A 230686-nucleotide genomic window follows, 5' to 3' on the forward strand; every position below is an offset into this window, starting at 1 on the left:
TCTCTTCCCAATAACCATATATAGTCTAAACTTTTTTTTTTGTGTGTTCTAACACCACCCCCCATAAAACACAGCCGCCTGGGCGGCTCTCATGTGGGGGGGGGGGGCCCGGGGGGGGGGGCCCCAACCGCCGCAACGGCTATCAACGGCTATCAATGCAGGGATGCACAGTGGAGAGACGGCAATGAGCAGGCAGATGCGGCAGGCATGGTGGCGCGATCTTTCAGTGCCGGCAGTCGTGGCAGGCTTCATTACGGTGCTGGTCGGCTTCGCCAGTTCGGCCGTGATCGTCTTCCAGGCCGCACAGGCGGTGGGTGCCGATCAGGCGCAGATCGCGTCATGGATGTGGGCGCTGGGATTGGGCATGGGCGTGACCTGCATCGGCCTGTCACTGCGCTACCGCGTGCCAGTGGTGACCGCGTGGTCGACTCCGGGCGCGGCAATGCTGGTGGTCGGTGCCGGAGGTGCGTCCCTGTCTGAAGCCACCGGCGCCTTCCTCCTTGCTGCGGTGCTGGGCATGCTGGCCGGGTTCTCGGGGATCTTCGCCCGGTTGATGCAACGCGTACCGATGGCGCTGGCCGCGGGCATGCTGGCCGGTGTGCTGCTGCGCTTCGGGCTGGACGTGTTTGTGGCGATGAACAGCCAGTGGGTTCTCGCCCTGGCGATGTTCGCCACCTGGCTGGCCGGGCGCCGGCTGCTCCCGCGCTATGCCGTGATCGCCACTCTACTGGTCGGCATTGCCGTCGCCGCCAGCCGGGGCCTGCTGCATGCGCAGCAGGTGCAGCTGCAGCTGGCGGTGCCGCAGTGGGTGACCCCTTCGTTGTCATGGACGGCAGTGGCGGGCATCGCCCTGCCCCTGTTCGTAGTCACCATGGCCTCGCAGAACATTCCGGGCGTGGCGGTGATGCGCGCGTCCGGCTATGACGCTCCGGTGTCCCCATTGATCGGTTGGATCGGCGTGGTCAACACCGTACTGGCGCCGTTCGGCGCCTATGCGTTGAACCTGGCCGCGATCACGGCAGCAATCTGCATGGGTCGCGATGCCCATGAAGATCCGGCACGGCGCTACACCGCCGCCATGGCCGCCGGCGCCTTCTACATAGTCATCGGCCTGTTCGGCGCCACCGTGGCGGCGCTGTTTGCGGCATTCCCCCGCGAACTGGTGGCCTGCGTGGCCGGCATTGCACTGTTCGGCACCATCGGCAACAGCCTGGCCAGCGCCCTGGCGGTGGAGCGCGACCGCGAGGCCGCGCTGGTCACCTTCCTGGTCACGGCCTCGGGAGTATCACTGGCCGGTATCGGTTCGGCGTTCTGGGGCCTGGTTGCCGGTGCGCTGTGCCTGCTGGTGCTTCGGCCACGCACACCGGCCTGAGCACGGGGATCAGGCGACCAGGCGGGAGACGGTGTTGATCACCGCGATCGCCGCCATTCCGATCACCACGGCCCATACGTTGGTACCACCACGGCGCTGCAGCTCGGCCCGGATGCGGTTGTGCTGCCCGGCGTGGGCGCCCTCCACCCTGGCCAGCAGCCGCGTGCAGTGGTGCAGATACAGGCGGTTGGCAGACACCGCGATGACGACCCGGGGGATGGCCAGCAGGGCGACCATGAGCAGCGGGCTGGCACTGGCCGTCAGCAGGGCGATGCCGAACAGGATGAGTTCGAAGACGATCGCCGCCAGGTACAGCTTCCGATGCAGCAGCCAGTACGTCGGCACCAGGAAGGCCGGCCAGTGCCACGGCCGCGGCGGCTTCGGCACCGGGCTGTCCAGGTGCCAGCGCTGGCGGTAGAGCGCGGCATTGGGGCCCACGAGCAGGTTCAGATAGTCCACGTCGAGCGGAGCGGTCGTGCCGTCCACCTCTGCGGCAGGCGCGAGATAGGGATTGTCATCCGCCGGGGATGCCGGCGGGGTGTCCAGATGATTCATGTCGGCGATTCCTTGCCCAGGGTGAACCCGCGGTAGCGGCAGGTGCCGGTCAGTCTGAAGCCTGCCCGGCCTCAGCCCGCCATCGCCTGTCCCACGTACATCACCGCAACAACGACGATGGCGACCATGGCCGCTGCCGGAGCGTTGGTGTCACCCCGCTCGGCCAGCTCCCTGCGCAGGCACGCCTCGTCGTCACCTGCCAGTGCGCGGGCGCGGGCGATCTCATGCTGGCAGTGCGCCAGATACCAGCGGTTGGCATACAGCGCCGCGACGGTGTTGATCGCCAGGGTGATGACCAGTGAGACCCCCTCAGGCACACCCAGCAGCGCCTCGGCGATGCTGAAGAACACCAGGGTGCCGGCCCAGATGGCGGCAAGACGGTACATCCTGCGGTACACCATCCAGATCACGCCGATCAGGAAGGCCGGCCAATGCCAGGTGCCGCTGCCCTCGGCAATGCCCTGATCGAGACGCCAGCGCTGGCGATAGATCGGGAAGTTGCCGCCGACCACGGCAGCATACAGCGCCATTTCGCCTTCCAGGCCCGCCGCCGCCGCTGCGACCGGCGTAGTGGCAGGTGCTCGATAGGGGTCGGATGGGTCGATGACGAGCGGCACGACGGCTTCGGCCACCGGCACGGCGTCGATCGACAGAGGACCGGGTTCTGCCGTGCCTACCGACGGATCCAGCTCGGCCAATGGCCGCCACGATGCCATCCCCTCGCGCCACAGCAACGTGCGGGCGGTTACCGTCCCGTCCTGCTGCAGACGGCGCAGGCCGGCCAGATCCACCGGACCTTCGCTCTGCTTGCTGTTGGCGTACCACCACTGTGCGTCCTGCATTGCATCCATTCCTGTTGATGCCATCGTCAAACCGAATGTCCCGCCGCGGGTTGCAGCGGTGTGCTGGCCAGCACCTGCACCAGCTGATGGCGCGCACCCGGCGCAAGGGTAATCTGCTCCGGCCCGGCGTTGGCCACTTCCAGGCACACATACTCATGCCAGCCCTGGCCGACATCGGCCATCTTCGCCGCAGCCTCCGCACCTGGGTTCCACGCCACCAGGGTATGGCTGCCTTCGCTGCGGATCCCGATCTGTCGCTGCAGGACGGGATCACGCAGCACGTAATCGCCGCCTGCGTCGATGTAGATTCGGTCGCTGCGACCCGGATCACGCGGGTCACGCAGCGACCACGGGCCCTGCTGCCGGCGCGCCTGGGCGTAGTCCTCATACTTGTCCAGATACTGCAGGCCGTCGAGGCCATCGACTTCGACGCGACGGGAATCGCCCACCCGGAAGTAACTGTGCAGGGCCTGGGTGAAGGTCACCGGGGACGTGCCGGTGTTCTCACTGGTCAGCTGCTGGTGCAGCTGGCGACCGATACGCAGCTGCATCTGCAGGCGCAGGCCACATTCGGCAATCGAGAGGGGCGCCAGCCGCAGTTCCACGTCGCCGTCATCGTTGTGGCGGGCCTGCAGCAGCTCCCAGCGCGCGGTGCGCACCAGGCCGTGCGCGGGCACGTCATTCCCCTTGCCCTGGCGTCCGAACCACGGCCAGCACACCGGAACGCCGCCCCGGATCGGCGTGGGCAGTTCGGCACGCTTCGGTGACAGCCACAGCAGGTCAGGCTGCCCCTCTGGAATGAACGACAGCAGCTGCCCGCCGAACACGCTGATGACCGCGGTGGCGCGGGGGGTGCGCACCTGCCAGGCCTCGAGCCCGTGGTAGAGGCCAGTGCTGATGTCCGGGTTCGATTGCATGCGGTGACGCTCCTTGATGACCGCGGCGATGATGTCGCGGCCACCGTGCGAACGGCAAGGCCTAGCGGGTGGCGGGCGCCATTGCCGCCGCCTCCTCCTGCAGCGCGCGCAGGATGCGCTGACCGGCGCGCCCATCCGCATTGACCCAACCCAGCCGCTGCTGCTCGGCCTGGATCGCGCGACGCGTGGCGGTACCGACCATGCCATCGGCGGCGCCGATATCGTGGCCGCGCGCGAGCAGCAGGGTCTGCAGCTGGCGGCGCTCATCGCGGCCGATGCCGGGATCATCGGTCGGCCACGCAGTGGCCAACCCCGTACCACCCCGCAGCTGGTCGGCCAGGGTGGCAATCGCCAGCGCATAGCTTTCGGCGGCGTTGTAGCTGTAGATCGCGTCGTAGTTGCGGAACACCAGCAACGCCGGGCCCTTGCTGCCAGCCGGCAGCAGCAGGGCGGCGCGTGCATCGGCCGGCAGGTTGGCCGGGGCCAGCACACTGCCATCCAGCGCTGTCACACCCTGCGCACGCCAGTCGGCCAGTGCACGGCGCTGGGTGCGACCGGCCTGGGCGGCAGTGAAGCCGGCAGGAACACGCACCTCCATGCCCCACGGCTCGCCACTGCGCCAGCCGGCGCGCTTGAGATAGTTGGCGGTGGACGCCAGCGCATCGGGAATGCTGCCGACCAGATCGCGGCGGCCATCACCGTCGCCGTCCACGGCGATGCGCGCATAGGTGCTGGGCATGAACTGGGTATGGCCGAAGGCGCCGGCCCAGGAACCGGTGAGCCCCTGCACCTGCAGGTCGCCGCGATCGATCAGCTTGAGCAGGGCCAGCAGTTCACCGCGGAAGAACGCCTGCCGCCGCCCGGCGCAGGACAGCGTCGCCAGCGACTGCAGCAGCGGGCGCTTGCCGAACACGCGGCCATAGTCACTCTCAACGCCCCAGACCGCGACAATCGTGGCCGGATCGACACCGTACTGCACGGACACGCGCTGCAGCAGGTCGCGGTGCTGCTGCAGCATCGCGCGACCATCGTCCACGCGCTGGCGATCCACCAGCGCCGCCAGGTAGTCCCAGATCGGCGTGGTGAATTCCGGCTGCGCATCGAGCAGGCCAAGCACACTGGGGTCAGGCACGAGGCCGGTGGTGATCTCGTTGAAGCGCTCGGCACCGATGCCCTGGGTGGCGGCCGTGGCCTGCAGCCCGGCCAGGCAGCGGCTGAAGGCCGGATCGACAGTGGCCTCGGATGCCGCAGGCGGCACTGGGGTGGCGGCGAGCGCGGCCGCCAGGCCGAGCGTGGTCAGAATGGGCATGGCGTCCTCCGTGTTGCCGTTGCAGGGCCATCTTAGGGGGAGCGCTGCAGCCGAACCTGAAGCGGCGCCGGCTGGCGGCCAACCTACGCGGTGCGCAGCAGGCGCAGGCCGTAGGCAGGACTGTCGGCATCCCAACGCTGTACCACCTGCAACCGGGCCTGTTGCAACAGCCATTCGAAGCTGTCGTCGGTGTACTTGTGGCTGTACTCCACGCGGATCGGCTCGCCGGCTGCGAAGTGGAAGGTACGGCCATCGAGATGGACGTCCTGCGCCCATTGGCTGACTAGATCGGTTTCGATGCGCAGCTGCGCGGCGCTGTAGCGGGCGCGATGACGGAACCCGTCGAGGTCGAAATCACTGCCGATCTCGCGGTTGAGCCGGGCCAGCAGGTTGAGGGTGAAGGCCGCAGTGATGCCCTGCGCATCGTTGTAGGCCGCTTCGATCAACGCTGGGTCCTTGTGCAGATCGATGCCGACCAGGGCCAGGCCGTCGCTTCCCATGGTCTGCCGCATCGCACGCAGCAGGGCGACCGCATCCTCGCTCGTGAAGTTGCCCAGGGTGGAACCCGGGAAGAACAGCAGGCGACGGACCGGCTCACGCTCGGGCATGGGCACGACGACGGGACGCGTGAAGTCGGCGCAGACCGGCAGCATCTCGATCTCGGGTAGCGCGGGAGCCAGATGATCGATGCTGGACAGCAGCGCCGCACGCGAGATCTCGATGGGGGTGTAGGCCACCGGATCCTGCAGCGCCGCCAGCAGCAGCGCGGTCTTGCGGCCGCTGCCGCTGCCCAGTTCCACCACGTGCAGGTGCGGGCCCACCACCCGCGCGATGTCGGGCAGCACCCTGGCCAGCAACGCCAGCTCGGTACGCGTGGGGTAGTACTCGCGGGTCTGGGTGATCTGTTCGAACAGACGCGAGCCGCGCGCGTCGTAGAAATACTTGGAGGGCAGCTGGCGCGCGGCGCGCGACAACCCGGCTACTGCATCGGCGAGGATCTGCTGGCGCCCCGGGGTGAGGTCGGTCAACGCCTGCAGCGCGTCATGTACGGTGCTCATGTGAGATCCCGGGCCAGGCGCAGGCCGGAAAACTGCCAACGCGCCGGTGGCATGAAGAAGTTGCGGTAGCTGGCGCGCACATGCCCCCGTGGCGTGGCACAGCTGCCGCCGCGCAGCACCCACTGGCCGCACATGAACTTGCCGTTGTACTCACCGAGATTGCCTGCGAACGGTCGGAAGCCCGGATACGCGCCGTAGGCGCTGGCAGTCCACTCCCAGACATCGCCGAACAGCTGGCGCAGCCCGCTGCCCCGCCCCGCGCGCGGATGCAGGTGATCGTCATCGGCAAAATGGCCGCTCACCGGCTGCGATGCGGCGGCGGCCTCCCATTCGAATTCGCTGGGCAGGCGCGCACCGGCCCAACGGGCGCAGGCATCGGCCTCGTAGTAGCTGAGATGGCAGACTGGCGCGTGCGGATCCAGCTCGCGCCAACCGCCCAGGGTGTACTCGCGTTGCAGCACATCGTTCCAGTACAGCGGATGCTGCCAGCCTTCGGCTTCGCGCAGCGCCCAGCCTTCACTGAGCCACCAGCGCGGATCGCGATAACCACCGGCTTCGATGAAGTTGCGGTATTCGCCATTGCTGAGCGGACGCTCGGCCAGTGCGTGTGCGGGCAACAGCACACGGTGCGGCGGTGACTCGTTGTCGTAGGCGAACGCGGCATGCCGGGGCCAGGCCGCGGCGCCGACAGTAACAATCCGTTCGGGTGATTCGATCCAGCCCTGTGCACCGGCGACGCTGGCGGTGGGGCGCAGGTCCTCGCGGTAGGGTGGCTGCAGCGGGTTGCACCAGAAGGCATGCTTGATGTCGGTCAGCAGCAGCTCCTGGTGCTGCTGTTCATGCTGCAGCCCCAGCTGCAGATGCTGCAGCGCCTGTTCATCCAGATCACCGTTGGCCAGGCGCGCCTGCAGCTGCGCATCGACCTGATGGCGATAGTCGTACACCTGCTGCAACGAGGGCCGCGACAGCAGGCCCCGCTGCGGCCGCGCATGCGCCGGGCCGATGCTCTTATAGTAGCTGTTGAACAGGTAGTCCCAGGCCGGGTCATGTGCCGGCGCGGCAGGCAGACCGGCCAGCACGAAGCGCTCGAAGAACCAGGTGGTGTGGGCCAGGTGCCATTTGCCAGGGCTGGCATCGGCCATGCTCTGCAGCATCGCGTCTTCGGGGCTGAGCGGCGCGGCCAGGTACAGGCTGCGCGCCCGTACCTGGTCGAACTGGCGGGCGAGATCACGCTGCGGAGCAGCGACGGCGGCGGCAGTGCTGTCCATGGGCGCAGGATCGGCGCTACCGGGTGAGTGCGATGTCATGGTTGGGCGTCACCGCGTTCACATCGGTGACCGCGTCGCATTCAAGAAGCCGGCGCGAACGCCGCTAACGGCAATGCTGCGGCCGCGTCGTCACCGCGCTGGAATTCCTGCTTGCCCCTGCATCCGCTCCGTCAGCCTGCGCATTACCTGTTCGTGCTGCCCGCCGCGCTGGTCGTACTGGTGCTGTGGATGGCGCTGGGCAACGAAGACGTGGCCAGCCCGGCCCAGCGCATCCTGCCCTGGCTGCTGGCCTGCCTCGGTGCTGGACTGGCGCTGCTCTACCACCAGGTGCGCACGCTGTGCCTGCTGCTGTTGGTGGCGGTGGTGTTCGCCCTGCTCCACCAGGACGTTGCCGGCTACCTGCGCAGCGGGCACGTGGGTGCACTGACGCCACTGCGCTTCCACGCGACCTCGGCCTGGTTGCCGTTGCTGTTTGCCGGGCTGGCACTGTGGCCCGAACGCGGGCGCCGCCGACAGGACCTGTTGGTGCGTACCCTGGTCTGCGGCGCGGCGTTGGTGGTCTTCCTGCTGTTGGCGCTGCAGCAGCCTCGTGGCATGCACGACCTGCTGTCGAACCGTCACTGGACCTGGATCCCCGCCAGCTGGAATGCGCTGGCGCAGCTGCCGGCCCTGCTGTTCCTGCTGGCCACTGTGGCGATGGGCTGGCAGGCGTGGCGGCATCCGCGGCCGCTGCACACGGCGATGCTGCTGGCCCTGCTGTGCCTGTGGTGGATGCTGCCACGGATCTTCCTGCAGCCGGTGCTGCTGCCGGCGCTGAGCAGTGCGGCCCTGTTGGTGATGCTCGGCGCGATGTTGCAGGAATCCTTCCACATGGCGTTCCGCGATGAACTGACCGGTCTGCCGGGGCGACGCGCGTTCAACGAGACCCTGCAGCGGGCGCGCGGCACCTACAGCATCGCGATGGTGGACGTGGACCACTTCAAATCGTTCAACGACACCCACGGCCACGATACCGGCGACGATGTGCTGCGGCTGGTGGCCTCGCGGCTGGCACGGGTGGGCGATGGAGGACGGGCGTTCCGCTACGGCGGCGAGGAGTTCGCCGTGGTGTTCCTGGACCGCCCGGCAGCGGCCTGCATCGATGCGGTGGAAGCGCTGCGCCAGAGCATCGAGGACGCCCGAATGCAGCTGCGCGATCGCAGTACCCGCAGCCGCGATGACGACGCCGGCCGCCAGCAGCGCGGGCGTGGCGGCAGCGGCCAGGTGGTGCAGGTGACGGTGAGCATCGGACTGGCTGACAGCCGCGTGGACCCACGCCCGGCGGCGGTGATCAAGGCCGCCGACCAGGCGTTGTACGTGGCCAAGGACGAGGGCCGCAACCAAGTGCGCGCGCAGAGCGGCCCACGCGTGCTGGCGGTGCGCGCGGACTGAGCCTCAGAGGGCGTCGAGGTAATACCAGCGGCCGTCGAGGCGCAGGAAACGGCTGTGCTCGGCCATCTTCACCGCACTGCCGCCGCCGATGCGATAGCGCGCGGTGAACCGCACCTCCGCACGGTCAGCACCGGTGAGCGTGTGCTCGTGCACGGTCAGGCCCAGCCAATGCGTGCGTTGGCCGGGTGCATCGTCCAGCGACAGTTCGGCCGGGCGCGTGTCGGGGTGCCAGGTCTGGCGCAGGTAATCGGCCAGGCCCCGGACATAGGCGCTGTAACGCGAACGCATCAGGCGCTCGGCATCGGGCGCGGCCTCGCCGGCATGGAAACGGCCGCAGCAGGCAGCGTACTCGGCGGGCAGACCGCAGGGACAGGGATCGGCGGGGTTTCGGCTCATCCCGGCATTGTCGCCCGGTTGCGTCGATTCCTCCACGCATGGCATGGGTCAGCTGCAGCCGGACGGGCGTATGCTGTCGCGCCCTCACCCTTGATGGATCGCCGTGCTGGAACTGGTTCCCCCTGAGTTGTGGTGGCTGGTGGTGATCGCCTTCATCGCCGGCCTGGTCGACGCTGCCGTTGGTGGCGGTGGGCTGGTGCAGCTGCCCGGCCTGTTCACGGTGTTGCCGCAGCAGACGCCGGCGATGCTGTTCGGTACCAACAAGTTCAGTTCGATGTTCGGCACCGGTGCGGCCGCCTGGCGCTATGCGCGCAACGTGCGTTTCCCCTGGAAGCCGGTGCTGTTCGCGGCAGGCACGGCCTTCATCTTCTCCTTCGCCGGTGCCACGGCGGTGAGCCTGCTGCCCAAGGACGCGGTGCGCCCGCTGGTGCTGGTGCTGCTGATCGCGATGCTGGCCTACACCCTGTGGAAGAAGGATTTCGGCGCACTGCACCGGCCGCAGGAAATCGGTCGGCGTGAGCTGACGATCGCCCTGGCCATTGGTGCGGCGATCGGCTTCTACGATGGATTCTTCGGGCCGGGCACGGGCAGCTTCCTGATCTTCCTGTTCGTGCGCTTCTTCGGGCTGGACTTCCTGCGGGCGTCGGCTGCGTCGAAGGTGGTCAACCTGGCGACCAATGTGGCCGCGATCTCGTTCTTCGTGCCGACCGGCAACATCCTGTGGCTGTTCGCGCTGCCGATGGCGGCGGCCAACATCGTCGGTTCGGTGGTGGGCACACGATTGGCGCTGAAGGGCGGCACGCCGTTCATCCGCAAGCTGTTCGTGGGGCTGGTGGTGGTGCTGATCGCGCGGATGGCGTGGGATACGTTCCGCGGTTCGTGAGTGAGCGTTTTGACCTGGTAGGTGCCAACCTTGGTTGGCACGTGGGTTCCGGTCGTGGAGAGCAGCCGAGCATGGCCCGGCTCTACGGGGAACACCGCCGGGCATGGCCCGGCGCTACTGCAGGCCGAGGCGGTCAGGCTTCGGCTTCTTCCGGTTCGCTGGCCTGCTGACGGCTGCGCTCGGGCAACTTCAGACGCCTGCCCTCTTCGTCGTACTCGATCAGCAGCACGCCCGAGTCGTGGCGACCGCTGATCTCGACGAAGCAGGCGCCACCAATGAACGGCTCCAGCGTCATCACCGACTTCAGCGGGGTGGCGACCACCATCTGGAAACCGAAATTGTCGAAGATGTTCATCGCCAGCGCGGTGAACTCGTTGTCGGCCTTGTCGAAGGCTTCGTCGAGCACCACGGCGGCGTAGCTGGGCAGCTGGCTGTCGGCGCCGCCGAGCTGGTAGCGCAGCGCTGCCGCAAGGCAGGTGGTGGCCAGCTTCTGGCGCTGGCCACCGGACTTGCCGGCGCCGCTGCGGTAGATCTCGACCTGCTGGCGCGTTTCCGCGTCCAGCTCGACGCCGATGAACTCCACGTGCATGCGCACGTCCAGCACCAGCTCACGCCAGCGCTTGTCCTCGCCTTCCTGCGAGCCCAGGCGGTTGACCAGCTGGCGCAGCACGGTGAACTGCGATTCGGCCAGCTCACGCTGTTCGGTCTGCTGCTGCGACAGCACCTCGCGCAGCTGCTGGTGGAACTCGCCCACTTCGGGCAGGCGACGGTCGTTCAGTTCGATGGTCAGCAGCGTGCCGCGGTTGAACGGCACCTGCTCCAGGCTGGCATTCACCTCGTCCAGGCGCTGACCGATCGACTTCCGGGCCTCGGCGCTGTGGCGCTGCAGGGCCAGCAGATTGTTCTTGCTCTGGTTCTGCAGCAGGTCGAAGAAGCGTTCCTCGTGCTGCGGCAGTCCATCGCGCTCCAGGCGTTCGAGGCGGGCCAGGAAGTCCTCGGCCGAGGCCACGGACGCGGTGAAGTCGCCCGATTCCTCCGGCCACTGCTGGATGAAGCGGCGGAAGCAGCCGATCAGCTGGTTCTCGATGCGGTTGAGGTCCTGCTGCGAAGACGAGAGCTGCTCGTTCAGCGCATTGCTGACCTGGCGCATGTGCGCCTCCAGCGTTTCCAGGCTGAGCGGGCCCTGCTCCTGCAGGCGCTCGGCCAGGCCGGCTTCCTGCTCCTGCGCCAGGCTCGGCAGCACCAGGGCACGGCTCTGCTGGCGCGCGCGGTCCAGGCGATCGCGTTCCTTGACCAGCTGGCCGCGTTCGACACGGGTATCTTCGTAGGTGCGGCGGGCCTGTTCGATGTCGGCGCGGGCGGCGTCGATCTGCTTGGCCAGCTTGGCGAGGTCGGCGTTGCCTTCGCGCAGGGCGCGCAGGCTGGTCTCGATATCGGTCAGGCGCTGCTGTGGCACTGCGACGTCGATCTCGTTCCAGCTGATGCTGGCCAGCTCGTGGCAGGCCAGGCGACGCTCGTTGTCACGATCACGCTGGCCGCGCAGGCGCGCGATGTCGGTCTCGCAGCTGGCGATGCGCTTGGCCAGTTCCTGGGCCTCGCGCTCGAAGGCGCCCACCTTGTCATGGTTGTTGAAGCCCAGGATCCAGCGACGGCGATCACTGACCGCACTGCGATCGTCCTTCTCGAATCGGTCGCCCGGGTGCTTGACCTGGCCTTCGCGGGTGATGCCTCGGTCGACGTTGCGCAGCTGCTTGGCGTCCACGCATTCGTAGTCGAAGCGCTTGCCGAGCTCACGGCGCAGCCAGCCTTCGAACACATGGTCACGCAGCTCAAGCTTGTGCAGCAGGGATTTGGCCGACGGTTCTCGGGCAAATGCCTCGTCATTGCGACGCACGCGGTAGTAGGTGAAGCGCATGCCCAGGTGGGTGCGGTTCACCCACTCGGCCACGTCGTTGTAGTGGCGGTCATCGACCAGCAGCGACAGCGCGAAGCCCCCCAGTACGCGTTCGATCGCGCCCTGCCAGCCCTGCTCTTCCGAGCGGACCTGGATCAGTTCACCCACAAACGGCAGGGCCGCTTCGGAAATGCCGGTTTCTTCGGCCAGGCGCGCGCGCAGCTTCTGCATCGGTGCAGGAATGTTGGACGGCGTGCGCTGCATCGCTTCGAGCTCGCCGCGCACTTCGCCGAAACGGCGCTCATCATCGCGCTTGCCGCCCAACCGATCGCTGATCGCATCGTCCAGCGCTGCCGAGGCGCGCTGGCGATCCTGCAGTTCGTTCTGTGCACGTTCGACCAGCTCGGCGAAGCCATGGGCATCATCGGGCAGTTCGGCCTGCAGGTGCTGTGCGGCTTCGCCGGCCTGGTCGCGCTTGGTCTTGCGGCGATCGCGCTCGGCCTCGGCGCGGCCCTGCTCGCGTTCCAGTTCCTCGATGCGCTCACCGCCCTGCTGGCGGCGCTGCAGTTCCAGTTCCGCCAGGCGCTCGGTGTGGTTGTCCAGTGCGGCGCGGCGCTGTGCTTCTTCACCAAGCAGGCCACGGTCACGCACATCCATCTCGCGCAGGCGCGCTTCGATCAACGCCTGACGGCGGCTTTCGCGGAAGCTGTCGACGCCGAGCTTCAGCGCTTCATCGTCGCCACGCTGGCGATGCATGTCCTTCAGGTCGCCGTGGTAGGCGCGTGCCGGCAGCAGGGTTTCCACCTGGCGGCGGGCAGTCACCACCGCCTGGTGCGCGCCGTCAAGCTCGGCGAAGTCGCTGACCAGACGCTCGGCGGCGTCGAAGGTCTTCGGCGTATCGAGCATGAAGTCGCGCAGGAAGACGTTGAGGTCGCCCAGGTTCTTCGCCGACTGCGTCTTGTGCAGCAGGCGCAGCGCCATCTCGTTGTCGATGCCGAGCAGGTCGCGGAAGCGCTCGGCGTAACCGGAGAAGGTGTCGAAGTGATGCACATCGGCCAGCTTCTGCTTGAGCTTGCGCAGGTCCAGGTCGAAACCACCCAGGTCCTTGGCGATGTCGAACGGACGTTCGGCGATCATGTAGTGCTTGCGCACATCGCCGGCCGAGGTGCCATTGCCGGAGATCCACAACAGGCGCACCAGGCTGACCACGCGCCCGTCGCCGGCACGGTATTCCAGCACCAGTGCGGTCCAGGTCGCGCCCTTGCGCAGGTACTGGGTGGCGATCTCGCCGGTGCCGCTGTCCTGCTGGTCGGCCCACGCGCCACGCACGTAGGACACCAGGTTGCGGTCGCGGCCACTGCGCTCGGCTTCACGCGCGGCGGCGTTGAAGTCGACGATGGCCGGCGGCGTCAGCAGTGCGGACATGGCATCGAGCAGGGTGGACTTGCCCGAGCCGGAACGGCCAACGAACAGGAAGCCGCGCTCGGCGATCGGCACTTCGGTCAGGCCGTTGAAGGTGCCCCAGTTGTGCACCTGCAGGCGACGCATGCGGAACTGCTGCAGGCGCGGGTCCGGCAGGCCTTCGTTGAACAGGGCGGGAGTGTGCTTGGAAATGGCCATGCGATGTTCGGGTCTCTCAGGCCTCGGCGGCCGGGGTTTCGCGCAGCTGGCGGTAGACCGCCGAAAGCTGGGACACGTCTTCGGCGGAGAACAGCAGCTTCAACGCCGGCGAGACTTCGTGGCGGTCTTCCTGGCCGCTCAGGCGGGTCAGGATGTGGTTGTCCTTCATCTTCTGCACCGCCGAAGCGACGCGGCGGTTGAAGCCGGCGCGGTCGGTGGACAGATTCTTCTCATAGATGGCCAGCGCCTCGGCCATCTCGGCGTCGGCAACCACCGCGCGGTTGCCGCGCGCATCGGCCTCGGCCAGCTGCTGGCGCAGGAACAGCAGCAGCACCGAGTCGATGAAGGTCAGCGGCGAGGTACGCAGCAGCACCGGCGCATCAACATCCTCGGTGTCGGCCTGGCGGGTAAAGGCCACGCCGCTGTCGCGGTCCAGCACCAGTTCCAGGAACAGGTCCGACAGCGCCGAACGGATCGCTGCTTCGCTGCGGATCAGCGCCGGCCACAACCTGGCGTGGCGCAGCTGGTCGATGCTGGGGCCGATCAGCAGCTGGCACAGTGCGCGGCGCGCATCCAGCGGCAGGCGGCCGGTATCGCCCAGGTAATAGACGTCGTTGCCACGGCGGGGCTGCGCCACCGGGGTCACCGGCTCGGCTTCGTAGGCATCCTCGGCGAGGTCGGCCTGCGGCGCTTCGATGGGGTCTTCATGCCAGCTCATGGCGTCTCTCCTGGGTGAACCAAACCAGCGGGATGCGGGCGCGACGGACCTGGCCGTCGCCACCGCGCCATTCGGCAAGCTCCTGCTCACCGGCCATCACGCTGCCAAAGCGCGTGCCCAGGGACAGGTAGCCGATGACGCTGCCGAGGCCCTGCGGGGCTTCGCGCTGCGACAAGGCCTGCGCGATGCTGAGCCGCGGCTGCGCGTCGAGCAGATCGTGCAGGTCGCGGCGCAGCGTGCGGAAGTCGATTTCAGACGAAGCCACCAGGTCGCCGACGCTTTCCAGGCTGATCGCGGCCGCATCGTTGTATTCGACATTGCCATCCACCTGGGCGCTGCGCGGATCGTGCAGCTTCCACTGCGACCACGAACGCAGGCGACTGGTGGTCAGCTGCAGGTCACGGCCGATGCCGCGCTGCGCCGGGAACTCATCGCGCAGCGCCAATGCTTCGGACTGCGCCTGCTTCAGCAGCTGGTTGAGGCGGCGCTGTTCCAGGTAGCCACGGCTCTGCACGAAGCCGCGCAGGCTGCGCGCGAAGTTCTGCAGCACGTCGTGGACCTGGCCACCGCGTTCGAGCATGGTGCTGGTGAAACCGCGCAGGAAGTTGCGCTCGTTGCGGTCCAGGCGCCGGGCAAAGCCGCGCGCCAGTACCGCTTCCAGCGCAGCGTCGAGCTGTGCGCTCTGCTCGGCATCATTGAGCAGCCGCCAGAAGGCCTGGAAGCTGCGACCGGCATCGCTCTCGCCGATCACATCCACCCCTTCGAACAACTGCGACAACACCGCACCGCGCTCGCCTTCGTCGTCGATGATGCGCTCGCGGAAGTCGCGGTTGAGCTGCTCGAAATCGTCGCGCACGCGGCGGAAATCTTCGGTCAGTTCATCGGCCAGGCCGATGATCTGGCGCGCGCGTTCCAGCGCGCGCTTGCCATCCAGGGCGATCACGCGGCCGGCACTGACGCGGGTGATCTCGGCGTCGATGCGATCGCGCTCGTCGCGCAGCGCCGACAGGCGGGCATCCGGATCGGATTCGGTCTGCGCTGCCAGCTGCGAGAGCTGTTCGATGACCAGCGCCAGGCGACTCTCGGTGGCAGCCACGCGGGCCTGTTCGAGACCATCGGCGAAGCGGATCGCCTGCAGCGCGGCGGTCGACAGCTCGTACTGCTCCTGGTCGGCGCCTTCAGGCAGGCGGCGTTCCAGCCAACCCTGGGCCAACCAGTGCGCGATGTAGGCCTGTGCCGTGCGCGGCAGCTCGCGCGACAGTTCGTCGCCGTTGAGCTGATCCAGCGCGCGTTGCAGGCGCTCGTTGAGCACCGACGACGGCAACGTGCGCTCGCCGTCCATCAGCAGGCCCTGCAACAGGCCGATGATTTCCGGGGCGTGGTCGGCGGCGAGCAGCTTCCACTGGGGCTGTTCGCGCAGATGGCGGTAACGGGAGATGCGTTCGCGGTGCTTCATGCAGCGAAAGAGGTCTGTAGGGCTGACAGGGACGAGCCGCCACGCACGGCTGCCGCGCGGGCAGCCGTGGGCATGCCGGCCACACGGAGCCGGCGCACTGCGGGCGAGCGGCTCAGCGCTTGCCGCCCACTTCGATGAAACGCAGGAACTCGGCGCGGGTGCGCGCGTCGTCGCGGAAGCTGCCCAGCATCTTGGAGGTGACCATGCTGACACCGCGCTTGTGGATGCCGCGGGTGGTCATGCATTCATGGGCGCCTTCAACGACCACGCCGACACCGATCGGCTGCAGCACGTCCTGGATGCACTGGGCGATCTGCGCGGTCATCTTCTCCTGCACCTGGAAACGGCGGGCGTAGGCTTCGACGACGCGGGCCAGCTTGCTGATGCCCACCACCTTGCCGGCCGGCAGGTAGCCGACGTGCACGCGGCCGATGATCGGCGCCATGTGGTGCTCGCAGTGGCTTTCGTACTCGATGTCGCGCAGGACGATCAGTTCGTCGTAGCCGGCCACTTCCTCGAAGGTCCGCTCCATGTAGGCGCGCGGATCATCGCGATAACCGCTGAACCAGTCGCCATAGGCTTCGGCGACACGGCGGGGGGTATCCAGCAGGCCTTCACGGGACGGGTCCTCACCGGCCCAGCGCAGCAGGGTGCGCACGGCATCCTCAGCCTGGACCTGGGTCACGTCGCCCTGTGGGGCGGCCTTTTCGTTGTTCTTGCTCATTGCGTACAGCGTCCCGAACGGGGGGCGAGCATCGTACCCGACCGGGGGGTGGGTCGTCCTGTGGGGACGGTTCATCGGGGGGTTCTTCCGGCGCCTCGTTGCTATTGGTTTGGAGGGAGAGAGGGGGCTGCGCAGGACACGCCGTGAACCCGTCCCTGGGGGCTCGATGGCGCCATCCATGCCGCCAACGGTCCTGCGCAGCCCCCTCTCCCCCTCCCTGACGGTTTCCTGCGGGCGCGGCCGGACCGCCCGAAAGCGGGGTCAAAAGCTGGGGTTGATGGCTTCGGAAGCGGCCCGCCGCTGCCCTGGTGGGCACGGACCGTTGGTCCGCGCTGCTTCTGCCCTTGCTTCCAAGAGCCAACCCACCGCGCTCGCAGGGTGATGGGTGGGCGGCGGAGGGCCGGGCGGGGCAGGGCCGTGAGGCGCATGGATGCGCCGATCGAGCTTACAGGGGCGTACTTGCAGCGTGCCCTGTGCCGTCCGGCCCTCCGCCACCCCAGCCGATAACCAGCGGGCGCAACGCTTTCCTCAGTACTCCCCACCATTCATAAAAACCCATTGATAGGAATGAAATTAGTAGTATCCTATCTATTACTTATGGACCGACCCCTCGACGAGCGCACCGTGCTGCAGATGCAGCTCAGCTCCGGCCTGCTTTACGCAGGGCGGCAGTGGCAGCGCCTGGCCGACAGCCGGTTGGGCAGCTACGGCATCTCCACTGCCTGCACCATGCCCCTGCTGATGATCGGCCGCTCCGGCGGTGGCATCCGCCAGGTAGCACTGGCCCAGCAGCTGGGCATGGAGGGGCCTTCCCTGGTGCGCCTGCTGGACAAGCTGTGCGCCAGCGACCTGGTCCGCCGCGAAAGCGACGCCAGCGACCGCCGCGCCAACCTGCTGTGGCTGACCGACGCGGGTCATGCGCTGGTGAGCGAGCTGGAGGACCAGCTGATCGGCCTGCGCCAGGACGTGTTCGGCGAGCTTTCCATGGATGAACTGCACGCGGTGCTGAAGGCGTGGCGCCTGCTGGCCGAGGCCGCCGACCGCATCACGTAAGACCGCTGCCCCCGCACACCGCCGCTGCCGTGCATACGCCAGCGGCTTTTACCCGTTGCCGTTGTTTCGTTGTCCCTCCCCTCCCCCAACCTCGTCCCCGCCCCTACCGATGCCCGGTGAATTCAGTCTCCACGGAGTGTTCGTCCCGACCCTGCTCGGGTTGATGCTGCTGGCCTACCTGGTCAACAGCGGTCTGCACGCGCTGCTGCAGCGTGCCGGCGCCTATCGCCATGTATGGCACCCGGCGCTGTTCAACCTGGCGTTGTACGGGATCGTGCTTGGCCTGCTGTTCCACCTCCTGCGTTGGATGCAATCGTGAACAAGATCGTGAAGAAGACCCTGCCGGTGCTGCTCACCAGCGCAGCCGTGATCGTCGCCCTGCTGGTGCTGCGCCAGCTGTGGGTCTATTACATGGATGAGCCGTGGACCCGCGATGCCCACGTCGGCGCCGACGTGGTGCAGGTCGCGCCGGATGTGTCCGGGCTGGTGGAAACGGTGAACGTGGCCGACAACCAGGCGGTGAAGAAGGGCGATGTGCTGTTCGTGATCGACCGCGCGCGTTACCGCATCGCGCTGGAGCAGAGCCGCGCCAGCCTGGCCGAACGTCAGGCTTCGGTCGCGCAGCTGCGCCGCGAGATCGGCCGCGACCGCAGCCTGCAGGATCTGGTCGCCGCCGAGGATGCAGAAGTGCGCCGCGCCAAACTGCAGGCCGCACAGGCCGCGCTGGCCACCGCGCAGGCCGCGGTCGACCTCGCCGAGCTCAACCTGGCCCGCACCGAAGTGCACGCGCCGGCCAATGGCCGGGTCAGCGACCGCACCATGCGCGTGGGCGACTACGTGGTGGCCGGCAAGCCGGTGCTGGCACTGCTGGATACCGGTTCATTCCGCATCGATGGCTACTTCGAGGAAACCCGCCTGCGCGGTGTGGCGCCGGGACAGCGCGTGGACATCCGCCTGATGGGCGAATCGGCTCCGCTGCGTGGGCATGTGGAAAGCATTGCCGTCGGCATCGAGGACCGCTACCGCAGCAACGGCAGCACCCTGCTGCCGAACGTGACCCCGGCCTTCGACTGGGTGCGGCTGGCGCAGCGCATCCCGGTGCGCATCGCGATCGACGAAGTGCCCAAGGGCGTGGAACTGATTGCCGGGCGCACCGCCACGGTAACCGTGGACACCGGACGCCATCCGCACAACGACAAGGCCGGCACCGCGCCGACACAGGCGGGCCTGTGAACGCCGCCCTGCCCCGTCTCGGCCTGATCGTCGCGCTGGCCAGCCTGGCCGCGTGCAGGACCGTCGGCCCGGACTATGCATTGCCGGAAGGCTCGGCGTTCAAGCGCCCGGAGGCCAATGCGGCCTTCATCGATACGCAGAACCCGCAGGTGGCCGCCAACCAGGCGCTGCCCGACCGCTGGTGGTCGCTGTACAACGACCCGGTGCTGGACGGCCTGATCACCCAGGCGCTGCGTGACAACGTGGAACTGAAGGCCGCCGATGCGCACCTGCGCCGTGCGGCGGCGGTGTACGAACAAGCAATGGACGCCGGTGGCTTCGAGTACGAGGCCGAGGCCGGCGTCAGCCGCGCACAGCTATCGGCCGAGTCGTTCCTGCAGGAGCACGAGCTGCCGGTGATCAACCTGGCCGACGGCAAGTTCGCGGTCAGCTACCAGTTCGACCTGTTCGGCAAGCTCAAGCGTGGCGCCGAGGCGGCGCGTGCCGACGAACAGTCGGTGGCCGCCGCTCGCGACCTTGCCCAGGTCAGTGTGGTCGCGAAGGTCGCCGACAGCTATCTGGAAATCTGCCATGCCAACCACGAACTGCACGTGGCCGAGCATTCGCTGCAACTGCAACAGCGCAGCCGCACGGTCACCGAACGCCTGATCGCGGCCGGTCGCGGTACGCCGCCGGAACTGGCCCGCGCCAATGCGCAGGTCGCTCTGCTGGACGCCGCGCTGCCACCGCTGCGCGCGCAGCGTTCGGCGGCCGCCTATTCGCTGGCCGCCCTGCTCGGGCAGACCCCCGGCCAGCTGCCGGCCGGCGTGATCGACTGCGCCGATGCGCCGACCCTGGCGCAGCCATTGCCGGTCGGTGATGGCCGTGCGCTGCTGCAGCGCCGCCCGGACGTGCGCCAGGCCGAACGCAAGCTGGCCTCGGCCACCGCGCGGATTGGCGTGGCCACCGCCGAGCTGTATCCGGACATCCGCCTGGGTGCCTCGGTGGGCGCCGCGGGCCTGCTGGAGGACTTCGGCACGCCGATGACCCAGCAGTGGTCGATCGGCCCGCTGATCTCGTGGACGCTGCCGTCGTCGGGCACCCACGCGCGCATCCACGCCGCCGAAGCCGGTGCCGATGCGGCGCTGGCCGAGTTCGACCACACGGTGCTGCAGGCGCTGCGCGAAACCCAGACCGCGCTGGATCGTTATGCGCAGGACCTGCGCCGTCTGCAGTCGCTGCGCATCGCACAGGAACAGGCAGCATTGGCCGCCGCGCAGAACCGCCGGCTGTACCAGGGCGGTCGCACGCCCTATCTGTCCAGCCTGGATGCCGACCGCAGCCTGGCCACCAGTGATGCCACCCTGGCCGCCGCCGAGGCGCAGGTCTCGCGCGACCAGATCCACCTGTTCCTGGTGCTGGGTGGCGGCTGGCAGACAACGGTCGCCCCGGCTGCTCCGGCCACCGCACAGGCATCGGCGAAGTAAGCGATGAACGCGCTGACCGACCGCCAGGCCTGGCTGTTCTCGATCAAGACCTACCTGGCCGCGGTGGCCGCGCTGTACATCGCCATGGCCGGCAACCTGTCGCGCCCGTACTGGGCGATGGGCACGGTGTACATCGTCAGCCAGCCACTGCTGGGCCCGACCCGTGCCAAGGGCGTGTATCGCATCGTCGGCACCCTGGTGGCCGGGCTGGCCACTCTGCTGGTGCTGCCGGCGCTGGTGGAAACCCCGCTGGTGTTGAGCGCAGCGATGTCGATCTGGTTGGCCGGCTGCCTGTTCATGGCGCTGCTCAACCGGGGCCCGCGCGGCTACGCCTTCCTGCTGGCCGGCTATACCACCGCTTTCATCGGCTTCCCCGCAGTGACCTCGCCGGAAACCATCTTCGACACGGTGGTGGCGCGCAGCGAGGAAATCATCCTCGGCACGGTGGTGGCGGTGCTGTTCGCCTCACTGATGTTCCCGGCCTCGGTACGCCCGATGCTGCGCGCGCGCATCGGCAACTGGATGGAGGACGCCGCGCAATGGTGCCGGCAGATCCTCGAGCGCGGCCGCGCCCATGCGCCGCGCAACCGGCTGGCCGCCGACCTGGTGCAGTTCGAGGCGCTGATCGAATTCCTGCGCCGCGACGACCCGCGCCATGCCGGCGCGGCGGTGTCGATGGAACGGTTGCGCGAGCGCATGCTGCTGCTGTTGCCGGTGCTGTCCTCGATCGCCGATCGCCTGAGCGCGCTGCGCAGCGATGGCCAGGCGTTGCCAGAAGGCCTGCCAGTATTGATCGACGACATCCACGACTGGCTGGACGGGCCGACCAACGCCAGCGAGTACGCCCGCCTGCGCGCGCGCATCAGCGCACTGAAGCCGCAGGTGGACCGCGACCTGCAGCACCTGCAGCTGGCCAGCCTGCTGCTGCGCCTGGAGGAGCTGGTGGACCTGTGGCAGGACTGCCGCACCCTGCAGCACGCGATCGACCACGGCACGGCGCCGCTGGACCGCGCGCACTACCGCATCCGCACCGAACGGGTGGCCGCCGACAAGCACGTCGACTACGGCATGGCGCTGTTTTCCGCGCTCAGCGCCGGCGTGGCACTGATGAGCTACTGCGTGCTGTGGATCGCGCTCGGTTGGGAAGGCGGTGGCAACGGCGCGATGATGGCCGCGGTGACCGCCGCCTTCTTCGCCGCGCAGGACGACCCGGCACCGAGCATGGTCTCGTTCCTGGTGTGGGCGATGGTCGCCTCGGTGGTGGCTGGTGTCTACCTGTTCGGCGTGTTCCCGGCCGTGCACGACTTCGGTCTGCTGGCGCTGGTGCTGGCGGTGGTGTTCCTGCCGTTGGGGTTGATGCTTCACCACCCCAAGAGCGCCCTGTTCGCGCTACCACTGACCGTGAACCTGGCCGCATTGCTGAGCCTGCAGAATACCTACAGCGCCAACATCCAGACCTTCCTCAACTCGTCCATCGCGATGTTCATCGGCATTGGTTTTGCCGTGGTGATGACGCGGCTGTTCCGTTCGGTGGGTGCCGAGTGGACCGCACGCCGGCTGGTGCGGCAGGGCTGGACCACGCTGGCCGAAGCCGCCGAAGGCCGTGGCCAGCAGGACCGCCAGCGCTTCGCCGCACGCATGCTCGACCTGCTGGGCCTGCTCGCGCCGCGCCTGGCGGCAACGCCGGAGGGTAGCGACATCGCCTCGGTGGACATGCTCAACGAGGCACGCATCGGCCTGAACATCCTGCAGCTGCGCCGCGCCCGGTTGGAGCTGCCCGAGCGCAGCCGCGAGGCGGTCGAACACATCCTGGAAGAGGTCGCCGCGCACTACAGGCAGCAGATCGCCGCACGCAAGCCGATCGCCGCGGCCGAGGCGCTGCGCGAGCGGCTGGATACCTCGCTGGGCCGGGTCGGCAGCGTGGGTGCCTGCAAGGCGCGCGACGAGGCACTGATGGGCCTGATCGGGCTGCGCTTCGCGCTGTTCCCGGAGGCCAAGGCGTTGGCACCGGGGTTGGCAATGGACACGGCGACGCAGCCGTAGCGCGCTACCCTGCGTGTCCATAGACTCCGCGGAGGGGTCAGAGCCCTCTCCTGAGGAGAGGGATCCGACCCCGGCGCTGCAACAGGAAGCTCCAATGAGTTACGACATGATGGTGTTCGAGGCCAGCGCCGCTCCACGTGAGGCGGCAGCCTTCATCGCCTGGTTCGAGAAGCAGACGCAGTGGAACGAGCGCCACGAGTACGACGATCCGGCAGTCAGCAGCCCAGCGCTGCAGGCGTGGTTCGCGGAGATGGCACAGGAATTCCCGCCGATGAACGGCCCGCTGAGCAACGACGATGACGACCGTGCCGAAGTGACCGGGTACAGCATCGGCCGCCAGGTGATCTACGGTGCGTTCGCGTACTCGGTGGCCGAGCGCGCGCATGGCCGCGTGCAGGACCTGGCCGAGAAGCACGGCGTGGGCTTCTTCGATGTCAGTGCGGATGAAGCGGCGATCGTGTTCCCCGATGGGCTCGTGCTGATCGCCGAATGACGTAGGGTCGGATCCCTCCCGAAGGGAGGGCCCTGACCCGGAGCGCGGGTGCATCGGGACGATGGGGTCAGAGCCCGTTCCCATTGGGAACGGGATCCGACCCCGGTTCAGAACAGCTGGCCCTGCACCGTGGGTTGTTCGACGCGCGGCGGTGCTTCGGCCACGTCTTCCGCACCCAGCCGCCATGCCAGACCACCGAGGCGGCTGGCGTGGCGCTTCAACGCCGCCTGCAGCACCTCTGCGCTACCGGCCACATGCAGGACCTGGCGGGCGCGGGTCAGGCCGGTGTAGACCAGTTCGCGCGACAGCACGCGGCTGTCCTGGCGCGGCAGCTGCAACCACACTTCGTCGAACTCCGATCCCTGCGCCTTGTGCACGGTCATCGCGAACGCGCTTTCGTGCGCAGGCAACGCGGCCGGATGGAAGGCGCGCGGCTGTTCGACGGTTTCGCCCGGGAACCAGGCCACCATCGCGCCGCTGCTGTCGCGCAGGCAGATGCCGATATCGCCGTTGAACAGGCGGTGACGGTAGCTGTTCTCGGTCACCAGCAGCAGCCGGCCCTGGAAGTAGCCCGGGGTATTGCCGGCCAGCAGCTGTTCGATGCGGCTGTTGAGGCCGCGTGCGCCCTGCGGACCTTCGCGAAGCGCGGTCAGTACACGCAGGCGCCCGGCCTGTTGCAACGCCAGTACCGGGTCGGCAACGTCGGCCAATGCGCGCCAGTGCCCAAGCAGGTGCTCGCGCTGGCCGCGCAGCGGGTCGGCATCACCTTCGTGGAAGTGCGTGCCAGCCAGCTCGCCACCGCGCAGCAGCTGCAGCGCCAAGGACGTGTCGCCTGCGCGCACGGCCTGCGCCAACGGGGCCAGCTCCAGCGCATCACTCTGTCGGTAGCCACGCTGCAGCTGCACGCGACGGCCGGCGAACGCGCGCGGCACGGCTTGCGGCTGCAGCGTGGCCGGGGCCAACAGGCTGTGCAGCGCCTGCGCATCATCGGCGCGGGTGCCGATGCCATCGCCGCTGGCACGCAGGATGGCGCTGAGCACGTCGCCCGCTTCAACCGACGGCAGCTGATCAGGGTCACCGAGCAGGATCAGGCGAGTGCCGCTGGCGATCGCATCCACCAGCTTGGCCATCATCGGCAGATCGATCATCGACGCTTCATCGACCACCACCACCTCCACCGGCAGCGGGTTGTCGGCGTGATGGCGGAAACGCGGTGAATCAGGAATCACGCCGAGCAGGCGATGCAGGGTGGTGCCGGTGCTGGGCAACGCCGCGCACAACGCGGGATCCAGGCCCTGTTCCTGCAGGCGCTGCACGGCCAGCCGCAGGCTTTCGGCCATGCGCTCGGCGGCACGTCCGGTGGGTGCGGCCAGCGCCACGGTGGGCAGCGGCTGGCCGGCGTGACGGGCCTGCGCGGCCAGCAGCAGCAACAGGCGGGCGATGGTGGTGGTCTTGCCCGTGCCGGGGCCGCCGGTAATCAGTGCCAATGGATGGCGCAGGGTCACGCCGGCCGCGCGTGCCTGGTGATCTTCGGTACCCAATGCCTGCGGGAACAGCTGCGCGAACAACGGCGCCAGCGCCGCCATGTCCGGCGCCGCCAGCGGGTGTCGGCCGATGCGCTGCAGCCCGGCCGCCAACTGGCGCTCGTACTCGCGATAGCGGCGCAGGTAGAGCAGGCCGTTTTCCAGTACCAGCGGCGCATCTGCGGCAGCGACGTCGGCCTGGTCCGGTATCGCCACCCACGGTGACACGCGCAACTGTGCCAACCAGGTCTGCACATCCGGCCATTCCGGTACGCCTTCCAGCAGACGTTGCGGCTGCGCCGGATCGAAGCCGGCATGGCCCTGCGCCACCGCCAGCGAGGCCAGGGCCGCCGCCAGCGCCACGCTGTCCGGAGTGTCCGCGCGCAGCCGCTGCAGGCTGGTTGCCAACGCATGATCGAGGGTGCGCAGCTGACCGTTGCGGTACAGCGTTTGCAGCAGGCTCATGCGTGGTCTCCACGGGCGCGCGCGGCAAGTTCTGCCTGGGCCCGTTCGCCACCGGCGAACAGCGCATCGAGCGCATCCACCAGGGCCAGTGGGAAGCGATCCACATGCACGCCATTGCCGGTGCCATCCAGGCCCCGGCAGAACAGGTAGCGGATGCCGCCCATGTCACGCTCGTAATCGTAGGCCTCACCCAGGCGGAAGCGCAGCCAGCGATGCAGGGCCACGGTGTAGATCAGCGCCTGCAGGTCATATTCGCTGTGGCGCATGGCGATGGCGAGCAGATCCGGGCTGTAACCCGGCAGGCGGTTGGACTTGTAGTCGAGCACGTACCAACGGCCATCGCGCACGTAGGTCAGGTCGATCATGCCGGTCATCAGCCCTTCCAGCCGGCGGCGCTGGCCGAAGCCGCGGCGCGCGCTGGAAACATCGTGCGCGTGCAGCACCTGCAGCAGCGCCGGCACCGTGGTCGCTTCGATGGCGAAATGGAAGTCGATTTCCGCGCGACGCTCGCCTTCACCGAGGCTGTGCAGCGCACCGCCTTCGGGCAGCGACACGGTCAGCGTGTGGCCGACCAGCGGCACCAGCACGGCCACACCATCGTCCAGGTCGACGTCGGCATAGCCTTCATCGTGCAGCGCCTTGCGCAGCACCTCGATCTGGCCCTCGGGCGCGTCCAGGCCCGGTTGCCAGCCCGCCCATGCGGCGAAGTCGACATTCTCCATCGCCGCGTGCAGTACGTTGCCGAAGCGGCTGCCCATGAAGCGCGGGTCGGCCGGCGTGCTGTCCTCGACGGCCATGGCCGGTTCCGGCAGCGCCGGCTCCAGCGGCAGCTCCGGGCCGGCCGGTTCGTCGGCGGCGGGGGCCGGCAGCTCGGTGGCCGCCGCTTCAATATCGCCACCGGTGCCGGCATCGGCGTGCGCCAGCTGGGTGAAGCTGTAGACCCACCAGTCGTGCGGAACGCGCCGGGTCAGCGCACGCACTGCCGGCAGGTCACCTTCCACTTCGGCCGCCAGCTGCGGCAGCGCGGCCGGTGCTTCACTGTCATCGATGTGCACATCGGCGTGCGCACGCAGCACCTGCAGGTCGCCCAGCAGTGGGGCCAACCGCGTCCTGCCCAGTCCGGCCAGATCGCCCACGGCAATCCACAGCGCGTGCTCGGCGCGGGTCAGGCCGACATACAGCAGGCGCGCGTCCTCGGCCCGCTGCTCACGCTCGCGCTGGGTGCTGGCCGCTTCCCAGGCCTCGTCCTTGCCCAGCTTCCAGTGCAGCTGGCGCTGGCCACCGACGTGCACGGTGCAGTGCGAGGCGGTGTTCGGTGCGCCGCCGTCAATGCCGACGAAGGGCAGGAACACCAGCGGATACTCCAGGCCCTTGCTCTTGTGCAGGGTGATGATCTGCACGCGGCGTGCATCCGACTCCAGGCGCAGCAACTGCTGCTCGTCGTCCTGGTCGGCACTGGCCATCTGGCCCTGCAGCCAATCCAGCAGGCCATGCATGCCCAGCGCCTGCGCCGAGGCCTCCTGCAGCAGTTCACCCAGCTGCAGATAGTTGGTCAGGCGGCGCTCGCCATCGATCAGCGCCAGCAGGCGTTCGCCCTGGGCGGCGCAGACATCGGCGATCACCGCGAACGGCCCACCCCTCTGCCAGCGCTCGCGCCAGTGCAGCAGCTTCGTCTGGAAATCGCGCTGCAGGTCACCCTCGCGCTCCATCGATGCGATCGCACTGGCCCGCTGACCCAGCAGCACGGTGGCCAGCGCCGCGCGCAGACGGCCCTCCTCGGCCGGTTGCAGCAGCGCCAGCAACAGGGCGCGCAGGTCGCGCGCTTCAGGGGTGGCGAACAGGCTCTGCTTGCCCGCCGCCACCGCCGGAATGCCGACCGCCGCCAGCGCACGTTGCACCAGGGTGGCCTCACGGTGCGAACGCACCAGCACCGCGACGTCGCCGGGTTGCACGGGGCGACCGCGCAACACGGCCTTGCCGGCCCGCGCGTCAACCAGGATCCGGTGGATGGCCGCCACGCAGGCCTGGGTCGCCGCTTCGCGCGACGCGTCCGCGCCCAGTGGCTTGTCCCCCCCGCTGCGTAGCACGCGCAGGGTCAGCGCGACGGCGGCGTGGCCATCGCGCAGGTAATCTTCGTCAACGCGCACGCCACCCGGACGCACCGGCTCGAACTGGATATCGCGTTCGAGGAAGGCGTCCTCGCCGCCGTTGTCGTACAGCGCCTGCAGCGCGCGCAGCACAGCCGGGCGCGAGCGGAAGTTCTGGTCCAGCACCGGCGCCTGCTGCGCCACCTGCTTGGCCTTCAGGTAGGTGTGGATATCACCGCCGCGGAAGCCGTAGATCGCCTGCTTGGGGTCGCCGATCAGGAACAGTGCCGGTGCCAGGCCCAGCTCACGCACCTCCAGCGAATCGCCAAACACGGTGTGGAAGATGCCCCACTGGCGGTCGTCGGTATCCTGGAACTCATCGACCAGCGCGATGCGGTACTGCGCGCGCAGCTGCTTCACCAGCGCCAGCCGCTGCGTACCTTCCAGGGCCAGCGCCACGCCGTCGATCAGGTCGTCGTAGGTCTGCACGCGGCGCGTGCGCTTCAGCGACTGCAGGCGCTGCGTGGCTTCCTCGCGTAGCCGGTGCAGGAAATTCAACGCGGTGGCGCGCAGCCAGGCATCGCGTTCGGCCAGCAACGCCACGTAACGCGCCAGCGGTGCCTGCAGCGGCGACGACGGCGTGCGGTCGAGGAATTTCTTGTTGGTCTTGTCGGCCAGCACATCCGGCAGCAGCGCCGGCAGACGCTCGCTGGCCAGCAGTTCGCGCGGATCGGCGCGCCCGGCCCAGGCCAGCAGCTGGCGGCCAAGCGGGTGCAGCCAGCCCAGCTTGTAGGACACGCCGTTGATCCACTTGTTGTCGACCGCATCGCAGAGGTCCATGAAGAACTGCTCGCCATGCTCGCGCACGCTCGCGGACAGGTCTTCCGCCGCGCCCTGCAGGGCTGCGTGTGGGTCGGCCAGCGCCACCGGCGCCTGCAACGGGTGCAGCGGCGGCGCAGCCAGCAGAGCGCGCAGATCGGCGGCCAGCGCATCCGGGGTGGACCACAGCCAGGTCAGCGGCTCCAGCGTAGCCGGATCATTGGCATGCACGCGCCACACGTCTGCCGCCAGTTCCTCCAGCAGCTCACGGTCACTGGCCAGCAGCTCCGGCGGATCGAAGGTGTGGCCGCTCTCCAGCGCATGCTCGCGCAGCACACGGGTGCAGAAACCGTGGATGGTGAAGATGGAGGCCAGGTCGATCTCGTCGGCGGCCACCTGCAGGCGGCGCTTCAGTGCGGCGGCACTCTCGGTGCCATCCTGCAGATGGCGCTGCAGGACTTCGCGGGTCAGCCGCACGTCAGGTGCTTCGCCCTCGGCCGGTTCCAGATCGACCAGACGCGCCGCCAGCGCCAGGCGCTCGCGGATGCGCTTGCGCAGTTCCTGGGTGGCCGCGTCGGTGAAGGTCACCGCCAGGATCTGGCCGATGCGCAGGCCCTGCTCCACCACCAGGCGGGTGAACAGCGTGGCCAGAGTGAAGGTCTTGCCGGTGCCGGCGCTGGCCTCGATCAGGCGGATGCCGTTCAGCGGCAAGGCCAGATACGGATCGCCGCCGGGATGGTCGACGACGTTGTCTGCCAAGGGAGTGTTCATGCGCCCCGCTCCGGATCTGCGTCGGCACCCAGCGTGCGGCCTTCGCGCACCGCGCTGAAGACCACCTGGCTGTTGCGCAGCAGATCGGCATAGCTGGCGTCGTTGGCGAACGGGTCGGCGCCACGCAGCAGCAGCTGCCAGGCATCGCTGCTGGATTCACCCCAGCTGCGGTCGCTGCCGTGCCACTGCTTCCATCCTTCATTGCGTTGCTTTTCTGCCGGTGCGTTGTAGAGCACCCAGCCGGTGTAAGGGGCAAAGCGCAGCGGTTCACGCAGGCCACGCTGGCGCAGCTGCAGCAGCGCGCGCAGCGCCGCGCGCGCTGCCGTGACGCTCAGCGCCGGCAGCACATGCGGTCCGGGACCAGCGTCACCGCCATCGTGGAACTGCACCAGTGGCAGTGCGTCGCCAGCGGCATTGGCCAGCAGCCAGTCCAGGCCCTGGCGGATCACCGCATTGCCGTTGAGCGTACCGGCGCGCAGGCGCACCAGGCCTTCAGGGTGACGCTCGGCCACCCGGCCATGCACGCGCACCCCGTCGATCTCCACTTCGTAGCGACGGCTTTCCAGCGGTTCGCCCCGCATCCAGCCCAGCAGCGCGCTGGCATACGGGCGGGTCTTCACCTGTTCGACTTCAAACTGGCGCTCGCCCAATGCGCCGGACGGCAGCAGGCCGCGTGCGCGCAGCCGTGGGTACAACGGCTCGGTATCGCCGCTGAGCGTGGCGCGCACCACCGCCGCCTGCACGCTGCGCTTTTCCGGGCCACGCGAAGACAACACCAGCGGCTCCAGGTCATCGGCGTCCTCGACATCGTCGGCCAGGCGCAGGCCCAGCGACTGCGCCAGGAACTGCCCGGCCGGGTCACACAGGAAGCGGCGCAGCGTATCGAGCCCGACCTCGTCCTCCACCGCATCATCGAGCGGAGGCGGCAACGGCGCATCGAACCAGGGCTGCAGGCCACCACGCTGGCCGGTCAGGCGCCCCGCTGCCGGATGCCACTGCCGCCGATAGCTGAAGCGACGCGGGTCACCATCGCCGAACGCCGCCGGCGAGAACGGCTGCAGAGCATGGCGCACGACGAAATCGCGGGTGGCGACGACGGGGTCGAGGTGATACGCGGCAGCGGCGTCGATCAGCTCGCTGACCAGCACCGACGGCTCGCGCACACTGCCATCGCGCGGGTCTGCGCCGAGGTAGCTGAGGTAGAACACGTCCTGGGCGGCGGCGAACAGCTGCAGGAACAGGAAGCGATCATCCTCGCGGGTGGAGCGGTCGCCGGGTCGGCGGCGCGGCGTGTCCAGCTCGGCGGTGAGCTGGTTGAGGCCGGCGGCCGGGTCGCGACGCGGGAAATCGCCATCGTTCAGGCCCAGCACGCAGATCACCCGGAACGGCAGCAGGCGCATCGGCACCATGCGGCCGAAACTGATGCCACCGGTCAGCAGCGGCGCGCGCGTATCGGCCTCACCGAGTGCACCGGCGAAATGCGCGCGCACCACTTCCGGTGGCACGCCTGCGTCGAAGCCGGCCTTGGCGGCATCGTCGGCAAACTGGTTGAGCAGCTTGCGCAGGCGCTCCAGTGCACGTTGGCTGTTGGCCGAACTGGGCGCGGTCGGCAGCAGTGCATCCAGCAGCGACAGCAGGCGTTGCCGCCACTGCGCCGGGGTCAGCAGCTCGCCGAGCCGGCGCTGGTAGACGGCCAGCACGCGCAGCAGGCGCAGCAGGCGGTCCAGCGCATCCAGCGCGCCGCCCTCCAGCTCGATCCATGGGGCCACGCCGGCCAGGTCGGCCTCGCTGCCGGTGGCATGGCCGAGCACCAGCCGATCCAGCGCGAACTGCCAGGTATAGGCATCGTCGGCCGGTGCCTGGTGCTGGTCGCGATGCTTCGCGTCCAGGCCCCAGCGTGCGCCGGCCTGCTGCAACCAGCCGTGCAGGCGGTCGAAATCCACCGCTTCCAGCCCGGCCGCTTCGGCCAGCGGCGCGCTGGCCAGCAGATCCAGCACTTCGTTCAGGCCGAAGCGCGACACCGGCAGGCCCAGCAGATGCACGAACACATCGGCCAGTGGCTCGCCCGCCAGCGGACTGCTGTCGGCCAGCGCGTAGGGAATGTGCTCGTCATCACCACCACGCCCACCAAACACAGCTTCCAGATACGGCACGTAAGGATCGATGTCCGGCGCCAGCACGGCGATCTCGCGCGCCTGCAACGGTGGGTCGAAGCGCGGATCCTGCAGCAGGCTGCGCAGCTGGTCATGCAGTACCTGCAGCTCGCGCAGGCGGGTGTGGCAGGCATGCACCTGCAGGCTCGGGTCGTCACTGCACAGGCCATCGCGCAGATCGCCGGAGGGCAGTGCGCGGCGATGGAACAGGTCGCGCTGCAGGCGGTGCAACAGGCTGTCGGACAGGCCGCCTTCGGCCAGGGTCGGGCGGGTGTCCTCTTCCGGATCGGAATAGGCGGCGATCTCGCCCGCCGGGTGCACCACCTCGTAGCTGCCCAGCACCGCCATGAAGTCGCGGCCCGCCGCGCCCCAGGCTTCCAGCAGGCGGTTCTCGCCGGCCGCTTCACCGAACGGATCCGGTGCCCCGCTGCGCAGGCGCTCGGCCAGGGTCTGCAGGTCGCCCCAGTACGACTGCACGGGTGTGGGCATATAGAAATGCAGCTCGCCCACCCGCGCCTGGGTGGCCATCACCCGCAGCACGTCGGGCGAGATGTTCAGTGTTGCGAACGCCGACATGCGCAGCGGCAGGCCCTGGGGCAACGGTTGCCCGGCGCCTTCGAAGCGGTCCAGATAGGTCTGGATGCGACGTGCGCGATAGTCATGGCCGCCGGCGATGGTGCGCCAGAGGACCGCCTGCGGGTCGGCCGGGTCGGCGCCGGCGTCCCAGCGCAGCAGCCAGTCGCGGCGCCACGCCTGGTACTTCTCGAACACCGAAGCGAGCTCACCGGCCAGCGCCCACGGCTTCAACGCGTCGTCCCCTGCAAGGTAGGACTGCAGCGCGCGCATCGGCGGCTGCGCCAGCAAGGCCGGGTCGCGCAGCGCCTGGTACAGCTTCCAGCGCAGGCCCGCGGCATCCAGGTCGTCGCGTTCGCCCGGCACATTGGCGTTGAGCGCACGGGCGACAAACTCACCCGGGGTCAGGAATTCGAGATTGGCCGCCACGCCATACTCGGCAGCCAGTGTCGCTTGCAGCCAGCGCCGCATCGCCACCTGGGGGATCAGCACCACTTCCGGTGCCAGCAGGGGCTGGCCCGGGACCGGCGCACGCATGTTGCGCGCCAGCAGCGCAGCCAGCACGTCCAGGGAGTTGGAATGGTAGAGGCGGAAATCGCTGCCCGGGTCACTCATCATGCACAGTGTGCAGGACGGCAGGCAGTATTCAATGGTTGGCCCCGTCACCGGTACGGATTGTTCCGGAGCACCTGCCGATTGTCCCGGCCAGCCTGCGTCCGTGCCGTGCAACAATACTGGACCGTCCAGTCTGCTTTTGTTCAGCCGACTGGCCCGATGCTTCGATGTCTAAAAAACGTTAATGGTGCCCATGTCGGCTTCCACCTCCAGTCTGGTGCAGTTATCCAACGTCCGCATCGACCGGAGCGGGCGCACGATCCTGCGCGACGTGTCGCTGCAGGTGCCGCAGGGCAGCATCACTGCTGTGCTCGGTCCATCCGGCAGCGGCAAATCGACCTTGCTGGCGGCGCTGACCGGCGAACTGCGCCCGGTCGCGGGCCAGGTCACCCTGTTCGGCAAGCCGATTCCGCATGACAACAGCGCGCTGCTGGAGATGCGCCGAAGCGTAGGCGTGCTGCTGCAGGGCAATGGTCTGCTGACCGACCTGACCGTGGCCGAGAACGTCGCGCTGCCGCTGCGCACGCATACCCGCCTGCCGACCGCTGTACTGCGCCGGCTGGTGGAGATGAAACTGCATGCGGTGGGCCTGCTGGCCGTCGCCGACGCCTGGCCGCGCGAGCTGTCCGGCGGCATGGCGCGCCGCGTGGCACTGGCCCGCGCGCTGGCACTGGACCCGCCGCTGATGATCTACGACGAGCCGCTGACCGGGCTGGATCCGATCGCCTCCGGCGTGATCATGAGCCTGATCCAGCGCCTCAACCACAGCCTGGGCCTGACCAGCATCATCGTCAGCCACCACGTGCATGAGACCCTGCCGATCTGCGACCAGGTGATCGCGATCGCCAATGGCGGTGTCGTGTTCCAGGGTTCGCCCGAGGCGCTGCAGTCCAGCCAGGACCCGCTGCTGCGGCAGTTCCTGCACGGCCAGCCCGATGGCCCCATCCCGTTCGATGCCGCGCCGCGCGCGAGGGTCGCCTGATGCCGTTTGTTCAAGCCACCCGCTCGCTCGGCCGCGCCGGCCTGTTCTCGCTGACCGTGCTGCGCGGTTCGCTGCCGACCCGTGATTTCCTGGCCGAGCTGACCCGCGAGATCTACAAGATCGGCGCACGCTCGCTGCCGATCATCGCCGTCGGCGGTGCCTTCGTCGGCCTGGTGCTGACCCTGCAGGGCTACCGCACGCTGACCACCTTCGGCGCCGCCGATGCACTGTCCACCCTGCTCGGGTTGTCGCTGTACCGCGAACTGGCACCGGTGCTGACCGCGCTGCTGTTCATCGGCCGCGCCGGCAGCTCGATCGCCGCCGAACTGGGCCTGATGCGCGCCACCGACCAGATCAAGGCACTGGAGCTGATGGCGATCGACCCGGTGGCCAAGGCCGTGGCGCCGCGCTTCTGGGCGGCGGTGCTGACCGTGCCGTTGCTGACCGGCATCTTCTGTTCGCTGGCGATCAGTGCCAGCTACTTTGAAGCGGTGCACGTGCTGGGCCTGGACAATGGCGTGTTCTGGTCGGCGCTGCGCAACAGCGTGGACTTCTGGGACGACTTCGGCGTGGCGATGCTGAAGTCGGCGATCTTCGGCGGCACCGCCGCGCTGGTTGCCGCCTACGTTGGTTTCCACGCCGAGCCGACCATCGAGGGCACCTCGGTGGCGACCACCCGCGCGGTGGTCAACGCCTCGCTGCTGGTGCTGATGTTCAACTTCGTGCTGTCGGCAATGTTGTTCACCTAACCCCTCCACCGGCGGTGCGCAGGCGCGCGCGGCCACAACGACTCGATCAGGTAATCCACATGGCCATCCGCGGTCCCAGACTCGAATTCTCCGTCGGCGCATTCCTGCTGCTGGCCCTGGCGTCGCTGCTGGTGCTGGCCGTGGCCTCGACCAACCAGCGCTGGAGCTGGGGCAGCGAAGGCTACGACCTGAAGGCACGCTTCTCCCAGGTCGGCCAGCTGCGCAAGCAGGCGCCGGTGAAGATCGGCGGCGTCACCGTCGGCCAGGTCGCCTCGATCGACCTGGATCCGGTGAAGTTCGAGTCCATCGTGACCCTGCGCATGGACAGCAAGGTCAAGGACCTGCCGGCGGACACCTCGGCCGGTATCTTCACCAGCGGTTTGCTCGGCGAGAGCTATATCGGTCTGCAGCCGGGCGGTGATCCGGACGTGCTGAAGGCCGGCGACGAGATCGTCTTCACCCAGCCAGCCGTGGATCTGATCCAGCTGGTCGGCAAGTACATGTTCAGTGGCGGCGCCGGTGGTGCCGCAGGCCAGAAGCCCAACGATGGCGCGCAGGCGCCTGCAACGGAACCGCAACCATGAAGATGAAACTGATCCCGGCCCTGCTCGCTTCGGCGCTGCTGCTGGCTACCCCGTTCCTTGCCCAGGCGCAGGCCGCCGCCCCCGCCGCTGCCGCGACGCAGGGCCAGGCCGGCAAGGTGGTGATCGATGCCAGCACCCGCATCCTCACCACCCTGCAGCAGCGCAGGAGCGAGTTCAGCAGCAACCCGACCAGCCTGCGCAGCTACATCGACAGCGAATTGAACCGCACCTTCGACCGCGACTACGCCGCGCGCCTGGTGCTGGGCCCGCACGCCCGCGGCGCCTCCGACGCCGACATCAAGCTGTTCGCAGACGCCATGGCCGACAGCCTGATGCAGCGCTACGGTTCGACCCTGCTCAACATCCAGGGCAAGCCGAGCTTCCGCCTGAAGGGTGAAAGCCCGCTGCCTGGCAATCGCGGCGTGCGCGTGAGCACCGAGCTGGTGCGCGCCGGCAGCGAACCGACGCCGGTCGAGTACTGGATGCGCAACGTGAACGGCCAGTGGAAGATCTTCGACGTCAACATCGAAGGCATCTCCTACGTGCAGACCTTCCGCAACCAGTTCGATACCCCGCTGCGACAGAAGGGCATCAAGCAGGTGGCCAACGAGCTGCACAGCGGCAGCATGCAGGCCGGGCCCACGGGCAATGGCAAGTAACGCGCTGGCGCTGCTGGAAGGCGACACCCTGCGCTTGCGCGGGGTGCTCGACCGTGCCGCGGTGATCGCGCTGTGGCCGCAACTGCAGGCGCTGCAGGCGCTGCCGGCATCGCTGGCACGGCTGGAGCTGGCCGAGGTCGAGCGCGTGGACAGCGCCGGCCTGGCCCTGCTGGCCGAACTGGCGGCACGGGCACGCAAGACCGGCCACCCACTGGCCATCTCCGGCGCGCCTGCCGGTTACAACGAGCTGAGCGCGGCCTACCGGCTGTCGCCCGACCTGGATTTCAACGCAACTTCTGCTGCGAGCTGACATGAACGTCGTACGCTCTTTCCCCCTGATCCTCCTGGCCACCGCGCTGACCGCCTGTGCCGGCAAGCCCGCGCGCAGCGATGCACCGGCCGCCAGCACCGTGGTGCCGGCCCATGCCGCCATCGAAGCCCCCGCCGCCGACAGCGGTACGGTCGACACCGCACCTGCCACCGCCAGCCCGCAGGCGACGGTCGCCCCAGCGCCGGCTGTACCGCCGGTGCAGGGTACCGATGCCGGCGCATCGAAGACCGCCGCCGCCGCCCCCGGCGGTGACGATGACTTCGACGCCCTGTATGGCGGCACCGGCAACACCGGCAGCGCGGCGGCCTACGACCCGTGGGAACCGTTCAACCGCAAGGTGCACAAGTTCAACAATGCGGTCGACCGCGGTGTCGCTCGCCCGTTGGCCACTGCGTATACCCACGTGGTGCCGCGCTTCGCCCGCACCGGCGTCAGCAACTTCTTCAGCAATCTGCGCGCACCGGTGACCATCACCAACCAGGTGCTGCAGGGCCGTGGCGCTGATGCATGGGACAGCCTCGGCCGCTTCCTGATGAACAGCACGCTGGGTATCGGCGGCCTGTTCGATCCGGCCAGCAAGGCGATGGTGCCGCGTCGCAACGAAGACTTCGGCCAGACCCTGGGTGCATGGGGCTGGCGTCGCTCGCGTTATGTGGAACTGCCGTTCTTCGGCCCGCGTACCGTGCGCGATGTGTTCGGCCTGGCCGGTGACATCCCGCTGTCGCCGATCCGCCGCATCGAGGAGGACAAGATCCGCATCGGCCTGCAGGGCCTGCAGCTGGTCGACACCCGTGCCCAGCTGCTGGCGATCGACGATCTGCGCGACACCGCGGTGGACGAGTACGCCCTGGTCCGCGATGCGTGGATGCAGCGCCGCAACTACCAGATCGAGAATGACCTGCGCAGCAAGCGCGAACGCGGCCACGACGATGCCAATTCGCCGATCCCGGTCGATGCGATGCCGATGCCGCAGTGGACCCACTGAGGTCCTGCATCGGCGCATGAAAAAACCCCGCCTCGGCGGGGTTTTTCTTTTCCGGTAGGTGCCAACCTGGGTTGGCACGCTTTCCTCAGGCCGCCAGCGCCGCCTCGATGGCCTCGCGCAGGCGTGCGTCATCGGCTGCCACGTCCGGGGCGAAACGGGCGATGACCTTGCCGTCGCGGCCCACCAGGAACTTCTCGAAGTTCCACAGCACCGCCGGTGCCGGGTGGATCGGGATTTCCTTGCTGGCCAAGCGCTCGCGCAGCGGGCCTTCGCCGATCGACTGCGGCTGTGCGGCGGTCAACTGCTGGTACAGCGGGTGGGTGTCGTCACCGGCCACGCTGATCTTGGAGAACATCGGGAAGCTGACATCGTAGGTGAGCTGGCAGAACTGCTGGATCTCCGCCTCGCTGCCCGGCTCCTGGCCGAGGAAGTTGTTGGCGGGGAAACCCAGCACTTCCAGTCCCTGCGCGTGCTTTTCCGCATACAGCGCCTGCAGGCCTTCGTACTGGGGGGTCAGGCCGCACTTGGAGGCGACGTTGACCAGCAGCAGCACCTTGCCCCGATAGTCGGCAAGCGAGGACGGCTGGCCGTCGATGGTGGTGAGGGAAATGTCCTGGATCGAGGTACTCACGCGGGGGCTCCGGCAACAGCGGGGAATGGCCCACCAGCATAGCGCTGTGCGCGCAGTTGTAGAGCCGAGCCCACGCTCGGCTGCCATAGCATCAGCCGAGCGTGGGCTCGGCTCTACAGCAGGCCTCAATCCACGCAGATCGTGGCTTGTGCCTTGCCATCATCGATACGCTGGCGGCACCCGAAGGTCTGGCTGGCATCGCGCTGGCAGGTGCCGGACACCACGACACCGGCCACCACCTCCCCCGTAGCCAGGCACTGCCCCGTGCAGTCGCTCTTGCGGCTGCAGGTCTTGCCGGCATCGGCATAGGGAATCACGCATTGCACGCGCTGCAGCCGACCGAGCCGCTGCAGACTGCCGCCAGCGGCCTGGCAATCGACGTCGCGCGCTTCCTGATAGGCCTCGGCCGCCTCCGGGCTGGTCGCTGCGGTGGCCTGCGCCGCCGTGTCGACCGCCGGCGGCGCACTGCTGCAGGCGGCAAGCAGCACGATCAGGGCAAGGCTGGTGCAAAGGCGCAGGCGCATGGCGGTACCCACAAGGAATGCAGGGCCGCCAGCATAACGGGCCTGCGGTGCAGAGTACGTGTCAGCCCGCATTGCCGTCCTCACCGTCCTCCGGCGCGGTCAGCTGCTGCATCGGATCGGGGGTCAGCTCCGGCGGCAGCGCACGCTTGGCCTTGCTGCCGAGCTCGGCCAACCGGCGGGCGCGGCTGATGGCCGACTGTGGCGAATCGATCAGGCGATTGCGCGCATCGGCGTAGGCCTTGCCAGCGTCGTCCAGCTTCCTGCCCATGGCATTGAAGTCCTGCAGGAACCCGGTAAGGGCGTCCAGCACCAGGCCGCCGGCTTCGCTGATCTTCAGCGCCTGCTTCTGCACCTTGTCGCGTGTCCACAGCCGCTCGGCCACGCGCAGCAGTGCCATGAGCGTGTTGGGCGAGGCAAACACCACGCGGTTGTCGAAGGCGAACGCCTGCAGGTTCCCGTCGGCGCCCAGAGCGGCCGACAGCGCACCTTCGATGGGAACGAAGGCAATGGTGATGTCCAGCGTCTCGCTGCCCAGTGCCTTGGGATAGTTCTTCTCGCCCAGGTCCTTCACATGCTGGCGCAGTGCGACCGCGTGCCGGCGCAGCGCATCTTCGGACTGCTCCGGGGTGGGAGCATTCATCGCCTCCTGCCAGGCGATCAGGTTCACCTTGCTGTCGATCACCACGCTGCGTTCGTCCGGGAACTGCACCACAACGTCCGGCCGCAGGCGCGCGCCGTCGTCATCCACGGCGTGCTTCTGCCGCTGATAGTGCACGCCCTCTTCCAGGCCCGAACCGCGCAGCACGTTGTCGAGCATCAGCTCACCCCAGTCGCCGCGGACCTTGGCATTGCCCTTCAACGCATTGGTCAGCGCCGAGGCCTGCGCGGCCATGTCCTGGTTGAGCGTCTTCAGTTCGCCCACCGCACCCAGAAGGCTGGCGCGCTGACGTGCCTCCTCGCCATACAGGGTATCAACGCGGGTACGGAAATCACCCAGCTTGTCGGCGAACGGCTTGAGCAGCCCTTCGATGTCCGCACGCGACTGCACGGTAGCCTGGCGCACGTTCTTTTCGAACTGCTGCCCACGTTCCTCGAACACCTTTCCGGCCAGTTCGGCGAATGCACCGGACAGTTTTTCCTTGGCGGTCTCGAGATAGCTGCGCAGTTCGGCGCTGGCCCGTTCCGAATGCTGCAGGTTGGCCACCGCGCGGGCATGTTCACCGTGCAGCTGCTGGTAGCGCTGCTGTGCCTGCTGCAGCTCACCGTGGGTTTCGGCGGCGGCGGCACGCACCTGCACCAAAGCCGCTTCGCGTTCGGCCAGTTGTGCTTCGCGACTGGCCGACAGTGCCGTTTCGCGCTCCACCCGGGCCGTGAGCGTAGTGACCGCCTGTGCGTGCTGCTGGCTGCGGCCACGCTCGCCTTCGAGTTCGGCACTCAGCGCATCCAGGCGACCGCGCAGCTGGCCAGCGTCGATCAGGGCGAGGCGATGCTGTTCGCGCTCGCTGGCCAACTGTTGCTGCAGTTCATCGGAAGGCGCGTTGCCGGAGGCGCGACGCCACAACAACAGCAGCGCGACCAGGGTTGCCAGCAACAGGAGCACCGCCAGGATCATGAGGACTTCAATGTTCATGCGGTCAGTTTAGCCCCGCTGCGCTAGGCTGGCTCGGCCTGCTCCGGAAACGATCATGCTCGCTCTGTACGGAAAGCCCACCTCCATCAACGTGCGCAAGGTGCTGTGGCTGTGCGCCGGCCTCGACCTGCCCCTGCACCACGAACCGGCACCGCCCCCGGACCTGCTGGCCGCACTGAACCCGAACCGGCAGGTGCCGGTGCTGCGCGATGGCGACTTCGTGCTGTGGGAATCCAACAGCATCTGCCGCTACCTGGCCGCACGCACCGGCCGCGATGATCTGCTGCCCAGCGCGATGCAGGCCCGTGCGCGGGTGGAGCAGTGGATGGATTGGCAGGCCAGCGACCTCAACAGCGCCTGGCGCCACGTGTTCATGGCCCGCGTGCGCCAGCACCCTGACTTCCCCGATGATGCCCGCGCCGAAGCCAGTCTGGCGCAGTGGAACCGCCTGATGGGCGTCCTCGATGCGCAGTTGGCGGATGGCCACGCGCATGTCACTGGCAGCGCTTTCACCCTGGCCGACATCGTGCTCGGCCTGTCGACCCAACGCTGGCGCAGCACGCCCGGCAGCAGGCCCACATTGCGCAACGTGGAGGCCTGGTTCGAGCGTCTGCGTTGCCGTGCCGGTTTCACCGCCTACGTCGACAACGGCGTGGCATGAGGCAGGGGTCAGATTCCTTTCCCCATAGGAAAAGGGATCTGACCCCAAGGGCGCAGGAACGGCCCGGCCTTACCAGCCCTCCAGCACGATCTTGCCCTTGGCACGGTGGCTCTCCAGCAACGCATGGGCACGCCGCAGGTTGGCCGCAGTGATGGGCCCGAAGTGCTCGCCCAGCGTGGTCTGCAGCACACCGGCGTCGATCAGCTCGGCCACCCGGTTCAGCAGTTCATGCTGGAGCTGCATATCGGCTGTCCTGTACAGCGGGCGGGTGAACATCGATTCCCAGTGCAGCGACAGCGCCTTGCGCTTGAGTGCCATCACGTCCACCTGGCCGGGATCGTCGATCAGGCCGAACTGGCCCTGCGGCGCCAGCAGCTCCACGATCTGCGCGTAGTGCTGGTCGGAGTGGGTCAGGCTGGCCACGTGCTGCACCTCCTTGATGCCCAACCGTGCCAGGCCCTCGGCCAGCGGCAGGCTGTGGTCGATCACGTGGTGCGCGCCCATCGCGTACACCCAGTCCTGGGTGTCCGGGCGCGAGGCGGTACCGATCACGGTCAGTTTCGTCAGCTTCCGTGCCAACTGCACCAGGATCGATCCGACGCCACCGGCGGCACCAATCACCAGCAGGGTCTGGCCTTCACCACCGCCTTCGGCAATGCGCAGGCGATCGAACAACAGTTCCCAGGCGGTAATCGCGGTCAGCGGCAGTGCGGCGGCAGCGGCATCGTCGAGGCTGGCCGGCTTGCGCCCGACGCTGCGCTCATCCACCAGCTGGTACTCGGCATTGCTGCCTGGGCGATCGATCACACCGGCGTAGTAGACCGCATCGCCCGGTTGGAACAGGGTCACCTCGCTGCCCACCGCATCGACGATGCCGACCGCATCCCAGCCCAGTACGCGCGGGCCGTCAGTGGCCACGCCTCGGCGCACCTTGGTGTCGACCGGGTTCACCGCTACCGCACGTATCGCCACGCGCAGGTCGCGCGGACCGGGCTGCGGCAGCTCCAGTTCAATATCGATTAGGGCCCGGGCATCATCGATCGGCAGGCCGGCGTGGGTGTAGGCAATGGCGCGCATGGTAGCGGTCCAAGGGGGAAGGTGCCGACAGGTTGCGCCGCGCGCGCGCCTTCAGAAAGGCGCAGAATCGGGCAGCACTTTCACTCCGGCAATGAAGATGATCCGCTTCGACGACCTGCAGCTGTTCGTCCGCACGGCTGCGCTGGGCAGCTTCTCGCAGGCCGCGCGCGAGGCCGATCTGCTGCCCGGCCAGGTCGCGGCGGCGGTGGCGCGGCTGGAACGCGAACTGGACCTGCGCCTGTTCGTGCGCACCACCCGCAGCCTGCGATTGACCGGCGAGGGCGCGCTGTACCTGCCCTATGCGCAGGAGGTGCTGGCCACCCTGCGCGAGGGCCACGCCCGCGTGCAGGGCGAGGACGCCGAACTGCACGGCACCCTGCAGCTGTCGGCACCGTCGGACTTCGGTCGCAACCTGCTGCTGCCGTGGCTGACCTCCTTCCGCGCCGCGCACCCCCGACTGCGCCTGCACCTGCGCCTGTCCGACGAGGTCGCCGACGTGTTCCGCGATCCCGTCGACGTGGCGATCCGCATCGGTCATTTCGATGACGCCAGCTATGTCGCCCTGCCCCTGCTGGAAGGCAACCGGCGCTTGCTGGCGGCCTCGCCCGACTACCTGCAGCGGCGCGGCACACCCACGCGGCTGGACGACCTGCGCGAGCACGATTGCCTGGTCTACCAGCTCGGTGGCCGCGCTTACGATCGCTGGTCGTTCGAGGTCGAGGGGCGGCGCGTGGTGATCCCGGTGCGCGGCCCGCTGGTCTGCGACGACGCCGACGTGGTGCGGCGCTGGGCCGTGGCCGGCGAAGGCATCACCTACAAATCCTGGCTGGACCTGCGCGAGGACGTACTGGCCGGCCGCCTGCAGCTGCTGCTGGATGGGGTTGGCAGCCACATTCCGCTGCAGCTGGTATGCCCGCACCGCAAGCAGTTCTCGCCGGCGGTGCGCCAACTGCATGCGCAGCTGCGCCAGCACCTGCAACCGCTGCTGTCCGGCATGCCCGTTGGCCTCGCCGGCCCCCTGTCGCCGAACCCGGCACTGGCCGACAATGGCGGCCCCCCGTAACAAGAGAACGCCGCCATGCCGTGGATGGGCATCCAGGACCTGTGGACGTTTCTGGTCGCCGTGCTGGTGTTTCTCGCCCTGCCCGGCCCCGGCACCTTCACCCTGCTGACCGCCACCGGTCGCGGCGGCGTGCGTGGCGGCTACACGGCACTGGCCGGCCTGCTGGTGGGTGACCAGATCCTGATGTGGCTGGCGCTGGCGGGCGTGGCCGCACTGCTCAAGGCCAATCCGCTGGTGTTCCACGCCGTGCAGTACCTCGGCGCGGCCTACCTGGTGTGGGTCGGCATCAGCCTGCTGCGCACGCCCAAGCACGACGGTGGCGACGCTGGCCCGATCCGCATGCAACCGGGGCGCTACTTCCAGCAGGCGATCCTGGTCAGCCTGCTCAACCCGAAGGCGATCCTGTTCTACATGGCCTTCCTGCCGCTGTTCATCGACCCGAAGGCACACCAGGGCATCGCCACCTTCGCGGCGCTGGCCGGCATCATTCTGGTGGTCAGCATCGCGTACTGCTCGATGTTGATCGGGGTCGGCAACCTTGCCCGCCGCCGGCTGATCCAGCACCCACGGATCAGCGATGCACTGCGTCGCGTCGCTGGCCTGTTCCTGGTCGGCTTCGGCATCCGGTTGGGGCTCAACGGCTGATACCGCAGTCGAGCAAGCTCGACGCGACGTCTGCCAACCGAGGTTGGCTTCTACCGGTCGTGCATTTCCGCGCGCAGGTGGTCGATGAACACCCGCAGCTTCGGCGCCATGTGCTCGCGCGCCGGGTAGTACAGGTGAAAGCCGGGGAACGGCGGTTGCCACTCCTCCAGCACCGTCTGCAGGCGGCCAGCCGCGACGTCGTCGGCCACCAGCGAGGCGAATCCCTGCGCCATGCCCAGCCCACCAAGTACCGCCGCGTAAGCCAGTTCGGCATCGTTGAACACCAACCGCCCGCCGACCTGCACTTCCAGCTCGTGACCCTCGCGACTGAACTCCCAAGGCATCAGCCGGCCATTGGCACGGCGATGGACGATGCACTCATGCCCCTGCAGATCATGCGGGGCGGTGGGGATGCCATGCCGCGAGAAGTAGTCTGGCGTGGCCACTACCACCTGTCGTTCCGGTGGCCCGATCGGCACCGCGATCATGCCGTGCGCCAGTGACTCGCCGAGTCGGATGCCCGCATCGAAGCCTTCGGCCACCAGATCGGTCAACGCCGGCTCCACACACAGCTCCACTTCCACCAGCGGGTAGCGCGCCAGGAAGGACGGCAAGGCCGGCAGTACCCGGCGGTCGGCGACGATGCGTGGCAGCGTGATGCGCAGCTTGCCGGCCGGCACCGTACGCGCGCTGTCCAGATCCTCGAACGCCGACGCGATCTGCGTCAGGCCACCGCGCACCCGCTCGAGGAAGCGCGCACCGTGTTCGGTCAGGCCCACCCGGCGCGTGGTCCGCTGCAGCAGGCGTACGCCCGTCCGCGCCTCCAGCGCGCGCACGCTCTGCGACAGCGCCGAAGGAGACACGCCCAGCGCATCGGCGGCGCGGGTGAAGCTGGCATGGTCGGCGACGTGCACGAAGGCGACCACCGCGGACAGCGGTGCAGAGGGATCCATTGTGAAGCCATCCTTCAAGGTGAGTGCGGTTTCATCCAGTTTATCCACAGGATCGGGCGGCGGATGCTGTGGGTCCCGGCGGTGCGACCGCCTTCCTGTGAGAACCCCCATGTCGCTGGACCACTACCGCCTGCTCGGCCGCTCCGGCCTGCGCGTCAGCCCGATGGCACTGGGCACGATGACCTTCGGCGCTGATTGGGGCTGGGGCGCGGATGACGCCGAGGCCCGCCGCATCTTCGATGCCTACGTTGAACGTGGCGGCAACTTCGTCGATACCGCGAACAACTACACCAGTGGCAGTGCCGAGACCCTGCTTGGGCGCTTTGCCCAGGGCCAGCGCGACCGGCTGGTGATCGCCAGCAAGTACACCCTGGCCACGGTACCGGGCGACCCCAACAATGCCGGCAATCACCGCAAGAGCATGCTGCGCTCGGTAGAGGACAGCCTGCGCCGGCTCGGCACCGACTACCTGGACCTGCTGTACCTGCACGCCTGGGATGACACCACCGGCGTGGACGAAGTGATGCGCGGCTTCGACGATCTGGTCCGCAGCGGCAAGGTGCTGTATGCCGGCATCTCCGATACACCCGCCTGGCAGATTGCGCGCATGCAGACCCTGGCCGACCTGCGCGGCTGGTCGCCACTGGTCGCGCTGCAGATCGAGTACAGCCTGATCCAGCGCAGCGTCGAGCACGAACTGCTGCCGATGGCCGATGCGCTGGGCCTCGGCGTGATGGCGTGGTCGCCGCTGGGCAGCGGCGTGCTGACCGGCAAGTACAGCGCCGCCGATCTTGCCAGTGCCGAAGAGATGCAGGCCACACCCGGTGGTTCGCGACGCAACGTCGCGCTGATCAATGGCGCGTTGACCCCACGTTCGCTGCAGATTGCCGAGGAAGTGATGCAGATCGCTTCCGATCTCTCGCACTCTCCAGCGCAGGTGGCGCTGGCCTGGCTGCTGCAGCGCCCAGCTGCCGGCCCGCTGCCGATCATCGGCGCACGCACGCTGGCACAGTTCGAGCACAACCTGGCGGCACTGGATCTGCTCCTGCCAGCCGACGCGCAGGCGCGCCTCGACGCGATCAGTGCCGTCGCACCGGCCTTCCCGCACGACTTCCTGCAGATGCCGCTGCCGCGGATGTTGATGAGCGGCGGCACCCGGCTGCGGCCGCGCGGGCGCTGAGCCAGCGGCGGGGCGCGCTATGCTGGCGCGCCCCGCCGAATGGAAGCGAGACGATGGCACGGCTGGCCCCCATCACCCTGCCCCTGCTGCTGTTGGCCTGTACGGCGTCGGCCGCCACCGCGCAGGACCATCGCTGCCTGAGCGGCGGCCACAATGACAGCATCCATCTGGAATGGCGCTGGCTGGATGACGGCGGCGCCGACGTGCGCTACGCCGGCCACCGTGAACGCCTGCCGCTGCGCAGGGTCTCGGTGGAAACCACAGTGCTCGCCGAAGATCGCCCCCACCAGTTCGACAGCGTCTGGGAAGAGCGCATCGACGGGCGCCTCAACGGCCGCTACCTGCTCAGCACCCAGGGCGCACTGGTGCTGGATCTGAGCTACGAACGCGCCCGCGACGGCCGCACTACCGCCTTCCACGATGACGCCGAGGCCTGGCAGGAAGACGGCTGCCACTGGCCCAGCCCTCCCTGAGGCAGCACCGGGCCGATGGCCCTTTATGCCGATTCCGGCAGCCTGCTCGCGGTGCAGCGCGCGCTGTTGTCGGGTATGACCCCCGTCAGTGGTAATGCTGCGCTGCGTTCGGTCACACTCGGGGACTTGTCGTTCTCAGTCACCCCTTCCGAGGCCTGCATGTCCCTGCTCCGGCGCAAGTCCCTAGATTCCGTCACCGTCCATGAAGCCGGCAGGCGCCTGGTCCCGACCCTCAGCTGGCCGCACCTGATCGCGCTGGGTATCGGCGCCATCGTCGGTACCGGCATCTACACGCTGATCGGCGTCGGTGCCAACCTGGCCGGCCCGGCCGTGCTGCTCTCCTTCGCCATCGCCGGTGCGGTCTGCGCCTGCGCGGCCCTGTCCTATGCCGAGCTGTCGACGATGATGCCGGCCGCCGGCAGCGCCTACACCTACAGCTACAGCGCGTTGGGCGAGGTATTCGCCTGGGTGGTGGGCTGGAGCCTGATCCTGGAGTACTCGCTGGTGGTGAGTACGGTGGCGGTGGGCTGGTCGGGCTACTTCGTCGGCTTCCTCGAGTGGGTCCACACCCAGTTCGGCTGGAACATTCACCTGCCCGCCTGGCTGGCGGCCGGCCCGCACGTGGAAGGCGGCATGATCAACCTGCCCGCCATCGTCATCACCTGGCTGGTGGCGCTGATGCTGATGGCCGGCACCAAGGAAAGCGCCACGCTCAACGCCATCCTGGTGGTGTTCAAGCTGATCGCGCTGGCCATCTTCGTGGCCGTGGCACTGCCGGCGTTCGACAGCAACAACCTTCAGCCGTTCATGCCCTATGGCTTTGCCAAGTCGATCGGCCCCGATGGCGTGGAGCACGGCGTGATGGCAGCGGCGGCGATCATCTTCTTCGCCTTCTACGGCTTCGATGCGATCTCCACCGCCGCCGAGGAAACCAAGAACCCAAGCCGCGACCTGTCGATCGGCATCATCGGTTCGATGATCGGCTGCACCATTGTCTACGTGCTGGTGGCGTTGGCCGCAGTGGGCGCGATGAGCTACGCAGTGTTCGGCCACAGCGCCGAGCCGCTGGCCCTGATCATGCGCCAGCTGGGCCATCCGACCGCGGCGATGGTGATCGGCGTGATCGCGATCATCGCGCTGCCGACCGTGCTGCTGGCCTTCCTGTATGGCCAGAGCCGCATCTTCTTCGTGATGAGCCGCGATGGCCTGCTGCCGCGCGGCCTGTCCAAGGTCAACGCACGTACCGGCACGCCGGTAGCAACCACGCTGTTCACCGCGGTGGTGGTCTCGGCCCTGGCCGGCGTTGCGCGCCTGGACGAGATCGCCGCGCTGGCCAACGCCGGTACCCTGGCCGCGTTCACGGCGGTCGGTATCTGCCTGGTGGTGCTGCGCCTGCGCGAGCCGAAGCGCGAGCGCAGCTTCCGCACCCCGGCCGCCTTCGTGGTCGGCCCGCTGGCCGCGCTGGGCTGCATCTACCTGTTCATCAGCCTGCCGCACACCACTCAGCTGTACTTCCTGGTGTGGAACGTGGTCGGCCTGGTGCTGTACTTCCTGTACAGCCGCCGCCATGCGCTGATCGCGAAGTAACCGGTAGTGCCGGCCGCTGGCCGGCATCGTTACGGTAGCGCCGGGCCATGCCCGGCGGAATCCCGATTCACGCAGGGCGGTCAGCCGCCCTGCTTTGCCGCGTAATCCTGCGCCTGGCGCATCACCCGCAGCAGGTTGCCGCCCCAGATGGCGGCGATCTGCTGCTCCGTATAGCCCTTGCGCAACAGCCACGCGGTGATCTTCGGCAGCTGGCTGACATCGGGCAGATCGCTCAGGCCGCCACCGCCATCCCAGTCCAGGCCGATACCCACATGTTCGGGGCCGACCACGTTCAGGATGTGCTCGAAGTGGGCGAAGAAGTCGTCCAGGCTGGCATGGCGTACCGGGTGCTCATGGTCCAGCGACTGCTCGGCCTTCAGCAGCGCGACGCCCTGCTCGATACCCATTCCTTCCCAGCCGCCCAGTTGTTTGCTCAGCGCTTCTTCGGCCTGCTTGCGCTCGGGTGTCTTCGCGGTATCGATCAGGTAGCCGCCATAGGCATTCACCTGGATCACGCCACCGGCCTTGGCCAGCGCGCGCAGGCGCGCGTCATCGAGGTTGCGCGGGTGGTTGTAGACCGCCTTGGCCGAGCTGTGCGAGAGCACGAACGGCACCGGCATCATCGCCAGCAGGTCATCGAACACCGCGTCCGAGGCATGCGACTGGTCGATGACGATGCCCAGCTTCACCGCCTGCCGCACCAGGTCCTTACCGGCCGGGCTCAGGCCCTTCCACTCGGCACCCTTGGGGTCGGTGGCCGAATCGGCGAACTCGTTGTTGGCGAAGTGCACGGTGCTGAGCAGGCGCAGACCGGCGAGATGGTAGAACGACAGCAGGCTCGGGTCGGCTACCAGCGGGCTGGCGTTCTCCATGCTGATGTAGACCACACGCTTGCCCGCGGCCTTGATCCGCGCTGCGTCATCGGCGGTCAGCGCCAGCGCGAAACGCTCGGGATTGGCCGCCAGCATCTGGCGGATTTCCATTAGGCGCTGCAGGCCATGGTCGCGCTCGGCCAGATGTGCGGCCGCGCTGCGGTCGCCCTGGTCGGTGTAGATCGCCCAGAAGCCACCGTCCAGCGCGCCTTCGACCATACGTGGGTAGTCGACCTGCGAGAGCGCGTTGCGATCGTGGCGCTGCTCGATGTCAAAGCCGCTGCGGCCGAAGTTGGCCGGCGTATCCAGGTGGCTGTCGAGGGTGACCAGGCGCTGTTGCAGCGCCTTGGCACGGGCCAGTTCCTGCGCGCTGAACTCGATGGCGTGCGCCGACAGGGGCGCGCACAGCGCCAGGGCAAGCACGACGGACAGCTGACGCAACGATGGCATGGGCGCTTACCGGCAATGGGAAGAGCCCGACCATAACGCTGCTGCCCGTCGATGGGTAGCGCCGGGCCGCGCCCCCCATCCATAGGGCGCCATTTTCACGAACGCATCGCAATGCGCGGGAAGCTGGCCGCCGGGCAGTGGACATGATTCATGCCCGGCGAACGCGGAAGCCGACCGTCAGTCGACCACGCGGCAGAACACGGCCTTCAGATAGCGCGATTCCTGCACGTGGGCCATGAACGGATGGTCCGGACCGGCGCCGGCCACCTTCAGGATCTGGATCGTGCGGCCGGAGAAGTACGCCGCGCGACGCAGCATGTCCAGGAACTGGTCCTCGGCCACCAGGCCGGTGCAGGAGAACGTGGCGAACAGGCCACCGGGCTTGACCACGCCCAATGCCAGCTTGTTCATGTCCAGATACTTCTTCAGCGCGCTGATCACCTGGTCGCGGTCGCGGGTCATCTTCGCCGGATCCAGGATCACCACGTCGTACTTTTCGCCGCGGTTGGCGGCATCGCGCAGCCACGGGAAGATGTCGGACTGGACGAACTTCGGGCGCACATTGTTCAGGCGCGAATTGCCCTTCGCGATCTGGATCACGTCTTCATCGATATCGATGCCGACCACCTCCGAGGCACCGCGTGCGGCTGCGTACACGGCAAAACCGCCGGTGTTGCAGCACAGGTCCAGCACGCTCTTGCCTTCCACCTGCTGGCTCAGCCACTCGCGGTTCTCGCGCTGGTCGGCGAAGAAACCGGTCTTGTGCGCGCCGGCCGGGTCGGCGCGGAACTTGATGCCGTACTCTGTGATCACCGCCGCTTCGGTGGTGGTGTTGCCGTGGAAGTCGAAGCTCTCCTGCTTCTGCACGTGTTCGTCGGCGAAGCTGTGGAAACGGCAGCCCGGGAACTGTTCGCGCAGCGCATCGTAGATCCACTCACGGTGGCGGAACATGCCGGCGGCGAAGAACTCGACCACCACCAGGTCGCCATAGCGGTCGACCACCAGGCCGGACAGGCCGTCGCCCTCGCTGTGCACCACGCGCCAGGCGTCGGACACGGCATCGAGCTTGAGCACCTCACGACGCAGCGACGCGGCCTGGGCGATCTTGCGCGAGAACCAGCCGGCATCGACCGGCACGTTCTGATCGGTTTCAAGGATGCGCACGGCGATGCGCGAATGCCCGTTGTAGAACCCGCGGCCGATGAATTCGCCATCAATGCCGACCACGTCGACGATGGAACCGGGCTTGGGCCGGACGGTCGGCTTCTCGACCAGTTTCTGGAAGATCCACGGGTGGCTGGAGCGCCACGCATTCTTGAGGCGGACAATCGGAAGGGGGGTATTCATCCACCTATTGTAAACCGGCCGCCGGGGTCGGATCCCCGGAGGGGCTCCGTCCCCTTGCCGATCATGGGAATGGGGTCGGAGCCCCGTTGGGGTCCGACCCCGAATCGACCCCTTGCCCCCGGGTATTTGACGGCAGCCCGGCCAGGCCGCAGAATCGGCGCCAGAAGGGGAGTAGCTCCCAGACGTTGTCGCCGTCAATTCGAGCCCGCAGGCTCCGGTGCAACGGCAGTTCCAGCCCATCGGAACTGCGAGCGAGACCTTCGCCGTCCCGGCGAAGCTCTGTCCCTGGATCCCCCTCCCGATCCTCCGTTGCAGATCCTCGCCGTCCGGCTTGAGGCATTTTTCATTTTCCCAACGGACAAACCCATGCATACGATCGGTAATTTGTGGTTGTGGGGCGGCTTCGCAGCGGTGGTGGTCATCGCCCTGCTGGTCGACCTCGTATTGATGCGCCATGGTGGCCCGCACAAGGTCACCTTCAAGGAGGCCCTGTGGTGGTCCATCGGCTGGGTCGCGCTGGCGCTGGCCTTCAACGGCGGCCTCTGGTTCTACCTGAACGAGACGGCCGGCCAGGTCGTGGCCAACAAGGTCGGCCTCGAGTTCCTGACCGGCTACCTGGTCGAGAAGGCGCTGGCGGTGGACAACATCTTTGTCTTCCTGATGATCATGAGCTACTTCGCGGTACCGGAAGAACAGCGCCAGAAGGTGTTGATCATCGGCATCCTTGGTGCGATCGTGCTGCGTACGATCATGATCTTCGCCGGTAGCGTGCTGATCACCCAGTTCCATTGGCTGCTCTACGTGTTCGGCGCCTTCCTGCTGTTCACCGGCTGGAAGATGTGGTTCGCCGCCGGCCAGGAGCCTGACCTGGAGGCCAATCCGGCCCTGCGCTGGATGCGCAAGCACCTGCGCCTGCTGCCGGACTACGCCGGCAACGCGCTGAGCGTGAAGCGCGATGGCGTGCGCTGGTTCACTCCGCTGTTCGCGGTGCTGATCCTGATCGCAGTCACCGACGTGATCTTCGCGGTGGACAGCATCCCGGCGATCTTCGCCATCACCACCGACCCGTTCATCGTGCTCACCTCCAACGTGTTCGCGGTGCTGGGCCTGCGCGCGATGTTCTTCCTGCTGGCCGGCATGGCCGACCGCTTCCACCTGCTGCCGTATGGTCTGGCGCTGGTGCTGGGCTTCATCGGCATCAAGATGATGATCATCGACCTGTTCAAGATCCCGACCCCGGTGTCGCTGGGCGTGGTCGCGGTGATCATCGCCGCCACCGTGGTGCTGAGCCTGAAGTACCCGCCGAAGGAAGGCGAAGGCCAGGCCTGAGCCTGAACCGTTGAACGGCGCGGCCGACGGGATTGTCCCGTCGGCCGCACCCACTCTCCCGCCGCGGCGGCCTTGGTTTCGCGGCAGTCACCGCCATTGCTGAGGTATGAACAACAACGCGCCCCTGCCCGCCGGCGATGCGCCGGGCCCCCGCACTGACCGTTCGCGCATCCTGCGGGCGTTCAACGTCAGTCTGGCCGCCGTGCTGGTGCTGATGGCCGTGTTTGCCCTGCAGGGCACGTTCGACTGGCGGCCGTGGGCAGTGGCGCCGCTGGAGGCCAAGGGCCTGCTCGGCCTGATCGGTGGCCCGATGCTGCATGCCTCGTTCGAGCATATTGCCGCCAACAGCTTCGCGATCCTGATCCTGGGCACCCTGGCCGGCAGCGTCTACCCGAAAGCCACGGTACGCGCGCTGCCCCTGCTGTGGCTGGGCTCGGGCCTGGGCGCGTGGATGCTCGGCAATCCAGGCAGCGTGCATCTGGGCGCCAGTGGCGTGACCCACGGCCTGATGTTCCTGCTGGCCAGCCTCGGTCTGCTGCGCCGCGACCGCGCGGCGATCGCCACCGGCCTGATCGGCATGCTGTTCTACGGCGGCATGCTGATGACCATCCTGCCCCACGCCGATGGCGTCTCGTGGCAGTCGCACATGGGCGGTGCGTTCGCCGGCATCATCGCTGCGCTGCTGTTCCGCACCGCCGACCCGGTGGCCCCGCGCCAGCGCTACAGCTGGGAAGACGAAGAGGAAGAGGCCGAACCGTTGGCCGATGACGAACTGGAGCCACCGTCACCGCAACGCGTGCCGGTACTGTGGCAACCGCGGGAGGGCCAGGACTACGTGGTCCAGCCGTTCCGTCGGCCGGACGACCCGCGCGGTTGAAGCAACGGTAGTGCCGGGCGCGGGGCGGGGCCCCGGGCGGGGGGGGGGGGGGGGGGGGGGGGGGGGGGCGCGGGCGGGCCGGCGGGGGGGGGGGGGGGGGGGGCGGCGCGCCCGCCCCCCGCCCCCCCCCCCCCCCCCCGCCACTACCGGAATCAATTGCCCGCCGTGCCCATCCCGTCCACCGCCTGCCGGCCCAGCGCCGGGTCATCGGTGAAGAAGGCATCGATGCCCGTGGCCAGGTAGGCGCGCATCTCGGCGATCGACCCTTCGGCGTTGCGCGCGGTGTCGGCACCCTTGCGCAGGTTGCTGGGCTGGAAGTGGTTTTCCGGGCGGAAGGTGTACGGGATCACCATCAGTCCGGCCGCGTGCGCATCACGCACCAGCGCGGTCGGCGCCCCCAGCGCGCCCTTGGCATCCAGCGGAATGATCGAGCGCAGCTCCGGCCCGATGCCGTCGGCGTAGGTGGCGATGTCCTTCAGGCCGGCCGGGAGCATCATCTGCGCGTAGGTCAGCGTGCCACCAGCCTTGGCGATGTCCGCCGGCTGGGTGTCGCCCTTCCACAGCAGCTGCAGCAGGCGGATGTTGCTGCCGCGCCCGATCTTGCCGCGCAGGTAGCGCAGGTTGGCGGTCTCGAAGGACTGGATGGTGACCGGGCCGACGTTGGTATAGGCGTTGCCGCGCAGCGCGGCCAGCAGTTTGTCTTCCATCGGCAGGCCGATGGACTGGAAGTAGGTCGGGTGCTTGATCTCCGGCACCAGGCCGATGCCGCGGTTGGCGCGCCCGGCCTGCTGCACCAGGAATGCGAGGATCTCGTCCAGGCTGGCGATGCGGAACTGGCCATCGTAGGCGGTGCTGCGCAGTTCCGGCAGGCGCTCACGTGCGTACAGGGTCTTCAGCTCGGCCAGGGTGAAGTCTTCGGTGAACCAGCCTTCGACCTTCTGCCCGTCGATCACCTTGCGGGTGCGGCGGCTGGCGAACTCCGGATGCGAGGCGACGTCGGTGGTGCCACCGATCTCGTTCTCGTGGCGGGCCACCATCACGCCGTCCTTGGTCATCACCAGATCCGGTTCGATGTAGTCGGCGCCATCGGCGATCGCCTGCGCGTACGACGCCAGGGTGTGCTCGGGCAGCAGCGCGCTGGCGCCGCGGTGGCCGTAGACCGACACCTTGGCTGCCGTCGAGGTGGAAGATTCAGCACTCATGGCCACCGATGGTGCCACGGCCAGCGACAACAGCAACGCACAACCCCACGACTTCACTGCGACTTCCCCAAGCGGTATGTGATGGGCGTCAGTATGCGGCGGCAATGTGACAGGTTGGGGGAACCTGGCTCGGATCCACGAAAGGGCTCCGAGCCCATGTATCCGGTCGTCGCCGACCAAGGTTGGCGTCTACCGGAGCATGAACCGCGCGATTGTTCGATGTCGGGGTCAGAGCCCCTGCGGGGATCTGACCCCTGGGCCTACTTGCCGATGCAGAAGCTGGAGAAGATCCGTCCCAGCAGATCATCGGCACTCATCTGGCCGGTGATCTCGCCCAGTGCGTCGTGCGCCAGCCGCAGTTCCTCTGCGGCCAGCTCCAGGTGCTCATGGGCCAGCTCGCCATCGGCGCGCCGCGCATGTTCCTGCGCACGCTCGATCGCATCGACGTGGCGGGTACGGGCGGAGAACTCGCCGTCCACCTGCTCGCCTGCCCCTGCGCTGGCGATGCCACGCAGGCGCGCGTGCAGCTCTTCCAGCCCAGCGCCGGTCGCCGCGGAGACGAACACGCGGTCCGGATCGTCCAGCGCCGGAAGCGCCGCCAGCAGATCCGACTTGTTGTGGATGTAGACCTTGTGCGGCACCGCCGCCACAGCCTCGCCCAACGCCGCTTCACCGGCCGCCGGATCGCGCGCATCCAGCACGATCAGCGCCAGGTCGGTGCGCTCGATCTCCACATGGGCCCGTCGCATGCCTTCGCGCTCGATGGCATCGCCACCGTCGCGCAGACCGGCGGTATCCACCAGGGTCAGCTCCAGTCCGTCGAGGCGGATGGTCTCGCGCAGGGTGTCGCGAGTGGTGCCGGCGATGTCGGTGACGATGGCGCGCTCGCTGCCGGCCAGTGCGTTCAACAAGGAACTCTTGCCGGCGTTGGGGGGCCCGATGAGCACCGCATGCAGGCCATCGCGCAGGCGGCGGCCGCGTTCGGCATCCCGACGCAGCAGAGCCAGGTCTCCGCGCGCCTGTTCCAGCCCACGTCGTACCTGCGCACCGCCCAAGGTGTCCAGCGGCTCGTCGGCGAAATCGATGGCCGCTTCCACATGGATGCGCAGCAGCACCAGCTGCTCTACCACGGCGTCGATGCGGCGCGAGAACACGCCATCGAGCGAACGGCGTGCGGCGCGCGCGGCGCGGTTGTCGCCGGCGGCGATCAGGTCGGCGATGGCCTCGGCCTGGGCCAGGTCGAGCTTGCCGTTGAGGAAGGCGCGCTCGCTGAACTCGCCTGGCCGCGCCTGGCGCGCGCCGAGCGCGATGCAGCGCGCGACCAGTTGCTGCAGCAGTACCGGGCTGCCGTGGCCCTGCAGTTCCACCACCTCTTCGCCGGTGAAGCTGTTCGGTGCCGGGAACCACAGCACGATGCCATCGTCGATCACATCCCCATCGGCATCGCGCAGGCGTGCGTAGTGCGCGTGGCGCGGACGCAGTGCAGGCGCGCCCAGCGCATTGGCGATCGCCGCGGCACGCGGGCCGGACAGGCGCAGCAGGCCGACGCCACCCGCGCCGGGCGCGCTGGCGATGGCCACGATGGTGTCGGTGCGGATCACCTCGTTCATCGCTCAGAGCTTCTCCAGCTGCGCACGCGCCTGTGCGGCACCACTGCCCTGCGGTTGCAGCGCCAGGTAGGTGGTGTAGGCCTGCTTGGCCCTGGCCTTGTCACCCGCGTTGAAGTAGGCATCGCCCAGATTCAGATGGGCCACCGCCCGCGACGGGTCGATCTTCAGGGTGTTCTCCAGCCAGCGTGCCGCTTCGGCATAGCGCTGCTGGCGGTAATAGACGAAGCCGAGGTTGTTGGCCGCCTGGGCGAAGTCCGGGCGCAGCTTCAACGCTTCGGCGAACTGCACGGCGGCCTCGTCGTACTGCTTTTCGCGGTACAGCTGCAGGCCGCGGTCATTGGCCTGCTGCGCGCGCTGGCGATCGGAGGCGGGGCCTGCGGTGGGCACCACCAGCTTGGCCTTGCCGCCCTGCAGGTCGGCCACGGTCACCGGTGCCTGGCTGTCCTTGGCCTCGCTGGCGGCATCGACCCTGTTGTTCAGCGCGATCGCATCGGCGGTCAGCTGGCGCGTATCGGCGTTGAGGAATTCCTGGCTGTCCGGCACCTGGAACACGAACTCCCCGCCCTGCGAGCCAGGCAGGCTGCCGAACGCCGGGGTCTGGTGCGAGACCGCCGATACGGCCGGCGCCACGTAGGCGGCCAGCTCGGTACCGGTGATCAGGCCATCGCCGTTGAGGTCACCCTTGCCAGCGAGCGCCTGCAGCAGCACCCAGGTGAACACCGAGTGGCCGTTCGGGCCGGCATCGGCCACCTGCTGGTCAGCACCACCGGCGGTCAGCATCTGCCGCGCGCTGCGACGCGCGTTCTCGCGCAGGAACGCGGATGAAGACGGTCCACCCCGGGTCAGGCCCAGGCCGCTGTAGCAGGCATCCATCACGAACATCACATGCTTGGCCTGCATGCTTTCGGCGATGTTCTGGATGTCGGTCATCGCGATCGCATCGGTGGCAAACTCCTTCGGATCCGAATCGACCGGGATGATGTAGCCGAGGTCGCGCCCGGAGGCGAGCTGGCGGGTGGCGCCATGGCCGGCGAAGAACACGAACACGCGGTCGTTCTTTCCGGTGCGGTCGTCGGCCAGGCGGTCGTGGAAGGCCGCCAGGATGTTGTTGCGGGTGGCCTGCTCGTTCTTCAGCACGATCACCTGCGAGGACGGGAAGCCGAACTGGCCGGTCAGCGTGTCGGCCACCGCCTGCGCATCGTGGCTGGCGTACTCCAGCTTCGGCCACTTGGCATAGTTGTCGATGCCGACCACGATCGCCCATGACTTCTCATAGCCGGTGGTGACGGTGGCATCGCCAGCAGCACCCTTGCGTGCGCGGCTGACGCTGAAGTCGCGGCCGTTCCAGCCAGCGAACTGGTAGCCATCGGCGATCAGCCGGTCGAGGATCTGCGGCAACGCCTTCACCGCGCGGTCGTGGATGTCATGGAACAGGATGATGCCGCGCTGTTCCTTGTTCACCTGGTCGAGCACGCGCTGCACGATCGACTCCGGCACCGGATCGGCCCAGTCCATCGAGTCGATGTTCCACATGATCGACTTCAAGCCGGCTTCGTTGAGCAACTGCAGGCCTTCAGCATTGCGCGCACCGTACGGGAAGCGGAACAGCGGCGCGCGCTTGTTGTCGACATCCTTGAGCAGGGTGTCGGTGTCCAGTACCTGCTGGCGCAGCGCGTCGCCGGTGGTGCGCGACAGCTGGGCGTGGGTCAGGCTGTGGTTGCCGACGGCATAGCCTTCTTCCATCAGGCTGCGGCTGATCTTCGCCATCGGCCCGAGGCTGACCTTGCCATCACTCTCGACCTTGCCCAGATTGCGGCCGACCTCGAAGAACACGCCCGGCACGTCGTAGCGCTTGAGGATGGCCACCACCTCATCGGTATACGCCTTGTGCGGGCCATCATCGAACGTCAGCACCACGGTCTTGGCCGGCAGGTCGCGGCCGAAGATCTCGCGGTCGCTGTCCTTCATCGACATCGGGTACGGCTCGACCACGCCGTAGTCGCGCAGGATCGCTTCGCGGCTGTAGTCCTTGTGCAGGTGGGCGATGTAGTCGTCCCACTTCTCGCGCTTCAGCGCGATGGCGCGGGTGCGTTCGAAGCGGCTGAAGATGCGGGTCAATTCCTGGTTGTAGTTGTGTTCGATCTCATCGAGCGCTTCCAGATCCTCACCGATGCGCTGGTGCAGCTTCACCGCTGGCAGCGACGAGTCGGTGCCGATCCGCTCATGCAGATCGCGCAGCACTTCGCGGAAGGCCAGCCGGTCGGCATCGAACAGTTCTGGCGCCGACTCGATGTAGTCCAGCACGGTACCGAGGGTGACGAAGCGCTGCGGGCTGGAACCGCGCAGCAGCGTGTCGAACTGAGCGGCGATTGCCGTGCGCTGCTCCAGTCCATCATGGAACAGCTGCTGGCCGACACGGGTGGACGTGCCGCGATCGGCGGCCGATTGCTGTTCCTCGTCGGCCAGCAGCACGATGATCCGGCGGTAGCCATCGAGCTGCTTCTGCAGTGCGGCCAGCAACGGTGCGGCGGCCGGGTCGGCGGCAGCGGCAGCCTGCGCACTCGGCTGGGTGAGCGGGCTCGCCGGCGCCTTCGCCTCTTTGTCGCCACAGCCGGCAACGGCCAGGGTCAACAGCAGCGAGGGCAGGAACAGGCGGAATGACGACGCTCGCAGCATGGCGTACTCGAAGGTAGCAGGAACAGTGTGCCGGCGATTCTAACGCCGCATGCGAAAAGCCCGCCTTGCGGCGGGCTTTTCATCGGTCGGTTGACCGTGAAGAGCGGTCGACCAGGGTCGACCTCTACCTCTTACTTCTTCTTGACCGGGGCCGGTGCGGTGGTCGCCGGAACCGGCTCGCCGCCATGGCGCTTGGTCATCCACCACTGCTGCAGCAGGCCCAGGCCACCGTTGACCACCCAGTACAGGACCAGGCCGGACGGCATGAAGGCCATCATGACGCCGAACACCAGCGGCATGAACTGCATCATCTTCTGCTGCATCGGGTCCATGCCCGGTGCCGGGGTCAGCTTCTGGGTGAACCACATCACCGCCACGTTGATCACCGGCAGGATGAAGTACGGGTCGCGTGCGGTCAGATCCTGGATCCAGCCGAACCAGGGCGCCTGGCGCAGTTCGACCGATTCCACCAGCACCCAGTACAGGGCGAAGAAGATCGGCATCTGGATGAGGATCGGCAGGCAGCCGCCCATCGGATTGATCTTCTCCTTCTTGTACAGCTCCATCATCGCGGTCTGGAACTTCTGGCGGTCATCGCCATAGCGTTCCTTCAGCTGCGCGATGCGCGGCTGGAAGCGGCGCATCTTGGCACCGCTCTTGTACTGGGTCGCCGACAGCGGGTACAGCACCAGCTTCAGCAGCACCACCAGGCCGACGATCGCCCAGCCCCAGTTGCCGACCAGCTTGTGCACCTGGTTCAGCACCCAGAACAGGCCCTGGCCGATCACCGCCATCATCGAGAAGCGGCTGTAGTCGACCACGCGGTCCAGGCCCGGCACGTCTTCCTTGGCGATCAGGTTGACCAGCTTCGGGCCGACCCACAGGCGCGCCTCGGTGCTGGTGGACTGGCCCGGGGCCACGGTGAAGGCCGGGCCACGCGCTTCGATCAGGTCACGACCGGCCACCTGCGACAGCACGTAGTGGGCGGTCTGGTCCTTCTGCGGGATCCAGGCGGTGAAGAAGTGGTGCTGCAGCATCGCCAGCCAGCCGCCGGTGATGTTCTGGTTCAGCGCGCCGTCTTCCAGGTAGTCCTTGAACGCACGACGCTGGTACTTCTTGTCGTTGTCGTACCAGGTGGCGCCGTTGAAGCTGAACGAATCCGGGTTGGTCATGCTCCGCGACAGGATGGTCGGGGTGCGGTCCAGGGTGCGGTAGACGTAGCCGTTCCACGGCGCGGTGCCGGTGTTGCTGACTTCGTCCTTGAAGCGCACGGCGTACTCGTTGCGCGAGACGATCAGGGTGCGCTTGATGGTCACGCCGTTGTCGGCGGTCCACACGAACGGGATCTGCAGCTCGTTCTGGCCCTTGGCCAGCACGAAGTCCCTGGTATCACCGACCAGCTTGAAACCGTCAGCGCCCGGCACCGGCGCGTTCTTGTCCTCGCTGGCCCAACCGCTGATCGCGCTGTAGGGATGCGCGGGATCTTCGGTCAGCAGACGCACCGGCGGGCTGCCTTCGTCCTTGGTCTGCGGGAACTGCAGCAGTTCGGCGTCGAGCACGCGGCCGCCGTCCAGCACCAGGCGCAGCACGTCGGTGGTCACGGTCACGCGCTGGCTGGCCGGGGTAGCACTGGCCTGGGCCGGTGCAGCGGCCTGGCCGGGGGCGCCCGGAACCTGCGCGCTGGGCACGCTGCCCGGCGTCGCACCCGGAACACTCTGTGCGGTGGCCGGGGCCGACGTGGTCGTGGGCGGCGGAGTCGGAGCGGACTTTTCACGGCTCCACTCCATCCACAGCAACACGGCCACCATCAGCCAGGCAAAGATCAGGAATACGCGGGTCTGGTTCATCAGCGGACAGGCTCGGCGGGGCCGGGACGCGATGCCGGCTCGGTCAAAGAAGGAATTGCGATGCCATCAGGCGGCGGCATTGTGCCGTCCACGCCCGGCGTGGGCAATGCACGCAGGCGCCGCAGCAGGCGCAGGAAGGCCTGGCGGATCTCGTCGTTGCTGGCATTACGCGCAGCACTTCGAGCCACGACGACAAAGTCGCCTGGCTGGATATCGGTACGTGTCTGACGCAAGATGTCGCGCAGGACGCGCTTGATCCGATTTCGCCCTACGGCGTGCGGATCGACCTTGCGGGAAACCGCCAGACCCAGCCTGGCCGGCCGGTCAGCCGGCAGCCAGTGCAGGGTCATCAGCGGATCGGACACACGGCGGGCGCCGTTGAAGACCGTTGAGTATTCGGCACGCGTGCGAACCCGCGCAGAGCGAGGGAATCGCTTGCGCGGGTCTGCAGTATTCACTGTCGAAGGGATTGCGTCTGCCGCTGGATGCGGCATGGCAATCAGGCGCTCAGGACTTTGCGGCCCTTGGCGCGGCGACGCGACAGGATCTTGCGGCCGTCAGCGGTCTTCATACGGGCACGGAAGCCGTGGTCGCGCTTACGCTTGAGGTTGCTGGGCTGGTAGGTGCGCTTCGTGGCCATTGGGGGCCTCTCGTATGAATGGGACGGAAAGAACCGGAAATTCTAGAGAGGTACCCCACCCCGCGTCAACCCCTGGCAGCTACGCGAATTCATCGGCCTGTGCAATAGCTGTGGATGTTTTTGTGAATAAGTAGGGGACAAGCATTCCGATGACGGGCGCTCGGTGGTAGTCTGAGCCATCCATTTCCCCCCTTTTCGGCCTGTGTTTGGGCGCCTTGTCGCGTCCATGCCCCGGCCACCGGACGATTATTGCTGATGGATGCTTGGTCCCGTAGTCTCGAGCGCCTCGAAGCGGAGTTCCCGCCGGAAGACGTTCACACCTGGTTGAAGCCATTGCAGGCCGATCTGCGCGTGGACAGCCTGGTGCTGTATGCACCGAATGCCTTCATCGTCGATCAGGTCCGCGAGCTGTACCTGGCCCGGATCCGCGAGCTGTTGGCTCATTTCGCCGGTTTCAGCGACGTTTTTCTTGAAATCGGCTCGCGCCCGCGGCCTGTGGAGGTGCAGAACGCGCCGGTTTCCACCCCGTCGGCGCACATGTCCAGCGAGCCGCAGGTGCCCTTTGCCGGCAACCTGGACAGTCATTACACCTTCGCCAACTTCGTCGAGGGCCGCAGCAACCAGCTGGGCCTGGCCGCTGCCTTCCAGGCGGCGCAGAAACCGGGCGACCGTGCGCACAACCCGTTGCTGCTGTACGGAGGCACCGGCCTGGGCAAGACCCACCTGATGTTCGCCGCCGGCAACGCCATGCGCCAGGCCAACCCCGGGGCGAAGGTGTTGTACCTGCGCTCGGAACAGTTCTTCAGCGCGATGATCCGGGCTCTGCAGGAAAAGACCATGGATCAGTTCAAGCGCCAGTTCCAGCAGGTGGACGCGCTGCTGATCGATGACATCCAGTTCTTCGCCGGCAAGGATCGCACCCAGGAAGAGTTCTTCCACACCTTCAACGCGCTGTTCGACGGCAAGCAGCAGATCATCCTGACCTGCGACCGCTATCCGCGCGAAGTCGAAGGCCTGGAAGCGCGCCTGAAGTCGCGGCTTGCCTGGGGCCTGTCGGTCGCGATCGAACCACCCGACTTCGAGACCCGCGCCGCGATCGTGCTGGCCAAGGCGCGCGAACGCGGTGCCGAGATTCCCGATGATGTTGCGTTCCTGATCGCCAAGAAGATGCGCTCCAACGTGCGCGACCTCGAAGGCGCGCTCAATACCCTGACCGCCCGCGCCAATTTCACCGGCCGCGCGATCACTACCGAATTCGCCCAGGAAACCCTGCGCGACCTGCTGCGCGCCCAGCAGCAGGCGATCAGCATTCCCAACATCCAGAAGACCGTTGCCGACTACTACGGCCTGCAGATCAAGGATCTGCTGTCCAAGCGTCGCACCCGCTCGCTGGCTCGTCCGCGCCAGGTCGCCATGGCCCTGACCAAGGAACTGACCGAGCACAGCCTGCCCGAGATCGGCGACGCCTTTGCCGGTCGCGATCACACCACGGTGCTGCATGCCTGCCGTCAGATCCGCACCCTGATGGAAACCGACGGCAAGCTCCGTGAGGACTGGGACAAGCTGATCCGGAAGCTGAGCGAATGATGCACGGACGCCGATGAGGCGTCATCGCACAAAACGGTGCAGAATCCGGGAGCAAGCACGGGACACGTTGTGGATAAAAATGGCGTTTGAAATCGCGCTGGATTTGTCCACAGCTTTCCCCACCCCCTGGGGCTCGGTAATACAGAGGGTTTCGAGGCATTAAATCCTTTTATTTACAAAGACTTAGCATCGTTTTCCAGCGATTTTGTCTCTACCAGCACCACCAAGCTTTTGATTTATTCCATATTTTTTTAAAGCATAGGGGCACGGAACCACATGCGTTTCACACTGCAGCGCGAAGCCTTTCTCAAGCCGTTGGCACAGGTCGTCAACGTGGTCGAACGCCGCCAGACCCTTCCGGTTCTGGCCAATTTCCTGGTCCAGGTGCAGAACGGCCAGCTGTCGCTGACCGGTACCGACCTGGAAGTGGAGATGGTGTCGCGGATCGCGGTTGAAGATGCCCAGGACGGCGAAACCACCATTCCTGCACGCAAGCTGTTCGAGATCATCCGTGCCCTGCCTGATGGCAGCCGGATCACCGTCTCGCAGACCGGCGACAAGATCACCGTGCAGGCCGGTCGTAGCCGCTTCACCCTGGCCACCCTGCCCTCCAACGACTTCCCGTCGGTGGACGAAGTGGAAGCCACCGAGCGCGTTGCCATTGGCGAAGCGACGCTGAAGGAACTGATCGAGCGCACGGCGTTCGCGATGGCCCAGCAGGACGTGCGCTACTACCTCAACGGCCTGCTGTTCGATCTGCGCGGCGATGCACTGCGTACCGTCGCTACCGACGGCCATCGCCTGGCACTGTGCGAAACCGACCTGGCCAAGCCCAGCGGTTCCAAGCGCCAGATCATCGTGCCGCGCAAGGGTGTGACCGAACTGCAGCGCCTGCTGGAAAGCGGTGATCGCGAGATCGAGCTGGAAGTCGGCCGCAGCCACGTGCGCGTCAAGCGCGACGATGTGACCTTCACTTCGAAGCTGATCGATGGTCGCTTCCCGGACTACGAAGCTGTGATTCCGATCGGCGCCGACCGCGAGGTGAAGGTTGATCGCGAAGCCCTGCGCGCTTCGCTGCAGCGTGCCGCGATCCTGTCCAACGAGAAGTACCGCGGCATCCGCGTGGAAGTCTCGCCGGGCAACCTGAAGATCAGCGCGCACAACCCGGAGCAGGAAGAAGCCCAGGAAGAGATTGAAGCCGATACCACGGTCAGCGATCTGGCCATCGGCTTCAACGTGAACTATCTGCTGGACGCGCTCTCCGCCCTGCGCGATGAGGAAGTCATCATCCAGCTGCGCGATTCCAACTCTTCGGCGCTGGTGCGTGAATCCAGCAGCGAGAAGTCGCGCCATGTGGTGATGCCGCTGCGCCTCTGACAGCAGTGCTGTTCCACGTGGAACCGAACGCGCCCGGGAAATCCCGGGCGTTTTTTTTGGTTCCACGTGGAGCACCGCCGTTGTGGTACTCGTGGACCTGGCCGCGGCCAGGTTGCGTCTTCTTCGGCGATCCTGCATCCCATTGCGGGTAGTCATGTCGAGGCAAGAACAGACCTGGCTCGGTTGCTTCCTCCGCAGGCCGTGGACCTTTCCCGCGAGCGACATCAGTGCGAATTCTGGATCTGGGCCGCGTTTGGTTCCTTGCAGGTCAGCGAGCCGGTGCTGACAGGGCAATCAACTCTGCCAACCAGGCAGGCCCCGGTTCTCTGCTGACGCCTCTGTCCACAGGCTTGGATCGGGGGAATTCGGGCCCAGCCTAGCTTCTAAATCTGGGTATAAATCTAAAGCATGGTGGTGATGGTAGAGCCAGATTTTATGTAGAAATACCTTATCTATTTGATTTTAAATGGATTTATGCACATGAAACCCCCTGTATAGAGGGCCCTGGGGCTGGGGGGGAACCTGTGGATAGTTTCTGAGGCAGGACGAAAGGGCTTTTTTATCCACAGATTGCCCATACCTTGTGCATAAGTCATACAGGCCTCCTGTGGGTAGTGTGAAACGAAGGCCGAGAATTTCTTGAATTCTGTGGAACGTGCCACACGAGGCCCTTGCAGATTTCAAGGAATCTGCGGCTGCGTCGGCGCTGACTGCGATTGATATGGCCTCACCCTTCTTCGCACTGCCGGTGAAATCGTTAAGATCTGGGGGGTTGGAGCCTGCGGCGCCGCGCAGATTTGAAGGATTCTCCGGCCTTTGCGACGGCTCGCCGCTGCCGATCCATGAAGATCGGCACGTGAAACACCCGGATCAGGTCGAGGCTCAAGCAGCAACTGCACCTAGACCCCGCGCGGCGCGCCTGTCTTGACCGATGCAGTAAGCTGATGGATTCCCTGCCCTTCTACCGCCCCGTGCGGATGGTCTTTCGCGCCCCATGCAGATCCGCCGCCTCGCCTTGCATCAACTGCGTCGCTTCAGTGCGGTGGACCTGTCGCCCAAGCCGGGTTTGAACCTGCTGACCGGCGACAACGGTGCCGGAAAGACCAGCGTGCTCGAAGCGCTGCACCTGATGGCCTATGGCCGCAGTTTCCGCGGTCGGGTACGTGATGGATTGGTCCGGCAGGGCCAGGATGCGCTGGAAATCTTTGTGGAATGGGACGAACAGCGCGCCAATCACGCGCCGCATCGCCGAAAGGCCGGTCTGCGCCACAGCGGTAATGACTGGAAGGGGCGATTGGATGGCGAAGACGTCGCCCAGCTCGGGAATCTCTGCGCTGCCCTGGCCGTGGTGACGTTTGAGCCTGGCAGCCACGCCCTGGTGAGTGGTGGCGGCGAACCCCGCCGTCGCTTCCTCGATTGGGGCTTGTTCCACGTGGAACCGGATTTTTTGTCCCTGTGGCGGCGCTACTCGCGGGCCTTGAAGCAGCGCAATGCGCTGTTGAAGCAAGGCGGGCCTTCGCGAATGCTCGATACTTGGGATCACGAGCTGGCGGAGGCGGGCGAGCCGCTTACCAGCCGTCGCCAGCACTACCTGGAGCGCCTGCAGCAGCGCACCGTAACGTTGGCTGCCAACCTGGCCCCTCAACTGGGTATCCAGGGGATGGAGCTGAGCCCCGGCTGGCGCCGCCACGAACTCCCTTTGGCTGACGCCCTGCTTCTGGCCCGGGAACGGGACCGCCAGGCAGGCTATACCTCGGTCGGTCCGCATCGGGCAGACTGGAGCGTGGATTTCCACAGCATTCCGGGTCGCGATGCGCTGTCCCGTGGCCAGGCAAAGCTGACGGCATTGGCCTGCCTGCTGGCCCAGGCCGAGGACTATGCCGAGCAGCGTGGCGAGTGGCCGGTGATCGCACTGGATGATCTGGCCTCGGAGCTCGACCGCACCCACCAGGCCCGGGTACTGGAGCGCCTGCTCAATGGCCCGGCGCAGATCTTCATCACCGCCACTGAAACCCCGGCGGCGCTGCAGGAACTGGACCACATCGCCCGGTTCCACGTGGAACATGCACAGATCGTGGCTGTGCCATAGTGGGCACAACAGGGCCGCTCGACCCCGGCTGGTATAATTCGGGTTGAAACCCTTTCATTCTCGGCACATCGCCCCAGGCGGTGTCCGACCTGCGGAGCCTACGGCAAGCGCAATGAGCGACGAACAGAACACCCCGGCAAACAACGGCAATTACGACGCCAACAGCATTACCGCCCTGGAAGGCCTGGAGGCTGTCCGCAAGCGTCCCGGTATGTACATCGGTGACGTCCATGACGGTACCGGCCTGCACCACATGGTGTTCGAGGTCGTCGACAACTCGATCGACGAAGCGCTCGCTGGCCACGCCGATCATGTGGCGGTTGTGATCCACGCAGACGGCTCGGTGTCGGTGTCCGACAACGGCCGTGGCATCCCGGTCGGCAAGCATGAGCAGATGAGCGCCAAGCTCGGTCGCGAAGTGTCCGCCGCCGAAGTGGTGATGACCGTCCTGCACGCGGGCGGCAAGTTCGATGACAACAGCTACAAGGTTTCGGGCGGCCTGCATGGCGTCGGTGTCAGCGTGGTCAATGCGTTGTCGCAGAAACTGCTGGTGGACGTGTTCCAGGGCGGTTTCCACTACCAGCAGGAATTCAGCGACGGCGCCGCTGTGAGCCCGCTCAAGCAGTTGGGCACCACCACCAAGCGCGGTACCACTGTGCGCTTCTGGCCGTCGACGGTCGCTTTCCACGGCAACGTGGAATTCCACTACGACATCCTGGCCCGCCGCCTGCGTGAACTGTCGTTCCTCAACTCCGGTGTCAAGATCGTGCTGGCCGACGAGCGCGGCGACGGCCGTCGCGATGATTTCCACTACGAAGGCGGCATCCGCAGCTTCGTGGAGCATCTGGCTCAGCTGAAGACCCCGCTGCACCCGAATGTCATTTCGGTCACCGGCGAACACAACAACATCGTCGTGGACGTGGCGCTGCAGTGGACCGACTCCTACCAGGAGACGATGTACTGCTTCACCAACAACATTCCGCAGAAGGACGGTGGTACCCACCTGGCCGGCTTCCGCGGTGCGTTGACCCGTGTGCTCAACAACTACATCGAGCAGAACGGCATCGCCAAGCAGGCCAAGATCAACCTGACCGGCGATGACATGCGCGAAGGCATGATCGCGGTGCTGTCGGTGAAGGTGCCGGACCCGAGCTTCTCCAGCCAGACCAAGGAAAAGCTCGTCAGTTCCGACGTGCGCCCAGCCGTGGAAAACGCCTTCGGTGCGCGCCTGGAAGAATTCCTGCAGGAAAACCCGAACGAAGCCAAGGCGATCGCCGGCAAGATCGTCGACGCTGCGCGTGCACGCGAAGCGGCGCGCAAGGCCCGCGACCTGACCCGCCGCAAGGGTGCGCTGGACATCGCCGGCCTGCCGGGCAAGCTGGCCGACTGCCAGGAAAAGGACCCGGCACTGTCCGAGCTGTTCATCGTCGAGGGTGACTCGGCAGGTGGCTCGGCCAAGCAGGGCCGCAACCGCAAGAACCAGGCGGTGCTGCCGCTGCGCGGCAAGATCCTCAACGTGGAACGCGCGCGCTTTGACCGCATGCTGGCTTCCGACCAGGTCGGTACGCTGATCACCGCGCTGGGTACCGGCATCGGTCGCGACGAGTACAACCCGGACAAGCTGCGCTACCACAAGATCATCATCATGACCGACGCCGACGTCGACGGCGCGCATATCCGCACCCTGCTGCTGACGTTCTTCTACCGTCAGATGCCGGAGCTGATCGAGCGTGGTTACGTCTACATCGGCCTGCCGCCGCTGTACAAGATCAAGCAGGGCAAGCAGGAGCTGTACCTGAAGGACGACCCGGCGCTGGACAGCTACCTGGCCAGCAGCGCAGTGGAAAACGCTGCACTGGTGCCGGCCACCGGCGAGCCCGGCATCGAAGGTCTGGCGCTGGAAAAACTGCTGCTGGCCTACGCCGCCGCGCTGGATTCGATCGAGCGCAATGCGCACCGTTACGACCGCAACCTGCTCGAAGCGCTGGTTGATTTCGTGCCGATGGATCTGGAAAGCCTGCGCAATGCCGGCGAAGGCGAAGGCCTTGATGCACTGGCCAAGCGCCTCAACCAGGGCAACCTGGGCAGCCCGCGTTTCAGCCTGGAACTGCAGGAAGCCAATGAAGAGCGGCCGGCAGCGGTGCTGGTGACCCGTCGCCACATGGGCGAGCAGCACGTGCAGGTGTTGCCGATGTCGGCCTTCGAAAGCGGCGAACTGCGCGCGATCCACCAGACCTCCACGCTGCTGCATGGCCTGGTCCGCGAGGGCGCGACCATTTCCCGCGGCGCCAAGTCGATCGAAGTCGACTCGTTCGCCAAGGCGCAGAACTGGCTGCTTGAAGAGGCCAAGCGCGGCCGCCAGATCCAGCGATTCAAGGGTCTGGGTGAAATGAATCCGGAACAGCTGTGGGACACCACCGTGAACCCGGAGACCCGTCGCCTGCTGCAGGTGCGGATCGAAGACGCGGTCGCCGCCGACCAGATCTTCAGCACCCTGATGGGCGATGTCGTCGAACCGCGTCGCGACTTCATCGAAGACAATGCGCTGAAGGTCGCCAACCTGGATATCTGACACAATCGGGACATGGCCGGTGCGCGGGGAGGCGCGCCGGCCTTCGTCCCTTGAATGCAGGTATCTGATGTCCGCTTCCGCCCCGGTTTCCGCCCCGCCTCCGGTTCCGCCGGCATCCGCCGCGCCACGTGCCGTGTCGCCGTTGGCGAGCTTCTTCATCGACCTGGGTATCGCCGCCGTCACCCTGGTCGGCCTGAGCATGGTCACCGGCCTGTTCTGGGGCTTCTACCGCGCCATCATGGTCGGTTACGCCAATGCCGAGGCCAATGCGGGGGCCATGACGCCGGCCGCCACGAGCGCTGCGGTGGGCCAGCCGGGTGCCCTGGCACAGATCCTGATGGCATTGATCTCCACCGGAGGCGCTGCCCTGCTGCTGTATTTCTGGCGGCGCCCGGCAAACGCCGCAGAGCGGCAGGCTTCACGCCAAGCCGTGCGACGGCCCGCCACGTGGGGATGGACCCTGTTGGTGGCCACCCTGATCGTACTGGGCAGCAACGGCATCGCCCTGCTTGCCAAGCAGTTCGGCATCGAACCGGTGCCGACCAACGTGGAACTGATGCAGAGCGCGATCGCGCGTTTCCCGCTGTTCCTGGTGCTGTTCGCGGTGATCCTTGCCCCGGCCTACGAGGAACTGCTGTTCCGCCGGGTCCTGTTTGGCCGCCTGTGGCAGGCCGGCTACCCCTGGCTGGGTATCATCCTCAGCAGCCTGGCATTCGCGCTGGTCCATGAAATGCCGGGGCTCAGCAAGAATTCGCTGCTGGGCATGGCACAGCTGTGGCTGGTCTATGGCGGCATGGGCGCGGCCTTCTGCTGGTTGTACCGGCGCACCGGCACCCTCTGGGCCGCGATTGCCGCGCACGCGTTGAACAACGCGATTGCCCTTGCCGCGATGGTGTTTCTTGGCGCAACGTAACGTGCTGTCCGCTTGACGAAAGATTAAGCAGGTACGTTACACACTGCACATATGAACGCGGGGGGATCCATGAAACAACTGCTGTTGGCCCTTGTCATCACCACCCTGGTCAGCGCCTGCGCGACCACCACGTCGCCGACCGGGCGACGCCAGATGGTGGGGGGCGTATCACAGGCACAGCTGGACCAGCTGGGTGCACAGGCGTTCGCCGAGACCAAGCAGAAGGAAAAGATCAGCACTGATGGCCGCCAGAACGGCTATGTGCAGTGCGTGGTGAACGCCTTGGTCGCACAGTTGCCAGCCCAGTACCGTGGCGTACGGTGGGAGACGGCGGTATTCGTCGACAAGGAACCCAATGCCTTCGCCCTGCCCGGCGGCAAGGTCGGCGTGAACACCGGCATCTTCACCGTGGCCAAGAACCAAGATCAGCTGGCTGCCGTGATCGGCCATGAGATCGGCCACGTCATCGCCCGCCACCACGAGGAGCGCATCACCCGGCAGATGGGGGCGCAGACCGGTCTGGCCGTGCTCGGGGCGCTGGCCGGCGCCGCCTATGGCGATGGCGCTGCCAGTACGGTCAACCAGCTGGGTGGAATGGGCGCGCAGACCGCGTTCCTGCTGCCGGGTTCGCGGACCCAGGAAAGCGAGGCCGATGTCATCGGCCAGCGGCTGATGGCCCAGGCCGGATTCAACCCGGCCCAGGCGGTCGATCTGTGGCAGAACATGATGGCGGCCAGTGGCGGCCGGAGCCCGCAGTGGCTGTCCACCCACCCCGATCCGGCCAGCCGGATCCAGGAACTGCGGCGCGATGCCCCCGGCTTGACCCCGGTCTATCAGCAGGCGCAGGCGGCCGGGCTGCGGCCAAAGTGCGGATGAGTGCGCAGTCTTATGCTGTAGTGCAGCACATAAAACGATTTCTCACGCCATCTGTTTCTGATACGTTTGGCGGCTCAGATTTTTCTGACAGTCCGACTTTGCCGCTAACCGGCGGTTCGATCGAGGTGAACGATGATTTTCCGTAACCACAAAGCTGTGCTTTCCGTCCTCGTCGCGACCGCCCTGACCGGCGCCGTGGTCACCGATGCCTTTGCGCAGTCCTCGCGTTCCTCGGACCGTGGCAGCCGTGGCGGCAGCAGCAACAAGCAGGCCAAGGCCGAAGCGCTGTACCCGAACGCGACCCGCCAGGAGCCGACCGCCAAGGCGTCGGCCAAGATGGGCAGCAAGCTGCAGAAGATGATCGACAGCTACAACAAGGAAAAGTTCCCGGAAACGCGCGAGCAGGCTGACGCGATCCTGGCCGACAGCGCCTCGAACGAGTACGACAAGTCGCTGGCCGCGCAGCTGGCCTCGCAGGCGGCCTACCAAACCGAGGACGTTGCGGCGGCCATCGCTTACCTGAAGCAGGTCCTGCAGTTCAACGGCCTGGACAACAATGGCCACTTCCAGTCGATGCTGATGCTGGGCCAGCTGCAGCTGCAGGAAGACCAGACCGCTGAAGGCCTGGCCACCCTGGACAAGTACTTTGCCGAGAGCAAGTCGACCAAGCCGGAAGAACTGATCGCCAAGGGCCAGGCGCTGTACCAGCTGGAGCGGTACCAGGAAGCGATCCCGGTGCTGCAGCAGGCCATCGCCGGCGCCACCGAACCGAAGGACAACTGGAACCAGCTGCTGATGGCAGCCCTGTCCGAAGCCGGCCAGACCGGTGAAGCGGTGAAGACCGCCGAAGCACTGGCGGCGAAGAACCCGAATGACAAGAAGGCCCAGCTGAACCTGGCCAACATGTACATGCAGGCTGACCAGATGCCGAAGGCCGCCGCGGTGATGGACAAGCTGCGCAGCAGCGGCCAGCTCACCGAAGAGCGCGAGTACAAGCAGCTGTACTCGATCTATGCCAACACCGAGAACAAGGAAAAGGACGTCATCGCGGTCATCAATGAAGGGTTGCAGAAGGGCATCCTGAAGCCGGACTACCAGGTCTACCTGGCGCTGGCCCAGTCCTACTACTACTCCGACCAGGTGCCGCAGGCGATCGATGCGTGGCAGAAGGCCGCCCCGCTCTCCAAGGACGGTGAGACCTACCTGAACCTGGCACGCGTCCTGCATGCCGAAGGTCGCGTCCCCGAGGCCAAGAAGGCCGCCCAGCAGGCGCTGGCGAAGGGCGTGAAGAACCAGGCTGATGCCAAGAAAATCATCAACCTGAAGTAAGTAGGAATAACGCCTGAACGCCTGCCCAGTTGATGCGCAGGCGCTCAGGATTGGTATAAGCTTGGAGGTTCCTGCGGTGTCATGCACCGCTGATCAGGGATTCCGCCCCCGGCATCCCGGCCCCACTATTGAGCTCTTGGCGCATGACGGAACAACTAGTCGTTCACCGGTACGAACAACCCGATGACAAGGGGCTGAGCTGGCCTCGCATCGTCGGCATCGCGTTTGTAATTGCCCTGCATCTGGCCGCCTTCATGATGCTCCTGATCCCAGCCGTGGCTCCCAAGGCCGTGACGGAGAAGGAACGCAACGTCATGGTGACCATCGTCGACGCACCGCCGCCGCCGCCCCCGCCGCCGCCGCCGCCGCCGCCGACGGATACTCCGCCGCCGCCGGTGAAGAATCTGTCGCCGCCGAAGCCGTCGCCGGTCCCGCCGCCGCCGCAGGCGCCGGTCGTGGACGTGCCGGAACCGCGCCCGAACGATATCGTCACCCCGCCGTCGCCCCCGGCGCCGCCGGCTCCGGCGACCTCGATCGAGGCCAGCGTGGACATCTCGTCGAAGGCCATGAATCCGCCGCGCTACCCGCCGGCAGCCTTCCGCGCAGGTATCCAGGGCGAAGTGATCCTGATCATTGATGTCGATGCCAGCGGCAACGTCACCAATGTCACGGTGGAAAAGTCCAGCCGTAACCGCGACCTGGACCGTGCTGCGATGGAAGCAGCTCGCAAGTGGCGCTTCAACGCCGCTGAATCTGGCGGTAAAAAGGCGGCAGGTCGCGTTCGCGTCCCGGTCAACTTTGCGCTGAACTGATGCGCCCGGGTGGCCGTCTGGCCACCCCCGCTTCCAGTTCGATTGTTTAGCTTAGCTACACCCTTTATCACCACACACAACAAAGGTAAGCGTCATGCTGCAGGAACTTTTCATCGCCGCTGCTGCCGGGGGCAATCCGTCCAACGCCCTGTCGCAGATGGGCTTCGAGCACCTGATCCACGAAATGACCACCAAGCCGGGTGATTTCGCGGTTTCCTGGGTCGTGCTGCTGACCCTGATCGCCATGTCGGCCATGTCCTGGTACTGGACCGTCATCAACATCTTCCGTGCGACCCGCCTGAAGAGCGCCGCTGATCGCGTCGTCAGCCTGTTCTGGGATACCCCGAACGCACAGGACGCCATCCGTGCGATGGAAGAACAGCCGGCTTCCGAGCCGTTCTCCAAGATCGCCCTGGACGCTGCCCAGGCAGCTGCGCACCACCAGCGTGCTGAAGGCGGCGCCACCGGTGGCGTGGGTGAGAACCTGAGCCGTTCGGAGTTCGTCGACCGCGCTCTGCGCCAGGCCGTCACCCGCGAAAGCAACAACCTGCAGTCGGGCATGACCCTGCTGGCTACCGTCGGCGCGACCGCTCCGTTCGTCGGTCTGCTGGGTACCGTGTGGGGCATCTACGGCGCGCTGATCAAGATCGGTGCCACCGGCTCCGCTTCGATCGACGCCGTTGCCGGCCCGGTGGGTGAAGCGCTGATCATGACCGCGATCGGTCTGTTCGTCGCGATCCCGGCCGTGTTCGCCTTCAACTTCTTCAGCAAGATCAACAGCGCGACCATCAGCAAGTTCGATACCTTCGCGCACGACCTGCACGACTTCTTCGCCACCGGCTCGCGCGTCCGCTAATTGCGGCGCGTGACCCAGCGACGAAGTAAGTAGTCACCAAGATCTAGACGGAGCCCGTTATGGCTTTCAGTAGTGGTAACAGCGGCGGCCCCATGGCCGACATCAACGTTACGCCCCTCGTGGACGTGATGCTGGTGCTGCTGATCATCTTCATCATCACGGCGCCCCTGATGTCCCACAAGGTCAAGGTGGATCTGCCGGAAGCCAACCTGATCCAGAAGCCGGAAGACGCCGAAAAGCGTTCCGGACCGATCACCCTGGCAGTCAAGGAAGACGGCTCGATCTACTGGAACGACGAAGAAATCAACAAGCAGACTCTCGAGTCGCGCTTGGCGACCGCCGCTCAGCAGACCCCGCAGCCGCCGCTGAACCTGCGTGGTGACCGCACCACCAAGATGCGCGTCATCAACGACCTGACCAAGGTCGCACAGGAGCAGGGCATGCTGGACGTCGGCTTCGTCGCGACCAAAGAGAAGGGGCAATAAGCCATGGCATTCAGTAGTGGTGGTGGCAAGGGCCCCATGGCAGACATCAACGTCACGCCCCTCGTGGACGTGATGCTGGTTCTGCTGATCATCTTCATCGTGACCGCGCCGATCATGACGTATCCGATCGCCGTGGACCTGCCGCAGCGCGTGCTCAACCCACCGCCGCAGCTGGTCGAACCGCCGCCGCCGATCGAACTGAAGATCGACGCCAGCAACCAGGTCTCGTGGAACAACAGCCCGATCAATACTGGCGAGCTGCAGCAGCGGATGGAGAACGAGGTCCAGAAGGACCCGACCAACCAGCCGGAACTGCGCATCGATGCCAGCCCGGATTCGGAGTACGACGTGATGGCCAAGGTTCTGGCCGCCGCGAAGAACGCTCAGATGAAGAAGATCGGTTTCGTGCAGCAGTAATCGCTACACCGCAACACAACAGTCATGACGCGACTGCAAAACGCCCCTGGAGACAGGGGCGTTTTTTTTGTGGGATGCAGTCGGGGTCAGATCCCTCTTCCTGCGGAAAAGGGATCTGACCCCATCAGAGAGCACGCGCCCGCTATGATCGGCGGATGCTCGCCCTCTTCGACTCCCTGCGTCACTGGCTCGACGGCATCGCCCACCTCGGCTCGATCCTGGCGGTGGCCTACCTGCTGTACCTGTTCGCGTTGACGGGCTGGATCATGCTGCAGAAGCGCGAGCCGGTGGCCACGCTGAGCTGGATCCTGTCATTGGCACTGCTGCCGTATCTGGGCCTTTTCATCTACTACCTGCTGGGCCCGCAGAAGGTGAAGCGGCAGCGCCTGCGCCGCGGCCGCGCGCGTTCAGGCATGGAGCACTACAGCGATGTCTGTCCGCCGGATGCCGACTGCACCGAGCTGGCCAAGATCGCCCAGGCCACCACCGGCCTGGCGCCGAGCAGTGCCACCGAAGTGAGCTGGCTGGTCGATGGTGCGGCCACCTACACCGCGCTGCTGGAGGCCATCGCGCAGGCGCGCGACCACGTGCACCTGGAGTACTACATCTTCAATCCCGATCACGCCGGTACTGCGTTGCGCGACGCGCTGGTCGAGCGGGCACGTGCGGGCGTGCAGGTGCGCCTGCTGCTCGACGCAGTGGGCTCGTCCGCCCTGCCCGGCCGTTTCCTGCAGCCTTTGCTGGACGCTGGCGGCGAAGCGGTCTGGTTCCACCCGCGGCAACTGCTCAAACCCTTCAAGCGGCCGTGGTTGAACCTGCGCACCCACCGCAAGCTGGTCATCGTCGACGGCCGGCTGGCCTTCACTGGTGGCATCAACATCACCGACGACGAGGATGAGCGCCGCAAGCCCGACGCCTACCGCGATCTGCACATGCGCATCCGTGGTCACGTGGTGCGCAGCCTGCAGCTGGTGTTCGCCGAAGACTGGCTGTATGCCAGTGGCCAGGACCACTCGCGCTTCGACATCGCCCGGCTGTGGCCGGCCGACATGCCGCTGCGCGCCGACGGCCCGATCAACGCCCAGGTGCTGGTGTCCGGCCCCGACTCGGGCTGGGAAACCATCCACCGGTTGCACGTGGCGGCGATCCAGGAAGCACACGAACGGGTCTGGCTGGTCACGCCCTACTTCGTGCCGGGCGAAGCCGCGCGGATGGCACTGACCTCGGCCGCATTGGGCGGCCTCGACGTGCGCCTGCTCGTGCCGAAGATGAGTGACTCCTGGTTCGTCACCCAGGCCGCGCGTTCCTACTTCGACGAGCTGTTGCATGCCGGGGTGAAGATCTACGAGTACGGTCCGCGGATGCTGCACACCAAGGCCTTCATCGCCGACGACAACGTCTGCATCGTCGGCAGCGCGAACTTCGACCATCGCAGCTTCCGCCTGAACTTCGAGCTGTCGATGATGATCAGCGACCGTGACCGCGTCGCCGCCCTGGCCGACTTCCTGCAGGGGGAGTTCGACCGCGCCACCCGCGTGCAGGACCAGGCCGGCCGCTCCTTGTGGCTGCACCGCCTGCCCGAGGCCTTCGCGCGTCTGGCCTCGCCCCTGCTGTAACGCGGCGCTACACTGCGCCGATCATCCGGGGAGCCCGACTATGTACTGGTTGTACCTGCTGCTGGCGCTGGGCTGTTTCGCCTTCGCGCTGAAGACCCCCAGTGCGGGGTTGATGACCGTGTCCCTGCTGGCCGCCCTCGCCTTCCTGCTGGCCTGGGTTCGTGGACGCTACGTGGCCCGCTTCGGCGACCTGCAGCGCGACCCGGCCACCCTGATCGATGCCGACGAGCTGCGCCGCCTGCGCGAACAGGCCCAGGCCCGCCACGTTGGCGACCCCGACGACCACGACCACGACCCGTCCCCTCTTTCCAAGTAATCCCGTTCCATGACCCAGCTCAGCGTCAACGTCAACAAGATCGCCGTCCTGCGCAATTCACGCGGCGGCGCCGAACCGGACGTGGTGCGTGCCGCCCAGGCCTGCCTGGATGCCGGCGCACATGGCATCACCGTGCATCCGCGGCCGGACCGCCGCCACATCACCGCCGAGGACGTGCTGGCGCTGTCCACGCTGACCCGCGCGCGTGGCGTCGAGTTCAACATCGAGGGCAACCCGTTCGCCCCGCCGCGCGAGGGTTATCCCGGTCTGCTGCCGCTGTGCGCACAGACGTGCCCGGCGCAGGCCACCCTGGTGCCCGATGGCGATGGCCAGATCACCTCGGACCATGGCTTCGACTTTGAACGCGACGGCGAGCGCCTGCGCCCGCTGGTGGCGGAACTGAAGGCGATGGGCTGCCGGGTCAGTCTGTTCGTCGATGCCGGCAATCCGCTGCTGGAGCAGGCCGCCGAAGTGGGTGCCGACCGCGTCGAGCTGTACACCGGCCCGTACGCCGAGGCGCACGCCGCCGGTGATGCACGGGCCATACTGGAGCTGTTCGCAACCGCTGCACGCCGTGCCCAGGCCGTTGGCCTGGGCGTGAACGCCGGCCACGATCTGTCGCAGGACAACCTGCGCGATTTCCTGGCCCACGTGCCGGACGTGCTGGAGGTATCGATCGGCCATGCGCTGATCGGCGAGGCGCTGTATGACGGGCTGGACGCCACCGTGCGGGGCTATCTGGCGTTGCTGTGAGGTAGCGCCGGGCATGGCCCGGCGCTACCAAGATCGTTGTCGCAGCCATTGAGACCGCCGCGACGTACGCTGCGGCAATGGGTATCGCAATCAAGGGCCGAGGTTCCACGTCCCACCTTGCCGGGCGCTTTGAAAGCACCGTCAGCGAGGCGGTGGACGATGGCTGGGCGGTCGATGAAAGCGAGGAGTTCCTCGCCCCGCGCCTGCGCACCGAAGTACGTGCCGAGACCGCGCGCAGCATCATCACCCGCAACACTTCGCCGGACGTCGGCTTCAGCCAGTCGGTGAACCCTTATCGTGGCTGCGAGCATGGTTGTTCGTACTGCTTCGCACGCCCCTCGCATGCTTATCTGAACCTGTCGCCAGGCCTGGACTTCGAAACCAAGCTGTTTGCCAAGACCAACGCGCCGCAGCTGCTGCGCAAGGAGCTGTCGAAGCCGGGCTACGTGCCGCAGCCGATCGCACTGGGCATCAACACCGATGCGTACCAGCCGATCGAACGCAAGTTCAAGCTGACCCGCCAGCTGATCGAAGTGATGCTGGAGACGAAGCATCCCTTCTCGCTGATCACCAAGAACGCACTGGTGGAGCGCGACATCGATCTGCTCGCACCGTTGGCCGCCGAGAACCTGGTCAGCGTGCACTTCTCGGTGACCTCGCTGGACCCGCATCTGTCGGCCAAGCTGGAGCCGCGCGCCTCCGCGCCTCATGCGCGGCTGCGTGCGATGAAGCGCCTGCATGACGCAGGCATTCCGGTCGGCGTGATGGTGGCGCCGGTGATTCCGTGGATCAACGACAGCGAGCTGGAAGCCGTGCTGGAGGCCGCACACGATGCCGGCGCCAGCACCGCAGGTTATGTGCTGCTGCGCCTGCCGCTGGAAGTGGCACCGCTGTTCCGCGACTGGCTGGATACGCATCATCCCGATCGCGCCGCGCACGTGATGAGCACCATCCAGCAGCTGCGCGGCGGCAAGGACTACGACAGCCAGTTCGGCACGCGCATGCGCGGCCAGGGGGTGTATGCGGATCTGTTGAACAACCGCTTCAAGCTGGCGCGAAAGCGGTTGGGCTTCAATGCGCAGAACAGCCATTGGCCGAAGCTGGATTGCAGCCGGTTCCTGAAGCCGTTGCCGCCGCGCAAGGAATCGCCGCAGGGTTCGCTGTTCTGAGTAGAGTCGAGCTTGCTCGACTGGCGACGGAAAAGCAGTCGAACCAGCTCGGCTCTACCCCCCAAACAACTTCTGCGCACTCTGGAACAGGATCCAGCTGGTGGCGATGAACTTGTCGCCACCCTGCGGCCGGTTGCCACGATGGGTATGAGTAAACGCAGTCGGTGCGATCAGCAGGCTGCCGGTGCGCGGTGCGATCTTGCGGCCCTGGAACAGGAACTCGGTTTCGCCTTCGTCGAAGTCGTCGTTGAGGTACAGCGTCCACAGCACATGCCGGTGCAGCGTCTCGGCCTGGGCATCCTTCGGGTACAGCTCGCAGTGCCAGTACGGGTAACCGCCCTCGCCCGCCGCATACCACTGCAGGTTGATCGCACCCGGGCGCAGGCAGGTGCGGGCCAGGTCGGCCAGCTGCTGCTGCGGCATGTCAGGGAAGTCCTCGGCAGACAGGCGTCGCGGTTGGCCGTTGCTGTCCTGGATCTGCAACATCAGCGGGGCGATCAACGCCTGTGGATAACGGCGTAGATAAGTCAGCAGGCCGTTGAACACTGCAATCTGCAGCTGCTGGTCGACATCCTGCCAGCCCTCCAGGCCGCTGATGCGAAGATCCTTGCTGTGCTTGAGTTCCGGGAACACACCACTGCCCACCGCACCTGGCAGCAGGCCGCGCGTAGCGCGCATGCGCTCGACGATCGCCGCGCAGACGTCGCTGGGGACGGCGTTGTGGATGACTTCGATGAAATCGACCGGGCCCTGCTCGTGCATGCGTGCATTCCTTAGGCGGCAACGACTTGATGGTGCCGTTTGCCGCCCTCGGTGTCACCCCACGGTCATGTCATCGATCTGCCATGACCGCTGTCGGGCAACCGCCTGTCAGCCCTGTGCGTCGTCGTGCGCGTGGTGGTAGCGCACCGCCTCGGCCACTTCCTCGCGCGAACCGAGGAACACCGGCACGCGCTGGTGCAGCTGGTCGGGCTGGATATCGAGGATGCGCTCGCGCCCGGTCCAGGCGGCGCCGCCGGCCTGTTCGACCAGCAGGCCCATCGGGTTGGCTTCGTACATCAGGCGCAGCTTGCCGGCCTTGGACGGATCCTTCTTGTCCCACGGGTAGATGAAGATGCCGCCGCGGGTCAGGATGCGGTGCACGTCGGCCACCATGCTGGCGATCCAGCGCATGTTGAAGTTCTTGCCGCGCGCGCCTTCCTTGCCGGCCAGCAGGTCGCCCACATAGGCCTGCATCGGTGCTTCCCAATGGCGCTGGTTGGACATGTTGATGGCGAACTCCTGGGTGGCCGCCGGAATCTGCATGTTCTCGGTGGTCAGCACGAACTCGCCCTTCTCGCGGTCCAGGGTGAAGGCGTGGGTGCCGTGGCCGACGGTCAGCACCAGCTGGGTGCTGGGCCCGTAGATGCAGTAGCCGGCGGCGATCTGCTTGCTGCCCGGCTGCAGGAACGCGTCATCGCCGGGCAGTTCGACGTTGGTCGGGCAGCGCAGCACCGAGAAGATGGTGCCGACGGAGACGTTGACGTCGATGTTGGAGCTGCCGTCGAGGGGATCGAACAGCAGCAGGAAATCGCCGCGCGGGTAGATGTCCGGCACCGGCTGGCTGTGGTCCATTTCCTCCGAGGCGCAGGCGGCGAGATGGCCACCCCAGGCATTGGCTTCGAGCAGGATCTCGTTGCTGATGACGTCCAGCTTCTTCTGCGCTTCACCCTGCACGTTGCCGGTACCGGCGTCGCCCAGCACGCCACCGAGGGCGCCCTTGCTGACGGCGATGGAGATGCTGGTGCAGGCGCGGGCCACGACCGCGATCAGCTGGCGCAGGTCGGCATTGATGCGGCCGGCGTGCTGTTCCTGGATCAGGAAGCGGGTCAACGAAGTACGGGACATGGTCGGACAGGTCTCGGCAGCGGGAAAACGCCTATTGTCGCCGGTCTGGCGAGGGCGTGCGTGAGCGCGGGAAGGCGAAATCGTTTCCAGGTGCGCTGCGCTCGTGGCGCCTTCTCTTCATGTAGGTGCCCCTCTCGCTGCGCTTCCGGGTTCGCCGCGAGCGCGGAGGGAATGGCAAAGGCAAGAGCAAAAAACAAAGGCGCCTTGCGGCGCCCTTGTCTTCAAACCACATGGAACGATCGATCAGCCCTTGGCGACGGTGGCCACGGCCTTGGCGACGTATTCCAGGTTGTTCTGGTTCAGTGCGGCCACGCAGATGCGGCCGGTGCCGACGGCGTAGATGCCGAACTCGTCGCGCAGGCGCTCGACCTGCTCGCGGCTCAGGCCGGAGTAGGAGAACATGCCGGCCTGTTCGTTGATGAAGCCGAACTGCGGTGCACCGGCAGCGGCCAGCTTCTCGACCAGGCCTTGGCGCAGGGCGTGGATGCGCTCGCGCATCTCGGTCAGCTCCTGCTCCCACATCGCGCGCAGTTCCGGGTTGGTCAGCACGCCGGCCACCAGCGCAGCACCGTGGGTGGACGGGCTGGAGTAGATGGTGCGGATCACGCGCTTGACCTGCGACTGCACGGCTTTGGCGTCAGCGGCGGTCGGCGCGACCATCGACAGCGCACCCACGCGCTCGCCGTACAGCGAGAACGACTTGGAGTACGAGTTGGCGACGATGAAGCTGTCGATGCCGGCTTCGGCGATGATGCGCACCGCTGCGCCGTCCTGCTCGATGCCCTTGTCGAAGCCCTGGTAGGCCATGTCGATGAAGGGAAACAGCTGGCGGTCCTTCAGCAGCTGGGCGACCTGCTTCCACTGGGTGACCGTGAGGTCGGCACCGGTGGGGTTGTGGCAGCAGGCGTGCAGCAGCACCACGGTGCCGGCGTCCAGCTTGCCCAGGTCGGCCAGCAGGGCGTCGAAGTTGACGCCATGGGTGGTCGGATCGAAGTAGGTGTACTCCACCACCTCGAAACCGGCCGCGCTGAACACCGCGCGGTGGTTTTCCCAGCTCGGGTTGCTCAGTGCCACGGTGGCGTGCGGCAGCAGCTTCTTCAGCACGTCGGCGCCGACGCGCAGCGCACCGCTGCCACCGACGGTCTGTGCGGTGGTGACGCGGCCGGCGGCCAGCAGCGGCGAGTCCTTGCCGAACACCAGCTCACGCGTGGCCTGCGTATACGCCGGCAGGCCGTCGATCGGCAGGTAGCCGCGCGGTTTGGCTTCAGCGGCGAGCTGCTGCTCGATCTGCTTGACGGCGCGCAGCAGCGGAATGCGGCCGCTCTCGTCGTAGTAGATGCCCACACCCAGGTTGACCTTGGTCGGGCGGCTGTCGGCGTTGTACGCCTCGGTCAGGCCCAGGATCGGGTCGCCTGGGACCAGTTCCACGTTTGCAAAGAAGGACACGGCGGTACTCGTTCGGTAGACGGAAAGGGGGAGGAAGTGCGCTACACGGTCCGCGGCATTTCGGCCGGAAACAGCCCATCGTAACAAAGCCTGCCGGGGCTGGCCGCCGCCATCGTCATCCGCAGCCCCGTACCATGGCGTGCGTTGCCGCCCGATCCATCAACCTGAATCATGAATCCCGCTGCACACCGCCTCCCCCTGCCGCTGTCCGTCCTGCTGATGTCACCCTTGGTGGCTGCGGCCGAAGAACCTGCCCCCACTGCGCTGCCGGTGGTGCAGGTGCAGGCTGCACGCGTGCCCGGCATCGATCCCTTCGCGCTGCCCGCCAGCCTGGACACGGTCTGGATCGATGCCAGCCGGCCCGGTGCCGGCGTGCAGCTGTCCGAGGCGCTGGCCGGGGTGCCGGGCCTGCTGGCGCGCGACCGGCAGAACTTCGCGCAGGACACTCAGCTGTCGATCCGTGGTTTCGGCGCACGCTCGACCTTTGGCGTGCGCGGGGTGCGGGTGCTGATCGACGGCGTGCCGGCCACCATGCCTGACGGACAGGGCCAGCTGTCGCATGCCAGCCTGCTCGGCGCCGAGCGCATCGACGTGCTGCGCGGGCCGTTCTCGGCGCTGTATGGCAACTCCTCCGGCGGCGTGCTGCAGGTATGGAGTGCACAGGGCCACGCCGGCGATCCGTGGCGGTTGCGCGTGAATGCCGGTGCCGACAACACGCTCAGTGTCGGCGTGCAGCTGAAGGGGGCCGGTCGCGGGCTGGACTACAATATCGCTGCCAACCACTTCCGCACCGATGGCTGGCGTGACCACAGCCGTGCGCGCCGCGAATCGCTCAACGCACGGATCGGCGGTGAGTTGGGCGGTGGGCGGCTGGAGTTGCTGCTCAATGCGCTTGATGCGCCCGATGCGCAGGACCCGCTGGGGCTGACCCGCGCGCAGGTGGCGGCGGACCCGCGCCAGGCCACCGCCGTGGCGCATCAGTACAACACCCGCAAATCGGTGCGCCAGCAGCAGGCGGGCCTGCGCTGGACCCGTGAAACCGACACCCAGCGCTGGCAGCTGATGGGCTATGCGGGGCAGCGTGCGGTGACCCAGTACCTGCCGATTCCGCCGACGGCGCAGGCCAATCCGTTGCACGCCGGCGGGGTGATCGATCTGGAGGGAGGTTACGGTGGCCTGGACGCGCGCTGGGGGTGGCACGGTGAGCTGGGCGGACGGCCGCTGGACGTGGTAGCCGGGCTCAGCGCCGACCGGCAACGCCAGCACCGCACCGGCTACGAGAACTTCATCGGCAGCACGCTGGGCGTACGCGGGCGCCTGCGTCGCGACCAGATCGACACCGTGCAGAACGTGGACCAGTTCGCGCAGGCCTGGTGGCAGTGGAGCCCGCGCTGGTCGTTGCTGGCCGGCGTGCGCCACAGCGCGGTGCGCTTCGCGTCCGACGACCGCTATATCGTCGGCGCCAACCCCGATGACAGTGGCCGCCGCCGCTACCAGGCGACCACGCCGGTGGCCGGGATCAGCTTCGAGGCCAGCCCGCAGTGGCGCCTGCATGCCGCTGTGGGCCGCGGCTTCGAGACGCCCACCTTCAACGAGCTGGGGTATCGCGCCGACGGCCGGGCGGGACTGGCGCTGGATCTGGCGGCGGCGCGCAGCCGCAGCCTGGAGGTTGGCAGCAAGTGGCATGCACAGGATGGGACACAACTCGATGTCAGCCTGTTCCGCGCAGATACCGACAATGAGCTGGCCGTTGCCAGCAATATTGGTGGACGCAGCACCTATCGCAACATCGGCCGGACCCGCCGCCAGGGCGTGGAACTGCAGTACCGCCAGCCGTTGGTCGAACAGCTGGAACTGCAGCTGGCCTGGACCTGGCTGCAGGCACAGGTGCGTGCGCCGTACCTGACCTCGAACACCTGGGTTGCCGCCGGCAGCCGCCTGCCCGGGGTGCCACGCCAACAGGCCTTCGCCCGGCTGCAGTGGACCCCGGCCGATTGGCAGTGGGCGCTGGAGGCCACCGCCAGCAGCGATACCGTGGTCAACGACGTGGCCACCGAGCGCGCACCCGGATTCGCCCTGCTGCACCTGGAAGGCGGTCGCCGCTGGACCTTGCCGGGCGGGGAGCTGCGCGCCTTCGCGCGGCTGGAGAACGTGCTGGACCAGGCCTATATCGGCTCGGTGATCGTCAACGATGGCAATGGCCGCTACTACGAGCCGGGCCCGGGGCGGCGGGCCAGCGTGGGGCTGCAGTGGTCGTGGCGCTGAAGCAGTAGTGCCGGCCGGTGGCCGGCATCGCGCCATACATGACGTCAGGAGGTTGCCGGCCAGCGGCCGGCACTACCCGTCAGTCGGGGGCCTTGGCCGGCACGAACGCTGAGGTCGGGTCGCTGGCTGGGAAGGTCTCCTCCAGTGCCTCGTCCTGGTTGTCGCTGGCGCGCTGCTTGCGTTCGCGGCGCTTGAGCGGGCTCTCCTGGCCGCCGCGATGACGGTCACCGCCGTCCTTGCGGTCCTGGGCTGCCTGTTCAGCCTCGTGCTTCACCGGTAGATGGTCTTCACCGTGTTCGGCGTCGAAGAACGGCGCACCGGAGCCGCGGTAGTCCGCGTTGTCGGCATCGTGCTTGCCGCGCTGCTCGCCGGGGATGGGTGGATGATTGCCGCGCAGCGGATCGCGGGAGGTCTCTCGGCTCATGGTCTGGGTACCTGTGCTCGGGGAGCCCCACTACACCGCCCCGGAGGTAAAGCCGCCGCGAACCTGGCGTCATGAACATCTCGCTCACCCCCCGGTAACGGCACCGCGCGTATTCCTGCCCACCCGCCCCCGCTGCAGGAGCCGGCCATGCCCCGTCTTGAACGACCCGCACCGTCCGTGTTCAACGCCCTGCTCGATCCGCTCGGCCAGCGCACCGCGCAGCGCCGTACGCGTCGCCATGAAGACCCGCAGGCGGTGGCGCAGGATTACCTGCAGTACATGCTCAGCGACTACGAGGAGCGTCGTGGCCAGAGCCACCGCAACTGGCGCGATCTGTGCCCGGTCTATGCCTTCGCGCTGACCACCCACGCCGCCGACTGGCCGCGCGGTGACGCCGCCGATACCTGCGAGGAACTGGCCGAGCACTGGGAACAGATGCGCGGGCAGTCGCGGTTGGGTTGGGCGCAGGCGCGGCCAGTGGTGGAGGACGCCTGGCGCGCGCTGGACCACATCCCGGCAGCGGCGGTGAGGCCGCTGTTGCAGTAGTGCCGGCCGCTGGCCGGCAGAGGCTCGCTGCCTGAAGTTTCCTGGGGTTGCCGGCCAGCGGCCGGCACTACCGGAAGACGGCGCCCGCAGGCGCCGCTTCGTGGATCAGAAATCCGCGCGGATGCCGAACGTGACGCGTCGGCCGGAGAACTCGTACTGGGTCGGGAACGCCTTGTCGATCGTGTAGCCGCGGGTTGTTTCGTCCAGCAGATTGATCGCTTCCAGGTTCAGCTTCCAGGTGTCGTTGAGGCGGAAGCCGATCGAGGCATCCAGCTGGCCGTATGCATCGCGGTAGACCGGGTACATGTTGAGGTGGATGTACTCGACGTACTTGTCCTTGTAGTTGTACGAGGCGCGCGCGCTGAAGCGGTCGTTCTCGTAATACAGGGTGACGTTGTAGGCCTTCTCGGCCAGCCCTTCCGGTGGCGTCGGAATCGCGAGATCGGAGGCGCCGGTCAGTGAGTTGTCCAGCTGCGTGTAGTTGGCATTGATGCCCCACCCTTCCAGCGCTGGATGCAGCATCGACAGCGGCAGCTGCGCGACCAGCTCCACGCCACTGACCTTGTAGGAGCCGTCGGCGTTGACCGGCTGGTACACCTCGAAGTCGTAGTAGCCATCCAGCGACCCATTGGCGTTGAGCTTCTCGACATTGCGCACGATGCCGGTCAGCGACTGCCGCACCACACCGTCGATCTTCTTGGAGAAATACGACGCCGACAGCAGGCCGCCGTTGTGCAGGTACTTCTCCAGGCCGACCTCCCACTGCCTGGCGGTGGTCGGCTTCAGTGCCGGATTGCCGTCCATGAAGCGGAAACTGCTCCAGCTGACCGTTCGGCGGTAAGCGATGTCGGTCAGCGACGGACGCATCAGCGTCTCCGACGCCGCACCACGCAGCACCAGACCCTCGGCGATCTCGGCAGTCATGTTGAAGCTGGGCAGCAGCTTGCTGTAGTCGCCGCTGCTGGAGACCGGCGTAGCGGTGAAGCCGCTGCTGCCATCGGGCTTCTGCACCGGATGGAAGCCGGCCGAATCGACGTCGGTATCGATCGAGCGCATGCCGAGATTGGCGTACACCGGCACGTGGCCAACGTCGAAGTAGAAATCGGCCATGGCATACAGCGCCAGGGTCTTCTCCTTCACCTCGTAGTACTGGCCGGGGTCCAGCGGCGTCGCATAGCCGGGATAGCGGAAGGTGGCGCGCGCATAGGCGTTGGAGATCTGCTGCCAGTCCAGATCGCTCGGGCGATAGGCGCCGCCCGGGGCCAGCTGGCTGATCCACACCGGGTTGCTGTCGGCCAGCGTGCGCTTGTTCACCCAGGCCGTACTGCCGGCCGAGGGGCCCTGGATCTTGCCGCTGCCGAACTCACGCTGCTTGGTCTTGTCGGTGTAGCGCGCACCGAACTGCACGGCGCTCAGTGCCGGGAAGAACGCCAGGTTCATCTGCCGGCGCAGGTCCAGCTGCGCGGCGTACTTGTCGTCCTTCACGTTCTCCACTTCGGTTTCGTACGCTTCGAACAGGTACTTGTCGGCGGCGTTGTACATGTCGAAGCCACCGACGCTGCTCGGCACGGTTTCACCGCCGTTGCCGGTCCAGCGGGTGCGCGACGGTGCATAGGCCACGTGCTTGAGGTTGGCGTAATCCGAATCCTTGCGTGCACCGGAGTAACCAACCAGCGCATCGATGTCCCAGCCTCCCAGCGTCCAGTCCAGCTTGCTGCTGAACTGGCGATAGTCGGTGTTGGCGTTGCGGTCCTTGCTGAGGATCTCGTGCTGGGTGGCGGTGTAGGCCACATCCTTGAGCACGGTGATGCCATAGGCACCCAGCGTGGTCTTGTCGTAGTCGTAGATGCGGTCCAGCGTGCTGCGGCTGGAGGCCGAGTAGGCCGCGGCATCGTACTCGTCCTCATGGGTGTCGTAGCCGCCGAGCATCGCGTCGAAACTCAGCGAGAAGGTCTCGCTGGGCTTGAACTGCAGCGATGCAGTGGCACCCCACTGGTCCTGCTCATTGAGGTAGACACGGTCGCCGACCTTGTCCTGGAAGATGATGCGGCTGGTCTCGTCCTTGTCCATGCGGTTCTTCACCGCGATACCCGCATCGCGCGCCAGCACGGCGGCGGCCTGCGACGAACGCGTACCGGACGCCTCCAGGAAGCGCCCCATCGGACGGAAGTTGATGCCGGAATTGGAGTCGGTACGGTTGCTGCGCTTGGCCTTGGAGAACGACACCAGGCCACCCCAGTCACCCCAGGTGTCGCTGGCCAGGAACGAGATCTTCGGATCGACCTTGCCGTTGATCGAATTGTGCGAGGCTTCGGCCGAGGCGCTGAACTTCGGCCCGGTGTAGTCGAACGGCTTGGCGGTTTCGATGTAGACCGAACCGGCGATGCCGCCCTCTTCGTCCGCAGCGGTGGGCGACTTCTGCACGGTGACGGTCTGCACCACGTCGGCGGCGAAGATGTCGAACTGCACATCGCGTCCACCACTGCCCGATGCGGTGGCCAGATTGTTGATCGAAACCAGGGTGAACTCGCTGGGCAGGCCGCGCACGCTGACCTTGCTGCCCAGGCCCTTGTTGCGCTCGATGGTGACACCGGGCATGCGCTGCAGCGCCTCGGCCAGGTTCTGCTCGGGGAAATCGGCAACGTCGGTGGCGACGATCGAATCGGAGAAGCCGATATTGGCGCGCTTGAGATCGACAGCGCGTTCCAGGCTTTTTGCGTAGCTGCCATTGACAGTGACGGTGTCCAGCTGCTGCAGCCGTTCGCGGGTATCGCCGTCGGCCTCTTCGGTCTCTGCCATGGCATCGACGGGCAGTACCGCCAAGCCGCCGATCAGGACGGCATGGATGGCGCGGGACAAACGCTTCGCGTGAGGGGCCGCGGCAGCGGCCTCCCGGATCTGGTGACGCATCGGATGGATTTCCCGGTTCCCTGTGGTGATTCGCGCCGCGCCCGCCCGATATCCATCGAACAGACCCCTGCGCCGCGTTGCCGACGTCCGGCGGGCACCGAGCCTAGGGAGAAATTATTAAGCCTGTGTTGCGCTGCGCGAGGCGCGACGGCCGAACCACCAGCCGACCAGCAGCTGCAGTGGCAGTGACGCCAGCAGCGAAATGACGAACCAGAACGGATAGTCTGCCCCGACCGTCCACATGGCGTAGCCGCAGCCGAGGGCGATCAGCGACCAGATCGAAAACCCATGCGAGCGTGGCCAGCAGGGTGCGTAGTAGGTGGCGAAGGAAATGCCGGCGATGCCACCGAGCACGCTGAAGGCCAGGTCCCAGCCGAGCTGTACGCTGTTGTCTGGCGACAGGCCCAGCAGCGGCGGCAGCCAGCTGGCGACGCTGCTGACCAGGGCAAGCGACAGCACGCCGCCGATCAGGGCGACGATGGACAGGAACAGGGTCTTGAGCAGGCCGGGCATGCGCGCATTGTACGGCTGCGGCGTAGAACCCGGGTTGCCGGCCAGCGGCCGGTACTACCGAAGTGCGTGGGTCTGCCGGCCAGCGGCCGGCACCAACGGAGAACAGGCATGGCCGCCGCGCCCGTGGGAGAGGGGTACGGAACGACGGCGGCCATGCACAGGCGGTCAGGCGGCGAAGTCGAGCACCACGCGGCCTTCGATGCTGCCCGCGTGCATCCGCGCGAACACGTCATTGATGTTTTCCAGGCGATCGGTGCTGACCGTGGCCGCGACCTTGCCTTCGGCGGCGAACTGCAGCGACTCCTGCAGGTCCAGACGGGTACCGACGATCGAGCCACGCACGGTGATGCCGTTGAGCACCATGCCGAAGATATCCAGCGGGAAGTTGCCCGGCGGCAGGCCGTTGAGCGACACCGTGCCGCCGCGACGGACCATGCCCAGTGCCTGTTCGAACGCCTTCGGCGACACCGCCGTGACCAGCGCGCCGTGCGCACCGCCAATCTCTTTCTTCAGGTACGCGGCCGGATCGGTGGTGCGCGCGTTCACGGTGACCTGCGCCCCCAGCTGCCGGGCCAATGCCAGCTTGCTGTCGTCCACGTCCACTGCAGCCACATTCAGGCCCATCGCGCGGGCATACTGCACGGCCATGTGGCCCAGGCCGCCGATGCCGGAGATTGCGACCCAGTCGCCGGGCTTGGTGTCGGTGACCTTCAGGCCCTTGTAGACGGTCACGCCGGCGCACAGCACCGGCGCGATCTCGATGAAGCCCACGTCCTTCGGAAGCAGGCCGACATAGTTGGCATCGGCCAGTGCGTACTCGGCGAAGCCGCCGTTGACCGAGTAGCCGGTGTTGCGCTGTGTCTCGCACAGCGTTTCCCAGCCACCCAGGCAGTGTTCGCAATGGCCACACGCCGAGTACAACCAGGGGATGCCGACCCTGTCGCCTTCCTTGACGTGCCCTACCCCGCCTCCCACGGCCACGACGTGCCCCACGCCCTCGTGGCCGGGGATGAACGGCGGGTTCGGTTTCACCGGCCAGTCGCCCTCGGCGGCGTGCAGGTCGGTATGGCAGACGCCACAGGCCTCGATCTTGACCAGTACCTCGCCCGCCCCCGGGCGCGGTACCAGGACTTCCTCGATGACCAGTGGCTTGCCGAACTCACGTACGACGGCGGCCTTCATGGTGGAATGCATGCTCGGATCTCCGTAGTGCGCTTGCCCACAGAATGACGCCGGCTCGAGGCCGGCGCTTTGATCACGATCAAACTATGGAGTATCGACGCCGGGATTCAGCTGGCCAGTACGGCGGCTTCACGGGCCAGGCGTTCGATGGCGTCCCAGTCGCGGGTCTGCAGCAGCGCCGGGGTGGTCAGCCACGAGCCACCCACGCACAGCACGTTGGGCAGATGCAGGAACTGCGGCGCGGTCTGCGCGCTGATGCCACCGGTCGGGCAGAAGCGCACATCGGCGAACGGACCCTGCCAGGCCGCGAGCAGTGCCGCGCCACCGGCCTGGACCGCCGGGAAGAACTTGAAGGTGTCCCGGCCATGTTCCAGTCCCAGGATCAGGTCCGAGGCAGTGGCGGCACCGGGCAGGTATGGCAGGTCGGCATCGCGTGCGGCCGCATACAGCGCCGGCGTGGCACCAGGCGACACGGCGAAACGCGCGCCAGCCTGCTTTGCCGCCTGCATCTGCGCGGCGTTGAGCACGGTGCCGGCGCCGATCACCGCATCAGGCACGGCCTCGACCATGGCCTTGATCGCCTCCAGCGCCTGCGGCGTGCGCAGGGTCACTTCGATCACCGGCAGGCCGCCACGGAACAGCGCCTGGGCCACTTCGACCGCTTCATTCACATCTTCGGGGGTGTACACCGGAATCACCGGTGCCAGCTTCAACAGCGCGCGCAGGCGCGGATCAGCGCTGGACATCGTCTTGCTCCTTGCCCGCCAGGGCATCGCGGATGGCTGCCGGGCCCGGCAGCGCAGCGGCGCATGATGCCACGCACACCGCGAAGGTGCTGGCGCTGCCCTGCCCTGCGCGGAGTCAGGCCGGATCGGCCTGCAGCGCCTGGATGCGGCGCTGGTACCAGTCGGCGCCGACCGGATCGAACACCGCAGAGCGCTCCATCGGCGCCTCATAGACGTGCACCGAGATCGCCAGCGCCTCGTCACTGGCGTTGCGCAGGGTGTGGTACTCGTGCGGTGGAATCAGGCTGCCGGCACTGCCGCAGCCGCCACGCAGCGCGGCGTGGCGACGGAAGCGCCAGCGTTCGCCGGTGCGCTCCAGCAGTTCGTAACGGGTGATCTCCAGCTCCCCTAACCACACGCCCTCCACACACCACATGGCATCGTGGTCGTGCAGCGGCGTGCCCTGCCCCGGGCCCCAGCTCATGGCAATCACGCTGTAGCCGTGTTCGCGGCTGTGGTACAGCGGACGTCGCGCGTAGTGATCACTGACCGGACGATGCACGCAATCGGGCAACTCGATGCGGCTGTCAGCAATGGCGTCCTGCAGCGCGAGCTGCAGACGGGCGGTGATGCGCTCGGCATCACCGCAGGTCATCGCCGCATCGACGGCAGCGATAAGACGGTCGCGGCCACGGAACGCCGGAAACGGAGAAGTCTGCAGGTCCATGCCTCGACTGTAGACGAGCGTGGTTAAGGGAATGTTGGTGTTCGCGTGTCGCGCCCGCATTCATGGCAAGCCCGCGTGAAAAACGGTTCAGATGCGAATGCAGTAGAGCGATCACAATGGAACCTTGCGCCGTGGAGCGAGTCGAACACGACGCTACCTGTCTTCACTGCGACATTCCGCAACTTCGCGCCGGACGAGCGCAAGGCTAGAATTTTCCGACTTACCTGGTTCTATACATGTCAGTGCGAATTATTAGCGATGCCGCGTTGCCGGCATCGAAGGGCAAGGCTGCCACGATCAACGACATCGCACGACTGTCGGGAGTTTCCAAGAAAACGGTTTCAAGAATCATCAACAACTCGCCGCTGGTGCGCAAAGACACCCGCGACAAGGTCGAGGCGTTGATGCGCGAGGTCGGTTATGTGCCCGACCCACTGGCGCGCGGACTGGCGTTCCGCCGCTCCTTCCTGATCGGCCTGGTGTATGACGACCCCGGCGCCCAGTGCATCGTCGACCTGCAGCAGGGCGCGCTGGAAGCGTTGCGTGGTACCGGCTACGAGCTGGTGGTGCACCCGTGCGACAGCCAGGATCCGGACTGCGCGAACGGCGTGCGACGCTTCGTGCAGCAGCAGAAGCTGCACGGTGTGATCCTCGGCCCGCGCGCTTCCGAATCGGTTGCGTTGGCACGGATGCTCGACGAGATCGACTGCCGCCATGTCCGCATCACCGCGCATGCGGCGGAGGACCAGGCACCGGCGGTGGTCACCCATGATCGCGACGGTGCCGCGGCGGCGGCGGGCTACCTGCTCTCGCTTGGCCACCGCGACATCGCGGTGATCGGCGGTCCGGGCGAGCGGCGTGTGGCCCGCGAGCGCATCCACGGCTTCCTGGACCGGTTGGCCCAGGGGGGGCTGACGCTGCCCGGCGAGCGTGTACTGGAAGCCGGCGATACCTTCGAGTCGGGCGTGCACGCGGCCGAACGCCTGCTGCTGGGCGAAGGCCGGCCCAGTGCGATCTTCGCCGGCAACGACGAGATGGCGGCAGGCGTGTACCAGGTGGCACTGCGTGCGGGCATCGCGGTGCCGCAACAGTTGTCGATCGTCAGCTACGACGACAGCCCACTGGCCTCGCGGTTGTGGCCGCCGCTGACCTCGGTGCGGCGCCACGTCAGCGATATCGGCCGTGCGGCCGCGGCGATGCTGGTGCAGACCGATGTGCCGGATGCGCCGACGGCTGCCAGCGTGCATCCACAGCTGATGGTGCGTGGTTCCTGCCGGGCAGTGGACGGCTGAGTGCCCTGCCCTCGCCTGCGCCGCAGGTGCGTTGCACGGATGGCATGAACGAAAACGGCGCACCCCTGTGCGCCGTTTTCATTGCGAAGCCGATGGCGCGGCGTGCTTACACGTCGCCGCCGTCGGCCCAACCTTCGCCGCTGCCCTGCTGGAACACGCGGTCGTCGCCCTGCACCTCACCGGCCGGCAGGTGCGCCTGGTCGGCCAGCGCGGCATAGATCGGGGTGAAGTCCGGCGACGTCGCCTGCATCAGCTGCTCGAAGCTGTCGATGACGAAGTAGGTCTTCTGGAAGGTGTCGATGCGGTAGCGCGTGCGCATGATCCGTTGCAGGTCGAAGCCGATGCGGTTGGGCGCGGCCGATTCCAATGAGTACAGCGATTCGCCCTTCGACGACACGATGCCTGCACCGTAGATGCGCAGGCCGTCCGGCGTATTGATCAGGCCGAACTCCACCGTGTACCAGTACAGGCGGGTCAGGTTCTGCAGCGCGTCCGGGCCGATCGCGTGGGCTTTGACGCCACCACGGCCGTAGGCCTCCATGTAATCGGCGAACACCGGGTTCATCAGCAGCGGCACGTGGCCGAACAGGTCGTGGAACAGATCCGGCTCGGCGATGTAGTCGATCTGGTCCGGACGACGGATCCACCAGGTCACCGGGAAACGGCGGTTGGCCAGGTGGTCGAAGAAATCCAGTTCCGGCAGCAGGCCTTCCACACCCACCAGGGTCCAGCCGGTCGCAGCACCCAGCACCTCGTTGAGCTGGTCGAAGCGCGGAATCATGTGCGCGCTCATGCCCATCTCGTCCTGCGCATCCAGGAATTCCTGGCAGGCGCGGCCGACCAGCAACTCGCGCTGGCGCTGGTACAGCGTGCTCCAGGTGGCGTGGTCGTCGGCGCTATAGGTGTCCCACGGCTGCTCGACGAGCGCGGTGGTGTACACCGGCACATAGCCCTTGTCGGTCTGCTGATGTTCGACGCGGCGGGGCTGGGCGAGATCCATGGGACACTCCTTGAAGGGATACCCACGATGCTAGGACAGGGTGCGCGCAACAGGGTTGCAAAAGTTGCGTCGATTGACCTTGTTGGCGCAATATCCTTGCGTACTCACCATGTTGCGGGGCAACAATGGCCGGAGAAGTCCAGTTCGATCGCACGGATATACGTCTGCTGGCTGAAATCCAGCGGGACGGGCGCGCCACCAACGCCGAGCTGGCAACGCGGGTGAACCTTTCGCCCTCGGCCTGCCTGCGCCGCCTGCAGCGGCTGGAAAGCGAAGGCGTGATCGTCGGCTACGGCGCACGGCTGGAACCCCGACAGCTGCGGCTGGGCCTGCAGGCCTTCGTGCGCGTGCAGCTGGAGAAGCACGACCAGGCCGCCATCGGCCATTTCGTGGACAGCGTGCAAGGCTGGGATGAGGTGGTGGCCTGCCATGCGCTGACTGGCGACATGGACTACCTGCTGCATGTCTACGTGCGCGACCTGGAGCACTTCTCGCGCTTCCTGCTGGACCGGCTGCTCAACGCCGGTGGCGTAGCCGATGCCAATTCCAGCTTCGTGCTGCGCACGGTGAAGGGATTCCAGGCGTTGCCGCTGTCGCAGCTGGAATCCTGAGCGACCACCGGGCAGGCGTCAGGACATCAGCACTTGTGCTTGCGGCCCATCAGCTTGCCAAGGCGCGAGGCTTCCTCGCACTTCGGTGCGGCCACCGGGGCCGGTGCCGCTGCGGCGGCGCGTGCGCGTTGCAGCTGCTGGATCTTCGCGCGGATCTGCGGCATTGCTGCCATTGCCGCCTTCTCGCCTTCCAGGATTGCCGTGCCTCGCTGGCTGAAATCGGCGGCGCCGATGTCCAGCACCTTCGGGCGGATGACGATGTCGGCGCGCGCCAGTTCCTGCTCGCCCAGGCGCTGGCCCATGATCGAGATGGACTGGTTGACGATGCCGAGCATGCCGGTCGGCGCCTTGCCGCTGGCCTTGCTGGAGATATCCACGGCGATCACGAAGTCGGCACCAAGCTGACGCGCGGCATCCACCGGCACCGGGCTGACCACGCCGCCATCGATATAGTTGCGGCCGCCGATCTTCACCGGCTCGAACACGCCGGGGATGCTGCTCGACGCGCGCACGGCCTGGCCGACGTTGCCGCGCACGAAGATCGCGCGCTCGCCGGTTTCCAGCTGGGTGGCCACGGCGGCGAATGGCTTCTTCAGGCGCTCGGCGGGGCGGTTGGCGACCTGCTCGTTGACGTAGTCCTGCAGCTTCTGGCCCTGCACCAGGCCGCCGGAGAACAGGCGCACGTCGCGGATGCTGGCTTCGTCCAGCGCCACCGCCTTGCTCTGCATCTGGAACGCGTCCATGCCACTGGCATACAGCGCACCGACCACGCTGCCGGCGCTGGTGCCGGAGACCACGGCCGGCTCGAAGCCATTGGCTTCCAGCATCTTGATCACGCCGATGTGGGCAAAGCCCTTGGCTGCGCCGCCACCCAGGGCGATGCCGATCCTGATCGGCTTGGCCTGCGGCACCACCGTCGCCGACGGCGGTGGCGCGGGGCGGACCGGGTCGCCACCACAACCGGCCAGCAGGCCGATCAAGGCGACGGTCAGCAGCATGCGGGGGCGGAACAGGCTCATCGGCAGTGCGCTCGCGGCGCCGGAATCGGGAAAGGGCGCCAGCATACCGAAGCCGTGGCGGGCCGGGCAGGGTGGGGGAATTCCCTATTCATGGAACACCACGGGTAGCGCCGGGCCATGCCCGGCGAGCGCAGCGGCGCTCAGAACCGGTTGTCGCCGCCCAGCGTCCGACCCAGGCTACCCAGTACCGAGCCTTCGCCACGGCTCTGGCCGCCACCCTGCGGTGCGGCCATCCACATGCGGCCGGCCAGGCGCGAGAAGGGCAGCGACTGCAGCCAGACCTTGCCCGGTCCGGTCAGCGTGGCCAGGAACACGCCTTCGCCGCCGAACAGCATGCTCTTGATGCCGCTGACCCGGCGCACGTCCATCTCCACGCTCGGGTGGTAGGCCACCACGCAGCCGGTATCCACATCCAGGCGCTCACCGGCGGCCAGCTCGCGCTCGATCACGCAGCCGCCGGCGTGGATGAACACCCAGCCGTCACCTTCCAGCTTCTGCATGATGAAACCCTCGCCGCCGAACAGGCCGGTCATGATCCTGCGCTGGAACTGCACGCCGATCTGCACGCCGCGCGCGCCGGCCAGGAAGCTGTCCTTCTGGCAGATCAGGCGGCCGCCATGCTGGTCCAGCCGCATCGCCAGCACGGTACCGGGGTAGGGCGCGGCGAAGGCGACCTTGCCCTTGCCGTGGCCGGTCTGGGTGTAGACGGTGGCGAACAGGCTCTCGCCGGTCAGCACACGCCGGCCGGCGGCCATCATCTTGTCCATCAGGCCGCCGCTGCTGGCGGCGCCGCTGCCGAACACCGTGTCCATCTGCACCGTCGCGTCCTTGAACATCAGCGCACCTGCTTCGGCCACCGCGCTTTCGCCGGGGTCGAGCTCGATCTCCACGAACTGCATTTCATGGCCGACGATGCGGAACTCGATGTCGTCGGCACGGCCACCGGGGGTGGCCGGAACCGGCGGCGGGATGTTCGGCATGCCGGGTGCCGGTGACTGCAGTTCGGACACCTCGGCAATCGGCGTCCACCCGTTCATGCCCTGGCACCAGGCCAGCGCGCGCCGGTTGGCCTGCGCAAAGCGGCGCGCGGCCTCGTCATCGAGTGGGCCGACACGCTCGGCCTGGGCGGAGGTGTGGAAATACCACTGGGTCATGGCGGCAGGTCCGTCGCGGTGGAAAACCCCGAGTCTAGCGAGCAGGCCGGGGCGATCGCGACGGGGCCATGAACGGCCGGCATTTGCGAGGCAGGTGCTGTATTGCAACAATTATCTGGTAGCGCCGTTTTACCACCCCTCCAAACACAGCCTACCGCCATGTCCCCGACCCGTACTTCCCGTGGCCGATCTCCGGTCGCGCGCCCCCTCGTTGCCGCTCTTTCCGCCCTGCTGCCGCTGGTAGCAGCCGCCCAGGAAACCCCCGCTGCCAAGGATCCGGTTGCCCTCGATGCCCTGCAGGTCACCGCACAGCGCCGCGTCGAGAACGCCAAGGATGTACCGGTCGCGCTCAGCGCGATCCAGGGCGAGAAGCTGGATGTGCTCGGCTCGGCCGGCGATGACATCCGCTTCCTGGCCGCCCGTGTGCCCAGCCTCAACATCGAATCGTCCTACGGGCGTGCCTTCCCGCGCTTCTACATCCGCGGCCTGGGCAACACCGACTTCGATCTCAATGCCTCGCAGCCGGTGTCGCTGGTGTACGACGATGTGGTGCAGGAAAGCCCGCTGTTGAAGGGCTTCCCGCTGTTCGACCTGGCCAACGTGGAAGTGCTGCGCGGCCCGCAGGGCACGCTGTTCGGTCGCAATACCCCGGCCGGCGTGGTCAAGTTCGATTCGGCGCGTCCGTCGCAGGATGCCGATGGCTACATCCGCGTGGGCTATGGCACCTACAACAGCTGGAACGTGCAGGGCGCCTACGGCGGCCCACTGACCGACCGCTGGTCGGCGCGTGTGTCGGCGATCTACCAGCGCCGCGACGACTGGGTCGACAACACCCGTGTCGGCGCGCCCAACAGCGGCTTCGAAGGCTATGACGAAGCCGCCGGCCGCGTGCAGTTCCTGTACGAAGGCGATGACTTCGAAGCGTTGTTCAACCTGCACAAGCGCAAGCTCAACGGCACCGCACGCCTGTTCCGCGCCAACATCATCCAGAAGGGTGGCAATTCGCTGGTCGAGAACTTCGATCGCGACAAGGTGGCCAACGACGGCGTCAACTTCTCCGACCTGAAGACCTGGGGCGGCAGCGCGCGCCTGCAGTGGAACCTCGGCTCGGTGACCCTGCACTCGATCACCGGCTACGAGACCGCCGAATCGCTCAACCGCGGTGACATCGACGGTGGCTACGGTGCGGCCTTCCTCGGTGCCGGCAACTATGGCCCGGGCTTCATCCCGTTCTCGTCGGAGTCGGCCGATGGCCTGCCGCACCACCGCCAGTGGACGCAGGAATTCCGCATCGAGTCCAACGAGTGGGGCCGCTTCGACTGGCAGGCCGGCGTCTTCTATTTCGATGAAGACGTGACCATCAACAACTTCAACTACGACTCGCTGACGCCGGGCAATCCGCAGACCGGCCACGTGGTGCAGAACCAGCGCAACAAGGCGTGGGCGGTGTTCGCCTCGGGTGACTTCGACGTCACCGACCGCTTCAAGCTGCGCGCTGGCGTGCGCTACACCCAGGACAAGAAGGACTTCAGCGCCAGCGTGCTGCAGGCCGTTCCGTTCGGCACCCCGGTCAGCGGCCCGTACCTGGCCAACACCGACGTCAACGACGTCAGCTGGGATCTCAGCGGTGTGTACAAGCTGACCGACGACATCAACGCCTACGCCCGCGTCGCCAAGGGCTTCCGTGCGCCGTCGATCCAGGGCCGTCTGGCCTTCGCCCCGGGCCTGTCGCAGGCCAACTCGGAGAAGGTCATCTCGTACGAAGCCGGCATCAAGGCCGACCTGTTCGAGCGCCGCGCGCGCCTGGGCCTGAGCGTGTTTCGCTACAACGTCGATGGCCAGCAGCTGATCGCGGTGGGCGGCACCAACAACACCGCCACCCTGCTCAATGCCGACAAGACCATCGGCCAGGGCGTCGAACTGGACCTGGAAGCCTACCTGGCCGACAACGTGCTGCTGACCTTCGGCAGCAGCTACAACGACACCGAGATCAAGGACAAGAACCTGGCGGTGGCGATCTGCGGCGGTGGCTGCACCATCACCGACCCGACCACGGTGATCAACGGCCAGACCTACGCGCTGGTCAACGGCAACCCGTTGCCGCAGGCACCGAAGTGGATCCACAACGCGACCCTGCGCGTCGGCTTCCCGCTCAGTGATGGCAGCGAGCTGTACGCCTACACCGATTGGGCCTACCGCAGTGCGGTGAACTTCTTCATCTACGAATCGCCGGAGTTCCGCGGCCGTAGTTCGCTGGAAGGCGGCCTGCGCCTGGGCTACAACTGGGATTACGGTCAGTACGACGTGGCCGTGTTCGGTCGCAACCTGACCAACCAGACCCGCGTGGTCGGTGCGATCGACTTCAACAACCTGACCGGCTTCCTCAACGAGCCGCGTACCTGGGGCGTGGAGTTCACCGCGAAGTTCTGATGCGCTTGCCGCATTGATGCAATGAAGAAGGGCCGGCGCAATGCCGGCCCTTCTGCTGTATGGGGTCAGAGCCCTTTCCTGCGGAAAGGGATCCGACCCCGATGGCACCGGCATTCCGCGCTGGGGTCAGATCCCTTTCCGAAGGGAATGGCTCTGACCCCGGACCACCGCTTACAGCGCGCTCTGCGGGCGCACCTTCAGCACTGCATTCTCGGTGGCGCAGTCGTGGCTGGAGTGCAGGCCGGCCTTGCGTGCGGCGGCGATTTCCTTGCGCGCGGCCAGCAGGTCCTTGTTGAACGCCGCGTTGTCGTGCAGGCGGGCCACGGCGGCGGCACCCATGAAGCGACCCTCCAGGATGTCGCTCTGCCAGTGCACGTTGCACACCAGGCGGCTCTCACCGTAGTTGCGGCCACGGGCCTGGATGGCATCGGCGCGGTCCGGTGCGATCTCTGACAGGATCAGCGCCCAGGCCCAGCCGATCGAGGTGTGGCCGGACGGGTAGGAACCGTTCTTGCGCAGGCCCTCTTCATCCTTCGGCGCGCAGGTTGGCTCGCCGTTGACCATGAACGGGCGGGGGCGCTGGTAGTGGTTCTTGGCAGCCTTGGTGGCGGCACTGGCGTCGATCCGGCTGCGCTCCAGCAGGCGGTACAGTGCTGGCGTCTTCACCGCGTCGACGTCGATGTCGACGGCGCAGGAGAAGTGGTTGGCGCCTTCCGGGAAGCCAAGCTCCGCATCGACACCGGCCTGGGCGAAGCGCGGGCTGCCCCGCAGTGCGCGGGCCTCACGGCTGACCTGTTCGTCCAGCGCGAGGGCGGCCGAACCGGCGACCGGTGGTGCCGGCACCAGGTCCAGGCTGGCCGGTACCGCGCTCTTGTCCAGATAACCCACCGCCTTGGTGGTGATGTTGGCTTCGACGGCGGTCGGCTTGGTGGCGGTGGCAGCACAGCCGGCCAGGGCCACGGCAACGGCGAGGCCGAGCAGGGGGCGGGCGGGGTGGGAAATCAGCGACATGGACGGGCTCCGGAAGAAAAACATCGCGTCATGATCGCAGCCCATATGCGACACCGCAGTGGCCATCGGTCATACGGCCAGACCCGGCATGGTCATCGGAGCAGTACGAAAAACGTCATTGAGTGTCGTCAGTCTCCTGAATCCGGGCGCAGCGCACGGACTTTCACGCGGCCGCGCCGTGAGCATCGGCACAACGGCAAGCACCAGGGGCCGTCCAGTTCCAGCCGGGTCGGGGGGATCCGCTGACAGAGGGAGAGAAGCGATGCGCAGCACCGCAACAGGAAGTACCGTCCTGGCCCTGCTCCTCGGGCTGGCAACCGCCCCGGCGCAGGCCGCCGACGTGGTCGGCGTGGCCTTCGTGCATGGCACCGGCGCGCAGACCAATGCCACCCAGGACTACTGGCAACCGGCGATCATCGACACCGTGCGCCAGGGCCTGCCGAACAGCAGCAACTACGTGGTGATCAACTGCGACTTCACCCAGTACATGTGGAAGCCGGAAGCGGCCGGCTGCCTGGCCAACCAGTTGACGGGCTTCATCGACAGCCGTGGCATTACCCAGCTGGTGGTGATCACCCATTCCAACGGCGGCAACGTGATGCGCTGGATCCTGTCCAACCCGACCTACGACAGCCGCTATCCGAAGATCATCCGCACCGTGCGCAAGGTCACCGCGCTGGCGCCGTCCTCGGCGGGAACGCCGCTGGCCGACGCGGTGCTCAACGGCAATACCTTTGAAACCTCGCTGGGCTGGCTGCTGGGCTACAAGAACGACGCGGTGCGCCAACAGCAGGTGGCGAGCATGGCGACCTACAACGCGCAGAACCTGTACGGCACCGCCGGCCGCCCGGCGCTGCCCAAACCGTTCCGCGCGGTGGTTGGCAGTGATGTCGAGTCGGCGGTGTGGGACAGCAACAGCTACTGCGGTGGCTACGCCGCAAATGTCGGCCTGGAGTTCACCCAGAACTGGCTGTCGTCCTGCTCCGATGGCTTCCTGGAGTGCAGCAGCCAGAAGGCTGCCGGCACCACCTGGTTCACCGACAAGCAGCGTACCCAGGGAGCCGAGCCGCTCAGCCACAACCAGAGCCGCCGCGAGTGCTTCGGCCTTGGCACCCTGCTGCGCAACGACCTGACCCAGTGAGGGAGACGACCATGACGATCCATTCCACCCTGCTGGCCAGCGCCGTGCTGGCGGTGTTGACCCTGTCCGCGGCGCAGGCCGCACAGCCGCTGCGTACCGCCAGTGCAGGCGACCAGGTGCCCGCTGCCCTGGTCGCCGCGCCGTTGCCCGTCGATGAAAGCGAACACGCGCCGTTGTCTTTCGCCTGGACCCTGGACCCTGCGCAACCGCTGCAGGCAGCCACGCCGTATGCCTCGGTCAGCCGCAGCTACTGGCAACAGGTCGATGGCGCGCAGCTGCAACGTGGCCTGGACCTGCCGCTGACGGCCGCTGATGCGGTGATCCAGCTGAGCCCAGCCGAAGGCGCCCGCGTGCTGCCGGCCGATACCCTGCAGGTGCGCGACCCGGCCGGCCGCAGCAGCGTGGCGCGTAGTGTCGATGCCCGCGCGCTGCAGGAGGCCGGCATGCCGGTACGCGATGGCAGCAGCATGCTGCGCACCGGTGCGACCAGTGCGGCGGGTGCGTACAGGCTGCAGAGCACGCAGGCGCAGGGCCGTTACGTGGTGCAGGTGCTGGAGCCGAACAGCCCGCTGCGGCTGGAGGTACAGGCCAGCCAGGCGCAGGTCCTGACCGGCGGCAACCTGCAGCTGCAGGCGCGCCTGCTGGAGGACGGTGCGACGACCGCGCAGTTGGCGTCGCGTCGCGGCAGCCTCGGCGGCGAAGCCCTGCTGGTTGCGCCGGATGGCCGCAGCTGGCCGCAGCGCCTGCTGCGTACCACCGACGGCAGCCTGCGCGCGCAGGTACGCATCCCGGCCGATGCCGGCACCGTGCAGGGGTTGTGGGAGCTGCAGGTGTTCGCCCAGGCCGATGGCGTGCTGCGCGATGGCAAGGTGGCCTTCGCGGTGGCGCGGCCGACCGCCCGCTTCAGTGGCCAGGCGGCGCCGGACCCGGCCAGCCGCCTGGTAGCGCTGCCGCTGCAGGTGGCGGCGGCCGGCCGCTATGAGGCGCGTGGCACGTTGTATGCCACCGGTCACGATGGCCAGCTGAAGCCGGTGGCGCAGGCCCATGCGGCAGCATGGTTCGACGGACCGGGCGCGGGGCAGCTGGTACTGCCGTTCGACCAGGCAGCGTTGCCGGCTGGGTTTGGTGCGCCATACGAGCTGCGCGACCTGCAGCTGCAGGACCAGAGCCGGATGGCACCGATCGAATCGCGCGCGCTGGCGTTGCGATTCTGAGCAATGGTGCAGCGGGCCGGGTTCCGGCCCGCTGCACCCCGCCGCGCTTCACCCCGCGTACGCGGTCAGGCGGCCTTCCTGCTCGCAGACGGTGATCGCGCCGCCGAACACCGCCGACAACGGTTCGTTGCGCAGCAGTTCGTCGCGGGTGCCGTCGGCCAGTACACGGCCGTCGCGCAGCAGCACCACGCGCTCGATCTCGGGAATGATCTCTTCGATGTGGTGGGTCACCAGCACCAGGGTGATGCCCTGCTGCGCCAGCACCCGCATGGTCGCCACCAGCTGCTCGCGGGCGACCAGGTCCAGCCCGGTGGAGGGTTCGTCCAGCAGCAGTGCCTGCGGCCGGTTGACCAGCGCGCGGGCGATCAGCACGCGGCGGGTCTCGCCGGCGGACAGCTCGGCGTAAGCGCGTTCGCGCAGGGACACGGCGCCGGTCATCGCCAGCGTTTCGCCAACGCGCGCGCGCATGTCGGCGGTCACTTCGCGGAAGGCCGGCACCACGTAGCTGGCGAAGAATCCGGACAGCACCGCCTGTTCCACGGTCAGTCCGGGCATGTCGGCCAGGTTGCTGCTGAGGTCGCCGGTCACGATGCCCAGCTGCGAGCGCAGCCGGTCCACCTGCCAGCGGTTCTGGCCCAGCACCTTCACCGCCACCGAGCCGTCGCCCTGTGCCAGCGGGTACAGCTCGCGGGTGATCAGCTTGATGAACGTCGACTTGCCACAGCCGTTGGGGCCGAGCAGGGCGGTGTGCTGGCCCTGCGCGATGCGCAGGCTGAGCCCGTGCAGCACCTTCACCTGGCCCCGCACCACCGTGGCCCGGTCCAGTTCGATCAGCGGGGGCGTCTCCGCAGCGGGCGGCACGACAGGGGTGATGGCGCAGGCGCGCGGATCAAGGCTCGACAACTCGGGTCCCCAACTGTGAACGGTGCCACGGATGGCGATGCGATACATCGCCGCAGGGATGCAGTTTGCAACGCAAGCGCCCATCATGTCTGCCATCCCCGCATCGATCCGGAGAGCCGCCATGTCCGATGCCCTGATGTCCCTGTTGACCGGTGGAGCCCTCGGCCTGGGGTGGTGGGCCATGCTGGGGGTGCTGCTGGTCTTCACCCAGATCACCATCTTCTCGGTGACCCTCTACCTGCACCGCAGCCAGGCCCATCGCGGAGTCGATTTCCACCCGGCGCTGGCACACGTGTTCCGCTTCTGGCTGTGGTTGACCACGTCGATGATCACCCGCGAGTGGGTGGCCATCCACCGCAAGCACCACGCCAAGGTGGAGACCGAGGACGACCCGCACAGCCCGGTCACGCGCGGCATCGGCACGGTGTTCTGGCGGGGCGTGGAGCTGTACCGCGAAGCACGTGGCCTGCGTGCGGACATCGAGCAGTACGGGCGTGGCACGCCGGATGATGCGATCGAGCGCCACCTGTATACCCCGCACGCCACGTGGGGTCCGGTGCTGCTGCTGGTGATCAACAGTATTCTGTTCGGCCTGCCCGGCGTGGCCCTGTGGGCGATCCAGATGGCATGGATCCCGTTCTGGGCGGCCGGCGTGGTCAACGGATTGGGCCACTGGTGGGGTTACCGGAACTATGAGTCGGCCGATACCTCCACCAACCTCACGCCGTGGGGGGTCTGGATCGGTGGCGAGGAGCTGCACAACAACCATCATGCCTTCCCTAGTTCGGCGCGCTTTGCGATGCGCCGCTGGGAATTCGACATCGGCTGGAGTGCGATCCGCCTGCTGCAGGCGCTGCGCCTGGCGAAGGTGCTGCGGGTGGCGCCCGCCATGGACGTGCGCCCGAACATCGCCGTGCCCGATGCCGAAACCCTGAAGGCGCTGCTGTCACACCGGTTCCAGGCCATGACCGACTATCAGCGCAACGTGTTCATGCCGGCGCTGCGCGAAGAAGCCGTGCAGGCCGGAGCCAAGCTGCGCCGCCTGCTGCCGCGCCGCCTGCGCCGCGGCCTGGTCAACGATGGCCGGTGGCTGAAGCCGGACAGCCGCGCCCAGCTCAGCGAATGGGTAGCGCAGCGACCGCGCATCCGCACCCTGGTTGAATACCGTGGGCGGCTGGCGGTGCTGCTGGAAGCGCGCGGCCATGATGCGGCCGAGCGCCTGCACCAGCTGCAGGCCTGGTGCCGCGAGGCCGAGGAAAGCGGTATCGCGGCGTTGCAGGCCTATGCCGCGCGGTTGAAGGGCTACAGCCTGGTGGGCGCGTGAGGGCAGGGTACGGGCTTCTGCTGGCGGCGCTGCTGCCTGGCGCGGCGCTGGCCCAGGTCACCGACACCGCCAGCTATCTGCAGCGGATGGACAGCGATGGCGACGGCAAGGTCAGCGAGGCCGAGTACGTGCAGTGGATGCTGTATGCCTTCGACCGCATGGACCGCAATGGTGATGGCGTGCTGACGGCCGATGAGCTGCCTGGTGGCAAGGGCCGGGCGATCAGCCGCGAGCAGCAGCGTCAGGTGATCGTGCAACGTTTCCACAAGCAGGATGCCAACGGCGATGGCTTCCTGGATGCACGGGAGCTGGCCGCGCCGCCGCGCTAAAGATTCCGTGCGCGCTGCCGATGGTGGGTTCGACGCGATCCCGGGACACCGGTCGATGCGCACGGGTAAGGCGAGCTGGCATGTCGACCGCGATGGATCGCGGGAGGGGAAGGACATGGAAGGGATTGCAGTGCCATTGCGATGATCGATGCCGAAGGGAATCGCCTGCACTGGCCCGACACTTTCCAAGGATCCCCCATGAAATCGAACCATCCGCTGCTGGCGGCCGCGCTGCTCGGCAGCTTCGCCATCGCTGCGCCTGTGCTGGCCCATGAGCCGGCCCCGCCGATCCCGCCCGACAGCGCGACTGCTGCAGACGTGCCAGCGGTTGATGCCGCAGCCGCTACCGCGGTGGAAGACACTGCCGCCGTCACGACGCCCGTGGTGCCTGCCTGGGAGGGCCGGGTGCCGTTGAGCGTGAAGCTCCAGGTGGGGGCAGATGGCCAGCCGGTCGGCGACAAGATGCTGCGCCTGGTGCAACGTTCCGCCACCGGCAAGCTGGTGGCCGCGCAGGTTGCGGTGTCGCTGTTTTCCGGCACGCTCGGCGGTAGTTCGTTCAAGAAGGACCAGCTGAAGGGAACCCGGGTGGAGACCGTTCCGAACCCGGCCTTCGGTTACCTGCAGGACCAGGTGCGGCTGCGCCTGGCCGAGTACTTCACTGCGCACCCGGGCGCTGTGCCTGCAGAGGCACGTCCGGTCCAGATCACCGCCGATGGCTTCACCCTGATCTACAAGGAACTGGGCGATGCCGATACCCAGTACGAGCTGCGCCAGACCCAGCACGTCGGCTTCCCCTATACCCGCAAGCTGCTGCGCCTGGTGGGGGGTGAAGGCGTGCAGTGCCAGGTTGACGAGCCGGTGGCCGCGACGCTGGAAGCCTGGCAGGCCGACGACTACGCGTTGGTCAGGCAGACCGCCGAACGCTACAGCGACCAGTGCCTGGCCCGGTTCGTGGAGACGCTGCCGTCGCTGTTCCCGGATCGATCCGCTGCCGCGGCACCGGTCAAGGCGGACGCAGCGCGCGACGGCCAGGGCGCCTGATGCATCGCCGATGCCGGGGTTCATTCCCCGGCGTCGAGGGCCAGATGCCGGAGGCGATGCAGGGATAGAATCCCTGCATGCCTGAACTGCCCGAAGTCGAAACCACCCGTCGCGGCCTGGCGCCGCATCTGCAGGGCCGCCGCGTGCATGGCGTGATCCTGCGCCGCGCCGACCTGCGCTGGCCGATTCCGCCGGAAGTGGCCGAGCTGTTGCCGGGGCAGCGCATCGAGGACATCCGCCGGCGTGCCAAGTACCTGCTGCTGGATACCGCCGTCGGCAGCGCGGTGCTGCACCTGGGCATGTCCGGCAGCCTGCGCGTGTTGCCCGGGGATACCCCGCTGCGTGCACATGACCACGTGGACATCAGCCTGGACAATGGCCGCCTGCTGCGTTTCAACGATCCGCGCCGCTTTGGCAGCCTGCTCTGGCAGCCGGCGGGCGAGATCCACCCGCTGCTGCAGGGGCTGGGCCCGGAACCGCTGGACGATGCATTCGACGGCGACTACCTGTTTGCCCGCAGCCGTGGCCGCAGCGCGCCGGTGAAGACCTTCCTGATGGATCAGGCAGTGGTGGTGGGTGTGGGCAACATCTACGCCGCCGAAAGCCTGTTCAAGGCCGGCATCAGTCCGCTGCGCGAGGCAGGAAAGATCTCGCGCGAGCGCTACCAGCGGCTGGCCGATGCGGTGAAGGAGATCCTGGGCTACGCCATCACCCGTGGCGGCACCACCCTGCGCGATTTCATCAGCCCCGACGGCGCGCCGGGCTACTTCGAGCAGGAGCTGCTGGTCTACGGCCGTGATGGCCTACCGTGCCCGAACTGCGGCCGCGCGTTGAAGCACGCCACCATCGGCCAGCGCGCCAGTGTCTGGTGCAGCCACTGCCAGCGTTGATGCCGGCGGCCAGCGGCAGCTGAACGGGCAGGGGGCGTCTCCTCTGCCCGTTAACGTTTGTCTGCCTATCATGGCCGACCTTCCTCCCTGTGCCTGACGCGCCTGCATGCAACGACGCGACTTCATCCGCAATGCCTCCCTCGCCCTGGCTGCATTCGGCCTGCCGTCCCTGCCCGCATGCGCGGCCAGCAAGAGCGGCCAGATGGGCCTGCGCCGCCTCGGCCAGCCGCAGCCGTTCGACTTCGCCACCCTGAAGGGCCAGGCGCGCGCGCTGGCGCAGGCGCCCTACAAGAGCCACAAGCGGGTGCTGCCGGGCCGCCTGGAGGGACTGGACTGGGACCAGTACCAGTCGATCGGCTACCGCCAGGACCACGCGCTGTGGGCCGACCAGCCGGGCAAGTTCCAGGCCAAGTTCTTCCACCTGGGCCTGTACTTCCATTCGCCGGTTCGCATGTTCGATGTGGTCGACGGCAAGGCGCAGGAGCTGGCCTATGACGGTGCGGCGTTCAATTACGGCAAGAGCGGCATCAAGGACGGCGAGCTGCCGGCCGATCTGGGCTTCGCCGGTTTCCGTCTGAACACCCGCAAGGACACCGACCGCGATTTCGCGGCGTTCCTCGGCGCCAGCTACTTCCGCGCGGTCGGCAAGGAAGGCCAGTACGGCCAGTCCGCACGTGGCCTGGCGATCGACACCGGGATGGGCAAGCCGGAGGAATTCCCGGACTTCATCGCCTACTACCTGGAACAGCCGTCGGCCGATTCGGAGACGATCGTGGTCTACGGCCTGCTGGACTCGCCCAGCGTGGCCGGCGCCTACCGCTTCGCCATCACCAATGGTGATGTGCTGCTGATGGACATCGACAGCGCGCTGTACCCGCGCAAGGCGATCGAGCGGCTGGGCATCGCGCCGTGCACCAGCATGTACCAGGTGGGCGAGAACGATCGCCGCATGGGCTGGGACTGGCGCCCGGAGATCCACGATACCGACGGCCTGTCGTTGTGGACCGGCGCCGGCGAGTGGATCTGGCGGCCGCTGCTGAACCCGCGCAACCTGCGTTTCAACATGTTCGTGGACCGCAATCCGCGCGGTTTCGGTCTGCTGCAGCGTGATCGCGACTTCGATCACTACCAGGACGACGGCGTGTTCTACGAGAAGCGTCCGTGCCTGTGGGTGGAGCCGAAGGGTGAGTGGGGCGAAGGTTCGGTGCAGCTGGTGGAAATCCCCACCGTGGACGAGACCTTCGACAACATCGTCGCGTTCTGGAACCCGAAGGACAAGCCGCAGCCGGGCCAGGAACTGCTGATTGGCTACCGCCTGTTCTGGGGGGCCGAGCCGCCGGCACGGCCGCCGCTGGCGCACTGCGTGGCCAGCCGCACCGGTCTGGGCGGTGTGGTCGGCAAGAAGCGCGAGTATTTCAGCTGGCGCTTCGCGGTGGACTTCGAAGGTGGCGAGCTGGCCAGGCTGATCGACAAGGCCGAGGTCGAGGCGGTGGTGGAAGCCAGCCGTGGCCGGGTCGAGATCGTGTCGGCGCGTCCGCTGCGCGAGATCAACGGGTACCGCGCGATGTTCGACCTGGTGCCGCCGGAAGGCAGCACCGAGCAGATCGACATCCGCCTGTTCCTGCGCAGTGGCGGCAAGACTCTCACCGAGACCTGGCTGTACCAGTACACCCCGCCGCCGGCCGGCGCGCCGGAGCGCACGCTGTACTGAGGGGAGTGTGGGTTTGCAGGGCTGCGCCCTGCACCTGCCGAAGCCAGAGCAACGTCAACGTCAAAAGCCTGCATTCCGTGGGATGGCGGGGTGGGTCCGGTTGCGGGGGACGCCGTAGACCCGTCCCTGGGGGCTTGGCCGCGGCATCCATGCCGCGGACACCCCCGCAACCGGACCCATCCCGCCTTCGACAGATCTCCGCGATCTGCCGGAACAGCTCGTGGGGTCGGATCCGTTTTCCGGAGGAAAACGGATCCGACCCCAGGTCGATTTCGATATCTGACAGATGTGTCGACCAAGGTCGACACCCACCAACAGCTGCCGGAATCTGTCAGAGGTGGGGCGGTGTCGGAGTGCGGGGTGTCAGCCGCATGGATGCGGCTGCCAAGCTTACAGGGACGTACTTGCAGCGTCCCCGCACTCCGGCACCGCCCCGCCATCCCATGGAATGCCAGCTTTTGCTGTTGCCTCTGCAGGTGCAGGGCTGCAAGCCCTGCAAAAGACACCCCTTACAACGGCAGGGGCGCCTGCGCGGGATCGATCCGCCCTTCACCGCGGGTGATCTTCTTGAACTCGGCGCGGCTGACCGATACGTAGCGCTCGTTGCCACCGATTTCCACCTGCGGGCCATCCTGTACCGCGTGGCCATGCTCGTCCACACGCACCGTCATCGTGGCCTTCTTGCCGCTGTGGCAGATGGTCTTGATCTCCTGCATCTCGTCGGCCCAGGCCAGCAGGTACTGGCTGCCTTCGAACAGCTCGCCGCGGAAGTCGGTGCGCAGGCCATAGCACAGCACCGGAATGCGCAGCTGGTCGACCACCTCGCTGAGCTGCCAGACCTGGGCGCGGGTCAGGAACTGCGCCTCGTCCACCAGCACGCAGCCCATCGGGCCGTTGGCCGCCAGGTCCTGCTCGACCCAGCGCTGCAGGTCGGTATCGCGGTCGAAGGCCATGCCATCGGCGCGCAGGCCGATCCGCGAGGCCACCACCCCGGCGCCGGCGCGGTCATCCAGGCGCGGGGTCAGGATCGCCACCCGCATGCCGCGCTCGCGGTAGTTGTGCGCGCTCTGCAGCAGGGTGGTGGTCTTGCCGGCGTTCATCGCCGAATAGTAGAAATAGAGCTTGGCCATCGGCCAATTCTAGTCGCCCCCCGGCTCGCCGTCGCGGACCACGCTCGGCGTCCCGACGTCGACCTGGGGCGCCCGTGCCGGCCGCCAGTAGTTGTCCTGCAGGCACCAGTAGTCGGCGGCGCGCCAGTAACGGTTGTCGTAGACGATGCTTCCCGGTGTCGGAAGGCCCGCTTCACTGCCGCGGCGCTGGATCACGACCAGGCCCGGACCCACATGGCCGACACGGCTGCCGGTGATTCGCCGGCGCCCGTCCCACAGTGCCCGCTCCATGCGCGGCTTGGCCACGCGGTCGCCGTAGTCGGCATACACCTGCTGCCCGCGCGCGATCGCCTGAGCCTGCTGCGACTGATCCAGCCGCGCCCAGTAGAGTTCCCGCAGCATCAGGAAGTCGTGGTACATGCGCTCGGCAGCCAGGTCCATCCATACATAGGCCATCACCGGATCGGCGGCGGTGCCACTGCCCTGCTGGTACATCCGCGCCACCATCGCCTGCGAGAACTTGTCGGCATAGCGCGCCGAACGCCGGTAGTACTGCAGTGCCTTGGCGGGCTGCCCATCGCGCTCGGCGCGCTGTGCCAGGCTGCGCCAGAACAGATCCGGGTGGGCTTCGAAGAACCCGCCGGTGAGCACCGTGTCCGGGATCGGGCGGGGTTCCTCCACCGGACAATCGGACGCGCCGGCGGTGGCGGTGATCGACACGCCCAGCAGCAGGGCCGATGCAATGCGTAGTCCTTTCATGGCTACCCCCGCAGGCAATGGCCCGGGAACGAATGTCAGCGCGCCGGATCTTCGACGGTGTGCAACGGGCCGACTTCGACGCTATGGCCACGGTTGTGGTGCAGCCAGACCTGGTCCTGCAGGCACCAGTACGCGGCCGGATCCCAGTACGCATCGCGGTAATAGTCATCACCGGTAACCGGGCGATCAGCCTCCGGTCCTTCGCCCAGCGCCAACCGCAGCCCCGGATTGACGAAACCGGTACGGCTGCCGGTCATCGTGTTGCGCGCGGTCCGCAGCACGGTCTCCATGCGCGGCTTGGCCACGGCATCGCCGTACCGTGCGTACAGCGCAGGGCCCTCGGCAAGTACCCGTTGGCGCTGCGCCGCATCCAGCCGCTGCCAGTAGCGCTCGCGTTCGACCAGCAGGTCGCGGTAGCCGCGTTCGGCGGCCAGGTCCATCCAGATGTAGGCCAGCACCGGATCCGCTTCGATGCCGATGCCCTCCTGGTACATGCGTGCGACCAGCGACTGCGAGAACTTGTCGGCGTACAGGCTGGCGCGCTGGAATCGGAGCCGCGCCTGCGCTGGTTCGCCACGGCGCCAGGACAGCTGGCCCAGGTCACGCCAGTACAGGTCGGGATGGGCCTGCAGGAAGCCTTCGGTCAGCAATGCCGGCGGGATCGACGCCGCCGCGTCGGGCGTACAGGTGCTGGCACCCGCGCAGAACGGCGCCAGCAGTGCCAGCCCGAGGACGGTGAGGATGCGTGCGCGACGGGTCATCGCCCGGACCGGGCCAGTTCTTCGTCCTGCCACTGCCGGTAGGCCACCGGATCCCAATAGCGGGCCAGCTGGTGCTTCTCCGGCTGCAGCACGCGGGCCCCGGCATCGCCGCGGCCCTGGCTGCGCATGGCGCCGTTCCAGCCGGCGCGGCTGCCGGTCTGCTGCATGCTGCCGGCACGCAGTTCGCGTTCCAGCCGTGGATTGGCCATCGGGTCGCCGAATTCGGCGTACAGCGCGCGGCCTTCGCGCACAGCGCGCTCGCGTTCGGCCGGCGACAGCGCCTGCCAGTACCGCTCGCGCTGCACCACCAGCCATTCGGTGCCACGTTCGGCGGCCAGGTCCATCCACGCATAGCCGAGCGCGCGGTCGGCCGGGCCGCCCTGGCCGTTCCACCACATGTCGGCCAGAGCCGCCTGGGACAGCTTGTCGCCATAGCGTGCCGCATTGCGGAACTGGGTACGGGCTTCGTCGTCGCGGCCGCGTTCGCGGGCGGCGATGCCGAGACCGCGGAAACGCAGGTCCGGGTGGTAGACCAGGAACTCATGTGACTGCAGGACGATCGTTTCATAGGCGTCCGTGCCGGGTGCAGGATCGGCCCCGGCGGCGGGCACGGCCACCAGGCCGAGCAGGGCGGCCAGCAGCGATGGGACGACGATGTTCGACGACATGGACCACGCTCCTGTGTTCCGGTGCCGAATCAATACCTTACGTCGGGCCGCCACGCAAGTCAGGTGGGCCTGCCGACACCCCGCTACAATCCTGTCCCCATGCACGGTCTCAATCCTCCCCAAGCTGCTGCGATGCTGCACATCGAAGGTCCGCTGCTGGTGCTCGCCGGCGCCGGCAGTGGCAAGACGCGCGTGATCGTGGAAAAGATCGCCCACCTGATCGGCAGTGGCCGCTACCCGGCCCGTCGCATCGCGGCGATCACCTTCACCAACAAGTCGGCCAAGGAAATGCGCGAGCGTGTGGCCAAGCGCCTGCGCGAGCAGGACGCCGAAGAGGTGACGATCTGCACCTTCCATGCGCTGGGACTGAAATTCCTGCAGATCGAGCACGCCGCTGTGGGCCTGAAGCGCGGTTTCTCGATCTTTGACGCCGACGATGCCGCCGCACAGATCAAGGACCTGATGTACGGGGCCAAACCCGATGACATCGAGGACATGAAGAACCTGGTGTCGCGCGCCAAGAACGCCGGCCTGTCGCCCGAACAGGCAATGGCGGCCGCACGCAGCAACCGCGAGAAGGAAGCGGCCAGTGTCTACGAGCGCTACCAGCTGCGCCTGACCGCATTCAACGCGGTCGACTTCGACGACCTGATCCGCTTGCCGGTGCAGATCCTGGAAGAAAACCCGGAGATCGCCCTGGCCTGGCGCGAGCGTATCGGCTACCTGCTGGTGGACGAATGCCAGGACACCAACGATGCGCAGTACCGGCTGCTCAAGCAGCTGGCCGGTGAGAAGGGCAACTTCACCTGCGTGGGCGACGATGACCAGTCGATCTACGCCTGGCGCGGCGCCAACCCGGAAAACCTGCAGCAGATGGGGCGTGACTACCCCGCACTGGAGATCATCAAGCTGGAGCAGAACTACCGCTGCTCCAACCGTGTGCTGCGCGCGGCCAATGCGCTGATCGCCAACAATCCGCACGAGCACCTGAAGAAGCTGTGGAGCGACCAGGCCGACGGCGAGCGCATCCGCGTGTGGGAATGCCGCAACAGCGAGCATGAAGCGGAGAAGGTTGCGTCCGAGATCGCCTTCGTGGCGCAGTCGCGCAATGTGCCGTGGAGCGATTTCTGCATCCTGTTCCGTGGCAATTTCCAGTCGCGCCCGCTGGAAAAGGCGATGCAGCTGCTGCGCATCCCGTACCACCTGACTGGCGGCACCATGTTCCTGGAGCGCCAGGAAGTGAAGGACACGCTGGCCTGGTTGCGGCTGCTGGTGAACCCGGATGACGACACCGCGTTCATGCGAGCGGTGCAGTCGCCCAAGCGCGATGTCGGTGCCGGCACGCTGGCCAAGCTGGCCGAGCTGGCGCAGGAAAAGGACATGCCGATGGCGCAGGCGGCCGAGGCGATCGGCGCGCTGCAGCAGCTGCCGCCGCGTGCGGCCAACAGCCTGGCACGCTTCACCGACATCCTGCGCGACCTGCGATCGCAGACGCGGCAGATCAGCTCCGGCGACATGATCCGCAAGGTGGCCAAGGAATCGGGTCTGCTCAGCGAACTGCGCCAGCAGGCCAAGGAAGAAGCCAGTTACCAGCGCCGCGCCAACAACATCGAGGAACTGGCGCAGTGGTTCGAGGGGGGCCCGCGCGGTGCCACCGCAGCCGATCTGGCCGGTCAGCTGGCGCTGCTGTCGCGCAGCGACAAGGACGAGGGCGGCAACCAGGTGCGCATGATGACCATGCATGCCTCCAAGGGCCTGGAATTCCCGTATGTGTTCATTGTCGGCTGCGAGGACGGCGTGCTGCCGCACCAGGTCAGCCTGGACGAGGGCAACCTGCAGGAAGAACGGCGCCTGCTGTACGTGGGCATCACCCGCGCCAAGATCCAGTTGTGGATGAGCTACAGCAAGCTGACCCGCAAGTTCGGCGAGCATGTGCGGTTGAAGCCGAGCCGGTTCTTCGAGGAGATTCCGGCCGAAGAGATCCAGCGCGATGGTGCGGATCCGGTGGCGGATGCGGCGCGCAAGAAGGAACGGGCGACGGCGGGGCTGGCGGCGATCGAGGCGCTGTTCGACTGACCGGGGTCAGAGCCCTTCGCTCCGCGAAGGGATCCGACCCCAGCACACGGCTCTACAATCGGGGCATCCCAGCAGAGGCTTACCCGTGCATCCCATCGAAAGCGAACGTCTGCGCCTGCGCCGGATCGACCCGGAGCGCGATGCCGGGAAGATGCTGGCGCTGTTGAATGATCCGGGCTTCGTGCGCTTCATCGGCGATCGTGGCGTGCGTACCGAAGCGGAGGCACGCGATTACGCGGCGATCCGGGTGCTGCCGATGTACGCCCTGCATGGCTATGGCATGTATGCCATCGAGCGGCTGGCCGACGGTGCCTGGCTGGGCAATGCCGGGCTGGTGCGGCGTGATGGCCTGCCAGGGCCGGATATCGGCTACGCGGTGCTGTCGGAATTCGCCGGGCACGGCTATGCCGGTGAGGCGGCGCGGGCGGTGTTCGCGCACGCACGCGGAGCGTTGGGTCTGCACGATCTGTACGGCATCACCGACCTGGACAATGAGGTGTCCGGGAAGATCCTGCTGGGCCTGGGCATGCAGGTGCGCGGCGTCGTCCAGTTGCCGGGTGTGGACAGCCCCAGCCGGTTGTATGCCACGCCCGGCGCGGCAGCGGTCTGATCATGGTGGGTGCCGACCGTTGGTCGGCACTGCATGGAAATCGTGCCGACCAACGGTCGGCACCTACCCCTTCAGCCGCGCAGTTCGGCCAGCTGTGCCTGCAGCTTGGCCACGGCCGCTTCCAGCTGGGCCACGCGTTCAGCCAGGCCCGGGTCGGCGGCGTCGCTGCCGCCGCCACTGCCGGCGAACTTCGCCGCCAGCGCCGCAGCGTCCACTTCACCGCACAGCAGATGCATGTAGCGGTCCTCGCGCTGGCCGCTGGCGCGCGGCAGCACCAGCAGCAGGCCACGCTGCTGCAGGCGCTCGATGGCGTGGCGGGCTTCGTCGGTGTCGGCGAAGCGGTACAGGCGCTCGCTGCGCGTGATCAGCTCGCCCAGGGTCTGCGGCCCACGCAACAGCAGCATCGCCAGCAGCACGGTCTGCTGCCGGGTCAGGTCCAGCGCAGCCTGCAGGCGGTGCTCGTAGCGGTCGGCGCGCGAGGAGAAGTGCTGGCGTGCCAGCCCCAGTTTCTCCAGCTGGCGCAGTGCGTGCTGCACGCTGCCGGCGTCGACGTTCATCACCGGCTCGCGGGCGGTCTTCTGGTTGGCCGCCGACTGCGCGGCATTGACCGTCAGCGGATAGGTATCCGGGGTGGTCGCCTCCTTTTCCACCAGGCAGCCCATCAGGCGGGCCTGTACGGCGTCGAGCAGGGGGACGTCGGGGGTCTGGGTGGAATCGGTCATGGCGGCCTCCGGAAGGGCAACGGGTCAACCGTCAAGCATAGCCGTCCCAGGGCCGGCTTTGCCGGTAAAATGGGCCGGTATATCTGATTGCCGGTGAATCCATGCGTCGTCCCGTTTCCCTGTCCTTGACCCTGCTCGCCACCGCGGCGCTGGGCCTGTCCGCCTGCAAGCGCGTGGATGCGCCTGCTGCTGAAGCCGCTGCTCCGCAGGCCCCGGCGGCGGCGGCCAAGGCCGATGGCGCCCTCGATGCGACTGCCAACGACAACCTCAACGCGGTGCTGTGGATGCAGCGCGCGCAGGAGTACAAGGCGATCACCGAGCAGACCTACCGTGCCGCCGCCGACCATCTGGATGTGGCGCTGAAGGAAGCTCACTGGGACGCGCTGGTGCCGGAAGAACGCGGCAACGAGGCCAAAGGCCTGAAGCCGGCCGTGGTGCTGGACGTGGACGAGACCGTACTGGACAACTCGCCCTACCAGGCGCGCCTGGTCCGCGACGGCAAGGAATATGACGAGCTGAGCTGGGACCAGTGGGTGGCCGAGAAGAAGGCCAGGGCAATCCCGGGCGTGGTTGATTTCGCCAAGGCCGCCAACGCCAAGGGCGTGACCCTGCTGTACATCTCCAACCGCGCCGTGCACCTGAAGGACGCGACCCTGGCCAACCTGCGCGAGCAGGGCCTGCCGGTGGCCGACGACAGCGTGTTCCTGGGCCTGGGCACCGTGGTGCCGGGCTGCGAGCAGGCCGGCAGCGAGAAGAACTGCCGCCGCCGCCTGGCCGGGCAGAAGTACCGCGTGCTGATGCAGTTCGGCGATCAGCTGGGCGACTTCGTGGAAGTGACCGCCAACACCAACGAAGGCCGCGACGCGCTGCTGCAGCAGTACCACGACTGGTTCGGCGAGCGCTGGTGGATGCTGCCGAACCCGACCTACGGCGGCTTCGAACCGGCGCAGTTCAACAACGATTACACGCAGTCGCGCCAGGCACGCCACGACGCCAAGCGTGCCGCCCTGGACTACGCACCGTGAGCCGCGCACCGCTGCCGCTGCGCGATGACGAGCGCCTGATCTTCGCGCTGGACGTGCCCGACCGCGTGCAGGCACTGGAGTGGGTCGATCGCCTCGGCGACAGCGTGGCGTTCTACAAGATCGGCATGGAACTGCTGGCCTCCGGCGAGTACTTCCAGGTGCTCGATGAGCTGGCCCGCCGCGACAAGCGCGTGTTCGTCGACCTCAAGTTCTTCGATATCCCGGCCACCGCTGCGGCGGTGATCAAGCGCCTGTCGCAGTGGCCGGTCAGCTACGCCACCATCCATGGCTGGCACCCGGCGATGATGGAGGCCTGCGCGGCCGCCAACAGCGGCGACATGCGCCTGCTGGCGGTGACCGTGCTGACCTCGATGGGGCGTCCGGACCTGGCGCAGATGGGCATCGACCGCGAGCCGGTGGACGTGGTGGTGGAGCGCGCGCTGGCCGCCCAGGCGGCCGGTATCGATGGCGTGATCGCCTCGGGCCAGGAAGCCGGCCCGATCCGCGCCGCCACCGGCGGTGGATTCTCGATCGTCTGCCCGGGCATCCGCCCCGGTGGCCCGGTCGGCGATGACCAGAAACGTACCGTTGGCGTGGCGCAGGCCTTTGCCGATGGCGCCGATGCCATCGTGGTCGGCCGCCCGATCCGCCTGGCGGCCGATCCGCAGGCCGCAGCGCGGGCAATCCAGCAGGAAATCGCGTCGGCTCTGGCTGCACGCTGAGCCCACCGCTGACGCCGGTCACGCCGGCACCACGAACGCCATCCCGATCCATGCGGGATGGCGTTCGCATTTGTGGGTCTGCACCTGTCGCACGCAGCGCCGGGCACCAAAACTGTGCGCGCGTTCGCGCCGTGGGCCTCTCCACTGCCCCTCAATCGATGCACCGGCACGGACCGCGGCCGCGCCGGTTCCAACCATCGATAGAGGAGTACAGGGATATGTATCGCAGCACCTCTTTGTTCATCGGCCTGCTGTTGGCCGCGTCTGCCGTACCCGCCATCGCTGCGCCGCAGGTGCGCGACGTACCGCGCATCATCGGCGGCGAAGCGGCGCCTGCTGGCGAGTACCCGTTCATGGTCAGCATCCAGGGCATCTTCGACGGCGATACGGACCACGACCGCCACTTCTGCGGCGGAACGCTCATTTCACCGTCGTGGGTGCTGACCGCCGCACACTGTCTGCAGGGCGAACAACCGATGGGGTTGGCGGTGCTGGGTGGCCAGGCCGCACTCTCCACCGACGCCGCGCGACGGCCGTCCAACGTCAAGGCGATCCACGTCCATCCAGCATTCAACAGCGGCAACTCGCTGGAGCACGACGTGGCGCTGGTCCAGCTCAGTGCGCCACTGGCCGATGCACAGCCGGTGGCACTGCGGTTGCGCCCGGACGCCAGCTACCTCAAGCCGGGACGTGAGTTCACAGTGATCGGCTGGGGTGATATCGACATCGGCGATGGCCGGATCTATCCGACCCAGCTGCAGACCGTCCAGGTACCGTTCGTTTCCTTCACCGAATGCCAGCAGGCCTATGGCGGTGAATTGTCACGCGGCAAAGTCATCTGCGCCGGCCGCGAGGGTATCGACAGCTGCCAGGGCGATTCTGGCGGACCGCTGTTGCTGCGCCTGCGCGACGGTTGGACCCAGTTCGGCGTCGTCAGCTGGGGTGAGGGCTGCGCGTTGGCCGGCTACCCGGGCGTTTATGCCCGAATCGCCGAAAAACATGCCGTAGATTTCATCGAGGCGGTCTGGCAACGCGATTGATTCAATAAAATCAAATAGATACATCGCATTACGTGAAGTGTTGCCTTAACTTGAGCGGCAGCGTAGGATCGCCGCCATCCGGTCCTTGGGCCGGACATGTGCCACAACACTGTCCTCCGGCCTTGTGCCGGCTTGAAGAGCCTGTGATCCCCGTGATCCGGGCTCTTTTTTTTGGTGTTGCCGGTTCAGGGGTCAGATTCCTTCTGCCAGAAGCAGAAGGAATCTGACCCAGCATTGCAGGAAACCGTGACGTCCCGGCTTGCCGCTGTCACGTCGCAGGCCGCAAGATGCGGGCCGGTCCGGGGAGTCCGAGTGCATGAGTGTGACGGTGCGAGGAAGGTCTGCGCGTGGATGGGGGCTGGCGGCGATGTTGCTGCTGGCCGTGGTGGCATGTCGGGAGTCTGCCAACGACCCGGCCAGGCCTGCGGCCGAGCCGGTGGCGGCGGTGCAGGCCATGGCCTTGCGGCTGGCCGAGGATGATCTGGTCGGCTACGCCAAGCTGTCGGTGCCGCCAGGCCAGTACCTGCGGCTGCAGCAGGCCTGGGCCGACGGCCACAGCCAATGGCCGCTGACCGAACTGCCACTGGGCGACCAGCTGCTGCCGATGCTGGCTGCGCTGCGCAAGCCCGATGCCGGTACCGAACTGCAGCGCAGCTTCGACCGCCAGCTGGCCGGGCAGGCCAGTGCGGTGCGCCAGGCAGCACAGTCGATGGGCAACTTCGGCGTGCAGTACCTGCGCCATCAGAAGGGTTACACGCCGGGCCAGCAGGCCCACTACATCGCACTGGTCGAGACCCTGGCGGTGTGGGCGCAGGGTGCACCGATCAGCGACCGCGCTCGTGCGCGCAGCAGCATTGCCGCACTGGTGGGTGCCGCAGGCAAGGTCGGTTTCGACGATGAGGCCGGCCTGCAGGCTGCCGGCATGGAGGGCAGCCTCCAGCAGCTGGCACCGTTCATCCACACCCTCAAGGCGGTGCTGGGCAGCTATGGGCTGGGCGTGGACGAGGCGCTGCGCAGCGTACGCGGCGAGCTGCTCTCGGTGCAGGGCGACAATGCCCTGGTGCGCCTGCGCTACGATCTGGCCGGCCGCGAGATGACCCTGCAGCTGCCGCTGAGCCGGCGCGAGGGCCACTGGTACCTGACCCGCACCCTGGCCGACACCGATGCGCTGCTGCGCAAGGCCGATGCGGCCCGTGCCGCGGCGGCACCCGCGCCGCCCGAAGCCCCTGCCGAGGGTGGGGAAGCGGCAACGCCGCCGCCTAAGCCATAATGGCGCCGATGTCGAAACAGAACCCGCTGCCGTTCCCCGGCGAAGAATCCCAGTCGACGCCCGCCGATACGGTGCCGGCGTCCCCCTCGACCGGTACCGGCCCGAACCCGGTACCGCCGCCCGCGCACGCGCGTCCGGCCGGCCGCCGCCCGCTGTGGGCGCGTCTGCTGGGCCGCCTGGTCGAGCCGTGGCTGTCGCTGAAGATCGAGCCGGAAGACCCGGGCCAGTACAACGATGGCCGCCCGGTCATGTACGTGCTGGAAGACTACGGCCTGTCCAACGCGCTGATCCTGGACAAGGCCTGCCGGCAGGCCGGCCTGCCGTCGCCGCTGGTGCCGCTGGCCGGTGACCCGACCGGCCGCAAGCGCGCCTACCTGGCGCTGTCGCGGCGCAGCTCCAGCAACTCGCTGATCCCCGAGCAGCGCGGCGCCAAGACCCACTCCGACTCGCTGGCCAAGGTCCTGCAGGCACATCGCGTGCGCGACGACCTGGACGTGCACCTGGTGCCGGTGTCGATCTTCGTCGGCCGCGCGCCGGACAAGCAGAGCGGCTGGTTCGCGGTGCTGTTCTCGGAAAACTGGGCGCTGGTCGGCCGCTTCCGCCGCCTGCTGGCGGTGCTGCTCAATGGCCGCAGCACCATCGTCCGCTTTGCCCCGCCGATCTCGCTGCGCAATACCGTGGACGAAGGCCTGGAGCCGGAGCGCACGGTGCGCAAGCTGCAGCGTGTGCTGCGTACCCATTTCCGGCGTATCCGCGAATCGGTGATCGGCCCTGACCTGTCGACCCGGCGCCTGCTGGTGGACCAGGTGCTGGCGGCCGAGCCGGTGCGCGAAGCGATCGCCGCACAGGCCAAGCGCGACAACTCGAAGCCGGCCGATGCCTGGAAGAAGGCGCATGCCTACGCCTGGGAAATCGCCGCGGACTATTCCAGCCCGGTGGTGCGTTCGGCCAGCTTCATGCTCAGCCACGTGTGGAACCGCATCTACGCCGGCGTGCTGGTGCACCATCTGGACAAGTTCAAGGCCGCCGCGCCGGGCCACGAAGTGGTGTATGTGCCCAGCCATCGCAGCCACATGGACTACCTGCTGCTGTCCTACCTGCTGTATGACCGTGGCATCGTGCCGCCGCACATCGTGGCCGGCATCAACCTGAACCTGCCGGTGGTCGGTACCCTGCTGCGCAAGGGCGGTGCCTTCTTCATCCGCCGCTCGATCCGCGGCAATGCGCTGTACTCGGCGGTGCTCAGTGAATATGTCGCGCAGCTGGTGGCCGGTGGCTACTCGCTGGAGTATTTCGTCGAGGGCGGCCGCTCGCGTACCGGGCGCCTGCTGCAGCCCAAGGGCGGCATGATCTCGATGACGCTGCGCGCGTTCCTGCGCCAGCCGCGCAAGCCGGTGCTGTTCCAGCCCATCTACATCGGTTACGAGAAACTGATGGAAGGCGGCAGCTACCTGGACGAACTGTCCGGCCGGCCGAAGGAGAAGGAATCGATCTGGCAGCTGTTGTGGGGCATCCCCAAGGTGCTCAAGCAGAACTACGGCCAGGTGGTGGTGAATTTCGGTGAGCCGATCGCGCTGAACGAGGTGCTGGCCGAGAAGGCGCCGGAATGGGGCGGCGAAGCGATCTCGGAAGATGAGAAGCCGGCCTGGCTGTCGAGCACGGTCGACACCCTGGCCGAACGCATCCAGGTGCGCATCAACGGCGCCGCCGACGTCAACCCGATCAACCTGCTGGCGCTGGCCCTGCTGTCCACGCCCAAGCATGCGATGGGTGAGGCCGACCTGATCGCGCAGATCGAGCTGTGCAAGACCTTGCTGGCTGAGATGCCGTATTCGGGGCGGGTGACGGTGACTCCGCATTCACCGGAGCGGATCATCGCCCACGCCGAGGAGATCAACGTCCTCACCCGCATCAAGCACCCGCTGGGCGACGTGCTCAGTGTCAGTGGTGACACCGCGGTGCTGTTGAGCTACTTCCGCAACAACGTGGTGCACCTGTTCACTGCCTCGTCGTGGGTGGCCTGCTGCTTCCAGAACAACCGCCGCATGAGCCGCACCGGCCTGGTCCAGCTGGGCCGCACGGTGTATCCGTTCCTGCAGGCCGAGCTGTTCCTGCCGTGGAGCGAGGACGAGTTCGCCCAGCGCATCGACCAGACCATCGACGTGTTCGTCCGCGAAGGACTGCTGCAGAACGTCAACGAAGATGACGGCGGCATCCTGGCGCGCAACACCGGGCAGACCGATGAAGTATTCCGCCTGCGTGCGATCGGCCACTCGCTGCAGCAGGCCTTCGAGCGCTACTACATTGCCATCTCGGTGCTGGTGAAGAACGGCCCCGGCGTGCTGGGTGCCGCGGAACTGGAAAGCCTGTGCCAGCAGGCCGCGCAACGCCTGAGCCTGCTCTATGCACCGGCCGCGCCGGAGTTCTTCGACAAGTCCCTGTTCCGCGGCTTCATCCAGAAGCTGCGCGAGCTGCGCCTGGTGTGGCCGGACGAGAACAGCAAGCTGCTGTTCGACGAGCGCCTGGATGCCTGGGCGAAGGATGCCAAGTTCATTCTCGGCCGCGAACTGCGCCACACCATCGAGCGGGTCAGCCCGGAAGCGGCACGCCCGGACGAGACTGCGCCGCAGGATTGAAGGTAGCGCCGGGCCATGCGGTGGGTGTGGACCTTGGTCCACACACCTTCCATCTGTGCCAACCAAGGTTGGCACCCACCAGAGCAGGAGGCCAACCAAGATTGGCACCCATCGGGATCGGCGTCATGCCGGCTCGTCGGGAATCTGCAGGCTTTCCAGCCTGGTGATGCAGTCCTTCAGCTGCAGCTTGCGCCGCTTCAGGCGCTTGGATTCCAGCTCGTCCTCGCCATTGGCGGCCATGCGGGTGATCTGTTCATCCAGCAGGCGGTGCTCGGCGCGCAGGGCGGCGAGGTGTTCGACGATCTCGGCGGGGCTGTAGGTGTCCACAGCCTCCGAGCATACACAGCGATGATGACCACCGGGAGAGGGGAATCCCGACCGCCGGCCGTGGCCGCGCCGAGCCGTTAGAATGGACCCGATGAGTGCCGTGATTCCCCTTCCCGATCCCCTGTCGCGCGCGCCCCGCGATCCGCGCGTGGCCGGGCATGAGCAGTACAGGCTGGCCAAGCGCCTGCGCCGCCAGGTGGGGGAAGCGGTCGCCGACTTCGGCATGATCGAGGCCGGCGACAAGGTCATGGTCTGCCTGTCCGGCGGCAAGGACAGCTACACGCTGCTGGACATCCTGCTGCAGCTGCAGAAGAAGGCGCCGGTGCCGTTCGAGCTGGTGGCGGTTAACCTGGACCAGAAACAGCCGGGCTTTCCCGCGCATATCCTGCCGGACTACCTGGCCGCGCGGGGTGTGCCATACCAGATCGTCGAGCAGGACACCTATTCGGTGGTCAGCCGGGTCATTCCCGAAGGCCGGACGATGTGTTCGCTGTGCTCGCGCCTGCGGCGCGGCGCGCTGTACAACCACGCCAAGCTCCATGGCTTCACCAAGATCGCGCTGGGCCACCACCGCGACGACATGGTGGCCACGTTCTTCATGAACCTGTTCCACCACGCCACGCTGTCCGGCATGCCGCCGAAGCTGCGCAGCGATGACGGCAGGCACGTGGTGATCCGGCCGCTGGCCTACGTGCGTGAGGCCGATATCATCGACTATGCGCAGGCATGCCAGTTCCCGATCATTCCGTGCAATCTGTGCGGCAGCCAGGAGAACCTGCAGCGCCGCCAGGTCGGCCTGATGCTCACCCAGTGGGAAAAGGACCATCCTGGCCGCATCGAACAGATCGCACGCGCCATGGGTGAGATCCGTCCGTCGCAGCTGGCTGACCGCACCCTGTTCGACTTCATGGCACTGGGTCGTCACCTCGACGCACCGCTGCCCGATGCCGATGCCTGGCGGGCCGGTTCCCCGGCCGACGCCGACACAGATCCCCAGTCGCCCACCGTTTAGGGTGGGTCGCCCTTCCTCTTTGCCTTCCGGAATTCCATGTTCTTTCGCAACCTGACGTTTTTCCGCTTCCCGACCACCACTGATTTTTCCGAAGTCGATACCCTGCTGCCGCACGCCCTGCTGAAGCCGGTCGGCGCCCTGGAAATGAACTCGCGTGGCTTCATCTCGCCGTTCGGCCGCGAGGAGAAGGAACTGCTCTCCCATCGCATCGCCGAGCACCTGTGGCTGACCGTGGGCGGTGAGGACAAGATCCTGCCGGCGGCGGTGGTCAACGACCTGCTCGAGCGCAAGCTGGAGGAGATCGAGGAGAAGGAAGGCCGCCGCCCGGGTGGCCGCGAGCGCAAGCGCATGAAGGATGACCTGCTGCATGAACTGCTGCCGCGCGCCTTCGTGAAGTCCTCGCGCAACGACGCCTTCATCGACCTGCAGCACGGTTACGTGGCGGTGGATACCTCCAGCCGCAAGACCGGCGAATACTTCATGTCCGACATCCGCGGCCTGCTCGGCAGCTTCCCGGCGATGCCGCTGAACGCTGAAGTGGCGCCACGTTCGATCCTGACCGGCTGGATTGCCGGTGAACCGCTGCCGACCGGGCTGATCCTGGGCGAAGAGTGCGAGATGAAGGATCCGGTGGAAGGCGGCGCGGTGGTCAAGTGCCAGCACCAGGAACTGCGCTGCGACGAGATCGACAAGCACCTGGACGCCGGCAAGCAGGTGACCAAGCTGGCGCTGATCTTCGAGGACAACCTGTCCTTCGTGATTGGCGACGACCTGATCGTGCGCAAGCTGAAGTTCCTCGACGGTGCCCTGGATCAGCTGGAACATGCCGACGAAGACGGCCGCCGCGCCGAGTTCGACGCCCGTTTCGCCCTGCAGAGCGCCGAGATCCGCCGCCTCTTCCTGTTGCTGGAAGAAGCCTTCAAGCTCAGCAAGGCTGACTGAACAGGCACCCTGTGGGCCGCCGGTCATCCAGCGGCCCGAAGCGGCGCTATGCTTGCCGTATGAGCCGCTTTTTGCGCCGCCTGTTCTCGCCGGACCCGCCCGCCACCGTGCAGCGCGACACTGTTCGCCTGCGCCTGGAGGATGCTGAGATCGAGGTGCTGCGCGTGCGTGATCCACGCGCACGCCGGATCAAGCTGAGCGTGGACGAGCGCGGTGCGCGCCTGACCCTGCCGCCGCGCGCCAGCCTGGTGATGGGCGAGCGTTTCCTGGAGCAGCATCGTGATTGGTTGGCGCTGCAGCTGCGCCAGTACCAGGGCCAGGGCCTGCCGGCACCGTTGCAGCCCGGTGAGGCCGGCTTGCTGCCGCTGCGCGGCGAAATGCTGCCGCTGCGTTGGCAGGAGGGGCGCTATGCCCGCCTGGAGATCGACGAGCAGGGCGCCTGCGTGCAATGGCCCACCCGCGCCGGTGACGCCACGCTGCGCCGCCTGCTGCGCGAGTTCTACGAAGCCCAGACCCGTGCCGACGTGGGCCGTTGGCTGCCGAAGTACCTGCCCGGCCTGCCGCGTGCACCCAGCCGCCTGCGGCTGAAGGTGATGTCCTCGCAATGGGGCTCACTGGCCCCCGACGGCAGCATGGCGCTGGACCTGGCGCTGGTGCTGGGCCGCCCCGAGGCGTTCGAGTACGTGCTGGTGCACGAACTCTGCCACCTGATCCAGGCCAATCATTCGCCCGCGTTCTGGCATGAGGTGGAACAGCGCTTCCCCGCCTGGCGCGAGCAACGCGATTACTTCCAGCTGGAAGGGCGGCGCCTCAAGGCCATGCTGCGCCAGCTGCTGTAGAGCCGAGCCCACGCTCGGCTACCGCGCGCAGCGCAGGTCTACGTCGCTACCTCCAAACGCGGCCGAGCATGGCTCGGCGCTACACAAGCGTGCAGCGCCCGATCCGCATGCCTTACTTTCCTGAGCGCTGTGCGGCCGTCGCCGCCCAGCGTGCCGCTACCCGCGGTGCGGTGATGCATACCGCCTGGTCGGTGACCGTGGTGACTGCGCGCTCCAGCAGCTGGATGTCCGCCTCGTGCTGGCGTGCGACATGCGGATCCTCGAAGAAGATCGCGCGTTGGCAGCGCCCTTCCAGTACACGGTCGGCAATCTGTGCATCGCCGCCCATCGGGCCACTCTGGTAACGCGTCACCCACGGCATATCGCTGGGCCAGCCGCGGCTCCAGGCCAGCTCGTTCAAGCGTTGGCCGGTGGTACCCGTAGCCACGCGTTCGCCGAACCGCGCCAGTACATCGAAGTGTTCATCGGCGAAGGCGAGCATCGCCGGCTTCATCGCATCGTGCGCGATCAATGCCAGCGTCTGTCCTTCGAACGCATGCAGATCGTCTGCACCAGGGTCGGCATCCAGGCCGGCGTGGATGCGTTCCACCTCGACCCAGTCGCGCGCCGTGGCCACCGTTGAAATGAACGGCTTGCCGTGGATCACACACTGCCGCTTGAGTGCGGTCGCTTCCGGAAACACCGAGGAGGGATCAACCGGGTCGATCAGGTAGATCGCACCATCCAGCGTTCTTTCCGGACCCATGCCGACGACTTCGGCCACCAGCTTCATCAGGCCACCTTCCCGGCCGTAGGGATAGCGGTGCAGGCCCGCATAGCCGGCCAGCATCCCGTGTCGTTCGATCGCATCATGGGTGCGTCCGACGGCATGTAGCGACACCCCCAGTTCGCGTAGGCCGGTCTCGCTGGCGCGCAGCCAACGGAACAGCGCGGCGCGCGCATCGTGGTGATGAAGACGGTTGGCGGCCAGGCCGATACGCATCGCGCGCTCCGGGGATACGGGTAGATGCGGCAGTGTATGTCGCCATTCGCCGATGCGGCCGCTTTTCCAACTTTTCTCATTGTCGCTGGGCCCTGCATCGCTAGCGTGGCTGACAGCGGTACCGCTGCGCGGCCGTGGTTCCTGCCCGCGAAATGAGGACGTCTACAGTGAATGCCGCCGGCCGCTGCGCCGCTGCTGCCGTCATGGCATTGCTGTTGTCGCCTGCGACCGCCACAGCCTCCGGCTGCACAAACCCGTTGCAGGTGGCCTGGCCGTCCGACCGGCCGCCGCTGTCGTACCCCCTGCAGGGCGAGGCTGCCGGGCTGGTCGCGGACTACCTGCAGATGCTGGGTATGCAGGTATCGCTGCACGCGTTACCAACGCCTGCGGCTGCGCTGATGGATGCCCGGCTGCCGGCCGGCACCCAGGCGGTGCTGGGCTGGCCACGCGCGCAACTGCCCGCCGGCTGGGTAGCCAGCACGGCCTACCTGCAGGTGCCGCAGGTGATCGTGCGCCGTGCGGGTGCATCCCCGGTGCTGGGTCTGGAAGACCTGCGTGGGCGCAGCGTGGCCAGCCCGGACCGGCTGCCGCTGGCTGCACTGCTGGCCGAACAGGCACCGGGGGCGCAGCTGCTGGCACCGGTATCGCTGGATCACGCGCTGTCGCTGCTGCGCACTGGCCTGGTCGATGCGGTGATCGCCAATCTCGGCGCGGTCGAGGCCGTGCTCCGCGCCGAGCCGGGTGATCCGCTGGTGATCGCAGCGCCAGCCGGTTTCGACGATGCACTGGTGCTGGGCACTGTGCCGGATTGTGCCGGTGTCATTGCAGCCTTCGACCGCTACCGGTCGGAGCAGGGCAATGGGCGACGCGCGGCGAGCCGTACGACCTGGTTGCCGGACCTGCCACGGGCCGGGGCCACCGGCTCCGCGCTGCGCTGGTTGGTACCGGCCTCGCTGATCCTGCTTGCCCTCGTGCTGGTGCACGCCTTCGGCTACTGGCGCGTGCATCGTGAAAGCGTGCGCCGCCGCGCGCTGGAGCAGCGGCTGCAGGAGGTGACTGCGAACCTGCCGGCGGTGGTCTACCAGGCGCGCCGTTCGGCCAATGGCCACTACAGCCTGGCGCAGATCGCCGGCGACGTGCAGGCGCTGTTCGGAGTGAGCGTGGAGATGGCGCGGACCGACCCGCTGCGTTTGCTGGCCGCCGTGCACGCGGACGATCGCAGCCGGGTGATGGCGTGTGTCGAGGCAGCGGCGCTGGCGCATGGTCCGATCGATGTCACCTTCCGCACGCGTTCGGCGCAGGGCTGGCGCTGGGTGCGATCACAGGGGCGGCCACTGCGCAGTGATGACAGCAGTGTCGAATGGAGTGGCTACTGGATGGATGTGAGCGAGGCGCAGTCGCGCGCTGCGGCGCTGGCCGGGGCGCGCCGCGCCGCCGAGCAGGCAGCGCTGGCCAAGAGCCACTTCCTGGCAACGATGAGCCACGAGATCCGCACGCCGATGAGCACCCTGCTGGGCATGCTGGAGCGGTTGGCTGGCAGCGACCTGGAGGCGAGCCAGCAGCAGGTGCTGGCCACCGTCGGCGACGCGGCACAGATGCTGCGGCAGATCCTCGACGATGTGCTGCACAGTCAGCGGCTGCAGGCCGCTCCATTGCAGCTGGGGCCCACCGATCTGGCCGCGCTGGTGCGGGCGGTGCAGCAGCTGTTGATGCCCGTCGCCGCCAGCCACGGCCTGCATCTGCGCAGCGAGATCGACCCGGCCCTGCAGGCCTGGTCGCTGGCCGATGGCCTGCGGCTACGGCAGATTCTGTTCAACCTGGCCGGCAACGCGCTCAAGTTCACCCTGCAGGGGGGCGTGGTGCTGCAGGTGCACGTGCTGCAGCAGCTCGATGGCGCCCAGCAGCTGCGGCTGCAGGTCACCGACAGTGGCGTGGGCATCAGCGTCGAACGGCAGCAGGCGGTGTTCGGTGCCTACGAGCAGGCCGAGACCTCCACTACGCGCCGCTTCGGTGGCAGCGGCCTGGGTCTGGCGATCTGCCGCGAACTGGCGGTGTCGATGGGCGGCGACCTGCAACTGCACAGCCTGCCCGGTGCAGGCACCTCGGTCTGGCTGGTGCTGGAGCTGGCGGTCTGCCCGGCGCCGGTGGCCGCGATCACGCGGGCCGATGACCGGCCGTTGCCGCCGGCACGAGTGCTGGTGGCCGAGGACCACCCCACCAACCTGCAGCTGCTGGAACAACGCCTGTGCGGGCTCGGCCTGCAGGTACATGCCTGTGTCGATGGGCAGCAGGCGTGGGATGCGTGGCAGGCGCAGCCGTTCGATCTGGTGATCACCGACTGCCACATGCCGGGCATGGATGGTTTCGCGCTGGCGCGCGCGATCCGTGCCCATGCCTGTGGCACCCGCCCGCAGGTGCCGATCATCGCGTTGACCGCCAGCGTGCTGGAAACCACCCGCGAGGCCTGCCGCAAGGCGGGCATCGACCATTTCCTGGCCAAACCAGTGGAAGCGCGCGAACTGCGCGCGCTGCTGGCCGACGTGTTGGCGGCAGATTCAGTGGGCCAGTAGGCGGACGATGCTGGCGGCGGCGTCGCGGCCTTCGGCCACCGCCGTCACCACCAGGTCGGCACCACGTACCGCATCCCCCCCGGCGAACAGGCGCGGGTGCGCGGTCTGGAACGGCAGGCGGCCGTTGCCACCGGCAACGATGCGACCGTTGGACTGGCCCTCCACGCCGTGCTCGGCCAGCCAGGCCGGCACGCTTGGCGAGAAGCCGAAGGCGATGATCACCACGTCGGCCTCCAGCAGCGATTCACTGCCCTCGATCGGCACCGCGTTCTGGCGGCCATTGGCATCGGGTTCGCCAAGCCGGGTCTCGACCACGGTCACACCGATCACCTCGTCATCGGCACCGGCCTCGATGGACAGCGGCTGGCGGTTGAACAGGAAGCGCACGCCCTCTTCGCGCGCATTGGCGACCTCGCGTGCGCTGCCGGGCATGTTGGCCTCGTCGCGGCGGTAGGCGCAGGTGACCTTGGCTGCGCCCAGCCGTACCGCGCTGCGCACGCAGTCCATGCCGGTGTCGCCACCACCGAGCACCACCACGCGCTTGCCATTGAGGTCGGGCAGGGCGATGGTGTCTTCCCAGCCGGCGATCGGCCGGCCGTGCGGATCATCGCCGCCGACGATGCGGCTGTTCTGCACCAGGAACGGCAGCGCCGGCAGCACGCCCTTCAGGTCCTGACCATCGAGGCCGCCGTCGGTGTACCGGTATGCACCGGTGCCGACAAACACGGCATCGTGGGTATCCAGCAGTTGCTGCACGCTGAGGTCACGGCCGATCTCCACACCGAGCCGGAACTGCACGCCCATTCCTTCCAGCAGGTCACGGCGGCGATGGATCACGTCCTTGTCCAGCTTGAAACTGGGAATGCCGAACTGCAGCAGGCCGCCGATCTGTTCGTAGCGGTCGTAGACCACGGCGGTGATGCCGGCGCGCGCCAGACGGTCGGCACAGGCCAGCCCGGCCGGGCCGGCACCGATCACCGCCACGCTGTGGCCGGTCGGCTGCACCGCATCGAGGTCCGGGCGCCAACCGCTGGCCAGCGCGGTGTCGACGATGTATTTCTCTACCGCGCCGATGGTGACCGCACCGAACTCCTCCAGCGTGCAGCTGCCTTCGCACAGGCGGTCCTGCGGACAGACCCGGCCGCAGACTTCCGGCAACGGGTTGGTGCTGTGGCACAGGGTGGCCGCCTCATGGATGCGGTTTTCCTGCACCAGCTGCAGCCACTGCGGAATGGCATTGTGCACCGGGCACTTCCAGCTGCAGTAGGGGTTGCCACAGTCCAGGCAGCGGCCGGCCTGGTACTGCGCGTCTTCCTTGCCGAATTTTCCGTACAGCTCACCCCAGTCGCCGGAGGTGCGCAGTTCCACCGGAATGCGCTGCGGCATGGTGCGGGGCAGGTCGAGGAACTGGAAGGCGTGCTTGCGGCTCATGATCGTCTCGGCAGTGCGGTGCGCGCGCTCAGGCGGCGCGGCGCAGGGTTTCGGTCAGCGACTCGATGCTGGCGGCCTTGGGTTTGACCAGCCAGAACCTGCCGATGTAATCGCGGAACTCGTCCAGGATCTGCTGCGCCCAGATACTGCCGGTCAGCTCGCGATGACGACCGATCAGGCGGTGCAGGTGCTGGCGGTAGTTCTCGAAGCCCTCGGCGGAGACGCGATGGATGTCGATCAGCTCGTGGTTGTAGCGGTCGACGAAATCACGGTCCACGTCCAGCACGTAGGCCAGGCCGCCGGTGAAACCGGCACCGAAGTTCAGGCCGACCTTGCCCAGCACCAGCACCACGCCATCGGTCATGTATTCGCAGCAGTGGTCACCGGCGCCTTCCACCACCGCCAACGCGCCGGAGTTGCGCACCGCGAAGCGCTCGCCGGCGCGGCCTGCGGCGAACAGTTCGCCGCCGGTGGCACCGTACAGGCAGGTGTTGCCGATGATCGCGGTGCTGCGCGCCTCGAAGCGTGCGCCGCGTGGCGGGCGCACCACCAGGCGGCCGCCGGCCATGCCCTTGCCGACGTAGTCGTTGGCTTCGCCTTCCACTTCCAGGTGCAGGCCCCCGACGTTGAAGGCACCGAAGCTCTGCCCGGCACTGCCACGGAAGCGCAGTTCCAGCGGGGCTTCGGCCATGCCCTGGTTGCCATGTACCCGCGCCACCGCGCCGGCCAGGCGCGCGCCGATGCTGCGGTCGGTGTTGTGGATCAGGAAGCGGTGCTCGCCGCCCCGCTTGTGCGCGATGGCCTCGGCCAGCAGGCCATCCATCTGCGTGGCCAGGCTGTCCGGCGATTCGTACAGGCGCTGCGCTGCGCAGTGGCTGCCTTCGTAACCGGCGTCGGCCAGCAGGCGCGACAGGTCCACGCGCACGCCCTCGCGCGGGGCGGCCTCGATCTGCCGCAGCAGGTCGGTACGGCCGACGATGTCTTCCAGTGAGCGCGCACCCAGATAGGACAGCCAGCCGCGCACTTCCTCGGCCAGCAGGCGGAAGAAGTTCTCCACGCGCTCGGGCTGGCCGGTGAAGTGGTTCTCGCGCAGGCGCTCGTCCTGGGTGGCCACGCCGGTGGCGCAGTTGTTGAGGTGGCAGATGCGCAGGTACTTGCAGCCCAGCACGATCATCGGCGCGGTGCCGAAGCCGAAGCTGTCCGCGCCGAGCAGCGCGGCCTTGACCACGTCCAGGCCGGTCTTCAGGCCACCGTCGGTCTGCAGCAGGGTGCGCCCGCGCAGGTCGTTGGCCAGCAGCGCCTGGTGCGCCTCAGCCACGCCCAGTTCCCACGGCACGCCGGCATAGCGGATCGAACTGACCGGCGACGCACCGGTGCCGCCGTCGTGGCCGGAAATGGTGATCAGGTCCGCACCGGCCTTCACTACGCCGGCGGCAATGGTGCCGACGCCGGCATGGCTGACCAGCTTCACCGACACCAGCGCAGTCGGGTTCACCTGCTTCAGGTCGTAGATCAGCTGGGCCAGGTCTTCGATGGAGTAGATGTCGTGATGCGGCGGCGGCGAGATCAGGCCGATGCCCGGCCTGGCGTAGCGCAGCCGCGCGATCAGTTCGTTGACCTTGTGCCCGGGCAGCTGGCCGCCCTCGCCCGGTTTTGCGCCCTGCGCGACCTTGATCTGCAGCACTTCGGCATTGACCAGGTATTCGGCGGTGACGCCGAAGCGGCCCGAGGCCACCTGCTTGATCTTGCTGCGCCGCTGCGTGCCGTAGCGTGCGGGGTCTTCGCCGCCTTCGCCGGAGTTGCTGCGCCCGCCGAGGCGGTTCATGGCGATGGCCAGCGCTTCGTGCGCTTCCGGGGAAAGGGCGCCGAGGCTGATCGCGGCGGTATCGAAGCGCGGGAACAGTTCGCTGGCCGGGGCCACTTCATCCAGCGGCGTCGGCGTGGCCGCCGGTACCAGCTGCAGCAGGTCGCGCAGCGCCGACGGCGGTCGTGCATGCACCGCATCGCAGTACTGCTGCCACGCGCGCGCATCACCGCTGCGCGCCGCGCGCTGCAGCGTGGTGACCACGTCCGGGTTGTACATGTGGTACTCGCCGCCATGCACGTACTTCAACAGGCCACCGACATCCACGCCCTGCTGGGCATCCCAGGCCTGCGCACGCAGGTCGCGCGCGTCGGCATCGAGCCGGGTGAAGCCGGCTCCGCCGATGCGCGAGGCGGTATCCGGGAAGCACAGGTCCACCACGTCCGGCTCCAGGCCGATGATCTCGAACAGCTGCGCGCCGCGGTAGCTGGCCACGGTACAGATGCCCATCTTCGAGATGATCTTCGACAGGCCCTTGTAGATGCCCTTGCGGTAGCGCCGGCCGATCTGCGATTGCTCGCCGCCCTTGCTGAGCTTGAGGATGCCGCGGCGGCCCAGGTCGAACAGGGTCTGGTAGGCCAGGTACGGGTACACCGCAGTGGCGCCGAAGCCGAGCAGGCAGGCCATGTGGTGGGCGTCGCGCGCGGTGCCGGTCTCGACGATCAGGTTGACGTCGCAGCGCAGGCCCAGCCGCGAGAGGTGGTGGTGGACGGCACTGGTAGCCAGCAGGGCGTGCACCATCGGCCGGTCCGCCACCGGGTAGCGGTCGGACAGCAGCAGCATCACCATGCCCTCGCGCGCCGCCTGTTCGGCTTCGACGCAGATGCGTTCGATGCCGGCGCGCAGGCCTTCGTCCTCGCTGTAGGACAGATCGAGCAGGCGGTTGGCCTGCACGTACTGGTCCATCTTCAGCAGCTGGCGCAGCTTGCGCTGGCTGAGCACCGGCGAGTTGAGGATGACGTGGTTCACCGTCTCCGGGCCGGCATGGAAGATGTTGGTTTCCTTGCCGAGCTGGGTGGACAGGGACATCGCGCAGTCTTCGCGCAACGGGTCGATCGGCGGGTTGGTGACCTGCGCGAAGGCCTGGCGGAAGTAGTCGTACAGCGGTCGGCTGCGCTGGCTCAGCACGGCCATCGGCGTGTCATCGCCCATCGAGCCGGTGGCTTCCTGCTCGGTTTCGGCCAGCGGCCGCAGCACCTGTTCCACTTCCTCGCTGCTGAGCTGGTAGAGCTTGTGGTAGCTGCGCAGGGTGCCTTCGTCGAAGGGCTCCTCCACCAGCGACGGATCGATCAGCTCGGTCTGCAGGTAGGTCACGCCCTGCTGCAGCCACTGCTTGTACGGCGCGCGGCCGCGGTTGATGCGATCCACCGCGTCGGAGTCGAGCAGGTCGCCGCGCTTGAGGTCGATGGCTATCATCTCGCCCGGGCCCAACTTGCCCTTGCGCACTACGCGCTCGGTCGGCACTTCCCACACTCCCGCTTCGGAGGCGACCAGGAAGTGGCGGTCGGCGGTCAGCATCCATCGCGCCGGGCGCAGGCCATTGCGGTCGAGGGTACAGACGGCGTAGCGGCTGTCGCAGGCCACGATGCCGGCCGGGCCGTCCCACGGTTCGCTGTTGAGGCCATGGAATTCGTAGAACGCGGCCAGATCCGGGTCCTTGAACTCCAGCGACTGGGTGGCTGGCGGCACCAGGATGCGCAGCGCCTGGATCAGCTCCATGCCGCCTGCGACCATCAGCTCCAGCATGTTGTCCAGGCTCTGCGAGTCCGAACCGTGCATGGAGATCACCGGGTCGAGCTCGGCAATGTCGAAGCGCGGGGTCTTCCACACCTTGCTGCGCGCCTGCGCCCAGCGCCGGTTGCCTTCGATGGTGTTGATCTCGCCGTTGTGGGCGAGCATGCGGAACGGGTGGGCCAGCGGCCAGCGCGGCAGCGTGTTGGTGGAGAAGCGCTGGTGGAACACGATCGCGCTGGAGGCCAGTTCGCGGCGCTGCAGGTCCGGGTAGAAGCGGCTGAGCTTGTCCGGCAGCACCATGCCCTTGTAGCTGATCGCGTCCGGGGTGAGGGTGGTGACGTAGAAGTCGGCGTGGTCGCGCAGTTGCTGTTCGCTGCGGCGGCGGGCCAGGAACAGGGCCAGGGCAAAGCCGGCATCATCCTGGCCGACACCGGCATCGACGAACACCTGCTCGATACGCGGCAGCGTGTCGCGTGCCAGCTGGCCGCAGACACTGTCATCGGTTGGCACGTCGCGCCAGCCAGCCACGCGGCACCCGACCTTTTCCAGTTCTTCCTGCAACCGGGTGCGGCAGGCCTGGGCGGCGTCGGCGGCGTGCGGCAGGAACACCAGGCCGGCGGCGAAGCGCGCGGCGACAGGGATGCCGGCTTCGCTGGCCAGCAGTTTCAGGAACGCATCGGGGCGGCGCAGCAGCAGGCCGCAGCCATCGCCGGTCAGGCCATCGGCGGCGACACCACCACGGTGGGTCATGCGCGAAAGCGCGGCGATGGCGGTATCAACCAACAGGCGCGAAGGTTGATCGTCGAGCTGGGCGACCATGCCAAATCCACAGGCATCGCGCTCGGAGCGCGGGTCGTAAAGCCCTTGGCGGTTGCGGGGGGCCATCTCTACCTCGATGCGTATAGGGTTGGCGGCGACACTCGTCCCCGCTCATTCCCTGGAGCGCATCGTGAGGCCACCGGATGCCTCGACTAGATCACAGGTTGCTGCAACGCCGCAATACACGGTTGCAGCTGCAACAGAAAGCGCCGGCAGCACTGTGCCGGCGCGGGGTGGAACTCAGCCGCAGCGCACGCCGCTGACCAGGGTCTTGTCGTCCACTTCGATGTTCAGGCGGTCGCCGAGGAACTCCATCGTGACCACATCATTGGGCTTCATGACGCGCAGCTGATGGGCGCCGGCATCTTCCTGCGCCTGCTTGCCCAGTGCATCGGTGTAGGCCTGGCCGACCAGGCTCTGCACCTGGCTGGCATCGCAGGTACCGACCGGCGGTGCCTCGGTGGCCTTGCCGGCTTCGTCGGCCGGCGCCTTGGCCGCTTCGGCGGCCTGCTGCGCATGGGCTGTGGCCGAATCCTGTTCATCCAGCGCCGGCGCCTGGCAGGCGGACAGGGCCAGCACGGCCGGCAGCAGCAGGGCGGAGAGCGAACGGGCGCGAATCGGGAACGGCATCATGACTCCGGAAGGGATTGTGAAAGCCCGAGCATAGCGGCGAACCCACCCTCACGTGTTTGTGTTGCGTTATCGACAGGATCACTGCGCCACAGCGGTGACACTGCCAGGCATGCCAACGGCCCCCACCCCGGAACAACAGGCCGCGCGCGCTGCCGGCCTGCGCTATGTCGATGACACCCAGCCGGGCATCAGCCGGCGCCGCGCCGGTAAGGGCTTTGCCTACCGCGATGCCGACGGCCATGCCGTGCGCGATGCCGCCACCCTGCAACGGATCCGCGCGCTGGCGATTCCACCGGCCTATACCGCCGTGTGGATCTGCGCCCAGCCCAATGGCCATCTGCAGGCCACCGGGCGCGACGCACGGGGACGCAAGCAGTATCGCTACCACACCGACTGGGCCGCAGTACGCGACGCCGGCAAGTTCGACCGGGTGATTGCCTTTGGCGAAGCACTGCCTGCGCTGCGGCGCAGGCTCAGCCGCGATCTCAAGCGCAGCGGCTTCCCACGTGAAAAGGTGCTGGCGGTCGTGGTCGCGCTGTTGGCCGACACATTGGTGCGGGTAGGGAATGAAACCTATGCCAAGGAAAACAAATCCTTTGGCCTGACCACACTGCGCAACCGGCACCTCGACCTGCTGCGCGGTGGGCGCGTGCGGATGCGCTTCCGTGGCAAATCCGGGCAGTTGCATGAAGTGACGGTAGGTGACCGCCGGCTGGGCACGCTGGTGCGCGGCGTGCAGCAGTTGCCGGGCCAGGCGTTGTTCCAGTATCGCGATGACGACGGTGCGCTGCAGCCGGTGGATTCCGGCGCGGTCAACGATTACCTGCGTGAGGAGATGGGCGAGGACTTCACTGCCAAGGACTTCCGCACCTGGGGCGGTACCGTGGCCGCGGTGCAGGCGTTCGCCACCACCGAGCTGCCCGAACCGGCCAGCCAGCGTGCGCTGGCGCAGGCGCAGCGCACGGTGGTGTGCGAGGTGGCGGCATTGCTGGGCAATACGCCGGCGGTGTGCCGCAAAGCCTACATCGACCCGTGCGTGTTCGCTGGCTGGGAGCGCGGCGAACTGGCCAAGCTGGCCGGCCTGCGTGGGCCACGGCAGTGGGAACAGGCGACCCTGCGCGTGCTGCGCAGGGCACGCCGACTCAGCCGCAGTAGATCGCGGTGATGTTGTTGGTACGGCCCTTCTCGATGGTCAGGCGGTCGCCGCCTTCGCTGGCCGGGGGCACGCGCGGGCCGTCATGACGCAGCACCTGTACGTGCAGGCTGTCACTATCCACGCGCGCGCGTTCGACGGTGGCGGCCGAGGCGGCCAGGCCGACCGCGCCGCGCACCATGTCGCTGTGGCACTGGCCGGAAATCACGCCGTCGATCGGCTGCACCTGGGCCATTGGCGTGCTGCTGCAGGCAGCAACAGCGAGGGTGAGTACGGCCACGCTGAATGCGCGCATCATGGTCCTGCTCCGTGGTGATGAGGAGGCCAGCGTGCCGCGACGCACGTAGTGGTGGAATGAACACCGTGCCAGTGGGATCACCTGTCGTCTTCGCGATTGCCCGGCAGGCTGGCCGCACCTCCAGCGGCCAGCGCGTAGAAATCAGCGATGCGCGGAATGAACTGTTGGGGGTTGGCACCGACCAGGTTGGTCAGCACCACCACTGCCACGCCACGTTCGGGATAGACCACGAACGCCGAGCGCGCGCCGCCGATGCCGGCCACCTGCAGGTCAGGTGCGGCCTGCAGCACCGGCCAGCCGGCCGCCCAGGAACCCATGCGTCCATCGTTGAGGCGCTCCGCACTCCACATCCGTTGCCGCGCCGCATCCGGCATCAGCTGGCCGGTGGTCAACGCGACCAGCCAGCGTGCGGTGTCGTCGGCGGTGGTGAGGATGCCGCCACCGGCCCACAGTGAGGGAGGGATGTCGTAGAACCAGTGCGACAGGCGCGGGGGCGCATCGGCGGCGTCGGTGGCACGCGGGGTGAGGCTGTACATCGTGGCCATTGCGGGCACCAGGTCGTAGCTGTCGCCGAACGTGGTGCGCGACATGCCTGCGGGACCGAACTGGGCGGTGGCCAGGAAGCGCGCGTAGGGCATGCCCGACTGCTGTGCGATGATCCGCGCCAGCAGCACATAGTTGGTCTGGTTGTAGGCGAAACGCTGCCCGGGCGCGGCCTCCAGCGGTCGTGCGCTGACCGCCGTCCAGGCCTGGGCTTCCGAACCGCCGCCCAGCAGCCCATTCGCATCGAGGATATCGGGCAGCCCCGAGGCATGTGCAAGCAGCTGGCGCACGCGCACATCCTTCCAGCCGATCGGAAGATCCCGCAGGTAGTGCGAAGCGGGTGCATCCAGATCCAGTTGTCCCTGCTGCGCCAGCTGGGCAGCGGCCACGCCGGTGAACGCCTTGGTGGCCGAGTTGAGCGGGAAGCGGGTATCGCGCGTGGCCGGCGTGCCGTTCTCGACGTTGGCCAGGCCAAAGGCTTCGGACAGTACGATCCGGCCCTCCTTGACCACGGCGATCTGCAGTCCGGGGATGCGCTGGTCCAGCATGGCCTGATGGATCAGGCGACGGGTCTGATCGTTGGCGGCGTCCTCGCTGTTGGCGATCGCGGCGAACGGCAGGGCGCTGACGAGCATGAGCACGACTCGAAACGTTGGGCGGAACATCCGGATTCCCGTTGGGGCGTCGAGGATCGGATGCGGGCAGGGCGCGAAGGGTTTAACAGCGTCGTCGCCCTACCGTTCGTCGGTCCATGACTTCCGGGGGGTTGACTACAGGTGTCGTCACGCCGACAGTGGCTACACGTGTAGTCAATGGAGCGGTGTCATGCGTGGCAAGACGATCGGGGACCAGGAACTGGCCCTGCTGCAGTACATCGATGAACATGCGCCGGCCAGCGTCGGCGAGGTCGCCAGTGGTTACGGCGAGGCCCGCGGCCTGGCCCGCTCCACCGTGCTGACGATGATGGAGCGGCTGCGGGCGAAGGGGTATCTTCAGCGCCAGCAGCAGGATGGTGTCTACCGCTACCAGGCCACCCGAGGCCCGCAGAGCGTGCTGCAGGGGGCGGTGGCCCAGTTCGTCGACAACACCCTGCAGGGCTCGGTGTCGCCGTTCGTGGCCTACCTGTCGCAACGCCAGCAGGTCAGCGACAACGAGCTGGCCGAGCTGGAAGCGCTGGTTGCCCAACTCCAATCGCGTCGCCACGAGGGCTGAGCCATGGACACCACGATGCTGATGCCGTTGTTGGAACGACTGGGCTGGACCAGCCTGCAGACCGTGCTGCTGGTGGCGCTGGTGTACGGCGTGTGCCGTGTGCTGCCGTCGCTGTCGGCGGCCACGCGCTGCCGCCTGTGGTGGCTGGTCTCGCTGCAGGCGGTGCTCGGCCTGTTCTGGAGCCAGCCGCTGCAGCTGGCCTGGTTGCCGGCGCCGCAGGCGGTGGCGATGACCGCGACCGAAGTGATGACCGAGACGCTGCATCCGCTGGCCCCGGAAGCCTCGGCGCAGCTGTTGGCCGCGATGCCGATGACGACGGCGGACGTACCCACGGTGGCGTGGTGGGCCGTGGCCCTGGCCGCGCTGTGGCTGTCTGGTGTGTTGCTGATGGCCCTGCGCACCGTCGCTGAGTGGCGGCGCTGCCGCGCGCTGCTGGCCGCAGCCTATCCCTGCGAAGACGAGGCGCTGGTGCAGGCCCTGCAACTGGCTTCCGATGCGCACGGCGTACGCCGCGTACCACGGCTGTGGATGAGCACGCAGGTGGACTCGCCGCAGCTGGTCGGGCCGTTCCGTCCGGTGCTGTTGCTGCCGGCCGGCGACAATGCCCTGCAGGGTGATGCGCTGGACCTGGCACTCACTCATGAACTGCAGCACCTGCAGCGGCGTGATCTGCAGTGGGGCCTGCTGCCCGCATTGGCCCAGCACCTGTTCTTCTTCCACCCGCTGCTGCGCCTGTCTGTGCGCGAATACGCACAGGCCCGCGAAGAAGCCGTGGATGCGGCGGTGGTTGGACAGCACGGCGCCAGCCGCCAGGCCTATGGCCGTCTGCTGCTGCAGCTGGGCGTGGCACCGCAGCCGCATCTGGGTGTGGCCAGTGCTGCGCCGAGTTCCTCCAGCCTCAAGCGTCGCCTGCTCTCGCTGCAGCCGCGTCAGGCCTGCCCGCGCCTGCTGGCGATGGTGTTGACCGCAGCTGTGCTGGTGGTGGGCGTGGCGCCGATGCGGTTGGTCGCAGCCCCGGTGCCGCCTGCGCCGCCTGCCCCTCCCGCTGCACCGAAGGCCGCTCCGCCGCTGCCGCCGAAGGCCCCGCCGGCACCGCCAGCGTCGGTACGTGTGCCTGCCGCGCCGGTTGCGCCTGTACCGCCGGCGCCACCGGCCGATGCCGAGGAGCTGGCCGGTCCCGACGACGCGGATGTGGCGGTCGACCTCGATGTCGATGTCGATCCTGATGTAGACAGCCACCACACGACCTCCACCACTACGTCCATCACCACCTATGGCCAGCTCGACCTGGGCAAGTCGCCGCGGGAGGCATTCGTGCTGGTGGACGGCGAATCGACCTTCGCCAATGGCGGCATCGACGACGTGAAGCTGGCCCGCAGCCAACTCGGCAAGGGCCCGGCGCTGTGGTTCCGCCAAGGTGATAAGCGCTACGTGGTGCGCGATCCAATGCTGATCCAGACGCTGCAGCGCGCCTACAGCGGTGCGGTTGACCTGGGCCGGCAGCAGAGCGAACTGGGACGCCAGCAGAGTGCGCTGGGTCGCCAGCAGAGCGAGCTCGGCAAGCAGATGGGCGAGATGGGGCGTCTGCAGGGCGAGGAGGCGCGCCGCATGGCATTTGCTGCGGCAAAGGCCGAGCGCAGCGCGATGGCCGCCCACGACATCAATCGCGAAGCGGCGGCGGAAGCGGCGAAGGCCGCGCGGGGTGCAACCAACGATGCGGCGGTTGCGCGTGAGGCCGCACGTGAGGCCGCGGCCGAGGCACGCCGTGCGATGCAGGAAATGGACAACGAAGTCGCGCGGTCCAGCCGCACCCGCGACATGCAGCGCTTGGCCGGCCAGCATTCCGAACTGGCCAGCCGCCAGGCCGCGCTGGGCAGCCAGCAGGCCGCGTTGGGCGAGCGCCAGGCGCGTGTGCAAGTGCAGGCGGCCCAGCAGGCCCAGCAGGTGATCGCCCGCGCGCTGGCCAGCGGCAAGGCCGAACGTCTCTGATCGTGCGGTAGCGCCGGGCCACGCCCGGCGAGCGGCAGCGGTGCTTCTGGCAAGGGAAGTCGCCGGGCATGGCCCGGCGCTACCCGAAGGGACCCGGATCAGCCGCAGCTGGCGCGCTCGATCTTGTTCTGCGCGTCCACCTGCACGGTTACCCGGTCCTGGCGGAAGTCCATGGTCACCGCCATGCCTGGCTTGACCACCCGTGCATTGCGCGCACCGCTGGCAGCCACCAGCTGCTTCACCGTTGTCTCGTCGGCGGTCTTGCCGGTGAAGGCCTCGAGCGTGTCCGGCCTGCACTCATGCGCGGCGTCGGCACCCTTGGCCGGCAGGGGGCCGGCATCGGCGGTGCTGCTGCCACCGGCATGGCTGCAGGCGGCCAGCGGCAACACGGCGAGCAGGACCAGGGCATTCAGGCGCATCGTTGGACTCCAGGCAGGGATGATGACGCCAGTGTCACCGCGGCAACCGTCAGGGCATGTCAACGCGCCGCTCGGCGGTCACTGGCCGACCAGCGCCAGCGTCTCGCGCTCGCGCTGCTCCTCGCGCACCAACCGTTGCAGCAGCAGGGCCAGGGTGACCACGTCCTGGTGGTTGTGATCGGCCACCCGGCGCAGGTTCACCGCGTCGCCGCCGCGCAGGAAGCGCAGCCACGCGCCCGGTGCTTCCGAGCCTGGGAGATCATCCTCGCGCACCACGCGCAGCAGCTGGCGCTCGATGGTGGACAGCTTGCAGTTCTCCCAGCTGCCGCGATAGCGGCGGCGCGTGGGGTAGAGCAGGTCGACGTGGTCCAGCGCGGTGATCGGATCGCGTTGGCGGGCCAGCCGATAACGCGTCTTCAGCAGCGGCGCATCGTAGCTGCGGCCGTTGTAACTGCAGAACACGGTGGATGGCTGCAGCCAGCCGGCGAAGGTGGCCAGCATCGCGTCTTCGGCCGCCATCGTTGATATCAGCAGTTGGCGGATACGCAGGCCTTCGCCGCGTTGCGGGCACACATGCCAGTCGGCGGCACCGATCATGAAGGCGCGGGTGCCGGTGCCGCCGGCCAGGCCGGTGGTCTCGGTATCGAAGAACAGAAAATCGCGTGGGTCCACCTGCTCGCCTTCGCGCCTGGCAAAGGCCAGCGACAGTGCACCTGTGGGTATCGGCTGCGGTTGCAGTGATTCGATCAGGGACAGGCCGGGTGCGATTTCCTCGCCGGGCAGCTGGCGATCCTGTGCGCTGGCCCGTACCGGCGCAGTGCCAGCACGCGAGCGCAGGCCGAGCAGGCGATGCAGGCTGCCCACCTCCGGCCGCCGCAGCGTTGCCGGTGCCGGTGCCGGTGCAGGCGCTGCCGCGCCGGTCGGCTTGTGGCGGATTTCCTGTTCGACCCAGGCGAACACCGAACGCTCGGCTGGCGGTTGCCGCGCATCGTTGGCCGCCACCGGCGGTGCAGGTGGCACCTCTGGCGCGGCCGGGGCAACTGCCTTCGGGTCGCCGGCCTGCTTCCGCAGCAGGCGCAGCTTGTCCAGGCTCAGGCTCACGGTGCCAGCAGCTCCACCGGGTCGCGCGTGGTCACCACCACGTCGGCGACGTGCTGGCAGGCCTGTGCATCGAACAGGTCGAGCACGCGCAGCGCCAGTGCTCGCGGTGAGGCTTCATCTTCTTCCTGCGCAGCCAGCACCGGGCCGACGCAGGCCGGGCAGCCTGCCTTGCAGTCGCAGCGCTGCACCAGCTCGCGCGCGCGCTGCACCAGTTCTGCCTGACGCTGCCACAGTGGCTCGCTCAGGCCTACGCCACCGGGGAAGTTGTCGTACAGGTAGACGGTGGGCACGAACTCCTGCAGCAGCTCCACCGCACCCGGGTCGCCACTGCTGCCACGCAGCTGGCCGCGGCCGCTCTGGTCGGCGATCGCGAACCACGCGCCGTCGCCATTGCCGACCGACTTCTGCAGGTCGCGTGCGTCGGCCATCACCGCCACGGTGGCGACGATGTGCAGCGCATACGCCGCGCCGAGGAAGCCATCGAGCGCGTCCTGCTTGCTGGCGAACGCGCGCAGCAGCAGGGCCTGCGGCAGCTGCCACCACACCGCCGTGGTATGCAGTTCCTGGTCGGGCAGGTTCACCGGGCCGTAGCCGATGTTCTCGTGGGTGTAGTAGCGGATCTTCTTGTAGCCGGCCACGCGCCGCACCACATGCACTTCGCCGTGGTGCGAATCGCCACGGCCGGCTGCGCCACCATCGAATCGGTCCAGCACCTTGAGCCTGGTGAAGTCGATGCTGTCGGTGTAGTAGTCCACATGGGTGCGGGTGACGTAGGCCTTGCGACCGTCCCAGTCGAGCGTCTCGACCTGGTACGGCGTGGACTGCACCATGTGGATGGCGCCCTCGTACAGGGTCAGCGCGGCAGCGGAGTAATCGACCTCGGCGATGATCTGCTGGCGGCCATCGCTGCGGTCGACCACCACGAAGTTACCGTCGGCCACGGCACGCAGGCTGACCGCGTTGGCCGGGTAGCTGTCGGCGATCCATTCCCAGCGCTCGCCTTCGCGGTGGATCACCTCGGTCTCGGCCAGCGCTTCCAGGAACACTTCCGGATCGATCGGGCCGAAGCCATCGCCGACCCGGAACGGCAGTTCGAACGCGGCGCAGCGGATGTGATCGAACAGGATCAGCGGCTGGTCCGGGGCGATGCGCGCATGTTCGGGCGAAGCTTCAGCGAAGAAGTCCGGATGGCGCACCACGTACTGGTCCAGCGGCTGCGAGCTGGCCACCATCACCCCCAGCGCGGGCTGCTGGCGGCGACCGGCGCGTCCGAAACGCTGCCAGGTGGCGGCCACGCTGCCGGGGTAGCCATTGAGGATGACCACGTCCAGGCTGCCGATGTCCACGCCCAGTTCAAGCGCCGAGGTGCTGACGATGCCGTCGATGTTGCCGGCACGCATCGCACGCTCGGTCTCGCGGCGTTCGGTAGGCAGGTAGCCACCGCGGTAGGCGCGGATGCGGGGCGGCTTGCGCGGGTCGTGGTCGAAGATGTCCTTCAGGTACTTGGTCAGCACCTCGACCATCAGCCGGGTCTGCGCGAACACCAGGGTCTTCAGCCCGGACTTGATCGCGATGCGGGCGATGCGGTTGCTCTGCGAACGCGCAGACGCGCGCAGGCCCAGGTCCGCATTGATCACCGGTGGGTTCCACAGCAGCACCTGCTTGGGTCCGCTGGGCGCGCCGGATTCGGTGATGGCGGTGACCGGCGCTTCGATCAGAGCCTCGGCATGCGCCTGCGGGTTGCCGATGGTGGCCGAGCACAGGATGAACTGTGGTTGCACCCCGTAGAACGCGCAGATGCGCTTGAGCCGGCGCAGCACGTTGGTGACGTGGCTGCCGAACACGCCGCGGTAGGTGTGCACTTCGTCGATGACGATGTAGCGCAGGTTCTCGAAGAACTGCGCCCACTTGGTGTGATGCGGCAGGATCGCCTGGTGCAGCATGTCCGGATTGGAGACCACGATGTCGCCATGCAGGCGGATTGCCTGGCGTGCATCGCCGGGGGTGTCGCCATCGAAGGTGAAGGCCTTGACCCCGAGGTCGCCGGCACGGTTGAGCTCCAGCAGTTCGGCCACCTGGTCCTGGGCCAGCGCCTTGGTCGGGAACAGGTACAGCGCCTTGGCCTTGTCCTGCATCGCCGCGCTGACCACCGGCAGGGTGTAGCACAGCGACTTGCCGCTGGCGGTGGGGGTGACGATGGCCACGTGTTCGCCACGCTGGCTGGCGTCCCAGGCCTCGGCCTGATGGCTGTAGAGCTGCTCGATGCCACGTGCCTTCAGCGCCGCGACCAGCGCCGGTGGCACCGAGTCGGGAATGGGGGCGTAGCGGCCCTCGCGGCCGGGAATGGCAAAGCTGCCGGTGATGCGGTCCTGGTAGCGGCGCTGCAGGCGCGCACTGAGCAGGGCACCGTCGCGGGCGGGCAGGCCGTCGCGGGTGGCAAGCTTCTGCTCGGCATCGGCAGTGCGCTTGGCGAGTTCGTAGGCCATGGAAGGTGGGGTCGAGACGTCTTGCGAGGGGTCACATGGCACCACAGATGGGTCTCAAGGTGTGAGACACCGCACATGGAGGGCGTGAACCGTTCAGTGCGATGGCGGCGGCCGCTATGGGCATCGCGACATCTCCCCCCGCTGAACAAGCGGCGGCACACCAACAAAATCTGAAGCCCGTATCCGTATCCTCAACCGCTGGACGCAACCGACAGGGCGGATGGCTGTGGCACGACGTGGAACGCAGGGAGCACTCCTGGCCGGCCTGTTGCTGGCGGGCATCGCGCAGGCGCAGCAGATTGCGCCGCAGACCTCGCCTGCCCCTGCACCGCCGGCGCAGACGCCGCCTGCCACTGTCGCCCCGCCGCAGGACAACGTGACCACCCTCGGCGAAGTGCGTGCGCTCAAGCCCGAAGACGAACAAGCGCTGGACCTGTACCGCTTCAAGAACCCGGTGAAGTTCGGCGACAACCGCTTCAGCCGCGACTGGAGCGAGCCGCCATCGCCGGAGCAGGTCAGCATGGGCGGTGGCTACATCATGATGGGTGTGGTCAAGGGCGTGCTGGCGGCCGGCAGGGGGTTGAACAAGCTCACCGGTGGGCCGGACCAGATCCAGTCGGCCATCGCCCGACCACCACCGGAGCTCAGCGCCGAACAGCGGCGCCGCGCATCGCAGTTCTGCCAGGCGCAGGATGACTGTGGCGTCCCCCCGGGTAACTAGCCCGGTATATCCTGCCGGCTCCTCCATGGGGTCGCTGCCATGTTCCTGCGTTCATTGCTCCTGCTGGCCGCGTTGCTGCCGGTCTCTGCCTTCGCTGCCGACATCGCGGGTGATGGCACGTGCCGCAATGGCGCGTTCCCGTCCGAACAGGGTCAGTTCGCCCTGGCGCGGGTGGTTGGTGCACCGCGCCTGTATCTGCTCGGCGACATGGACGGCTGCCCGGCCAAGGGCGAACCGGTCTGCCGCCAGCGCAGCTATGTGGTCAACGGCGATACAGTGGTGACCGGGCGCGACCTGGGCCGCTACCGCTGCGCGTTCTTCCCGAACAAGGTGGGCGGCAGCGCCGGTTGGGTCGACCGCAGCACGCTGCAGCCCTTGCCTGTCCGCATGCCGACGCTGCAGGACTGGGTGGGTGATTGGAAGGATGGTGACAACGGCCTGAAGATCCATGTGCAGGGCGGACAGCTTCACGTGGAAGGCGATGCCTACTGGCCGTCCGCCAACCCCACGCCGGAGGAGCGTCCGTATGGACCGAACATGGGCCAGGTGGAAGCACGCGCGACGCCGCGTGGTGCCGATGTGGAATTTGCCGAGGACACCTGCAGGGTGCGGGTGCATTCGCTGGGTGAAGTACTGATCGTGTCCGACAACAGCGAGTGCGGCGGCATGAACGTGCGCTTCAACGGAGTATATCGGCGCGCAGGCAAGCGTTGAGGTCATCCGGTGGGGTCAGAGCCCTTTCGCGGGCGAAAGGGATCCGAACCCGGGATCAGCGCCGCCGCTCCAACCACCACAGCAGCGCGGCACAGAGCACGAAGGCCAGCCACCACGGCCAACGCGGCCCAGGTACGTGCTGCGTGGCCTGTGAGCCACTGACTGTCGTGCCGGCGAGGGCCTGGCGGGTCGCATCGATGATCGCCTGGCGGTGCAGCGAAGGCGCATCCTTCGGGTCGAACACATAGCGCCAGGCCATGCGGTCGCCGTGCTGCAGGCGTTGCCAGCCGCCCTGGCGAGGCCACCAGCCCACACAGCGGTCGGACGCGCCGGCGCCATCGACGATCAGCGGCACGCCATCGCCGCGCGGGTTGAAGGCCTGCAGTGGCGCCCGTACGCCGCACAGTACCTGTCGTTCGCCTGCCCAGGTGATCGTCTGCGGCGACCACAGGGCCTCATTGCCATCCTGCGCACGCGCCAGTGAGGCGACCACGCCGCTCCACAGTTCACCGTGGCGGTCATCGCGACCGGCCAGCACCCAGCGCCAGCTGTCAGTCAGCGGCAACAGGCCGATGCGGCCCTTGCCGGCCGCGCGCCAGCCGCCGACGGCCTTGCCGTCACGGTCCTGCAGCAGGGCGTTGCTGCCCGGTGTCTGCAGCGCCAGTGCCTCCAGCGAAGGCAACGCGGCACTGTGCGAGCTGCGGTCGGCCTCTTCGCCGTCACGGGTCGGCAGCGTGCCGGCCGCGACCGGGCCACGGCGTGCGGCGAGGATCGCGCTTTCGCCGTCGGCAGGCAGGTCGAGGCTGTGGCTGCTGCCATCGCCCTGCAGCGTCAGTCCCAGATCACGCAGACGTTGGCGCGCGCTGGCTGAAGGTGCGCCCGCACTGCGTACCAGCACGCCCAGTCCCTCGTGCAGCGCTTGGCGCACGGCGGCCAGCTGCCCAGCACTCAATGCCCCCAGGCTGCGCTCGTCCAGCAGCAGCAGGTCGCTGCGCGCCAGCGATGCTGCATCGAGCGGGACCGCACCATCGCCCACGCTGAGGCCTGCGCCGGTGTCGGCCTGCACCTGCACGCGGATGCCGGCATCGGCCGCCCAGCGGCGCAGGTACTTCAGTTCCGGGCCCGGCGCGCTGGCACGTACCAGCAGGCGCAACGGTGCCGCCGGCAGGGTCTGCTGCGGCACCGGCACGCTGTCCACCACATGACCGTCGGCATCGAGCAGGCGCAGTCGGAAGACGCTGCGGCCTTCGGCGCGGGCGATGCCGCTGAGCCGCACGCGGCCGTCTTCGGCAACGTCCGCGCGATCGACCACGCTGTCGGCGGGGTCGAGCAGTTCTGCCTTCGCACGCGTTGCGCCGTGCGCCTGTGCCTGCACGTCGAAGCGCGCACCCGGGGCGACGTCGGCCGGTGGCTGCAACGCGACCCAGCCGCGCGGTGCTGGCGCCGGCTGCCAGCGCACGTCCTGCGGCATTACTGCATCACGATCGCGCGCGACCAGACCGGCTCCGACCAGGGTCAGCGTCGAGGCTGGATGTTGGCGCAGTGCAGTGGCCAGATCGGGCACGCGCTGGCCACCGGGGACATCGCCCGCTTCCGGCAACAGCAGCAGCGGACCATTGCTGACCGGCAGCGCGCCGGCTTTGCCGGCATCACCGGCGAGCACGACCAGTCCAGCGGCGGGTTGCTGATGGCTGGGCGGCAGCAGGCAGAAGTACAGCAGGGCGGCGGTGATGGCCTGCAGCCCGATCACGAGCCACTGGCGGCCGCGGCGCAGGGTGCTGCCACGCAGCTGGCGCACGCTGGCCATTGCCACCACCAGGACCAGTGCGAGCGCTACCCAGAGATTCAACGCAGTGACACTCATGGCTGTGCCTCCAGCGCATCCAGATATCGCTGCCCCATCGCATCGGCGGCACCGCGCCGCATCGCCTGTGGCAACGGTCGCTGCAGCGCACGCCACACCTGCGCGCGCAGTCGCTGGCGGCAGTCGGCGCACTCCGGTTCGATGCGCAGCTGCTCGATGGCCGCAGCCAGATCCAGCGCATCGGGCAGGTAGGCGGCGTTGCGCTGCTGCCAGCTGGCGAGCGCATCGAGATCGGGCGTGCCGGTGTCATCGCCGAGGCGCTGCCAGGCTTCGACGATGGCCGGGTCCGGCGGGGTACGTGCGGTCAACGGTAGTTCACGGCTGGCCAGCCCGGTGCGATCACCGCCCAGCCGGCGGCCTTCATCGATCGGCGGCAGCTCGGGTCCGACCCGGGCCAGATAAATGCGCTCGGCCTGCTGCACCTGCTTGATGAAGCCCAGTGCCTTGTAGGCAAACGGCAGCGCCTGTTCCGGACGCCCCTGCCGCAGCTCACCTTCGGCCGACCACATCTGGTCCAGCGCGGCCTTCAGCGTGGCACGGGTCTGGGGGTCGAGCAGGGTCGCGGCCTCGGCATGGTCATGGGTGTGACCGTATTCGGAGAGCACGTCGGTGGCGCTGCCGAACACCGGTGGCGTATCGGCGTTGGCGGCTTTGCCGCCGTGACCGTGGCCGTGGTCGTCATGCGCACCGGCCTCGGCGCCATGCTCGTGATCATGATCTTCGTGGTCGCCTGCGGCCGGTGCATCGCTGGTGGGCAGGTCGCTGGTCGGCGGCGGCTTCGGTGCACCTTCGCTTTCTTCGCCCAGGAACTGGCCGTAGCGCAGGCGCAGGATGCGCTGATCGACGCCGATGGCATCACTGCGCTTCACGAAGTCCTCAGCGGCAAGGTTGCGTCGCTGCCGGATCAGCGCTTCGGCATCGATGATGATCTGCCGCTGGCTGCGGAAGTAGGCCGGCAGGGTCTTCTTGATGCGACCTTCCAGCTCGGCACCCAGCGCGACTTCAGCGCTCGGCAGGCGCAGGATCACGCTGCTGCTGCGTCCGGTCTGCGCCGTCGGCGCGTGGTTGTCGCGCACTTCCAGCTGGGCGATCACATCGTTGCCGGGCTGTGCACCGAGTGCGGCCAGGTCGAGGGTATGGGTGAAGCGCCGCGCGGTCGGCTCGCCGCTGCCGGCAAGGCTGACGCTGCGCTTGACGAAGGTGATGTTCTCGCCGCTGCCCTGGGTGGTGGTGATCGACAGCGTTGCCTGTGCGGCGACGCCGTAGTCGTCACTGGCCTCGAAGCGCAGCGACCACTGACGTTGCCCGGGCGTACCCAGCACCAGGCTGGCGGCGGGTTCCAGCACGCGCACGCTGGGCGCGCGGTCGGCCACCACATCCAGCCGATGCAGGCGGGTTTCAGCCAGTGCAGGCTCGCTGACCACGCGGTACAGCACAGGTGTGCGCGCCACATCCTGCGCCTGCCATTGTCCCTCGTGCTCGCTCAACGGCAGTCGCCTGCCATCATGGAACTGCAGCCATGCCCTGTCCGGTGCGCGGTCAAAGCGCAACGACCACGACAGCCGACTGTCGGCGGCGACCTTGGCATCCAGCGCGTTCTGGGTCAGCGTGGCTTGGCCGGTATAGGCCGGCGCGTCGATGCGCAGGCGGGCCGACTGCAGGTGCAGCGGGCCTGCGACGGCAGTGCCGCCCGGTGCCGACCCGTGGGTGGAAGCGCCGTCGGGGGTCGAACGTGGCCAACCGAGTGCCAGCAGCGCAATGGCCAGGCCTGCGAGCCAGCACAGGACCAATGCCCTGCGCGGCCAGCGCGGACGCAGTTCCGGCATCGCACGTTCCAGCTGCGCCAGCACATGCATGCGCTGCCGTTGCTGCAGTGGATTGAGCGTACTGGCATCGGCGAACAGCAGGTCGGCGCTGTCTTCGCTGGCTCCGCTGGCATCAAGCTGCCGCTGCAGCCACTGTCGGTCCAGCTGGCGGGCGCGTGCAGTGGCGAGGGCGGCGCAGGCGAGCAGGCCGACCGTGCCGACCACGCAGGCGACGTCGAAGCCCACCAGTCGCAGGGCCAGTACCGCGGCGGCCAGCGCCCACGGCAGGCCCAGCAGCAGGATGATGAGCGCGCGGCGGCGTCGCGCACGCTGCCAGATGTGCTGCAGGTTGTTCATGCAGCCACCCTGCGGCGCGCGCTGCTGGCCATCCAGCGTTCCAGTGCGAACAGCAGCACGATGGCCAGCAGTAGCCAGGTGGTCGGCTCACGTACCGGTGGTGTCGCAGCAGGCAAGGTGGTCTGTTGGGGGGCCTGGTCCTGTGCGTCGCCCAGACGCGGCGACGGGGGCGGTTGCAGCGCCAGCAGCAAGGTACGCGGCAACTGCGGATCGCGCAGCGCTGCGTTGCTGGCGGTGTTCCAGTCGCCGGGCAGCGACAGCAGATAACCGTGGCCGATGGGTTGCTGCCACAGCAGCGGTGCGCCGTCGGCACTGCGCAGCAGCACGCTCGCCTCCGTGGTGGGTTTGGCGGCGGCCAACACGTGGCCACCGTCGCGCAGCCACGCCTGCCAGTGGCTCGGCAGCGGCTCGCCGCGGCTCCATACGCCGATCTCGCCGCGTTCGGGTAGTGCATCTGCCGCCAGTGGCGCGAGGGGCGCCTGCGTGCCCCACGCGCGCTGCAGCGCACCCAGCCAGTGCTGGGCCGCCGCCGATGCATCGCTGAGCACGCGCAGGCGCGGCGGCGGCGTCGCCGCTCGCTGCTGCGGGGGGACCGGCAACGGCTGCGGCCGCCATTGCACCTCGCGCGACAGCTGCAGGCGTGCGCCGTCCAGGCCGGGCAGTGGGTCGGGAACGTGTACGGTCAACGCGGTGCCCGCGGGCAACTGCGCGTCCAGTTCGCGCAGCAGGCTGGGCAGGGATGCGCCGGGCGCCGGAGGCGCTTGATCGATGCCGGGAAAGCCGGGAGCCAGCCAGTGCCAGTTGCCATCGTCGGCGCTGCCGCGCAGGCCGGTGGCGTCCAGCCCCGGGGCCACCACTGTCCACGCACCGGGCGCTGGAGCAGGGCCGGTGAACGCAGGCCGTGCCAGCAGCAATGCCAGTGCGGCCAGCAGCACCAGACGCACCAGCAGCAAGGGCCAATCATCGAAACGGATGCGCTGGCGCGGCCGGATCTGCGCACGCAGCCAGCGCAGCGCGGCGAAATCCAGCGGCGTATACGGATGGCGGCGGGCCAGATGGATCAGCAGCGGTAGCAACACTGCGGCGAGCGCAGCCAGGCCCAACGGGAACAGCAGGGTCATGCGCTGCCCCCACGGCCGAACAGCACCTGCAGTGGCTGGTCCAGCGGTTGATCGATCCAGCCGGTGGCGCTGGCGATGCCGCTGGCCTGCAGCCGCGACTGCAGCGCGCTGCGTGCGCCGGCGAAGCGCTGCAGATAGTCGGTGCGGATCGCCGCACCGTCGCCCAGCAGTTCTTCGCCGGTCTCAGGATCGCGGAAGCGATGGCCGGCGTCGAACGGGAAGTCACGTTCGTCAGCGGTCAGGATCTGCAGCAACGCCACCTCGCGGCGTGTGCTGGCCAGCTGTTCCAGCAGGACGATGCCGGCTTCGTCGAAGCCGTCGCCGATCGCCAGCAGCAGGTCGCCCGGGCGCACGCGTTCCCACACCGGACGCAGCCGATCCGCCGCCGGCCAACCGCCGCGCGCCTGCAGCGCCTGCAGTTGCAGATGCACGCGATCACGCTGGCGTGCGCCGTTCGCGGCCGGCACCAGCTGCAGTCCATCACCGTCGATCGCCAGCAGGCCGAAGCGGTCACCCTGCTGCAGCGCCAGTTCGACCAGGCATGCGGCCACGCCGCGCATATGATCCAGGCGCGTGCACTGCGGTGCCGCGCGATCAGCCTGGCCGGCCGAAGCGGTGGCATCGAGCAGCAGCCACACCGTGATCGGGCTTTCGCGCTCGGATTCGCGCACGAAGAAGCGGTCCGAGCGTGCATACAGCTTCCAGTCGATCTGGCGCAGTTCGTCACCGGGCTCGTAGGCACGGTACTGGGCGAACTCGAGGCCGGCACCGCGGCTGCGGCTGGCATGCTGGCCGATGCCGCTCGCCCCGTTGGCCAAGCGCGGCCGCAGCCGCAGCGCGCGCAGGCGCGCACGCAGTTCCGGTGGCAGGGTCAGCGGGGTACCTGCGTTCACGCCTGGATCAACCCGGGAACGGCACGGCCTGCAGCAGAGCGGCGACCACATCGTCGGCACGCTTCTGCTCGGCCTCGGCGGCGAACGACAGCAGCAGGCGATGGCGCATCACCGGTGCAGCCAGTGCCTGCACATCCTCGCGGGTGGCGGCGAAGCGGCCCTGCAGCAGGGCGCGTGCTTTGGCCGCCAGCACCAGCGACTGCCCGGCGCGTGGGCCCGCGCCCCATTTCACCCACTGGTTGATCGCCGCCGGCGCGCCTTCACCTGGCCGGCTGGCACGCACCAACCGGGTGATCCAGGCCAGCACATCGGGGCTGACATGCACCTGGCGCACCGCGGCCTGCAGTGCGATCACCGCCTCGGCATCCATCACCTTCGGTACCGCGTCGGTGGCGCCGCCGGTGGTCTGTTCCAGGATCTGCCGTTCCTCGTCCTCGCTGGGGTAATCCACCAGCACGTGCAGCAGGAAGCGGTCCAGCTGGGCTTCCGGCAGCGGGTAGGTGCCAGCCTGTTCGATCGGATTCTGCGTGGCCAGCACGAAGAACGGCGCGGGCAGCGTATAGGTGGTGCCGGCGTAGCTGACCGTGCGTTCCTGCATCGCCTCCAGCAGCGCGGCCTGGGTCTTGGGCGGGGTGCGGTTGAGCTCGTCGGCCAGCAGCAGGTTCGTGAAAATCGGGCCCTGCTGGAAGCGGAAATGACGGTGACCGGTGCCGTGGTCTTCCTCCAGCAGCTCGGTGCCGAGGATGTCGCTGGGCATCAGGTCCGGGGTGAACTGCACGCGCCGGAACTGCAGCTCCAGCGCCTGGCCGAGCGAGCGCACCAGCAGGGTCTTGCCGAGCCCGGGTGCACCTTCCAGCAGGCAGTGGCCGCCGGCCAGCAGGCCGATCAGCAGCTGCTCGACCACCGTGTGCTGGCCGACAACGGCACGGGCCAGGGCGCTGCGCAGCTCGTGCAGACGCGGCAGCAGGGAATCGAGATCGGGGGAGGTCATGGCGGCGGTCCGGTCAATTGTTCAATGCGTACATCACGATGTTGACGCCGAAGCGGGTGTTGTCTTCGGCCAGGAAACGCTTGTTGCGCCAGTCGTAGTCCCACTCGCAGCCATAGTCCTTGTTGCTGTAGAGCAGGCCCAGGCGGCCATCGACGTCGATGCCCTTCAGGTAGTCATGCACCAGATCGTCGCCCCAGCCGTTGAGTTCGAAGCTGGTGGCCGGCGGGCCGTCGGGGAAGCGGAAGAAGCTGCGGTACAGCGCGTGGCTGTTGGGCAGCTTCTGCAATGCCCTGGGGCCGAACAGGCGGCCCATCTGCGCCTCGAACGAAGTGGCGAACAGGCCGTCGATATCATGGTTGCAGTCGTCGACGAAGACGAAGCCGCCATTGCGCACGTAGCGCACGAAGTTCTGCCGCTCGGCCGCGTTGAACTCCACCAGCGTGTGCCCGGCCAGGTAGCAGAACGGTGCTTCCAGCATGCGCGGATCGGCCAGCGCCACCACGTGTTCCTGCGGGTCCACGCGCAGCGAGGTGTAGTCGATCAGCGAGGTGATCAGGTTGGACGGCATGCGCGCGTCCACGTCCCAGTCACCGGAGTCGTACTGCAGGCGGGTGAACCAGAAGTCGTAGCGCGAACTGCGCGGGCCCACCTGCGCCCAGGCGGGCAGCGCCGCCGCCGAAGCGGCAGCGGCCAACCAGCGCAGGCAGGCCCGGCGATCCATCAGACGGCGTCGGACAGCGAAGTGAAGGTGAAATCGCGCAGCTTCATCGGCGGGATCATCATCACGTAGCTGGATTCATCACCGGCCACGCGTACCGGCTTGCCCAGCTCTTCGATGTTGTTGAGCATGATCACCGGCGACTCGTTGAAGCGGAAGTTCTTCACCGGGTGCTTGATCTGGCCGTTCTCGATGTAGAAGGTGCCGTCGCGGGTCAGGCCGGTCAGCAGGACGGTCTGCGGATCGACCATGCGGATGTACCAGGTACGGGTGACCAGGATGCCCTTCTGGGTGCCACGCACCAGCTCGGCGGTACTCTTGTCGCCGCCGCTCATCAGCAGGTTGCCCGGCGAGGCCTTGGCGGTCTTGCCCTGCTTCTGCGCCCAGAAGCGCGAGTAATCCAGGTTGGCGATCTTGCCGTTCTCGATGATGGCCATGCGCTCGCGCGGCAGGCCGTCGTTGTCCCACGGCAGCACCGGTGCGTCGGCGTGCCACGGGTCGGCGATCATGGTCACGCGCGGGTCGTAGACCTGTTCGCCCAGCTTGTTGCCGCCGCCTTTCTTCGACAGGAAGCTGCGGCCTTCATCGGCCGAGCGCGCGCTGAAGAAGTTCATCATGAAGCTGATCAGGCCTGCGGCGGCGGCCGGCTCCAGGATTACCGTGTACTTGCCCGGTTCCAGCGCCTTGGCCTCGGCCGATTCGGTGGCCTTGCGCATGGCGATGCGGATGTCCTGGTCGGCCTTGAAGTCCGCCGCCTCCTTCAGGTTGCGGCCGACCCAGCCCGAACCGCGGCCATCTTCGGTACGCACGGTGCAGGTGTAGTCGAAGTTGGTGGTGCGCTGGTAGGCGAAGTTGCCATTGCTGTTGGCGGTGGCCTGGAAGCCCTGGCCGTCCTCGAGGAAGCCGGCGGCGATCAGGCCGTGGCCGCGGCACGGCGCGATCGATTCGGCGGCGACCTTGGCACGGAAGGCCGGGTCGATCGCAGCGGTGGACTCGCTGAAGGTCGGGCTGGGGCGGTAGCTCTGCTTGCCGATGGCCGGCATGAACTCCGGGTTTTCCGGGGCCAGGCGTGCCAGGTCTTCGGCACGACGCACCACGCGCTCCAGCGCCGCATCGTCGAACTCGTTGATCGAGGCGGTACCGACGCGCTTGCCGAAGGCGACGGTGACGGCCAGTTCGGTGTTGTCGACGATGCCGCTGGTGGAGACGTTGTTCAGCGCGAAACGGATGTTGCCGCTGATCGCGCCGGCCAGAACGGCGGTGCACTCGTCGGCCTTGGACAGGGCGATGACCTTGTCGAGGATGGTCTTGGCCTGGGCTTCGGTGAAGATACTCATGGTGTAAGGGCTCCTGACCGGTCAGCCGAGGCTGCGTGCGGTGTTGATGACGTTGATGCCGTTGAAGCGCGCGGTCGACGAACCGTGCGAGACCGCCGAGACCTGGCCCGGCTGGCCCTTGCCGTCGAAGAACGAACCGCCCAGGCGGTAGTCGCGTTCGTCGGCCACGGCGGTGCAGGCGTTCCAGAACTCCGGCGTGCGGATCTGGTAGGCCACGTCTTCCAGCATGCGGGTGATCTGGCCGTTCTTGATCTCGTAGAACAGCTGGCCGCCGAACTGCGCGTTGTAGCGCTGCTGGTCGATGGAGAACGAGCCATCACCGATGATGTAGATGCCGTTCTCCACGTCCTTGATCAGGTCCGGCACGCTCAGCGGCTTCTTGCCGGGCGCCATCGACACGTTGGCCATGCGCTGGAACTGCACGCTGGACCACGAGTCGGCATAGCAGCAGCCGTCGGATTCGGTCTTGCCGAGGATGTGGGCCTGGTCGCGGATGGTCTGGTAGTCCACCAGCTTGCCGCTGCTGATCAGGTCCCAGCGCTTGCATTTCACGCCTTCATCGTCGTACGCCACCGCGCCCAGGCTGCCCTGCTGGGTCTTGTCGGCGAAGATGTTGACCAGCTCGCTGCCGTACTGGAAGTGCTGCTCGCGCTTGTCCAGGGTGGCGAAGCTGGTACCGGCGTAGTTGGCTTCGTAGCCGAGCACGCGATCCAGCTCCAGCGGGTGGCCGATCGACTCGTGGATGGTCAGCCAGGTATGCGACGGGTCGAGCACCAGATCGTACTTGCCGGGCTTCACCGACGGTGCCTTCAGCTTCTCCTGCGCCTGCTTGGCCGCCGCGATGGCGTCCTCCTTCATGTCGTAGGACGAGCTGTAGTTGACCACGCCATTGGGGCCGACCACCTTGCCGGCGGCGGCGCCATCGAGGTACTCGTAGCCCAGGCCCATCGGCGAGGACAGCCCCGAACGGGTGCGGAACTTGCCGCTGGACTTGTCGATGGCGGTGACCTGCATCGGCGCCCAGATGCGGTGCACGTCCTGGTCGATGTAGGAGCCATCGGTGGAAGCAAAGTACTTCTGCTCGTTGACCAGGAACAGCATCGAATTGACGAAGCTGGCACCGGCACCCATTGCGGCGGCATTGACGTCCAGCAGCAGGCCGACCTTGTCCTTGATCGGCACCTCCATCGCGTTCTTGCGGATCGGCGTGCGCCAGCTCACCTCGCCTACGCCCGGTGCCTTGGCCAGCTGCACCGGGGCAGTCTGCACGCCGGCATTGGCCTTGGCGATCGCCGCCGCCTGTTGCGCGGCCTTGGCCACGTCGGCGGTGCCCAGCGCGTTGGTGGCGGCGAAGCCCCAGGCGCCGTTGACGATCACGCGGATGCCCACACCGGTGGACTCGGTGTTCACCACGTTCTGCACCTTGTCTTCGCGGGTGATCACGAACTGCCGCAGGTAGCGGCCGATGCGCACGTCGCAGTAGGTGGCGCCGGCACTGCGCGCCGCCTGCAGCGCGGCGTCGGCCAGGCGCTTCTTCAACGCCGGGTCGAGGCTGGACTGCAGCTGTTCGGCGGCGATCACCTTGCCGAAGAAGGAGGGCACGATCAGCCCGCCCGCGGTAAGCCCGGTCAGGGCCAGGAAGTCACGTCTTTGCAAGGCTGCTCTCCATGTCGAAGGATGGGTGGCTCAAGCGCCGAGACTGCGCGCGGTGTTGATGATGTTGATGCCGTTGAAGCGGGTGGTGGACGAGCCGTGCGAGACCGCCGAAACCTGGCCGGGCTGGCCCTTGCCGTCGAAGAACGAACCGCCGAGGCGGAAATCGCGCTCATCGCAGATGGCGCTGCAGGCATTCCAGAACTCCGGCGTGCGGATCTGGTAGGCCGCATCCTCGACCATGCCGGCGATCTTTCCGTCCTTGATCTGGTAGTACAGCTGGCCGCCGAACTGCGCGTTGTAGCGCTGCTGGTCGATGGAGTACGAGCCCCGGCCATGGATGTAGATGCCGTTCTCCACGTCCTTGATCATGTCCTCGACACTGAGCGGCTTCCTGCCCGGTGCCAGCGAGACATTGGCCATGCGCTGGAACTGCACGCTGGACCAGGAATCGGCATAGCTGCAGCCATGCGAGGCGTCGCGGCCGAGGATATGGGCCTCATCACGGGTGGCCTGGTAGTCGACCAGGATGCCGTCGCGCACCAGATCCCAGCGCTGCGTCTTCACCCCTTCATCGTCGTAACCGACCGCGCCAAGGCTGCCCGGCTGGGTCTTGTCGGCGAAGAAGGTGACGATGTCGCTGCCCCAGCGGAAGCCGGCGTCGCGCTTGTCCAGCGTGGCGAAGCTGGTGCCGGCGTAGTTGGCTTCATAGCCGAGCACGCGGTCCAGCTCCAGCGGGTGGCCGACGTTCTCGTGGATGGTCAGGAACAGGTTGGACGGGTCCAGCACCAGGTCGTACTTTCCGGGCTTCACCGACGGCGCCTTCAGCTTCTCACGGGCGTGGCGGGCGGCGGCGATTGCGTCCTCGACCGGATCGTAGGAATCGCGGTAGGCAGTGATGCCCCCGGGCAGCTGCACCTTGCCGCGCGCATCGCCATCGAGGAACTCGTAGCCCATGCCCATCGGCGAGGACAGGCCGGCGCGGGTGCGGAACTTGCCGCTGGCCTTGTCGATGGCGGTGGCGGTGAACGGCAGCCAGATGCGGTGGATGTCCTGGTCAATGAATGAGCCGTCGCTGGAGGCGAAGTACTTCTGCTCGTTGACCAGGAACAGGGTGGAATTGATGTAGTCGGCCCCCGCATTCAGCGCGGCGGCGTTGAGTGCCAGCAGCAGGTCGACCTTGTCCTGGATCGGCACCGCCATCGCGTTCCTGCGCACCGGCGTCTGCCAGCGCACCTCGCCGACCGATGGGGTCGGTGCCAGCTGCACCGGCCGGGTCTGGATACCGGCATTCGCGCGCGCGATGGCCGTGGCCTGCTCGACCGCAGCACGTACCGCAGCCTCGGTCTGTTGATGGGTGGCCGCGAAGCCCCAGGCGCCATTGACGATCACGCGCACGCCCACGCCGGACGACTCGCGGTTGGTCACATTGCCCACCTGGTGTTCGCGGGTGATGACTGACTGGTTGAGGTAGCGGCCGATGCGCACATCGCAGTAGCTGGCCTTGGCGCTGCGCGCGGCCGCCAGAGCGACCTCGGCCAGGCGTCGGCGAAGGGCGGTGTCGACCGGGGCGAGCAGTTGCTCGGCGGCGATGGCACGGGAATGCGGCAGCAGCAGGCCCGCCAGGCCCAGACCGGAAAAAGCCAGGAACTCACGTCGTTGCACAGCGTTTCTCTCTCTCGCTTGCGTGCGGCCGGCAACAGGCCGAGCCGATCACGTCAACTCCCTGACTTTCGCCAGCGCGGGGCGTGGGGACAAGTGACTGCAGTCATGGTTGGGGCCGGTTTGAGCAGGGGGGCCCCCACGATCTGGTAGATCCACGCCATGCGTGGATGAGTCTCAAACGGACTCGGATATCTCACATTGAATTTGAAAAGCATCCACGCATGGCGTGGATCTACTGCCCACCCCCCCTCGTGCACAATGGGGGCGACCCCGCCTGGACGCCGTCTCGATGTCGAGCAAGCCGTATTCAGAAGCCTGCGAGCGCAACCGCGAACCCATCGCCGCCGCACTCGACCCGTGGATGGGTGACCGCCACCGGGTTCTGGAAATCGGCAGTGGCACCGGCCAGCATGCGGCCTTCCTCGCCGAACGCTGGCCGTGGCTGCGCTGGCAACCCAGTGATCACCCGGACCACCTGCCGGGCATCGAGGCATGGCGGGCCGAAGCGGCGCTGCTGAACCTGCTGCCGCCGGTGGCGCTGCAGGTGGAGTTGCCGCCGGCAACCGGCCTGTGCCTGCCGGAAGGCAGCACGTTCGATGCTGCATTCAGCGCCAACACGCTGCACATCATGAGCTGGGAACACGTGCAGGCGCTGTTCGCCGCGCTGCCGTTGGTGCTGCGCCATGGCGCGCTGCTGGCGGTGTACGGCCCGTTCAATTACGGCGGTCGCTACACCAGCGACAGCAACGCGCAATTCGATGCGTGGCTGAAGGCGCGTGATCCGCGTAGCGGCCTGCGCGATAGCGAAGCGGTGCAGGCGCTGGCGGCGGACAACGGGTTCACCCGCCTGGGCGATGCAACGATGCCGGCCAACAACCGGCTGCTGTTATGGCGGTTGGGCTGAACCGCCGGTAGCGCCGGCCGCTGGCCGGCAGCCGATTGCCAGGAGGGATGCCGGCCAGCGGCCGGCACTACCTTCAAGCCACCTGCACGATGTGCAGCGCCTTCGGATTGCGCCACTGCGCCAGCAGCGCCGCTTCACGGGCCTTGGCCTGCGCGAAATGCGCTTCCTTGATGTGGCCAAAGCCGCGGATGTGCTCGGGAATGCTGGCGATCTCCACCGCCAGTGACAGCCGATCATCCTCCAGACCGTCCAGCAACACCTGCACGGTGGCCTCGTAGTCGCCGATCAGCTGGCGCTCCATGCGGCGCTCCTCGGTGCGGCCGAACACATCGAAGCGGCCGCCACGCAGGAACTTCAGCTTCGCCAGCAGGCCGAACGCCTTGAACATCCACGGGCCGTATTCCTTCTTCAGCAGCCGGCCCTGCTCATCCTTCTTGGCAAACAGCGGCGGTGCCAGGTGGAAGCGCAGCTGGTAGTCGCCCTCGAACTGCTGCTGCAGGCGGCGCTGGAAGTCACCGCTGGTATACAGGCGCGCAACTTCGTACTCGTCCTTGTAGGCCATCAGCTTGAACAGGTAGCGCGCCACGGTCTCGGTCAGCGCGGTTGAACCACCGATGCGGTCTGCCTCGGCGGCACGCACACGCGCCACCAGGTCGCGGTAGCGATTGGCGTAGGCAGCGTCCTGATAGTCGACCAGGAAGGCCGCACGGCGCTCGATCATTTCATCCAGCGAACGCGACAGGCGCGCGTCGTCCAGCGGCAGGAACGCTACGTCGCCACCGTGCGAGGGCAGGCCACGCAGTTCACGTTCGTCGCCGGTGTTGCGCGGTGCCGCGGTGGCGCCCCACTCGTTGCCTTCCCATTCGCCCGGCGGCAGCGGGTGCAGCGGGCCCGGGGTGGATTCGGTATCGGTGTGGCGGTTGCGCACCAGGCCGGCGGCCTGCTGCACGGCCTGCGGATCGACCACGGCCAGGCGGCCCCAGGCGAAGGCCAGCTGGTTCATCGCCACGGCGGCGCCGTTGAGTTCGATGGCGCGCATCAGCGATTCGAACGACAGCGGCACCAGGCCCTGCTGCCAGGCGTAGCCCAGAATGAACAGGTTGGCGGCGATGGCATCGCCCAGCAGCGCGGTGGCCAGCTGGGTGGCATCGAGCAGCAGCGGCTCCTGGCCGCCCAGCGCCACGCGCACGCCAGCCACGATGTCGGCGGCCGGGAACTGCATGTCCGGCCGGGTGGTGAAGGTGCCCGGCATCGCTTCATAGGTGTTCAGTACCACCTGCGAACGGCCGGCGCGCACCTTCGACAGCGCCCAGTAGTCGTTGACCACCACCATGTCGCAGCCCAGCACCAGATCGGCCTCACCGGCGGCGATACGTACGGCGTGGATGTCGTCCGGGCGGCGCGCGATGCGGATGTGCGTGGTCACCGCGCCACCCTTCTGCGCCAGGCCGGTCTGGTCGAGCACAGTCGCGCCCTTGCCTTCCAGGTGGCCGGCCATGCCCAGCAGCGCACCGACGGTCACCACGCCGGTGCCGCCGACGCCGGTGATCAGGATGTTCCAGGGCTGTTCCAGCGTGCCGCGCACGGTCGGCGCCGGCAGGTTGTCCAACAGCGTGGACGCGTCGCGCTTGCTGCCCTTGCGCGGCTGGCCGCCATGCACGGTGACGAAGCTCGGGCAGAAGCCGTTCACGCACGAATAGTCCTTGTTGCAGTTGGACTGGTCGATCTCGCGCTTGCGCCCGAACTCGGTCTCCTTCGGCAGCACCGACACGCAGAAGCTCTTCTTGCCGCAGTCGCCGCAGCCTTCGCAGACCAGCGAATTGATCATCACCCGCTTCTGCGGATCTTCCAGCTTGCCGCGCTTGCGGCGGCGGCGCTTCTCGGTGGCGCAGGTCTGTTCGTAGATCAGGATCGAAACACCCTTCACCTCGCGCAGGTGCTTCTGCACCGCGTCCAGTTCGCTGCGGTCGTGGAACTCGACATCGCTGGGGAAGTGCTCGCGCTGGCCGGTCCACTTGCTGATGTTGTCCGACAGCACCACGATGGTGTGGATGCCTTCGGCGCGCATCTGCCGGGCGATGTCCGGCACGCTCAGCGGGCCGTCCACCGGCTGGCCGCCGGTCATCGCCACCGCATCGTTGTAGAGGATCTTGTAGGTGATGTTGACGCCGGCCGCGACTGCCTGGCGGATCGCCAGCGAGCCACTGTGGAAGTACGTGCCATCGCCGAGGTTCTGGAACACGTGCGGGGTATCGGTGAACGGCGCCTGCCCGGCCCAGGTCACGCCTTCACCGCCCATGTGGGTGAAGGTGTCGGTGCTGCGGTCCATCCAGGTCACCATGTAATGGCAACCGATGCCGGCCAGCGCACGCGAGCCTTCCGGCACCTGGGTGGAGGTGTTGTGCGGGCAGCCCGAGCAGTAATGCGGCACGCGCGGGAAGCTGGCGCGCGGCAAGGCAAGCTCGGCTTCCTTCTCCTGCATCCATTGCAGGCGCTGCTCGATCGATTCGTTGTTGAAGAACTTCTGGATGCGGCGGCCGATCACGCCGGCGATGGTGGCCGGGGTGAGTTCGCCGGTGGACGGCAGGATCCATTCGCCGCTCTCGTCGTACTTGCCGACGATGGACGGGCGCTGGCCCCAGCTGGCCGGCCAGTTGAAGAACTGCTCCTTCATCTGGCGCTCGATGAAGGCACGCTTCTCCTCCACCACGATGATGTCTTCCAGGCCCTGCGCGAAGCGGGCGATGCCCTCCGGCTCCAGCGGCCAGGTCATGCCGACCTTGTACACGCGGATGCCGATGGCGGCGCATGCTGCTTCGTCCAGGCCCAGGTATTCCAGCGCCTGCAGCACGTCCAGGTAGCTCTTGCCGGTGGTGACGATGCCCAGCCGCGCGCGCGGCGCGTCCATCACCACCTTGTCGATGCCGTTGGCACGGGCGAACGCCTGAGCGGCCTTCACCGCATAGCGATGCAGGCGCATTTCCTGGTCCATCGGCGGGTCCGGCCAACGGATGTTGAGGCCGCCCGACGGCATCTCGAAGTCATCCGGCAGCACGATGCGGCGCGCCATCGGATCGACCTCCACCGAGGCCGACGATTCCACCGTTTCGGCGATCGTCTTGAAGCCGACCCAACGTCCGGTGTACCGGCTCATCGCCCAGCCCAGCAGGCCCATGTCGAGGATGTCCTGGACACCGGCCGGGTTCAGCACCGGCATCATCGCGCTGACGAATTCGTCCTCGCTGCCATGCGGCAGGGTCGAACTGCGGCAGGCATGGTCATCGGCGGCCAGCGCCAGCACGCCGCCATAACGCGAAGTGCCGGCGGCATTGGCGTGCTTGAACACGTCGCCGCAGCGGTCCACGCCCGGGCCCTTGCCGTACCACATGCCGAACACGCCCTGCACGTTGGCGCCGGGGAACAGGTTGGTCTGCTGCGTGCCCCACACCATGGTGGCACCGAGGTCTTCGTTCAGGCCCGGGGTGAACTTCACCTTGGCCGCTTCCAGGTGCTTGCGTGCGCGCCACAGTTCCAGGTCAAAGCCACCCAGCGGGCTGCCGCGGTAGCCGCTGACGAAGCCGGCGCTGTCGATGCCTTCGTGCTCGTCGCGCAGGCGCTGCATCAGCGGCAGCCGCACCAGCGCCTGCACACCACTCAGATAGATCCGCCCCTCGTTGCGGGTGTACTTGTGGTCGAGCGTGTAATCACGGTCGATCAGATCGGCGGAAGAGGGCGAAGTGAGTTGCGCGGTACTGGTCATGGCTGGCCCGGTAGGATCGGCTGGCACCGGCCGCGTGCGGGCACGCGGCGGGAAAGGCGCGAATTGTAGCAGCGGGGCCCTGCGGCCCCCGGCACTCGCGCCGCTGGCCGCGCTGCGGTTAGGATCGGGGAGAGAGAGGGAGGCTGCGGTTGCGGCCTGGAGAGAAGGGATGTCAGTTGCAGGAAAGATCCTGGGCAGCGTGTTGCTGGTCTCGGGAACCGCTTCTGTATGGGCGGCGCCGGTGGTGCCGGCACCACAGGAGTTCTACTTCGACAGCGATGCGGCGGCGATGCCGATGGTCGTGGTGCAGTCAGAGGGGGATGCGCTGGTGGCGCAGCTGCTCAAGCAGCGCGAGCGCGGCCGGCGCACCGTGGAGGCCACCGTACAGCTGGCCTCCGTCGCGATCGCCCAGGGCCGTACCGAGCTCGGCGAGCAGCTGTACCGCGAGGCACTGAAGGACGCACCGGTGCAGGGCAGTCTGGGCCGTGGCGTGCGCTGGAACTACGGCTGGGACCTGCTGCGGCAGGGCCAGGCCGAGGCCGCCCTGGAACAATGGCAGGCTGCCGCGGGCGGCTCGCTGAGCAAGCCGGCCTGGTTGCCACCTACCTACGCGCTGGCGCTGTGGCGGGCGGGTCAGAAACAGGAGGCGGTGCAGTGGTACGCCGCCGCCGTGCGCACCGAGCCGACGCAATGGAGCGACAACAGCCGCTATGCGCAGCTGCTGCCGTTGTGGCGCGATGACGAGCGCGCGTCGCTGGCGGAGGTGCAGCAGGCCTGGGCGGCCGCACCGCCGGCCTGGCCCTGAGGGAGGGGTTCGGCCGGGTTGCACCCGGCACCCGCAGAGGCAACGGCCGAAGCCAAAGCCAAAGCCAAAGCCAAAGCGAGTTTCCTGAGGGATGGCGGGGCACTGTGGATTTGCGGGGCCGCCGTAAACCCGTCCATGGGGGCTTGGTCGCCGCATCCATGCGGCTCACACCCCGCAAACCCACAGTACCCCGCCTTCGACAGGTTCAGGCGGCTGTTGGTAGGTGTCGACCTTGGTCGACACGGTAGATCCACGCCATGCGTGGATGAATCTCTGCCAAGGATCGAAATTGAGCTGGGGTCAGATCCGTTTTCCTGTGGAAAACGGATCTGACCCCACGCCATCAAGAGCAGCCAGCCAACCGCTTCTGCTTTTGCTCTTCTTATTTCTTCTACGTGGCTGATTGCCCCCGGAAACTGTCAGAGGACGGGCGGGGTGGGTTCGCGGGGGTGTCCGCGGCATGGATGCCGCGGCCAAGCCCCCAAGGACGGGTTTACGGCGTCCCCCGCGAACCCACCCCGCCCGGCCAACCACGGCTGTTGCTTTGAGCGACCAGCCACGAGGGGCTGCGCCGTTCGCAGGAACCCTCAGTCGTCCGCGGACACCGTGCGCCCCGACGCCCACGTACGCAGCGCCTCGACCTGTTCGGCCATCAGCACCGACAGCGGCCGCGTCGCGCGGATCTCGTTCATCAGCAGCTCGGTATCCAGCGGCCGGCCCTCGGCATGTGCCGCATACAGGCCAGCCACGATCGCCTGCTCGATTTCGGCACCAGAGAAGCCGTTGGCGGCGGCCGCCAGTGCCGGCAGCGCGAAGTCATCGGCATTGAGCTGGCGTCGCCCCAGGTGCAGCCGCAGCAGTTCCACGCGCACTTCGGGGCTGGGCAGGTCGACGAAGAAAATCTCGTCGAAACGGCCCTTGCGCAGCAGTTCGGCGGGCAGCTCGTGCACCTGGTTGGCGGTGGCGACGATGAACACCGGTGCCTTGCGCTCGGCCATCCAGGTCAGCAGGTAGCCGAGCACGCGGCGTGACACGCCGCCATCCTCGCCACCACTGGCCAGGCCCTTCTCGATCTCGTCCATCCACAGCACGCAGGGCGCCAGCTGTTCGGCCGAGGCCAATGCCTGGCGCAGGTTGGCTTCGGTCTCGCCGTGGTACTTGTTGTACAGCGCGCCCACATCCAGGCGCAGCAATGGTACGCCGAAGCCGGCAGCAGTGGCCTTGGCCAGCATCGACTTGCCACAGCCCTGCACGCCCAGCAGCAGCATGCCGCGCGGCGGGTCCAGCCCGGCCGGTGCCGAGCCGGCGATGAAGGCCACCCGGCGCTGGCTGATCCAGCGCTTGAGGCGGTTGGCGCCGGCCACGTCGCCGAAGCGCGCGCTGTCATGCTCGAAGAACAGGTGGCCGCTGCGGTTGAGCAGCTCGAACTTCAGCCGCGCCAGCTGCGGCAGGTCGTCGTCGCGCAGCGCGCCGTCGGCGTAGATCAGCTGGCGGGCGATGCGCCGGGCGTCGACCAGGCTCAGGCCCTGCAGGTTCTTCAGGATCTTCTTCACCGCCTCGCTGTCGACCTCGACGCGGCGGCCGCCGTGCTCGCGCGCATAGGCGTCGGCCTCCTCGCGCAGCATCTTCAGCAGGGCGTTGGCATCGGGCAGGCGCGGGTTGAAGCGCACCGCCAGGGCTTCCAGCTCGGCCGGCAGCTCGACCTTGGCGCCGATCAGCACCAGCACGTGTGGCTCGCTGTGGCGGCGCTGGATCAGGTCGCGCAGGGCGCGCTGGTGGCTGGCATAGCCCAGGTAGGGGTGGAAATCCAGCAGCAGGTAGACGCCACGCTGGTCGGCCTGGCGGATCATCTGCAAGGCGGCGCTGGCATCGGGGGGGCCGACCGGTGCGTCCTCGCGGTCCAGGTCGATACGGCGCAGGCCCTCGGTGATGGACCAGCGGTGCAGGGCCCGCCACACATGCATCAGCGTCTGCCGGAACAGCTCGACGATGCGGCCCTCATCCTGGGTCTCGATCACGATCAGGGGGGTATTGGCGCGGATCAGTGCGCTCAGGTCCTGCAGTTCGCTCATGCCGGTTCGATCCTTCGGGGGCGCCACGATAGCAAAGGCGATGGCGGCTGGTTCAGCACGGTGCTACCTCCCGTCACCACCGCCGGTGTACGCTCGGGGCACGTACCCGGAAGCGAGGCTGGCATGAAGACGATCCTGGTGGCCGGTTCCAAGGGCGGGGTGGGCAAGACCACCGTCGCCACCCACCTGGCCGCGTACGCGGCATTGCAGGGCAAGGCCACGGTGATCGCCGATGCCGACCCGCAGGGCTCCAGCACCCGCTGGGCACAGCGCCGTGCCGGGCTGGAAAGCGCGGTGCTGCCGATCGACGTGTATCGGAAGAAGCAGTGGGCGCAGAAGCTGCCCGACGGTACCGATACCGTCATCATCGACGCACCGGCCGGTGCGCTGGCCGACGATATCCCCCATTTCCTGGACGCGGCCGACGCCGTGGTGGTGCCGGTGCTGCCCTCGGCGTTGGACATCGAAGCCATTGTCGGCTTCCTCAACAGCCTGGCCCAGAACCCGCGCGTGCACAGCCGCAAGCTGCCGGTCGGCCTGGTCCTCAACCGTACCAAACCCTGGACCCAGACCTCGCAGCAGGCGCTGCAGATGCTGGCTGACTGGCCGTACCCGGTGGTCGCACAGCTGCGCGACAGCCAGAGCTACGTGGTCATGACCGGCCTGGGCCGCAGCCTGTTCGACTACCGTTCGGCCCAGGTGCGTGAGCACCAGGCCGACTGGGAGCCGCTGCTGTCCTGGCTGAAGCTGTAACGCTGCATCACTCTGTCTGCTGCACCCTCTACCCATGGAATCCCGCGATGCGTGAATTGATCCTGCTGCGCCATGCCCATGCCGAACCGGCCACCCCCGGCCAGGCCGACCTCGACCGGCCGTTGTCGCCGGTGGGGCTGGCCGAAGCCGAAGCCGCTGGCAAGTGGCTGAAGGAAAACAAGCTGCTGCCGGACTGCGTGCTGTGTTCGCCGGCGCGGCGCACCCGCGAGACCCTGGAAGCCGTGCTGTCCACCATCGGTTACGTGGAAAAGCGCCTGGAAGACCGGATCTACGAGGCGACCCCGGGCACCCTGGCGGCGCTGGTGGATGACCGCCGCGACCTCGACCGCGTGCTGATCGTCGGCCACAACCCCGGCCTGGAACGCCTGGTGGCGCTGATGACCGAAGGCACCAGTAGCGATTACCGCGGCATGCCGCCGGCCGGCATCGCCGTGCTCGGCTTCCCGCGCGAGGCGTCGATCGAGCCGGGTGTGGCCAGCCTGAACGCGTTCTGGTGGCCGTGATCCAATGAGCCTGGCGCGGCGCAGCCGCTTCCTGCTGCCCGCATTGCTGGCGTTCGGCCCGGCCTGGGCCGTGGCACCTCCCCCCACCCCGCTGCCGCCGGTGGTTGCCGAAGCGCCACGGGTGCTGCACCTGGATCTGCTGCGCTCGCGGATCGGCTTCGAGGTGCGCACCCGTTTCGGCCAGCGCATCGAAGGGGTGTTCCCGCACTTCGAGGGGCGCATCGAGATCCTCTCCGACGGCCGTCACCAGGTGCACCTGAAGATGTTCACCCGGTCGGTCGAGATCCCCGGCAAGGCGCGCTATACCGGTTGGATGCGCGGCGAGGAGTTCTTCGACGCCGGGCGTCACCCGGTGGTCGAGTTCGACTCGCTGCCATACTGGCCGGAGACGGTGGAACAGGGCGGCGACATCAATGGTCGGCTGACCCTGCGCGGCATCAGCCACCCCGAGTCGCTGCAGGTCGAGAAGGCGGAGTGCGCCCGACCCGGCTATGATTGCGATGTCGTCAGCCGCGGTACCGTGCAGCGAGGCCGGTATGGAATGGACAGCTGGCAGCTTGCCTTGAGTGACCGAGTGACCTTCGTATTGCGTGCGCGCCTGAGCGAGGCGCCGAAACCGTGAACTTCCTGCTGCGTGTACTGGCGCTGGCAACCGTGTTGCTGGGCAGCGGCTGCGCATCGCTGTCGCATGCCGAGCGCGACCGTGCCGAGGCCATCGCCGTGCAGGGGCGCTCGACCGTGGTCGACTGCACGCGCGCGGACCGTTGCGCGCAGGATTCGCCGCTGCGCGCACTGGCCGGGCGGGCCTTCACCGAATCCACCCCGGAACAGCCGCGCCACTACGCCACCCTGCTGGACGAGGGCGAGGGCGCGCTGGTGGCGCGCCTGAACCTGCTGCGCAGCGCCACCCGCAGCATCGACCTGCAAACCTACATCTTCGACAAGGACGACAGTGCCCGGCTGGTCATCGACGAACTGCTGGCCGCCTCGCGGCGCGGGGTGAAGGTGCGGGTGCTGATCGACCAGCTTTCGGCGATCTCCGACCTGCAGATCCTCGGCGCGCTGTCCGGCGCCCACCAGAACTTCCAGCTGCGGGTCTACAACCCGACCTTCGGCAAGGCCCGGTTGAACTACTTCGACTACGCCGGCAGCGTGCTGTGCTGCTTCCGCCGCTTCAACCAGCGCATGCACAACAAGCTGCTGGTGATCGACGATGCGATCGGCGTGGTGGGTGGCCGCAACTACCAGGACGACTATTACGACTGGGACCGCGAATACAACTTCCGCGACCGCGACGTGCTGATCGCCGGGCCGGAGGCACGGGCGATGGCCGCCAACTTCGATGCGTTCTGGCGCGCTCACCGCAGTGTGCCGGCCGAGCGCCTGAACGATGTCGGCCGCACGCTGCTGCGCGAGGGCGTGCCCACGCTGCCGCCGGCCAGCTTCCGGCGCCCCGAACGGGTGCAGCGGGTCAGTGCCGAAGCCAACGACATGGACTTCGTCACCCGTGCCTTCGTCGATACGGCCTTGCCGGTGGCGTCGGTGCGCTATGTGGCCGACCTGCCACGCAAGCACCGCCGGGAGAAGGCCGATGCACCGCTGGCCGGCCAGCACGTGACCGAGCCGCAGCTGGACGCGCTGATCGCCGGCGCGCAGAAGGAAGTGATCCTGCAGACGCCGTACCTGGTGCTGTCCAAGCCGGCGCAGAAGCTGTTCCGCGAGCTGCGCAAGCGTCCGCAGCCACCGCGCGTGGTGGTGTCCAGCAACAGCCTGGCGGCCACCGACAATCCGATCGTGTATGCGCTGTCGTACAAGTACAAGCGGCGCAACATGCGCGAACTGGGCTTCAACATCTTCGAATACAAGCCGTTCCCGCTGGATGCGCCGGTCGACTACCGCAACCTGCTGCCCGACCCGATCGCCGCGCCGGGTGGCGACGAGGACGATGGACGCAACCCGTTGCTGGGCGGCAGCGCCGCGGGCAGCAACGCGGGCGGCGGCAACGATGCCCCGCCGCCGGTCGCCACGCAGGGCCCGGTCAACCATCCGCGTACCGGCAGCGCCTACCAGAACGCGCGCGAACGCCGCCGCGCCGTCGGCAGTGAGGTCGAGACCCGCCTGCTGCGCACCGAGACCCGGCCCTCGTTCCTGGGCAGCAAGGCAGTCAACAAGCCGCTGCCGGTCACCCGCAAGGGCGCGCGCATGGGCCTGCATGCCAAGTCGCTGGTGGTCGACCGTCGCATCGGCGTGGTCGGTACCCACAACTTCGATCCGCGCAGCGAGAACTACAACACCGAAGGCGCGGTGATCATCGACGACCCGGTCTTTGCCGAGCAGCTGGCCGAGAGCATCCTGCGCGATACCCATCCGCAGAACTCGTGGACGGTGGCGCCGCGGGCCAAGCCGCCCGTGCTGTCGGGGTTGAACTACAGCGTCGGCAAGGCCTCCGAGGCGTTGCCGATCCTTGATTTCTGGCCATGGCGCTACGCCACCGACTACGAGTTCAAGCCCGGCCCGGACTGCGTGCAGCCACTGCCGCGGCAGGACCCGGATTTCCATCGCTGCTACGTCGCCGTGGGTGACTTCCCCGAGGTCAACGTCGGCCCGAAGTGGCTGCTGGTACGCATGCTCACCGCATTCGGCGCCGGCCTCGTCCCTATTCTCTGAAGGTGCCCGCATGACCCAGGTGTTCCGCGAAGCCGTTTCCCTCGAGCAGCTCAACACGCTCAGCCGCAACACCGCGATCGAATCGCTGGGCATCGTCTTCAGCGGTGCCGGCGACGACTGGCTGCAGGCCACCATGCCGGTGGACGAGCGTACCCGCCAGCCGTACGGCATCCTGCATGGCGGCGCCTCGGTCGTGCTGGCCGAGACCCTGGGCAGCAGCGCCGGCAACCTGTGCGTGGATACCGCCAAGCAGATCTGCGTGGGCCTGGAAATCAACGCCAACCATGTGCGTGCAGTGCGTTCGGGCACGGTCACCGGCACCGCCCGCGCGCTGCACGTGGGCCGCAGCACCCAGCTGTGGGAAATCCGCATCGAGGACGAACAGGGCCGCCTGGTGTGCATCTCGCGGCTGACCCTGGCGGTGGTGGCGGCCGGCCACGGCTGAGCCCTGGCTGGACCGGCGACGGCAGCGGAACCCAGCGTTCCCCGCCGATTGCCCCGGCCGATCGGTGTTATGGCCTAAATCGGCTGGCAGCGATGACGGCCCTCCGGTATCGTGCGCGGATGACTTCCCCCACTCCGGCCCACCGCGGCGGCGTGGCGCGTGTGTGCCGTTACCTGTACCGCGTACCGCTGCTGTTGGTCCACATCATCGTGTTCCTGCCGCTCATCCTGATCGGCATGCTTCCGCCGTGGGGCGAACTGCGTGTGGGCGAGGCAACCTTCGGCGCCAAAGTGGTCAACGGGTGGCAGGGCGGGCTCATGTGGATCTTCGGCTTCCGCCTGTCACGGGTTGGCCAGCCGCTGCCGGGTGCCGTGCTGTTCGTCGCCAACCACGTCAGCTGGGTCGACATCTCCATCCTGCACAGCCAGCGCATGATGGGCTTCGTCGCCAAGCGCGAGATCGCCAGCTGGCCGCTGGTCGGTTGGCTGGCCGCGCGCGGCCAGACCATTTTCCACCAGCGCGGCAACACCGAATCGCTGGGTGGTGTGATGCAGGTGATGGCCGATCGCCTGCGCGAAGGCAAGGCCGTCGGTGTGTTCCCGGAAGGGCGCACCCGTGGCGGCCACGAGGTCGGCCCGTTCCATGCCCGTATCTTCCAGGCGGCGGTTGAAACCGGCGTGCCGGTGCAGCCGGTGGCGCTGGTGTACGGTGTGAAGGGCGATGCGCAGACCATTGTCGCGTTCGGCCCGGGCGAGAGCTTCTTCGCCAATTTCCTGCGCCTGCTCGGTGAGCCGGCGCGACGTGCGGAAGTGCACTTCCTGGCGCCGATCGGTGCCCAGGACCTGGAAGGCCGTCGGCGCATCGCGGAGACTTCGCGCGCGCGCATCGTGGCGGCCATGAGTTCCGAGTGAGAGTGCGGTGGCCCTGATCCCGCCACCTGTCCTGGACGCCGGCACGCCGACGCTGCATGCGTCGGATTACCAGCCGCCGCGCTGGCTGCGCAATCCGCATCTGCAGTCGATGCTCAGCTCCAGCCGCATGCGCCTGCAACGCGGCCTGCTGCTGCTGGCCGCCACCGGCGCGGTCAGCGAAGAGCTGATACTCGACGGTGGCGATGGTGTGCGCCTGCAGGGCTGGCACAGCCATGTCGAAGGCCGCGAGCCCAAGGGCATCGCGCTGCTGCTGCATGGCTGGGAAGGCAGTGCCGAATCGAGCTACATGCGCATGGCCGCCGCGCGCATGATCGAGCAGGGCTTCGACGTGGTGCGGTTGAACTTCCGCGACCACGGCAACACCCACCACCTCAATCCCGGCATCTTCCACTCCAATCTGATCGACGAAGTGGTGCATGCCACCGGCGATATCGCCCAGCGCTGGCCGCAGCTGCCGCTGGTGGCGGCCGGCTACTCGCTGGGGGGCAACTTCGTGCTGCGTCTGGCGCTGCGCGCGCCGGCGGCCGGCGTGCCGCTGCTGCGCGTTGCGTCAGTGTGCCCGGTGCTGGATCCGGCGCTGACCATGGACAGCATCGAGAACGGTCCGGCGATGTATGACTGGTACTTCCGCCGCAAGTGGGCCGGCTCGCTGCGTCGCAAGCGCGACCTGTTCCCGGAACTGAGCGACTGCGACGACCATGTCCTGAGGCTGGACATCCGCGCGCTGACCGCGTGGCTGGTCGAGCGCCACACCAGCTTCGGCTCGCTGCAGGCCTATTTCGATGGCTACTCGATTGCCGGCGATCGCCTGGCCAGCCTGCAGGTACCGGCCGATATCCTGATGGCGCAGGACGATCCGGTGATCCCGTATGCGACCTTCAGCGACTGGCAGCTGCCGCGCCAGGCACATCTGGAAACCGCCTGCTGGGGAGGCCACTGCGGCTTCCTGGAAAACTGGCGCGGCGATGGCTTCTCCGAGCGCTGGGTGGCACAACGCCTGCAGCGGGTGCTGAAAGGCTGAACCGGCACGGGCGCGCAGGCCGCTACAATGCGGGTTTGCCCTTGAACCGGACCGCCATGCAAGACCAGATCATCCAAGCGTTGCGCCAGAACGAGGCCGGCCAGGCCGTGCAGCTGGCCCAGGCGTGGACCCATGATGAACCCGGCCAGGCAGAGGCCCACCGCTGGCTGGCGCTTGCGCTGCAGCAGCAGGGCAACGCCGAGGACGCGATGGAGGCCCTGCAGCAGGCGCTGCAGCTGGCCCCCGACGATGCCCAGCTGCACCTGCAGCACGCCGGCCTGCTGCTCGCCCTGCGCCAGTTCGATGGCGCCGGTGAAGCGCTGACCCGCACCACGGGGCTCGACCCGAACGCCTTTGCGGCATACCTGATGCAGGCCCACCTGGCGATCGGTCGCAACGATTTCGATGAAGCGCAGCGCCTGTCCACCCTGGCCTCGCGCGTCGAACCGGACCACCCGGAGCTGCTGACCATCGACGGCATGATCGCGCTGCGCCGTGACGATGCCGACCGCGCGCTGACGCTGCTGTCGGCCGCCAACCAGGCCCAGCCCAACGACACCCGCGTGCTCTACGCACTGGGCTTCGCCTACCTGGGCAAGAACATGCTGGCCTTCGCCGAGCAGGCGTTCCGCCGCGTGCTGGAACTGAACCCGGCCATCTCCTCGCTGCATGGCCTGGTGGTACAGCTGGCCATGCGCCAGGGCAACCTGGAGGCGGCCGCCGAAGCGATGCAGATTGCCCTGCAGCAGCAGGGCCAGGATACACCGTCGATGCGCCGTCTGGCCGGTGAGCTGGCGCTGCGCGGCGGACAGCCGCTGCAGGCGCTGGAGCACCTGCTGCCGCTGCTGGAATCGCTGCCTGACGACCGCGAGGTGCTGCAGCTGCTGCTGATGTCCTGGCAGCGTCTGGGCCGCGAAGACGAGGCGCGCGCGCGCTTGGATGCCGCCCTGGAGCAGCACCCGCAGCTGCACGACCTGTGGCTGGCACGACTGGCGGTGGAAGAGGTCGGCAGTGCCACCGCCGCCGCCACTGTCGAGCGCTGGATGGACGCGATGCCGGGCCACCTGCCGGCGCTGGAAGCGCGCCTGCGCCTGCACGACATGGTGGGCGAACACGCGCAGGCCGAAGCGATCGCCGAGCGCATCGTCAGCCTTGAACCGGGCCGTGTCAGCGGCGAAACCCGCCTGGTCGAAGGCCTGCTGCAACGCGATCCGGCTGCCGCGGTCGCCCGCGTGCAGGCGCTGATCGAACAGGCCGCCGAAGGTCACCGTGCCGATCTGCGCACCTGGCTGGGCGAAATCCAGGATCGCGCCGGGCAGCACGACGCCGCGTTGCAGACCTGGCTGGCACTGCAGGCCGAGCAGGCGCCGCAGCGTCTGCCGCTGCCGCCGCAGGCCAAGGCGCCGCCGAGCTGGCCGGACAAGGGTGAGATCGATGGTGATGCGAGCTCCGCGCCGATCTTCCTGTGGGGCGCGCCGGGTTCGGGCGTGGAGCGCGTGGCGACAGGTCTGGCGGCCGCCAGCCCGGTACTGCGCAGCGACCGCTATACCTCCAACGCGCCCGACGATGCTTTCCAGAACTACCACACGCTGCAGGACCTGGCGTCCGGCGTACTGACCCCGGAACGGCTGGTGCAGCGCTGGCGCGAGCAGCTGCCGTCGCGTGGCGTGCAGGACGATGCGGTCATCGACTGGCTGCTGTGGTGGGACAACGCCCTGCTGTGGGCGCTGCGTCCGCAGCTGCCCCAGGGCCGCCTGCTGGTGGTGCTGCGCGATCCGCGCGACATGCTGCTGGACTGGGTCGCCTACGGTGCCGCCGCACCGCTGGCGATGACCTCGCTGGCCGACGCCAGCGAATGGCTTGCGCGTGCGTTGGCCCAGGTCGCTACCCTGCACGAGGAGGACCTGTACCCGCAGGTGCTGCTGCGCATCGACCAGATCGGCAATGATCCGCAGGCGATGGCCGAGCTGCTGGGGCGCCTGTTCGAGCGGCCGATGCCGCCGGCGGCGCAGCTGGGCGCACCGCGTTTCCCGCCGGGCCACTGGCGCAACTACCGCGACGTGATGAGCGCCGCCTTCGCCAAGCTCACCCCGATCGCGGTGCGCCTGGGTTACCCGGAAGAGTGAGGAGACGCCGATGCAACTGAGCAGCCACAGCCTGACCAACGCTGCACCGATCAACCGCGAATTCGCTGCCGGTGATGCCGCGGGCTTCGCACCGGACCGCAATCCGCACCTGGCCTGGCGCGACGTGCCGGAGGGCACCCGTTCGTTCCTGCTGGTATGCGTCGATCCGGACGTGCCGACCGTGCCGGAAACGGTCGGCCGCAGCGACATCAGCGTGCCGCGCGACCAGCCGCGCTGCGACTTTGTGCATTGGGTGATGGCCGATATCCCGGCGTCTGTGCACGAGATCGCCGCAGGCAGCTGCAGCGATGGCTTCGTGGTGAAGGGCAAGACCGCTCCGGCCGGTCCGGCCGGCAGCCGCCAGGGCCTGAACGACTTCACCGGCTGGTTCGCCGGCAACCCGGACATGGCCGGCGATTACCTGGGCTATGACGGCCCGTATCCGCCGTTCAACGACGAACGCCTGCACCGCTACTTCTTCCGCGTGTTCGCACTGGACGTGGCGTCGTTGGAACTGCCTGAGCGCTTCACTGCCGCTGACGCCTACCGCGCCATGCATGGCCACGTGCTGGCCGAAGCCGCATTGCACGGCACCTACACGTTGAACCCGGCACTGGGCTGACGCCCTTTGCAGCGTCGAGCATGGTTCGACGCTGCATAACGAAGAAGGGCGGCCTTCCGGCCGCCCTTCCATCGTTTTACTTCTTCTCGATGGCCGACTCGACCACCATGTCCAGCACGTACGCCTGCGACGGCGCATCGGCCGGCGGGTTCTTCACTTCGTAGCGCTTCACGCGCACCACGTTGCGCACGCCGTCTTCGTGGGTGTAACCCTCGATGTTGCCGTAGAAGTTCTCGAACTTGCCCGGCTCGCCCTGCTTCAGGCCCTTGTCGTCGAACTTCACTTCACGCACCTGCAGGCACTGGTAGTTGGGGATCAGCGGGTGCGAGCACTTCTCGGTCCTGGCGGCCACTTCCAGGAACACGGTTTCGCCGGCGCCGCCGTAGCGGGTTTCAGCGGTCGGTTCCGGGGTGAACACCAGCACGTCGCCCTTGGCGGTGGTCAGGGTCAGCTTGCCGTCGGCATCCTGCTCGGCTTTCAGCTCGCCCTGCAGGCGGCTGGACACGGCCTCGTCCAGCGCCATCAGCGCCTTGTCGGTGCAGGCCATCATGGTCGAGGCCATCGCGCCCACGGTGAGCTTGCCGTCGGCCAGGCTGTAGCTGCCGCCCATGTGGTTGCAGGCGTTGCTGACCGACAGGCGGCCATCGGCGAAGTCCAGGGTGACCGGCTTGTCTTCGCGGGCGAACAGCGCGTCGATGCGCTTGCCGTCGGCGCCGGTGGCCTGCTGCAGCAGCCAGTGCTGGCTCTGCAGGCGCTGCGCATCCAGGTGCGCCAGCGTCTGCTGGTCCGCTGCCTTGGCCGCGGCCGGGGCCACGTCGTCGCCACCGGTGCCGGCCGGTGCCGGAGTCTGGCTGCAGGCGGCCATCAGGGCCAGCGGGAGGAGCAGGGTGAGCTTGCGGTTCATGGTGATTCTCCTTGGGGAACCGTGGGGGAAACGGGGTGGGGCCGGCAACGGGGTTGCCGCACCCCGGCGCTGTTCAGCTGCCGGATGGCAACCACAGCAGCAGCGCCGCGCCCAGCGCGATGCGGTAAACGGCGAAGGCGGTGAACCTGTGCGACTTGATGTAGCCCATCAGCCACTTCACTACGACGAAGCCGGTGATGGCCGCGGCAACGAAGGCCACGCCCACGTCGGTCCAGTTCTCGCTGCCCAGCTTTCCGGCCTTGGCCATTTCCAGGAAGGTGTACGCGCTGGCGGCGAACATGGTGGGGATGCCGACCAGGAACACGAACTCGGCGGCGGCCGCGCGGCGGCTCAGACCCAGCAGCATGGCCAGGAAGATCGCCGAGGCCGAGCGCGAGGTGCCGGGGAATACACCGGCCACCACCTGCGCCAGGCCAACGCCGATCGCCACCGTCCAGGTCACCTGGTCACGGTCAGGCAGGCGCGCGGTGTAGGCCTCCACCAGCAGCATCCAGACGCCACCGATGATCAGTGCACAGGCGACCGGGCTGACTGTTTCCGGCAACGACCAGCCGGCCTTGCGCACCACCAGTCCAACCACGGCGGTGACCAGGAACGCCGCACCCAGCTTGAACACGTAGTCGCGGTTTTCGCGCTGGTTGAAGCCGGTGGCCAGCTGCAGCAGGCGCTGGCGGAACACCAGCACCACGGCCACGATCGCGCCGGCCTGGATGACGATGTTGAAGAAGTCCGAGCGGGCACCCAGCCAGTGTTGGGCGATGAGCAGGTGGCCGGTGCTGGAGATCGGCAGGAATTCGGTCAAGCCTTCGAGGATGCCCAGCAGCAGGGCGGAGAGCAGGTCGGACATGGACAGTGCGTGCACGCGCGGCGGAAGGAAGAAGGTCGAGAGGATAGACGATCCGCACTGCACCAAACGGGTGCGTCTGCTGCCTGGCGCACCCGTTTGGTGCGCGTCGGTTCGCACCGCTCCGGGGCGGTCTTTTTGAAATCAATGACTTGCGGCTACGCAAAAGTTGGCACGGTCGTTGCTGTACCTCAGCAGGCATTCATCCCCATCCGAGGTCGTACCGATGTCCGTGGAAAACGTTGAGAAGCTGATCAAGGACAACCAGATCGAGTTCGTCGATCTGCGTTTCGTCGACATGCGTGGCGTCGAGCAGCACGTGACCTTCCCGGTCAGCATCATCGAGCCGTCGCTGTTCGAAGAAGGCAAGATGTTCGATGGCAGCTCGATCGCCGGCTGGAAGGGCATCAACGAGTCGGACATGGTGCTGCTGCCGGACCCGGCCAGCGCCTACGTGGATCCGTTCTACGCCGATCCGACCATCGTGATCAGCTGCGACATCCTCGATCCGGCCACCATGCAGCCGTACGGCCGCTGCCCGCGCGGCATCGCCAAGCGCGCCGAGGCCTACCTGAAGTCCTCGGGCATCGCCGAAACCGCCTTCTTCGGCCCGGAGCCGGAATTCTTCATCTTCGACTCGGTCCGCTTCGCCAATGAAATGGGCCACACCTTCTTCCAGGTCGACTCCGAAGAAGCCGCCTGGAACAGCGGTGCCAAGTACGACGGCGCCAACAGCGGCTACCGTCCGGGCGTCAAGGGTGGTTACTTCCCGGTGCCGCCGACCGACACCCTGCACGATCTGCGCGCCGAAATGTGCAAGACGCTGGAACAGGTCGGCATCGAAGTGGAAGTGCAGCACCACGAAGTGGCCACCGCTGGCCAGTGCGAGATCGGCACCAAGTTCAGCACCCTGGTGCAGAAGGCCGACGAACTGCTGCGGATGAAGTACGTCATCAAGAATGTCGCCCATCGCAACGGCAAGACCGTCACCTTCATGCCCAAGCCGATCGTCGGCGACAACGGCAGCGGCATGCACGTGCACCAGTCGCTGTCCAAGGGCGGCGCCAACCTGTTCTCCGGTGACGGCTACGGCGGCCTGAGCCAGCTGGCACTGTGGTACATCGGCGGCATCTTCAAGCACGCCAAGGCCATCAACGCCTTCGCCAACTCGGGCACCAACAGCTACAAGCGCCTGGTGCCGGGCTACGAAGCACCGGTGATGCTGGCCTACTCGGCGCGCAACCGTTCGGCCTCGTGCCGCATTCCGTGGGTGTCCAACCCGAAGGCGCGCCGCATCGAAATGCGCTTCCCGGATCCGATCCAGTCCGGCTACCTGACCTTCACCGCGCTGATGATGGCCGGCCTGGACGGCATCAAGAACCAGATCGACCCGGGCGCACCGAGCGACAAGGATCTGTACGACCTGCCGCCGGAAGAAGAGAAGCTGATCCCGCAGGTCTGCTCTTCGCTGGACCAGGCGCTGGAAGCGCTGGACAAGGACCGTGAGTTCCTCAAGGCCGGCGGCGTGATGAGCGATGACTTCATCGACGGCTACATCGCACTGAAGATGCAGGAAGTGACCAAGTTCCGCGCGGCCACCCACCCGCTGGAATACCAGCTGTACTACGCCAGCTGACCGGTGGCGATGGCGGTGGGCTTCCCCCTCCCACCCGCCGCCATCGCTTCCGTTTTCGCGGCTGGGGAGCCGCGGTCAGATCGGGGTCGGATCCCTTTCATCTACGAATGGGCGCTGACCCCTGATCCAGGGGCAAGAGAGAGACCGGATACGCGACCAGGGCCGCCCTCCCTCCCGCGTCGGTCGTGCAAGGAGAGAGGCACGGCCGTCCCGGCCCTGTACGTGTCCGGTGCAACAGCCTGGGCCATCACCTGATGGCCGCAGGTTGCCTGATGCCAACGCGCGCTGGCGCGCTGGCCCCATCCACCCTCGGGACATGCGCATGAAACTGATCTCCGCCATCATCCGGCCGTTCAAGCTCGACGAGGTCCGCGAGGCCCTGTCCGACGCTGGCGTGTCGGGCATCACCGTGACCGAAGTGAAAGGCTTCGGCCGCCAGAAGGGCCACACCGAGCTGTATCGCGGCGCCGAGTACGTCGTCGACTTCCTGCCCAAGATCAAGATCGAAACCGTGGTCACCGACGAACGCGCCGATGCGGTGATCGAAGCGATCCAGTCGTCGGCAGGCACCGGCAAGATCGGTGACGGCAAGATCTTCGTCACTGCCGTCGAACAGGTCATCCGCATCCGCACCGGCGAAATCGGTGCCGACGCGCTGTAACCCCCTTCCGGAGACTCCCCCATGAAGATGCGCCTTCTCACCGGGTGGCAAGCCCGGTTCCATGTCGTGTGGCTGTTGATGCTGCTCAGCGCGCTGGTCGCCGGTGCCTGGCCGGGCAGTGCCCACGCCCAGGCCCAGGTCTCGCCGCTGCCGAGCGAAACCGTAGCGGTCGAGCCGCTGCAGGCCCCGCTCGCCGCGGCACCCGCCGCCGCCGAAGCGGCCGTTCCAACCTTCGACCACGGCGACGTGGCCTGGATGCTCACCTCCACCCTGCTGGTGTTGCTGATGGTGGTGCCGGGCCTGGCGTTGTTCTATGGCGGCCTGGTGCGTTCGAAGAACGTGCTGTCGATCCTCAGCCAGATCCTGGTGGTGTTCTCGCTGGTGCTGCTGCTGTGGGTGGCCTACGGCTACAGCGCAGTGTTCAGCACGGGCAATCCGTTCTTCGGCTCGTTCACCGAATTCGCCTTCCTCAAGGGCTTCACCCCCGAATCGGTGGGCAACACGCCGATCAAGGGCCTGCCGGACTATCTGTTCGTCGCCTTCCAGTCGACCTTCGCTGGCATCACCACCGCACTGATCGTCGGTGCCTTCGCCGAACGCATCAAGTTCCGCGCCGTGCTGCTGTTCTCGGCACTGTGGTTTACCCTCAGCTACATCCCGATGGCGCACATCGTCTGGGGTGGTGGTTACCTGGGCGAGCTGGGCGCGATCGATTTCGCCGGAGGCACCGTGGTCCACATCAATGCAGGTGTGGCCGGCCTCGTTGCCGCGTGGTTCGTCGGCAAGCGTCTGGGCTACGGCCAGACCGCATTGAAGCCGCACAACCTGCCGTTCACCTATATCGGCGCGATGCTGTTGTGGGTCGGTTGGTTCGGCTTCAATGCCGGCTCCGCCGCGGCGGCCGATACCGTGGCCTCGCTGGCCTTCCTCAATACCGTGCTGGCCACCGCCGCCGCTGTGCTCGGCTGGACGCTGGTGGAAGCGATCACCAAGGGCAAGCCGTCGGCGCTGGGCGCGGCCTCGGGTGCGGTGGCCGGCCTGGTCGGCATCACCCCGGCCTGTGGCACGGTCGGCCCGCTCGGCGCGATCGTGATTGGTTTTGTGGCCGGCGTGGTCTGCGTATGGGGCGTGACCGGACTCAAGCGCCTGCTGAAGGTGGACGACACCGCCGACGTGTTCGGTGTGCACGGCGTCGGCGGCATCGTCGGCGCGATCCTCACCGGCGTGTTCAGCGCGCAGTCGCTGGGTGGCACCAAGGCCGATCTGGATATCGCGCACCAGGTGTGGGTGCAGGTGGTCAGCGTTGGCCTGACCGTGCTGTGGTCGGCGGTGGTGACCACGCTGATCCTGCTGGTGGTGCGCAGTGTGGTCGGTCTGCGCGTGACCGAAGAAGCAGAACGCACTGGCCTGGACGTCACCTCGCACGGTGAGTCGGCCTACGAGGCCTGACCGGCTTCACGGTTTCAATGGCCCCTCGTCACTGCTGTGATACAGGCAGTGACGAGGCGGCGGCAGCGGAGCGCCTAGTGTCGCCAGCGGTCGTCGGCGCGCAGGCTGGTCCGGCATGGAAATCCAGGAGCTGCAGCGCGGCGCAATGCCGTCCGTCGAGCATCACACTTTGCCTGGAAAGGCAGATCCGGCGTTGTTCGCCAGCCCTGTTTCCTGCAACACGATTCCCTTAAAGTGCTGCCTCTTCCAGCCGGGTGTTCGCCGGCCTGGCAGCCATCCGTAGGGAAAAAGCATCGTGGAACAAGGACGTAATGTACGCAGCCGCGCGCTGCAGTGGCGGTTGTCCGTGGGTGTGGCATTGGCCATCGCCGGCGTCCAGACACCGGCCTGGGCGCAGGCAGTATCACCGGAACAGGAACTGCTGCGTCAGCAGGAGCGCGAGCGCGCGCTGCGCGAACAGCAGGAATCCACGCCGGATGTGCGCCTGCAACCGGCCACCGAAGACCTCGGCCGCCTGCCGGTTGACGAGTCGCCCTGCTTCACCATCAACACCATCGTGCTGCAGGGCGATCTTGCCGACCGCTTCCATTGGGCGCTGGTGGCCGCTGATCCACGCAGTGACCGCGCCACGGGGCGCTGCCTGGGCACGGCGGGTGTGGACATCGTGATGAAGCGCGTGCAGAACGCGATCATCGAGCGCGGCTACGTCACCACCCGCATCCTTGCCGCACCGCAGGACCTCAAGACCGGCGTGCTGACACTCACGGTCGTGCCAGGGCGCGTCAACGCCATCCGCTTCGCCGACGGGCAGGGCCGTACCCCCGCCCTCTGGAACGCGATGCCGGTGGCGCGTGGTGAGGTCCTGAACCTGCGTGATATCGAGCAGGCGCTGGAAAATCTGCAGCGCGTACCGACCGCCTCGGTGGACATAAAGATCGCACCGCCGGCCGATGGCGCAGCAGCCAAACCCGGCGAGAGCGACCTGGTGATCAGCTGGAAACAGGCGCGCCCGGTACGGGTCAACCTGACCCTGGACGATGCCGGCAGCCAGACCACGGGCAAGATGCAGGCCGGTGCCACCGTGTCGGTGGACAACCCTGCCGGTCTGAGCGATCTGTTCTACGTCAACGTAGGCAGATCGGTGTTCAACGGCAGTGAGCGCGGTACCGACAGCTGGGCGGCGCACTACAGCGTGCCGCTGGGCAGTTGGCTGCTGGGTGCCAACGCCAGCAAGTACGACTATGAGCAGACGGTTGCCGGTGCGTTCGAGAACTATGTCTACAGCGGCTCCAGCCGCAATGCCGAGCTGCGGCTGACCCGCATGCTGTTCCGCAACGCACATGCCAAAACCAGCATGTACGCGCGCGGTTGGTACCGCGAATCGGACAACTTCATCAACGATACCGAGATCGAAGTGCAGCGCCGCCGCATGGCCGGCTGGGAGCTGGGCCTGGGCCACCGCCACTTCATCGGCAAGGCGACACTGGATGTGAACCTGGCGTACCGCCAGGGCACCGGTGCCTTCAACGCGCTGCGTGCACCGGAAGAGGCGTTCGGTGAAGGAACGGCACGTGGCCGCATCTACACCGCGGACGCGCAGTGGGTCGTGCCCCTGCAGTGGGGCAAGCAGAGCCTGCGCTATATCGGCAGCTGGCGTGCGCAGTGGAACCGTTCGCCACTGGTGCCGCAGGACCGGTTCTCCATTGGTGGCCGCTACACCGTGCGTGGCTTCGACGGCGAAATGTCGCTGACCGGCGAGCGTGGCTGGTTGCTGCGCAATGAGCTGGGCGCACCCCTGGGCGGTGGCGTGGAGGCCTACGTCGCCATCGATCATGGACGTGTCGCCGGCCCGTCTACGGCCCGATTGCTGGGCGACAGGCTCACCGGTACCGCACTCGGCCTTCGCGGCGGCACCCGCCACATCAACTGGGATGCGTTCGTCGGCAGCCCATTGTCCAAGCCACGCGGATTCCAGACCGCCTACACCACGTTTGGCATGAACCTGGGCGTCTCGTTCTGACGCCTGCACATGAACGGCCTGCGCGGTCTGCTGCGCGGCCAACACGATGCGGTACCGCGCAGCCCGCTGCGCATGCGACCCAACAGCACCGAAAGGAATCAGCGCCGTGAACAAAGTCTACCGTCTGGTCTTCAACCGTACGCTCGGCGTCATGCAGGTCGCCTCCGAACTGGTCAGCGCTGCACACGGTGGCGCAGACCATCGTGGCGGCAATGCCGTCGGTACCCTGCGCCCGATCAGTTTCGCGCTGTGGCTGGTGCTGGGCTGGGTGGGGATGGTGCAGCCATTGTCCGCGCAGCAGGCCCCGGCCGATCCGGGCCGTATTGCCGCCGACCCCGGCGCACCGGCAAACCAGCGCCCGACGGTGATCACCTCGGCCAACGGCACGCCACAGGTGAACATCACCACGCCCAGCGCGGGCGGCGTGTCGCGCAACAACTACCAGCAGTTCGACGTCGGCTCGCAGGGCGTCATCCTCAACAACTCGCGCGGCGACGTGCAGACCCAGCTGGGCGGCTGGGTGCAGGGCAATCCGTGGTTGGCCACGGGCACCGCGCGCGTCATCCTCAACGAGGTCAACAGCAGCAATCCCAGCCACCTCAATGGCTATGTGGAGGTCGCTGGTGCACGGGCGCAGGTGGTCATCGCCAATCCCGCCGGAATCCAGGTCAATGGTGCCGGCTTCCTCAACGCCAGCCGGGTGACCCTCACCACCGGCACGCCGATCGTCACCAATGGCGTACTGGACGGCTATCGCGTGGAAGGCGGCAGCATCGGTGTCGGTGGTGCAGGCCTGGATACCAGCCGCGCCGACTACACCGACATCATCACCCGTTCGCTGCAGGTCAACGCTGGCATCTGGGCCAACCAGCTGCAGGCCAGCCTGGGCAGCAACGTAGTCAGCGCCGATCACAGCAGTGTCCAGGCACAGAAACCCGCGTCGGCGGCGCCTGTCTTCGCGCTGGATGTGGGCGCGCTGGGCGGCATGTACGCCAATCGCATCTGGCTGGTCGGCAACGAGCACGGCGTCGGCGTGCGCAATGCCGGCAAGATCGGTGCGCAGGCCGGTGAACTGGTGGTCACCGCCGATGGCCGGCTGGAGAACATCGGCGCGATGCACGCGCAGCAGGACACCCGCATCGACGCCAGTGGCGGGATTGCCAATGCCGGGACGCTCAGTGCCGAGCGTGAACTGCGCCTGCGCACCCCTGCAGATGTCGACAACAGTGGCGGTACCCTCAACGCGCGACGCATCGATGTGAATGCCGATGCGCTGCGCAACCGTGGCGGCAGCATCGAACAGCTGGGAACGCAGGCGCTGCAGCTGCATGCGGCCGACGTCAGCAACCTGCAGGGCCGCATCGGCAACGTGGCCAGTGTGTCGCCGGGCACCGGCACAGGTACGCCGGGAACCGGGACGCCGGGCACAGGCAACCCTGGCACCGGCACGCCTGGCACGGGTACCCCGGGCACCGGCACGCCCGGCACCGGCAATGGCATCCCGCCGGTCACGCCGCTCCCGCCCCTGGCAACCGGCCTGCTCACCATCGCCGGCACCCTGAGCAACGATGGCGGCCGCATTGAAGCCAGCGGCGACCTGCAGCTCAGCGCCCGCAACAGCCTGGACAACAGCGACGGTACGCTGGGCGCAAGTACCCTGCAGGTGCAGGGCCAGGCGTTGCGCAATACGCGTGGCACCCTGCAGGTACAGGGCGCGGCCAGCGCGCAGGTGCAGCAGCTGGACAACAGCGGCGGCCGCATGACCTTCGCCCGTGGCTTCGAGTTGACGGCGCAGTCGGCAATCAATCGCGGTGGCAGCCTTGACCACGGTGGCAGCGCCGGGACGACCTGGACGATCGGCCAGCTCGACAACAGGGAGGGCAGCCTCTCCAGCAATGCCACGCGCCTGGGACTGGGCATCGGCACCCTGGTCAACACGCGAGGCAGCATCAACCACGCTGGCAGCGAGGGGCTGCTGCTGCGTGCGGAGGTACTGGAGGGTGTGCAGGGCAGCATCGCCACCGCAGGTGCGGCAGACCTGCTGCTGGGCCGTGCCGACCACCGCGGTGCGCAGCTGGTCGCCCGCCAGCTCGACCTGGCTGCACGGGACTTCGACAACCGTGGCGGCCGCGTGCTGTCCACGGGCCAGCAGGCGAGCACGCTCAACATCAGCAATCACCTGGACAACAGCGACGGTGGCCTGCTGGCGAGCAATGCCGATCTGCAGATCGACGCAGCGTCATTCGCCAATGCCGCAGGTACCGTGCAGCAGGCGGGCACCGGCAACCTGAGCATCACCACCGCCAACCTGCAGGGCCAGGGCGGCACGGTCCTCAGCAACGGCACCCTGCAGCTGCACGGCGATAGCCTCAACCTGCGCAATGGCATCACCGCCGCGCAGCGCATCGATGTGCGCGCCGGCGACCTGATCACCGCTGGCGGCACGCTGACCTCGACGGGCAATGATGCGTTGCGCCTGCAGGTAACGCGCACGCTGGACAACAGCAGTGGCACTCTGGGCGCGAACGGTGCGCTGGACATCAGCAGCAGCGTCCTCATCAACGATGGCGGCAAGCTGATCGCCGCAGGCACCGGTACCAGCCGCATCCATGCCAGCCAACGGTTGCAGAACCAGCGTGGGCTGCTGTCCGGCAATGGTGATCTGGACATCACCGCCGATGACCTGCTGAACGAGAGCGGCAACATCGACCACGCCGGTACCGGCACGCTGAAGATCGACGCGACCACGGTGCAGGGGGCCGGAGGCAACATCGCCAGCAACGGCGAGCTGCAGCTGAGTGGACAACAGCTGGACCTGCAGAAGGGCAGCACCCGCGCGCGCGACGTGAAGATCACCGCTGCCGGGCTGGATACTTCTGGCGGCAGCCTGCTGTCGCTGGGCGAAAATGCGATGCAGCTGCAGGTGCAGGGCCTGCTGCGCAACGACGGCGGCAGCATCAGTGCCAATGGCGCCCAGCAGATCCATGCGGGAGCGCTTTCCAACCGCGGCGGTGCGCTCAACTCGGCGGGTACTGCGGCATCGCAGATCCGGGTCGGCGGCACGCTGGACAACAGCGGCGGCAGCATCGCCAGCAACGCCGGCAACCTGCAGGTGGAGAGCGGTGCCCTGATCAACACAGGCGGCACCATCAGCCATGCGGGTACCGCTGGTCTGGTCATCGCCACCGGGCACCTGGACGGGGCGAAGGGGCAGATCGCCACCGCCGGCGCACTGCAGCTCACTGCGGCCGAGGTCGACCATCAGGGCGCGTCGCTTACCGCGACGCAACTGGACATCGCGGCCACCGCGCTGGACAACCGGGGCGGGCGCATCGTCGCCACCGGAACCGGCGGCAACACGCTGCGCGTGCAGGGCACGCTGGACAACGGCAATGGCGGCGTCCTCGCCAGCAATGGCAACCTGGACCTCCACGCGCGCACCTTCGGCAATGCCGGAGGAACCGTCCAGCAGGCCGGTTCCGGCAGCCTGGCCATCACCACGCGGGACCTGACCGGCGCCGGTGGAACCCTGCTCAGCAATGGTTCGCTGGACCTGCAGGGCGACAGCATCGATCTGCGCGACGGCACCACGACGGCGCAACGCATCACCATTGACGGTGACAGCGTGATCACGGCAGGCGGCCAGCTGAGTGCACTTGGCACCCAGCCCCTTCTGCTGCAGGCCCGCAGCCTGCTCGACAATACCGGCGGAACGCTGGGCAGCAATGGCGCCATCGATGTGCGCGCAGGGCGCTTCGTCAACGACCATGGCAAGCTCATTGCCGCCGGTGATGCGGCGTCTGCGATCCGGGCCGCACAGCTGGAGAACCGCAGCGGCTCGATCTCCGCCAACGGCAACCTGTACATCGAAGCGGAAACACTGTCGGGCCAGGCAGGCAGCATTGGTGCTGCCCGCGCGCTGTCACTGCAGGGCGGGTCATTGGACCTGCGCGGCGGTACCGTGGCGGCCGAGCAGCTCGACATCGTGGCCGGCAGCCTGGACAACAGTGCGGGCGCGCTGCGCGCGACCGGCAGCGGAACGCTGGCGCTGCAGGTAAGCGGCCGGTTGGCCAACGACGCTGGCACCATTGCCAGCAACGGCGCCCAGCATATTGAAGCCGGTGAGCTTTCCAACCGCGGTGGCACGCTCAGTTCGGCAGGCAGCGGCTCCACCGAGCTGCGCGTGGATGGCCTGTTCGACAACAGCAACGGCGTGCTGGCCAGCAACGCTGTCACGCTGAAGATCGACGCGGGCCATATGGCCAACGTGAAGGGCACGCTCAGCCATGCCGGTACCCAGGGCCTGCTGCTGCGCAGCGGGCAACTGGATGGCCAGGGCGGCAGTATCGTGAGCGCAGGGGGCATCACCCTGCAGGCGGGCAGTGTGGACCATCGCGGCGCCACGCTGCAGGCCGAGCGCATCGCGCTGGACGCGCAGTCCTTCGACAACCGCGCCGGCAAGGTCATTGCAACCGGTACGGAGGGCAGCCGGATCGACGTGGTCGGCAGCCTGGACAACGGTGAGGGTGGCCTGCTGGCCAGCAATGGCGACCTGGGCATCCAGGCGGCGCGGTTCGGCAATGCCGGCGGCACCGTGCAGCACGCCGGCGAAGGCGTGCTGTCGATCAACGCCGGAACGCTCATCGGCACCGGCGGCACGCTGGTCAGCAATGGCAGCCTGTTGCTCAAGGGCACCACCACCGACCTGCGCGCGGGTATCACCTCGGCCAAGCGGATCGAGGTGGATACGGGCACCCTGATCACCGCCGGAGGCACGCTCACCGCGACCGGCAACGACGCACTGCGGCTGAGCGCGCGCGAACGCATCGACAACAGCGGCGGTACCGTGTCCAGCAACGCCGCGCTGGACCTGCGCAGCGCCGTGCTGGTCAACGCCGGCGGCACGCTGCAGTCAGCAGGCACGGCGGCCAGCCAGCTGAACATCGGCCAGGACCTCGACAACCGCGGTGGCCGCATTCTGGCCAACGGCGGCTTGGGCATCACCGCCGGCAGCATCGACAACCAGGGCGGCACACTGCACAGCGCTGCACGCCTGGTGGTAAACGCCGATGGCCTGCTCGACAACAGCAACAAGGGCGTCATCGCCAGCGGCGCGGGCATGCAGCTGGCCGCGGCTTCGCTGGACAACCGCACCGGCAGCATCGAGCAGGCGGGCGATGGCCTGCTGCAGATCGATGCCGCCACGCTGCAGGGCCATGCCGGCCGCATCGTCAGCAACGGCGAACTGCAACTGAAGGGCGAGACCATCGATCTGAGCGCAGGCACCACGGCCGCGCAGCAGGTCAGCATCGAAGCCGGCCAGCTGGACAACACGGCGGGCACGCTGAACGCCACCGGCAACCAGGCGATGTCGCTGCAGGTGCGCGGCACGCTGGGCAACGACGGCGGCACGATCGCCGCCAACGGCGCGCAGCAGATCAGCGCCGGTTCGCTGTCGAACGCGGGCGGTACCTTGAGTTCGGCAGGTACGTCCGACAGCCGGATCATCGTCACCGGCCGCTTCAACAACGGTGGCGGCACCCTCGCCAGCAATGCCGGCAACCTGCGCATCGATGCCGGGCAACTGGTCAATGCCGCGGGCAGCATCGTCCATGCAGGGAAGGGCGTACTGACCGTGCAGGCCACCCAGCTGGACGGCGCCGGCGGCAGCATCGCCACCGCAGGCGCACTGCAGTTGGATGCGGCGACCGTGGATCATCGTGGTGCCACGCTCACCGCCGATCACTTCACCCTCAATGCCGACCGTTTCGACAACCAGAACGGCAGGATCCTGGCGACGGGCACGCAGGCCAGCACCGTGCAGGCCACCACGTCTCTGGACAACGGCAGCAACGGCCTGGTAGCCAGTAATGGCGACCTGACCCTGAACAGCGCGCTGTTCGGCAATGCCGGTGGCACCGTTCAGCAGGCCGGTACGGGCGCGCTGGTCATCACCGCGCACACCTTGAATGGCCAAGGCGGCAAGCTGCTCAGCAACGGTGCCCTGCAGCTGACCGGCGAAACCACCGATCTGCGCGATGGCACGCTGTCCGCTGCCCGCATCGCGGTCGATACCGGCACGCTGCTCAACGCGGGCGGTTCGATCATCGCCTCCGGCACCAACACGTTGAGCCTGACCGCGCGCGACCGGCTGAACAACACCGGTGGCACGCTTGCCGGCAACGGCACGCTGGATCTGCGCAGCGCGCAACTGCTCAACAACCGGGGCACGATCCAGGCCGCCGGCAACGGCAGCAGCACCCTGGCGATCACCCAGGCGCTGGAGAATCGTGGCGGTCGCATCCTGACCACCGGAGACGCCAGCCTCACCGCAGGTGCGTTCGACAATCGCGGCGGCATCGTGCACAGCGATGGCGGCAGCGCCCTGAGCGTGCGCGTTGACGGCCTGCTCGACAACAGCGACAAGGGCACGCTGTCGGCCGGAGGTGCACTGTCGGCCAACGCACAGGCCATCAACAACGATGGCGGTACCGTCGCCGCGGGCCAGGGCATGCAGCTGACCAGTGCCGACGCGTTGCGCAACCAGGGCGGCCTGGTCCAGGCCGGCAAGCAACTGCAACTCACTGCCGGCGGGCTGAGCAACAACAGTGGCCGGATCGTCGCCGACGCGTTGCAGCTCGATACCCGCGGTCAGGCGCTGGACAATCGCAGCGGGATCATTGCCAGCCTTGCCGGAAATGCCGAGCTGCGCAGTGGTGCCCTGGACAACACCAGCGGGTTGCTGCAGTCGGCAGCGGCACTCAGCATCGACACCGCCGGGCAGCGGCTGACCAATGCCGGTTCCAATGGCAACGGCATCGTCAGCACTGGCACGCTGCAGATCCGCAGCGGCGATCTCGACAACCGTGGCGGCGCGGTGTTCGCCAATGCCGGCGCCGATGTGCAGGCCATCAATATCGACAACAGTGGCGGTGGTTCGCTGGTGAGTGCTGCCGATCTGCTGCTGCGCGCACAGCAGCTGGCCAACACCGGTGGCAGCGTCACCGCCGGTGGCAATGCCGATATCGGGCTGCAGGGCGCGCTGCTCAACAGTGGCGGCCTGGTCGCCACGACCGGTCGCCTCGACCTGCAGGCCGGCCATGTCGACAACCGCAATACGCTCAGCCCGGGCAATGGGCCTGCACTGGGGCTGCAGGGCAAGACCCTGCAGGTGACCACCAGCAATCTGGACAACCAGAACGGCCAAGTGATTGCCGACAACCTGCTGCTGCAGGTGAACCAGCGCCTGGACAACAGTGGTGGCCAGGTCTCGGCGGCGCTGAGCTCCGACGTCCGGGCCGATACCCTGGTCAACAGCGGCGGCACCCTGGTGGCCGGCAGGCAGCAGACCCTCCGGACCCGCGAGATCATCGGTGATGGCCGGCTGATGTCGCAGGGTGACATGACCCTCGAGCTGGGCCAGAGCCACACCAACCGTGGTGAGATGGTGGCCAACGGCACGCTGAGCCTGTCCATCCAGGGCAACCTGGACAACACCGGCAAGCTGGCCGGTGCCAACGTCAACATCACTGCCGGCAACATCACCAACGCATCCACCGGCGAGATCAGCAGCATCGGCCTGACCCGCCTTGCAGCGGGCGGCGCGCTGATCAACTACGGCCTGCTGGACGGCAACGTCACCCATATCACCGCTGCAACCGTCGACAACATCGGCAGCGGCCGCATCTACGGTGACCGCGTCGCCATCCAGGCCGGTTCGCTCAACAACGTGGCAGCCAATATCGGCGGCGTGGACCGTTCAGGGACCATCGCTGCGCGCCAGCGCCTGGACCTCGGCGTCGGCACGCTGACCAACAGTGGCAAGAGCCTGATCTTCAGCGATGGCGACGCCGCCATCGGCGGCGCCCTGAACGGCCTGGGTGCGGTAGGCAGCGCCCAGAAGGTCGACAACATCGGCTCCACCATCGAGGTCAGCGGCAATCTGGACCTGTCCGCGCTGGCGGTGAACAACATCCGCGAGAACGTGGTCGTGGAGAAGGTCACCACCGTGCATGCGCCGGTCCGGCTGGAGCAGCCGGGCTGGTTCAAGAACGCCAACAACAGCAACCGGGATTTCCGCGCCACCTCCAACTACCAGCCGTATGAGATCTACTATCTCAATCCGGCGGATATCCTCGAAGACACGCCCTACGTCACCCCGGATGGCCAGCAGATCCGCAAGGCAGTGGTGCGGCTGACCGGCAACACCAGCGCCTACGCCTTCGCTCGTGGTGGCGTGCACGGTGCACGTGCGTCGCGTGAGCGCCTGAACGTGCAGGACGGTACCGTCACGATCTACTACATCGGTCGTGCCGACAACCGTAACAACCCCGATCAGCTTGGCGCGGGCGCAGAAGACCCGTTCCGCGATCTGGCCACGCGTGGTCCCGGTTCGCCGCCGATCGAGTACGTGACCGACACCCTCAACTACAACAGTGCCTACGGCACCTGCACCACGACCTGTGTGCAGATCATCACCTATCCGGACTACGACAATCCGGATGCGACGCTGATCAACATGCAGCGTCACCCGCAGGAGACCAGCGGTAACGAGAAGACCCGCATTGCCACCCGCACCACCGTGGAAGACGTGGTGGTCTCGGCAGGCAACAACGCCGTGATCAATGCGGGCGGCAACATGCGGATCAGCACCGATCGGCTGGAGAACCGTTTCGCCAACATCGCCGCCGGCCGCGACCTGGCCATTGTCGGACTGAACCGTGATCAGTCCGAGGTGATCAACGCAGCCGAGCAGCTGACCCGCACCAGTACCTTCGACAACCAGTCCATCACCTACGGTGGTTCCTCCAGCCGCTGGAAGGCGGCACCCATCACCGAGAAGACCGGCGCGCTGGGTTCATCGATAACCGCCGGTGGCAAGCTCACCATCGATGTCGGCAACCTGCGCAACGACAACAACGGTGGCAGCAACCCCAACGCCGGTGGTGGCAAGGGCACGGCGCAGCTGGATACCGGCGGCCGCGGTGCAGGTGCGGTCGGTCCGGGCGCGGGCAGCGTGCAGGGGCCTGGCCAGAGCACGGGCCAGGGCGCGGGCAGTGTGGACGCGCAGGGGCCAGGTACGGCCGGCGCGGCGCAAGGGGCCAATGGTGGTCATCAGCAGGCGGTAGCGCAGGCCGATGGTACGCGTGCAGACACAGCCTCAGCTCAGGGCCCCGGCCAGGCCGGCAACGCCGGCACCGGCGCCGGCACGGCGCAGGACATCAGCGCCGCCCAGGCAGGGCAGGCCAATGCCAACGGTCCGGCGGCAGTCCACGCCGGAGCGCATGCCGGCAGTGGTGGTAACGCTGCGGTGGATGGCAAGCAGGCCACAACGACAACCGGTGCCGATCCGCGGGTGGTGGTCACCACCACCCCGAATGCGAGTGCACCCACAGCCAGCCTGTTCAATGTGGATGCCAACCGTGGCAACCACATCGTGGAAACCGACCCGCGCTTTGCCAGCCATCGTGATTGGCTCAGCTCGGACTATCTGCTGCAGCGCGCAGGCTTCGAGCCCTCGCAGACGCAGAAGCGCCTGGGCGACGGCTTCTACGAACAGAAGCTGGTGCGCGAGCAGATCGGTGAACTCACCGGCCGCCGCTTCCTTACCGGCCACGCCAGTGATGAGGAACAGTACCGCGCGCTGCTGGAGGCTGGCGCCACGGTTGCCAGCGAATGGGGCCTGCGCCCGGGTGTGGCGCTGACGGCCGAGCAGATGGCACGGCTGACCAGCGACATCGTCTGGCTGGTGGAGCAGGATGTCACCCTGGCCGATGGCTCGGTGGTCCGCGCGCTGGTCCCGCAGGTCTACCTGCGGGTGATGCCGGGTGATCTCGGCAACGACGGCGCATTGCTGGCCGGCGCAGAGGTGGACGTCAAGCTGCGCGGCGACCTGGTCAACAGCGGCACGATTGCCGGCCGCCAGCTGGTCAGCATCGATGCCGGCAACATCCGCAACCTGTCCGGCGGCCAGATCAGCGGTGCCCAGGTGGGCCTGTCGGCGCGGCAGGACATCGACATCATCGGCAGTACCGTCAACGCCACCGACGCCATTGCATTGAAGGCGGGCGGCAACATCACCGTGGCCTCGACCACTTCCGAGTGGAAGGACCAGGGCGATCGCCTGTCGCAGCAGAAGACCACGCTGGATCGTGTGGCCGGCCTGTATGTCACCAATCCCGGTGGCGATGGCGTGCTGTCGGTGGTGGCTGGCGGTGACATCGGCCTCAAGGCAGCGGAGATCCGCAATGCCGGCACTCATGGCATCACCCAGATAGCTGCCGGTGGCAACCTGGACCTGGGCGCGCAGACGCTGGGCCAGAGCAGTGCGCTGAACCACGACAGCCGCAACCACACCAGCAACGGCCAGACCACGCACGCGGTGACGTCGATTGAAGGCGCAGGCGATGTGGTGCTGGCAGCGGGCAAGGACATCAACCTCGCCGCAACCCGCATCAAGGCCGATGGCGGCATGGCCCTACAGGCCGGTGGCGATATCAACAGCCAGGTGCTGGTGGACAGCCGCAGCAGCGACTTCAATGCCGGTGGCAAGCGCAGTTCGCTGCAGATCAGCCAGAGCGACGAGACCGTGCGCGGCAGCCAGTTGCAGGCTGGCGACAACGTCGTGCTGAGGGCGAACCGCGATATCAATCTGACCGCCACCCAGGTCGCCAGCTCGGATGGCACGCTGAGTGTGGCGGCCGGTCGCGACGTCAACCTGCTCTCGGCCAACGAGACGCATGACTTCAGTCTGGACAGCTACGACAAGAAAAAGAAGACCCTGTCGAGCACCACCACCACGCGTCATGCCGAGAGCAGCGACAGCTACGCCATTGGCACCGGCTTGATGGGCGAGAGCGTGAGCGTCACCGCCGGCCGTGATCTGACGGCGGTAGGCGCGGTGGTTGATGCCACCGGGACGGTGGTTCTCGGCGCTGGCAACAATGTGCTGATCACCTCCGCCGAAGACCATCACAGCAGCGAGTCCAGCGAGAGCAGGAAGAAGTCCGGCTTCACCGGCGGCTTCTCCAATGGAACCGCCTCGATCGGCTATGGCAGCTCGAAGAACAGCAGCAGTTCCGCCGAGCAGTCGACCACCCAGGTCGGCTCGGCCATTGCCTCGCGCGAAGGCAGCGTGCTGATCAACGCGGGCAACCAGCTGACGATCGCCGCGTCCGACGTGGCGGCAGGCAAGGACCTGACCCTGGTCGGCAAGGACATCAATCTGATTGCCCGCCAGGACACGGTGGACACCCAGGCCAGCCAGTCGAGCAAGTCCAGCGGGTTCTCGGTGGGCGTCACCTACGACCCGGCCAAGGCGTACCGCACTGCACGCGACAACGCGACCGAAGGCATGGCCGACAGCGGCACGATGATGGGCCGTATCACGCGCACCGCTGAAGGCGTAGCGGCCGGCGTGTCGGCGGCCGTGCTGCCGGCGATCACGGCCGGCAGCCAGCGCTCGAACAGCAACCAGAGCCACTCCACCAGTGACGCCCGGGTCAGCAACCTCAATGCAGGCGGCAATCTCTCGCTGATCGCCAATGGCGGCTCGATCACCAGCCAGGGTGCGCAGATGACGGCCGAGGGCAATGCTGTCCTGCTGGCCACCAAGGACATCGTGTTCGATGTCGCGCACAACACCGAGCGCAGTGACAGCGACAGCCGTGGCAAGGGCTGGGGTATCGCCACCAACTCCGCCGGGCTGCCGTTTGGCACCAACAACTCGCGCAGCGAGGGCGCCGGCCAGAGCGACACCATCACCGGCACGCAGCTGTCGGTGGGTGGCGGCGTACGCATGGCCACCACGGAGGGCGATATCAGCCTGACCGCCGCCAACATCGCGGCGGAAAAGGACGTCAGCATCCGCGCTGCGGGCGACCTGACGATCCGCAGCGGGCAGGACACGGTCAGCAATGCCAACCGCTCGGACAGCAAGGCGATCGGCACGGTGCAGATCTCCGATACCGAGAAGTTCTCCGGCTGGCATCGCGAACAGCATCGCGATGACAGCGCGCAGGTCTCGCAGGTGGCCAGTACCGTTGGCAGCCTCGGCGGCAACGTCAACCTCACCGCCGGTGGCAAATACACGCAGAGTGCCAGCAATGTGGTGGCGGCCAAGGACGTGAACATCACCGCCGCTGAGATCGAGCTGCTGACCGCCGACGAAAGTGGTCATTACTCGCAGAGCGACAAGGACCTGAAGATCGGTGCCTTCGCGCGGGTGAAGTCGCCGTTGATCGATCTGCTCAACAACGTCGATGCCGCACGCAAGTCCGACGACCGCCTGCAGAAGATGCAGGGGCTTGCCGCCGGTGCCAATGCCTATCAGGCCGCCAGTGCCATCTCCAGCATGGCCGGCAAGGCCGGAGGTGGGGCGCTGCTCAGTGCCGAGGCCGGCGTTGGCTTCAAGACCTCCAGCAGCAGTGCCGACGGCAGCAGCCAGGTCTCGCGTGGCTCCACCATCCAGGGCGGCGGCAACGTCAACCTGACCAGCACCCAGGGCGACATCCACGTGGTGCAGGGCAATCTGAGCGCGGGCAACACGCTCAGTCTGGATTCGGCCGGTGACATCCTGCTGGAAGCCGGCAAGGCGCATGTGGCCGACCGTAGCAAGAGCAGCAATGCCGGCGCTGAAGTCGGCGTGGGTGTTGCGGTGGGTGCGCAGACCGGTGTGTATGTCTATGCCGAAGCGAGTGTGGGCAGCAGCAAGTCCAATGCCGAAAGCAGCACCTGGCAGAACACCACGCTGGCCGGCAAGAACATCTCGATGAAGGCCGACGGTGATACCACCTTGCGTGGTGCCACGGCGACCGCCGACCGCATCGACGTCAAGACCGGTGGCACGCTGACCATTGAATCGCTGCAGGACATCGCCGAGAGCATGTCCAAGAACAGCCAGGTGGGTGGCCGTGTGCAGGTGTCGTTCGGCACGGCCTGGAACGCTGACGGTTATGCCAGTGCAGGCAAGGCCAACGGCAGCTATCAGGGCGTCGGGCAGCAGAGCGGCCTGTTCGCCGGTGATGGCGGCTATCACGTCGATGCCGGCCACGTGAACCTGGTGGGCGGCGCGATCGCCAGCACCAATGCAGGCAACAGCGAACTGACTGCCGATTCGCTGACGTTCACTGACCTGCAGAACCACATGGACTACAAGGCCACGTCGGGGAGCATCAGTGGTGGCTTTGGCAGCAGCGGCAAGGGCCCGACGGATAAGGGTGTGGGAGCGGTTGAGCAGCTGAAGGGTATCGGCAGCAGCATCAAATCCGGAACGTTCGGCAGCGTGGATGGTGTCGGGTTCGGCGGTGGACTGCCGATGCATGAAAGCGGCAGCGACAGCTCAAGCACGCGTGCGACGCTGACCGAGGGCAACATCACCATCGGTGGCAGGAAGACCACGGCGGCCGAACTCGGTGTCAATACCGATGCCGCTGCAGCACACCGTGCGTTGGAGGCGATGCCGGATGCCAACAAGATGCTGGCCGACCAGCAGGCGATGGCGAATGCGGCAAGCACGGTATTGGCCACCAGCAAGCAGATCGCATCGGACATTGGCAGCTACGGGATCAACAAGATCACCGATGCCTACCTGGAGGGGAAGAGCGCCGCAGAGAAGGAGGCCTTTGCCAAGCTCAGTCCCAAGGACCAGTACACTGCCCTTTCCGGGTTTGACAGCTCCTACTCTGATGCACTTGTCACGCAGCAGAAGTGGGCACCCGACGGTACCTACGGCCGTGCGCTCAACGCGGTCTCCACCGCGCTGGTCGGCGGCGTGGCAGGGCAGGCAGGTGGTCAGGTCATCTCGAACACACTCGCGCCCTACGCTGCTGAGCTGATTGGAAAGACATTCGATCCCAACAAGCAGAGCGCGGTTCCCAGTGAGGCGATGCAGATGCTCTCGCACGCGCTTCTCGGCGCGCTGCTTGCGGAGGCGAATGGAGGTTCGGCCGGTACCGGAGCCGTTGCTGCCGGAGGCGGTGAACTGGCAGCCAAATTCCTGGGCGACTACTACGCGCGTCAGAATGGCGGACAGCTGACTCCTGAGCAGGAACAGCAGATCAAGGCATTGGGCCAGGCGGTCGGCGCGATGGCAGGTGGGATTGGTGGAGACGGAGCCATGGGTGCGGCGCTGGGAGCCACCATCGCCAAGAACTCCGTCGAGAACAACTACCTGAATCATGCCGAGCGCATGCAGTTCCTGGACGCCATGCTGAGCTGCATGAAGAGCGGGGAGCGTTGCGGCGAACAGAAGGAGCTGGCGGCGCTGTCGGATGCGCGCAATGCTGCTTTGATTGCTGCATGTACCGCGGCTGCCGATTCGCCTGCCTGCCGCGCAGAGCAGACGAAGCTGGGTGACGCCTATTGGTCACTTACCCAGAATGATTCCACCTATCTGCGATGGATCAAGGACAATGGCCTTGATCTGGCCCAGGCGGCACTGACGAAGGGCAATGGTGGCCAGGTCGCCTCCGATCTGCTGACGCATACGTCTTCGCTGGACGCTCGCTACAAGGTCACCTGCGCAGCGGCAGGGCGGTGCGATCCATTCACCGCAGGCATGCTTGCATTGAATGGCAAAGGACAGGAGGCGGCAACCAACGCGGCGCTGAATCTGCTGTTTGACAAGGCTGGCACCGGCGCAGGTGTTGCGACCAACGCGGGTGGCATGGTCATGGACATGGCGAAGATGAATGCCATCTACATGTCTATCGAGAGCAGCAAGCAGGCCTGGAATGACTTCCAGCGCATCGGCGAAATTGGCGGCTGGGGTGTCATCAAGGAGAAGGGTGCCGGCGCCTGGTCGTCCATTTCAGGCTACTTCGGGAACGGTTGGGATGCGGCGAGCTACGAGCTGGGCCTGAACCAGAAGTGGAATCTGGCAGATGTGGCAGCAAACGGCTTCATCAAGGGTGACATGGGGCTGGACGTCGCATTGGCTGTGGTCAGCCTGGGTGATGTCACCGCGATGCGGGCGGCCGCGAAGGCCAGGAAGCTGGTGGCGTTGGAGCGTGAGGCCGCATCTGGTGCTGGAAATCCAAAACCGTCTGTGGATATGGGCGAAGGGCGGCCCAAGAACGACTACCTGAAGGAAGTAGAGGGGTCAAGAACGCCGGCCGAACTGATCGAGCAGCAAAAGGGAACGGCTGGAAGAACTGCTCCGGTGGATTATGACCACATTCTAGATGGGAACCTGAATAAGCGTGGTGATGGTGTCGGTGGTCATTATCTTCGATCGGACAATGTAAGGGTTGTTGAAGTGACCAAGGGGCCGGATCGAAATGGCATCACGCAGGGTATGGTCGAAATTCGCGATCCCGCAACTGGTAAATGGGTGGCCAAGAAAGCCGAAACAACGTTCTTTCCGAAGGAATGGACTCGTCGCAGAGTGGAAATGGAGATCGAAAGCGCATTTGCGAATTCGTCAACGAAGTATAGGAATGGTCAGCCATACTGGGAGGGCACTTCTTCCAGTGGTGTTAAGATTGAAGGCTACTACCAACGCCCGGATGGCGGGGCAGCTACGGCATATCCGGTTTATGGGGCTAAATAGAATGGTCATGAATGCGATTGTTTTTCCGTATTGGAATGGGGATGAGTACGTTCTCTCGTCGGATGAGAAAATCGGTGATTCAGAGCCTGTTTCGTATGGTCAGGGGGCCGGGGTCGGGGAGATTGCTGCGTGGTTGGATGGTGACTTCGGTTTTCTTGGCGCAGGCAGTGAGCAGCGCGTTCGGAAGTCATTCGAAGCTGCGGCGCCTACTGCCAGTGGAGGAGAGTGCGTTCACTATGGAGAGGGTCATGCAGTTCTGCGCGTGGGGAATCTGTTCCTGGTCTTCTCCAGGTGGAACAAGAGCAATGTTGCATTGTTGAAGCAGACGCAGATTGTCAATGTTCTGGATATGTACTCTTCTTTCCGAAGAGTCAGCCCGCGAAAGAAGGATCGCCCGCCAGCAGCGTTCGAGTTCGAGTATGAGGCTGAAGGTGAAGAGGCTGTCCGCCGATTCAGGGATGCGGGCGGAGATGTCTCCAGGCTTGAAGACGATTCCTGAGTATGACCTTCAAGAGTTCCTGCATGGCGCGATTTGTTAGTGCCCGCCAGTAGAAGTGATTTTAAGGTTAATCTGCAAAGCTTCTCCTCATCAGCCCAGTAGACAGGCGAAGTGAGGAATGTTGAAATCATGCTTCCTCAGATTGAAAACGGTAGGTTTGTGGGGGTCAAGTTCAAGTGATGTCTGATGCGATCAGTAATGTTCTTCATTACTCATATGGATACTCCATGGGAGTTCTATGGAGAAATATGGATATGGAGTTTGATGCGGGAAGTGTTGCTTTTGAGCAGCAGACTGAAGAGTTCTTCTCGATGCTTAGGATGCTGATGGAGGAAGGGAAGCTGAGGCTTGCCTCGGATGGCGTCTTTGCCGATGGCGATATCGATGCGCAGTTAGGTGTTCTGCGTCACGCTTGGCCTGCCACAAGAGATCAGGAAGATCTCGATGAGGATGGATTTTGGTTTCTTACAGATGCGCCGTTTGGATTGGTTTGGACCGCGCCTGAGGGAGACGTCTGGACCTGATTTGAGCGTGGACTTCATCGGATTAGTCTCTTGAGTAAATTCGCTTTGTGCGAACAAAAGCGGGGATAGTTTTTTGAAGCTGAAGTCCCCTCTCGTGAGCAATTTTTCAAGATTCCGGATCGCAACAGCGCAGTGATCGAAGTCGCCGGGTGATATATGTATCTACTGTCGAGGGATGATTACTATCCGCATGCGCTGCTGGGCGCCCTCGCAAAGGAGGGGGCACAAATAGCAGTTGATGCCGAAGTCGGCGAATGAAGCAATCTACAACGAGGCAATCATCAGGTCGGGCTGCAGATCCATGGATGAAAGAATTAGAAAGCTCTGCGGTGAGATGTCTGCAATGGACGCTGCGGCCGCGTCGGAGTGGCTGATGAACTACGCCGCCTTGAGGTCGGACAATTATCGGGATGCATTTGTTCTGATGAAGTGCCGTTCTTGGCCCAGGGCAGAGCAGACGAAGTTGGCCAACTACTATTTGCAGGCTGTCCCTTATGCGAGTTCATATCCCTACGAGGTCTTTCTTTCGTTCATGTCGGTAAGGTCCTTCTTGAGTTGTCCTGATGCTTTTATTCCAGAGGCCGGTGCCTATCGTGACCTTCTCGCCTACCATCTTGTTCCAGTTCTGGATCGAGTGGGAAAGAGTGATTCGGATCGGGTGTTGATTGCGGAGTTCATGGGTAGGGTCAGAGGGTAAAGGGATCATTACGTCCCAATGCCCTGTACGCGGATGAGAACGCTCTGCCGTAGCACAAGACCTTTGACGATGGCGCCGATGTAAAGGTTCGACGATGAGTATTTCGCTGTTTCTCGAGGTTGAGGTCGGTTCCAGCCTCGAGGTCGTGCTACAAGCCCTGGATTCGATCCAGGCCGAGTACTCCGATGGTCTGGACAATCTGCAAGGGCATCTCACTGCCTCCAACACAGGCTTCGGGTTCCGCATCGTTGAGCCGCCGGAGGCTGTCGTCGCGGAAGGGCTGGAGGCCGAGTGGCGCGTGGGGCTGCTGGGTTCGTTCCATTTCCGCGCAAGCGGATTTGAATGCGCTTGGGAAGAAATCTGCCGTTTCATCAAGCGCTATGCCGCGGGATGTGAATCGCGCTTCGTGCTTTCCTTCCAGTTCGAGAGCATCTATGCCGCAAGATTGGGGAAGGATCTGATCTTTCCGGGCCCTCCTGTCCCATAGTGCTGCTTCGCTCTTTTCATGTGATTCGCTACATCTTCATGATCAGGCATTGCCATCAGCACGCGGACTGCGGGGCCATCAGTGATGTCCTTCGACACGCTGCGTCGAACGACATCACCGGTCCATGGTTACAATCTGCCCATGATCAGCCCCCGCCTTCTGGTTTCCGCACTGCTGGCACTGGCCCTGGCGGCCTGCACCACCACGGTGCCCGTGCAGCACAACCCGCTCGCCACCTGGGTGCCGTCGCCGAATCAGAACGCGCGTACGCCGGTCATCATCGTCATCCACCACACCGAACAGAAATCGGTCCAGCAGAGCCTGCATACGCTGCGTACCGCCAACAGCGGTGGGCCGGTCAGTGCGCACTACCTGGTCGGTGCCGACGGCCATCTTTACCAGCTGGTGGCCGATGAGCGCCGCGCCTGGCATGCCGGCGCCGGGCGTTGGGGCACCATCACCGACGTCAACTCCGCCTCGATCGGCATCGAGCTCGACAACGATGGCCGCAGCCCGTTCAGTGCGGCGCAGATCGAGTCGCTGATCGTGCTGCTGCGCGACCTCAGCACCCGCCTGAACATCCCGCCACGTCAGGTCATCGCCCATGCCGACCTGGCGCCGACCCGCAAGCAGGACCCGAGCCGTTTCTTCCCCTGGCAGCAGTTGGCCGAAGCCGGGTTCGGCGTATGGCCGCGCGCCGCCGATGGTGTCGCCCCGGAAGGCTTCGACGCGTGGAATGCGCTGGCCCACTTCGGCTATCCGTTGGACAACCGCGAGGCCACCGTCGCCGCGTTCCACCGCCGTTTCCGTGGTCGCGACGACCTGCCGAAGACGCTGGATGCCGAAGACGCCCGCATCCTGCATTCGCTGCTGCTGCAGACGCCGTGATCGGTAGCGCCGGGCCATCCCCGGCGAGCGCGCCGCGCGGGATCTGCTTTTCGCCGGGCATGGCCCGGCGCTATACCCGACGGTTGCCCGCCCACCGCTGGCCCCACTACATTGCGACGATGATCACTGTTCTGTCGTCCCCCCGCGCATCCCTCTTCCTGCTGGCCGCAGCCCTGCTCGCTGGCTGCTCCACGCCCGGTACCCGCCCCGAAGCGCCGGCATCCAAACCAGCCCCGCCAGCGGCCACCTACGCCAAGGTCGCATGGAGCGCGTTGCCGCCGGTCTCCGACAGCGACCTGCAGGCCGGCTTCGTTGCCTGGCGCAGCAGCTGTACGCGGCTGAAGAACGATGCGGTCTGGGCCCGGCCCTGCGCCACCGCCGCAGCGGTGTCAGACAAGGACCCGGCGGCGATCCGCCAGTTCCTGCAGCGCGACCTCGATGTCTATGCACTGCGTGCCGGCGGCCACCAGGCCGACGGGCTGATTACCGGCTACTACGAGCCGATCTACGCCGGCAGCCTCACCCGCACGGCCGCTGCCACGGTGCCGGTCTATGCCACGCCCGATGATCTGATCGTGGTGCAGCTGGACAGCCTCTACCCGGAACTGAAGGGCAAGCGCCTGCGCGGCCGCCTCGACGGCAAGGTGCTCAAGCCGTATGACGACGCCGGCACCATCGCATCCAAGGGCGCCAAGGCCCCGGTGCTGGCCTGGCTGACCGACCCGATGGACCTGCAGCTGTTGCAGATCCAGGGTTCGGGCCGGGTACGCCTGGCTGATGGCACGCAGGTGCGGCTGGCCTATGCCGAGCAGAATGGCCATCCGTACCGCGCCATCGGTCGCTGGCTGGTGGACCAGGGCCAGCTGAAGAAAGAAGACGTCACCATGGACGCCATCCGCGCCTGGGCGCGGGCTAATCCCGCGCGCGTGCCGGAACTGCTGCGCAGCAACCCCAGCTACGTGTTCTTCGTGCGCAACCCGGACAGCCCTGAGGGCCCGCGTGGTTCACTGAACGTGCCACTCACCGCCGGCTACAGCGTGGCAGTGGATCGCACCGTGGTGCCGCTGGGCAGCCTGCTGTGGCTGTCCACCACGCGCCCGGATGGCACCCCGGTGGTGCGACCGGTGGCCGCGCAGGACACCGGCGGTGCCATTGCCGGCGAAGTGCGCGCGGACCTCTACTGGGGCAGCGGCGATGCCGCCGGCAAGCTGGCCGGTGACATGAAGCAGAAGGGCAATCTCTGGATGCTGTGGCCGAAGGGCAGCCCGCTGCCGAAGTAGGTTGGCGGGGGTCAGATCCCTTTCCGCAGAAAGGGTTCCGGCCCCAAATGCCTGATAATGGCGCCATGAAGAACGTCAAAAGCAACACCACCAAGAAATACTACAAGCACTGGGCCGAATCGGGCCTGGGCAAGGGCAATGTGCTGATGGAAGCCCGCGGCGAGAAGATCGTGCGCCAGGTGGAGACCTACGGCACGACGGCGGTCTGGGCCGACGAACACGGCCACAGTGATGACCGCTTCCCGCTGGCCGACCAGCCGGTGTCGTTCCTGGATTTCGACGAAGACGACGAAATCACCGCGCGCGAATTTGAAATGGCCTGGAAGAAGGCGCGTCTGGCGACCGGCTACCCCGTCTAACGCCGCCCGACCTGGGGTCGGATCCCTTTCCAAACGGAAAGGGCTCTGACCCCATAGCCAGGTTTTGCACTACATTGGTGCAATGTCCGATCCCGCACCCCCGCCGTCCCTCGATGCCCTGGGCACGCCGCTGGCCTGGGCCGGGGCCGATGGCTGCATTGCCGGCTGCAATCCGGCCTTCGCCCGCTGGCTGGGCGTCAGTGTCCGGCGCCTGCTGGGTCGGCCGCTGGCCGCACTGGAAGTGCAGGGCGAGGCGCTGGCCCATTTCCTGGCCCGCGATGAGCGCGACAGCCTGCGCCTGAACCGGCTGGCGCTGGCGGTGCCCGGCGAAGCCCCGCGCTTCGCCGAGGGCTGGATGAGCCGCCGCGACGATGGAGGTTGGCTGCTGGAGGCGCATCCGGTCGATGAATTCCCCGGGCTCGACCCCACCCAGGCCCTGCCCAGCGCGCTCAGTGCGGCGCTGAAGGGGCTGGCCCATGAGCTACGCAATCCGCTGGCCGGGCTGAAGGGCGCCGCCCAGCTGCTGGCCCGCCGTGCCGCCCAGCGCGATGCCAGCGAACGCGAACTGATCGAGCTGATCGGCTCGGAGATCGAGCGCCTCAACGGCCTGCTCGACCAGCTGCTGTCGCCGGCGCCGGCGGCGCCGCACACCGAACTGAACATCCACGCTGCGCTGGAGCGCGTGCTGCGCCTGGCCGAGAACGAGGCCGGCTGGGCGGTGCGCCTGCAGCGCGACTACGACCCGAGTATTCCCGAATTCCATGGCGACGCTGATCGCCTCACCCAGGCGGTGTGGAACCTGGTACGCAACGCGATCCAGGCCGGCGCCGGCAGCATCACCCTGCGCACCCGCGTGGAGCATGGCGTGCGCATCGCCGAGCAGCTGCACACGCTGGCGCTGCGCCTGGAGATCGCCGACGACGGCCGTGGCGTGCCCGAGGAATTGGCCGAACACCTGTTCCTGCCGCTGGTCAGTGGCCGCGCCGAAGGCACCGGGCTGGGCCTGGCGCTGGCCCAGCAGGTGGCGCGCGAGCATCGCGGCACGCTCACCTACCGCTCGCGCCCGGGCCATACCGTGTTCACCCTGCTGCTGCCGATCGGCAACGGCGCCGCCCCGGCCGAGGAGGCCCCGCGCGATGTCTGAGTCATCCCCCTCTCCGCAGCGCATCTGGGTGGTCGACGACGATCGCGCCGTGCGCTTCGTGCTGTGCACTGCGTTGCGTGAGGCGGGCTATCAGGTCGTCGACTTCGACAGCGCCGCGCCCGCGCTGCAGGCGCTGCAGGAAGGTCCGCCGCCGGCCCTGCTGTTCACCGATGTGCGCATGCCCGGCGACGATGGCCTGGTGCTGCTCGACAAGCTCAAGGCAACGCTGCCGCAGCTGCCGGTGGTGGTGATGTCGGCTTATACCGATGTGGCCAGTACTGCCGGCGCGTTCCGCGGTGGCGCGCATGAATTCCTGTCCAAGCCGTTCGACCTGGACGATGCCGTGGCGCTGGCGCAGCGCGTGCTGCCAGCCGTGGCACCGGCCATGGCGGCACCCGCAGCGGCTGCCGAAATGTCCAGCGACCAGCCGCCGCAGCTGGTCGGCGATACACCGCCGATGCGCGCGCTGTTCCGTGCCATCGGCCGCCTGGCACAGGCGCCGCTGGCGGTACTGATCACCGGCGAGACCGGCACCGGCAAGGAGCTGGTGGCCAATGCCCTGCATCGCGAATCACCGCGTGCGCAGGGGCCATTCGTCGCGCTCAACACCGCCGCCATCCCCGCCGAGCTGCTGGAAAGCGAGTTGTTCGGCCACGAGGCCGGTGCCTTTACCGGTGCCCAGCGCCGCCATATCGGCCGTTTCGAGCAGGCCAACGGTGGCACGCTGTTCCTCGACGAGATCGGCGACATGCCGTTGCCGCTGCAGACCCGCCTGCTGCGCGTGCTTGCGCAGGGCGAGTTCTTCCGCGTGGGTGGCCGCGAGCTGATCCGGGTCGATGTGCGCGTGGTCGCCGCCACCCACCAGGATCTGGAAGGGCTGGTCGCACAGGGGAAGTTCCGCGCCGACCTGCTGCATCGCCTGGACGTGGTGCGCCTGCAGCTGCCGCCACTGCGCGAGCGCCGCGAGGACATCGCGCAGTTGGCCAGCACCTTTCTGGCCGCTGCCGCACGCAAGCTGGATACACCGCCGAAGCGGCTCACCGCCGCGGCCCTGCAGGCGCTGCGCGAGCATGACTGGCCGGGCAACGTGCGCGAACTGGAAAACGTGTGCTGGCGGATGTCCGCGCTGGCCGCCGCCGACACCATCGGCGTAGCCGACGTCGATACCGCACTCAACCGCAAGCGGGGCCGCCGCAGCCACGCGGCCGGGGCCGATCCTGGGCAGTGGGAAACGCTGCTGGCCGAATGGGCGCGCCGGCAGCTGGCCGAAGGCGCCGAAGGCCTGCACGCGCAGGTGCGCGAGCGGGTCGACCACGCCCTGCTGGAGGCCGCGCTGCAGATCACCCATGGTCGCCGCGCTGAGGCCGCCGCCCGCCTGGGCCTTGGCCGCAATACCCTTACCCGCAAGCTCGGCGCCGGGCGCCGCCGCGGGGGCCATTGAACGGTCCCTGCACGTGATCCTCGCGCCCGCTTGCCGAATTGTTGATCCGTCATGGACGATGCCGTCCTTAGTGTTGCCTGCAAGGAGTCTTTGATGCGCCTGTCCTTTGCCATCCTGCCGTTGTCCGCCGCCGTGCTGCTGTCTGCCTGTGGCAGTGCGCCGAAGAAGGCTGAACCCACGCCACCGCCGCCAACCGTGGTCAGTGCCGCTCGCCAGGCCGAGGCCAATCTCGCGCCGGCCTCGGCCAGCATCGTCAGCGGCCGCATCGCGCTGATGGCCGAACCCGGTGGCCTCCATATCACCGGCCTGATCGGTGGCCTGCAGCCGTTGCAGCAGGCCGGTTTCCACATCCACGAACGCGGCGACTGCAGCGCAGTGGATGCCAGCAGCGCCGGCAACCACTTCAATCCCGGTGGCGCTGCGCATGGCCGCGCCGGCACCGGCAAACACCATCTGGGCGACATGGACAACCTGCGTGCCGATGCCCAGGGCCGCGCCAACGTCGATATCCACCTCAAGGGCGTTACCCTTGGTGGAGGCGCCGCCACCGATATCGCCGGACGTGCACTGGTCGTGCACGCCAATGCCGATGACTATCGCAGCCAGCCCGCCGGCAATGCCGGCGTCCGCATCGCCTGTGGCCTGATCCGGGTCGTCCGCTGATCACTGCAGGCATCATCCAGGGAGAGATTCCATGCGTCTGATCCACACTTCGCTGTTTGCGGCCATCGCCGCACTGGGCCTGGCGGCCTGTAGCCAGCAGCCGGCCGCTCCGCAGACTGAAACTCCGCCAGTGGCACCGGCTGACGGCGCCACCACCGATCCGGCTGCTGCGCCGGCACCGGCGGCTGCACCGGCTGGCGATGCCTCGGCCACCGCCGAGCTCGCACCGACCCAAGGCAACGAAGCCAAGGGCAGCGTCACCTTCAAGGTGGTCGACGGCAAGGTCCACGTGACCGGCCAGCTCACCGGTCTGAAGCCGGGCAGCGAGCACGGCTTCCATATCCACGAGAAGGGCGACTGCAGCGCGCCGGACGGCATGAGCGCCGGTGGCCACTTCAACCCGGGCCACCAGGATCACGGCAACGTCGCCACCGATCCGCATCACGGCGGCGACATGCCCAACATCAAGGCCGACGACAAGGGCGTGGCCACCATCGACGGCCCGGTCTCGAGCAACGTCAACATCGGCAAGGGCGATGACTTCGACATCATCGGCCGTGGCCTGATCGTCCACGCCGATGCCGACGACTACAAGACCCAGCCGACCGGCAATGCCGGTGCACGCCTGGCGTGTGCGGTGATCAAGAAGGCCCCGTAAGAAACAAAGAACGCCGGCGAAAGCCGGCGTTTTCTTTATCGGTAGTGCCGGCCGCTGGCCGGCAATCGCAGATCCGCCGCAGGTTGCCGGCCAGCGGCCGGCACTACCAACAGATCACCCCGATCAGCGCGCCAGCAGTTCGCGCGCGTCCTGTCCGGCCTCGCAGTGCACGAACAGCACCGGCACGCCATGCGCTTCCAGCACCGCGGCCATCTGCCGCTGGCGCATCAGGAACTGCTCGTAGATGCCCTGCAGGCGTTCGCAATCGTTCTTGCCATGGTGGTAGTGCGCACACCAGCCCGCCGGGTCGAACAGCGCCATGCGTGCCTCGCCATGGGTATAGCGCAGCAGCGGCTCGGGTGCGGCGTTGAGCCACTCGTCCTCGCCCGGTGCCATGATCGCGGTCTCGATCAGTGGCCACAGCGCGGCCAGGCCCTGATTGTCGTACTGCATCGACATCATTGCGGCCAGGTCGTTCACCGTGAAGTAGCGCGCATGCTCGATGCGGGCACCGAAGGTGTTCTGCGCCATCAGCGCGGTATCGGCATGGGCCATGCCATTGGCCAGCAGCGTCTCTTCCAGTGCGTTGGCAACGGCATCGGTGGTGGCCACGTCGCTGCCGGTCAGCAGGAACGGCACCACGCGCAGTCCACCACCCACCAGGGTGGCATCGGCCTGGAACGGCAGCGGCACATCGCCGTTGGCATCGGTGCCGAAGGCCAGCAGGCGCGCGCCCTGGTTGCGGCCCGGGGCGCGCATCTGCAGTTCTTCCAGGCGGCGGTGGATCGGCCAGCCCGGGCGCAGTACTTCGGCCGGGTCGAAATGGGCGCCGGCGAATACCAGGTCCAGCTCGGCCACCTGTGGCACCAGCTTGGACAGGTCTCGGCCGATGCGCTCGGCCAGTTCACCGGCCTGTTCGGCGCTGAGTACCGCCTGGCGGGGGATTTCGCCGCCGGCCAGCTCCAGGGCCAGCACGCCAAGGGCATTCATCGCAGGGTCGGGTTTGCTCATGGTTCCACGGTTGGCCCATCACAGGGCGGCAGCTACACTTGGCTCCATTATGCCTGCTCCGTCGTGCAGGCCATGTTGCAGACACCCTCATCCATGCCAGGTATCTCCATGCCCAACGCTCGTCCCGTCGCCATCCTCGGTGGCGTCCGCATTCCGTTCTGCCGCCAGAACACCGCGTATTCGGATGTCGGCAACCTCGGCATGTCGGTCCGTACGCTGGGCGCGCTGGTCGAACGTTTCGGCCTGCACGGCCAGCAGCTGGGTGAAGTGGCGATGGGTGCGGTGATCAAGCATTCCAGCGACTGGAACCTGGGCCGCGAAGCCACGTTGTCCTCCGGCCTGTCGCCTCTGACCCCCGGCATCACCCTGCAGCGCGCCTGCGGCACCTCGCTGGACAGCATCATCACCGTTGCCAACAAGATCGCGCTGGGCCAGATCGAGTCGGGCATCGGCGGTGGTTCGGATACCACGTCCGACGTGCCGATCGTGTACGGCAAGAAGCTGCGCGCGCGCCTGCTGGCCGCCAACCGCGCCAAGAGCACCGGCGACAAGATCCGCGCGCTGACCTCCGGCTTCAAGTTCTCCGAGCTCAAGCCCGAGTTCCCGGGCGTGGCCGAGCCGCGTACCGGCAAGAGCATGGGCGACCACTGCGAAGACATGGCCAAGGAATGGAACATCTCGCGCGACTCGCAGGACGAGTGGGCGGTGTCCTCGCACAAGAAGCTCGCTGCCGCCTATGAGCGCGGTTTCTTCAACGACCTGATCGCCCCGTTCCGCGGCGTCGAGCGCGACAATATCCTGCGCGCGGATACCTCGCTGGAAAAGCTGGCCACGCTGAAGCCGGCCTTTGACAAGGTCTCCGGCCGCGGCACCCTGACGGCCGCCAACTCCACCCCGCTGACCGACGGCGCCGCCGCCGTGCTGCTGGCCAGTGAGGAGTGGGCGCGTGCACACGGCCACGAGCCACAGGCCTACCTGCGCGATGCGCATGTGTCCGCCGTCGACTTCGTGCATGGCGAAGGCCTGTTGATGGCCCCGACCGTGGCCGTGCCGGAGATGCTCAAGCGCAACGGCCTGACCCTGCAGGACTTCGACATCTACGAGATCCACGAAGCCTTCGCCGCGCAGGTGCTGTGCACGCTGCGTGCGTGGGAGAGCGAGGACTACTGCCGCAACCGCCTCGGCCTGGATGCGCCGATGGGCCGCATCGACCCGGACAAGATCAACCTGCTGGGCTCGTCGCTGGCCACCGGTCACCCGTTCGCCGCCACCGGCGCACGCGTGATCGCCACGGCGGCCAAGCAGCTGGCCGAGCGCGGCGGTGGCCGCGCGCTGGTGTCGATCTGCACCGCCGGCGGCATGGGCGTGGTGGCGATCGTCGAACGCTGAGCATCACGGTAGTGCCGGCCGCTGGCCGGCAACGCTGGCACGAAAACGCCGCCCGATGGGCGGCGTTTTTGTTGATGCTTCCCGCGTCGATCCACGCCATGCGTGGATACCGTGTGCGTCGTCAACGCAGCGGCGCAGGCCCGTACAGGTTGTCGCCTGGTTGGCCAGGGCGAAGCATGTTCAGCATCACGAACGCAGGGCCTGCCATGGGAACCAGGAGAACCAGGCACATCCAACCGGACTGGCCAAGATCGCGGAACCGGCGAGCCACGACAGCGTAGAACGGCACCACGCTCAACAGCAGGTAGCCGATCCACACATAGCCGGCCACGGTTTCCAGCGACATGTCGCCGGCCATATGGCCAGGCGGGCGATGGTGGGCTCCGTAGGAAAGTGCGCCAACAAGCAGCACATTCACCAGAAGCTGGAAAAGAAAGAAGAGCCAGAATTCGCGCCGTGACGCGCGCCCGGTGAAACGGGCGTAAAGGTGGAAGGGGCGGATGGCCAGATCGATCATGGACGGGCGCGCAGGGTGATGGATGGACCCGCAGCCTGTCCGGCGTACGTGCAATGCACCATGCAACGAGTTGCAAATCCACACGCAGGCAGCTGCCAGGCGTGTCTGGCCTGCGCTCAAAACATCCACGCATGGCGTGGATCTACCGGGCCGGCCCGTCCTGGGCAGGTGCCGGCCGGCGGCCGGTACTCCCGGTCACGGCAACGTCGGGTTGCCGAATTCGTCGCGCTCTTCGTTGGCGTTGTACACCGGCGGCTGCGCAGCAGTGGGCTGCTCTTCCACCGTGGCGTGCAGCGGGGCATCCGTGCCGCGCACCAGTTCCACGCTGACCTCGCCGCGCTGCAGGCGCAGTGCATTGGCCAGGCACTGCGCGGCCAGCGCGTGGTCGCCGCGCTGTGCGAACAGTTCGCCCAAGGCTTCCCAGGCCGGCGCACCCGCGCCGGCGGCGATCGCCTCGTGCAGGAACGCATCGGCGGCATCCCACTGCTGCTGGGCCAGTGCGACCCGGCCCTGCGCCAGGCGCAGCGCGGACGAGTCTTCGTGCACATTACGCCAGCGCGCCAGATTGGCCTGGCGGGTCGCCAGGCGCTCGGCCGGCAGGTGGCCATACAACGTCACCAGCGCGTCGTCCCAGCGCTGGTCCAGCGCCTGCTCCAGGGCCAGCAGTGCCGGCTCATCCCAGTTCAGGGCCACCGCGCGGCTGGCATAGGCACCCACCACGTCCGGCGTTGGCCGCAGCGCCTTCGGCGTGGCTTCCCACTGGGCGGCCAAGGCGTTGACGTCGGCTGCCTCCAGCAACGCCTGCGCGGCCAGGCGCGCTTCCAGTTCGCTGTTCGCGTCGGCCGGCAGCACCTTGCTCTGGCGCAGCGCGCCGAGCTGGCCATAGGCCTCGTGGGCACGGCCAGCGCGCGCCAGCGCTTCGGTACGCAACCACAGCCCACGCGGCGGCAGCGGTTGGATCGCCGCCACATCCAGCGCATTGATCGCATCCACCGGCAGGTCACGCGCCAGCAGCTGCTCGGCACGCAACAGTGCCTGCAGGGTGGCATCGCTTTCACCAAGGCGTTGCAGCAGTGCCTCGCCGGCAGGGCCATCGGCGCGCGCCTGCGCGCTGCGCACGGCATTGGCCAGTGCCACGCCACTTACTTCCGGGTCCTTGGCGGCACCGTCGAGCAGCTTTTCCGCGCGCTGCCACTGGCCGTGCTCATAGGCCTGCAGGCCATCGATCAGGCGCACCCGGCCCTGCTTGCGGCGGTAGCGCCCCCAGGCACGGAAGGGCGCGGCGATCAGGCTCCACAGCAGCCACAGCACCAGCACCGCGATCACCGTCAGCAGCGCCACTTTCGGCAGGTTGCTGTGGTAGTCATAGCCGCCGTAACGCAGGGTTACTTCGCCGTAGCGGTTGAGGTCATCGGTGCCGAGCCATTGCGCGGCCACCACGCCGATGGCCACGGCCAACAACAGCACGACCAGAGATTGCAGGGGTTTCATGCGGGGTTACCTCCGGTCGGTCTGGGTGCGCAGTTGCTGCAGGGTGCTGCCAAGAACAGCGTCGCTGGCCTGCAGCGGAAGTTCGCGCAAGGCCTTCAGTTCAGCACGTTGTGCGCGCAGGGCCGGTGAATCCGGCCAACGCCGCTGTGCCCAGTGCGCCACGCGGTCCAATGCGGTATCGCGGCCGGTGCGGTCGCCACGCTCGATCGCCGCGCGCGCCAGGGTCAGCTCCAGCTGCAGTGCGTCGTCGGCGCTGCGGCGCTCGGCGGCGGTCAGCGGCCCGTTCTGGCGGCTGGGGGTGATGTCCACGAACGGCGCCAGCGTGGCCTGCCACCACGGCTTGCCGGCCGTGCCGCTGCCGGTTGCGCCCGCAACCTGCGAGGGCAGGCCCTGCAGCGCTTTGGCCAAGGCATCCAGGCGCTGCAGCGACTGCACGCGCGGTCCTGCGCCAAGCGCATCCAGCGCTTCGCGTTCCTGCACCAGTGCCTGGCGCAGGTTCAGGCCATTACTGTCGGGAAGATCGGCCAGCGCGGTGGCGGCCTGCGCATACAGGCGGCGCGCGCCGTCCACGTCATCGGCGTAGTTCAGGCGCTGCGCGGCCTGGGTCAGCAGCAGCTCGGCCTCATCGCGCTGTACCGCCTGGCGGCCCTGGTTGGCGCTGTCGGCCAGCTTGGCCAGGTTTTCTTCCAGCAGCGCGCTGCGCTGCGAAAGGCCCAGCATCTCGTCGCGCAGCACACGGTTGGTGCTGGCCGCATCCTGCAGGCGCTGGCTGGTCGCGCGCTGGTCGCGGCGCAGTGCCTCCAGCGTGGCCTGCAGGCCCTGCAGCTGCACGGCGGTGGTCTGCGCCTGCGCGTGCTGCTCTTCCTGTTGCTGCTGCCACACGTACCAGCCGGCATAGCCGCCCGCGCCAAGCACGACCACACCGGCCAGCGGCAGCAGCCAACGCACGGGTCGACGGGGTGGAGTCATGGGCGGAGTGTCGTTCATGGGGCTTCCTTGTCGGCAGTGTCGCCGGTTGGAATCCGGCTGGCCGCGTTGTGCACAGCATCACCGCTGCCGACGGCAGCGGCAAGCGTGACCCACGTCCCTGTTCAGGTCGCTGCCGGGCCGGTGAGCGTGGTGTGTGCAGCAGCCACCAGCTGCGCGCTGGTGGGACCGGCACTGCGCGTGATGCGCTGCAGGCCCAGCGCCTGCGCTTGTTCACCGAGCCGGTCACTGGCGACCACCACATGCGCGTGCGCCCGCAGGCGCTGCTGCCAGGCCACCGGAAGTTGTTGCCAGAAATGCTGCAGCGCTTCGCCGCTGCTTACCGCCAGCACCCACGGCTGTGCCGAATGCGCCAGCCGTGCCAACGCGCGTTGTGGCAGGCGCAGCCGGCGGCGCTGGTAGACATTGGCGCGTTCGATCGTGGCGCCCGCCGCCTGCAGTTGGGTGGCAATCAGGCCGCGGCCGCCGGGGGCGGTCACCAGCCCGATCCGCAGGCCCTGCACGTCGGCCAGCACCGGCAGCGCCAGCAGGCCTTCGCTGTCCATCCGCTGCGGTGCGTGCACCTCGGTGATGCCTTGTGCCTGCAGCGCACGCGCAGTGCCTTCACCCACTGTCAGCCACGGGCTGCGCTGGGCGTCTGCCAGCGGCAGCAGGGACGCGGCGGCGGTGACGGCGGCGGGGCTGGTGAACACCACCCGATCGCAGTTCAGCGCGCGTTGCAGCTGGCGCACCACCGCGGTGCCGTGCACGCGCTGCAGGCGCCAAGGCGACAGGGCCAGCAGATGCCCGTCCAGCCCAGCAACGGCGCGGCGCAGCGCCGCATGCTGGCCCTGAGGGCGCAGCGAGATCAGGGTCCAGCCCGCGCCGGAACGGGTGGCGCCAGTGGGTATCGTATGGTCGGCCATTGCCTGCATTATGCGGGCCCTTCGTTGTCGTGGTCGCTGCTCCGATGTCCGTTGATGCCCTGACTTCCTCGTTGGCCGCCCTGCAGGACGTGCTGGACTGCATGCCGGCCGTCCGCGCCATGCAGATCCGCCTGGATGGCTATGCCGACGGCGTGCTGCGCATCACCGCGCCGCTGGCTGCCAACGTCAACGACAAGGGCAACGCCTTCGGCGGCAGCCTGGCCTCGGTGCTGACCCTGTCCGGCTGGGCGCTGGTGAGTCTGCGCCTGCGCCTGGCCGGCCATGACGCCGAGGTCTACGTGGCCGACAGCAACCTGCGCTACCTGGCACCGGTCTACGAAGACCTGCATGCCCACGCCGAGGCCGCCGAAGCCACTGGCTGGGATGCCTTCCTGAATACCTTCCGCCAGCGCCGCAAGGCCCGCATCAGCATCATCGCCACCCAGCCCGGCGCCGACGGGCGGGCTGCGGCCGAATTCAGTGGTCGCTTTGTTGCCTTCGCCAAAGGGTAGGATGGCAGGCTGACGTTCTGGGGAAACCACCGATGCGCCGCCTCATCCAGTTCCTGATGTGTTCCCTGCTGCTGGTCAGCGCCGTGGCCTCGGCCGACGATCTGAGCCGCAAGCAGCGCAAGCTGCTGGAAGAGACCCAGGTTGCCTATGGCGCCACCATCCGCTGGGGCAGCATGGACGATGCCATCGGCTACCTCGACCCCAAGCTGCGCAAGGAAAAGCCGCCTACCGAATTCGAGCTCAACCGCTACGCGCAGCTGCGCGTGTCGTCCTACCGCGAGCGCAGCAGCGCCGCGCTGGAAGGCGGCCTGGTCGAGCGCAGGGTCGAGATCGGGGTGATCAACCAGAACACCCAGGCCGAGCGCACCGTGGTCGTGGTCGAGCGCTGGCGCTGGGACCCGGAGGCCAAGCGCTGGTGGCAGGCCGCCGGTCTGCCGGACCTGTGGAAGGGGCAGTGACGGGCCGCGTCCGGCTTGTGCGACAATCGGCGCCCGCTTAATCGACCCGTGACCTGAGTGAATTACGAAGAGTTGCTGGCCTTTGCAGGCCGAAACCCGATGCTGTCCGCGGCCCTGGTCGGCCTGACCGTGGCCATCATCGTCACCGAAATCCGCCGCCTGTTCCGAGGCTTCAAGGGCATCAAGCCCGCCGAACTGACCCAGCTGATCAACGCGGGTGGCACGGTGGTGGTCGACCTGTCGGCCAGCGGTGACTTCGAGAAGGGCCACATTGCCGGCAGCCGCAATGCCCAGGCCAGTGCTTTCGGGCCGGACAACAAGCTGGTGGCCAATGCCAAACAGTCGCCGGTGGTACTGGTGTGCCGCAGCGGCAACGCCTCGGAAACCGCCGCCAAGGCGCTGAAGAAGGCCGGCTTCGAGAAGGTCTACGTGCTCGACGGCGGCATTCCCGCCTGGCAGCAGGCCGAATTGCCGTTGGTCAAGGGCCGCAACTGATCGTCGCAGGTGGCGGATCCGGCCTTGTATGGGCCTGATGCCGCCCCCATCGCAGTAGTTCGACCATCGTTTTCATTGCATTCACCTGGAGTTACTGGAAATGTCCGAAGAGATCACCAACGGCGCCGCTGCGCCGGTCGATGCCGCCACCGGCCCCGCTTTCACCGTCGAGAAGATCTACGTCAAGGACGTTTCCTTCGAGTCGCCGAACGCACCGACCATCTTCAATGACCAGGTGCAGCCCGAGCTGCAGCTGAACCTGAACCAGCAGGTGCAGCGCCTGGGTGAGAACGCCTTCGAAGTCGTGCTGGCCGTGACCCTGACCTGCCAGGCCGGTGAGCGCACCGCTTATGTGGCCGAAGTGAAGCAGGCCGGCGTGTTCGGCCTGGTTGGCCTGGACCCGCAGTCGATCGACGTGCTGCTCGGCACCCAGTGCCCGAACATCCTGTTCCCGTACGTGCGCCAGCTGATCAGCGACCTGATCCAGGCCGGTGGCTTCCCGCCGTTCTTCCTGCAGCCGATCAACTTCGAAGGCCTGTACGCAGAAACCCTGCGCCAGCGCCAGGAGCAGGGCGACGCACCGTCGCTGGCTGACTCCGAGCCGGTCGGCAACGCCTGACCCCTGCCGCGACGTCACGGATGAGCGCTACCGCTGACAAGATCGCCGTGCTCGGCGCCGGTTCCTGGGGAACCGCGCTGGCCAGTCTGCTCGCACGGCACGGTCACCCGACCGTGCTGTGGGGGCGCGATGCGGCCGTGGTCGAAGCCATCGACCAGCGCCACGAGAATCCGCGTTACCTGCCGGGCATCCCACTGCCGGACAGTCTGCGTGCCACCACCGACCTGGCGTCGGCGGTGGAGGGCGCCGCCTGGATCCTGGTGGTGACGCCGTCGCATGCCTTCAGCGAAACGGTGCGTGCGCTGGCACCGCTGCGTCCGGCCGGTGCCGGCGTGGCGTGGGCGACCAAGGGCTTTGAGCCCGGTTCTGGCCGCTTCCTGCATGAAGTGGCGCGCGAAGTGCTGGGTGAGGACGTGCCGTTGGCCGTCGTCACCGGGCCGTCGTTCGCCAAGGAAGTGACCCAGGGCCTGCCGACGGCGATCACCGTGCACGGTGACGTGCCCGAGTTCGCGCAGACCGTGGCCGAGGCCATGCATGGCCCGGCGTTCCGCGCCTACACCGGTGACGACATGGTCGGTGCCGAGCTGGGCGGGGCGATGAAGAACGTGCTGGCTGTGGCCACCGGCGTGGCCGATGGCATGCAGCTGGGCCTCAATGCCCGTGCCGGCCTGATCACCCGTGGTCTCAACGAGATGCTGCGCCTGGCCGCTGCGATTGGTGCCAAGCCGGAAACGCTGATGGGCCTGGCAGGCCTGGGCGATCTGGTGCTGACCTGCACCGGCGACCTGTCGCGTAACCGCCGCCTGGGCCTGGCCCTGGGCCGTGGCCAGACGCTGCAGGACGCTGTGCGCGAAATCGGCCAGGTGGTCGAGTCGGTGCAGACGGCCGACGAAGTGATGCGACAGGCGCGCCGCCATGGTATCGACCTGCCGATCTCCGACCGCGTGCGTGCCGTGCTGCACGGCGAGCAGACGCCGGAAGAAGGCCTGCGCGCATTGCTGGCGCGGGAACAGAAACCGGAATATCCGGACACGCTTTTCAAGTAAATCGAAAACCCCGGCCGGGCGCCGGGGTTTTTTTATGTGCGCGGCCCATCCACGCATGGCGTGGATCTACTACGGAACCCGCGGCATCCATCACCGCGCCCGCGCCGGTGCGTTGCCGTTGTCCATGTCCGAGAAAATCAACCACGGCCCATCGCCCACGCGTTTCAGCGTGAGCGTGAACTTGCCGGTATCGCCCACGTTGTTGCCGTAGGTGTACGCACCGATGATGTGTCCCGTGTTTTCCTCCACGGCGAAGGCCAGCGCACGCAACCGCAACGAACTGCTGCCCTGGCCGGCATACGCGGCCTCGATCGCGCTGCGCCCGCGCACCGGTGGCCGGTTGCTCTGCAGTACAAAGCCATCCTCGGCGAAGAGCGCGGCCAGTGCCTTGGCATCACCCGCGCGCCACGCCTGCTCGTAGTCGCGCAGCACGCGATCCAATGAAGGGGGCAGTGGCGCGTCCGGCAGCCGGGTGGTGGCAGGCGCGGAGGGTGGGCTTGCGGTTGCCAGCAGGGGGCCGGACAGGGCGAAAAGCATCAGGCAGATACGCATGGGCTCAGTCCTTTCGCGCGCCGGGCAATGGAACGGCGAGTATCCCCCATCCGCGCCCGGCAGGCGTTGGCTCAGGCCCCATTGAAAGCATGCGGCCGCTTCGGCATGCTCGGTGACAACCGGGGGAGGGGACACATGCATTTTTTCCAGCTGGACCAGTTCGCAGGTCATCTCAACGAAACCTTCAGCGCCGACATCGAGAATACCGGCGTACCTTTCGTGCTCGTCGAGGCCGCACCACTGCCTGACCAGCGGTTGGCCGGCCAGATGCGTGCGCCGTTCTCGTTGCTGTTCCGCAACGAGTCGGCGGTGCTGTTTCCGCAGCGCACCTACACCATGCGCCATCATGGTCTCGGTGAGTTCGGCATTTTCCTGGTGCCGATCGCGCGCGATCGGACCGGCTTCATCTACCAGGCGCTGTTCAACTGATTGCCCTGGCCACCCAGCGCATCCGCAGGTGGCTGCCGGTATCGCCTTCGGTGTGGAACGCGAGCCGTTCGTAGAGCCTGCGCGCGGCCAGATTCTCCCAGGCGACATGCAGGACGACACTGTGCAGCTGCACGGCATGTGCTGCGCACTGTACCCAGCGCACCAGGGCTGAGCCGATGCCGCGGCCACGCACGGCATCGAGCAACGCGATATCGATGAGGGTGGCCTCATGCTCATCGCAATGCAGGTACAGGCGCCCGATCGGCCGACCGTCCTGCTCGACCAGAAGATAATGCGCGGGCTGGTAGTGCCGGGTGTAGTGCAGGTGCTGCATCGCGAACTGGTTGTCGAGGAACGCGTGGCGCAGCGCGTCCGGCCACGGCACGTTCGCCAACTCGGCCGCACGTGACTCTGCATAGAGCCGTTGCAGGAAAGGCAGGTCGTCGTCCTGTGCTTCACGCACGCTGACACCTGCAGGAAGGCCATTCCCCGTCACCGGCAGCCAGGCTGCGCGCATCGGGGGAAAGGCCAGTGCCACGTTGGCGATCACGGCCGGGCGGGGAAGACGCCGGCCAGGCAGATGCAGAAATTCAAGGTGAGATAGGGCTGCCGGTTCTCGTGCGGCTGACCGCTGCCAGCCGGGAGCACCGTGATGGGCGGGAAGGTGCTGGTGACTGTCGGCGTCGCGGCCAGGATCGGGCTCGACTCGGGCGTGATCAGGGCATTGCCGGTGGCCGGCACGCCGCTGCGATGTGCGGAATCGGGCTGGTTGTAGATGCGCGCGCCATGGGTGTGGTTGGGCATCTGGTTGGTCAGCACCGTGACCGTGTCGCTGCCGAAGGTCTCGCCCATGACGCGGGGCGACAGCCCCGGGCCGCTGCCCTGGCCGCAGGCGATGTTGTTGGCGTAGTTCGGCAACTGGTAGGTGCTGGTGCCATTGCCGCCGAAGGTCGTGCCCAACAGCGAGAACAAGGCCGTGTTCTGCTGGATCGGCATCACCTGGCCCTGGCACATCGCCCAGTTGTAAGGGGCGTAGTTGAAGCCGTAGATCTGGATTTCGCCGAGGTAGGGATCGCTCATGATGTGGGTCCTGATGGCCGGCCGATGATCGTCAGCCTTGCGACGGGAAAACGCCCGCCCACGCGATGCAGTAGCGCGCAACCAACGAAGGCATGGTGTTGTCGTGCGGCTGGCTGCCGCCGACGGCGCTCACCGATGCTGCCGCCAGATTGCCGCTGCCAAGGCCGGTGGTGCTGTCGGTGTACAGCGTGTCGCCGCTGACCGCGCCGAGCTGCAACGCAGGCCCGGGTGCCGGGGAGCTGGCTGCCGAACTCACCGCATTGAACGTATGGGTATGTGCGGGCAGCTGGGCGGTGGTAAGGGTGACCGTCTCGGTGCCGCTCATCTGGCCCAGTACATAAGTGCCCAGCTGGTTGCCGGTGCCCTGGTGGATCGGCACGCGGCCGCACAGGTTGGGCAGGCCGAAGGTGGTCACGCCATCGCCGCCGTAGGTGGTACCGATCAGCATGAACAGTACTTCGTATTCCGAGATCGGCAGCAGTTGGCCAGCACAATCGAACCATCCTACTGGCGCGAAGTTGTAGGGAAACAGACGGACTTCGCCAACAAAAGGTTGAGACATGGAAGAAACTCCGGTCAGTTGCGCGAAGGGAAGAGTCCGGAAAGTGCAATGCAGAAGTTGAGGACCAGATACGGTTGCAGGTTTGCGTGCGGCTGGGTCTGGCCGCTGTTATCGAGCACATTCAGGGGTACCTGGGTACCGCCGGACGCGCCATAGACATTCTGCGTCCCGGTCTTTCCGAGCAGCACGTTGCCCTGCGGAATGCGCGTTGTACCGTCGGCGGTGGTGCCGCCGAATACGTGCGTGTGCGGGGGGATCTGCGTGGCCAGCAGGGTTACGTTCTCCACGCCCTGGCGTTCGCCCATGTTGCTGCCGAAGGTGGATCCCCTGGGCGTACGGCTGCGCAGGTCGGGAAGCTGGAAGTTGGTTGTGCCGTTGCCGCCGTAGTTGATGCCAAGCAGCGCAAACAGTGCGGCGTTCTGTTGGATGGGAAGCAATTGCCCATTGCAGAATGCGAATGACCTGGGCGCGAAGTTGAACGCCACGGGCATTATCTGCCCGAGAAAGGGTTCCGACATACGATATTCCCCCTGGGATAGGCGCCGGCACTCAGCCCCCGGCCGGCGACATAACTCTGGCGCATTATCATTATCCTTGACAAGTGCCTGGCCCTATGGGCAAGAATATCGCGCTGCCAGCCCAAGGGATGCAGGGATTCAAGGGGGGCAGGACCGCCAGGCAGGGCCAGGGAGTCTGCAGGGTGGGGAGGTCAGGAACCGCGGCGCCCGTTCGGGGGCCACGGCGGTTTTCTCACTCGCGCCACACGGCGCAGCGTCCGTCGGGAAGGCGGGCAAGCAGGGGGCACAACATGTGGCACGCAGAGTCGATGCATCGCGACGCGATGCGCCATGGGCTCGGCCGTCGTTTTTGGGGCCGCCTCGGGGCAATCCTGCTACTGGGCACCACGCTTGCCCTGCCTGCGGTTTCACATGCGGCATGCCCGACCTTCACGCCGGTCAATGCCAGCGCAGGTTCGCCGATGGCCGCGGGCGGCACGATCATCATCGACGCCTCGAGCTGCCAGGGCGTTGCAGGCTTCGGCATCGGTAACGTGACCACGCCGGCCAGCAATGGTACGGCCACCATCACCAGCCATGCTGCCTCGAAGATCTCCTACGCCCACAGCGGCAACGGATCGACCACCGACACCTTCGCCTTCGATGACGGTACCGGCTCGCACAACGTTCTGGTCACCGTGTACATCCAGGCCGCTGCTTCGCCGATCACGATTTCGCCGGCCACCGTGCCCAGCGGAACGGTGGGCACGCCCTATGCCGGTGTCACGCTCAGTGCCAGCGGTGGTACCGCGCCTTACAGCTATGCAGTCACATCCGGTGCATTGCCGGCCGGAATGACATTGAGCACCGGTGGCGTCCTGTCCGGCACGCCGACCACGCAGGGGACGTTCCCGTTCTCGGTCACAGCCACTGACAATGCGGGCACGCCGCTGACCGGCACGGCAAGCTACTCGATCAGCATTGCGGCACCGACCATCAGCGTGACCAACACGCCCAGCGCTGCGGCGATCAATACCCCTTATTCCTTCACATTGACCGGTGCCGGCGGCACTGCCCCCTACACCTACATTCTCGACGCCGGCACCCTGCTGCCTGCGGGTCTGTCGTTGGCCACCAACGGCACCATCAGTGGCACGCCGACCGCGCTGGGCCTGACGAACTTCACCGTGCGCATCACTGACAGCAGCGCGCCGACGCCGTTCTTCTCGGCGTCCAACCTGTCGATCAACGTGCAGAACGTTGTTCCGCCGGTGGCCAATGCGGTCAGCGCCACCGTGGGCCATGGCAGCAGCAACAACCTCATCACCCTGAGTCTCTCCGGCGGCACGGCCACCTCGGTCGCGGTTGCTACCTCGGCCACGCACGGCGTGGCCACCGCCAGCGGCACCACCATCCTCTACACGCCTGCGGCCAGCTATTCCGGCACGGACAGCTTCACCTACACCGCCACCAATGCCGGCGGCACCTCGGCGCCGGCCACCGTCACGGTCACCGTGTCGGCGGCCACCATCAGCTACGCGCTGTCCAGCCCGGCAGCAGGCACGGTCGGACTGGCCTACAGCCAGCCACTGACCGGCGCCAGCGGCGGTACTGCGCCGTACACCTACGCGATCGCCAGCGGCAGCCTGCCGCCGGGCATCACCCTGGCCGGCAATGGCACGTTGTCCGGCACGCCTACCGCCAACGGCATCTTCACCTTCACTGCGCGTGCCACCGACAGCAGCACCGGCACGGGTCCGTTCGGTGCCACCAGTGGCTCGCTGACGCTGACCATTGCCGCCGCAACGCTCACCTATGCACCGGCCACCCCGCCGGCGGCGACGGTCGGCGTGGCCTACAGCCAGTCACTGGCCAGCGCCAGTGGTGGCGTCGCGCCATATTCCTACGCAATCGCATCCGGCAGCCTGCCGCCGGGCGTCACCCTGGCCAGCAACGGCACCCTGTCCGGTACGCCGACCGCAGGCGGCAGCTTCAACTTCACGGTCACCGTGACCGACAGCAGCGGCGGCAGCGGACCGGTCAGCACCACCAGTGGCTCCGTGCAGCTGACGGTGAATGCACCGACGATCACGATCAACCCAACCACGCTGCCCAATGCGAGTGCCGGCACCGCCTACAACCAGAACCTGACGGCCACCGGTGGGACTGGCACCTATACGTATGCGCTTGCCGCAGGCACGTTGCCGCCTGGCATCACCCTGTCCAGTGCAGGTGTGCTCAGCGGTACGCCGACCGCTGCCGGTAGCTTCACTTCGACGATCACCGTCACCGACAGCAGTACCGGCGGCGGCCCCTACACCGGCAACCGCGCCTACACCTTCAACGTGAGTGCGCCGTCGCTGACGCTGACGCCGCCCGCGGGCAGCCTCTCCGGCACGGCCGGCGCTCCATTGACCGTCACCTTCAGCGCGGGCAATGGCAATGCGCCGTATGCCTACGATATCAGCGCGGGTGCATTGCCCAGCGGTGTGACCCTGTCGCCCACGGGTACGCTGTCTGGCTCGCCGACGGTTTCCGGTACCTTCACCTTCTCGGTGCGCGTCACCGACAGCACCACCGGTACCGGTGCGCCCTTCAGAAGGACCCAGAACTACATCCTCACCGTCGCCGCACCGACCATTACCCTGTCACCTGGTGTGCTGCCGGCTCCGACCGCAGGTGTTGCCTACAGCCAGATCATCACCGCCAGCTCCGGCCAGCCGACGACCTTCACCTATGCCATCACTACGGGGCAGGTGCCGGTCGGCCTGAGCCTCAACACCGCTACCGGTGAGCTGAGTGGCACGCCCACCCAGGTCGGCGGCTACAACTTCACCGTCACCGCCACCGATGCCGGTGGGTTCACCGGCAGCAGCAACTACGGCGGCACGGTCGGCGCACCGACGCTGTCGCTGACGCCGGGCACCCTGGCGGCCGCTTCGGCCGGCGTCGCCTACAGCACCACCTTCGTCGCCAGCGGTGGCACGGCGGGCTACACCTACCAGCTCACGGGCGCCCTGCCGAGCGGCCTGTCGTTCTCGCCGTCGTCCGGCGTGCTCAGCGGTACGCCCACACAGGCGGGCAACTTCAACATCAGCGTAAGGGCGACCGACAGCACCACCGGTACCGGCGCGCCGTTCTCCATCACCACCAGTTACACGTTGGCCGTCTCGGCACCGACGATCGTGGTCGACCCGACCACCGTGCCAGCGGCGACCGGTGGCGCGGCCTACGCTCAGACACTGACTGCCAGCGGCGGCAACGGAACCTACAGCTTCAGCGTGACCGGTGGTGGGCTGCCGTCCGGTATCACGCTGAGCAGTGCGGGCGTATTGTCGGGCACACCCACCGTGGCCGGCACTTTCAACTTCACCGTGCAGGCCACCGACGGCAACAACTTCACCGGTAGCCGGGCCTATTCCCTGGTGGTCAACGCGCCGGCCATCACCCTGGCACCGGCCACATTGCCAGCGGGCTCGGGCGGTGTGGCCTACAGCCAGACCCTCACCGCGTCCGCCGGTGTCGGCAGCTATACCTTCAGCCTGTCGGCGGGCGCACTGCCTCCGGGTATCGGCCTGAGCAGCAGCGGCGTGATCAGTGGCATACCGACCAACACCGGCAGCTTCAACTTCACCGTCACCGCCACCGACAGCGTCGGCTTCACCGGCAGCCAGGCGTTTACGTTCACCGTGGCGGCACCGACCATCGCCATCACACCGGCCACGCTGCCAGCGGCCACCGGCAGCATCGCCTACAGCCAGACGCTGACCGCCAGCGGTGGCAATGGCGGCTATACCTACAGCCTGGCCACCGGAACGCTACCGCCCGGTATCACCCTGAGCAGCGCCGGCGTGGTCAGCGGCACGCCGACCACCACCGGCAGCTATGCCTTCACTGTCACCGCCACCGATGGCTTCAGCTTCACTGGCAGCCAGACCTATACGGTGGCCGTGAACGCACCAGCCATCGTGTTCGTGCAGACCACGTTGCCCGGTGGGCAGGTCGCCGCCACCTACAACCAGACGCTCAGTGCCGGCGGTGGCAGTGGCAGCTTCACCTACAGCGTGACGTCCGGCGCGCTGCCGCCGGGCATCGCGCTCAGCGGCGCCGGTGCCCTCAGCGGCACGCCCACCGCCGCGGGCAGCTTCAGCTTCACCGTAACCGCCACCGACACGTTCGGGTTCACCGGCAGCCAGGCGTTCACTGTTGGCGTCAACCAGCCGGTGCCGGTCGTGGTGAACGATGCGGCGACCACACCAGCCAATGCACCGGTCACCATCAACGTCACCGCCAACGACACCGGACCGATCACCAGCATCGCCATCGCGCAGGCACCGGTGCATGGCACGGCCTCGGTCAATGGGCTCGACGTGGCGTATACGCCGGCCAGCAACTTCTTCGGCAACGACAGCTTCACCTATATCGCCACCGGTCCAGGCGGAACGTCCACCGCGGCGACCGTCAGCGTCACCGTCACGCCGCTGGCGGTGCCAGTGGCCGCCGCGCAGAGCGCCACCGTGCTGGCCGGCCAGTCGGTGACCGTGCAGGCCGAGGCCGGGGCGATCAATGGCCCCTTCACTGCGGTCGCGATCAGCCGTGCACCATCATCCGGCACGGCGGTGGTACAGGGTGCGAGCATCGTCTACACCGCTGCGGCCGATGCCTCCGGCGCCGTCGATTTCGACTACACGCTCAGCAACCCGTTCGGCGTCTCGGCACCGGCGCGGATCAGCGTGACCGTCAATCCGCGGCCGGTGGCGCCGGCGCTGACCGCCACCGCAATCGCCGGGCGCGTGGTCAACGTCGATCTCACCTCGACCGCGCGCGGTGGGCCGTTCACTGCCGCCAACGTGGTCTCGGTATCGCCGGCCGATGCCGGCACCGCCACCATCGCCGCCAGCGGCGCTGGCTACACGCTCGCCTTCACCTCGGCAGCGACGTTTGGTGGCGCGGTGCGCATCACCTATACGCTCAGCAATGCATACGCCACTTCTGCGCCGGGTACGGTCGACGTGATGGTCAAGCCACGCAGCGACCCCTCGCGCGATGCCGAAGTGCTGGGCGTGCTGGAAGCGCAGGTGGAGGGGGCGCGGCGCATGGCGATTGGCCAGATCACCAACTTCCAGCGCCGCCTGGAAAGCCTGCGCGCCGGAGGCGGCGGTGCCGGCTTCAGCAACGGCATCACCTTCGGTTCGGCCAGCAGCCAGCGCCGTGCGCAGCAGGACGATCTGCTGCGCAAGGGCATCGGCGCCAGCGGTGAAGCGTTGTCGATGATCGACGAACCCGCCTTGCAGTCGACCGTGGCGCCCGCTGCAGCATCGTCCGATGGCTTCGCCTTCTGGACCGGTGGTGCGGTGAACTTCGGCACGCTCAAGCCGGGTGCCGGCAGCAACGGCATCGACTTCACCACGTCCGGCGTCAGCGTGGGCGCTGACCGCCAGCTTGGCCCGTCGCTGACGCTGGGTGCCGGCCTGGGCTACGGCCATGACGCCTCGGATATCGGGCGTAACGGCAGCCGCAGCACAGTGGATGGCTACAGCGTGGCCACCTACGGCAGCTTCCATCCCGAAGGCGGGTTCTACGTGGATGGCCTGCTGGGCTACCAGTGGCTGACGTTCGATGCGCGCCGCTTCATCACCGACAACGGCAAGACGGCCTACGGCAGCCGCGATGGCACGCAGTGGTTCGCCTCGCTGTCTACCGGCTACCAGCACCGCAACGACAACCTGCTGCTGACCCCGTATGGCCGCCTGGATCTGGCGCGGGCCACGCTGGATGGTTATCGAGAGCACGACGATGATGTGTACGCACTCGATTACCAGCGGCAGACCGTCAACACCAGCACCGCCACCGCCGGCGTGCTGGCGCAGTGGCTGGTGAAGCGTGACTACGGCATGTGGACGCCGCAGCTGCGCGCCGAGTTTGGCCACGACATGCAGGGCTCCAGCCAGGCCTTCATGCGCTACGTGGACCTGATGTCCGGGCCGGTCTATCGCGCCACGCTCGACCGCCAATCGCGCAACCACACGCTGCTGGGTGCCGGTATCGGCCTGCAGACGCTGAAGGGCTGGACGCTGCGTGCCGAGTACCAGAACCAGCTCGACAGCAGCAGCCGCGACAACCAGGGCATCCAGATCAGCGTGCAGAAGACGCTGCCGCCGTGATCGATGCAGCGGCGGCGGCCTGCCGGTCGCCGCCGCAGGCGGCCTGTATCCGTACAATCGTGTCTCCGGCAGGTGCGACGAGCGCGCCTGCGCCGGGCATCGAATGGATGGAACAGGACAGGGAATGAAGATTCAAACGATTGCATTGTCATCGATGGTCGCGCTGCTGGCGGCCTGCGGCCAGGGGCCGGCACCGGACGCAGCACCGGTGGCCCCGGCACCGGCCACTGAAGCACCGGCCGCCACGGCCACGGTGGTCGAAAAGGAGCCGTCCATCGAAGACGGCGTGGACCCGTCGGTGTGGGACAACGAAGGCGAGCCGGAAGACCCCGGCGCCGGTGCGGAACTCACCTGCAAGGACAACCCCCTTGCGACCCATTTCTTCACCCTGGTGGGCGGCAACACCGTGGATGACTGCGGCGCCAAGGACCCGAAGGTGCTGGCCGCGTTCAACGCCTTGATGAAGAACACGGCGGCGGCAGAATCCGCCGACAAGGACATCCCCTCGCTGCGCGAACGCCTGTTGAGTGGTCCCAGCGGTCCGGGCGAGCTGCGGGTGCTGCAGGGCGAACCATGGTGGTTCTACACCGCCTGCCAGGCGCACGACTGCCCCGGCACCGCGCTGGCGATGCTGTACTCGCCCACGCAGTCGAAGATGGTCGGCCGCCTTACCGCGCGCTGCAAAGTGTGGTGGCTGGGTGAACCGAACGATGAGCAGCGTGCGCTGATCGAGAGTGAGCGGCCACTGGACGAAGCGATGCTGAAGGAAGAAGGCGATTCCTGCGAGTAAAGTGGGGCCCGCGGTAGCGCCGGGCCACGCCCGGCGGAACAGTCGGCAAAATTGCCCGTATCACTCTTCTGGCCGCATGCGCGCGCTGACCTGCGCGGTCAGCGACAGGCTGGCCATCATCAGGCCTTCCATCACGCGGGCGCCCACGTAATCCTCTGCCGGGCCGTTCTGGCGCACGCGCTCGGCAGCCAGCAGCAGTTCCAGCGCCACGCGCAGGCCCGCCAACGCACAGTCCGCAAACGTTCGTGATCTAACGGGTTTTCGAGGCCCGGCCACCCTTTTCCGGTGGCCCGCCATCTGTACTGCCGTTACTGCGCAACGCCAATCAGAAGAGTTGAAAACAGCGTTTGATCCAAGACGCTTTCAGCATTCTTGCATGCTGTTGAGGTACTGCAGATCGAGGCGGCGCAATGGCCTCAGCCGTTCGAGCAATCTGCGACACGGGTCGAACTTGGCATCCTGGCGCGCGGTGCAAGCAATGGGGTGAATGCGACAGAGTGAGCTCATCGAAGGCGCGGCCTGTGCCGTTCGTCCTGTTCTTCCATCGGGAAACGGGCTGCTAAGCTCCCGCTCATCGCCCTGCCGACTGGCCCCCTCGATGGCTTTCTGGACCCTCGTCTTCGCCATCGGCGCCGCACAGGCCGCGCTGCTGGCGTTGGCCCTCTGGCGAAGGCCGGTCAACGCCGGCGCCAACCGGGTGCTGGCGGTGTGGATCGCGCTGATCGGCATCGATCTGGCGGTGAAGTCGGTCTACTGGGACCCGTCGTACCCCACGGCCGGCAAGGCGCTCCGTTTCGTCGGCCTGTTCCCGTTCCTGTACGGCAGCCTGTTCTATGTCTATGTCAGGGTCCTGACCGAGGCGAGGGCCGCACGCTGGCGCGATGCTGTGCATCTTTCCGGATTCATCATCGTGCTGGCCCTGCATGCCGGCTTCTTCCTGCGTGGGCTGGTGCCGGCCGAGGGCATCCACGCGCGCCTGCTGACGGGCATTGGAGAACTGGAATGGATGCGGTTGAACATCGTGCTGTACGCGTACAGCCTTTCCTATGTGATTGCCGGTCTGCTGTGGGTCTGGCGTTACCGGCGTGGGCTGCTGCAACGACGTTCGGATGCGGATCGGATGTCGCTGCACTGGATCGACGCGATGGCGCTCTCGCAGATCGCCATCTGGTTCATTGCCACCCTGCAGTGGCTGGTCAGGATTCCCTGGATCGACTATCCGCTGATCTATGGCCTGGTTGCGGCGTGGGTTTTCCTGATGGGGTACTTCAGTCTTACCCAAGGGGCTGTGGTGGTGGAGTCCGTTCCGGAATCTGCGCCTGCAAGTCCTGACGTGGCACCGGCAGGCGACGACGCACGCTTCGCCGATGTCGAGGCGCGCCTGTCGCAGTTGATGACCGAGCACCAGCTGTACCGCGAACCGGCGCTCACGATCGGCCAGCTGGCCAAGCGTAGTGGCTATCCGGAGTATCTGGTGTCGGCGGTCATCAACCGCCGCTTTGGCGAGAATTTCTGGGAATACATCAACCGCCAGCGGATTGAAGCCGCCGTGGCCCATCTGGCCGATGGTGCGGACACCCGGACCATTCTCGATATCGCCTATGCCTGCGGCTTTACGTCGAAATCGACGTTCAACGCTGCGTTCAAGCGCCAGCTGGGTGAGACGCCCAGTGCCTTCCGCAAGCATCCGGTGCGCGAGGGTGCTGCGGCGTCATCGAACGCTGGAGAACACTCCGGCGTTTGACCGCCGCGGCCATCGCAACACCAGTTCGCAGACCGCCAGGTTGAAGAGCCAGCATCCCCAGGCGGCGACCAGATAGACCGGGGCGAAGGGCAGATGCAGCACGCCCAGGCCGATACCCAGGATCAGCCGGAATGTCACCGCCGACGCAGTGAGGGCGATGCTGCGCCACATCCACCGCCGGTGCCTGGCAAGGTTGCCGGTCAGCGCGTGGCCGACGCCGATACCGGTTGTGGCCAGCCACGCCAACGCGAGCAGGCCAAAGGCGATGCCGGTGGGAGCGCCCCCTTCGGCATGGAATGCCAGGGAGAAGCCGGCCAGCCCGGCAATCAGCACCCCACCCGTGTACAGGCCGCCACTCAACCGGTGCAGGCGGGGGACATGCCGTTGGATCCATCCGTTCATCTGCAACGGCGCCAGCAACAAGGCCAGCCCGCCGCCGAAGAGGTGGGCGGGGACGTCCAGGCCCGACGCCGCAAACTTCATCTGCAGCGGGTTGTCCACGTGTGGCTGGCCGTACAGCACGGTGAAGGCGTAGGCCGCCACGGCGGCGCAGAGCAGGGCGAAGACCAGCCCGGCCGTCCAGCGGGCGACCTTGGGAAAGCGGTGTGGCATCTTGGAACCTCGGTGTTGGCGGAGGTTCGAGCGTGGGTGCGACCTGCGGAAAAAGCGTCCGGATCGGCGGAGTCGTACCTGTACCGGCCGAGCCGGTGCGGCGCACGGGGTGCGATCAGGTTGCTTCAGCACGAGGGTAGCCCCGCTTGTCTGCCTGGTGGCCCGGCCCTAAGCTCCGCCGACGAGAGGGCAGGCAGGCGACGCACTCCGGGGTTTCCACAAGGATCAGCTGTCTGGCGAGGTGGACGTGGGAAGAACACTGGCATGCCCTCATTGCACGAAGCCCATCCCCCGCCATTGGCTGGGTGATCGGCAGTTCCATTGCATGCATTGCCGGGCCCCGGTCAGATTCCGCTGGCCGCTTCGCGCGGTGACCACTGTCATCAGCATTGCGCTGATGGTCCTGTTGGTCGTTCTTCTCCAACCGCTGTGGGCACCCTACGCCGCCTACAACGAAGCGGGCCGCCTCGACAGGGGGAGCCTGACCAACTTCGCGATCATGGCGGCACACATCTTCCCCGCGCTCATCATCGGTGAAGTGATCGTTCATCGTTTCGGCCTGTTGACGCTTGCCAGTCCCAACTGGCCGTTGCGCCTTTCCGTAGCAGACCGAAAGCTCATGCGAAGGTACGGCATATCAAGCAACGGCGAGTACTTCGCCGTTGACGAGCTTCACTTCGATTCACTGCAACGTGCCGTTGACCATGCTCGGGCGAACGAACGTCAACGGGATGGGTGAGTGACTGCGATGCGTCCGGCCGGACCACCTGATAGACCACCGCGGTGAGCGGAACTACGAAAGGTTGCAGGGCAGGTAGGCGGTCAACGTTCCCATCGACAGCTCAAGAACGAATGCGCCGTCTGGACTTGTGCAGACCAGCTCTTCCTTCCAGCGGGCTTTGAACTCGAAAACGGGCATGGGCACCTGATACGGGCGCTGGGCAGAACCGCGATGCGCAGTTCCCACGCAGTGGAGTGTACGCCCACCCTCACTTGGCAGCGTGCTGCGCGTCCACTGCGGCATCGCCCTGTGCTTCTGCGCGACTCTGCGCGAACTCCGGGAACGTTTTCGCGATCGAATCCTTGTCCGGCAGGATGTAGAACACACCGCCCTTCTCGAACGTGGACTGCACGATCTGCTCATAGAACGCGGGCGAGACATTGATGCAGCCGTGGGTGACGCGGTTGTCGTCCGGCGTCGGCGATGCCAACCGCTCGGCGCGTTTTTCCTTCGGGCTGCCCGGCGGCAGTGGGTGCAGCGAGACGGCCGAATCGTAGTCCACCCACAGCACGCGCCCGGCATCGTCGGAGGGACCGTAGCCGCCAATGAAGCGGCCTGCAGGCGTGGTGCGGTCGTGGCCAGGAATCGCGCTGAGCGCGAGCTTGGCCACGCCCGGTGCGGAATGATCGCCGATGGCCGAGCCGAACAGCGCCGGCGCAGCGCCACGCAGCTTGCCGTCGCCGCCGAAGACCAGAACCTGTGCCGCCGCCTTGTCCATCACCGCGAACGGATAGCCCTGGTTGTCCTTGCTTGCGACCACCCAGCCGGCCAGTGCAATCACCGTCTCGGACACGCTCTGGTCAGGCGGAAGTTCATCAACGGCAGCCGACGGTTGTGCAGGTGCATCCTTGTCCCTGGCGTTGGCTACGCCGCTGCACGCAAGGGCCAGCGCCATGGCCAGTGCGGCATGGAGGGCGCGGCGTGCAGGGGAGGGGGAGGTGCGAATGGGATGGCTCCTTGCAATGAGGCCCTGAAGTTGAAGGACACCCGTGACCCGCATTGGCCACGGGTGTCCGGTTTCAGGTATTCGTCAAACGATGAGGGAGTGATTACCCGCGCGGCTTGCGGCCGGCGGGCGCCCTTTCCAGCTGCTGTACGCGACCTTCGATCTGGTCCAGACGCTGGTTGGCCTGCTGTGCGGACTGGTTGGCCGATTCAGCGCTTTGAGCAGCGCCCTGGACCTTGACGTCGAGCTGATCGAGACGTGAGTTGATCGTTGCAAATTCGGTCTTGTAAGAGGCGCAAGCACCAAGGCTCACGGTGGCGATAAGCGCTACGGCAAGTGCGCGGGCCGTCTTCATGTGTTGCGGGTTCAGGTTCATTGCACTCCCTCCTTCGTCTGGGGAAGCTGGAATATAGCGGCGTTTGTTCCCGGCGCGATGAAGCGCTTTCAGCTGGAATTTGAATACGTGGATGAGCTGTGAAGTCTGCTTCTGACCCAGGATTAACAAGCGGGGCCAGGCAAGCTGATGCGCGCCGGCGGATCGCCTTGCGCCCGTTCAGAACTGCCAATTCATCAGTATGAAGCCGATGTCACAGTGCGAGGCTTCTGCGTGTTCATGCGCGGTGGAAACGTGGGTTGCCATTGCCCGGTGGATTGGCCGGTGCGGCTATTTCAACGCCGGCAGAGTGAAGCCGTCACCGTAGACAATGCCGACGAGGATCTGCAGGAAATCAGACGTCGGAATGCGCTCGCCATTGGTGGCGTATGCGATCGCCAGATCATCGGCGGGGTTGTAGATGACCCGCGAATGAGAGCCCAGTACGTCGCCACCGTGGCCAAGGAAGCGCTGCTCTCCGAACGCGAACTCGGCCAGTCCTTTTCCCCACCCCGCGCCGGTAGCGGGCGTCATCTGGTCGACGCTTTCCCTGCGCAGCAACCGGTTGTGGAACAGGGCGTTGATCAGGACATTCAGATCCTGCGTGGTGCTGGCGATGTCGCCCACACCGATCACGTTGGTGTACGCAATGTCCTTGATCTCGTTCCACTGCCCTGTGTATGCATAGGACTTGAAGGTGCTGGCGGCGTGCGACGGCGCTGCAGCGAAGTGCTTCAACCCCAGCGGCCCTGCAATCTGCTGCTCGACGATCGTCTGGTAGTTCGTTCCATAACGCTGTTCCAGGATCATCCGCAACAGCAGGTAGGCAGAGTTGGAGTAGGCCACGCGCGTACCCGGCTCGAACGCAGTGCCCTGCTTTCGGATCTCTTCGAGAATCCGCGCCTGGCTCACCTCGTCCACCACCCAGACCGAGCCATCCCTTATCGCGAAGTTGCCCAGGCCACTGGAATGTCCCAACAGATGGCCGATGGTGATCTGCTGCGCCGACGGCATGTCGGGGAAGACATCCGATAGATGATCGTCCAGGCTCAACCGCCCATCTTCGATCAGCTTGAACGCCAGGATGGCGGTGATCATCTTGGTGACGGAGGCGATCTGGTAGCGGGTGTTCTCGTCATGCACGACAGGTGGCAGGTTCCTCTGCCCGAAACTTCTCGTGTAGACCTCGTGCCCGCTCCTGAAGATGGACACGCTGCCGACGCCCGCATTGCTTTTTTCGACCTGATCGAGGAAGTCATCCAGCGCGCCTGCATTGACCTCAACTGCAGAAGGGCCCGCATTCGCTCCTTGGGCAAGCATCAACGTCGTGAGCAGCAGTAGAAGCAGGCAGGCCAGTTTCTTCATCATGCAACCCCGGTTGGAATGACGCGCACGCGGCGCAGACAGAGTTCCCTGAACGGGACCCATATTTATACACCAGTCAGTTCAATATTCAGGGTTGATTAGACCCTCTAACGGATAATTCACACCTGTCGACCGCCTCTTCTCTCTCCCCCTCCCGGGAGGCGGTCGACGAAACCAAAATAATTAAAGGTGTGTCCCGATGAACAAGAATTCGCTGCTCGCCCTGGGTCTTCTGGCTGCCCTGCCGTTCGCTGCATCGGCAACCGATGGCCTGTCGTACAACTACGTTGAAGGCGGCTACGTGAACACCGATGCCAAGGGCGGCGACGCCGACGGCTGGAAGGTGAAGGGTTCCGTGGCGGTGCACCCGAACTTCCACATCTTCGGCGACTACAGCGCGCAGGAGACCGACAAGTTCAAGAATGACGTCGACCAGTGGCGCATCGGCGCCGGCTACAACTACGGCATCGCACCGAACACCGACCTGGTGGCTCGTGTTGCGTACCAGAAGTTCGACATGAAGCGTGGCCTGGATTTCAACGGCTACTCCACTGAAGTCGGCGTGCGCACCGCGTTCAACCCGTACCTGGAAGGCTACGTGATGGCCGGTTACGAGGATTACTTCAAGAAGAACGGCGTGAACCCGGACGGCGAGTTCTACGGTCGCGTCGGCGCCACCGCCAAGTTCAACCAGAACTGGGGCCTGAGTGGCGAAGTGAAGCTGGCCAAGGCCGGCGACCGCGAGTGGTTCGTGGGCCCGCGCTTCACTTGGTAACAAACGCCTGTCGTTAGTGCGTGTTTTGCTGGCGTGTGACTCTCTCTCTCTCTCCCACACGCCAACCGAAGCCCGGCCTCGCGCCGGGCTTCACTTTTTTGGGCCGCGTGGCGCCACAATGCGCCATGGGCGACCCCTTCTCTCTCGCAGGTGCCGGCACGGCCTACCAGGAACATCTGGCGCCCGCGCCGCTGCGCGGCCACTTCGGCCAGCTCTGGCAGAGCCAGCTGGCTGCCGATGCCGGTGGCCACATCACCGTGCTGCCCGATGGCTGCGTGGACATCCTCTGGCGCGACGGCACGCTGCTCGTGGTCGGCCCGGACCGGGTGGCCGCGCATCCGGCGCTGGCGCCCGGCGCGCAGGTGCTGGGTGCGCGTTTCCGCCCAGGCCAGGCCTTGGCCGCACTGGGCCTGCCGCTGGCCGATATCGTTGGCCAGGCCGTGCCGCTGGTTGAGCTGAAGGCTGGGTGGGCTGTG

The 230686-nt window shown here is 67.1% G+C and carries 190 protein-coding genes (1 of these 190 cut by a window edge); 106 read left to right on the forward strand and 84 right to left on the reverse strand.

Annotation, left to right across the window (positions count from 1 at the left end; all coding sequences use genetic code 11):
• The first annotated feature begins 184 nt into the window (after window positions 1-184).
• Window positions 185-1372, forward strand: coding sequence for a benzoate/H(+) symporter BenE family transporter (locus ABH900_RS11060; RefSeq protein ID WP_429622897.1), 1188 nt, complete (start codon window positions 185-187; stop codon window positions 1370-1372).
• A 9-nt stretch (window positions 1373-1381) separates the two neighbouring features.
• Here the strand turns inward: ABH900_RS11060 and ABH900_RS11065 are convergent, their stop codons facing one another.
• From ABH900_RS11065 to egtB, 6 genes are all read right to left on the reverse strand, one after another.
• The gene (locus ABH900_RS11065) at window positions 1382-1927 is read right to left on the reverse strand and encodes a DUF2628 domain-containing protein (protein ID WP_429622898.1); all 546 of its coding nucleotides are present in this window, start codon (window positions 1925-1927) and stop codon (window positions 1382-1384) included.
• 71 nt (window positions 1928-1998) lie between these two features.
• The gene (locus ABH900_RS11070; RefSeq protein WP_429622899.1) at window positions 1999-2769 is read right to left on the reverse strand and encodes a GYF domain-containing protein; all 771 of its coding nucleotides are present in this window, start codon (window positions 2767-2769) and stop codon (window positions 1999-2001) included.
• A gap of 26 nt (window positions 2770-2795) precedes the next feature.
• A complete protein-coding gene (locus tag ABH900_RS11075) occupies window positions 2796-3686 on the reverse strand; it encodes a D-hexose-6-phosphate mutarotase (RefSeq protein WP_429622900.1) in 891 nt (296 codons plus the stop codon).
• A 61-nt stretch (window positions 3687-3747) separates the two neighbouring features.
• On the reverse strand, window positions 3748-4995 hold the full coding sequence (locus tag ABH900_RS11080; RefSeq protein ID WP_429622901.1) for a lytic murein transglycosylase: 1248 nt from the start codon (window positions 4993-4995) through the stop codon (window positions 3748-3750).
• Window positions 4996-5078: 83 nt separating this feature from the next.
• Window positions 5079-6053 (reverse strand): L-histidine N(alpha)-methyltransferase, encoded by a 975-nt coding sequence (egtD, locus tag ABH900_RS11085; protein ID WP_429622902.1) that lies wholly within the window; start codon window positions 6051-6053, stop codon window positions 5079-5081.
• On the reverse strand, window positions 6050-7321 hold the full coding sequence (gene egtB, locus ABH900_RS11090) for an ergothioneine biosynthesis protein EgtB (RefSeq protein WP_429622903.1): 1272 nt from the start codon (window positions 7319-7321) through the stop codon (window positions 6050-6052). The genes egtD and egtB overlap by 4 nt, the downstream gene beginning before the upstream one ends.
• 150 nt (window positions 7322-7471) lie before the next feature.
• On the opposite strand from egtB, the gene ABH900_RS11095 reads away from it, so the two are divergent.
• Window positions 7472-8752: a diguanylate cyclase gene (locus ABH900_RS11095; protein ID WP_429622904.1), complete on the forward strand. Its 1281-nt coding sequence runs from the start codon at window positions 7472-7474 to the stop codon at window positions 8750-8752.
• Between the two features lie 3 nt (window positions 8753-8755).
• On the opposite strand, the gene ABH900_RS11100 is transcribed toward ABH900_RS11095, so the two are convergent.
• Window positions 8756-9148, reverse strand: coding sequence for a YchJ family protein (locus ABH900_RS11100; protein ID WP_429622905.1), 393 nt, complete (start codon window positions 9146-9148; stop codon window positions 8756-8758).
• Between the two features lie 103 nt (window positions 9149-9251).
• Between ABH900_RS11100 and ABH900_RS11105 the strand changes: the two genes are divergently transcribed.
• Window positions 9252-10031, forward strand: coding sequence for a sulfite exporter TauE/SafE family protein (locus ABH900_RS11105; RefSeq protein WP_429622906.1), 780 nt, complete (start codon window positions 9252-9254; stop codon window positions 10029-10031).
• A 133-nt stretch (window positions 10032-10164) separates the two neighbouring features.
• On the opposite strand, the gene ABH900_RS11110 is transcribed toward ABH900_RS11105, so the two are convergent.
• The 4 genes from ABH900_RS11110 to folE all read right to left on the reverse strand — a co-directional run bounded on the left by ABH900_RS11110 (window position 10165) and on the right by folE (window position 16443).
• Complete coding sequence (locus tag ABH900_RS11110; protein WP_429622907.1) at window positions 10165-13545, reverse strand: ATP-binding protein; 3381 nt, start codon at window positions 13543-13545, stop codon at window positions 10165-10167.
• A gap of 16 nt (window positions 13546-13561) precedes the next feature.
• Complete coding sequence (locus ABH900_RS11115; protein WP_429622908.1) at window positions 13562-14263, reverse strand: DUF4194 domain-containing protein; 702 nt, start codon at window positions 14261-14263, stop codon at window positions 13562-13564.
• Complete coding sequence (locus ABH900_RS11120; protein ID WP_429622909.1) at window positions 14250-15719, reverse strand: DUF3375 domain-containing protein; 1470 nt, start codon at window positions 15717-15719, stop codon at window positions 14250-14252. Before ABH900_RS11120 ends, ABH900_RS11115 begins: the two co-directional genes overlap by 14 nt.
• A gap of 112 nt (window positions 15720-15831) precedes the next feature.
• Window positions 15832-16443 carry a GTP cyclohydrolase I FolE gene (gene folE, locus ABH900_RS11125; RefSeq protein WP_288042052.1) on the reverse strand — a complete coding sequence of 204 codons (612 nt, stop codon included), beginning with the start codon at window positions 16441-16443 and terminating at the stop codon, window positions 15832-15834.
• A gap of 597 nt (window positions 16444-17040) precedes the next feature.
• Here folE and ABH900_RS11130 point away from each other — a divergent pair.
• The 6 genes from ABH900_RS11130 to ABH900_RS11155 all read left to right on the forward strand — a co-directional run bounded on the left by ABH900_RS11130 (window position 17041) and on the right by ABH900_RS11155 (window position 22731).
• Window positions 17041-17496: a MarR family winged helix-turn-helix transcriptional regulator gene (locus ABH900_RS11130; protein ID WP_012481667.1), complete on the forward strand. Its 456-nt coding sequence runs from the start codon at window positions 17041-17043 to the stop codon at window positions 17494-17496.
• Window positions 17497-17605: 109 nt separating this feature from the next.
• Entirely contained in the window at window positions 17606-17815 is a 210-nt protein-coding gene (locus tag ABH900_RS11135; protein ID WP_010487502.1) for a DUF1656 domain-containing protein, read from the forward strand.
• The gene (locus ABH900_RS11140; RefSeq protein ID WP_429622910.1) at window positions 17812-18729 is read left to right on the forward strand and encodes an efflux RND transporter periplasmic adaptor subunit; all 918 of its coding nucleotides are present in this window, start codon (window positions 17812-17814) and stop codon (window positions 18727-18729) included. Before ABH900_RS11135 ends, ABH900_RS11140 begins: the two co-directional genes overlap by 4 nt.
• Window positions 18726-20195 (forward strand): efflux transporter outer membrane subunit, encoded by a 1470-nt coding sequence (locus ABH900_RS11145; RefSeq protein ID WP_429622911.1) that lies wholly within the window; start codon window positions 18726-18728, stop codon window positions 20193-20195. The genes ABH900_RS11140 and ABH900_RS11145 overlap by 4 nt, the downstream gene beginning before the upstream one ends.
• Before the next feature lie 3 nt (window positions 20196-20198).
• The gene (locus ABH900_RS11150; protein WP_429622912.1) at window positions 20199-22238 is read left to right on the forward strand and encodes an FUSC family protein; all 2040 of its coding nucleotides are present in this window, start codon (window positions 20199-20201) and stop codon (window positions 22236-22238) included.
• Between the two features lie 94 nt (window positions 22239-22332).
• A complete protein-coding gene (locus ABH900_RS11155; protein WP_429622913.1) occupies window positions 22333-22731 on the forward strand; it encodes a hypothetical protein in 399 nt (132 codons plus the stop codon).
• A gap of 107 nt (window positions 22732-22838) precedes the next feature.
• On the opposite strand, the gene recD is transcribed toward ABH900_RS11155, so the two are convergent.
• Genes recD through recC form a run of 3 tightly spaced genes read right to left on the reverse strand, consistent with a single transcriptional unit; the run spans window position 22839 to window position 31740 of the window.
• Entirely contained in the window at window positions 22839-24719 is a 1881-nt protein-coding gene (recD, locus tag ABH900_RS11160) for an exodeoxyribonuclease V subunit alpha (protein ID WP_429622914.1), read from the reverse strand.
• On the reverse strand, window positions 24716-28396 hold the full coding sequence (gene recB, locus ABH900_RS11165) for an exodeoxyribonuclease V subunit beta (RefSeq protein WP_429622915.1): 3681 nt from the start codon (window positions 28394-28396) through the stop codon (window positions 24716-24718). The genes recD and recB overlap by 4 nt, the downstream gene beginning before the upstream one ends.
• Window positions 28393-31740, reverse strand: a complete 3348-nt coding sequence (recC, locus tag ABH900_RS11170) for an exodeoxyribonuclease V subunit gamma (RefSeq protein ID WP_429622916.1) — start codon at window positions 31738-31740, stop codon at window positions 28393-28395. Before recC ends, recB begins: the two co-directional genes overlap by 4 nt.
• Before the next feature lie 190 nt (window positions 31741-31930).
• Here recC and ABH900_RS11175 point away from each other — a divergent pair, with 190 nt between their 5' ends.
• From ABH900_RS11175 to ABH900_RS11200, 6 genes are read left to right on the forward strand one after another with little or no spacing between them, the layout of a single operon-like run.
• A complete protein-coding gene (locus ABH900_RS11175) occupies window positions 31931-32719 on the forward strand; it encodes an ABC transporter ATP-binding protein (RefSeq protein ID WP_429622917.1) in 789 nt (262 codons plus the stop codon).
• Window positions 32719-33468, forward strand: coding sequence for an MlaE family lipid ABC transporter permease subunit (locus tag ABH900_RS11180; protein ID WP_005414955.1), 750 nt, complete (start codon window positions 32719-32721; stop codon window positions 33466-33468). The genes ABH900_RS11175 and ABH900_RS11180 overlap by 1 nt, the downstream gene beginning before the upstream one ends.
• Window positions 33469-33527: 59 nt before the next feature.
• Window positions 33528-34052 (forward strand): outer membrane lipid asymmetry maintenance protein MlaD, encoded by a 525-nt coding sequence (gene mlaD, locus ABH900_RS11185; RefSeq protein WP_429622918.1) that lies wholly within the window; start codon window positions 33528-33530, stop codon window positions 34050-34052.
• On the forward strand, window positions 34049-34711 hold the full coding sequence (locus ABH900_RS11190) for an MlaC/ttg2D family ABC transporter substrate-binding protein (protein WP_429622919.1): 663 nt from the start codon (window positions 34049-34051) through the stop codon (window positions 34709-34711). Before mlaD ends, ABH900_RS11190 begins: the two co-directional genes overlap by 4 nt.
• The gene (locus ABH900_RS11195; RefSeq protein WP_429622920.1) at window positions 34701-35021 is read left to right on the forward strand and encodes an STAS domain-containing protein; all 321 of its coding nucleotides are present in this window, start codon (window positions 34701-34703) and stop codon (window positions 35019-35021) included. Before ABH900_RS11190 ends, ABH900_RS11195 begins: the two co-directional genes overlap by 11 nt.
• A 1-nt stretch (window position 35022) precedes the next feature.
• Window positions 35023-36027, forward strand: a complete 1005-nt coding sequence (locus tag ABH900_RS11200; RefSeq protein WP_429622921.1) for an MlaA family lipoprotein — start codon at window positions 35023-35025, stop codon at window positions 36025-36027.
• 85 nt (window positions 36028-36112) lie between these two features.
• Here ABH900_RS11200 and ABH900_RS11205 read toward each other — a convergent pair whose 3' ends face one another.
• The 3 genes from ABH900_RS11205 to rmuC form a co-directional block, all read right to left on the reverse strand.
• The gene (locus tag ABH900_RS11205; RefSeq protein WP_008266870.1) at window positions 36113-36658 is read right to left on the reverse strand and encodes a glutathione peroxidase; all 546 of its coding nucleotides are present in this window, start codon (window positions 36656-36658) and stop codon (window positions 36113-36115) included.
• Window positions 36659-36783: 125 nt separating this feature from the next.
• A complete protein-coding gene (locus ABH900_RS11210; RefSeq protein WP_429622922.1) occupies window positions 36784-37182 on the reverse strand; it encodes a hypothetical protein in 399 nt (132 codons plus the stop codon).
• 61 nt (window positions 37183-37243) lie between these two features.
• Entirely contained in the window at window positions 37244-38812 is a 1569-nt protein-coding gene (gene rmuC, locus ABH900_RS11215; protein ID WP_429622923.1) for a DNA recombination protein RmuC, read from the reverse strand.
• Between the two features lie 55 nt (window positions 38813-38867).
• Between rmuC and ABH900_RS11220 the strand changes: the two genes are divergently transcribed.
• On the forward strand, window positions 38868-39473 hold the full coding sequence (locus tag ABH900_RS11220; protein WP_429622924.1) for a glutathione S-transferase family protein: 606 nt from the start codon (window positions 38868-38870) through the stop codon (window positions 39471-39473).
• A gap of 69 nt (window positions 39474-39542) precedes the next feature.
• Here ABH900_RS11220 and ABH900_RS11225 read toward each other — a convergent pair whose 3' ends face one another.
• Entirely contained in the window at window positions 39543-40550 is a 1008-nt protein-coding gene (locus ABH900_RS11225; RefSeq protein ID WP_429622925.1) for a zinc-binding alcohol dehydrogenase family protein, read from the reverse strand.
• 91 nt (window positions 40551-40641) lie between these two features.
• Here ABH900_RS11225 and ABH900_RS11230 point away from each other — a divergent pair, with 91 nt between their 5' ends.
• Together ABH900_RS11230 and leuE are read left to right on the forward strand one after the other, a co-directional pair.
• A complete protein-coding gene (locus tag ABH900_RS11230; RefSeq protein ID WP_429622926.1) occupies window positions 40642-41613 on the forward strand; it encodes a LysR substrate-binding domain-containing protein in 972 nt (323 codons plus the stop codon).
• Between the two features lie 15 nt (window positions 41614-41628).
• Window positions 41629-42258: a leucine efflux protein LeuE gene (gene leuE / locus ABH900_RS11235; protein WP_046983831.1), complete on the forward strand. Its 630-nt coding sequence runs from the start codon at window positions 41629-41631 to the stop codon at window positions 42256-42258.
• 50 nt (window positions 42259-42308) lie between these two features.
• Here the strand turns inward: leuE and ABH900_RS11240 are convergent, their stop codons facing one another.
• Entirely contained in the window at window positions 42309-43211 is a 903-nt protein-coding gene (locus tag ABH900_RS11240) for a LysR family transcriptional regulator (protein WP_429622927.1), read from the reverse strand.
• 97 nt (window positions 43212-43308) lie between these two features.
• Between ABH900_RS11240 and ABH900_RS11245 the strand changes: the two genes are divergently transcribed.
• From ABH900_RS11245 to ABH900_RS11255, 3 genes are all read left to right on the forward strand, one after another.
• Window positions 43309-44391, forward strand: coding sequence for an aldo/keto reductase (locus tag ABH900_RS11245; protein ID WP_429622928.1), 1083 nt, complete (start codon window positions 43309-43311; stop codon window positions 44389-44391).
• Between the two features lie 53 nt (window positions 44392-44444).
• A complete protein-coding gene (locus ABH900_RS11250) occupies window positions 44445-44864 on the forward strand; it encodes a hypothetical protein (protein WP_429622929.1) in 420 nt (139 codons plus the stop codon).
• Window positions 44865-45023: 159 nt separating this feature from the next.
• On the forward strand, window positions 45024-46451 hold the full coding sequence (locus ABH900_RS11255; RefSeq protein WP_429622930.1) for an amino acid permease: 1428 nt from the start codon (window positions 45024-45026) through the stop codon (window positions 46449-46451).
• Window positions 46452-46531: 80 nt separating this feature from the next.
• On the opposite strand, the gene ABH900_RS11260 is transcribed toward ABH900_RS11255, so the two are convergent.
• Both ABH900_RS11260 and ABH900_RS11265 read right to left on the reverse strand, forming a co-directional pair.
• A complete protein-coding gene (locus ABH900_RS11260) occupies window positions 46532-47773 on the reverse strand; it encodes a dipeptidase (protein WP_429622931.1) in 1242 nt (413 codons plus the stop codon).
• Window positions 47774-47950: 177 nt separating this feature from the next.
• On the reverse strand, window positions 47951-49120 hold the full coding sequence (locus ABH900_RS11265; protein WP_429622932.1) for a class I SAM-dependent rRNA methyltransferase: 1170 nt from the start codon (window positions 49118-49120) through the stop codon (window positions 47951-47953).
• 366 nt (window positions 49121-49486) lie between these two features.
• On the opposite strand from ABH900_RS11265, the gene ABH900_RS11270 reads away from it, so the two are divergent.
• Both ABH900_RS11270 and ABH900_RS11275 read left to right on the forward strand, forming a co-directional pair.
• On the forward strand, window positions 49487-50449 hold the full coding sequence (locus tag ABH900_RS11270; protein ID WP_429622933.1) for a TerC family protein: 963 nt from the start codon (window positions 49487-49489) through the stop codon (window positions 50447-50449).
• Between the two features lie 106 nt (window positions 50450-50555).
• Entirely contained in the window at window positions 50556-51326 is a 771-nt protein-coding gene (locus ABH900_RS11275; RefSeq protein WP_429622934.1) for a rhomboid family intramembrane serine protease, read from the forward strand.
• A 152-nt stretch (window positions 51327-51478) separates the two neighbouring features.
• On the opposite strand, the gene ABH900_RS11280 is transcribed toward ABH900_RS11275, so the two are convergent.
• From ABH900_RS11280 to rpmH, 6 genes are all read right to left on the reverse strand, one after another.
• The gene (locus ABH900_RS11280; RefSeq protein WP_429622935.1) at window positions 51479-52585 is read right to left on the reverse strand and encodes a glycerophosphodiester phosphodiesterase; all 1107 of its coding nucleotides are present in this window, start codon (window positions 52583-52585) and stop codon (window positions 51479-51481) included.
• Between the two features lie 203 nt (window positions 52586-52788).
• Window positions 52789-54138 carry a tRNA uridine-5-carboxymethylaminomethyl(34) synthesis GTPase MnmE gene (mnmE, locus tag ABH900_RS11285; RefSeq protein WP_429622936.1) on the reverse strand — a complete coding sequence of 450 codons (1350 nt, stop codon included), beginning with the start codon at window positions 54136-54138 and terminating at the stop codon, window positions 52789-52791.
• A 3-nt stretch (window positions 54139-54141) separates the two neighbouring features.
• Entirely contained in the window at window positions 54142-56814 is a 2673-nt protein-coding gene (locus ABH900_RS11290) for a polysaccharide deacetylase family protein (protein WP_429622937.1), read from the reverse strand.
• A 131-nt stretch (window positions 56815-56945) separates the two neighbouring features.
• Window positions 56946-58661: a membrane protein insertase YidC gene (yidC, locus tag ABH900_RS11295; RefSeq protein WP_429622938.1), complete on the reverse strand. Its 1716-nt coding sequence runs from the start codon at window positions 58659-58661 to the stop codon at window positions 56946-56948.
• On the reverse strand, window positions 58661-59155 hold the full coding sequence (gene rnpA / locus ABH900_RS11300; protein ID WP_429622939.1) for a ribonuclease P protein component: 495 nt from the start codon (window positions 59153-59155) through the stop codon (window positions 58661-58663). The genes yidC and rnpA overlap by 1 nt, the downstream gene beginning before the upstream one ends.
• Window positions 59156-59160: 5 nt before the next feature.
• Window positions 59161-59301 carry a 50S ribosomal protein L34 gene (gene rpmH / locus ABH900_RS11305; protein WP_005411729.1) on the reverse strand — a complete coding sequence of 47 codons (141 nt, stop codon included), beginning with the start codon at window positions 59299-59301 and terminating at the stop codon, window positions 59161-59163.
• A 255-nt stretch (window positions 59302-59556) separates the two neighbouring features.
• Here rpmH and dnaA point away from each other — a divergent pair, with 255 nt between their 5' ends.
• From dnaA to ABH900_RS11380, 15 genes are all read left to right on the forward strand, one after another.
• The gene (dnaA, locus tag ABH900_RS11310) at window positions 59557-60888 is read left to right on the forward strand and encodes a chromosomal replication initiator protein DnaA (RefSeq protein WP_429622940.1); all 1332 of its coding nucleotides are present in this window, start codon (window positions 59557-59559) and stop codon (window positions 60886-60888) included.
• A gap of 276 nt (window positions 60889-61164) precedes the next feature.
• Entirely contained in the window at window positions 61165-62265 is a 1101-nt protein-coding gene (gene dnaN, locus ABH900_RS11315) for a DNA polymerase III subunit beta (protein ID WP_005411731.1), read from the forward strand.
• 994 nt (window positions 62266-63259) lie between these two features.
• Entirely contained in the window at window positions 63260-64354 is a 1095-nt protein-coding gene (gene recF / locus ABH900_RS11320; RefSeq protein WP_429622941.1) for a DNA replication/repair protein RecF, read from the forward strand.
• A 112-nt stretch (window positions 64355-64466) separates the two neighbouring features.
• The gene (gene gyrB, locus ABH900_RS11325) at window positions 64467-66926 is read left to right on the forward strand and encodes a DNA topoisomerase (ATP-hydrolyzing) subunit B (RefSeq protein ID WP_429622942.1); all 2460 of its coding nucleotides are present in this window, start codon (window positions 64467-64469) and stop codon (window positions 66924-66926) included.
• A 67-nt stretch (window positions 66927-66993) separates the two neighbouring features.
• The gene (locus ABH900_RS11330; protein ID WP_429622943.1) at window positions 66994-67839 is read left to right on the forward strand and encodes a CPBP family intramembrane glutamic endopeptidase; all 846 of its coding nucleotides are present in this window, start codon (window positions 66994-66996) and stop codon (window positions 67837-67839) included.
• A 69-nt stretch (window positions 67840-67908) separates the two neighbouring features.
• Window positions 67909-68715 carry a M48 family metallopeptidase gene (locus tag ABH900_RS11335; RefSeq protein ID WP_429622944.1) on the forward strand — a complete coding sequence of 269 codons (807 nt, stop codon included), beginning with the start codon at window positions 67909-67911 and terminating at the stop codon, window positions 68713-68715.
• A 132-nt stretch (window positions 68716-68847) separates the two neighbouring features.
• The gene (locus tag ABH900_RS11340) at window positions 68848-70044 is read left to right on the forward strand and encodes a tetratricopeptide repeat protein (RefSeq protein ID WP_429622945.1); all 1197 of its coding nucleotides are present in this window, start codon (window positions 68848-68850) and stop codon (window positions 70042-70044) included.
• Between the two features lie 143 nt (window positions 70045-70187).
• Window positions 70188-70856, forward strand: coding sequence for an energy transducer TonB (locus tag ABH900_RS11345; RefSeq protein ID WP_429622946.1), 669 nt, complete (start codon window positions 70188-70190; stop codon window positions 70854-70856).
• Between the two features lie 94 nt (window positions 70857-70950).
• The gene (gene exbB, locus ABH900_RS11350) at window positions 70951-71712 is read left to right on the forward strand and encodes a TonB-system energizer ExbB (protein ID WP_429622947.1); all 762 of its coding nucleotides are present in this window, start codon (window positions 70951-70953) and stop codon (window positions 71710-71712) included.
• A 59-nt stretch (window positions 71713-71771) separates the two neighbouring features.
• On the forward strand, window positions 71772-72197 hold the full coding sequence (locus tag ABH900_RS11355; protein WP_005411739.1) for an ExbD/TolR family protein: 426 nt from the start codon (window positions 71772-71774) through the stop codon (window positions 72195-72197).
• 3 nt (window positions 72198-72200) lie between these two features.
• Window positions 72201-72614, forward strand: coding sequence for an ExbD/TolR family protein (locus ABH900_RS11360; protein WP_429622948.1), 414 nt, complete (start codon window positions 72201-72203; stop codon window positions 72612-72614).
• Between the two features lie 155 nt (window positions 72615-72769).
• Window positions 72770-74230: a cardiolipin synthase gene (gene cls, locus ABH900_RS11365; RefSeq protein ID WP_429622949.1), complete on the forward strand. Its 1461-nt coding sequence runs from the start codon at window positions 72770-72772 to the stop codon at window positions 74228-74230.
• A gap of 40 nt (window positions 74231-74270) precedes the next feature.
• Window positions 74271-74546 (forward strand): hypothetical protein, encoded by a 276-nt coding sequence (locus ABH900_RS11370; protein WP_429622950.1) that lies wholly within the window; start codon window positions 74271-74273, stop codon window positions 74544-74546.
• A 9-nt stretch (window positions 74547-74555) separates the two neighbouring features.
• Window positions 74556-75299 (forward strand): pyridoxine 5'-phosphate synthase, encoded by a 744-nt coding sequence (locus tag ABH900_RS11375; protein WP_429622951.1) that lies wholly within the window; start codon window positions 74556-74558, stop codon window positions 75297-75299.
• 77 nt (window positions 75300-75376) lie between these two features.
• A complete protein-coding gene (locus tag ABH900_RS11380; RefSeq protein WP_429622952.1) occupies window positions 75377-76468 on the forward strand; it encodes a PA0069 family radical SAM protein in 1092 nt (363 codons plus the stop codon).
• A 54-nt stretch (window positions 76469-76522) separates the two neighbouring features.
• Here the strand turns inward: ABH900_RS11380 and ABH900_RS11385 are convergent, their stop codons facing one another.
• The 3 genes from ABH900_RS11385 to ABH900_RS11395 form a co-directional block, all read right to left on the reverse strand.
• Window positions 76523-77230, reverse strand: a complete 708-nt coding sequence (locus tag ABH900_RS11385) for a 2OG-Fe(II) oxygenase (protein WP_429622953.1) — start codon at window positions 77228-77230, stop codon at window positions 76523-76525.
• A 108-nt stretch (window positions 77231-77338) separates the two neighbouring features.
• Window positions 77339-78355, reverse strand: a complete 1017-nt coding sequence (locus ABH900_RS11390; protein WP_014035428.1) for a class 1 fructose-bisphosphatase — start codon at window positions 78353-78355, stop codon at window positions 77339-77341.
• Window positions 78356-78598: 243 nt separating this feature from the next.
• Complete coding sequence (locus ABH900_RS11395; protein ID WP_429622954.1) at window positions 78599-79801, reverse strand: aromatic amino acid transaminase; 1203 nt, start codon at window positions 79799-79801, stop codon at window positions 78599-78601.
• Between the two features lie 171 nt (window positions 79802-79972).
• On the opposite strand from ABH900_RS11395, the gene ABH900_RS11400 reads away from it, so the two are divergent.
• Window positions 79973-82066, forward strand: coding sequence for a TonB-dependent receptor family protein (locus ABH900_RS11400; protein WP_429622955.1), 2094 nt, complete (start codon window positions 79973-79975; stop codon window positions 82064-82066).
• 79 nt (window positions 82067-82145) lie between these two features.
• On the opposite strand, the gene ABH900_RS11405 is transcribed toward ABH900_RS11400, so the two are convergent.
• Window positions 82146-82490, reverse strand: a complete 345-nt coding sequence (locus ABH900_RS11405) for a hypothetical protein (protein ID WP_429622956.1) — start codon at window positions 82488-82490, stop codon at window positions 82146-82148.
• A 147-nt stretch (window positions 82491-82637) separates the two neighbouring features.
• Here ABH900_RS11405 and ABH900_RS11410 point away from each other — a divergent pair, with 147 nt between their 5' ends.
• Window positions 82638-83036, forward strand: a complete 399-nt coding sequence (locus tag ABH900_RS11410; RefSeq protein ID WP_429622957.1) for a hypothetical protein — start codon at window positions 82638-82640, stop codon at window positions 83034-83036.
• A gap of 105 nt (window positions 83037-83141) precedes the next feature.
• Here ABH900_RS11410 and ABH900_RS11415 read toward each other — a convergent pair whose 3' ends face one another.
• The 5 genes from ABH900_RS11415 to ABH900_RS11435 form a co-directional block, all read right to left on the reverse strand.
• Window positions 83142-85835 (reverse strand): TonB-dependent receptor, encoded by a 2694-nt coding sequence (locus ABH900_RS11415; protein WP_429622958.1) that lies wholly within the window; start codon window positions 85833-85835, stop codon window positions 83142-83144.
• Window positions 85836-86063: 228 nt separating this feature from the next.
• Window positions 86064-86459 (reverse strand): hypothetical protein, encoded by a 396-nt coding sequence (locus tag ABH900_RS11420; RefSeq protein ID WP_429622959.1) that lies wholly within the window; start codon window positions 86457-86459, stop codon window positions 86064-86066.
• Window positions 86460-86624: 165 nt separating this feature from the next.
• Window positions 86625-87653, reverse strand: a complete 1029-nt coding sequence (gene adhP, locus ABH900_RS11425; RefSeq protein ID WP_429622960.1) for an alcohol dehydrogenase AdhP — start codon at window positions 87651-87653, stop codon at window positions 86625-86627.
• A 95-nt stretch (window positions 87654-87748) separates the two neighbouring features.
• Window positions 87749-88387 (reverse strand): bifunctional 4-hydroxy-2-oxoglutarate aldolase/2-dehydro-3-deoxy-phosphogluconate aldolase, encoded by a 639-nt coding sequence (gene eda, locus ABH900_RS11430; RefSeq protein WP_429622961.1) that lies wholly within the window; start codon window positions 88385-88387, stop codon window positions 87749-87751.
• Window positions 88388-88502: 115 nt separating this feature from the next.
• The gene (locus ABH900_RS11435) at window positions 88503-89093 is read right to left on the reverse strand and encodes a cysteine dioxygenase (protein WP_429622962.1); all 591 of its coding nucleotides are present in this window, start codon (window positions 89091-89093) and stop codon (window positions 88503-88505) included.
• Window positions 89094-89329: 236 nt separating this feature from the next.
• Here ABH900_RS11435 and ABH900_RS11440 point away from each other — a divergent pair, with 236 nt between their 5' ends.
• Window positions 89330-90385 (forward strand): LacI family DNA-binding transcriptional regulator, encoded by a 1056-nt coding sequence (locus ABH900_RS11440; RefSeq protein WP_429622963.1) that lies wholly within the window; start codon window positions 89330-89332, stop codon window positions 90383-90385.
• A gap of 106 nt (window positions 90386-90491) precedes the next feature.
• Here the strand turns inward: ABH900_RS11440 and phhA are convergent, their stop codons facing one another.
• On the reverse strand, window positions 90492-91385 hold the full coding sequence (gene phhA, locus ABH900_RS11445; protein ID WP_429622964.1) for a phenylalanine 4-monooxygenase: 894 nt from the start codon (window positions 91383-91385) through the stop codon (window positions 90492-90494).
• A 125-nt stretch (window positions 91386-91510) separates the two neighbouring features.
• Here phhA and ABH900_RS11450 point away from each other — a divergent pair, with 125 nt between their 5' ends.
• The gene (locus ABH900_RS11450) at window positions 91511-91996 is read left to right on the forward strand and encodes an Lrp/AsnC family transcriptional regulator (RefSeq protein WP_429622965.1); all 486 of its coding nucleotides are present in this window, start codon (window positions 91511-91513) and stop codon (window positions 91994-91996) included.
• 26 nt (window positions 91997-92022) lie between these two features.
• On the opposite strand, the gene ABH900_RS11455 is transcribed toward ABH900_RS11450, so the two are convergent.
• Window positions 92023-93015 (reverse strand): patatin-like phospholipase family protein, encoded by a 993-nt coding sequence (locus ABH900_RS11455; protein ID WP_429622966.1) that lies wholly within the window; start codon window positions 93013-93015, stop codon window positions 92023-92025.
• Window positions 93016-93155: 140 nt separating this feature from the next.
• Window positions 93156-94169: a TIGR00266 family protein gene (locus ABH900_RS11460; protein ID WP_429622967.1), complete on the reverse strand. Its 1014-nt coding sequence runs from the start codon at window positions 94167-94169 to the stop codon at window positions 93156-93158.
• 159 nt (window positions 94170-94328) lie between these two features.
• Between ABH900_RS11460 and ABH900_RS11465 the strand changes: the two genes are divergently transcribed.
• The gene (locus tag ABH900_RS11465) at window positions 94329-96599 is read left to right on the forward strand and encodes a TonB-dependent receptor (RefSeq protein ID WP_429622968.1); all 2271 of its coding nucleotides are present in this window, start codon (window positions 94329-94331) and stop codon (window positions 96597-96599) included.
• Between the two features lie 171 nt (window positions 96600-96770).
• On the opposite strand, the gene ABH900_RS11470 is transcribed toward ABH900_RS11465, so the two are convergent.
• The gene (locus ABH900_RS11470; RefSeq protein WP_429622969.1) at window positions 96771-97610 is read right to left on the reverse strand and encodes an acid phosphatase; all 840 of its coding nucleotides are present in this window, start codon (window positions 97608-97610) and stop codon (window positions 96771-96773) included.
• A 262-nt stretch (window positions 97611-97872) separates the two neighbouring features.
• On the opposite strand from ABH900_RS11470, the gene ABH900_RS11475 reads away from it, so the two are divergent.
• Together ABH900_RS11475 and ABH900_RS11480 are read left to right on the forward strand one after the other, a co-directional pair.
• Window positions 97873-98751, forward strand: a complete 879-nt coding sequence (locus ABH900_RS11475; RefSeq protein WP_429622970.1) for a hypothetical protein — start codon at window positions 97873-97875, stop codon at window positions 98749-98751.
• 11 nt (window positions 98752-98762) lie between these two features.
• Window positions 98763-99965: a DUF4785 domain-containing protein gene (locus ABH900_RS11480; protein WP_429622971.1), complete on the forward strand. Its 1203-nt coding sequence runs from the start codon at window positions 98763-98765 to the stop codon at window positions 99963-99965.
• 48 nt (window positions 99966-100013) lie between these two features.
• On the opposite strand, the gene ABH900_RS11485 is transcribed toward ABH900_RS11480, so the two are convergent.
• On the reverse strand, window positions 100014-100799 hold the full coding sequence (locus tag ABH900_RS11485) for an ABC transporter ATP-binding protein (protein ID WP_429623132.1): 786 nt from the start codon (window positions 100797-100799) through the stop codon (window positions 100014-100016).
• A gap of 190 nt (window positions 100800-100989) precedes the next feature.
• Between ABH900_RS11485 and ABH900_RS11490 the strand changes: the two genes are divergently transcribed.
• The 5 genes from ABH900_RS11490 (at window position 100990) to ABH900_RS11510 (ending at window position 106163) form a co-directional block, all read left to right on the forward strand.
• The gene (locus ABH900_RS11490) at window positions 100990-102192 is read left to right on the forward strand and encodes a DesA family fatty acid desaturase (protein WP_429622972.1); all 1203 of its coding nucleotides are present in this window, start codon (window positions 100990-100992) and stop codon (window positions 102190-102192) included.
• A complete protein-coding gene (locus tag ABH900_RS11495; protein ID WP_429622973.1) occupies window positions 102189-102521 on the forward strand; it encodes an EF-hand domain-containing protein in 333 nt (110 codons plus the stop codon). The genes ABH900_RS11490 and ABH900_RS11495 overlap by 4 nt, the downstream gene beginning before the upstream one ends.
• Before the next feature lie 198 nt (window positions 102522-102719).
• Complete coding sequence (locus ABH900_RS11500; RefSeq protein ID WP_429622974.1) at window positions 102720-103562, forward strand: hypothetical protein; 843 nt, start codon at window positions 102720-102722, stop codon at window positions 103560-103562.
• Window positions 103563-103639: 77 nt separating this feature from the next.
• Window positions 103640-104452: a bifunctional DNA-formamidopyrimidine glycosylase/DNA-(apurinic or apyrimidinic site) lyase gene (mutM, locus tag ABH900_RS11505; protein WP_429622975.1), complete on the forward strand. Its 813-nt coding sequence runs from the start codon at window positions 103640-103642 to the stop codon at window positions 104450-104452.
• Window positions 104453-104558: 106 nt separating this feature from the next.
• Complete coding sequence (locus ABH900_RS11510) at window positions 104559-106163, forward strand: glucan biosynthesis protein (protein ID WP_429622976.1); 1605 nt, start codon at window positions 104559-104561, stop codon at window positions 106161-106163.
• Window positions 106164-106672: 509 nt separating this feature from the next.
• On the opposite strand, the gene ABH900_RS11515 is transcribed toward ABH900_RS11510, so the two are convergent.
• Genes ABH900_RS11515 through ABH900_RS11530 form a run of 4 tightly spaced genes read right to left on the reverse strand, consistent with a single transcriptional unit; the run spans window position 106673 to window position 109460 of the window.
• Window positions 106673-107293: a thymidine kinase gene (locus tag ABH900_RS11515; RefSeq protein WP_005421101.1), complete on the reverse strand. Its 621-nt coding sequence runs from the start codon at window positions 107291-107293 to the stop codon at window positions 106673-106675.
• A gap of 9 nt (window positions 107294-107302) precedes the next feature.
• The gene (locus ABH900_RS11520) at window positions 107303-108031 is read right to left on the reverse strand and encodes a sel1 repeat family protein (protein WP_429622977.1); all 729 of its coding nucleotides are present in this window, start codon (window positions 108029-108031) and stop codon (window positions 107303-107305) included.
• Window positions 108032-108066: 35 nt separating this feature from the next.
• Window positions 108067-108792 carry a hypothetical protein gene (locus ABH900_RS11525; protein WP_429622978.1) on the reverse strand — a complete coding sequence of 242 codons (726 nt, stop codon included), beginning with the start codon at window positions 108790-108792 and terminating at the stop codon, window positions 108067-108069.
• Window positions 108789-109460 carry a hypothetical protein gene (locus ABH900_RS11530; RefSeq protein WP_429622979.1) on the reverse strand — a complete coding sequence of 224 codons (672 nt, stop codon included), beginning with the start codon at window positions 109458-109460 and terminating at the stop codon, window positions 108789-108791. Before ABH900_RS11530 ends, ABH900_RS11525 begins: the two co-directional genes overlap by 4 nt.
• 99 nt (window positions 109461-109559) lie before the next feature.
• Between ABH900_RS11530 and ABH900_RS11535 the strand changes: the two genes are divergently transcribed.
• Together ABH900_RS11535 and ABH900_RS11540 are read left to right on the forward strand one after the other, a co-directional pair.
• Entirely contained in the window at window positions 109560-111536 is a 1977-nt protein-coding gene (locus ABH900_RS11535) for a UvrD-helicase domain-containing protein (RefSeq protein ID WP_429622980.1), read from the forward strand.
• A gap of 85 nt (window positions 111537-111621) precedes the next feature.
• Window positions 111622-112146 (forward strand): GNAT family N-acetyltransferase, encoded by a 525-nt coding sequence (locus tag ABH900_RS11540; protein ID WP_429622981.1) that lies wholly within the window; start codon window positions 111622-111624, stop codon window positions 112144-112146.
• 71 nt (window positions 112147-112217) lie between these two features.
• Here ABH900_RS11540 and ABH900_RS11545 read toward each other — a convergent pair whose 3' ends face one another.
• On the reverse strand, window positions 112218-112868 hold the full coding sequence (locus tag ABH900_RS11545; protein ID WP_429622982.1) for a YceH family protein: 651 nt from the start codon (window positions 112866-112868) through the stop codon (window positions 112218-112220).
• Between the two features lie 101 nt (window positions 112869-112969).
• Here ABH900_RS11545 and ABH900_RS11550 point away from each other — a divergent pair, with 101 nt between their 5' ends.
• The 5 genes from ABH900_RS11550 (at window position 112970) to plsB (ending at window position 119561) form a co-directional block, all read left to right on the forward strand.
• Window positions 112970-113893 (forward strand): 5'-nucleotidase, lipoprotein e(P4) family, encoded by a 924-nt coding sequence (locus tag ABH900_RS11550; RefSeq protein ID WP_429622983.1) that lies wholly within the window; start codon window positions 112970-112972, stop codon window positions 113891-113893.
• A complete protein-coding gene (pyrF, locus tag ABH900_RS11555) occupies window positions 113890-114615 on the forward strand; it encodes an orotidine-5'-phosphate decarboxylase (protein WP_429622984.1) in 726 nt (241 codons plus the stop codon). The genes ABH900_RS11550 and pyrF overlap by 4 nt, the downstream gene beginning before the upstream one ends.
• 218 nt (window positions 114616-114833) lie before the next feature.
• Window positions 114834-115655, forward strand: coding sequence for a S1 family peptidase (locus ABH900_RS11560; protein ID WP_429622985.1), 822 nt, complete (start codon window positions 114834-114836; stop codon window positions 115653-115655).
• Window positions 115656-115971: 316 nt separating this feature from the next.
• On the forward strand, window positions 115972-116925 hold the full coding sequence (locus ABH900_RS11565) for a hypothetical protein (protein ID WP_429622986.1): 954 nt from the start codon (window positions 115972-115974) through the stop codon (window positions 116923-116925).
• On the forward strand, window positions 116925-119561 hold the full coding sequence (plsB, locus tag ABH900_RS11570) for a glycerol-3-phosphate 1-O-acyltransferase PlsB (RefSeq protein WP_429622987.1): 2637 nt from the start codon (window positions 116925-116927) through the stop codon (window positions 119559-119561). The genes ABH900_RS11565 and plsB overlap by 1 nt, the downstream gene beginning before the upstream one ends.
• 123 nt (window positions 119562-119684) lie before the next feature.
• Here plsB and ABH900_RS11575 read toward each other — a convergent pair whose 3' ends face one another.
• Complete coding sequence (locus tag ABH900_RS11575) at window positions 119685-119888, reverse strand: YdcH family protein (protein WP_429622988.1); 204 nt, start codon at window positions 119886-119888, stop codon at window positions 119685-119687.
• Between the two features lie 91 nt (window positions 119889-119979).
• Here ABH900_RS11575 and ttcA point away from each other — a divergent pair, with 91 nt between their 5' ends.
• Genes ttcA through ABH900_RS11590 form a run of 3 tightly spaced genes read left to right on the forward strand, consistent with a single transcriptional unit; the run spans window position 119980 to window position 122681 of the window.
• Window positions 119980-120900, forward strand: coding sequence for a tRNA 2-thiocytidine(32) synthetase TtcA (gene ttcA, locus ABH900_RS11580; RefSeq protein WP_429622989.1), 921 nt, complete (start codon window positions 119980-119982; stop codon window positions 120898-120900).
• A gap of 36 nt (window positions 120901-120936) precedes the next feature.
• Window positions 120937-121842 (forward strand): recombination-associated protein RdgC, encoded by a 906-nt coding sequence (locus ABH900_RS11585; protein WP_429622990.1) that lies wholly within the window; start codon window positions 120937-120939, stop codon window positions 121840-121842.
• 59 nt (window positions 121843-121901) lie between these two features.
• A complete protein-coding gene (locus tag ABH900_RS11590) occupies window positions 121902-122681 on the forward strand; it encodes a M48 family metallopeptidase (protein ID WP_429622991.1) in 780 nt (259 codons plus the stop codon).
• Between the two features lie 112 nt (window positions 122682-122793).
• Here the strand turns inward: ABH900_RS11590 and ABH900_RS11595 are convergent, their stop codons facing one another.
• The gene (locus ABH900_RS11595; RefSeq protein WP_429622992.1) at window positions 122794-123663 is read right to left on the reverse strand and encodes a methylglyoxal synthase; all 870 of its coding nucleotides are present in this window, start codon (window positions 123661-123663) and stop codon (window positions 122794-122796) included.
• Between the two features lie 167 nt (window positions 123664-123830).
• On the opposite strand from ABH900_RS11595, the gene ABH900_RS11600 reads away from it, so the two are divergent.
• Complete coding sequence (locus tag ABH900_RS11600; protein WP_429622993.1) at window positions 123831-126233, forward strand: response regulator; 2403 nt, start codon at window positions 123831-123833, stop codon at window positions 126231-126233.
• On the opposite strand, the gene ABH900_RS11605 is transcribed toward ABH900_RS11600, so the two are convergent.
• The 3 genes from ABH900_RS11605 to ABH900_RS11615 all read right to left on the reverse strand — a co-directional run bounded on the left by ABH900_RS11605 (window position 126219) and on the right by ABH900_RS11615 (window position 132711).
• A complete protein-coding gene (locus ABH900_RS11605) occupies window positions 126219-127664 on the reverse strand; it encodes an FAD-dependent oxidoreductase (RefSeq protein WP_429622994.1) in 1446 nt (481 codons plus the stop codon). The two genes, ABH900_RS11600 and ABH900_RS11605, sit on opposite strands and share 15 nt — an antisense overlap.
• A 28-nt stretch (window positions 127665-127692) precedes the next feature.
• Window positions 127693-132147 (reverse strand): glutamate synthase large subunit, encoded by a 4455-nt coding sequence (gene gltB, locus ABH900_RS11610; RefSeq protein WP_429622995.1) that lies wholly within the window; start codon window positions 132145-132147, stop codon window positions 127693-127695.
• 174 nt (window positions 132148-132321) lie between these two features.
• Window positions 132322-132711 carry an I78 family peptidase inhibitor gene (locus ABH900_RS11615; protein ID WP_429622996.1) on the reverse strand — a complete coding sequence of 130 codons (390 nt, stop codon included), beginning with the start codon at window positions 132709-132711 and terminating at the stop codon, window positions 132322-132324.
• A gap of 112 nt (window positions 132712-132823) precedes the next feature.
• Here ABH900_RS11615 and ABH900_RS11620 point away from each other — a divergent pair, with 112 nt between their 5' ends.
• Window positions 132824-133879: a DNA topoisomerase IB gene (locus ABH900_RS11620; RefSeq protein WP_429622997.1), complete on the forward strand. Its 1056-nt coding sequence runs from the start codon at window positions 132824-132826 to the stop codon at window positions 133877-133879.
• On the opposite strand, the gene ABH900_RS11625 is transcribed toward ABH900_RS11620, so the two are convergent.
• Both ABH900_RS11625 and ABH900_RS11630 read right to left on the reverse strand, forming a co-directional pair.
• Window positions 133857-134165, reverse strand: a complete 309-nt coding sequence (locus ABH900_RS11625; RefSeq protein ID WP_429622998.1) for a hypothetical protein — start codon at window positions 134163-134165, stop codon at window positions 133857-133859. The two genes, ABH900_RS11620 and ABH900_RS11625, sit on opposite strands and share 23 nt — an antisense overlap.
• A 77-nt stretch (window positions 134166-134242) precedes the next feature.
• On the reverse strand, window positions 134243-135343 hold the full coding sequence (locus ABH900_RS11630) for a serine hydrolase domain-containing protein (protein WP_429622999.1): 1101 nt from the start codon (window positions 135341-135343) through the stop codon (window positions 134243-134245).
• Between the two features lie 190 nt (window positions 135344-135533).
• Between ABH900_RS11630 and ABH900_RS11635 the strand changes: the two genes are divergently transcribed.
• Window positions 135534-135920 carry a BlaI/MecI/CopY family transcriptional regulator gene (locus tag ABH900_RS11635; RefSeq protein ID WP_049430885.1) on the forward strand — a complete coding sequence of 129 codons (387 nt, stop codon included), beginning with the start codon at window positions 135534-135536 and terminating at the stop codon, window positions 135918-135920.
• A 3-nt stretch (window positions 135921-135923) separates the two neighbouring features.
• Window positions 135924-137909 carry a M56 family metallopeptidase gene (locus ABH900_RS11640; protein WP_429623001.1) on the forward strand — a complete coding sequence of 662 codons (1986 nt, stop codon included), beginning with the start codon at window positions 135924-135926 and terminating at the stop codon, window positions 137907-137909.
• Window positions 137910-138007: 98 nt separating this feature from the next.
• Here the strand turns inward: ABH900_RS11640 and ABH900_RS11645 are convergent, their stop codons facing one another.
• The 3 genes from ABH900_RS11645 to ABH900_RS11655 form a co-directional block, all read right to left on the reverse strand.
• Complete coding sequence (locus tag ABH900_RS11645; RefSeq protein ID WP_429623002.1) at window positions 138008-138328, reverse strand: I78 family peptidase inhibitor; 321 nt, start codon at window positions 138326-138328, stop codon at window positions 138008-138010.
• A gap of 78 nt (window positions 138329-138406) precedes the next feature.
• Entirely contained in the window at window positions 138407-139489 is a 1083-nt protein-coding gene (locus ABH900_RS11650; protein WP_429623133.1) for a ribonuclease H-like domain-containing protein, read from the reverse strand.
• Entirely contained in the window at window positions 139426-141915 is a 2490-nt protein-coding gene (locus ABH900_RS11655; RefSeq protein WP_429623003.1) for a DEAD/DEAH box helicase, read from the reverse strand. The genes ABH900_RS11650 and ABH900_RS11655 overlap by 64 nt, the downstream gene beginning before the upstream one ends.
• A gap of 220 nt (window positions 141916-142135) precedes the next feature.
• On the opposite strand from ABH900_RS11655, the gene ABH900_RS11660 reads away from it, so the two are divergent.
• Both ABH900_RS11660 and ABH900_RS11665 read left to right on the forward strand, forming a co-directional pair.
• Window positions 142136-142636: a hypothetical protein gene (locus ABH900_RS11660; protein WP_429623004.1), complete on the forward strand. Its 501-nt coding sequence runs from the start codon at window positions 142136-142138 to the stop codon at window positions 142634-142636.
• Between the two features lie 39 nt (window positions 142637-142675).
• Window positions 142676-143350 carry a hypothetical protein gene (locus tag ABH900_RS11665; RefSeq protein WP_429623005.1) on the forward strand — a complete coding sequence of 225 codons (675 nt, stop codon included), beginning with the start codon at window positions 142676-142678 and terminating at the stop codon, window positions 143348-143350.
• 55 nt (window positions 143351-143405) lie between these two features.
• Here ABH900_RS11665 and ABH900_RS11670 read toward each other — a convergent pair whose 3' ends face one another.
• The 9 genes from ABH900_RS11670 to ABH900_RS11710 are packed head-to-tail and all read right to left on the reverse strand — an operon-like array spanning window position 143406 to window position 155754.
• Window positions 143406-145214 carry a hypothetical protein gene (locus tag ABH900_RS11670; protein WP_429623006.1) on the reverse strand — a complete coding sequence of 603 codons (1809 nt, stop codon included), beginning with the start codon at window positions 145212-145214 and terminating at the stop codon, window positions 143406-143408.
• Window positions 145211-147376 (reverse strand): hypothetical protein, encoded by a 2166-nt coding sequence (locus ABH900_RS11675; RefSeq protein ID WP_429623007.1) that lies wholly within the window; start codon window positions 147374-147376, stop codon window positions 145211-145213. The genes ABH900_RS11670 and ABH900_RS11675 overlap by 4 nt, the downstream gene beginning before the upstream one ends.
• Window positions 147373-148497, reverse strand: a complete 1125-nt coding sequence (locus ABH900_RS11680; RefSeq protein ID WP_429623008.1) for a BatA domain-containing protein — start codon at window positions 148495-148497, stop codon at window positions 147373-147375. Before ABH900_RS11680 ends, ABH900_RS11675 begins: the two co-directional genes overlap by 4 nt.
• Window positions 148494-149390, reverse strand: a complete 897-nt coding sequence (locus ABH900_RS11685) for a DUF58 domain-containing protein (protein WP_429623009.1) — start codon at window positions 149388-149390, stop codon at window positions 148494-148496. The genes ABH900_RS11680 and ABH900_RS11685 overlap by 4 nt, the downstream gene beginning before the upstream one ends.
• 7 nt (window positions 149391-149397) lie before the next feature.
• On the reverse strand, window positions 149398-150381 hold the full coding sequence (locus tag ABH900_RS11690; RefSeq protein WP_429623010.1) for an AAA family ATPase: 984 nt from the start codon (window positions 150379-150381) through the stop codon (window positions 149398-149400).
• Between the two features lie 13 nt (window positions 150382-150394).
• The gene (locus ABH900_RS11695; protein ID WP_429623011.1) at window positions 150395-151102 is read right to left on the reverse strand and encodes a DUF4159 domain-containing protein; all 708 of its coding nucleotides are present in this window, start codon (window positions 151100-151102) and stop codon (window positions 150395-150397) included.
• A complete protein-coding gene (locus ABH900_RS11700) occupies window positions 151102-152436 on the reverse strand; it encodes a TldD/PmbA family protein (protein ID WP_429623012.1) in 1335 nt (444 codons plus the stop codon). The genes ABH900_RS11695 and ABH900_RS11700 overlap by 1 nt, the downstream gene beginning before the upstream one ends.
• A 21-nt stretch (window positions 152437-152457) precedes the next feature.
• A complete protein-coding gene (locus tag ABH900_RS11705; protein ID WP_429623013.1) occupies window positions 152458-154092 on the reverse strand; it encodes a TldD/PmbA family protein in 1635 nt (544 codons plus the stop codon).
• 30 nt (window positions 154093-154122) lie between these two features.
• On the reverse strand, window positions 154123-155754 hold the full coding sequence (locus tag ABH900_RS11710; RefSeq protein ID WP_429623014.1) for a TldD/PmbA family protein: 1632 nt from the start codon (window positions 155752-155754) through the stop codon (window positions 154123-154125).
• A gap of 289 nt (window positions 155755-156043) precedes the next feature.
• On the opposite strand from ABH900_RS11710, the gene ABH900_RS11715 reads away from it, so the two are divergent.
• A complete protein-coding gene (locus tag ABH900_RS11715; protein WP_429623015.1) occupies window positions 156044-156658 on the forward strand; it encodes a DUF938 domain-containing protein in 615 nt (204 codons plus the stop codon).
• A gap of 73 nt (window positions 156659-156731) precedes the next feature.
• Here the strand turns inward: ABH900_RS11715 and ABH900_RS11720 are convergent, their stop codons facing one another.
• Window positions 156732-160418, reverse strand: a complete 3687-nt coding sequence (locus ABH900_RS11720; protein ID WP_429623016.1) for an indolepyruvate ferredoxin oxidoreductase family protein — start codon at window positions 160416-160418, stop codon at window positions 156732-156734.
• Window positions 160419-160587: 169 nt separating this feature from the next.
• On the opposite strand from ABH900_RS11720, the gene ABH900_RS11725 reads away from it, so the two are divergent.
• A complete protein-coding gene (locus tag ABH900_RS11725) occupies window positions 160588-161223 on the forward strand; it encodes a tetratricopeptide repeat protein (RefSeq protein WP_429623017.1) in 636 nt (211 codons plus the stop codon).
• Between the two features lie 587 nt (window positions 161224-161810).
• On the opposite strand, the gene ABH900_RS11730 is transcribed toward ABH900_RS11725, so the two are convergent.
• Window positions 161811-163295, reverse strand: a complete 1485-nt coding sequence (locus tag ABH900_RS11730) for an AAA family ATPase (protein ID WP_429623018.1) — start codon at window positions 163293-163295, stop codon at window positions 161811-161813.
• Window positions 163296-163418: 123 nt separating this feature from the next.
• On the opposite strand from ABH900_RS11730, the gene ABH900_RS11735 reads away from it, so the two are divergent.
• From ABH900_RS11735 to ABH900_RS11775, 9 genes are all read left to right on the forward strand, one after another.
• Window positions 163419-164048, forward strand: coding sequence for an AAA family ATPase (locus ABH900_RS11735; protein ID WP_429623019.1), 630 nt, complete (start codon window positions 163419-163421; stop codon window positions 164046-164048).
• 47 nt (window positions 164049-164095) lie between these two features.
• Window positions 164096-164572 (forward strand): SixA phosphatase family protein, encoded by a 477-nt coding sequence (locus ABH900_RS11740; protein ID WP_429623020.1) that lies wholly within the window; start codon window positions 164096-164098, stop codon window positions 164570-164572.
• Between the two features lie 4 nt (window positions 164573-164576).
• Window positions 164577-165194, forward strand: coding sequence for a YceI family protein (locus ABH900_RS11745; RefSeq protein ID WP_429623021.1), 618 nt, complete (start codon window positions 164577-164579; stop codon window positions 165192-165194).
• Complete coding sequence (locus ABH900_RS11750) at window positions 165191-167239, forward strand: phospholipase D family protein (protein ID WP_429623022.1); 2049 nt, start codon at window positions 165191-165193, stop codon at window positions 167237-167239. The genes ABH900_RS11745 and ABH900_RS11750 overlap by 4 nt, the downstream gene beginning before the upstream one ends.
• A gap of 10 nt (window positions 167240-167249) precedes the next feature.
• Window positions 167250-167684 (forward strand): hotdog fold thioesterase, encoded by a 435-nt coding sequence (locus ABH900_RS11755; protein WP_429623023.1) that lies wholly within the window; start codon window positions 167250-167252, stop codon window positions 167682-167684.
• 119 nt (window positions 167685-167803) lie between these two features.
• The gene (locus ABH900_RS11760) at window positions 167804-168595 is read left to right on the forward strand and encodes a lysophospholipid acyltransferase family protein (protein WP_429623024.1); all 792 of its coding nucleotides are present in this window, start codon (window positions 167804-167806) and stop codon (window positions 168593-168595) included.
• Window positions 168596-168647: 52 nt separating this feature from the next.
• Window positions 168648-169637 carry a YheT family hydrolase gene (locus tag ABH900_RS11765; protein ID WP_429623134.1) on the forward strand — a complete coding sequence of 330 codons (990 nt, stop codon included), beginning with the start codon at window positions 168648-168650 and terminating at the stop codon, window positions 169635-169637.
• Window positions 169638-169693: 56 nt separating this feature from the next.
• Window positions 169694-171763: a tetratricopeptide repeat protein gene (locus ABH900_RS11770; RefSeq protein ID WP_429623025.1), complete on the forward strand. Its 2070-nt coding sequence runs from the start codon at window positions 169694-169696 to the stop codon at window positions 171761-171763.
• A gap of 10 nt (window positions 171764-171773) precedes the next feature.
• A complete protein-coding gene (locus tag ABH900_RS11775; protein ID WP_429623026.1) occupies window positions 171774-172385 on the forward strand; it encodes a YbhB/YbcL family Raf kinase inhibitor-like protein in 612 nt (203 codons plus the stop codon).
• 76 nt (window positions 172386-172461) lie between these two features.
• Here ABH900_RS11775 and ABH900_RS11780 read toward each other — a convergent pair whose 3' ends face one another.
• Both ABH900_RS11780 and ABH900_RS11785 read right to left on the reverse strand, forming a co-directional pair.
• Entirely contained in the window at window positions 172462-173289 is an 828-nt protein-coding gene (locus ABH900_RS11780) for an META domain-containing protein (protein WP_429623027.1), read from the reverse strand.
• Window positions 173290-173362: 73 nt separating this feature from the next.
• Window positions 173363-174157: an undecaprenyl-diphosphate phosphatase gene (locus ABH900_RS11785; protein WP_429623028.1), complete on the reverse strand. Its 795-nt coding sequence runs from the start codon at window positions 174155-174157 to the stop codon at window positions 173363-173365.
• Between the two features lie 223 nt (window positions 174158-174380).
• Between ABH900_RS11785 and glnA the strand changes: the two genes are divergently transcribed.
• The 16 genes from glnA to ABH900_RS11865 all read left to right on the forward strand — a co-directional run bounded on the left by glnA (window position 174381) and on the right by ABH900_RS11865 (window position 204110).
• Complete coding sequence (glnA, locus tag ABH900_RS11790; protein WP_429623029.1) at window positions 174381-175790, forward strand: type I glutamate--ammonia ligase; 1410 nt, start codon at window positions 174381-174383, stop codon at window positions 175788-175790.
• A 322-nt stretch (window positions 175791-176112) separates the two neighbouring features.
• The gene (locus ABH900_RS11795; protein WP_004134334.1) at window positions 176113-176451 is read left to right on the forward strand and encodes a P-II family nitrogen regulator; all 339 of its coding nucleotides are present in this window, start codon (window positions 176113-176115) and stop codon (window positions 176449-176451) included.
• A 21-nt stretch (window positions 176452-176472) separates the two neighbouring features.
• Entirely contained in the window at window positions 176473-177900 is a 1428-nt protein-coding gene (locus ABH900_RS11800; RefSeq protein ID WP_429623030.1) for an ammonium transporter, read from the forward strand.
• A gap of 295 nt (window positions 177901-178195) precedes the next feature.
• The gene (locus ABH900_RS11805) at window positions 178196-179920 is read left to right on the forward strand and encodes a ShlB/FhaC/HecB family hemolysin secretion/activation protein (RefSeq protein WP_429623031.1); all 1725 of its coding nucleotides are present in this window, start codon (window positions 178196-178198) and stop codon (window positions 179918-179920) included.
• A 106-nt stretch (window positions 179921-180026) separates the two neighbouring features.
• Window positions 180027-195470 carry a hemagglutinin repeat-containing protein gene (locus tag ABH900_RS11810; RefSeq protein ID WP_429623032.1) on the forward strand — a complete coding sequence of 5148 codons (15444 nt, stop codon included), beginning with the start codon at window positions 180027-180029 and terminating at the stop codon, window positions 195468-195470.
• 7 nt (window positions 195471-195477) lie between these two features.
• Window positions 195478-195969, forward strand: coding sequence for a hypothetical protein (locus ABH900_RS11815; protein WP_429623033.1), 492 nt, complete (start codon window positions 195478-195480; stop codon window positions 195967-195969).
• Window positions 195970-196148: 179 nt separating this feature from the next.
• On the forward strand, window positions 196149-196493 hold the full coding sequence (locus ABH900_RS11820) for a DUF596 domain-containing protein (RefSeq protein WP_429623034.1): 345 nt from the start codon (window positions 196149-196151) through the stop codon (window positions 196491-196493).
• 238 nt (window positions 196494-196731) lie between these two features.
• Window positions 196732-197190, forward strand: coding sequence for a hypothetical protein (locus ABH900_RS11825; protein WP_429623035.1), 459 nt, complete (start codon window positions 196732-196734; stop codon window positions 197188-197190).
• A gap of 94 nt (window positions 197191-197284) precedes the next feature.
• On the forward strand, window positions 197285-197677 hold the full coding sequence (locus ABH900_RS11830) for a hypothetical protein (protein WP_429623036.1): 393 nt from the start codon (window positions 197285-197287) through the stop codon (window positions 197675-197677).
• Window positions 197678-197818: 141 nt separating this feature from the next.
• On the forward strand, window positions 197819-198565 hold the full coding sequence (locus ABH900_RS11835; protein WP_429623037.1) for an N-acetylmuramoyl-L-alanine amidase: 747 nt from the start codon (window positions 197819-197821) through the stop codon (window positions 198563-198565).
• A 119-nt stretch (window positions 198566-198684) separates the two neighbouring features.
• Window positions 198685-199845, forward strand: coding sequence for a murein transglycosylase A (mltA, locus tag ABH900_RS11840; RefSeq protein ID WP_429623038.1), 1161 nt, complete (start codon window positions 198685-198687; stop codon window positions 199843-199845).
• A 65-nt stretch (window positions 199846-199910) separates the two neighbouring features.
• Window positions 199911-200204, forward strand: a complete 294-nt coding sequence (locus ABH900_RS11845; protein ID WP_429623039.1) for a hypothetical protein — start codon at window positions 199911-199913, stop codon at window positions 200202-200204.
• An 82-nt stretch (window positions 200205-200286) separates the two neighbouring features.
• Window positions 200287-201348 (forward strand): two-component system sensor histidine kinase NtrB, encoded by a 1062-nt coding sequence (locus tag ABH900_RS11850; protein WP_429623040.1) that lies wholly within the window; start codon window positions 200287-200289, stop codon window positions 201346-201348.
• Window positions 201341-202789, forward strand: coding sequence for a nitrogen regulation protein NR(I) (gene ntrC / locus ABH900_RS11855; RefSeq protein WP_429623041.1), 1449 nt, complete (start codon window positions 201341-201343; stop codon window positions 202787-202789). Before ABH900_RS11850 ends, ntrC begins: the two co-directional genes overlap by 8 nt.
• 93 nt (window positions 202790-202882) lie before the next feature.
• Complete coding sequence (locus ABH900_RS11860) at window positions 202883-203452, forward strand: superoxide dismutase family protein (RefSeq protein WP_429623042.1); 570 nt, start codon at window positions 202883-202885, stop codon at window positions 203450-203452.
• A gap of 31 nt (window positions 203453-203483) precedes the next feature.
• Window positions 203484-204110 (forward strand): superoxide dismutase family protein, encoded by a 627-nt coding sequence (locus tag ABH900_RS11865; protein ID WP_429623043.1) that lies wholly within the window; start codon window positions 203484-203486, stop codon window positions 204108-204110.
• Window positions 204111-204233: 123 nt separating this feature from the next.
• Here ABH900_RS11865 and ABH900_RS11870 read toward each other — a convergent pair whose 3' ends face one another.
• Window positions 204234-205121, reverse strand: a complete 888-nt coding sequence (locus ABH900_RS11870; protein WP_429623044.1) for a hypothetical protein — start codon at window positions 205119-205121, stop codon at window positions 204234-204236.
• Between the two features lie 93 nt (window positions 205122-205214).
• Between ABH900_RS11870 and ABH900_RS11875 the strand changes: the two genes are divergently transcribed.
• Entirely contained in the window at window positions 205215-206510 is a 1296-nt protein-coding gene (locus ABH900_RS11875; protein ID WP_429623045.1) for an acetyl-CoA C-acetyltransferase, read from the forward strand.
• 121 nt (window positions 206511-206631) lie between these two features.
• Here ABH900_RS11875 and ABH900_RS11880 read toward each other — a convergent pair whose 3' ends face one another.
• From ABH900_RS11880 to ABH900_RS11895, 4 genes are all read right to left on the reverse strand, one after another.
• On the reverse strand, window positions 206632-207027 hold the full coding sequence (locus tag ABH900_RS11880) for a DUF805 domain-containing protein (RefSeq protein ID WP_429623046.1): 396 nt from the start codon (window positions 207025-207027) through the stop codon (window positions 206632-206634).
• A gap of 195 nt (window positions 207028-207222) precedes the next feature.
• A complete protein-coding gene (locus ABH900_RS11885) occupies window positions 207223-208518 on the reverse strand; it encodes a heme biosynthesis HemY N-terminal domain-containing protein (RefSeq protein WP_429623047.1) in 1296 nt (431 codons plus the stop codon).
• Window positions 208519-208524: 6 nt separating this feature from the next.
• Complete coding sequence (locus ABH900_RS11890) at window positions 208525-209505, reverse strand: uroporphyrinogen-III C-methyltransferase (protein WP_429623048.1); 981 nt, start codon at window positions 209503-209505, stop codon at window positions 208525-208527.
• Window positions 209506-209609: 104 nt separating this feature from the next.
• Window positions 209610-210419: a uroporphyrinogen-III synthase gene (locus ABH900_RS11895; RefSeq protein ID WP_429623049.1), complete on the reverse strand. Its 810-nt coding sequence runs from the start codon at window positions 210417-210419 to the stop codon at window positions 209610-209612.
• A 35-nt stretch (window positions 210420-210454) separates the two neighbouring features.
• Here ABH900_RS11895 and ABH900_RS11900 point away from each other — a divergent pair, with 35 nt between their 5' ends.
• The 5 genes from ABH900_RS11900 to ABH900_RS11920 all read left to right on the forward strand — a co-directional run bounded on the left by ABH900_RS11900 (window position 210455) and on the right by ABH900_RS11920 (window position 213540).
• On the forward strand, window positions 210455-210922 hold the full coding sequence (locus ABH900_RS11900) for a YiiD C-terminal domain-containing protein (protein WP_429623050.1): 468 nt from the start codon (window positions 210455-210457) through the stop codon (window positions 210920-210922).
• 32 nt (window positions 210923-210954) lie between these two features.
• Window positions 210955-211380 carry a hypothetical protein gene (locus ABH900_RS11905; protein ID WP_429623051.1) on the forward strand — a complete coding sequence of 142 codons (426 nt, stop codon included), beginning with the start codon at window positions 210955-210957 and terminating at the stop codon, window positions 211378-211380.
• A gap of 57 nt (window positions 211381-211437) precedes the next feature.
• Window positions 211438-211875, forward strand: a complete 438-nt coding sequence (locus tag ABH900_RS11910; RefSeq protein WP_004134671.1) for a rhodanese-like domain-containing protein — start codon at window positions 211438-211440, stop codon at window positions 211873-211875.
• A 100-nt stretch (window positions 211876-211975) separates the two neighbouring features.
• Entirely contained in the window at window positions 211976-212494 is a 519-nt protein-coding gene (secB, locus tag ABH900_RS11915) for a protein-export chaperone SecB (RefSeq protein ID WP_429623052.1), read from the forward strand.
• A gap of 20 nt (window positions 212495-212514) precedes the next feature.
• Entirely contained in the window at window positions 212515-213540 is a 1026-nt protein-coding gene (locus ABH900_RS11920; RefSeq protein ID WP_429623053.1) for an NAD(P)H-dependent glycerol-3-phosphate dehydrogenase, read from the forward strand.
• 90 nt (window positions 213541-213630) lie between these two features.
• Here the strand turns inward: ABH900_RS11920 and ABH900_RS11925 are convergent, their stop codons facing one another.
• Complete coding sequence (locus ABH900_RS11925) at window positions 213631-214092, reverse strand: YybH family protein (protein WP_429623054.1); 462 nt, start codon at window positions 214090-214092, stop codon at window positions 213631-213633.
• Window positions 214093-214227: 135 nt separating this feature from the next.
• Here ABH900_RS11925 and ABH900_RS11930 point away from each other — a divergent pair, with 135 nt between their 5' ends.
• Window positions 214228-214521 carry a DUF6916 family protein gene (locus tag ABH900_RS11930; RefSeq protein WP_429623055.1) on the forward strand — a complete coding sequence of 98 codons (294 nt, stop codon included), beginning with the start codon at window positions 214228-214230 and terminating at the stop codon, window positions 214519-214521.
• On the opposite strand, the gene ABH900_RS11935 is transcribed toward ABH900_RS11930, so the two are convergent.
• The 4 genes from ABH900_RS11935 to ABH900_RS11950 all read right to left on the reverse strand — a co-directional run bounded on the left by ABH900_RS11935 (window position 214514) and on the right by ABH900_RS11950 (window position 216681).
• Window positions 214514-214984 carry an N-acetyltransferase family protein gene (locus ABH900_RS11935; protein WP_429623057.1) on the reverse strand — a complete coding sequence of 157 codons (471 nt, stop codon included), beginning with the start codon at window positions 214982-214984 and terminating at the stop codon, window positions 214514-214516. The two genes, ABH900_RS11930 and ABH900_RS11935, sit on opposite strands and share 8 nt — an antisense overlap.
• A gap of 83 nt (window positions 214985-215067) precedes the next feature.
• A complete protein-coding gene (locus ABH900_RS11940; RefSeq protein ID WP_429623058.1) occupies window positions 215068-215601 on the reverse strand; it encodes a phage tail protein in 534 nt (177 codons plus the stop codon).
• A 31-nt stretch (window positions 215602-215632) separates the two neighbouring features.
• Window positions 215633-216163 carry a phage tail protein gene (locus ABH900_RS11945; RefSeq protein WP_429623059.1) on the reverse strand — a complete coding sequence of 177 codons (531 nt, stop codon included), beginning with the start codon at window positions 216161-216163 and terminating at the stop codon, window positions 215633-215635.
• A 14-nt stretch (window positions 216164-216177) separates the two neighbouring features.
• On the reverse strand, window positions 216178-216681 hold the full coding sequence (locus ABH900_RS11950) for a phage tail protein (protein WP_429623061.1): 504 nt from the start codon (window positions 216679-216681) through the stop codon (window positions 216178-216180).
• Window positions 216682-216971: 290 nt separating this feature from the next.
• On the opposite strand from ABH900_RS11950, the gene ABH900_RS11955 reads away from it, so the two are divergent.
• Both ABH900_RS11955 and ABH900_RS11960 read left to right on the forward strand, forming a co-directional pair.
• The gene (locus ABH900_RS11955; protein WP_429623063.1) at window positions 216972-222824 is read left to right on the forward strand and encodes a putative Ig domain-containing protein; all 5853 of its coding nucleotides are present in this window, start codon (window positions 216972-216974) and stop codon (window positions 222822-222824) included.
• Between the two features lie 124 nt (window positions 222825-222948).
• Window positions 222949-223614 carry an Ivy family c-type lysozyme inhibitor gene (locus ABH900_RS11960; protein ID WP_429623064.1) on the forward strand — a complete coding sequence of 222 codons (666 nt, stop codon included), beginning with the start codon at window positions 222949-222951 and terminating at the stop codon, window positions 223612-223614.
• 60 nt (window positions 223615-223674) lie between these two features.
• On the opposite strand, the gene ABH900_RS11965 is transcribed toward ABH900_RS11960, so the two are convergent.
• Window positions 223675-223839: a hypothetical protein gene (locus ABH900_RS11965; protein ID WP_429623135.1), complete on the reverse strand. Its 165-nt coding sequence runs from the start codon at window positions 223837-223839 to the stop codon at window positions 223675-223677.
• 373 nt (window positions 223840-224212) lie between these two features.
• On the opposite strand from ABH900_RS11965, the gene ABH900_RS11970 reads away from it, so the two are divergent.
• Window positions 224213-225358: a helix-turn-helix domain-containing protein gene (locus ABH900_RS11970; RefSeq protein ID WP_429623068.1), complete on the forward strand. Its 1146-nt coding sequence runs from the start codon at window positions 224213-224215 to the stop codon at window positions 225356-225358.
• On the opposite strand, the gene ABH900_RS11975 is transcribed toward ABH900_RS11970, so the two are convergent.
• Window positions 225326-225970 (reverse strand): DUF2306 domain-containing protein, encoded by a 645-nt coding sequence (locus ABH900_RS11975; protein WP_429623071.1) that lies wholly within the window; start codon window positions 225968-225970, stop codon window positions 225326-225328. The two genes, ABH900_RS11970 and ABH900_RS11975, sit on opposite strands and share 33 nt — an antisense overlap.
• A gap of 370 nt (window positions 225971-226340) precedes the next feature.
• On the opposite strand from ABH900_RS11975, the gene ABH900_RS11980 reads away from it, so the two are divergent.
• Window positions 226341-226709 (forward strand): hypothetical protein, encoded by a 369-nt coding sequence (locus tag ABH900_RS11980; RefSeq protein WP_429623072.1) that lies wholly within the window; start codon window positions 226341-226343, stop codon window positions 226707-226709.
• 250 nt (window positions 226710-226959) lie between these two features.
• On the opposite strand, the gene ABH900_RS11985 is transcribed toward ABH900_RS11980, so the two are convergent.
• The 3 genes from ABH900_RS11985 to ABH900_RS11995 form a co-directional block, all read right to left on the reverse strand.
• Window positions 226960-227646, reverse strand: a complete 687-nt coding sequence (locus ABH900_RS11985; RefSeq protein ID WP_429623074.1) for a hypothetical protein — start codon at window positions 227644-227646, stop codon at window positions 226960-226962.
• Between the two features lie 154 nt (window positions 227647-227800).
• On the reverse strand, window positions 227801-228073 hold the full coding sequence (locus ABH900_RS11990; protein ID WP_429623076.1) for a hypothetical protein: 273 nt from the start codon (window positions 228071-228073) through the stop codon (window positions 227801-227803).
• 288 nt (window positions 228074-228361) lie between these two features.
• On the reverse strand, window positions 228362-229435 hold the full coding sequence (locus tag ABH900_RS11995) for a serine hydrolase domain-containing protein (protein ID WP_429623078.1): 1074 nt from the start codon (window positions 229433-229435) through the stop codon (window positions 228362-228364).
• Between the two features lie 199 nt (window positions 229436-229634).
• On the opposite strand from ABH900_RS11995, the gene ABH900_RS12000 reads away from it, so the two are divergent.
• Together ABH900_RS12000 and ABH900_RS12005 are read left to right on the forward strand one after the other, a co-directional pair.
• Window positions 229635-230210 (forward strand): Ax21 family protein, encoded by a 576-nt coding sequence (locus ABH900_RS12000; RefSeq protein ID WP_429623079.1) that lies wholly within the window; start codon window positions 229635-229637, stop codon window positions 230208-230210.
• Window positions 230211-230335: 125 nt separating this feature from the next.
• Window positions 230336-230686, forward strand: the start of a protein-coding gene (locus ABH900_RS12005; protein ID WP_429623081.1) for a helix-turn-helix domain-containing protein. It continues 417 nt past the right edge of the window; the window shows 351 of its 768 coding nt (coding positions 1-351); the start codon lies at window positions 230336-230338; the stop codon falls past the right edge of the window.

It is taken from the genome of Stenotrophomonas sp. AN71, assembly GCF_050435725.1.
Lineage (GTDB): Bacteria > Pseudomonadota > Gammaproteobacteria > Xanthomonadales > Xanthomonadaceae > Stenotrophomonas.

Coding starts and splice junctions, on each gene's coding strand:
- ABH900_RS11060 (WP_429622897.1), top strand. CDS start 185: ATGAGCAGGCAGATGCGGCAGGCATGGTGGCGCGATCTTTCAGTGCCG.
- ABH900_RS11930 (WP_429623055.1), top strand. CDS start 214,228: ATGCATTTTTTCCAGCTGGACCAGTTCGCAGGTCATCTCAACGAAACC.
- ABH900_RS11595 (WP_429622992.1), bottom strand. CDS start 123,663: ATGCGTATCGGCCTGGCCGCCAACCGTCTTCATCACCACGATGCGCGC.
- ABH900_RS11415 (WP_429622958.1), bottom strand. CDS start 85,835: ATGGCAGAGACCGAAGAGGCCGACGGCGATACCCGCGAACGGCTGCAG.
- ABH900_RS11605 (WP_429622994.1), bottom strand. CDS start 127,664: ATGAGCCGCAAGCACGCCTTCCAGTTCCTCGACCTGCCCCGCACCATG.
- ABH900_RS11240 (WP_429622927.1), bottom strand. CDS start 43,211: ATGGATCCCTCTGCACCGCTGTCCGCGGTGGTCGCCTTCGTGCACGTC.
- ABH900_RS11815 (WP_429623033.1), top strand. CDS start 195,478: ATGAATGCGATTGTTTTTCCGTATTGGAATGGGGATGAGTACGTTCTC.
- recF (WP_429622941.1), top strand. CDS start 63,260: ATGCAGATCCGCCGCCTCGCCTTGCATCAACTGCGTCGCTTCAGTGCG.
- ABH900_RS11470 (WP_429622969.1), bottom strand. CDS start 97,610: ATGTCGCTGATTTCCCACCCCGCCCGCCCCCTGCTCGGCCTCGCCGTT.
- cls (WP_429622949.1), top strand. CDS start 72,770: ATGCTCGCCCTCTTCGACTCCCTGCGTCACTGGCTCGACGGCATCGCC.
- ABH900_RS11725 (WP_429623017.1), top strand. CDS start 160,588: ATGTCAGTTGCAGGAAAGATCCTGGGCAGCGTGTTGCTGGTCTCGGGA.
- egtB (WP_429622903.1), bottom strand. CDS start 7,321: ATGGACAGCACTGCCGCCGCCGTCGCTGCTCCGCAGCGTGATCTCGCC.
- ABH900_RS11230 (WP_429622926.1), top strand. CDS start 40,642: ATGAAGATGATCCGCTTCGACGACCTGCAGCTGTTCGTCCGCACGGCT.
- ABH900_RS11070 (WP_429622899.1), bottom strand. CDS start 2,769: ATGCAGGACGCACAGTGGTGGTACGCCAACAGCAAGCAGAGCGAAGGT.
- ABH900_RS11735 (WP_429623019.1), top strand. CDS start 163,419: ATGAAGACGATCCTGGTGGCCGGTTCCAAGGGCGGGGTGGGCAAGACC.
- ABH900_RS11885 (WP_429623047.1), bottom strand. CDS start 208,518: ATGAAACCCCTGCAATCTCTGGTCGTGCTGTTGTTGGCCGTGGCCATC.
- exbB (WP_429622947.1), top strand. CDS start 70,951: ATGCTGCAGGAACTTTTCATCGCCGCTGCTGCCGGGGGCAATCCGTCC.
- mnmE (WP_429622936.1), bottom strand. CDS start 54,138: ATGAACGAGGTGATCCGCACCGACACCATCGTGGCCATCGCCAGCGCG.
- ABH900_RS11620 (WP_429622997.1), top strand. CDS start 132,824: ATGCCAACGGCCCCCACCCCGGAACAACAGGCCGCGCGCGCTGCCGGC.
- leuE (WP_046983831.1), top strand. CDS start 41,629: ATGCCGTGGATGGGCATCCAGGACCTGTGGACGTTTCTGGTCGCCGTG.
- ABH900_RS11195 (WP_429622920.1), top strand. CDS start 34,701: ATGGCAAGTAACGCGCTGGCGCTGCTGGAAGGCGACACCCTGCGCTTG.
- ABH900_RS11565 (WP_429622986.1), top strand. CDS start 115,972: ATGAGTGTGACGGTGCGAGGAAGGTCTGCGCGTGGATGGGGGCTGGCG.
- ABH900_RS11660 (WP_429623004.1), top strand. CDS start 142,136: ATGGCTGTGGCACGACGTGGAACGCAGGGAGCACTCCTGGCCGGCCTG.
- ABH900_RS11435 (WP_429622962.1), bottom strand. CDS start 89,093: ATGGACCTGCAGACTTCTCCGTTTCCGGCGTTCCGTGGCCGCGACCGT.
- adhP (WP_429622960.1), bottom strand. CDS start 87,653: ATGCATTCCACCATGAAGGCCGCCGTCGTACGTGAGTTCGGCAAGCCA.
- ABH900_RS11770 (WP_429623025.1), top strand. CDS start 169,694: ATGCAAGACCAGATCATCCAAGCGTTGCGCCAGAACGAGGCCGGCCAG.
- ABH900_RS11155 (WP_429622913.1), top strand. CDS start 22,333: ATGAGTTACGACATGATGGTGTTCGAGGCCAGCGCCGCTCCACGTGAG.
- ABH900_RS11115 (WP_429622908.1), bottom strand. CDS start 14,263: ATGAGCTGGCATGAAGACCCCATCGAAGCGCCGCAGGCCGACCTCGCC.
- recC (WP_429622916.1), bottom strand. CDS start 31,740: ATGATGAGTGACCCGGGCAGCGATTTCCGCCTCTACCATTCCAACTCC.
- ABH900_RS11480 (WP_429622971.1), top strand. CDS start 98,763: ATGACGATCCATTCCACCCTGCTGGCCAGCGCCGTGCTGGCGGTGTTG.
- ABH900_RS11990 (WP_429623076.1), bottom strand. CDS start 228,073: ATGAACCTGAACCCGCAACACATGAAGACGGCCCGCGCACTTGCCGTA.
- ABH900_RS11755 (WP_429623023.1), top strand. CDS start 167,250: ATGACCCAGGTGTTCCGCGAAGCCGTTTCCCTCGAGCAGCTCAACACG.
- phhA (WP_429622964.1), bottom strand. CDS start 91,385: ATGGATCTCGCCCAGCCCCGCCGCGTCGAACATCAGCAGACCGACAAG.
- ABH900_RS11525 (WP_429622978.1), bottom strand. CDS start 108,792: ATGACCCGTCGCGCACGCATCCTCACCGTCCTCGGGCTGGCACTGCTG.
- ABH900_RS11080 (WP_429622901.1), bottom strand. CDS start 4,995: ATGCCCATTCTGACCACGCTCGGCCTGGCGGCCGCGCTCGCCGCCACC.
- ABH900_RS11760 (WP_429623024.1), top strand. CDS start 167,804: ATGACTTCCCCCACTCCGGCCCACCGCGGCGGCGTGGCGCGTGTGTGC.
- ABH900_RS11625 (WP_429622998.1), bottom strand. CDS start 134,165: ATGATGCGCGCATTCAGCGTGGCCGTACTCACCCTCGCTGTTGCTGCC.
- ABH900_RS11715 (WP_429623015.1), top strand. CDS start 156,044: ATGTCGAGCAAGCCGTATTCAGAAGCCTGCGAGCGCAACCGCGAACCC.
- gyrB (WP_429622942.1), top strand. CDS start 64,467: ATGAGCGACGAACAGAACACCCCGGCAAACAACGGCAATTACGACGCC.
- ABH900_RS11410 (WP_429622957.1), top strand. CDS start 82,638: ATGCCCCGTCTTGAACGACCCGCACCGTCCGTGTTCAACGCCCTGCTC.
- ABH900_RS11830 (WP_429623036.1), top strand. CDS start 197,285: ATGAGTATTTCGCTGTTTCTCGAGGTTGAGGTCGGTTCCAGCCTCGAG.
- ABH900_RS11645 (WP_429623002.1), bottom strand. CDS start 138,328: ATGCGCCTGAATGCCCTGGTCCTGCTCGCCGTGTTGCCGCTGGCCGCC.
- ABH900_RS11545 (WP_429622982.1), bottom strand. CDS start 112,868: ATGACCGATTCCACCCAGACCCCCGACGTCCCCCTGCTCGACGCCGTA.
- ABH900_RS11975 (WP_429623071.1), bottom strand. CDS start 225,970: ATGCCACACCGCTTTCCCAAGGTCGCCCGCTGGACGGCCGGGCTGGTC.
- ABH900_RS11255 (WP_429622930.1), top strand. CDS start 45,024: ATGTCCCTGCTCCGGCGCAAGTCCCTAGATTCCGTCACCGTCCATGAA.
- ABH900_RS11200 (WP_429622921.1), top strand. CDS start 35,023: ATGAACGTCGTACGCTCTTTCCCCCTGATCCTCCTGGCCACCGCGCTG.
- ABH900_RS11475 (WP_429622970.1), top strand. CDS start 97,873: ATGCGCAGCACCGCAACAGGAAGTACCGTCCTGGCCCTGCTCCTCGGG.
- ABH900_RS11460 (WP_429622967.1), bottom strand. CDS start 94,169: ATGACCCAGTGGTATTTCCACACCTCCGCCCAGGCCGAGCGTGTCGGC.
- dnaA (WP_429622940.1), top strand. CDS start 59,557: ATGGATGCTTGGTCCCGTAGTCTCGAGCGCCTCGAAGCGGAGTTCCCG.
- ABH900_RS11265 (WP_429622932.1), bottom strand. CDS start 49,120: ATGAATACCCCCCTTCCGATTGTCCGCCTCAAGAATGCGTGGCGCTCC.
- ABH900_RS11690 (WP_429623010.1), bottom strand. CDS start 150,381: ATGACCTCCCCCGATCTCGATTCCCTGCTGCCGCGTCTGCACGAGCTG.
- ABH900_RS11400 (WP_429622955.1), top strand. CDS start 79,973: ATGAATCCCGCTGCACACCGCCTCCCCCTGCCGCTGTCCGTCCTGCTG.
- ABH900_RS11820 (WP_429623034.1), top strand. CDS start 196,149: ATGTCTGATGCGATCAGTAATGTTCTTCATTACTCATATGGATACTCC.
- ABH900_RS11075 (WP_429622900.1), bottom strand. CDS start 3,686: ATGCAATCGAACCCGGACATCAGCACTGGCCTCTACCACGGGCTCGAG.
- ABH900_RS11065 (WP_429622898.1), bottom strand. CDS start 1,927: ATGAATCATCTGGACACCCCGCCGGCATCCCCGGCGGATGACAATCCC.
- ABH900_RS11675 (WP_429623007.1), bottom strand. CDS start 147,376: ATGAACAACCTGCAGCACATCTGGCAGCGTGCGCGACGCCGCCGCGCG.
- ABH900_RS11940 (WP_429623058.1), bottom strand. CDS start 215,601: ATGAGCGATCCCTACCTCGGCGAAATCCAGATCTACGGCTTCAACTAC.
- ABH900_RS11665 (WP_429623005.1), top strand. CDS start 142,676: ATGTTCCTGCGTTCATTGCTCCTGCTGGCCGCGTTGCTGCCGGTCTCT.
- ABH900_RS11175 (WP_429622917.1), top strand. CDS start 31,931: ATGTCGGCTTCCACCTCCAGTCTGGTGCAGTTATCCAACGTCCGCATC.
- ABH900_RS11290 (WP_429622937.1), bottom strand. CDS start 56,814: ATGCTGCGAGCGTCGTCATTCCGCCTGTTCCTGCCCTCGCTGCTGTTG.
- ntrC (WP_429623041.1), top strand. CDS start 201,341: ATGTCTGAGTCATCCCCCTCTCCGCAGCGCATCTGGGTGGTCGACGAC.
- ABH900_RS11590 (WP_429622991.1), top strand. CDS start 121,902: ATGAGCCGCTTTTTGCGCCGCCTGTTCTCGCCGGACCCGCCCGCCACC.
- glnA (WP_429623029.1), top strand. CDS start 174,381: ATGTCCGTGGAAAACGTTGAGAAGCTGATCAAGGACAACCAGATCGAG.
- ABH900_RS11345 (WP_429622946.1), top strand. CDS start 70,188: ATGACGGAACAACTAGTCGTTCACCGGTACGAACAACCCGATGACAAG.
- ABH900_RS11530 (WP_429622979.1), bottom strand. CDS start 109,460: ATGTCGTCGAACATCGTCGTCCCATCGCTGCTGGCCGCCCTGCTCGGC.
- mltA (WP_429623038.1), top strand. CDS start 198,685: ATGATCACTGTTCTGTCGTCCCCCCGCGCATCCCTCTTCCTGCTGGCC.
- ABH900_RS11225 (WP_429622925.1), bottom strand. CDS start 40,550: ATGCGCGCCATTGCCTACACCCACGCCGGCCTGCCGATCGATGATGCC.
- ABH900_RS11510 (WP_429622976.1), top strand. CDS start 104,559: ATGCAACGACGCGACTTCATCCGCAATGCCTCCCTCGCCCTGGCTGCA.
- ABH900_RS11520 (WP_429622977.1), bottom strand. CDS start 108,031: ATGAAAGGACTACGCATTGCATCGGCCCTGCTGCTGGGCGTGTCGATC.
- ABH900_RS11900 (WP_429623050.1), top strand. CDS start 210,455: ATGTCCGTTGATGCCCTGACTTCCTCGTTGGCCGCCCTGCAGGACGTG.
- ABH900_RS11995 (WP_429623078.1), bottom strand. CDS start 229,435: ATGAAGAAACTGGCCTGCCTGCTTCTACTGCTGCTCACGACGTTGATG.
- ABH900_RS11455 (WP_429622966.1), bottom strand. CDS start 93,015: ATGAGCCTGTTCCGCCCCCGCATGCTGCTGACCGTCGCCTTGATCGGC.
- ABH900_RS11640 (WP_429623001.1), top strand. CDS start 135,924: ATGGACACCACGATGCTGATGCCGTTGTTGGAACGACTGGGCTGGACC.
- ABH900_RS11390 (WP_014035428.1), bottom strand. CDS start 78,355: ATGTCCCGTACTTCGTTGACCCGCTTCCTGATCCAGGAACAGCACGCC.
- ABH900_RS11950 (WP_429623061.1), bottom strand. CDS start 216,681: ATGTCGGAACCCTTTCTCGGGCAGATAATGCCCGTGGCGTTCAACTTC.
- ABH900_RS11680 (WP_429623008.1), bottom strand. CDS start 148,497: ATGACCCTGCTGTTCCCGTTGGGCCTGGCTGCGCTCGCCGCAGTGTTG.
- ABH900_RS11355 (WP_005411739.1), top strand. CDS start 71,772: ATGGCTTTCAGTAGTGGTAACAGCGGCGGCCCCATGGCCGACATCAAC.
- ABH900_RS11360 (WP_429622948.1), top strand. CDS start 72,201: ATGGCATTCAGTAGTGGTGGTGGCAAGGGCCCCATGGCAGACATCAAC.
- ABH900_RS11890 (WP_429623048.1), bottom strand. CDS start 209,505: ATGAACGACACTCCGCCCATGACTCCACCCCGTCGACCCGTGCGTTGG.
- ABH900_RS11615 (WP_429622996.1), bottom strand. CDS start 132,711: ATGCCGTTCCCGATTCGCGCCCGTTCGCTCTCCGCCCTGCTGCTGCCG.
- yidC (WP_429622938.1), bottom strand. CDS start 58,661: ATGAACCAGACCCGCGTATTCCTGATCTTTGCCTGGCTGATGGTGGCC.
- ABH900_RS11110 (WP_429622907.1), bottom strand. CDS start 13,545: ATGGCCATTTCCAAGCACACTCCCGCCCTGTTCAACGAAGGCCTGCCG.
- ABH900_RS11405 (WP_429622956.1), bottom strand. CDS start 82,490: ATGAGCCGAGAGACCTCCCGCGATCCGCTGCGCGGCAATCATCCACCC.
- ABH900_RS11550 (WP_429622983.1), top strand. CDS start 112,970: ATGCGTCGTCCCGTTTCCCTGTCCTTGACCCTGCTCGCCACCGCGGCG.
- ABH900_RS11380 (WP_429622952.1), top strand. CDS start 75,377: ATGGGTATCGCAATCAAGGGCCGAGGTTCCACGTCCCACCTTGCCGGG.
- ABH900_RS11120 (WP_429622909.1), bottom strand. CDS start 15,719: ATGAAGCACCGCGAACGCATCTCCCGTTACCGCCATCTGCGCGAACAG.
- ABH900_RS11775 (WP_429623026.1), top strand. CDS start 171,774: ATGCAACTGAGCAGCCACAGCCTGACCAACGCTGCACCGATCAACCGC.
- ABH900_RS11905 (WP_429623051.1), top strand. CDS start 210,955: ATGCGCCGCCTCATCCAGTTCCTGATGTGTTCCCTGCTGCTGGTCAGC.
- ABH900_RS11100 (WP_429622905.1), bottom strand. CDS start 9,148: ATGAGCCGAAACCCCGCCGATCCCTGTCCCTGCGGTCTGCCCGCCGAG.
- ABH900_RS11335 (WP_429622944.1), top strand. CDS start 67,909: ATGAAACAACTGCTGTTGGCCCTTGTCATCACCACCCTGGTCAGCGCC.
- ABH900_RS11700 (WP_429623012.1), bottom strand. CDS start 152,436: ATGAGTATCTTCACCGAAGCCCAGGCCAAGACCATCCTCGACAAGGTC.
- recD (WP_429622914.1), bottom strand. CDS start 24,719: ATGAGCCTGCTGCAAACGCTGTACCGCAACGGTCAGCTGCGCACCCTC.
- ABH900_RS11880 (WP_429623046.1), bottom strand. CDS start 207,027: ATGATCGATCTGGCCATCCGCCCCTTCCACCTTTACGCCCGTTTCACC.
- ABH900_RS11800 (WP_429623030.1), top strand. CDS start 176,473: ATGAAGATGCGCCTTCTCACCGGGTGGCAAGCCCGGTTCCATGTCGTG.
- ABH900_RS11250 (WP_429622929.1), top strand. CDS start 44,445: ATGGCACGGCTGGCCCCCATCACCCTGCCCCTGCTGCTGTTGGCCTGT.
- ABH900_RS11785 (WP_429623028.1), bottom strand. CDS start 174,157: ATGTCCGACCTGCTCTCCGCCCTGCTGCTGGGCATCCTCGAAGGCTTG.
- ABH900_RS11440 (WP_429622963.1), top strand. CDS start 89,330: ATGTCAGTGCGAATTATTAGCGATGCCGCGTTGCCGGCATCGAAGGGC.
- mutM (WP_429622975.1), top strand. CDS start 103,640: ATGCCTGAACTGCCCGAAGTCGAAACCACCCGTCGCGGCCTGGCGCCG.
- ABH900_RS11150 (WP_429622912.1), top strand. CDS start 20,199: ATGAACGCGCTGACCGACCGCCAGGCCTGGCTGTTCTCGATCAAGACC.
- ABH900_RS11275 (WP_429622934.1), top strand. CDS start 50,556: ATGAACAACAACGCGCCCCTGCCCGCCGGCGATGCGCCGGGCCCCCGC.
- ABH900_RS11180 (WP_005414955.1), top strand. CDS start 32,719: ATGCCGTTTGTTCAAGCCACCCGCTCGCTCGGCCGCGCCGGCCTGTTC.
- ABH900_RS11695 (WP_429623011.1), bottom strand. CDS start 151,102: ATGGATCGCCGGGCCTGCCTGCGCTGGTTGGCCGCTGCCGCTTCGGCG.
- rpmH (WP_005411729.1), bottom strand. CDS start 59,301: ATGGCCACGAAGCGCACCTACCAGCCCAGCAACCTCAAGCGTAAGCGC.
- ABH900_RS11895 (WP_429623049.1), bottom strand. CDS start 210,419: ATGCAGGCAATGGCCGACCATACGATACCCACTGGCGCCACCCGTTCC.
- ABH900_RS11450 (WP_429622965.1), top strand. CDS start 91,511: ATGGCCGGAGAAGTCCAGTTCGATCGCACGGATATACGTCTGCTGGCT.
- ABH900_RS11220 (WP_429622924.1), top strand. CDS start 38,868: ATGCTCGCTCTGTACGGAAAGCCCACCTCCATCAACGTGCGCAAGGTG.
- gltB (WP_429622995.1), bottom strand. CDS start 132,147: ATGGCCCCCCGCAACCGCCAAGGGCTTTACGACCCGCGCTCCGAGCGC.
- ABH900_RS11795 (WP_004134334.1), top strand. CDS start 176,113: ATGAAACTGATCTCCGCCATCATCCGGCCGTTCAAGCTCGACGAGGTC.
- ABH900_RS11655 (WP_429623003.1), bottom strand. CDS start 141,915: ATGGCCTACGAACTCGCCAAGCGCACTGCCGATGCCGAGCAGAAGCTT.
- ABH900_RS11875 (WP_429623045.1), top strand. CDS start 205,215: ATGCCAGGTATCTCCATGCCCAACGCTCGTCCCGTCGCCATCCTCGGT.
- ABH900_RS11340 (WP_429622945.1), top strand. CDS start 68,848: ATGATTTTCCGTAACCACAAAGCTGTGCTTTCCGTCCTCGTCGCGACC.
- ABH900_RS11925 (WP_429623054.1), bottom strand. CDS start 214,092: ATGCGTATCTGCCTGATGCTTTTCGCCCTGTCCGGCCCCCTGCTGGCA.
- ABH900_RS11270 (WP_429622933.1), top strand. CDS start 49,487: ATGCATACGATCGGTAATTTGTGGTTGTGGGGCGGCTTCGCAGCGGTG.
- ABH900_RS11635 (WP_049430885.1), top strand. CDS start 135,534: ATGCGTGGCAAGACGATCGGGGACCAGGAACTGGCCCTGCTGCAGTAC.
- ABH900_RS11190 (WP_429622919.1), top strand. CDS start 34,049: ATGAAGATGAAACTGATCCCGGCCCTGCTCGCTTCGGCGCTGCTGCTG.
- ABH900_RS11985 (WP_429623074.1), bottom strand. CDS start 227,646: ATGGCGCTGGCCCTTGCGTGCAGCGGCGTAGCCAACGCCAGGGACAAG.
- ABH900_RS11130 (WP_012481667.1), top strand. CDS start 17,041: ATGGACCGACCCCTCGACGAGCGCACCGTGCTGCAGATGCAGCTCAGC.
- ABH900_RS11860 (WP_429623042.1), top strand. CDS start 202,883: ATGCGCCTGTCCTTTGCCATCCTGCCGTTGTCCGCCGCCGTGCTGCTG.
- ABH900_RS11730 (WP_429623018.1), bottom strand. CDS start 163,295: ATGAGCGAACTGCAGGACCTGAGCGCACTGATCCGCGCCAATACCCCC.
- ABH900_RS11745 (WP_429623021.1), top strand. CDS start 164,577: ATGAGCCTGGCGCGGCGCAGCCGCTTCCTGCTGCCCGCATTGCTGGCG.
- ABH900_RS11970 (WP_429623068.1), top strand. CDS start 224,213: ATGGCTTTCTGGACCCTCGTCTTCGCCATCGGCGCCGCACAGGCCGCG.
- ABH900_RS11370 (WP_429622950.1), top strand. CDS start 74,271: ATGTACTGGTTGTACCTGCTGCTGGCGCTGGGCTGTTTCGCCTTCGCG.
- ABH900_RS11330 (WP_429622943.1), top strand. CDS start 66,994: ATGTCCGCTTCCGCCCCGGTTTCCGCCCCGCCTCCGGTTCCGCCGGCA.
- ABH900_RS11260 (WP_429622931.1), bottom strand. CDS start 47,773: ATGCCATCGTTGCGTCAGCTGTCCGTCGTGCTTGCCCTGGCGCTGTGC.
- secB (WP_429623052.1), top strand. CDS start 211,976: ATGTCCGAAGAGATCACCAACGGCGCCGCTGCGCCGGTCGATGCCGCC.
- ABH900_RS11210 (WP_429622922.1), bottom strand. CDS start 37,182: ATGCGCCTGCGCCTTTGCACCAGCCTTGCCCTGATCGTGCTGCTTGCC.
- ABH900_RS12000 (WP_429623079.1), top strand. CDS start 229,635: ATGAACAAGAATTCGCTGCTCGCCCTGGGTCTTCTGGCTGCCCTGCCG.
- ABH900_RS11535 (WP_429622980.1), top strand. CDS start 109,560: ATGCACGGTCTCAATCCTCCCCAAGCTGCTGCGATGCTGCACATCGAA.
- dnaN (WP_005411731.1), top strand. CDS start 61,165: ATGCGTTTCACACTGCAGCGCGAAGCCTTTCTCAAGCCGTTGGCACAG.
- ABH900_RS11630 (WP_429622999.1), bottom strand. CDS start 135,343: ATGCTCGTCAGCGCCCTGCCGTTCGCCGCGATCGCCAACAGCGAGGAC.
- ABH900_RS11375 (WP_429622951.1), top strand. CDS start 74,556: ATGACCCAGCTCAGCGTCAACGTCAACAAGATCGCCGTCCTGCGCAAT.
- ABH900_RS11850 (WP_429623040.1), top strand. CDS start 200,287: ATGTCCGATCCCGCACCCCCGCCGTCCCTCGATGCCCTGGGCACGCCG.
- ABH900_RS11835 (WP_429623037.1), top strand. CDS start 197,819: ATGATCAGCCCCCGCCTTCTGGTTTCCGCACTGCTGGCACTGGCCCTG.
- ABH900_RS11720 (WP_429623016.1), bottom strand. CDS start 160,418: ATGACCAGTACCGCGCAACTCACTTCGCCCTCTTCCGCCGATCTGATC.
- egtD (WP_429622902.1), bottom strand. CDS start 6,053: ATGAGCACCGTACATGACGCGCTGCAGGCGTTGACCGACCTCACCCCG.
- rmuC (WP_429622923.1), bottom strand. CDS start 38,812: ATGAACATTGAAGTCCTCATGATCCTGGCGGTGCTCCTGTTGCTGGCA.
- ABH900_RS11845 (WP_429623039.1), top strand. CDS start 199,911: ATGAAGAACGTCAAAAGCAACACCACCAAGAAATACTACAAGCACTGG.
- eda (WP_429622961.1), bottom strand. CDS start 88,387: ATGTCCAGCGCTGATCCGCGCCTGCGCGCGCTGTTGAAGCTGGCACCG.
- ABH900_RS11135 (WP_010487502.1), top strand. CDS start 17,606: ATGCCCGGTGAATTCAGTCTCCACGGAGTGTTCGTCCCGACCCTGCTC.
- ABH900_RS11825 (WP_429623035.1), top strand. CDS start 196,732: ATGCCGAAGTCGGCGAATGAAGCAATCTACAACGAGGCAATCATCAGG.
- ABH900_RS11420 (WP_429622959.1), bottom strand. CDS start 86,459: ATGCCCGGCCTGCTCAAGACCCTGTTCCTGTCCATCGTCGCCCTGATC.
- ttcA (WP_429622989.1), top strand. CDS start 119,980: ATGAGTGCCGTGATTCCCCTTCCCGATCCCCTGTCGCGCGCGCCCCGC.
- ABH900_RS11465 (WP_429622968.1), top strand. CDS start 94,329: ATGTCCCCGACCCGTACTTCCCGTGGCCGATCTCCGGTCGCGCGCCCC.
- ABH900_RS11780 (WP_429623027.1), bottom strand. CDS start 173,289: ATGAACCGCAAGCTCACCCTGCTCCTCCCGCTGGCCCTGATGGCCGCC.
- ABH900_RS11490 (WP_429622972.1), top strand. CDS start 100,990: ATGTCCGATGCCCTGATGTCCCTGTTGACCGGTGGAGCCCTCGGCCTG.
- ABH900_RS11945 (WP_429623059.1), bottom strand. CDS start 216,163: ATGTCTCAACCTTTTGTTGGCGAAGTCCGTCTGTTTCCCTACAACTTC.
- ABH900_RS11960 (WP_429623064.1), top strand. CDS start 222,949: ATGAAGATTCAAACGATTGCATTGTCATCGATGGTCGCGCTGCTGGCG.
- ABH900_RS11920 (WP_429623053.1), top strand. CDS start 212,515: ATGAGCGCTACCGCTGACAAGATCGCCGTGCTCGGCGCCGGTTCCTGG.
- ABH900_RS11500 (WP_429622974.1), top strand. CDS start 102,720: ATGAAATCGAACCATCCGCTGCTGGCGGCCGCGCTGCTCGGCAGCTTC.
- ABH900_RS11515 (WP_005421101.1), bottom strand. CDS start 107,293: ATGGCCAAGCTCTATTTCTACTATTCGGCGATGAACGCCGGCAAGACC.
- folE (WP_288042052.1), bottom strand. CDS start 16,443: ATGAGCAAGAACAACGAAAAGGCCGCCCCACAGGGCGACGTGACCCAG.
- ABH900_RS11865 (WP_429623043.1), top strand. CDS start 203,484: ATGCGTCTGATCCACACTTCGCTGTTTGCGGCCATCGCCGCACTGGGC.
- rnpA (WP_429622939.1), bottom strand. CDS start 59,155: ATGCCGCATCCAGCGGCAGACGCAATCCCTTCGACAGTGAATACTGCA.
- ABH900_RS11560 (WP_429622985.1), top strand. CDS start 114,834: ATGTATCGCAGCACCTCTTTGTTCATCGGCCTGCTGTTGGCCGCGTCT.
- ABH900_RS11385 (WP_429622953.1), bottom strand. CDS start 77,230: ATGCACGAGCAGGGCCCGGTCGATTTCATCGAAGTCATCCACAACGCC.
- ABH900_RS11670 (WP_429623006.1), bottom strand. CDS start 145,214: ATGAGTGTCACTGCGTTGAATCTCTGGGTAGCGCTCGCACTGGTCCTG.
- ABH900_RS11740 (WP_429623020.1), top strand. CDS start 164,096: ATGCGTGAATTGATCCTGCTGCGCCATGCCCATGCCGAACCGGCCACC.
- ABH900_RS11955 (WP_429623063.1), top strand. CDS start 216,972: ATGTGGCACGCAGAGTCGATGCATCGCGACGCGATGCGCCATGGGCTC.
- ABH900_RS11585 (WP_429622990.1), top strand. CDS start 120,937: ATGTTCTTTCGCAACCTGACGTTTTTCCGCTTCCCGACCACCACTGAT.
- plsB (WP_429622987.1), top strand. CDS start 116,925: ATGGCGCCGATGTCGAAACAGAACCCGCTGCCGTTCCCCGGCGAAGAA.
- mlaD (WP_429622918.1), top strand. CDS start 33,528: ATGGCCATCCGCGGTCCCAGACTCGAATTCTCCGTCGGCGCATTCCTG.
- recB (WP_429622915.1), bottom strand. CDS start 28,396: ATGAACACTCCCTTGGCAGACAACGTCGTCGACCATCCCGGCGGCGAT.
- ABH900_RS11870 (WP_429623044.1), bottom strand. CDS start 205,121: ATGAGCAAACCCGACCCTGCGATGAATGCCCTTGGCGTGCTGGCCCTG.